At 53.8% G+C, this 230686-nt stretch carries 191 protein-coding genes, 2 tRNA genes and 1 pseudogene (2 of these 194 cut by a window edge); 88 read left to right on the forward strand and 106 right to left on the reverse strand.

The window, feature by feature from the left end:
- The 10 genes from AUQ43_RS10655 to AUQ43_RS10700 all read left to right on the forward strand — a co-directional run.
- Positions 1-659: the 3' portion of a D-alanine--D-alanine ligase gene (locus tag AUQ43_RS10655; RefSeq protein WP_062956274.1), read on the forward strand. Its footprint begins 256 nt before the window's first position; 659 of the gene's 915 nt are visible here — the last part of the coding sequence; its start codon lies beyond the left edge, outside the window; it ends in the stop codon at positions 657-659.
- Positions 647-1510, forward strand: a complete 864-nt coding sequence (locus AUQ43_RS10660) for a cell division protein FtsQ/DivIB (RefSeq protein ID WP_062956275.1) — start codon at positions 647-649, stop codon at positions 1508-1510. Before AUQ43_RS10655 ends, AUQ43_RS10660 begins: the two co-directional genes overlap by 13 nt.
- Before the next feature lie 274 nt (positions 1511-1784).
- Positions 1785-2996, forward strand: a complete 1212-nt coding sequence (gene ftsA, locus AUQ43_RS10665) for a cell division protein FtsA (RefSeq protein ID WP_232310655.1) — start codon at positions 1785-1787, stop codon at positions 2994-2996.
- A gap of 188 nt (positions 2997-3184) precedes the next feature.
- On the forward strand, positions 3185-4840 hold the full coding sequence (gene ftsZ, locus AUQ43_RS10670) for a cell division protein FtsZ (protein ID WP_062956277.1): 1656 nt from the start codon (positions 3185-3187) through the stop codon (positions 4838-4840).
- Positions 4841-5164: 324 nt separating this feature from the next.
- Positions 5165-6133 (forward strand): UDP-3-O-acyl-N-acetylglucosamine deacetylase, encoded by a 969-nt coding sequence (gene lpxC, locus AUQ43_RS10675; RefSeq protein ID WP_084272059.1) that lies wholly within the window; start codon positions 5165-5167, stop codon positions 6131-6133.
- 277 nt (positions 6134-6410) lie between these two features.
- The gene (locus tag AUQ43_RS10680) at positions 6411-7181 is read left to right on the forward strand and encodes an outer membrane protein assembly factor BamD (RefSeq protein WP_062957242.1); all 771 of its coding nucleotides are present in this window, start codon (positions 6411-6413) and stop codon (positions 7179-7181) included.
- Positions 7182-7455: 274 nt separating this feature from the next.
- A complete protein-coding gene (gene recN, locus AUQ43_RS10685) occupies positions 7456-9126 on the forward strand; it encodes a DNA repair protein RecN (protein WP_062956278.1) in 1671 nt (556 codons plus the stop codon).
- Between the two features lie 49 nt (positions 9127-9175).
- Positions 9176-11275: an NAD-dependent DNA ligase LigA gene (gene ligA / locus AUQ43_RS10690; protein ID WP_062956279.1), complete on the forward strand. Its 2100-nt coding sequence runs from the start codon at positions 9176-9178 to the stop codon at positions 11273-11275.
- Positions 11276-11302: 27 nt separating this feature from the next.
- Complete coding sequence (locus tag AUQ43_RS10695; RefSeq protein ID WP_044827982.1) at positions 11303-11695, forward strand: hypothetical protein; 393 nt, start codon at positions 11303-11305, stop codon at positions 11693-11695.
- Positions 11667-12254, forward strand: coding sequence for a thermonuclease family protein (locus AUQ43_RS10700; protein WP_062956280.1), 588 nt, complete (start codon positions 11667-11669; stop codon positions 12252-12254). Before AUQ43_RS10695 ends, AUQ43_RS10700 begins: the two co-directional genes overlap by 29 nt.
- 21 nt (positions 12255-12275) lie before the next feature.
- Here the strand turns inward: AUQ43_RS10700 and AUQ43_RS10705 are convergent, their stop codons facing one another.
- Positions 12276-13319 carry a DMT family transporter gene (locus AUQ43_RS10705; RefSeq protein ID WP_084272061.1) on the reverse strand — a complete coding sequence of 348 codons (1044 nt, stop codon included), beginning with the start codon at positions 13317-13319 and terminating at the stop codon, positions 12276-12278.
- Between the two features lie 142 nt (positions 13320-13461).
- On the opposite strand from AUQ43_RS10705, the gene AUQ43_RS10710 reads away from it, so the two are divergent.
- Positions 13462-14367, forward strand: coding sequence for a LysR family transcriptional regulator (locus AUQ43_RS10710; RefSeq protein WP_062956281.1), 906 nt, complete (start codon positions 13462-13464; stop codon positions 14365-14367).
- A gap of 80 nt (positions 14368-14447) precedes the next feature.
- Here the strand turns inward: AUQ43_RS10710 and mgrA are convergent, their stop codons facing one another.
- Both mgrA and AUQ43_RS20545 read right to left on the reverse strand, forming a co-directional pair.
- Complete coding sequence (gene mgrA / locus AUQ43_RS10715; RefSeq protein ID WP_062956282.1) at positions 14448-15500, reverse strand: L-glyceraldehyde 3-phosphate reductase; 1053 nt, start codon at positions 15498-15500, stop codon at positions 14448-14450.
- 109 nt (positions 15501-15609) lie between these two features.
- Entirely contained in the window at positions 15610-17634 is a 2025-nt protein-coding gene (locus tag AUQ43_RS20545) for an aminopeptidase P family protein (protein ID WP_062956283.1), read from the reverse strand.
- Between the two features lie 259 nt (positions 17635-17893).
- Here AUQ43_RS20545 and AUQ43_RS10725 point away from each other — a divergent pair, with 259 nt between their 5' ends.
- Both AUQ43_RS10725 and AUQ43_RS10730 read left to right on the forward strand, forming a co-directional pair.
- Positions 17894-18085 carry a hypothetical protein gene (locus tag AUQ43_RS10725; RefSeq protein ID WP_062956284.1) on the forward strand — a complete coding sequence of 64 codons (192 nt, stop codon included), beginning with the start codon at positions 17894-17896 and terminating at the stop codon, positions 18083-18085.
- 194 nt (positions 18086-18279) lie between these two features.
- Positions 18280-19017 carry an SDR family oxidoreductase gene (locus AUQ43_RS10730; protein WP_062956285.1) on the forward strand — a complete coding sequence of 246 codons (738 nt, stop codon included), beginning with the start codon at positions 18280-18282 and terminating at the stop codon, positions 19015-19017.
- Positions 19018-19036: 19 nt separating this feature from the next.
- Here AUQ43_RS10730 and AUQ43_RS10735 read toward each other — a convergent pair whose 3' ends face one another.
- The 6 genes from AUQ43_RS10735 to AUQ43_RS20285 all read right to left on the reverse strand — a co-directional run bounded on the left by AUQ43_RS10735 (position 19037) and on the right by AUQ43_RS20285 (position 28948).
- Entirely contained in the window at positions 19037-22642 is a 3606-nt protein-coding gene (locus AUQ43_RS10735; protein ID WP_181838536.1) for a PAS domain S-box protein, read from the reverse strand.
- Between the two features lie 19 nt (positions 22643-22661).
- Positions 22662-23747 (reverse strand): HD domain-containing phosphohydrolase, encoded by a 1086-nt coding sequence (locus AUQ43_RS10740; RefSeq protein ID WP_062956287.1) that lies wholly within the window; start codon positions 23745-23747, stop codon positions 22662-22664.
- Between the two features lie 336 nt (positions 23748-24083).
- Positions 24084-24965: a 50S ribosomal protein L11 methyltransferase gene (locus AUQ43_RS10745; RefSeq protein WP_062956288.1), complete on the reverse strand. Its 882-nt coding sequence runs from the start codon at positions 24963-24965 to the stop codon at positions 24084-24086.
- 75 nt (positions 24966-25040) lie between these two features.
- Entirely contained in the window at positions 25041-27395 is a 2355-nt protein-coding gene (locus AUQ43_RS10750) for an ATP-dependent helicase (RefSeq protein ID WP_062956289.1), read from the reverse strand.
- A 131-nt stretch (positions 27396-27526) separates the two neighbouring features.
- Complete coding sequence (gene wecB / locus AUQ43_RS10755; RefSeq protein WP_062956290.1) at positions 27527-28624, reverse strand: non-hydrolyzing UDP-N-acetylglucosamine 2-epimerase; 1098 nt, start codon at positions 28622-28624, stop codon at positions 27527-27529.
- A 132-nt stretch (positions 28625-28756) separates the two neighbouring features.
- On the reverse strand, positions 28757-28948 hold the full coding sequence (locus AUQ43_RS20285; protein WP_114129800.1) for a hypothetical protein: 192 nt from the start codon (positions 28946-28948) through the stop codon (positions 28757-28759).
- Between AUQ43_RS20285 and AUQ43_RS10760 the strand changes: the two genes are divergently transcribed.
- Positions 28947-29540, forward strand: a complete 594-nt coding sequence (locus AUQ43_RS10760) for a hypothetical protein (protein ID WP_062956291.1) — start codon at positions 28947-28949, stop codon at positions 29538-29540. The genes AUQ43_RS20285 and AUQ43_RS10760 overlap by 2 nt on opposite strands.
- A 71-nt stretch (positions 29541-29611) precedes the next feature.
- Here the strand turns inward: AUQ43_RS10760 and AUQ43_RS10765 are convergent, their stop codons facing one another.
- Positions 29612-31405: a chloride channel protein gene (locus tag AUQ43_RS10765; RefSeq protein WP_062956292.1), complete on the reverse strand. Its 1794-nt coding sequence runs from the start codon at positions 31403-31405 to the stop codon at positions 29612-29614.
- A 289-nt stretch (positions 31406-31694) separates the two neighbouring features.
- Between AUQ43_RS10765 and AUQ43_RS10770 the strand changes: the two genes are divergently transcribed.
- Positions 31695-32939, forward strand: a complete 1245-nt coding sequence (locus AUQ43_RS10770) for a multidrug effflux MFS transporter (protein ID WP_062956293.1) — start codon at positions 31695-31697, stop codon at positions 32937-32939.
- A 78-nt stretch (positions 32940-33017) separates the two neighbouring features.
- Here AUQ43_RS10770 and metH read toward each other — a convergent pair whose 3' ends face one another.
- The 4 genes from metH to AUQ43_RS10785 form a co-directional block, all read right to left on the reverse strand.
- On the reverse strand, positions 33018-35669 hold the full coding sequence (gene metH / locus AUQ43_RS10775) for a methionine synthase (RefSeq protein ID WP_084272063.1): 2652 nt from the start codon (positions 35667-35669) through the stop codon (positions 33018-33020).
- Between the two features lie 38 nt (positions 35670-35707).
- A complete protein-coding gene (locus AUQ43_RS20110) occupies positions 35708-36772 on the reverse strand; it encodes a homocysteine S-methyltransferase family protein (protein WP_084272129.1) in 1065 nt (354 codons plus the stop codon).
- Positions 36773-36825: 53 nt separating this feature from the next.
- Positions 36826-37719 carry a methylenetetrahydrofolate reductase gene (gene metF / locus AUQ43_RS10780; protein ID WP_062956294.1) on the reverse strand — a complete coding sequence of 298 codons (894 nt, stop codon included), beginning with the start codon at positions 37717-37719 and terminating at the stop codon, positions 36826-36828.
- 86 nt (positions 37720-37805) lie between these two features.
- Positions 37806-38783, reverse strand: coding sequence for a metalloregulator ArsR/SmtB family transcription factor (locus AUQ43_RS10785; protein ID WP_062956295.1), 978 nt, complete (start codon positions 38781-38783; stop codon positions 37806-37808).
- 389 nt (positions 38784-39172) lie between these two features.
- Between AUQ43_RS10785 and AUQ43_RS10790 the strand changes: the two genes are divergently transcribed.
- A complete protein-coding gene (locus AUQ43_RS10790; RefSeq protein ID WP_232310656.1) occupies positions 39173-39871 on the forward strand; it encodes a VacJ family lipoprotein in 699 nt (232 codons plus the stop codon).
- A 9-nt stretch (positions 39872-39880) separates the two neighbouring features.
- A complete protein-coding gene (locus AUQ43_RS10795; protein ID WP_062956296.1) occupies positions 39881-40519 on the forward strand; it encodes a phospholipid-binding protein MlaC in 639 nt (212 codons plus the stop codon).
- Between the two features lie 123 nt (positions 40520-40642).
- On the opposite strand, the gene ettA is transcribed toward AUQ43_RS10795, so the two are convergent.
- Positions 40643-42322 carry an energy-dependent translational throttle protein EttA gene (gene ettA, locus AUQ43_RS10800; protein ID WP_062956297.1) on the reverse strand — a complete coding sequence of 560 codons (1680 nt, stop codon included), beginning with the start codon at positions 42320-42322 and terminating at the stop codon, positions 40643-40645.
- 529 nt (positions 42323-42851) lie between these two features.
- On the opposite strand from ettA, the gene AUQ43_RS10805 reads away from it, so the two are divergent.
- The 8 genes from AUQ43_RS10805 (at position 42852) to modC (ending at position 50964) form a co-directional block, all read left to right on the forward strand.
- Entirely contained in the window at positions 42852-43109 is a 258-nt protein-coding gene (locus tag AUQ43_RS10805) for a DUF4212 domain-containing protein (protein ID WP_008889559.1), read from the forward strand.
- 24 nt (positions 43110-43133) lie between these two features.
- A complete protein-coding gene (locus AUQ43_RS10810; protein ID WP_062956298.1) occupies positions 43134-44900 on the forward strand; it encodes a sodium:solute symporter family protein in 1767 nt (588 codons plus the stop codon).
- Between the two features lie 122 nt (positions 44901-45022).
- Complete coding sequence (locus AUQ43_RS10815; RefSeq protein WP_062956299.1) at positions 45023-46891, forward strand: DUF294 nucleotidyltransferase-like domain-containing protein; 1869 nt, start codon at positions 45023-45025, stop codon at positions 46889-46891.
- A gap of 5 nt (positions 46892-46896) precedes the next feature.
- The gene (locus AUQ43_RS10820) at positions 46897-47586 is read left to right on the forward strand and encodes an exonuclease domain-containing protein (RefSeq protein WP_062956300.1); all 690 of its coding nucleotides are present in this window, start codon (positions 46897-46899) and stop codon (positions 47584-47586) included.
- Between the two features lie 61 nt (positions 47587-47647).
- Positions 47648-48166, forward strand: a complete 519-nt coding sequence (locus AUQ43_RS10825) for a hypothetical protein (protein ID WP_062956301.1) — start codon at positions 47648-47650, stop codon at positions 48164-48166.
- Between the two features lie 160 nt (positions 48167-48326).
- Entirely contained in the window at positions 48327-49148 is an 822-nt protein-coding gene (gene modA, locus AUQ43_RS10830; protein ID WP_062956302.1) for a molybdate ABC transporter substrate-binding protein, read from the forward strand.
- Positions 49145-49837 (forward strand): molybdate ABC transporter permease subunit, encoded by a 693-nt coding sequence (gene modB / locus AUQ43_RS10835; protein WP_084272064.1) that lies wholly within the window; start codon positions 49145-49147, stop codon positions 49835-49837. The genes modA and modB overlap by 4 nt, the downstream gene beginning before the upstream one ends.
- Positions 49834-50964, forward strand: coding sequence for a molybdenum ABC transporter ATP-binding protein (modC, locus tag AUQ43_RS10840; protein ID WP_062956303.1), 1131 nt, complete (start codon positions 49834-49836; stop codon positions 50962-50964). Before modB ends, modC begins: the two co-directional genes overlap by 4 nt.
- 82 nt (positions 50965-51046) lie before the next feature.
- Here the strand turns inward: modC and AUQ43_RS10845 are convergent, their stop codons facing one another.
- The gene (locus AUQ43_RS10845; RefSeq protein WP_062957246.1) at positions 51047-51898 is read right to left on the reverse strand and encodes a DUF1989 domain-containing protein; all 852 of its coding nucleotides are present in this window, start codon (positions 51896-51898) and stop codon (positions 51047-51049) included.
- A 110-nt stretch (positions 51899-52008) separates the two neighbouring features.
- On the opposite strand from AUQ43_RS10845, the gene AUQ43_RS10850 reads away from it, so the two are divergent.
- Positions 52009-52875: a LysR substrate-binding domain-containing protein gene (locus AUQ43_RS10850; RefSeq protein WP_062956304.1), complete on the forward strand. Its 867-nt coding sequence runs from the start codon at positions 52009-52011 to the stop codon at positions 52873-52875.
- Between the two features lie 13 nt (positions 52876-52888).
- Here the strand turns inward: AUQ43_RS10850 and AUQ43_RS10855 are convergent, their stop codons facing one another.
- The 5 genes from AUQ43_RS10855 to AUQ43_RS10875 all read right to left on the reverse strand — a co-directional run bounded on the left by AUQ43_RS10855 (position 52889) and on the right by AUQ43_RS10875 (position 59122).
- Positions 52889-53827, reverse strand: a complete 939-nt coding sequence (locus tag AUQ43_RS10855) for a 2-hydroxyacid dehydrogenase (RefSeq protein ID WP_062956305.1) — start codon at positions 53825-53827, stop codon at positions 52889-52891.
- A 170-nt stretch (positions 53828-53997) separates the two neighbouring features.
- Complete coding sequence (locus AUQ43_RS10860) at positions 53998-54549, reverse strand: sarcosine oxidase subunit gamma (RefSeq protein ID WP_062956306.1); 552 nt, start codon at positions 54547-54549, stop codon at positions 53998-54000.
- 15 nt (positions 54550-54564) lie between these two features.
- The gene (locus AUQ43_RS10865) at positions 54565-57558 is read right to left on the reverse strand and encodes a sarcosine oxidase subunit alpha (RefSeq protein ID WP_062956307.1); all 2994 of its coding nucleotides are present in this window, start codon (positions 57556-57558) and stop codon (positions 54565-54567) included.
- Entirely contained in the window at positions 57555-57857 is a 303-nt protein-coding gene (locus tag AUQ43_RS10870) for a sarcosine oxidase subunit delta (RefSeq protein WP_062956308.1), read from the reverse strand. The genes AUQ43_RS10865 and AUQ43_RS10870 overlap by 4 nt, the downstream gene beginning before the upstream one ends.
- Positions 57858-57868: 11 nt before the next feature.
- Positions 57869-59122: a sarcosine oxidase subunit beta family protein gene (locus AUQ43_RS10875; protein ID WP_062956309.1), complete on the reverse strand. Its 1254-nt coding sequence runs from the start codon at positions 59120-59122 to the stop codon at positions 57869-57871.
- A 97-nt stretch (positions 59123-59219) separates the two neighbouring features.
- Here AUQ43_RS10875 and AUQ43_RS10880 point away from each other — a divergent pair, with 97 nt between their 5' ends.
- Positions 59220-60245, forward strand: coding sequence for a GlxA family transcriptional regulator (locus AUQ43_RS10880; protein WP_084272065.1), 1026 nt, complete (start codon positions 59220-59222; stop codon positions 60243-60245).
- Positions 60246-60279: 34 nt separating this feature from the next.
- Here AUQ43_RS10880 and AUQ43_RS10885 read toward each other — a convergent pair whose 3' ends face one another.
- Together AUQ43_RS10885 and AUQ43_RS10890 are read right to left on the reverse strand one after the other, a co-directional pair.
- Positions 60280-61347 carry a hybrid-cluster NAD(P)-dependent oxidoreductase gene (locus tag AUQ43_RS10885; RefSeq protein ID WP_062956311.1) on the reverse strand — a complete coding sequence of 356 codons (1068 nt, stop codon included), beginning with the start codon at positions 61345-61347 and terminating at the stop codon, positions 60280-60282.
- 4 nt (positions 61348-61351) lie between these two features.
- On the reverse strand, positions 61352-62593 hold the full coding sequence (locus AUQ43_RS10890) for an aromatic ring-hydroxylating dioxygenase subunit alpha (protein ID WP_062956312.1): 1242 nt from the start codon (positions 62591-62593) through the stop codon (positions 61352-61354).
- A 149-nt stretch (positions 62594-62742) separates the two neighbouring features.
- Between AUQ43_RS10890 and AUQ43_RS10895 the strand changes: the two genes are divergently transcribed.
- A complete protein-coding gene (locus AUQ43_RS10895; RefSeq protein WP_062956313.1) occupies positions 62743-63621 on the forward strand; it encodes a LysR substrate-binding domain-containing protein in 879 nt (292 codons plus the stop codon).
- 49 nt (positions 63622-63670) lie between these two features.
- Here AUQ43_RS10895 and AUQ43_RS10900 read toward each other — a convergent pair whose 3' ends face one another.
- Entirely contained in the window at positions 63671-65707 is a 2037-nt protein-coding gene (locus AUQ43_RS10900) for an NADH:flavin oxidoreductase (RefSeq protein WP_062956314.1), read from the reverse strand.
- Between the two features lie 148 nt (positions 65708-65855).
- Between AUQ43_RS10900 and AUQ43_RS10905 the strand changes: the two genes are divergently transcribed.
- Both AUQ43_RS10905 and AUQ43_RS10910 read left to right on the forward strand, forming a co-directional pair.
- A complete protein-coding gene (locus tag AUQ43_RS10905; RefSeq protein WP_062956315.1) occupies positions 65856-66497 on the forward strand; it encodes a TetR/AcrR family transcriptional regulator in 642 nt (213 codons plus the stop codon).
- Positions 66498-66661: 164 nt separating this feature from the next.
- On the forward strand, positions 66662-67873 hold the full coding sequence (locus AUQ43_RS10910; protein ID WP_198157164.1) for a diaminopropionate ammonia-lyase: 1212 nt from the start codon (positions 66662-66664) through the stop codon (positions 67871-67873).
- On the opposite strand, the gene AUQ43_RS10915 is transcribed toward AUQ43_RS10910, so the two are convergent.
- On the reverse strand, positions 67870-68355 hold the full coding sequence (locus tag AUQ43_RS10915) for an Lrp/AsnC family transcriptional regulator (RefSeq protein ID WP_062956316.1): 486 nt from the start codon (positions 68353-68355) through the stop codon (positions 67870-67872). The genes AUQ43_RS10910 and AUQ43_RS10915 overlap by 4 nt on opposite strands.
- 238 nt (positions 68356-68593) lie before the next feature.
- On the opposite strand from AUQ43_RS10915, the gene AUQ43_RS10920 reads away from it, so the two are divergent.
- Genes AUQ43_RS10920 through AUQ43_RS10930 form a run of 3 tightly spaced genes read left to right on the forward strand, consistent with a single transcriptional unit; the run spans position 68594 to position 71763 of the window.
- The gene (locus AUQ43_RS10920; protein ID WP_062956317.1) at positions 68594-69379 is read left to right on the forward strand and encodes an aspartate/glutamate racemase family protein; all 786 of its coding nucleotides are present in this window, start codon (positions 68594-68596) and stop codon (positions 69377-69379) included.
- Between the two features lie 15 nt (positions 69380-69394).
- Positions 69395-70555 carry a M20 aminoacylase family protein gene (locus tag AUQ43_RS10925; protein WP_062956318.1) on the forward strand — a complete coding sequence of 387 codons (1161 nt, stop codon included), beginning with the start codon at positions 69395-69397 and terminating at the stop codon, positions 70553-70555.
- Between the two features lie 26 nt (positions 70556-70581).
- Positions 70582-71763 (forward strand): Xaa-Pro peptidase family protein, encoded by a 1182-nt coding sequence (locus AUQ43_RS10930; protein WP_062956319.1) that lies wholly within the window; start codon positions 70582-70584, stop codon positions 71761-71763.
- Positions 71764-71857: 94 nt separating this feature from the next.
- On the opposite strand, the gene AUQ43_RS10935 is transcribed toward AUQ43_RS10930, so the two are convergent.
- The 3 genes from AUQ43_RS10935 to AUQ43_RS10945 form a co-directional block, all read right to left on the reverse strand.
- A complete protein-coding gene (locus AUQ43_RS10935; protein WP_062956320.1) occupies positions 71858-73033 on the reverse strand; it encodes a CmpA/NrtA family ABC transporter substrate-binding protein in 1176 nt (391 codons plus the stop codon).
- Positions 73034-73036: 3 nt separating this feature from the next.
- On the reverse strand, positions 73037-73627 hold the full coding sequence (locus AUQ43_RS10940; RefSeq protein WP_062956321.1) for an ANTAR domain-containing response regulator: 591 nt from the start codon (positions 73625-73627) through the stop codon (positions 73037-73039).
- A gap of 141 nt (positions 73628-73768) precedes the next feature.
- Positions 73769-75076 carry a NarK family nitrate/nitrite MFS transporter gene (locus tag AUQ43_RS10945; RefSeq protein WP_232310658.1) on the reverse strand — a complete coding sequence of 436 codons (1308 nt, stop codon included), beginning with the start codon at positions 75074-75076 and terminating at the stop codon, positions 73769-73771.
- A 136-nt stretch (positions 75077-75212) separates the two neighbouring features.
- On the opposite strand from AUQ43_RS10945, the gene AUQ43_RS20290 reads away from it, so the two are divergent.
- The 5 genes from AUQ43_RS20290 (at position 75213) to AUQ43_RS10970 (ending at position 82332) form a co-directional block, all read left to right on the forward strand.
- Complete coding sequence (locus AUQ43_RS20290; RefSeq protein WP_147250437.1) at positions 75213-75548, forward strand: hypothetical protein; 336 nt, start codon at positions 75213-75215, stop codon at positions 75546-75548.
- 306 nt (positions 75549-75854) lie between these two features.
- Positions 75855-78326: a nitrite reductase large subunit NirB gene (gene nirB / locus AUQ43_RS10955; protein WP_062956324.1), complete on the forward strand. Its 2472-nt coding sequence runs from the start codon at positions 75855-75857 to the stop codon at positions 78324-78326.
- 5 nt (positions 78327-78331) lie between these two features.
- On the forward strand, positions 78332-78682 hold the full coding sequence (nirD, locus tag AUQ43_RS10960) for a nitrite reductase small subunit NirD (protein WP_008889535.1): 351 nt from the start codon (positions 78332-78334) through the stop codon (positions 78680-78682).
- Positions 78672-81380 carry a nitrate reductase gene (locus tag AUQ43_RS10965; RefSeq protein ID WP_062956325.1) on the forward strand — a complete coding sequence of 903 codons (2709 nt, stop codon included), beginning with the start codon at positions 78672-78674 and terminating at the stop codon, positions 81378-81380. Before nirD ends, AUQ43_RS10965 begins: the two co-directional genes overlap by 11 nt.
- Positions 81352-82332, forward strand: a complete 981-nt coding sequence (locus AUQ43_RS10970) for a bifunctional precorrin-2 dehydrogenase/sirohydrochlorin ferrochelatase (protein WP_062956326.1) — start codon at positions 81352-81354, stop codon at positions 82330-82332. Before AUQ43_RS10965 ends, AUQ43_RS10970 begins: the two co-directional genes overlap by 29 nt.
- A 75-nt stretch (positions 82333-82407) precedes the next feature.
- Here the strand turns inward: AUQ43_RS10970 and AUQ43_RS10975 are convergent, their stop codons facing one another.
- From AUQ43_RS10975 to AUQ43_RS11035, 13 genes are all read right to left on the reverse strand, one after another.
- Positions 82408-85842 (reverse strand): tectonin domain-containing protein, encoded by a 3435-nt coding sequence (locus tag AUQ43_RS10975; RefSeq protein ID WP_147250436.1) that lies wholly within the window; start codon positions 85840-85842, stop codon positions 82408-82410.
- 49 nt (positions 85843-85891) lie between these two features.
- A complete protein-coding gene (locus AUQ43_RS10980) occupies positions 85892-88498 on the reverse strand; it encodes a tectonin domain-containing protein (protein ID WP_062956328.1) in 2607 nt (868 codons plus the stop codon).
- 29 nt (positions 88499-88527) lie between these two features.
- A complete protein-coding gene (locus AUQ43_RS10985) occupies positions 88528-90288 on the reverse strand; it encodes a hypothetical protein (protein WP_181838535.1) in 1761 nt (586 codons plus the stop codon).
- Positions 90289-90674: 386 nt separating this feature from the next.
- Complete coding sequence (locus tag AUQ43_RS10990) at positions 90675-91730, reverse strand: AraC family transcriptional regulator (RefSeq protein ID WP_062956330.1); 1056 nt, start codon at positions 91728-91730, stop codon at positions 90675-90677.
- A 286-nt stretch (positions 91731-92016) separates the two neighbouring features.
- A complete protein-coding gene (locus AUQ43_RS10995) occupies positions 92017-92535 on the reverse strand; it encodes a DUF2478 domain-containing protein (protein ID WP_062956331.1) in 519 nt (172 codons plus the stop codon).
- 28 nt (positions 92536-92563) lie between these two features.
- Positions 92564-93205: a carbonic anhydrase gene (locus AUQ43_RS11000; protein ID WP_062956332.1), complete on the reverse strand. Its 642-nt coding sequence runs from the start codon at positions 93203-93205 to the stop codon at positions 92564-92566.
- A 46-nt stretch (positions 93206-93251) separates the two neighbouring features.
- On the reverse strand, positions 93252-94067 hold the full coding sequence (locus tag AUQ43_RS11005) for a peptidylprolyl isomerase (RefSeq protein ID WP_062956333.1): 816 nt from the start codon (positions 94065-94067) through the stop codon (positions 93252-93254).
- A gap of 57 nt (positions 94068-94124) precedes the next feature.
- Positions 94125-94820 (reverse strand): respiratory nitrate reductase subunit gamma, encoded by a 696-nt coding sequence (narI, locus tag AUQ43_RS11010; protein ID WP_062956334.1) that lies wholly within the window; start codon positions 94818-94820, stop codon positions 94125-94127.
- Between the two features lie 11 nt (positions 94821-94831).
- Positions 94832-95536 carry a nitrate reductase molybdenum cofactor assembly chaperone gene (gene narJ, locus AUQ43_RS11015; protein ID WP_062956335.1) on the reverse strand — a complete coding sequence of 235 codons (705 nt, stop codon included), beginning with the start codon at positions 95534-95536 and terminating at the stop codon, positions 94832-94834.
- The gene (narH, locus tag AUQ43_RS11020; RefSeq protein WP_062956336.1) at positions 95536-97059 is read right to left on the reverse strand and encodes a nitrate reductase subunit beta; all 1524 of its coding nucleotides are present in this window, start codon (positions 97057-97059) and stop codon (positions 95536-95538) included. The genes narJ and narH overlap by 1 nt, the downstream gene beginning before the upstream one ends.
- Positions 97056-100796 (reverse strand): nitrate reductase subunit alpha, encoded by a 3741-nt coding sequence (locus tag AUQ43_RS11025; protein ID WP_062956337.1) that lies wholly within the window; start codon positions 100794-100796, stop codon positions 97056-97058. The genes narH and AUQ43_RS11025 overlap by 4 nt, the downstream gene beginning before the upstream one ends.
- Positions 100797-100864: 68 nt before the next feature.
- Entirely contained in the window at positions 100865-102259 is a 1395-nt protein-coding gene (locus AUQ43_RS11030; RefSeq protein ID WP_062956338.1) for a NarK family nitrate/nitrite MFS transporter, read from the reverse strand.
- Between the two features lie 62 nt (positions 102260-102321).
- Positions 102322-103683 (reverse strand): nitrate/nitrite transporter, encoded by a 1362-nt coding sequence (locus tag AUQ43_RS11035; RefSeq protein WP_062956339.1) that lies wholly within the window; start codon positions 103681-103683, stop codon positions 102322-102324.
- A 257-nt stretch (positions 103684-103940) separates the two neighbouring features.
- Between AUQ43_RS11035 and AUQ43_RS11040 the strand changes: the two genes are divergently transcribed.
- From AUQ43_RS11040 to AUQ43_RS11085, 9 genes are all read left to right on the forward strand, one after another.
- Positions 103941-104639 carry a helix-turn-helix domain-containing protein gene (locus AUQ43_RS11040; RefSeq protein ID WP_062957248.1) on the forward strand — a complete coding sequence of 233 codons (699 nt, stop codon included), beginning with the start codon at positions 103941-103943 and terminating at the stop codon, positions 104637-104639.
- A 327-nt stretch (positions 104640-104966) separates the two neighbouring features.
- Positions 104967-105347, forward strand: a complete 381-nt coding sequence (locus AUQ43_RS11050; RefSeq protein WP_062956341.1) for a hypothetical protein — start codon at positions 104967-104969, stop codon at positions 105345-105347.
- A 4-nt stretch (positions 105348-105351) separates the two neighbouring features.
- Positions 105352-107619, forward strand: a complete 2268-nt coding sequence (locus AUQ43_RS11055; RefSeq protein WP_084272067.1) for a NosR/NirI family protein — start codon at positions 105352-105354, stop codon at positions 107617-107619.
- Positions 107616-109565, forward strand: a complete 1950-nt coding sequence (gene nosZ / locus AUQ43_RS11060) for a TAT-dependent nitrous-oxide reductase (protein ID WP_232310659.1) — start codon at positions 107616-107618, stop codon at positions 109563-109565. The genes AUQ43_RS11055 and nosZ overlap by 4 nt, the downstream gene beginning before the upstream one ends.
- Before the next feature lie 6 nt (positions 109566-109571).
- Positions 109572-110909, forward strand: coding sequence for a nitrous oxide reductase family maturation protein NosD (locus tag AUQ43_RS11065; protein WP_062956342.1), 1338 nt, complete (start codon positions 109572-109574; stop codon positions 110907-110909).
- The gene (locus tag AUQ43_RS11070) at positions 110881-111771 is read left to right on the forward strand and encodes an ABC transporter ATP-binding protein (protein ID WP_062956343.1); all 891 of its coding nucleotides are present in this window, start codon (positions 110881-110883) and stop codon (positions 111769-111771) included. Before AUQ43_RS11065 ends, AUQ43_RS11070 begins: the two co-directional genes overlap by 29 nt.
- Positions 111768-112589, forward strand: coding sequence for an ABC transporter permease (locus tag AUQ43_RS11075; RefSeq protein ID WP_062956344.1), 822 nt, complete (start codon positions 111768-111770; stop codon positions 112587-112589). The genes AUQ43_RS11070 and AUQ43_RS11075 overlap by 4 nt, the downstream gene beginning before the upstream one ends.
- The gene (locus AUQ43_RS11080) at positions 112586-113179 is read left to right on the forward strand and encodes a nitrous oxide reductase accessory protein NosL (RefSeq protein ID WP_062956345.1); all 594 of its coding nucleotides are present in this window, start codon (positions 112586-112588) and stop codon (positions 113177-113179) included. Before AUQ43_RS11075 ends, AUQ43_RS11080 begins: the two co-directional genes overlap by 4 nt.
- Positions 113180-113187: 8 nt before the next feature.
- The gene (locus AUQ43_RS11085; protein ID WP_062957251.1) at positions 113188-114114 is read left to right on the forward strand and encodes an FAD:protein FMN transferase; all 927 of its coding nucleotides are present in this window, start codon (positions 113188-113190) and stop codon (positions 114112-114114) included.
- Positions 114115-114168: 54 nt separating this feature from the next.
- Here AUQ43_RS11085 and AUQ43_RS11090 read toward each other — a convergent pair whose 3' ends face one another.
- From AUQ43_RS11090 to AUQ43_RS11100, 3 genes are all read right to left on the reverse strand, one after another.
- Positions 114169-114864, reverse strand: coding sequence for a Crp/Fnr family transcriptional regulator (locus AUQ43_RS11090; RefSeq protein ID WP_062956346.1), 696 nt, complete (start codon positions 114862-114864; stop codon positions 114169-114171).
- Positions 114842-115579: a Crp/Fnr family transcriptional regulator gene (locus tag AUQ43_RS11095; RefSeq protein ID WP_062956347.1), complete on the reverse strand. Its 738-nt coding sequence runs from the start codon at positions 115577-115579 to the stop codon at positions 114842-114844. The genes AUQ43_RS11090 and AUQ43_RS11095 overlap by 23 nt, the downstream gene beginning before the upstream one ends.
- 470 nt (positions 115580-116049) lie before the next feature.
- Positions 116050-116757, reverse strand: a complete 708-nt coding sequence (locus AUQ43_RS11100) for a DUF542 domain-containing protein (RefSeq protein ID WP_084272069.1) — start codon at positions 116755-116757, stop codon at positions 116050-116052.
- A gap of 272 nt (positions 116758-117029) precedes the next feature.
- Here AUQ43_RS11100 and AUQ43_RS11105 point away from each other — a divergent pair, with 272 nt between their 5' ends.
- From AUQ43_RS11105 to AUQ43_RS11115, 3 genes are read left to right on the forward strand one after another with little or no spacing between them, the layout of a single operon-like run.
- Complete coding sequence (locus tag AUQ43_RS11105; protein ID WP_181838534.1) at positions 117030-117740, forward strand: SCP2 domain-containing protein; 711 nt, start codon at positions 117030-117032, stop codon at positions 117738-117740.
- Positions 117741-117764: 24 nt separating this feature from the next.
- Complete coding sequence (locus tag AUQ43_RS11110; protein ID WP_062956349.1) at positions 117765-118742, forward strand: peptidase U32 family protein; 978 nt, start codon at positions 117765-117767, stop codon at positions 118740-118742.
- Positions 118739-119656 carry a U32 family peptidase gene (locus AUQ43_RS11115; RefSeq protein ID WP_062956350.1) on the forward strand — a complete coding sequence of 306 codons (918 nt, stop codon included), beginning with the start codon at positions 118739-118741 and terminating at the stop codon, positions 119654-119656. The genes AUQ43_RS11110 and AUQ43_RS11115 overlap by 4 nt, the downstream gene beginning before the upstream one ends.
- 285 nt (positions 119657-119941) lie before the next feature.
- Here AUQ43_RS11115 and AUQ43_RS11120 read toward each other — a convergent pair whose 3' ends face one another.
- A complete protein-coding gene (locus AUQ43_RS11120) occupies positions 119942-120676 on the reverse strand; it encodes a Crp/Fnr family transcriptional regulator (RefSeq protein WP_062956351.1) in 735 nt (244 codons plus the stop codon).
- A 172-nt stretch (positions 120677-120848) separates the two neighbouring features.
- Between AUQ43_RS11120 and AUQ43_RS11125 the strand changes: the two genes are divergently transcribed.
- The gene (locus AUQ43_RS11125; RefSeq protein ID WP_062956352.1) at positions 120849-121085 is read left to right on the forward strand and encodes a hypothetical protein; all 237 of its coding nucleotides are present in this window, start codon (positions 120849-120851) and stop codon (positions 121083-121085) included.
- Positions 121086-121173: 88 nt separating this feature from the next.
- Here AUQ43_RS11125 and AUQ43_RS11130 read toward each other — a convergent pair whose 3' ends face one another.
- The 3 genes from AUQ43_RS11130 to AUQ43_RS11140 form a co-directional block, all read right to left on the reverse strand.
- Complete coding sequence (locus tag AUQ43_RS11130) at positions 121174-122040, reverse strand: transglutaminase family protein (RefSeq protein ID WP_062956353.1); 867 nt, start codon at positions 122038-122040, stop codon at positions 121174-121176.
- A 54-nt stretch (positions 122041-122094) separates the two neighbouring features.
- Positions 122095-123009 carry a transglutaminase family protein gene (locus tag AUQ43_RS11135; protein WP_369813469.1) on the reverse strand — a complete coding sequence of 305 codons (915 nt, stop codon included), beginning with the start codon at positions 123007-123009 and terminating at the stop codon, positions 122095-122097.
- Between the two features lie 203 nt (positions 123010-123212).
- Positions 123213-123563 carry a hypothetical protein gene (locus AUQ43_RS11140; RefSeq protein WP_062956355.1) on the reverse strand — a complete coding sequence of 117 codons (351 nt, stop codon included), beginning with the start codon at positions 123561-123563 and terminating at the stop codon, positions 123213-123215.
- A 552-nt stretch (positions 123564-124115) separates the two neighbouring features.
- Here AUQ43_RS11140 and AUQ43_RS11145 point away from each other — a divergent pair.
- Entirely contained in the window at positions 124116-124442 is a 327-nt protein-coding gene (locus tag AUQ43_RS11145; protein ID WP_062956356.1) for a hypothetical protein, read from the forward strand.
- Between the two features lie 570 nt (positions 124443-125012).
- Here AUQ43_RS11145 and AUQ43_RS11150 read toward each other — a convergent pair.
- From AUQ43_RS11150 to AUQ43_RS11210, 14 genes are all read right to left on the reverse strand, one after another.
- Positions 125013-127379 carry a heavy metal translocating P-type ATPase gene (locus AUQ43_RS11150; protein WP_198157165.1) on the reverse strand — a complete coding sequence of 789 codons (2367 nt, stop codon included), beginning with the start codon at positions 127377-127379 and terminating at the stop codon, positions 125013-125015.
- Between the two features lie 42 nt (positions 127380-127421).
- Positions 127422-128759 carry an APC family permease gene (locus tag AUQ43_RS11155; RefSeq protein ID WP_062956358.1) on the reverse strand — a complete coding sequence of 446 codons (1338 nt, stop codon included), beginning with the start codon at positions 128757-128759 and terminating at the stop codon, positions 127422-127424.
- 7 nt (positions 128760-128766) lie between these two features.
- Positions 128767-129216 (reverse strand): cytochrome c, encoded by a 450-nt coding sequence (locus AUQ43_RS11160; protein ID WP_062957253.1) that lies wholly within the window; start codon positions 129214-129216, stop codon positions 128767-128769.
- Positions 129217-129326: 110 nt separating this feature from the next.
- The gene (locus AUQ43_RS20115) at positions 129327-129662 is read right to left on the reverse strand and encodes a YHS domain-containing protein (RefSeq protein WP_198157166.1); all 336 of its coding nucleotides are present in this window, start codon (positions 129660-129662) and stop codon (positions 129327-129329) included.
- Positions 129663-129806: 144 nt separating this feature from the next.
- A complete protein-coding gene (locus AUQ43_RS11165) occupies positions 129807-130124 on the reverse strand; it encodes a hypothetical protein (RefSeq protein WP_062956359.1) in 318 nt (105 codons plus the stop codon).
- 84 nt (positions 130125-130208) lie between these two features.
- On the reverse strand, positions 130209-131408 hold the full coding sequence (locus AUQ43_RS11170; RefSeq protein ID WP_062956360.1) for an ABC transporter ATP-binding protein: 1200 nt from the start codon (positions 131406-131408) through the stop codon (positions 130209-130211).
- 70 nt (positions 131409-131478) lie between these two features.
- Complete coding sequence (locus AUQ43_RS11175; protein WP_062956361.1) at positions 131479-132201, reverse strand: copper resistance protein B; 723 nt, start codon at positions 132199-132201, stop codon at positions 131479-131481.
- 2 nt (positions 132202-132203) lie between these two features.
- Positions 132204-133886, reverse strand: a complete 1683-nt coding sequence (locus tag AUQ43_RS20560; RefSeq protein ID WP_062956362.1) for a copper resistance system multicopper oxidase — start codon at positions 133884-133886, stop codon at positions 132204-132206.
- Between the two features lie 82 nt (positions 133887-133968).
- The gene (locus AUQ43_RS11185; RefSeq protein WP_114129799.1) at positions 133969-134532 is read right to left on the reverse strand and encodes a plastocyanin/azurin family copper-binding protein; all 564 of its coding nucleotides are present in this window, start codon (positions 134530-134532) and stop codon (positions 133969-133971) included.
- A 796-nt stretch (positions 134533-135328) separates the two neighbouring features.
- Entirely contained in the window at positions 135329-136411 is a 1083-nt protein-coding gene (locus AUQ43_RS11190) for a tartrate dehydrogenase (RefSeq protein WP_062956364.1), read from the reverse strand.
- A 30-nt stretch (positions 136412-136441) separates the two neighbouring features.
- Entirely contained in the window at positions 136442-137734 is a 1293-nt protein-coding gene (locus tag AUQ43_RS11195) for a glycerate kinase (RefSeq protein WP_084272132.1), read from the reverse strand.
- 17 nt (positions 137735-137751) lie between these two features.
- A complete protein-coding gene (locus AUQ43_RS11200; protein WP_062957255.1) occupies positions 137752-138828 on the reverse strand; it encodes a tartrate dehydrogenase in 1077 nt (358 codons plus the stop codon).
- A 48-nt stretch (positions 138829-138876) separates the two neighbouring features.
- Positions 138877-140949 (reverse strand): tripartite tricarboxylate transporter permease, encoded by a 2073-nt coding sequence (locus AUQ43_RS11205; RefSeq protein ID WP_062956365.1) that lies wholly within the window; start codon positions 140947-140949, stop codon positions 138877-138879.
- Between the two features lie 43 nt (positions 140950-140992).
- A complete protein-coding gene (locus AUQ43_RS11210) occupies positions 140993-141940 on the reverse strand; it encodes a tripartite tricarboxylate transporter substrate binding protein (RefSeq protein WP_114129798.1) in 948 nt (315 codons plus the stop codon).
- A gap of 238 nt (positions 141941-142178) precedes the next feature.
- Here AUQ43_RS11210 and AUQ43_RS11215 point away from each other — a divergent pair, with 238 nt between their 5' ends.
- A complete protein-coding gene (locus tag AUQ43_RS11215) occupies positions 142179-143087 on the forward strand; it encodes a LysR family transcriptional regulator (RefSeq protein ID WP_062956366.1) in 909 nt (302 codons plus the stop codon).
- Between the two features lie 91 nt (positions 143088-143178).
- Here the strand turns inward: AUQ43_RS11215 and AUQ43_RS11220 are convergent, their stop codons facing one another.
- The gene (locus tag AUQ43_RS11220) at positions 143179-143871 is read right to left on the reverse strand and encodes a hypothetical protein (protein ID WP_062956367.1); all 693 of its coding nucleotides are present in this window, start codon (positions 143869-143871) and stop codon (positions 143179-143181) included.
- 75 nt (positions 143872-143946) lie between these two features.
- On the opposite strand from AUQ43_RS11220, the gene AUQ43_RS11225 reads away from it, so the two are divergent.
- Genes AUQ43_RS11225 through AUQ43_RS20680 form a run of 3 tightly spaced genes read left to right on the forward strand, consistent with a single transcriptional unit; the run spans position 143947 to position 147298 of the window.
- Positions 143947-145134, forward strand: a complete 1188-nt coding sequence (locus AUQ43_RS11225) for a cyclic GMP-AMP synthase DncV-like nucleotidyltransferase (RefSeq protein WP_062956368.1) — start codon at positions 143947-143949, stop codon at positions 145132-145134.
- Entirely contained in the window at positions 145134-146798 is a 1665-nt protein-coding gene (locus AUQ43_RS11230) for a ThiF family adenylyltransferase (protein WP_062956369.1), read from the forward strand. Before AUQ43_RS11225 ends, AUQ43_RS11230 begins: the two co-directional genes overlap by 1 nt.
- Before the next feature lie 5 nt (positions 146799-146803).
- Positions 146804-147298: a Mov34/MPN/PAD-1 family protein gene (locus AUQ43_RS20680; protein WP_369813475.1), complete on the forward strand. Its 495-nt coding sequence runs from the start codon at positions 146804-146806 to the stop codon at positions 147296-147298.
- A 7-nt stretch (positions 147299-147305) separates the two neighbouring features.
- On the opposite strand, the gene AUQ43_RS11235 is transcribed toward AUQ43_RS20680, so the two are convergent.
- The 3 genes and pseudogenes from AUQ43_RS11235 to AUQ43_RS20565 form a co-directional block, all read right to left on the reverse strand.
- Positions 147306-147382: transfer RNA gene (locus tag AUQ43_RS11235), tRNA-Ile, on the reverse strand.
- Between the two features lie 153 nt (positions 147383-147535).
- A complete protein-coding gene (locus AUQ43_RS11240) occupies positions 147536-147907 on the reverse strand; it encodes an MbcA/ParS/Xre antitoxin family protein (RefSeq protein WP_062956370.1) in 372 nt (123 codons plus the stop codon).
- 75 nt (positions 147908-147982) lie between these two features.
- Positions 147983-148230 (reverse strand): annotated as a pseudogene (locus AUQ43_RS20565) (IS3 family transposase); the annotation flags it as partial.
- Between the two features lie 234 nt (positions 148231-148464).
- Here AUQ43_RS20565 and AUQ43_RS11250 point away from each other — a divergent pair.
- A complete protein-coding gene (locus AUQ43_RS11250; protein WP_198157168.1) occupies positions 148465-148914 on the forward strand; it encodes an antitoxin Xre-like helix-turn-helix domain-containing protein in 450 nt (149 codons plus the stop codon).
- Positions 148915-149401: 487 nt separating this feature from the next.
- On the opposite strand, the gene AUQ43_RS20440 is transcribed toward AUQ43_RS11250, so the two are convergent.
- The 10 genes from AUQ43_RS20440 to AUQ43_RS20300 form a co-directional block, all read right to left on the reverse strand.
- Entirely contained in the window at positions 149402-150340 is a 939-nt protein-coding gene (locus AUQ43_RS20440; RefSeq protein WP_181838532.1) for a hypothetical protein, read from the reverse strand.
- Positions 150341-150371: 31 nt separating this feature from the next.
- Positions 150372-151934, reverse strand: coding sequence for a TniQ family protein (locus AUQ43_RS11265; protein ID WP_084272074.1), 1563 nt, complete (start codon positions 151932-151934; stop codon positions 150372-150374).
- Positions 151921-152889, reverse strand: a complete 969-nt coding sequence (locus tag AUQ43_RS11270; RefSeq protein ID WP_062956375.1) for a TniB family NTP-binding protein — start codon at positions 152887-152889, stop codon at positions 151921-151923. The genes AUQ43_RS11265 and AUQ43_RS11270 overlap by 14 nt, the downstream gene beginning before the upstream one ends.
- The gene (locus AUQ43_RS11275; RefSeq protein WP_062956376.1) at positions 152882-154930 is read right to left on the reverse strand and encodes a Mu transposase C-terminal domain-containing protein; all 2049 of its coding nucleotides are present in this window, start codon (positions 154928-154930) and stop codon (positions 152882-152884) included. The genes AUQ43_RS11270 and AUQ43_RS11275 overlap by 8 nt, the downstream gene beginning before the upstream one ends.
- Positions 154927-155562, reverse strand: a complete 636-nt coding sequence (locus tag AUQ43_RS11280; protein ID WP_062956377.1) for a TnsA endonuclease N-terminal domain-containing protein — start codon at positions 155560-155562, stop codon at positions 154927-154929. The genes AUQ43_RS11275 and AUQ43_RS11280 overlap by 4 nt, the downstream gene beginning before the upstream one ends.
- An 848-nt stretch (positions 155563-156410) precedes the next feature.
- Positions 156411-156487 (reverse strand) — tRNA-Ile (locus tag AUQ43_RS11285).
- 107 nt (positions 156488-156594) lie between these two features.
- Entirely contained in the window at positions 156595-158661 is a 2067-nt protein-coding gene (gene rpoD / locus AUQ43_RS11290; protein ID WP_062956378.1) for an RNA polymerase sigma factor RpoD, read from the reverse strand.
- Positions 158662-158776: 115 nt separating this feature from the next.
- Entirely contained in the window at positions 158777-160666 is a 1890-nt protein-coding gene (dnaG, locus tag AUQ43_RS11295) for a DNA primase (RefSeq protein WP_062956379.1), read from the reverse strand.
- Positions 160667-160827: 161 nt separating this feature from the next.
- The gene (locus AUQ43_RS11300) at positions 160828-161283 is read right to left on the reverse strand and encodes a GatB/YqeY domain-containing protein (RefSeq protein ID WP_062956380.1); all 456 of its coding nucleotides are present in this window, start codon (positions 161281-161283) and stop codon (positions 160828-160830) included.
- An 82-nt stretch (positions 161284-161365) separates the two neighbouring features.
- Complete coding sequence (locus tag AUQ43_RS20300) at positions 161366-161665, reverse strand: hypothetical protein (RefSeq protein WP_114129797.1); 300 nt, start codon at positions 161663-161665, stop codon at positions 161366-161368.
- Between AUQ43_RS20300 and carA the strand changes: the two genes are divergently transcribed.
- The 3 genes from carA (at position 161652) to greA (ending at position 166733) form a co-directional block, all read left to right on the forward strand.
- A complete protein-coding gene (gene carA / locus AUQ43_RS11305; protein WP_062956381.1) occupies positions 161652-162818 on the forward strand; it encodes a glutamine-hydrolyzing carbamoyl-phosphate synthase small subunit in 1167 nt (388 codons plus the stop codon). The two genes, AUQ43_RS20300 and carA, sit on opposite strands and share 14 nt — an antisense overlap.
- Before the next feature lie 96 nt (positions 162819-162914).
- The gene (gene carB / locus AUQ43_RS11310; RefSeq protein WP_062957257.1) at positions 162915-166157 is read left to right on the forward strand and encodes a carbamoyl-phosphate synthase large subunit; all 3243 of its coding nucleotides are present in this window, start codon (positions 162915-162917) and stop codon (positions 166155-166157) included.
- Positions 166158-166259: 102 nt separating this feature from the next.
- Positions 166260-166733: a transcription elongation factor GreA gene (greA, locus tag AUQ43_RS11315; RefSeq protein WP_062956382.1), complete on the forward strand. Its 474-nt coding sequence runs from the start codon at positions 166260-166262 to the stop codon at positions 166731-166733.
- Between the two features lie 135 nt (positions 166734-166868).
- On the opposite strand, the gene AUQ43_RS11320 is transcribed toward greA, so the two are convergent.
- The 3 genes from AUQ43_RS11320 to AUQ43_RS11330 form a co-directional block, all read right to left on the reverse strand.
- A complete protein-coding gene (locus AUQ43_RS11320; protein ID WP_062956383.1) occupies positions 166869-168332 on the reverse strand; it encodes a methyl-accepting chemotaxis protein in 1464 nt (487 codons plus the stop codon).
- Between the two features lie 17 nt (positions 168333-168349).
- On the reverse strand, positions 168350-168727 hold the full coding sequence (locus AUQ43_RS11325) for a hypothetical protein (RefSeq protein WP_062956384.1): 378 nt from the start codon (positions 168725-168727) through the stop codon (positions 168350-168352).
- Between the two features lie 373 nt (positions 168728-169100).
- Positions 169101-169586 (reverse strand): Lrp/AsnC family transcriptional regulator, encoded by a 486-nt coding sequence (locus tag AUQ43_RS11330; RefSeq protein WP_062956385.1) that lies wholly within the window; start codon positions 169584-169586, stop codon positions 169101-169103.
- 346 nt (positions 169587-169932) lie between these two features.
- On the opposite strand from AUQ43_RS11330, the gene trxB reads away from it, so the two are divergent.
- The 5 genes from trxB (at position 169933) to AUQ43_RS11360 (ending at position 178044) form a co-directional block, all read left to right on the forward strand.
- Positions 169933-170883, forward strand: coding sequence for a thioredoxin-disulfide reductase (trxB, locus tag AUQ43_RS11335; protein ID WP_062956386.1), 951 nt, complete (start codon positions 169933-169935; stop codon positions 170881-170883).
- Between the two features lie 312 nt (positions 170884-171195).
- Positions 171196-172122, forward strand: coding sequence for a LysR family transcriptional regulator (locus tag AUQ43_RS11340; protein ID WP_062956387.1), 927 nt, complete (start codon positions 171196-171198; stop codon positions 172120-172122).
- Between the two features lie 1015 nt (positions 172123-173137).
- Complete coding sequence (locus tag AUQ43_RS11345; protein ID WP_062957258.1) at positions 173138-174526, forward strand: adenylate/guanylate cyclase domain-containing protein; 1389 nt, start codon at positions 173138-173140, stop codon at positions 174524-174526.
- Between the two features lie 824 nt (positions 174527-175350).
- Positions 175351-177414 (forward strand): elongation factor G, encoded by a 2064-nt coding sequence (locus AUQ43_RS11355; protein WP_114129796.1) that lies wholly within the window; start codon positions 175351-175353, stop codon positions 177412-177414.
- A gap of 159 nt (positions 177415-177573) precedes the next feature.
- Positions 177574-178044: a Dps family protein gene (locus tag AUQ43_RS11360; protein ID WP_062956389.1), complete on the forward strand. Its 471-nt coding sequence runs from the start codon at positions 177574-177576 to the stop codon at positions 178042-178044.
- A gap of 147 nt (positions 178045-178191) precedes the next feature.
- Here the strand turns inward: AUQ43_RS11360 and AUQ43_RS11365 are convergent, their stop codons facing one another.
- Positions 178192-179226 carry a TRAP transporter substrate-binding protein gene (locus AUQ43_RS11365; RefSeq protein WP_062956390.1) on the reverse strand — a complete coding sequence of 345 codons (1035 nt, stop codon included), beginning with the start codon at positions 179224-179226 and terminating at the stop codon, positions 178192-178194.
- Between the two features lie 147 nt (positions 179227-179373).
- On the reverse strand, positions 179374-180390 hold the full coding sequence (locus AUQ43_RS11370; RefSeq protein WP_062956391.1) for an aromatic ring-hydroxylating dioxygenase subunit alpha: 1017 nt from the start codon (positions 180388-180390) through the stop codon (positions 179374-179376).
- Between the two features lie 172 nt (positions 180391-180562).
- Here AUQ43_RS11370 and AUQ43_RS11375 point away from each other — a divergent pair, with 172 nt between their 5' ends.
- Positions 180563-181285 (forward strand): GntR family transcriptional regulator, encoded by a 723-nt coding sequence (locus tag AUQ43_RS11375; RefSeq protein ID WP_062956392.1) that lies wholly within the window; start codon positions 180563-180565, stop codon positions 181283-181285.
- 133 nt (positions 181286-181418) lie between these two features.
- Complete coding sequence (locus tag AUQ43_RS11380; RefSeq protein ID WP_062956393.1) at positions 181419-182384, forward strand: PDR/VanB family oxidoreductase; 966 nt, start codon at positions 181419-181421, stop codon at positions 182382-182384.
- Between the two features lie 52 nt (positions 182385-182436).
- On the opposite strand, the gene AUQ43_RS11385 is transcribed toward AUQ43_RS11380, so the two are convergent.
- Entirely contained in the window at positions 182437-183705 is a 1269-nt protein-coding gene (locus AUQ43_RS11385; RefSeq protein ID WP_062956394.1) for an amidase, read from the reverse strand.
- 243 nt (positions 183706-183948) lie between these two features.
- On the opposite strand from AUQ43_RS11385, the gene msrP reads away from it, so the two are divergent.
- The gene (gene msrP / locus AUQ43_RS11390) at positions 183949-184917 is read left to right on the forward strand and encodes a protein-methionine-sulfoxide reductase catalytic subunit MsrP (RefSeq protein ID WP_062956395.1); all 969 of its coding nucleotides are present in this window, start codon (positions 183949-183951) and stop codon (positions 184915-184917) included.
- A 69-nt stretch (positions 184918-184986) separates the two neighbouring features.
- On the opposite strand, the gene uvrB is transcribed toward msrP, so the two are convergent.
- Positions 184987-187122, reverse strand: a complete 2136-nt coding sequence (gene uvrB, locus AUQ43_RS11395; protein WP_062956396.1) for an excinuclease ABC subunit UvrB — start codon at positions 187120-187122, stop codon at positions 184987-184989.
- A 329-nt stretch (positions 187123-187451) separates the two neighbouring features.
- On the opposite strand from uvrB, the gene AUQ43_RS11400 reads away from it, so the two are divergent.
- Together AUQ43_RS11400 and AUQ43_RS11405 are read left to right on the forward strand one after the other, a co-directional pair.
- The gene (locus AUQ43_RS11400) at positions 187452-188654 is read left to right on the forward strand and encodes an aspartate transaminase (protein WP_062956397.1); all 1203 of its coding nucleotides are present in this window, start codon (positions 187452-187454) and stop codon (positions 188652-188654) included.
- Between the two features lie 158 nt (positions 188655-188812).
- Entirely contained in the window at positions 188813-189625 is an 813-nt protein-coding gene (locus AUQ43_RS11405) for an alpha/beta fold hydrolase (RefSeq protein WP_062956398.1), read from the forward strand.
- A 40-nt stretch (positions 189626-189665) separates the two neighbouring features.
- On the opposite strand, the gene AUQ43_RS11410 is transcribed toward AUQ43_RS11405, so the two are convergent.
- Genes AUQ43_RS11410 through AUQ43_RS11420 form a run of 3 tightly spaced genes read right to left on the reverse strand, consistent with a single transcriptional unit; the run spans position 189666 to position 192782 of the window.
- Positions 189666-190727, reverse strand: coding sequence for an ABC transporter substrate-binding protein (locus tag AUQ43_RS11410; RefSeq protein ID WP_062956399.1), 1062 nt, complete (start codon positions 190725-190727; stop codon positions 189666-189668).
- Positions 190724-192118: a sensor histidine kinase gene (locus AUQ43_RS11415; RefSeq protein ID WP_062956400.1), complete on the reverse strand. Its 1395-nt coding sequence runs from the start codon at positions 192116-192118 to the stop codon at positions 190724-190726. The genes AUQ43_RS11410 and AUQ43_RS11415 overlap by 4 nt, the downstream gene beginning before the upstream one ends.
- Positions 192111-192782: a response regulator transcription factor gene (locus AUQ43_RS11420; protein WP_062956401.1), complete on the reverse strand. Its 672-nt coding sequence runs from the start codon at positions 192780-192782 to the stop codon at positions 192111-192113. Before AUQ43_RS11420 ends, AUQ43_RS11415 begins: the two co-directional genes overlap by 8 nt.
- A 184-nt stretch (positions 192783-192966) precedes the next feature.
- On the opposite strand from AUQ43_RS11420, the gene AUQ43_RS11425 reads away from it, so the two are divergent.
- The 3 genes from AUQ43_RS11425 to AUQ43_RS11435 all read left to right on the forward strand — a co-directional run bounded on the left by AUQ43_RS11425 (position 192967) and on the right by AUQ43_RS11435 (position 195963).
- A complete protein-coding gene (locus tag AUQ43_RS11425; protein WP_062956402.1) occupies positions 192967-193932 on the forward strand; it encodes a tripartite tricarboxylate transporter substrate binding protein in 966 nt (321 codons plus the stop codon).
- 78 nt (positions 193933-194010) lie between these two features.
- Entirely contained in the window at positions 194011-194451 is a 441-nt protein-coding gene (locus tag AUQ43_RS11430; RefSeq protein WP_062956403.1) for a tripartite tricarboxylate transporter TctB family protein, read from the forward strand.
- A 9-nt stretch (positions 194452-194460) separates the two neighbouring features.
- Complete coding sequence (locus AUQ43_RS11435) at positions 194461-195963, forward strand: tripartite tricarboxylate transporter permease (protein WP_062956404.1); 1503 nt, start codon at positions 194461-194463, stop codon at positions 195961-195963.
- Positions 195964-196045: 82 nt separating this feature from the next.
- Here AUQ43_RS11435 and AUQ43_RS11440 read toward each other — a convergent pair whose 3' ends face one another.
- Both AUQ43_RS11440 and AUQ43_RS11445 read right to left on the reverse strand, forming a co-directional pair.
- The gene (locus AUQ43_RS11440; RefSeq protein WP_062956405.1) at positions 196046-196582 is read right to left on the reverse strand and encodes a carboxymuconolactone decarboxylase family protein; all 537 of its coding nucleotides are present in this window, start codon (positions 196580-196582) and stop codon (positions 196046-196048) included.
- A gap of 178 nt (positions 196583-196760) precedes the next feature.
- Entirely contained in the window at positions 196761-197288 is a 528-nt protein-coding gene (locus AUQ43_RS11445) for a peroxiredoxin (RefSeq protein WP_062956406.1), read from the reverse strand.
- Positions 197289-197450: 162 nt separating this feature from the next.
- Between AUQ43_RS11445 and AUQ43_RS11450 the strand changes: the two genes are divergently transcribed.
- The 4 genes from AUQ43_RS11450 to AUQ43_RS11465 are packed head-to-tail and all read left to right on the forward strand — an operon-like array spanning position 197451 to position 201016.
- Complete coding sequence (locus AUQ43_RS11450) at positions 197451-198374, forward strand: LysR substrate-binding domain-containing protein (RefSeq protein ID WP_062956407.1); 924 nt, start codon at positions 197451-197453, stop codon at positions 198372-198374.
- Positions 198375-198429: 55 nt separating this feature from the next.
- Positions 198430-199407 carry a rhomboid family intramembrane serine protease gene (locus AUQ43_RS11455; protein WP_062956408.1) on the forward strand — a complete coding sequence of 326 codons (978 nt, stop codon included), beginning with the start codon at positions 198430-198432 and terminating at the stop codon, positions 199405-199407.
- A gap of 52 nt (positions 199408-199459) precedes the next feature.
- Complete coding sequence (locus AUQ43_RS11460) at positions 199460-200500, forward strand: zinc-dependent alcohol dehydrogenase family protein (RefSeq protein ID WP_062956409.1); 1041 nt, start codon at positions 199460-199462, stop codon at positions 200498-200500.
- 3 nt (positions 200501-200503) lie between these two features.
- On the forward strand, positions 200504-201016 hold the full coding sequence (locus AUQ43_RS11465) for a DUF2478 domain-containing protein (protein ID WP_062956410.1): 513 nt from the start codon (positions 200504-200506) through the stop codon (positions 201014-201016).
- A 30-nt stretch (positions 201017-201046) separates the two neighbouring features.
- On the opposite strand, the gene AUQ43_RS11470 is transcribed toward AUQ43_RS11465, so the two are convergent.
- The 10 genes from AUQ43_RS11470 to rfaD all read right to left on the reverse strand — a co-directional run bounded on the left by AUQ43_RS11470 (position 201047) and on the right by rfaD (position 211266).
- Positions 201047-201784: a GMP synthase gene (locus tag AUQ43_RS11470; protein ID WP_062956411.1), complete on the reverse strand. Its 738-nt coding sequence runs from the start codon at positions 201782-201784 to the stop codon at positions 201047-201049.
- Positions 201785-201927: 143 nt separating this feature from the next.
- Positions 201928-203031 (reverse strand): redox-regulated ATPase YchF, encoded by a 1104-nt coding sequence (ychF, locus tag AUQ43_RS11475; protein WP_062956412.1) that lies wholly within the window; start codon positions 203029-203031, stop codon positions 201928-201930.
- 64 nt (positions 203032-203095) lie between these two features.
- Entirely contained in the window at positions 203096-203917 is an 822-nt protein-coding gene (pth, locus tag AUQ43_RS11480) for an aminoacyl-tRNA hydrolase (RefSeq protein WP_062956413.1), read from the reverse strand.
- Between the two features lie 15 nt (positions 203918-203932).
- A complete protein-coding gene (locus AUQ43_RS11485) occupies positions 203933-204568 on the reverse strand; it encodes a 50S ribosomal protein L25/general stress protein Ctc (RefSeq protein ID WP_062956414.1) in 636 nt (211 codons plus the stop codon).
- Positions 204569-204691: 123 nt separating this feature from the next.
- Positions 204692-205624: a ribose-phosphate pyrophosphokinase gene (locus AUQ43_RS11490; protein WP_062956415.1), complete on the reverse strand. Its 933-nt coding sequence runs from the start codon at positions 205622-205624 to the stop codon at positions 204692-204694.
- 325 nt (positions 205625-205949) lie between these two features.
- Positions 205950-206963, reverse strand: coding sequence for a hypothetical protein (locus AUQ43_RS11495; RefSeq protein ID WP_062956416.1), 1014 nt, complete (start codon positions 206961-206963; stop codon positions 205950-205952).
- A gap of 90 nt (positions 206964-207053) precedes the next feature.
- A complete protein-coding gene (gene pgeF / locus AUQ43_RS11500) occupies positions 207054-207884 on the reverse strand; it encodes a peptidoglycan editing factor PgeF (protein ID WP_084272076.1) in 831 nt (276 codons plus the stop codon).
- A 310-nt stretch (positions 207885-208194) separates the two neighbouring features.
- Positions 208195-209322, reverse strand: coding sequence for a class I SAM-dependent methyltransferase (locus tag AUQ43_RS11505; protein ID WP_062956417.1), 1128 nt, complete (start codon positions 209320-209322; stop codon positions 208195-208197).
- Positions 209323-209325: 3 nt separating this feature from the next.
- On the reverse strand, positions 209326-210159 hold the full coding sequence (lgt, locus tag AUQ43_RS11510) for a prolipoprotein diacylglyceryl transferase (RefSeq protein WP_114129794.1): 834 nt from the start codon (positions 210157-210159) through the stop codon (positions 209326-209328).
- Between the two features lie 120 nt (positions 210160-210279).
- On the reverse strand, positions 210280-211266 hold the full coding sequence (gene rfaD / locus AUQ43_RS11515; protein WP_062956418.1) for an ADP-glyceromanno-heptose 6-epimerase: 987 nt from the start codon (positions 211264-211266) through the stop codon (positions 210280-210282).
- Between the two features lie 210 nt (positions 211267-211476).
- Here rfaD and AUQ43_RS11520 point away from each other — a divergent pair, with 210 nt between their 5' ends.
- From AUQ43_RS11520 to AUQ43_RS11545, 6 genes are all read left to right on the forward strand, one after another.
- The gene (locus AUQ43_RS11520; RefSeq protein WP_062956419.1) at positions 211477-211815 is read left to right on the forward strand and encodes an accessory factor UbiK family protein; all 339 of its coding nucleotides are present in this window, start codon (positions 211477-211479) and stop codon (positions 211813-211815) included.
- 235 nt (positions 211816-212050) lie between these two features.
- Positions 212051-212557 carry a YbjN domain-containing protein gene (locus AUQ43_RS11525; RefSeq protein ID WP_232310661.1) on the forward strand — a complete coding sequence of 169 codons (507 nt, stop codon included), beginning with the start codon at positions 212051-212053 and terminating at the stop codon, positions 212555-212557.
- A gap of 342 nt (positions 212558-212899) precedes the next feature.
- Positions 212900-213715 carry a pyrroline-5-carboxylate reductase gene (gene proC / locus AUQ43_RS11530; RefSeq protein WP_062956420.1) on the forward strand — a complete coding sequence of 272 codons (816 nt, stop codon included), beginning with the start codon at positions 212900-212902 and terminating at the stop codon, positions 213713-213715.
- A 34-nt stretch (positions 213716-213749) separates the two neighbouring features.
- Complete coding sequence (locus tag AUQ43_RS11535) at positions 213750-214466, forward strand: TetR/AcrR family transcriptional regulator (protein WP_062956421.1); 717 nt, start codon at positions 213750-213752, stop codon at positions 214464-214466.
- Positions 214467-214663: 197 nt separating this feature from the next.
- Positions 214664-215116 (forward strand): phasin family protein, encoded by a 453-nt coding sequence (locus AUQ43_RS11540; protein WP_062956422.1) that lies wholly within the window; start codon positions 214664-214666, stop codon positions 215114-215116.
- A 189-nt stretch (positions 215117-215305) separates the two neighbouring features.
- A complete protein-coding gene (locus tag AUQ43_RS11545; RefSeq protein ID WP_062956423.1) occupies positions 215306-215653 on the forward strand; it encodes a tRNA-binding protein in 348 nt (115 codons plus the stop codon).
- Between the two features lie 88 nt (positions 215654-215741).
- Here AUQ43_RS11545 and AUQ43_RS11550 read toward each other — a convergent pair whose 3' ends face one another.
- The 3 genes from AUQ43_RS11550 to AUQ43_RS11560 all read right to left on the reverse strand — a co-directional run bounded on the left by AUQ43_RS11550 (position 215742) and on the right by AUQ43_RS11560 (position 219766).
- Positions 215742-217094, reverse strand: coding sequence for a PAS domain S-box protein (locus AUQ43_RS11550; RefSeq protein ID WP_062956424.1), 1353 nt, complete (start codon positions 217092-217094; stop codon positions 215742-215744).
- 195 nt (positions 217095-217289) lie between these two features.
- Positions 217290-218780: a PAS domain-containing methyl-accepting chemotaxis protein gene (locus AUQ43_RS11555; RefSeq protein ID WP_062956425.1), complete on the reverse strand. Its 1491-nt coding sequence runs from the start codon at positions 218778-218780 to the stop codon at positions 217290-217292.
- Between the two features lie 209 nt (positions 218781-218989).
- A complete protein-coding gene (locus AUQ43_RS11560; protein ID WP_062956426.1) occupies positions 218990-219766 on the reverse strand; it encodes a ferredoxin--NADP reductase in 777 nt (258 codons plus the stop codon).
- Between the two features lie 424 nt (positions 219767-220190).
- On the opposite strand from AUQ43_RS11560, the gene AUQ43_RS11565 reads away from it, so the two are divergent.
- Positions 220191-220886: a nitroreductase family protein gene (locus AUQ43_RS11565; RefSeq protein ID WP_062957263.1), complete on the forward strand. Its 696-nt coding sequence runs from the start codon at positions 220191-220193 to the stop codon at positions 220884-220886.
- A 72-nt stretch (positions 220887-220958) separates the two neighbouring features.
- Here AUQ43_RS11565 and AUQ43_RS11570 read toward each other — a convergent pair whose 3' ends face one another.
- The 3 genes from AUQ43_RS11570 to AUQ43_RS11580 form a co-directional block, all read right to left on the reverse strand.
- Positions 220959-222293 carry an ATP-binding protein gene (locus AUQ43_RS11570; protein ID WP_232310662.1) on the reverse strand — a complete coding sequence of 445 codons (1335 nt, stop codon included), beginning with the start codon at positions 222291-222293 and terminating at the stop codon, positions 220959-220961.
- A 45-nt stretch (positions 222294-222338) separates the two neighbouring features.
- Positions 222339-223067 carry a response regulator gene (locus AUQ43_RS11575; protein WP_062956427.1) on the reverse strand — a complete coding sequence of 243 codons (729 nt, stop codon included), beginning with the start codon at positions 223065-223067 and terminating at the stop codon, positions 222339-222341.
- Positions 223068-223183: 116 nt separating this feature from the next.
- Entirely contained in the window at positions 223184-223699 is a 516-nt protein-coding gene (locus tag AUQ43_RS11580) for a MarR family winged helix-turn-helix transcriptional regulator (protein WP_062956428.1), read from the reverse strand.
- A gap of 113 nt (positions 223700-223812) precedes the next feature.
- Between AUQ43_RS11580 and AUQ43_RS11585 the strand changes: the two genes are divergently transcribed.
- The 3 genes from AUQ43_RS11585 (at position 223813) to AUQ43_RS11595 (ending at position 226701) form a co-directional block, all read left to right on the forward strand.
- Complete coding sequence (locus AUQ43_RS11585) at positions 223813-224709, forward strand: branched-chain amino acid aminotransferase (protein ID WP_062956429.1); 897 nt, start codon at positions 223813-223815, stop codon at positions 224707-224709.
- 193 nt (positions 224710-224902) lie between these two features.
- Positions 224903-225859 carry a hypothetical protein gene (locus AUQ43_RS11590; RefSeq protein ID WP_114129793.1) on the forward strand — a complete coding sequence of 319 codons (957 nt, stop codon included), beginning with the start codon at positions 224903-224905 and terminating at the stop codon, positions 225857-225859.
- A gap of 281 nt (positions 225860-226140) precedes the next feature.
- Complete coding sequence (locus tag AUQ43_RS11595) at positions 226141-226701, forward strand: DJ-1/PfpI/YhbO family deglycase/protease (RefSeq protein WP_062956431.1); 561 nt, start codon at positions 226141-226143, stop codon at positions 226699-226701.
- A 100-nt stretch (positions 226702-226801) separates the two neighbouring features.
- Here AUQ43_RS11595 and AUQ43_RS11600 read toward each other — a convergent pair whose 3' ends face one another.
- Together AUQ43_RS11600 and betC are read right to left on the reverse strand one after the other, a co-directional pair.
- Complete coding sequence (locus tag AUQ43_RS11600) at positions 226802-228451, reverse strand: BCCT family transporter (RefSeq protein ID WP_062956432.1); 1650 nt, start codon at positions 228449-228451, stop codon at positions 226802-226804.
- 214 nt (positions 228452-228665) lie between these two features.
- Positions 228666-230180: a choline-sulfatase gene (gene betC, locus AUQ43_RS11605; RefSeq protein WP_062956433.1), complete on the reverse strand. Its 1515-nt coding sequence runs from the start codon at positions 230178-230180 to the stop codon at positions 228666-228668.
- Positions 230181-230427: 247 nt separating this feature from the next.
- On the opposite strand from betC, the gene AUQ43_RS11610 reads away from it, so the two are divergent.
- On the forward strand, positions 230428-230686 hold the beginning of the coding sequence (locus AUQ43_RS11610) for a LysR substrate-binding domain-containing protein (RefSeq protein ID WP_084272078.1). Its footprint extends 626 nt past the window's final position; 259 of the gene's 885 nt are visible here — the first part of the coding sequence; the start codon lies at positions 230428-230430; its stop codon lies beyond the right edge, outside the window.

Consider the following 230686-nt stretch of genomic DNA (forward strand, 5'->3'; position numbering starts at 1 on the left):
CGCATTCTGGTGTACGCGCCTCGGCCATTGCCATGGACAAGATGTCGGCAAAGGCGATGTTTGCCGAATATGAAATTCCCTGTGCGCGCCACGTCTGGGTCACACGCGAAGACATTGCATCTGGCAAGGCACTGCCACCACCTTACGTTCTGAAACCCAATAACGAAGGGTCCTCTGTCGGGGTTGAAATCATCCTGACAGCCGAGGAAGAGCAAAACATGCTTGCCCGGAGCTGGGATCACGGCGACGGCGTGATGCAGGAAGAATTCATTCCCGGTCGCGAAATGACCGTTGCCGTCAAGGATGGCAAGGCGATGGAAGTCATCGAAATCCTGACCGGCAACCATGCCTTCTACGATTTTGAATCCAAATACGCCCAGGGCGGATCGGAACATATCGTCCCTGCCGACATCGAAGGCGATCTGCGTGATCGTCTGCAACGTCACGCCGAAGAAGCCTATAAGGCGCTTGGCTGCCGGGGCGTGGCGCGTGCTGATTTCCGCTATGATCCGGAAAAGGACCATCTGGCGATCCTTGAAATCAACACACAGCCGGGCATGACGCCTACATCACTTGTTCCCGATGCCGCCCGCCACGAGGGGCTTAGCTTTGCCGATATCGTCGCATGGATGGTGGAGGACGCCTCATGCGAACGCTAGAAGAACAGGCCCGCGAACGGCGCGAGAAGCTCGATAAACGACATGGCGTTGCATCAAACGTCAAAAAGATTGCCCGGGTCATGTGGTGGAGTGGCTTTATTGGCGCGATCACGATCATTCCGGCTGCCCTTTGGTATACAGGCAAAGCGGACAAATGGCTCGAAATGGTGGAACAGGAAAGTGTTCACCTGTCAGCTGAATTCGGCATGACGGTCAAAAACATCGAAGTTTCAGGCCGCGAAAAGACCGACACCAATGCCCTTCTGGCCGCCATCGGCCAAAAACCCGGCACACCGATCATTACCTTTGATGTGGAAGCCGCACGCGAACGGGTCGAGGAACTATCATGGGTACGCAGCGCAAAAGTCGAACGCCAGTTGCCCGATACCCTTATCGTATCGATTGTTGAGCGCAAACCGCTGGCTCTTTGGCAAACCGAAGGCCGCGACCATGTCCTGATTGATGGCGATGGCGAACAGCTCCAGAATTACGAGCTGGGCGATTACCTTGATCTGCCGGTTCTGGTTGGTGATGACGCCCCCAAGGCCGCGGCAGAAATGCTGACCACCTTGCAGACCATCCCACATCTTTATGATCAGATCACCGGTGCACAACGGATTGGTCATCGCCGCTGGAACATTCAGCTTGCCAACGGCATGTTTATCCGCCTGCCCGAAGAGAACATGGAACTGGCTTGGCAGCGTCTTGAAATGCTTGATCGCGAACACGGTATTCTTGACCGGGATGTCTTGATCGTAGATCTGCGACTTCCAGACCGGACATTTGTTCGCCTGACACCGGGTGCGGCAGAACAACGGCGCAACCCGCCAAAGAAGGAGGGCGCAGTCTGAATTGACCGCGCTTTTGCATTCTTACCGATCTTCCGCCGAAAAAGCGGCTTGGGCAGTTCTTACAAGACTGCCTCTATTGTTTTTACGCAGTTCTTGCGCACATTCGCATAAAAGATGCGTTACGTGACGGTCTGCCTTAACCAAATTGCAACGGCTTTTGGTGGAAAACGGGCGTAATAAGGTAGGGTCACAAAAGTCTCACCACATAACCCATAAAAAAATTCAGAGCATTCAATTGGCACGCGGCAAAACCAGATCAGGATTGATTGCGGCTTTGGACATTGGAACGTCCAAGGTCTGTTGTTTTATTGCGCGACGCGAAAAGGACCAGCCGCCCAAGATCATCGGCATTGGACACAACATGTCCAAGGGCCTTCAAAGTGGATCCATTTCCAACCTTGATGCCGCGCAGGAAGTCGTGCTTGCCGCAGTTAACGCCGCTGAGAAGATGGCAGGTCAAACCATCGACTCGGTTATTGTGAACCTGTCCGGCGGCCGTCCAGAATCTGAAACGCACACGGTTGAGCTACCGCTTGGCTCCCGTCCGATTGGCAATCTTGAGATCCGCAAACTCAATGACCAGAAAGAAGCCCTTTTGCGTCAGGCCGGTGACGAGCTGATCCACACCGTTCCACTTGGCTTCCGTCTTGATGGCGCCAATACAATGAACGACCCACGCGGCATGTACGGGTCGACCCTTGGTCTCGATCTGCATTTCGTTCGAACCCAGACAGCACCTTTGCGCAATCTCGATACCCTGTTGGCACGCTGCCATCTTGCGATTGAAGAAACCGTTGTGACGCCGTTGGCATCTGGTCTTGCCGCTTTGACGCCGGATCAGCGCGATTTGGGTGCGACCGTGATTGATATGGGTGCTGGCACAACCAGTGTTGCCGTCTTTAACGCGGGCCAAGTTGTTTACACCACGTCGGTTCCGGTCGGTGGCGCACATGTGACGCGCGATATTGCCTATGGTCTCAATACGTCGCTTAGCCATGCGGAACGGATGAAAACCTTGCATGGTAGCGCTTTGACCTCTCCATCGGATGATCAGGAAATCCTTGCGGTTCCGACCATCGGCGATGAAGACGAAAACAATTTCAATCATGTGCCGCGCTCCATGCTGATCAACATCATCAAGCCCAGGCTTGAGGAAACCTTTGAGTTGATTCGCGATCAGCTTGAAGAACATGGCCTGTCACAGATTGGTGGACGCAGCATCGTTCTGACCGGTGGTGCGAGCCAGTTGAATGCCATCGCCGATCTTGCCAGCCAAATGTTTGAACGCCCGGCAACCGTTGCCCTGCCCCACGGGGTATCAGGCCTTGCAGAAGCGACCGCCGGCCCCGCCTTTTCGGCCTGTTCGGGCCTGTTATTGCGCGCTGTCGCCCAGCAAAATGACCCGCTTAGCGAAGCCATGGCGCAAATCCGTCAATCGGGCGGACGCTGGGGCCGTTTGGGCGCCTGGTTCAAAGAGAACTTCTAGTACGCAAATCAGCCGTACTTTTTTCTCCATTTTCCTGAAAACTTTTAGCCGTATTAAGAAGGCAATAACTCTTTGCCAGCTAAAACGAACTTGGAGGTCTTGTGTCCGAAGCATTTCTGGCACGCACAGGCAAAGGGAAGGCTTGTGTGGGACCCTCAGCTCTAAAGCGCGGAGAGGAAGAGCAAACAATGAGTACAATCAGTTTTTCCGTTCCTGAAACGGAAGAAAACCTAAAACCGAAGATTACCGTTATCGGTGTCGGCGGTGCCGGCGGCAACGCCGTTAACAACATGATCGCATCCGAACTCGAAGGATGTGACTTCGTTGTTGCCAACACCGATTCTCAGGCCCTGACCCAGGCAAAAGCTACGCGCAAGATGCAGCTTGGCCGCAAGATCACCCAGGGGCTGGGTGCAGGCGCCCGTCCTGATGCAGGCAGCGCCGCAGCAGAAGAATCCATTGAAGAAATTCAGGCGCAGCTTGAAGGCAGCCACATGGTATTCATCACCGCCGGGATGGGCGGTGGTACGGGTACCGGTGCTGCGCCGGTCATTGCACGTGCCGCAAAAGAGGCCGGCATCCTGACCGTTGGTGTCGTTACCAAGCCGTTCCATTTCGAAGGCACGCGCCGCATGCGCACAGCCGAACAGGGTATAGAGCAGCTTCAACAGTATGTTGACACCCTGATCATCATTCCAAACCAGAATCTGTTCCGGGTTGCGAATGAAAAAACCACGTTCGCAGATGCCTTCCAGATGGCGGATGATGTTCTGCGCAATGGTGTGCGTTCGATCACCGACCTTATGATGGTTCCGGGCCTTGTGAACCTTGACTTTGCCGATATCCGCACTGTGATGAGCGAGATGGGCAAAGCCATGATGGGTACCGGCGAGGCATCGGGTGAAAAACGTGCACTTGAGGCGGCCGAAGCCGCGATAGCCAATCCGCTTCTTGAAGATGCTTCGATGAAGGGTGCCCGTGCGGTCCTCATCAACATCACCGGCGGCATGGACATGGCGCTTTATGAAGTTGACGAAGCTGCCAACCGTATTCGCGAAGAAGTCGCATCCGAAGCCAACATCATCTTTGGTTCGACCTTTGATCCGACCATCGAAGGCGCTCTTCGCGTTTCTGTCGTGGCAACCGGCATCGACGCCGAAGAAGTCCGTCGTCCTCAGCCGACCACGGTTTCCGTCGCACAGCCTGTCGCACAAAAATCGGCAGAACAGCCAGCAGCCGCACCGTCCTTTGCACAGCATGGTGCCGGTAACGCAGCAGCTGCGGCCGCTGAAAGCACCGGCGCAGGTGATTACGCAGGCGGTGGATCAGTTGACCACATCCCGGCTGATCGCTTTGCCGCAACCGGCAGCGCACAGCAACCGGAAATCAGCCATCAGGCCGAAGCACAGGAAACCGGTTCGATTGAAATGGGCCAGACGGTTCTCAAGCCGAAACCTGTTCTGCGTGCTGACAAGCCGACCGAAAAAACCAACAGCAACGGCGACATGGCTTTCATCCCGCCACGCGCTGTAACGCCAAGCCAGGCTGAGCACACCTCACACAGCCCGGATGTGTTCGAAGCAGCCGATGCCCAGAACGCAACCTCGCCGCGTTCGGTACTCAGCAGCCTGTTTGGCAAGAACAAAACCGCCAAGGAACCGCAACACCATGCGGAACCGAAGGTCTCGCAGCCGCAAGCACCGGCACCACGCCAGACCGAGATGCCCCTTGGCGAAGACAGAGAACCTGTCATGAAGAAGGAACCCGCTTCCCGGGGTAAGACGCAAGGCGCGTCGGATGACCTTCTTGAGATCCCGGCCTTCCTTCGTCGTCAGGCCAACTGACGACGATCTCCGCGCGAAGATGGGGAAGGCTTGATGCCTTCCCCTTTTTTTTGAATGCACCAGAATAGATGACGCAGTATTGCGGTGATTGTGATCAAAGCCCCGAAGCCGGACGGTTACAGACTGCAAAAAGACATCAAGATAAACCAAATTTTACTATTTATTTTCAGTTATTTACGAAGTTTACAAAGCGTAACAAAGAGTGATTTGAGTGATTGCGTGTTCGTCAGTAATGTCTGAAACTAACAAAGCAGGGGCCGATGGCTTTAAACATGCTTTGACCGTGATTGATGACAAACTGAATGACCTGATTTGGGGGTTCCTGTGAACAAAATTGCCGATCTTGGTTCTGCCATCGCGCAGAAAGACCTTTCCGGCGACGGCTATGTGGCCCAGCGCACATTGAAGGCCTCCATCGGTTGTGCAGGTGTCGGTTTGCATTCCGGCCAGAAGATCCGCATTACCCTTCACCCTGCCCCTGCTGATCATGGCATCGTATTTCGCCGCACGGACCTGGATGACCAGCCGCTGTTTCCGGCACGTTACGATGGCGTGATCGATACCCGTCTTTGCACCTGCCTTGGCGATGCATCCAAGGGCATCAAGATCGGCACCATCGAACATCTGATGGCAGCCCTTGCCGGATCGCGCATTGATAATGTCCTGATCGACATTGATGCCGACGAAGTCCCGGTCATGGATGGCAGTTCTGCGCCGTTCAACTTCCTGATTGATTGCGTTGGCATTGAAGAGCTTGGTGCTCCGCGTCAGGTCATTGAAGTCCTCAAAACTGTAGAAGTCGAATATAACGGCTGCACCGCGCGGATCGAACCTGCCAGCGGATTCGAGATCGATTTCGAGATTGATTTCGCCAGCAAGGCCATCGCCAACCAGCGCATGTCAGTCAAATTCGATGACGGCGTGTTTGTTGCCGATATTGCCCGTGCCCGTACCTTTGGCTTCCTGCACGAAGTCGAAGCCATGCGTTCTGCTGGTCTTGCCCGTGGTGGTTCGCTTGATAACGCGGTTGTCCTGTCCGGTGACGAAGTCATGAACGAAGAAGGTCTGCGTTACGAAGACGAATTCGTCCGCCACAAGATCCTTGATGCGCTGGGCGACCTTTATACCGCAGGCAAGCAGCTTCAGGGCAAGGTTACGGCCTATAAATCCGGCCATCACGTCAACAACCTGCTTTTGCAGGCGTTGCTGGCTGATGAAGATGCCTATCGCGTTGTTCCGCTGACCAAGTCTGCCCTGCGCGGCGTATCCGAACCGATTCTTGCCACCGCCTGATGTCAGGCGCTGGTTGTCCCATGCTCCTGAAAATGGCGGCCCCAGTGGTCGCCATTTTTGTTTTCAGGGTTGGTTTTGCACCTGCAGATGATGGCGATGAATTTCGAGATCAAAGAAAAGTCTGCATTTGACGACACAACCACTTGCCCAAGCACGCCCTTCACATGATATAGTCCGGCGGATTTTCTGGTGAATGTGTCACAAATTTCGAGGATAGGTCACAGTGCTAAGTACCGTTCGCGCCAAACAGATCATTGCCACTTGCGGCCTGTCGCTGATGCTTGCGGCATGTTCAAGCAATGAGGCGCCGGAATATGTCGAACGCCCGGTTTCCGAACTGTATAACGGCGCGCAGGACCTGCTGGACGCCAAGGAATACCAGCAGGCCGCCGAAGCATTTGACGAGGTGGAACGCCAACACCCCTATTCGGTATGGGCAACCAAGGCGACGCTGATGTCGGCCTATGCCTATTATCAGGACAACGAGTATGACGATGCGATCAGTGCACTGGATCGCTTCATTTCGCTCCATCCGGCGAACCCGGATGTGCCATATGCCTATTACCTCAAGGCGCTGTCCTACTATGAACAGATTTCTGATGTTGGCCGCGATCAGCAGATGACCCAGCACGCCATGGATGCACTTGATGACGTCATCCGCCGTTTCCCGGACAGTAAATATGCCCGTGACGCCAAGCTGAAAAAGGACCTGACGGTCGATCACTTGGCCGGCAAGGAAATGGATGTTGGGCGCTACTATCAGGACCGCAACCAATATCTGGCCGCGATCAACCGTTTCAAATCGGTGATCGAAAACTATCAGAGCACAACCCACGTGCCCGAGGCCCTTGCGCGCCTGACGGAATGCTACCTCTCGCTGGGTCTGGAGGGCGAGGCCAAACGCACTGCCGCTGTCCTTGGTCACAACTTCCCGGGCAGCGAATATTACAGCGAGTCCTATAGCCTTCTGCTGGGCGAAGACGCCCCGGAGCGCGAAGAGGAAAGCTGGTGGGATTCAACAACAAACTCCATTTCCAGCCTGTTCTGAATTCAGGTAACCAAACCACAACAAACCCAAGGGATTGCTTGACAATCCGCCTTGTAACAATATAGAACAAAAAAAGAACAACCCGTGGTTAACACCTGAAATTACTGCACTTTGACCAAACATCATTGTCGCAGTCGAATTGAGACCGTTTCACCTTCGCAAGGCTTGCAAGGCGGGGCGGGATTGGGCACTCTGCAATTTCACAAACGAACTAATAGGTCCTGAACCTAGCTGTACCTGTCTGCTGCTCCGTTAACAACATCAGTACCCAGCAATGCTTCGACGCCTCAGCATTCGGAACGTCGTCCTTATCGATAAACTGGATCTCGATTTTCACGATGGACTAAGCGTCCTCACAGGTGAAACCGGTGCCGGTAAATCGATCCTGCTTGACTCGCTTGGACTTGCCTTGGGCGCGCGTGCAGACAGTGGCCTTGTCCGCCATGGGTGCGACAAATGCAGTGTTACGGCAACCTTCAACCTGCCACAGGGACATCCGGTTTTCAGACTTCTTTCCGATCAGGACATTGACCTTGAAGGCGAAGACCTTGTCGTTCGCCGCGTAGTGACGGCCGATGGTCGATCACGCGCCTATGTGAACGATCAGTCGGTCTCGGTTGGGCTGTTGCGCGATGTTGGCAATTACTGCGTTGAAATTCAGGGCCAGTTTGACCAGCACGGCCTTCTGGATCCGACCACCCACCGCGCGACCCTTGATGCGCATGGCAATCTTGGAACGCTTGCGATGAGCGTGCGCGACCACTGGCGCGCCTGGCGAGAAACACAAAAGGAACTCAATGCCGCGCGGGCCCGGATCGAAAAAGCCCGTGAAGAAGAAGAATGGCTGCGTCATGCCGTGGACGAGCTTGAAAAGCTCGCCCCCGAAGAAGGCGAAGAAGAACGTCTTGCCGAGGAACGCCAGTTCCTGATGCATGGCGAAAAGCTGGTTGCTGCCCTTAATGACGCCGGATCGGAACTTTCGCGTGGCAAGGGTGCTGAAAGTGCGCTTAGAAGTGCGCAGCGCTGCCTTGAACGTGAACTTGAAAAGGCCGATGGCCGGTTTGAACCGATCATCGAGGCCCTTGATCGTGCTGCCATCGAACTTGAAGAAGCCAACCGGTCAATTTCGGCAACGCTGGCCGACCTTAACCTTGATACCGGCCATCAGGAAAATGTAGAGGAACGCCTGTTCGCCCTGCGTGCTGCGGCGCGCAAATATGATGTTCCCGTCGATGGCCTTAACCCCCTGATGAAGGACTTCCGATCCCAGATTGATCAGCTCGAGTTCGGGGAAAAGGAACTGGACCGCCTGACGGCAGCCGTTACGGAACATCGCGACGCCTATATCAAGGCGGGTGAAAAGCTTCATGCGGCGCGCAAGGAAGCCGCCGCCAAACTTGATGGCGCCATCAATGCCGAACTGCCCCCGCTGCGTATGGAAAAGGCGCGCTTTGTTACTGACATTGCCAAGCTTGAAGAAGCCGACTGGGGGCAGGATGGTATTGACCGGGTGCAGTTTACGGTCGCGACCAACCCCGGCAGCCCACCGGGGGCGCTTAACAAGATCGCATCGGGCGGGGAGCTTTCGCGGTTCCTTCTGGCACTCAAGGTCGTTCTGGCACGCGTATCAGCCGTGCCCAGTCTCGTCTTTGACGAAGTCGACAGCGGAGTTGGCGGCGCAACGGCAGCCGCCATTGGTCAACGCCTGCACCTGCTGGCTCAGGAACGTCAGATCCTTGTCATTACGCACAGCCCGCAGGTCGCAGCCCGGGGTCGCACGCATTTCTATATTGCCAAGCGCGAGGCAGACGGCACCATGGTGACCCGCGTCGATGCCCTTGTCGACGGTGCCCGGCGCGAGGAAATTGCACGCATGCTGGCCGGTCATTCCGTGACGGCCGAGGCGCGTGCCGCCGCAGACAGCCTGCTTGAACAACCCAATTGACCCAGACGCCAACGCGTCGGCCCAACCTTGAATACGGAACAAAAAGAATATGAACGCCGAACACGCGTCAAACATGTCCGAACTTCCTGAATTGCCGTCTTCAAGCACGGAGGCGCGCAAACAGCATGCAGAGATTTCTGAACGTATCCGGTCCTATAACGAGGCCTATCACGTGAATGACGATCCGCTGGTGTCGGATGCAACATATGACGCGCTGTTTAACCGCCTGATCGAACTTGAATCCCACTATCCAACGCTCAAGAAAAACAGCCCGACACAGGAAGTCGGTGCTGCCCCGGCAGAGGGATTTGCCAAGGTCAAGCATGCCCGCCCGATGCTGTCGCTTGGCAATGCATTTTCGCGCGAAGACATTGTTGATTTTCTGGCGCGTATTCGCCGATTCCTGAACCTGACGGCGCACAGCGCTGTCGAAGTGGTGGGCGAACCCAAGATCGATGGCCTTTCCCTGTCGCTGCGTTACGAGAACCGGGAACTTGTCACCGCAGCCACCCGTGGTGATGGATCAGAAGGCGAAGATGTTACTGCCAATGTCGCCCACATTGACGACATCCCCAAGATCCTTCCCGGTGACGCGCCCGATGTGGTCGAAATCCGTGGCGAAGTTTATATGGCACGTTCTGCCTTTCAGAAACTGAACGCAACACAGGCAGAAACCGGCGGCAAAACCTTTGCCAACCCGCGCAACGCCGCGGCCGGATCCTTGCGCCAGCTTGATCCGTCGATCAGTGCCAAACGCCCGCTTCGTTTCTTTGCCTATAGCTTTGGCGAGCTTTCCGAAAGCCTGGCCCAGACCCAGTGGGATTTCCTCAACAAGGTCGAAGGATGGGGTTTTGTCACCAATCCGCTGACCCGGTTGCTGAATGATGCTGATGACATCATGGCGTTCTACGACGAACTGGCGACACAGCGTCCGGACCTTGATTACGACATTGATGGCATCGTCTATAAGGTCAACGACTTTGAACTTCAGCTGCGCCTTGGTTTTGTCAGCCGTTCGCCACGCTGGGCAATTGCCCATAAATTCCCGGCCGAAAAGGCACGCACCCGCCTGAACGCCATCGAAGTACAGGTTGGCCGCACCGGTGCGCTTACGCCCGTCGCCCGTCTGGAACCCGTCACGGTTGGCGGCGTGGTTGTTTCCAACGCCACCCTTCATAACCGTGACGAAATCGAACGTCTTGGTGTGCGCGTTGGCGACATGGTGGTTATTCAGCGTGCCGGTGACGTCATCCCGCAGGTGGTTGAAGTCATCCTTGATGAACGCCCGGAAAACACCACCGAGTATCAGTTCCCCGATACTTGCCCGAAATGCGGCAGCCACGCCATGCGCGAAGAAGGTGAAGCCGTCACACGCTGCACCGGCGGCTTGATCTGCCCGGCACAGGCCGTTGAACGCCTGAAACATTTCGTGTCGCGCAACGCCTTTGATATCGATGGCCTTGGTGCCAAAAATGTCGAGGCGTTCTTTGAACTGGGCTGGCTGAAATCGCCTGGCGATATTTTCCGCCTTGAAAGTGATCATGGCGATGCCATTCGCAAGCTTGAAGGTTGGGGCGAAAAATCTGCCACCAAGCTATTCGATGGCATCAATGAACGCCGGACCATTGGGCTCGACAAATTTATCTATGCACTTGGCATTCGCCAGATCGGCCAGGCCACGGCAAAACTTGTCGCCCGTCATTACGGATCCCTTGCCGAATGGCGCGCAGCAATGGTTGCCGCCAATGAAGCCGACAGTGAAGCGCTTCGTGAACTGATCAATATTGATCAGATCGGCCCGGGTGTGGCCAAGGATCTGATTGAGTTCATGGCCGAAGATCACAACCGCGAGGTTCTTGATGATCTGCAAAACCTTTTGACAATCACCGACGTCGAAGCCCCGACCGTCAGCGACAATCCGGTCAACGGCAAGACCGTGGTCTTTACCGGCAAGCTTGAGCTGTTTTCCCGTAATGAAGCCAAGGTCAAAGCCGAAATTCTTGGTGCAAAGGTTGCCGGATCTGTTTCGGCAAAAACCGATTATCTGGTTGCGGGGCCGGGTGCCGGTTCCAAATTAAAGAAAGCAGAAGAATTAGGTGTTACAGTGCTTGATGAACAAGGATGGCTTGATCTGATTGCAGTTGAATAAAAACGTTCTCACTGGGGAAGTGTGCTGATGGAAGACCTTGGAAATTTCTTTCGCCGTTATGTCGACGCCCATCTCAAGCTCGAAGAAAATGCGCTTGATGATTTCTTTCACTTCCCGTGCCTGATCAACGATCTGTCCGGTGTTCAGGCAATTGCGAACTCGTCAGACCTGCACAAATATCACCAGTCCTTTTTCGAAGAACTGAAAAACGCTGATCTGGCCATGGCAAAATCCATGGTCGTTGAACAACATTCCGCCCTTCCCGGTGGCGCGCGCGCGATTGTTTCGTTCCGTTTTGGCAATTCCGAAAACAACCTGATCTTTGATTGCGACTATGCATTTGCGCTGCTCAAGCAGGATGACCAATGGAAAGTCATCTTCGCGCAGCTTGATGAAATCAGATACAGCGACCTGTATTGAGGCACGCATGGTGCCCGCACTTCCCCTCTGCCTGATCAGACTGGCCCTTGCCCTGATGCTGGGATGTATTCCCGCTATGGCACAGGCCGATCCGGACTTTGACACGCTGTCAGGTCCGGCACGTGCGATTGATGCCGATACGCTCGAATTCGGTTTCAAGCGCATTGACCTTTGGGGCGCGGATGCCATGAACCGTTTTCAACAATGCCGGATAAACGGTCAAAGCACGGCTTGCGGGGCAGAGGCATGGCAGCTTACCACCAACCTTCTGGTCGCCACCCCGGTCACCTGCGAGGTGCGCGGCAAGAACCGATATCATCGCAACATGGCCGTGTGCCACAATGCCAATGGGGTTGATATCGGCCAAAGCCTGATTCTGCGTGGCTTGGCCGTTGCCCGCCCCGATCAGATGCCGGAATATGAAGCCTATGAGAATCAAGCCCGGCAAGCCCGCAGCGGTGTCTGGGCCGGGGAGTTTATCGACCCGCTTAAATGGCGGCGCGGTGAACGCCTGCCCGAACATGAAATTGAAGTTCGTCGTTGGCAGCGCGAAGAATAGGCGCCCGGAGAATTCCATCTGTTAGCGCTGCGACGCCCCACCAGAACCAAATGGTCTTGCCAGCAAACGCCCCAATCCCGCCAGCGTAAAACTGTTCTTGAGGGACGCCACACCCAGTGTAACGACGACAAACCCGATCAACTGCGGGACGGTCAGGACTTCACCAAGGAAGAGCCAGGCGGCAAAGAATGTCATCGCCGGACCGGACAGCGAAATCAGCGATGCCTGTGTCGCCCCAACCCTTCGGATGCCTTCATAAAGCAGGAAAAACGGGATTACTGTACAAAAAATGGATATGCCCGCCGTCCACAGGATGCCAACCGGGTTCAGGTTCAGTGGGTTTTGCATCATCAGCGCATAAACCATCATGCAGATACCAGCCGCGGTGTTGATCAGGGCGGCAAAATGCATGGAACCGATGACCGTAATCATGCGTTGCCCAAAATAAAGATAAACCGCATAGGTCAGGGCAGAGCCAAACGCCCACGCAGCCCCATACCACAATTGATCTGACACCCCGCCAAACCCATCGGGCGCAAGCACCAACACCAAGCCACCATATGTCACAACAAAGCAGACAACTTGTGGAAATGGCGGGAAACGCCTTTTGTGAACGGCTTCAAGGATCATGACCACAGCCGGGAACGTAAACAGCACGATCCGCGAAACGATAACATCAATCAGCGAGACGGCCGTGAAGTCGAACAGAGCGGCAAGAAAGAACAACCCGCCATACAGAGCACCCCATGCCACATCGACCGGCTTCATTTTACGTTCGCCCGGCCGGTTTTTACCAAACATGAACACGCCCAGCCAGAAAAACGGCATGGCAATCAGGAAGCGCAACAGCAACAAACCATCCACCGTCATACCTGTCGCATAGACAAACTTCGCCAACAACCCCTTCATCGCCAGGGCAACGGTTGCCAGCAAGACAATGGTCAGCGCTGACCCTGCAGGCGAGATGACAGACGACGTCGTTGTCTCTGACGTACTTTCCTTGGCACACTGACCTTCCGGTCCGGACGGATTAGACAACGGTGTTGGATGCGACGGTGGCGTCATTGAAATTCTCCGATCCTCTCTTGGTTGCCATAGTCCCCTGCAAGCTGTCATTATTCAATTCGAATTAATTGCTATCAGATATCAGCTTTGGCTATATCTTATTGAGACACCACTACTGTTTCCCCGCGCAGGACCGCCACACATGGATATCAAACAACTTAGAAGTTTTGTGCATATCGCCGAACTCGGAAGTCTGTCACGCGCAGCTGAACGCCTGAACCTGTCGCAGCCCGCGCTTAGTCGGCAGCTTAATCTGCTTGAAGAATCACTGGATACGAAACTTCTCGAACGCACCGGCCGTGGCGTCAAACTGACCGAAGCGGGGCAAATGCTTGCGGAACGGGCACGCGTTATCCTGACCGACCTTGCCCGGCTTGAGGCGGACTTATCGGCCCGAAGCAGCCAGGTTACCGGCCATGTTCATGTTGGCGTCCCCCCAAGTGCCGGGATCGTCATAACAGGGGCGCTGATTGAAAACCTGCGTGATCGCTATCCGGACCTGAATGTGACGGTTGCCGAAGACCTGACCGGTGATGTGCAGGAAGGATTGCTATCAGGACGGATTGATATCGGGATTCTGCACGATGGCATGATTTCACGCAGCCTGTATGCCGAACCGTTATGGCGCGAAGACCTGTTTTTGATTTCCCATCCATCACAGGTGGGCGAACAGGAAACTGAAATCGCATATGAAGATGTTCTGTCCCTGCCCCTGATCATGCCAACCAACAAACACGGATTGCGGGCCATGATGCAGGAAGCCGCTTTCCGTGCCGGTCGCCCTCTCACCCCGGTGGTCGAGGCCGACGCCCTTCGCGTGCTGATTGATCTTGTTACCCGCAATCTCGGACATACTGTCCTGCCGCGCAGTTCGCTTGTTCAGGAACTCTCAACCGGGCGGCTGACGGCTCGGCGCATTACAAATCCGCAACTGTCACGCAAGGTGATGTTGTCGTGGTTGCAGGAACGCCCGCTCAGCGCGGGCGGCAAGGCCGTGGTCGATACATTGCGTGATCTTGCCGGTACGGTCCCAATGGCCAATCAATAGATGCCCAGCCGGCTGCAAACAAAAACCCCGAACGGATTATGGTCCGCTCGGGGCTTTCGGTATCATATGTGGCGCCGGGATCAGACAGGTGCCTGACTGTCCGAAGACTTTTGCCAAAGGTTGATGCCCGCATCCCCTGCATACTTGTCGATCTCAGCCAGTTCTTTTGCACTGAATTCAAGGTTATCAAGGGCATCAAGGCTGTTATCAAGCTGCTGAACATGGCGTGCACCGATCAGGGCAGAAGTCACCTCTGGACGGCGCAGCACCCAGGCAATCGCCATTTGAGCCAGTGTCTGACCACGGCGTTTGGCGATTTCATTCAGGGCACGAACACGATCAAGGTTTTCATCCGACAACATTCCCGGCTGGAAAGATCCTTCGAGTGCTGCACGGGAGTCTTCCGGCACGCCGTTCAGATACTTGTTGGTCAGAAGCCCTTGGGCAAGCGGCGAAAAGGCAATACAGCCCATGCCAAGCTCAGAAAGGGTATCAAGCAAACCATCCTCGACCCAGCGATTAACCATCGAATAAGACGGCTGATGAATGACACATGGTGTTCCCATGTCTTTAAGGATCGCATGCGCTTCGCGGGTCATTTCCGGTGAATAGGACGAGATCCCAACATAAAGCGCCTTGCCGGACCGCACGATCTGATCAAGTGCGCCCATGGTTTCGGCAAGCGGGGTGTTGGGATCGACACGGTGGGAATAAAAGATATCGACATAATCCAGCCCCATCCGTTTCAGGCTTTGATCAAGGCTTGAAATCAGATATTTGCGCGATCCCCATTCCCCGAACGGTCCTGGCCACATGCGGTAACCTGCCTTGGTCGAAATGATCAGTTCATCACGATGGCTTTTGAGATCCTGGGACAGAACCTTGCCAAAGTTTTCTTCGGCCGAACCCGGCGGCGGGCCATAGTTATTGGCAAGATCAAAATGGAACACGCCACGATCAAAGGCGCGACGGATCATCGCCCGTTGGGTTTCATAAACGTCCACACCACCGAAATTCTGCCACAGACCAAGTGTGATTTTCGGCAGAAGCAATCCACTGCGCCCACAACGGTTCCAGTTTTCGTCGTTATAGCGATCAGGGTTAGCCATCCACTGGGCTTCGACTTCAGCCATACATTCCTCCTGCTTTCAGAAGCGGTTTACCGCTTTTCTTGAATCGATCCAATGCCGCTTTAATAGGGCATTCGACCCTGTTTGTCAGCGCCAAGTCCGTGGCGTGAAATCAATCTGATTTCTTTTTGATCGGTGCAGTTGCCTTTTGCAGCCATTCCCGATGGTCATCGTCAAGATCATCGGCATACATCGCATAGACCTGTGCGTGGTAATCGTTAAGCCACTGCAACTCGTCCCTGCTCATCAATTCGGGATCAATCAGCTTACGTTCAATCGGCGAGAACGTCAGCGTTTCGAAGCCAAGCATCTTGCGGTCCGCACCGATTGGCGCGTCAATTTCTGCTACCGCAATCAGGTTTTCGATCCGGATGCCGTATTCGCCTTCCTTATAGAAGCCCGGTTCGTTCGAAAGGATCATGCCCTGTTTTAGTGGCACCTTGTTCGGCGCCTTGGAAATACGTTGCGGACCTTCATGCACACCAAGATAACTGCCAACGCCGTGGCCTGTGCCATGGTCAAAGTCCAGCCCGGCCTCCCAAAGCGGCATGCGGGCCAAGGTATCAAGCTGCTGACCCGTTGTTCCCACCGGGAACACGGCACGGGCAAGGGCGATATGGCCCTTAAGCACGCGGGTAAAACGGTCACGGTGTTCCTGTGTCGGTTCGCCGATGACGGTCGTTCGGGTGATATCGGTGGTGCCATCAAGATACTGCGCACCGGAATCAATCAGGAAAATTTCGCCCGGCGTCAGGTTACGGTTGGTTTCCGGGGTATTCCGATAATGACATAGCGCCCCGTTCGGTCCACTGCCGGGAATGGTTTCAAAACTGGAATCACGGAATAGCGGATCTTCGGCACGCATCGACAGCAACATGTCTGCAGCAGCACGTTCGTCGATGTCACCACCGCTTGCGGCTTCATCAAGCCATTTGAAATACCGAATGATCTTTTCTCCGTCGCGCTTGTGCGCCTTGCGCGATCCTTCGAGCTCGACGTCGTTCTTGCATGCCTTGGGAATAGCAACCGGATCGCGCCCAACGCGCACGGTTGCGCCCGCCTCAGCCAGTTGCATCCGCAACCAGTCGGCAGCAGTCGCTTCATCCAGCCGCACCGATTGATTGCCCATCGACCGCAAAGCGTCTGCAAGTTCCCCCGGCGCACGCAGATTTGCTTCGCCCGACAACCATGCGACGGTTTCGGCAGCAATTTTGCGTTCATCCATGAAAAGATCGACCGATGCATCACCATTAATGATTGCATAGCCAAGCGCAAGCGGTGTCTGCGGCACATCGGCACCACGGATATTCAGAAGCCACGCAATGCTGTCAGGTGCGGACAAAATGGCACTGTCACATGATATACGCGACAGGATTTCAGCAATCTGGGTGCGTTTTTCAAAACTGGATTTCCCGGCATATTCCATCGGATGCGGTCGGACAGGCCCCAGCGGCAAGTGCGGTTGCGCATGCCAGATTGCATCTATTGGATTGGTATCAATGGCAACCAGTTCCGCGCCGACAGCTTCACATGCAGAACGCAGATGCGTGGCCTGTTGCACGGTATGCAGCCAAGGATCATAGGCCAGTTTTTGCCCGGATTTCAGATTGTCGTGCAACCATCCCACCACCGGCTCTTCTACTAGATGGCGGTATTCAAACAGGTCACGGTTAACTTGCTGGCGCACCTGAATGGTATAGCGTCCATCAACAAAAACCGCCGCCTTGTCGCTCAGAACAACAGCCGCCCCGGCTGAACCGGTAAAGCCGGTCAACCACGCCAGACGTTCGGCGCGCGCGGGAACGTTTTCGCCCTGATGTTCGTCCGCACGCGGCACGACGAACCCGTCAACACCCTTGGCCGCAAGGTATTTGCGCAATGCATCAAGCCGATGGGCTGAGTCAAAACCGTCCTTGGCCATTTTGAAAAGCCTTTTGCGTTCATCACGAAGTGCCAGCAACTCGGCGCGCAATTCGTCATCCGGGGATGGACAGATCAGATCGATCCAGTCTTCTCGCGTACTGCCTTCGGCGGCGGCCAGAACACCGTCAACCAGATCAATGACAGCGCTGACATCCTTGTCGACATTGGCGGCTTCAAGCAGTTTGGCAAGTTGAGCATCACCGGAAATGGCCATGAAGGTCCTCTTTAATCATGTGGGGCATCGGGTGGGTGGTACGTACGACTTATGTAAGGGTTAGTACCGATATCACGCAAGCACCAAAGCTATCAGCACTATGCTACGTCATTTTTCATCCCGGAAACACCTGTGCATGCATCCGGCGTATGAATGCCTTGCAACCTTCGCAATGCAAATTAGCCAAAGGTTAACGTATGACATTCCCGTGACAAAAAGATGGCCCGTCGGGACGTCAATTTGCTGGAGACCATGAACGGTGATCCGTTTTCCAATTACTGCCTTGAGCGTCATACAATCTCGTCGCCGCCAGACGGCCTATGACGGCCTTGAGCGCCTGACCCTAGGTCAAAAAGCAGCGCTCGGCCTTGATACTGGCCCTGCCCATCTGGCAGACGACATCGCTGATCGTATTCCATATGATCAGCACGACGCCCAAGACACGGAATAATGGATCAGTCCCGCCCGGGTTGGTCTGATATCAAATGACGAAGCGCAGGATCACGGTTCATGATCCTTGCGGCATTTTTGTCTTTTTCCCTCTGAAACGGCCCTGCTTCTCCACAGCAGGGCCGTTTCTTTTTGACCGGCTCCGACCCTGCACGCCATAGTGATCAGAACACCATGTCATGATGCGGAGTAGAAATGGCCAAGACAGTTCTGATCACCGGTGGGTCGCGTGGCATTGGACTTGCCACCGCCGTCTTGTTCGCAGCCAAGGGATGGAACATCGCTTTCAGTTTTGTCGGCAATCAGGAAAGCGCAGATGAAACCTGTGCCATGTGTGAACGGGTCGGGGTCACCGGCAATGTGATTGCCCGCAAATGCGACGTCCGAAACGAGGAAGACGTCATCGCCCTTTTTCAAGCCGCTCGCGACCGATTTGGTTCCATTGACGGCGTCGTTAATAACGCTGGCATCGTGGCCCCACAAAGTACGCTGGCAGACATGGATATTGAACGCATGAAGACCGTGTTTGATACCAATGTGCTCGGTGCTTATCTGGTCGCGCGCGAAGCTGCACGGGCCCTTCATTCCGGAACAGCCATCGTCAACGTTTCTTCGGTCGCGGCAAAACTTGGATCACCGGGTGAATATATCGACTATGCCGGATCAAAAGGCGCAATTGACACCCTTACCAAAGGTCTTGCCAAGGAACTCGGCCCAATGGGCATTCGGGTCAATGCCGTGCGGCCGGGCATTATTGAAACCGATATTCACGCCAGTGGTGGCCGGCCAGAACGAATTGCCGAACTAGGCCCGGCGTGCCCGCTCGGACGTGCCGGTGAGCCCGAGGAAGTCGCACAAAGTATCTTTTGGCTCATCTCGAACGATGCGTCCTATGTTACTGGCAGCATTGTCGATGTTTCAGGCGGGCGGTAACCCGACATTCTTTGCCCGATTACTCTACCGGTTTCAAACCTGCGCTGTCTTTCGCCTTTGCTGGCGTAGCGGCGGAGTTTGATGGCTTTTCGGTTTTACTGGCATCATCAAACACGGCCGCCAAGCCATCATGCAATTCAATGATATCAAGCGGCTTGGACATGATGCGCGCAACACCAAGCGCCTCAAATGAGGCCGTCACTTCGTCAGAGGCATATCCCGTCATAACGACGACAGGAATATCATTGCCCGCTTCGCGAAGTTTTTCGATCAATTTGTGACCGGTCATGCCGGGCATTGTTTGATCCGTCAGAAGCCCGTCAAAATCAGCATCCGGTGCGCTCAAGGCATCCAAGGCGGTGGCTGCATCGTTAAAGGTTTCCACGGAATAGCCGATCCGGCCCAACATCCGCGCGCAAAGCTTGAGGTTCTTTTCCTCGTCATCGACAACGGCAAGATGCCCGCCAGAACTGGCCAACAAACCTTGTGTATCGCGTTTCTCGTCTGTGGCTTCACGGTCATGTTCCGGTAACAGGATGGAAAACCGCGTCCCCTGCCCCAGACGGCTATAGACCGAGATTTCGCCTTTATGCCCGGAAATAATTCCATGCACAGTCGACAGACCAAGTCCGGTCCCCTTTCCGGGCTCCTTGGTCGTAAAGAACGGATCGAATATTTTTTTGGCTGTTTCCGGGTCCATCCCGGCACCGTTATCAAGAACACTGATCTGGATATAGTGTCCGGTTGATAACAACGGATGGACTTCCAGACTGTCTTCGGTGACTTCGAACCTGCTGGCCTTCACACAGATTTCACCATGATCACCAATGGCGTGATATGCGTTGGTAATCAGGTTCATCAGACATTGATCAAGTTGTGTGGCATTGCCCATGACGGTCATGGATTGCGCTGCCAGATCAACCCTGAGGGACACACTGGACGGCAGGGAACCGCGCGCAAACCTGACAGCGCCATTAATCATGGACCCGACATCAACTGGCGAACGTTCCGTTTCCGAGTTCCGGCTAAAGGCCAGAATTTGTCGAACAAGGTCACGGGCGCGATCCGCGCCCTGACGAATTTCCATAACATCTTCACGCAGTGGCGAATCTTCGGGCAGGTCGGTATAGAGCAACTCGGCATAACCGCTGATCGGCTGCAGGATATTGTTGAAATCGTGCGCGATGCCACCAGCCAGAACACCCATTGTTTCCATACGTTGGGAATGGCGGAGCTGCTGTTCAAGTTTTTCACGCTTGCGTTCAGATTGCAGGCGTTGAAGTTCGGCGGATGCGCGCGATGCGAAGACCTCGACAATGGACTTGGCCAATTGCGGGTCCCCAAGCGGCTTGTCTGACACTGTCACCAGAATACCGATCGGTTGACCTTCGCTGCCGTAAAGAGTCGCCCCGACATAACCAACAACATCAATGTCGGTAACCCGTGTCACATCGGGCATCACACTTTTGAAATTGTCCTGGCAGACAAAAACGCCATCTTTGATGACGCGTTCCCCGGCCGATCCAGCTATTGCGAAATCAAGACCGCCGCGCCCGGTTTCCGGTGAATAGTATGCAACGGATTTAATACGGTCACCAACGATTTCAGCAACGTGGCAATATGTCATACCAAGTGTTTCGCAAAGAACCTGGGTCAGGTTTTCAAAGAAGCCTTCACCAACCTGGAAACGAATACCGCGATAAATCGATTCCAGTGTTTCCTGATGGCGCTCACGCTCTGTTACATCGAGGGCGAAACTTGCGATACAATCAAGCTCGCCATTCGCATCAAAGATCGGGCTTTCATACCATTCACAGATAATGCGGCTGCCGTCACGCCTGATATTCTCGAACCTGTTATTAACGCTGTCTTTGGTTTCCATGATCCGTTTGATCAACGTATGCAAGCGTGCCCGGTCTTCCTCCGGCACAAGAAGTTCGAGCTTCTTGCCGACCATTTCATCGGCATTATAGCCAAACAGTTGGCAAGCCGTTTCATTGACCTCGATGATCGTTCTGTCAGGCTTCCAGTAAAAGACACCGATCTTCGCGTTATTGAAATGCGCGCGCAGACGACGCTGGTTGGCTTCAAGATCTGCCTTGGCGACCTCAAGATCGCGGCGATACCGGATACGTTCCGTTATATCGCGGCAACTAACCCTGATCCCCAGATTGCCGCCCTGGCTATCGGCAATTGGTTGCCAGGAGATATCGATACCGACTTTGCGGCCATCCTTGTGGACCCCGGTGAATTCACGGTCGCTTCCCGAAAGACCCTCTAGCCCCTCGTTGATATAGTGGCGCACGCGATCACGATCCTCTGCCGCGACCAATGACAACGGGTAATCCTCAAGCACAATGCATTCATCGACTGAATAGCCCAGAACACGTTCGACCCCCGGATTCACCCAGATCAGTTTCCCGTCAGGTGCGATCCAGCTTTCCCAACCATATGTGTAATTGGCAACCGCCTCAAACCGTCGGCGCGAGAAGCTGAGTTCGTCATTGGCTTCCATGACGTTTTTCATACCCGCTGCCGCAGCCAGCAAGGCACCAGCCATATGGGCAAAGACGATTTCTTCCGGTCGCCAGGCTCTGGTTTTCCCAACCGATTCAAAACATAGAATGCCCATTCGACCAGCAGCCGAAATCAGTGAAACATCCAGGATCGCCTTGACGTTCATTGGAATAAGATATGCGTCTTTTAGCTCCGAGGTTCGCGGATCTTTCACAGCATCTTCTGCATCCACCACTTGGCCGGTCTCAAGTGCCGCGAAATATCGCGGTAAAACCGAGCGCCGAAGTACCATACCTTCATGCGTGGCCGATGGATTGTTGGCATCAAACAACCCAACACATTCCACATCACCATCATCTCTCTGGAGCCAGAGACTTGCACGCTGACAATCCATCAGATTGGCAAAGCGTTTCAAGGTTGGTCGGAATGAGGCGTTCTCAATTCGATCAAGCGACGTGAAATGATTGGCAACTTCCGATGCGCTCTCGCGGATTTGCTCCAGAAACCTTTTGCCAGACATCAATTCGTTTTGCGAACGCAGTTGATCCATACTGGTTTGCAAGAGCGCCTGACGCATCCAGACCACACCAACCACAATGGACGCGGTCATCCAGATGTACCCAAACAGCGCAGAGCCCCAGACCGGCAACGTATGCGGAACAGAGCCGCTATCCGTAATCAACCCGCCATCCAGCTCGAAAATCCGCATCGCACCGACACCGACGATCGCCAGAAAGCAGAACACCCCGTATCGAATGGTTACCGCAAGCGAACAGAACAGGGCCACGATCACCGTTGCAACAATCATCATTGCCATGCCGCTGGCAGGTGAAAACTTTACGATGTAAAGCAACGACATGCTTGTCATCGCGGCGACAATCACAAAGGACTTGGTTCGCGTCGACAAACGTTTGCGCATCAAAAGGCAGATGATGACCGCAAGGAACACCAGAAGGTGAATTACCTCAACCACCACGGACCGCAGGCTGGCCTCACGCAGAACCGAGGAAACCAGCGCGGGCAAACCACCGATAGTCATCACAAACAGCATAAAGTCCGCGATGCGGTTTCTTGTGCGGCTCAGAATGGTATTTAATCTTTTTGGCATCGGCTGTGTTGTTCCGTAATCAGACCAACTGGTCGGGCATGCTCTTATAGATGCTCTCAAAGCGGCCATGATGCTCGGCAAAAAGTCCCAGAAGCATGGGATCAAACATCTCAGGTGATGTGCGCATGTCGCCTCTGGTGATGATTTCGACAGCATCCAGATGACCGTAAGGCGGTTTGTAGCGGCGCGAACTACGCAGGGCGTCATAAACGTCTGCCAGCGAGACAATCCTTGCGACCATCGGGATGTCCGCACCTGACAGGCCCGTGCAGTATCCAGACCCTTCCCAATGTTCGTGATGGTGCCGTGCAATGATGGCAGCCTGGCCCAAAACCGGGTTATCGGATGAATTCAGCATCGCAAAACCGATTTCGGTATGGCGTTGCATCACCTTGAATTCCTCTTCGGTCAGTTTCCCTTCCTTGAGAAGCACTTCATCGGGCACCCCGACCTTCCCGATGTCATGCAAAATACCGGCAACCCGAATGATGCGTTGGACGTTCTCGTCCAGCCCTGCCATCTCGGCCAGCAATTGGGAATAAAGCCCGACACGCACACAATGCTCGGCGGTTTCAATGTCACGGTATTGGGAAATCAGGCTGAGCCGGTCGATCATTTCCTGTTCGGCACCGCCCAGCTTGCGACTCATGTCATCAAGGTTTTTTGACTGACTGATATTCTCAAGTTCAAGTTTGCGAACCCGTTCACCTTCCTGATCGCGTTCCAGTAATCGCGCCTGCGCATCAAGGACAGCGCGTTCCAGATCCGCACGTTCAATCGGTTTATCAAGGAATTCCCGTACGCCAAGGCGCAAAGCGGTAACCGCATCAGACTTGTCACCGTCCCCGGTCAATAGAATGAACTCAAAATCGCGCTTGTATTCATTGATAGCCCGTTTGACGAATTCAAGTCCGCTGCAATTGGGCATGCGAAGATCTGAGACGACCAGTCGAAGAGACGCATCGCTACGCACTTGCGCAAGCGCCTCAAGGCCGTCCGATGCAACGACCACATCAAACCCCGCACGCTCGAGAATGCGCGAAAGCAATTTGCGGATTGGTGGCTCGTCATCGACAACGAGAATGCGGTGTTCGAGTTCGCTCAATCACTCAGCTCCCTTTCTGAGGCACATCCCTACAACCGAATAGAATAAACCTATCCGTAAGTATTGCTTATTGCAATATACGCAAAAGGTGAAGAAGCAGTTCTCAGATTTAACAACAGCAGTTTCCCTTGGTAGTTCACGGGAAAAGCACAAAACCAATGATTGAAAAACGCGGGAGATTTTCTGGTGGGGCCGAAATTTTTCCCACCAACATCCATTTTCGTCGCGAATCGAAGGTCTGAGGCGCTCGAAAGACAAGTTGGAGCCGAAATAAAAAACGGCTGCCCGTCGAATGCGACAGGCAGCCGTCAAAAGCTCGTTTTCAAAGAGGTCAGATTAGCCGACGACCAGCGTTGTCCAGTTTTCCACCTTAAAACGGTTGACCAGAGACAAGCCAACTTCACGGTAGGCAGACAATACGAACTGTTCCTGATGTGCCAAAAGCCCTGAAAGGATCACAACGCCATCTTCCGAGAGCGTATTGGTCAGGTCATGCGCCATGCCGCGCAACGGACGGGCAAGAATGTTTGCACAAACGATGTCGTAATAACCGGCATCGCGGATACGGGAATCCTGAAAACCGTTCGAATGAATGGCGGTGACAAGATCGGCAACCTTGTTGGTTTTGGCATTTTCACGCGCCACGCGAACGGATGCCGCATCAATATCAGCCATCATCACCGGGCAGCGCCAGGTTTTGGCACATGCCATGCCCAAAATGCCCGACCCGCAGCCCATATCAAGCGCATTCTGACGCGGTCCGCGTTTCGCCAACCAGTCAATGGCAGCAAGACAGCCTTTGGTGGTCTGATGTTCACCAGACCCGAACGCCAGACCGGCGTCGACCTGCAAAGCAGTTTTTGATACCGGGAGTTCCTCTTCCCAGTGCGAGCCATGAACAAAGAACCGCCCAACCGAGATCGGCTTGAAGCTGCGCAGGTTTTCACCAACCCAGTCTTTTGGCTCATAGGTACCAAATGTCACGGTTGGTGTCTTGATCCCGACAGCGGATGCCATGATCGAAACCGCCGTTTCGACAGCGCCCTTGTCAAACATCTCGCTAGCGAACCCCTCAACCCGCCAAGGTGCTGCCGGATCACCATCACGTTCGAAATGCGAAAGCGCATCGCAATAATCAAACAGCGCATCGGCAAAGACTTGCGCATAGGCGCTATCAACTTCGAACTGAAAGTTGTAGCAAAGAACGGGTTCAGTCATATCGCTTCTCGCTTGTGTGGGCGGCGAATGTGCCCTGCCCGGTTAAATCGGTCATCCGAAAATGTTGCCCGGGGCTTACCCCGGCAGGATAAAGCTGTCGACCACTTTCTTCATGCCGACACTTTCAAACTGGATCTCCAGCTTATTGCCATCGACAGCCCGCACGGTGCCTGAGCCGAACTTACGATGGCGCACCGTATCACCCACCTTGTATTTCGACGATTTCGAATTGGTGGAATAGCTGGCTTCACCATCCGGCTTCACATCAATCACGTTCTTGCGTACGCGATCCTGCCAACCACTGGATGCGAATTTGCGCTCCCCGGAACCGGATACCGGATTGCGCGACGGGGTATTGTCGCTGGCCCAACTTGGCATCTTCATCCAGTCATCAGCACCCCACGCACCGGGCGAATGATTGCCACCATGCCCGCCAAGGCTGGTGTCACTGCTGCGTTCGATATGCTCATCAGGCAATTCATCGACAAAGCGCGATGGCAGGGCCGATTGCCACTGGTTATAGATGCGCCGATTGGCTGCATAACAAATGGTCGCACGTTTACGCGCCCTGGTAATCCCGACATAAGCCAGACGACGTTCTTCCTCGAGGCCCTTGACCCCGCTTTCATCCATTGCGCGTTGATGGGGAAAGACGCCCTCTTCCCAACCGGGCAGGAAAACGTAATCGAACTCAAGTCCCTTGGCGGCGTGCAGGGTCATGATGGTGACTTTTTCCTCATGATCGTTCTGCGCGTTTTCCATCACCAGTGAAACATGTTCCAGGAAGCTGGTCAGGTTCTCGAACTCGCCAATTGCAGACACCAGTTCTTTCAGGTTTTCCAGACGGCCGGGCGCATCAATTTCCTTTGATGTCCGCCACATGTCGCTATAGCCGCTTTCATCCAGAACGGTTTCAACGACTTCGACATGGCTGCTGTTGCCAAGCATCTCGCGCCAGCGTTTGAAATCAGCCAAAAGCCCACCGATGCTTTGGCGCATCTTGGGCTTGAGTTCCTCGGTATCAATAAGATCACGCGCCGCATCCGGAAGCGAGATCGCCTGATCACGCGAATATTGATGCAGGGTTTGAAGCGTTGCCTTGCCCACCCCGCGCTTGGGCACATTGACGATGCGCTCAAACGCCAGACTGTCATTGGGCTGCGCAACAAGTCTGATATAGGCAAGCGCATCACGGATTTCCTGACGCTCGTAGAAGCGTGGGCCGCCAACAACCCGATAAGGGATACCAAGCGTGATCAGCCGTTCTTCAAACTCACGGGTCTGGAAACCGGCACGCACAAGAATGGCGATCTGCGATGCACCAACACCCTTGCTTTGCAGGGCTTCGATATCTTCACCGATCAGGCGCGCCTCTGCTTCACCGTCCCAAACACCTTTAACAAAGACCTTTTCGCCACTATCGATTTCCGTCCAAAGCTGCTTGCCCAAACGTCCGTCGTTAAACGTGATCAGTTTGGATGCCGCGGCCAGAATATGCGGCGTGGAGCGATAATTCTGCTCAAGACGAACGACTTTCGCGCCCGGGAAATCAGACTCAAAGCGCAAGATATTGCCAACTTCGGCCCCGCGCCAGCTATAGATCGCCTGATCATCATCACCAACACAGCAGATATTGCGATGAACCATCGCCATTGCGCGCAGCCACAGATACTGGGCCACGTTGGTGTCCTGATACTCGTCGACCAGAATATAGCGGAAGGTATTCTGATACTGCTTCAGAACTTCCGGATGCTGCTGGAACAGGGTCAGGCAATGCAGCAAAAGATCCCCAAAGTCGCATGCATTCAGGACCTTGAGGCGTTCCTGATAAATCTTATACAGGTGCTTGGCCCCGCCATTGGCGAACTCGACACTTTCATTGACCCGTTCGGGCGTCAGGCCCTTGTCCTTCCAGCGCTGAATGATGCCCATCAGTTGCTTGGCTGGCCATTTTTTCGGATCGATCTGTTCGGCATCCATGATCTGCTTGAGCAGCCGGACCTGATCATCGCTATCAAGGATGGTGAAGTTTGATTGCAGCCCGATCAGTTCCGCATGGCGGCGCAACAGGCGCGCCGAAAGCGAATGGAAGGTTCCCAACCACCAGCCTTCAACAGGACGCCCAAGCGCCTGAGCGACACGTTCCTGCATTTCCTTTGCCGCACGGTTGGTAAAGGTCACAGCTAAGATCTGCTGGGGATGCAGGCGTTCGCTCTGCGCCTTGGTTTCCAGAAGATGCGCCAGACGCGTGGTCAAAACGCGCGTTTTTCCGGTGCCTGCCCCCGCCAGAACCAGCAAAGGTCCATCAAGCGTTTCGACAGCATCGCGCTGCTCGGCATTCAGATTGTCGAGATATGCCGGGGTCGGTGTATCGGCCAGACGCATTTCAGGGCTGGCTGCGAATTCATCAATTTCGAAGGGATCATCCATCATGACCGCATATATATCACGCTGTGCGAACGGGGCCAGTGTCGTTCCATATTGCCCCGTCGATTTTTACATTCTGCACCACATCGCAGGCTTAAACCAAGCCTTTCGCGCCAACGTTTTCACCAACCAGCTTAGCAACCCAGAAAGGCTTCAAGTTCCTTCACGACACGAGGAGAAGTGTTGCCATCCCATAACGGAATTTTGGCAGGAACACGGGTGCGATTGCCAGAAGCGTGAAGCGCAGACGTGACGGCCTCGGTTAGCTGATCAACCGCGACAAGCCGATTGGTTCCCTGCGTGATGGTGATTGGACGTTCGGTCGATTTGCGCAACGTCAGGCATAGAACACCAAGAAGGCTGGTTTCTTCCTGTACCCCGCCAGAGTCTGTGACAACCACACCGGCATCACGCATCAAACTGGCAAACCCGACATAGCCCATCGGCGGCAACAACCGAACGCCTGCTGCGGTCAGCTCGTTATTCAAACCCAATGCATCAAGACGTTGTTCGGTGCGCGGATGAAGGACGAAACAGACCTCTTCGCTCCTCGCAAGTTCAACCAGCGCCTCGCATATCTGCCTCAAACCAGCGGTATCATCGACATTGCTTTGGCGGTGTATAGTGGCAAGGACATAGCGCCGCTTTTTCAGCCCGGTTTTGCCGACTGTATCCGCCTTTTCAATTTGCGCGTCCATCATCGACAGTGTATCGGCCATGATATTGCCCACCAGCTTGATGCGGTTTGGCGCGATCCCCTCGGCCCGTAAATTGTCATCCGCATCCATCGACGGGGTCAGCAACAGATCCGCCCTGTGATCAATGGCGATACGGTTTTGCTCCTCTGGCATGGCGGGATCAAAACATCTCAGCCCCGCTTCAAGATGCACGATGGGAGTTCGCATTTCAGCTGCAACCATCGCCGCTGCCAGCGATGAATTCACATCCCCTACCACCAAAACCATGTCAGGCCTGTGATCATGGCAAAGTGCCTCGTAGGCCTGCTTCATCTTTGCAATCGGATCACGGGTTTCGCTCGTTTTCCAACCCAGAACATGATCGGGCTTCGGAAGTTCAAGATCACGCCAGATGTCACTGGTCATAACTGCATCGGCGTGCTGACCGGTGTGAACAAATACCGGCCGGATTATCAGGTGCCCACGCAACGCATGCCATAGCGGTGCGATTTTCATGAAGTTGGGACGCGCGCCCCCAATCAGATGAAGGTGCATTAAAGGCCTCCGAACCCGGCATCATTCATGCTGTCTGTATCATAGGCATATTGCGCGTCACCTTGCACCTATCCGATCGTCCGTTAGGGGTGGCAGGTTATAACCTGTTGGATAATGGGTAAATTATGCCGCTCAAGACAGATAAAATCGCCACACCAAAGATTTTCTGCTGAATGCAAGGCTGATGAGATCAGCAGACATTTGGAAAAGTGCCAATGGTCTTGAAGTTGCATGAATTTTTCCGGTTCGCGTCACGCCTTGCAAAAGCTTCGCCTTTTGTTTGGCGTGGTGCTGTGTATATCCATGAAGAAGGATATTTTTCATGAACAGTCTTCTTGGATTGGGGTTTGGGCTTCCGATATCGTCGCCCAAAACTTCAGTATCTAAGGATGGTGGACCCGAAGGTATCGACAAATACAGCGCATTTAGCGCAACACCACAAAGCAGCAAATCTGCACAACCGACCTTTTATGGCACCAAGTTCAGCGATTTGTCTGACTCGGTGCAGGCGGTCATGCTGGAAATGCAAACAACCGGAAGCGGGTCGACATCCTTTGCCGACGCAATGGCGAATGTTGCGGACCAAAGCAAGGATGCCACTTCCGGTGAAAAGGCCTCCAATGGAGTCTTCTCGTCAAATTCTGATCCGGCCAATGACGATCCTGCAACTGCTGAGCAGGATGCCGAGGAAGAATTCAAATCCGCCCTTCGTGACAGTTTGAGTCCGCCAACAAAGGACGAGAAACGTGACGAAAAAGCCGAGATCGAGAAACGCAACGAACGGCTGGAAATTGATGATGCAGCTCAACAGGCTGCAGCTGACCTTCCGGAAAACGTTGCCGGCCTTGATAGTCGGGTTGCAGCCCAAGTCATGTCTGGTCAACCAGCACGACAGCAACCCGCATTGGCCGCCTGATTAGGCAGGCCTTGACACCTTGAACGGAGCAGCGCGGTATAGCGCTGCTCTTTTTCGTCGCGGATCGCCCACTAGAACAGTTTGGGCGGCGCATCACCGCGCTCTTCGCTTTGCAGTTCAAGCAAGGCATTGTTGTAGGCCATCATCGCGTCCTTTTCATGCACGAAGCCGATGATATGGCGTTCTTCGGCACTGTTAAGAACGGGCAAATGTTCCTCGCCTGTTTGCTCCATCAGTTTGATGGCTTTTTCGATACTGTCTGTACGATACAACACCGGCGGCTTTGAACGTGCGACCTCGCCGGCCGTGACTTCGTCGCCAAGATTGGGGTCAAATGCGGCGTGGCGCAAGTCCGTCAGCGTGATCGTGCCATGCAACTTGCCCTGATCGTCAATCACGAACAGTTCGGAATATGGCGCGTTGATCAGTTTTTCGCGCACGGTGGTCAGCCCTTCTGTCAGCGGGACTGTTTCATATTCGCGCTTCATGATCTCGGCGACCTTGATCGTGCGCAGCAAATTGACTTCCCGCCCCCAACGGGTCGACAAACCGCGGCATTTCAACTGCCACTGGAAAAATGACCCACCCTGGAACTGATCCATCACAACGGACGCCAGAACAGACGCCACCATCACGGCCACCGTGAGGGCGTAGTCCCCGGTCAACTCAAAAATGATCAGCGTCGTTGAGATCGGCGCGCCAAGCACAGCTGCCGCCACCGCCCCCATTCCCACAAGGGTGTAAGCCGAATACCCTGAAGACAGTTCGGGAAAAGCACTGGTCGCGATAATTCCGAAAGCGCCGCCCAACATAGCACCAAGGAAAAGGGCCGGACTGAACATGCCGCCTGCAAAGCCGAGCCCCATACACACAGACACCACAAAACCCTTGGCAAGCAGCAACCCAAACAGGAACGTCAGGTTATAGCTTTCATTGAGCGCGTCGTTCATCGCCCCGTAACCAACGCCAACAATTTGCGGAAAGATCAAAGCAACCAGACCGACAACCAGACCAGCCACCGCTGGCCGCAGCCAAAGTGGAGCATTGGTTCGATTTGCGGTCTTCTGCACGACCGGAATGGCACGCACGACCAGAACGGCGGCAATACCGGCAATAATCCCCAACAAAGCAAAGGCCGGAAATTCCCAGAATGATTGAATCTCATGACCGGGAATAAGAAAGGCGACCTCGTCTCCGAAATAGATGCGCGTAATGACTGTGCCGGTCACGGATGCCAGCACAATCGGTGCAAATGCCGTCAAGGCATAGTGGCCAAGTGCCACTTCGTGCGCAAACAATGCACCGGCCAGCGGCGCGTTAAACGATGCGGCCACCGCTGAAGCCACGCCACAGCCCAACAGCGTTCGTGACGCCGAACGCCGCAAATGAAGTATCCGTGCAAGCCACGCCCCGAACGACGCCCCCATATGGACGACCGGCCCTTCACGACCAAGCGACGCACCACTGCCCAGCGATAGCGCACTGGCAATTGCACTTTTGATCCCGCAACGGGTCGACATACGCGCATCATGGAATGATGCCGCGTCAATCACATCGGCAACTCCATGGGGGCGCTTGTCGGGCAGAAACTTATAGATGAAAACACCGACGATCAGACCACCGACTGTCGGTGCAAGAATAAGTTGCCAGACGGGGATTTCGCTTAGATGACGATGAAGGTCTTCTTCGGCAGTTCCGAAAAACAGCGACTGTATGAACAACAACCCATCACGAAACAGGATCGTCCCGCCCCCGGCCAATGCCCCGACCAGCAAAGCCAAAATCGACAGAACCAGCTGTTCGCTTTTGACGATGCGGCGCAGACGGTTCAGAAAAATGTTCGATTTCAGAAGCTTTTCAGCCATTTCAACTATACCAGGGTTGGCGATGCGGGATTTGGAGTGATCATAGGATCAGCTTTTCCTGCGAATAAAGGGTAAAGACAAGTACCACCACGGTTATTTTCGCATTGCTGACGCCCATTGATTGATCGGGGTGGATATGCAAAAACAAGTGACTTGGATTCAGCGCCCCACAATGCCGCGATCCCGTTTAAGAAAACCGTCATTGCCAAAAACGCACGAAATGCACCATTCTGCGCATATCGCGTAAGAGCAATGCCGCCACCAACCGTTCTCAACGGAACCAAAAATAATGAATGACCCTCGACCAACGGGTACGCAGGCAGCTCGCCCGTTGCCCGGACTTGTTGAATTCATCTGTCTGATGGCGATCACAATCGGCCTTGTTGCCCTGTCGATTGATAACCTTTTGCCGGCCTTTGGCCCGATTGCAGAAGATTTCGGCATTGAGGACGGCAATCGCATGCAGATGCTGATTTATGTCTTCATGATCGCATTTGGCCTGATGCAGATTGTTTATGGCCCACTTGCCGACAGCTTTGGCCGCCGCCCCACGCTTATTGCTGGCCTTGGCATCTATTGCGTCGGCACTGTGATGGCGATCTTTGCCAATAGCTATGAACATCTTCTTATTGCGCGTTTTGTTCAGGGGCTTGGTGCTGCTGCACCAAGGGTACTGACCATGGCAATCACACGCGACTGCTTTGCAGGACGTGAAATGGCGCGCGTCATGTCGTTTGTCATGATGGTCTTCATCATTTTGCCGGTGTTTGCACCGGCATCGGGCAGCCTTATCCTTGCGCTCGCGGATTGGCACATGATCTTTGTCAGCACGCTCGTCCTCGCGATTGCGATTGTGTGCTGGTATCTGCTGCGCATGCCCGAAACACTGCACCCGGAATATCGACACAGACTTTCTTTGCCGCGTATCGGTCGCGACATCAAAACCACTGTCACCAATCGTCAGACATTTGGTTATGCCTCGGCAATGGGCATGATGTTCGCCTGCCTGATGGCCTATATCGGATCTGCGCAACAAGTCTTTGAAACCGAAGTATACGGCCTTGGTGTCTGGTTCCCGCTGGTCTTTGGAATGATTGCCGCCTGCATGAGTTTCTCGTCATTCGTCAATGCGCGCCTAGTGCGCAAGATCGGGATGCACAAGATATCGCATATCGCCTTGTTCATCATGACCGCCAGCAGCCTGATCAATGTTCTGATTGCAATCTGGTTTGATGGGCAACCGCCATTGCTGTTGTTTGGCATCGGACTGACCACGATCCTGTTTTGCTTCTCGTTGACCATGCCAAACTTCAATTCATTGGCCATGGAACCGGTCGGTGCAATTGCTGGCACCGCGTCCTCGATGATCGGTGTTTACAGCACACTGATTGGCGTGATTGCCGGCGGCATCATCGGCCAGCAGTTCAATGGTACTGTGATCCCGCTTTTGGCTGGTTACTTTGTGTTGGGGCTGATTGCCATCGTGATCGTTGGCATTACCGAGCGCGGCAAGTTTTGTCACGCCACGCACTAGAGCCGTTCAGCACATGCCCATAAAAAAAGCCCCGCAGAGTGCAGTCTGCGGGGCTTTTCATTGCGACCGGACAGGCGGTTATCTCGCCTGACGCGGATCGTAATTCAAATTCGGGGCAAGCCAACGTTCCGCCTCGGCCAAGGTCATGCCTTTGCGATCGGCATAGCTTTCCACCTGATCGCGTTCGATCTTGCCAAGACCGAAATACTTGGCATCCGGGTTGGCAAAGTAAAAACCGCTCACCGAAGAGGTTGGCGTCATGGCATAGCTTTCAGTCAGTGACACACCAACATTCTTCTCTGCATCCAAAAGATCCCAGAGAATGCCTTTCTCGGTATGTTCCGGGCAGGCCGGATAGCCCGGTGCCGGACGGATACCGCGATACTTTTCGGCAATCAGATCATCATTGCCAAGCGCCTCATCCGGCGCATAGCCCCAAAGCTCTTTACGAACTTTTTCGTGCATATGCTCGGCAAAGGCCTCGGCGAAGCGGTCGCCAAGAGCCTTGACCAGGATGGCATTATAATCATCATGCTCGGCTTCAAGCTTGCCAGAGATTTCTTCGACTTCTGGCCCGGCGGTAACAACAAAGGCGCCGATATAGTCGGTCTTGCCGCTGTCTTTTGGCGCGATATAGTCGGCCAAAGCGCGGTTCGGACGCTTGTTGTTCTCGCGATACATCTGCTGGCGCAGGGTATGGAGCATCACCGGCTCATTCTTCTCTGGCGCCGGAGTCACTTCGATATCATCACCTACCGAGTTGGCCGGCCACAGACCGACAACTGCTTTGGGCTTGAACCATTTTTCGGCAACGATTTTTTTAAGCATTTCCTGCGCGTCCGCATAAAGGCTACGCGCCGTTTCGCCGACCTTTTCATCCTTCAGGATGTCAGGGAAACGCCCATGAAGTTCCCAAGTCTCGAAGAACGGTTTCCAGTCAAAGCGTGACACCAGTTCTTCAAGATCAAACTCTTCAAACAGGGTGATGCCGGGTTTGAGCGGAACCGGTGCTTCGAAGTTCTCCCAGTCGAGCTGAACCTTGTTGGCACGCGCATCAACAATTGAGAAACGCTTTTTCTGCAGTTGCTGTGCGGCATGCTTTTCAGCCATCGCAACATATTCGTTGCGAATTTCCTCGGCAAAACGTTCGCCGTTGGTTTTTGAAAGCAGATTGCTGGCCACACCCACTGCGCGCGACGCATCAATCACATAAACCACCGAAGACTTCAGATAGTTCGGCGCGATTTTAACCGCAGTATGCACTTTCGACGTTGTCGCGCCGCCAATCAGAAGCGGGATATCAAGCTCCTGGCGTTCCATTTCGGCTGCGACATAGGTCATCTCTTCAAGCGACGGCGTAATCAGTCCCGACAAACCGATCATGTCGACATTTTCCGCCTTGGCGGTTTCGATGATTTTCTGGGTCGGCACCATCACCCCAAGGTCAATGACCTCGAAGTTGTTACATTGCAGAACGACACCCACAATGTTCTTGCCAATGTCATGAACATCGCCCTTGACCGTCGCCAGCAAGATCTTGCCATTGGTTTCGTGCTTGCCGTCTTTTTCCTCTTCGATGAAGGGAATCAGATAGGCGACCGCCTTTTTCATCACACGGGCGGATTTTACCACCTGCGGCAGGAACATCTTACCGGCGCCAAACAGGTCACCAACAATGTTCATGCCATCCATCAACGGACCTTCAATCACATGAAGCGGCTTGTCGGCCTGCTGACGGGCTTCTTCGGTATCTTCCTCGACATATTCGGCAATACCGTTAATCAGCGCATGGGCCAGACGTTCATTGACCGGCTTTTTACGCCATTCCAGATCCGCCTTTTTCTCTGGTCCACCGGTACCTTTGTATTTCTCGGCAACTTCAAGCAAACGATCAGTCGCATCCGAACGACGGTTCAGAATGACGTCTTCAACACGTTCACGCAGTTCTTCGGGAATTTCTTCGTAAACAACCAGCTGACCGGCATTAACGATACCCATATCCAGTCCCGCCTGGATGGCATGATAGAGGAACACCGAATGCATGGCCTCGCGGACCGGGTTGTTGCCCCGGAACGAGAAGGAAACGTTGGAAACCCCGCCTGAGATCTTGGCGTATGGCAGGTTTTTTTTGATCAGCTTGCAGGCTTCGATGAAGTCGACAGCATAGTTGTCGTGTTCTTCGATGCCGGTTGCGACGGCGAAGATATTTGGATCGAAAATGATGTCCTCAGGCGGGAAACCGACCTTTTCGACCAGCACGTCATAGCTGCGTTTGCAAATCTCGAACTTGCGATCAACCGTGTCGGCCTGGCCTTTTTCGTCAAAGGCCATGACGACAACCGCTGCACCATAGCGGCGCAACATCTTGGCCTGTGCGATGAAGGGTTCTTCGCCTTCCTTCAGACTGATCGAGTTGACGATCCCCTTGCCCTGCAGGCATTTCAGACCAGCCTCAATCACGTTCCATTTGGAACTGTCGACCATGATCGGCACACGCGCGATGTCAGGCTCAGCCGCAACCAGGTTGATGAACTTGACCATCGCCGTTTCGGCATCAAGCATCGCATCATCCATGTTGATGTCGATGATCTGCGCGCCATTTTCGACCTGCTGACGGGCAATCTCAACCGCTGCATCGTAATCTTCCTCGACGATCAGCTTCTTGAATTTCAGCGATCCGGCGACGTTGGTCCGTTCGCCAATATTGATAAATCTGGAAATGTCGGTCATGGGTCTTTTCGATCTCTTTTCAGCAATCAATATCGGGATTATGCGGCATCAAACGGCTCAAGGCCGGAAAGGCGCATGCGCGGCTCAAATTTCGGAACAATGCGCGGTTTGGCATCGGCAACGGCGTCGGTAATCGCCTTGATGTGTGGTGGCGTTGTCCCGCAGCATCCACCCAACAGGTTCACCATACCGGTCTCCGCCCATTCCTTGACCAGCTCGGCCATTTCGGAATCCGACTGATCATATTCACCAAACTCGTTCGGCAGACCGGCGTTCGGATAGACCGAGACACGGCATTCGGCAATACGCGAGAGTTCCTGGACATAGGGGCGCAGCTGTTCGGCACCCAATGCGCAGTTAAGGCCAATTGAAAACGGCTTGGTATGACGCACAGAATTGTAAAACGCCTCGGTCGTCTGCCCCGAAAGAGTGCGACCCGATGCATCGGTAATCGTCCCCGAAATCATCACAGGAACATCTTCACCACGTTCTTCGACAACTTCATCAATGGCAAACAACGCCGCCTTGGCGTTTAGCGTATCAAAGATCGTCTCAACCAGCAGCGTGTCCGCCCCGCCATCAAGCAGGCCCTTGGCCGCTTCCTTGTAGGCCTCTTTGAGCTGGTCAAAGGTGATGGCACGGAACCCCGGATTATTCACATCCGGCGAAATCGACGCTGTCCGGTTGGTCGGGCCAATTGCACCATTCACAAACCGCACATCCCCGGGATGGGATGCTTCCCACTCATCACAGGCCGCACGCGCGATTTTGGCACTTTCATAGTTGATCTCATACGCCAGATCTTCCATGCCGTAATCAGCCTGGGCAATCGTCGTCGCGCTAAACGTGTTCGTCCCGTTCAGGTCCGCACCCGCCGCGATGTACTGCAAATGGATATCCTTGATGATGTCCGGCTGTGTCAGGGACAAAAGATCGTTATTGCCTTTTACATCCTGCTTCCAGTCAGCAAAGCGCTCTCCGCGGTAATCCTCCTCGGACAGCGAGTGTTTCTGGATCATCGTGCCCATCGCGCCATCAAGGATCAGTATCTTTTCCTCGGCCCGTTTGCGCAGCAGGGCAATGCGTTCCTTGCGGTCATTCATCATTTTTATCCAGTCAATTCTTCATGCGTCATGTTCGAAAGCAAAAGGGACAATCAGGCGGCTGCCTGTTCAGGCCCGCGAATGCCCAGCGCATGACAGATGGCATATGTAAGTTCGGCACGGTTAAGCGTATAAAAATGGAAGTCGGTAACGCCTTCGCTGATCAGACCTTCCACCTGCGAAATCGCTTCGTGGAAAGCAACCATGCGGCGCGTATCAGGATCCTCGTCCAATCCTTCGAAACGCCAATGCAAACGCTGCGGTACAGAAGCACCACACATGTCCGCAAATTTCAAGAGCGAGCCAAAGTTGGTTACTGGCAAAATCCCCGGAACGATCGGGGCATCAATGCCCGCAGCCACACATTTATCACGGAACCGAAGATATGTTTCGTTGTCAAAGAAGAACTGGGTAATCGCCCGGTTTGCACCTGCGTCGATTTTGCGTTTGAGATACTCGATCTCGAAATCCGCACTCGGTGCATCCGGATGCGTTTCAGGGTAAGCCGACACCGAAATATCAAAATCAGCGATTTCCTTAAGGCCCGCAACCAAATCCACTGCATAGGCGTAGCCACCCGGCGTCGGTTCGTATGTATCACCAGCATCCGGCAGATCACCGCGAAGGGCGACAATTGATCGAATACCCTCGTTCCAATAGCTGCGGGCGATCTGGTCAATTTCTTCCTTGGTATGACCGACACATGTCAGGTGGGCGGCGGCAGGAATACCGGTTTCGCCCTGAATTCGGGTCACACTGCCATGAGTACGACCACGCGTTGTTCCACCTGCACCATAGGTCACGGACACAAAAGACGGGTTGAGCGGCGCGAGCCGACGGATTGACCGCCACATGGTTTCTTCCATCTTCTCGGTTTTCGGCGGGAAGAATTCGAACGAAACCTTAAGGTTTTTGCGTACTGCCTTAATTTCCTGAACCGTCATCATATCAATATTTCAATCCTGTCTTCGATGTCCCTTGGGTTGGATCCTCGGGTCTTTTTTATCGTGGTAATTTCGTAAACCGGCGCGTGTTACTCTGCGGCCTTCTCTGATCTTTTTTCACCTGCATCCGCAACGTCCCCCGGGGCCGGATGCGCAGCCCATATCCGAACCGTCAGCGGCTTGCCCGGCAAGCTGATCACATTGTCGGGCTCAAGCTTGTTTGCACGGAACCAGGCATTAAGTGACGCATCATCAAATCCAAGACGGCGATGCGCGTGTTCCTCGCGAAGCTCTTCGTGTTCGTGCTGGGCAAAATCAACAATGACAAGCTTGCCCCCCGGTGCGAGCACCCGCGCAGCTTCAGCAAGGGCCGCTTCAGGTTTTTCAGCGAAATGAAGCACTTGGTGAAGCGTCACAAGGTCAAACATGCCGCCCGGATACGGCAACTGATACATATCTGCTTGCCGAACAAGACAGTTGGACAAATCCGCACGTTGCAATCTTGCACGGGCCACCGCCAGCATTTCGCGCGACATATCAACGCCAACGCCTTCTTCGGCTTCATGCCCCAAAAGTTCAAGTATGCGCCCTGTGCCGGTACCAACATCGAGAATCCGTCCACCCGTCAGATCTCCAACCGCCTCGAGCAGTGCCTTTTCGACCACGGCCTCATCAATATGCAGTGATCTGATCCGGTCCCAGTCCTTGGCGTTTGCGCGAAAATACTCTGTGGCGATTTTCTCACGCTCGGCCTTGACCTGTTCAAGACGGGCACGGTCCAAAGACAGTGTTTCGTCATCCTTGGGCAAAAGATCCAGCACAGGCTGAACAAGGTCAGCCCCGGGGCCGGAATGCGGCGTGCGATAAAACACCCACGTGCCCTCGCGGAAACGGACCAGCAAGCCCGCCTCACACAGTAGTTTAAGATGTCGGGATACGCGGGGTTGGCTTTGACCAATGATCTGGGTGATCTCACTGACAGTCAGTTCGCACTCGGCACAGATCGCCAACAGACGAAGCCGCGTTGCTTCGGCAGCCGCACGCAATCTTGCAAGAACCTGTTCCATGCCAATGACCTCCACGTCGACGACAAAGATATAAAGATATGTTTATATTTGTTCAAGGGATAATTTCGCACACAATTGTGTTGCATAAACATCACACCACAAAATTGCTTGATCCCGATCAACTTTTTGTATGCTGGTGTTTAAATTCCCCCTATGCTAACCAGATGGTTATCTGAGGCGTGCGCGTTACGTGATCGCCCTTTCCGACAGAAGGTTGATCGGTAACGTTTTTTGGTGTTTTCACTGAAAAGCGTTTTGGGTCAGGGGAAGTCTGTGTATCGAACATCGGTTGGCTAAAAATAATGAAGTTTCGAGCTTTGCTTTCACTTTGTGCCGCAGGATCGCTGTCTTTGCTGACCGCGTGCGCATCCACAGAACCTGCTCAGGACATGAGTGACTACGATCCGATTGAGCCGGTAAACCGCGTCGTTCATGGCGTAAACGGGGCTGTGGACTTTATGGTCCTTTATCCTGCTGCCATGTGGTACCGCGACATCGCCCCGGAACCGGTCAAAACGTCGGTCAGAAGCTTTGTGCGCAACATCAACGAACCGTTGAACTCGTTCAACGCGTTGCTGCAAGGTGACCCGGATCAGGCTGCTGCCTCATTCCAGCGTTTCATCATGAACTCGACCATTGGTCTTCTGGGCTTCAACGATGTTGCCACTGATTTCGGCATTCCGTATCGCCGCGAAGATTTCGGTCAGACCCTTGCGCATTATGGCATTGGCGGCGGCCCCTACATTGTGCTGCCGTTGCTTGGCCCGTCCAACCTGCGTGATACAACCGGCCTTGCCGTTGATTACTTTGCCAACCCGCTGACCTGGGGCGCTGAAAACAGCGACACGGCAGAAGCTTTGTATCTTGGCTCGATCGGTCTGAGCGCGCTGCATTATCGTTATGCGACGATCAACCAGCTCAACGAACTGCAGAAATCATCAATTGATTACTATGCAGCACTTCGCAGCCTCTATCGTCAGCAGCGCAACACGCTGATCCGTAACGGTGCCCCGGCACCGGCAACGGCTGTTGAAGACGAAAGCGCATCTTTTGACTTCGACGATGCTGTCGAAGCTGCAAGCGAATAAGAGCCCGTCATGGCAAACAGCAAGATCGCCATACCAGCCGCCGCGATGATCGCCATCGCAGCGGCTTGGCCTGGTCCGTCGATGGCAAACAGCTCGCATCCGGGTGTCATCGCAGAAGTCGCTGTGGAAACCAGTGCGGCCAACGTCATTCAGACGATGGCTGATCAAGCCATCAACGAACTCACCGACCAGACACTTGCTGATGATGTGCGTCGCAAGAAGTTCGTCTCCCTGATGGATCGCTACTTTGCGATGGACGTTGTGTCGCGATTCGTTCTCGGGCGCTACTGGCGGTCAATTTCCAAAGACGAGATCGAAGAGTTTTCTGTTCTTCTGCAGAACTATCTGGCCCTGAATTATGCCAACCAGTTCAAGGAATTTAACGGCGAGCAGTTTGTCGTCGGCAATGAGGTCCAGAAGAACAAGGATACCTTTGTAGAATCGCAATTTGTCCGTCCTGACGGCCCGCCAATTAACATTGTCTGGCGGATGCGGGTCTTTGATGACAGCTACAAGATCATTGATGTTTCCATCGAAGGTCTGAGCATGGGCATCACCCAGCGTGACGAATTCACGTCGGTCATCCAGCAGAACAATGACGATGTCAGCGCCCTGACAGAGGCACTTAAGGCAAAAACCGGCCTTTAAGAAACGCTGCAAAGAAGAATGCAGAAGCCACCCTCCTTGTGACGGTGGCTTTTTTATTTGTCTGTCACCAAAACAAAAAAAGGCCACCTGACGGTGGCCTTTTCCTTAACGCGACAAACCAGCTTAACGGGTCAGCGGCTTGTATTTGATGCGGTGCGGGCGGCTTGCCTCTTCACCATAGCGGCGTTTGTAATCCGCCTCATATTCCTGATAGTTACCTTCGAACCACTCGACATGCGAGTTGCCCTCATAAGCAAGAATATGGGTCGCGATACGGTCAAGGAAGAAGCGATCGTGCGAGATAACCACAGCACAACCGGCAAATTCCAGAAGACCTTCTTCAAGCGCACGCAGCGTATCGACATCAAGATCGTTGGTCGGTTCGTCAAGCAGCAAGACATTCGCGCCGGATTTCAGCATCTTGGCCAAATGAACGCGGTTACGTTCACCGCCGGACAACTGACCGACCTTTTTCTGCTGGTCCGCGCCCTTGAAGGCAAACTGCGAAACATACGCGCGTGAGCTCATCGGGCGTTTGCCCAAAAGAATCTCGTCAAGACCATCGGAAACTTCCTGCCAAACGGTCTTGTTCGGATCAAGCGAGTCACGCGACTGATCGACATAGCCCATCTTAACGGTTTCACCGATCTTCAGATCGCCTGCATCCGGGGTTTCGCTGCCGGTCAGCATCTTGAACAGTGTCGTTTTACCTGCACCGTTCGGACCAATGACACCAACGATACCACCTGGCGGCAGACGGAAATCAAGGTTCTCGAACAGAAGCTTGTCACCATACGCCTTGGTCAGGCTTTCGGCGGTAATGACTTCATTCCCGAGACGCTCGGCAATCGGAATTACGATCTTGGTTGAATCCGGGACAGCTTTTGCCGCCTCGGCAACAAGATCATCATAGGCACGAACACGGGCCTTGGATTTCGCCTGACGGCCTTTCGGGTTCTGACGGATCCAGTCCAATTCGGTCGCAAGCTGTTTCTGACGGCTGCCTTCCTGACGGGCTTCCTGTTCCAGACGCTTCTGCTTCTGTTCCAGCCACGAGGAATAGTTGCCTTCGAACGGGATGCCCTGACCACGGTCAAGCTCAAGAATCCAGCCAGTAACGTTATCAAGGAAGTAACGATCGTGGGTAACCAGAATGACGGTACCCTGATAATCTTCAAGGTGACGTTCAAGCCACGCAACCGATTCCGCATCAAGATGGTTGGTCGGTTCGTCAAGCAGCAGAATGTCGGGCTTTGCAAGCAGAAGACGGCAAAGGGCCACGCGGCGGCGCTCACCACCGGAAAGTTTGGAAACGTCTGAATCCTTGGGCGGGCAACGCAGGGCGTCCATCGCGATTTCAAGGGTGCGTTCCAGATCCCAGCCATTGGCCGCATCAATGCGTTCTTGCAGCTCTCCCTGCTCTGCAAGGAGTTCTGTCATCTCGTCATCGGTCATCGGCTCGGCGAATTTGCCGCTGATTTCATTAAAGCGTGCAAGATCATCAACGATCGAACCACAGCCTTCCATAACGTTACCAAGAACGTCTTTTTCCGGATTAAGCTGCGGTTCCTGTTCAAGATAACCGACATTGACGCCCTCGGCGGGCCAAGCTTCACCGGCATAATCCTTTTCGATGCCGGCCATAATTTTCAGCAGGGTTGATTTACCCGCGCCGTTGTTACCGAGAACACCGATTTTTACGCCCGGCAGAAAGGACAGCGTGATGCCCTTGAAAAGCTCGCGACCGCCCGGAAGGATCTTGGTCAGGTCCTTCATGACGTAAATATACTGGTAGGATGCCATTAAATTCCCCATCCAAAATTCGTTGGGTCTTCCCCTTGCGGGTCAGATCACTGTGGCATGTATGCATACGTGCCTAAAATACTGTGCCCGTTTGTAACCGACAGGCACTGTCTTAACAACTTCAAACAACAGAAGCCGCAAACGATCCTCCCCAACCGGCCAAGTCCGGAGACGATTCTACGTTAGAAAGCTGTCAAAAAGCATGTCAGAGGTCGGGTACCGCGCAAAAACGTCACTTTTTAGGCACGAACAACTCGGATTTTGCACGCCTGAATTGTTGCATTGCACACCTTAAAAACCGACCGGATTCCGTCATTATTTTTAGCCGACAACCCCCGGCAACAGGCCCTAACACCCTGTTCTATACGACTAATGATTAGCTTATGGCGACTCTCGAAAGCTGATATCGACCATTACGGGCAATGAGTGTGTCTCGGTGCATTCAAAGCCACGCATTTATGTAGCCGACAAAGACAACACAAAAAGATGTCGGCAGGGAAAGTTATCATTTCTAGGAAGGAGACGCGCGATGGATGAACAAAGCGCAGCCTACTGGAAGAGAAACGTGAAGCTGGTCTCGGTTCTTATCGCGATCTGGTTCATCGTTTCCTACGGTTTCGGCATCTTGTTTGTCGATGCCCTCAATTCTATCGAAATAGCGGGCTTCCAGCTTGGTTTCTGGTTTGCTCAACAGGGGTCCATTTACGTCTTTGTCGCACTGATTTTTGTCTATGTGGCCAAGATGAACAAACTGGATCGCGAATTCGGCGTTCGTGAAGACGACTGACGCAGGATCAGGGAGACAGACAAGATGGATCTTACTACCCTTACATATATTGCCGTCGGCTTGAGTTTCGCGCTGTATATCGGCATCGCGATTTGGGCCAAGGCAAGCACCACCGGCGAATTCTATGTCGCTGGCAAAGGTGTTAACCCGGTCGTCAACGGCATGGCGACCGCAGCAGACTGGATGTCGGCTGCTTCCTTTATCTCCATGGCTGGTCTCATTGCCTTTCTTGGCTATGGCGGCTCGGTTTACCTGATGGGCTGGACAGGTGGTTACTGCCTGCTGGCGATGCTTCTGGCACCTTACCTTCGTAAGTACGGTAAATTCACCGTGCCGGAATTCATCGGGGATCGCTACTACTCCAAAGCAGCCCGTATCGTTGCTGTTATCTGCCTGATCTTTATCTCGTTTACCTATGTGGCAGGTCAGATGCGCGGCGTTGGTATCGTGTTCTCGCGCTTCCTTGAAGTTGAAATCCTTACCGGCCTGATCGTCGGCATGGGTATCGTCTTCATCTATGCCGTTCTTGGCGGCATGAAGGGCATTACCTATACCCAGGTTGCACAATATTGCGTTCTTATTGTTGCTTACACCATTCCGGCAATCTTCATCGCATTCCAGCTGACCGGCAATCCGCTGCCGCAGTTGGCATTCGGTTCGACCGTGAATGGCACGGGCGAATTCATGCTTGATCGCCTGAACCAGGTTGTGACGGAACTCGGCTTCCTCGAATACACCACCACCAGCAAGTCAACGATTGATATCTTTGCAATCACCCTTGCCCTGATGGTTGGTACTGCTGGTCTTCCGCACGTTATCGTTCGCTTCTTCACCGTTCCGAAAGTACGTGATGCACGTTCTTCGGCCGGTTGGGCACTGGTCTTCATCGCGCTGCTGTACACCACCGCTCCGGCAGTTGGTGCAATGGCACGCCTGAACCTGACCGAAACCATCCAGACTGGTGAAGTTGGCGCAGAAGACGGGAACCTTGTATTCGAAGAGCGTCCGGACTGGATGAAGCGCTGGGAAGCAACCGGCCTTCTGAAATTCGAAGACAAGAACGGTGACGGCCGCATCCAGTACTACAACGATGCGAACGCAGAGTTTGCCGCCAAGGCAGCCGAGTTCGGCTGGCAGGGTAACGAACTGAGCGTTGACCGTGACATCATGGTTCTGGCCAACCCGGAAATCGCACAGCTTCCGAACTGGGTTATTGCCCTGGTCGCAGCTGGTGGTATTGCCGCGGCACTGTCAACGGCTGCGGGCCTGCTGCTTGTGATCTCTTCGGGCGTATCACATGATATTCTCAAAGGGACCTTCACACCAAACATGACAGAAGGACAGGAACTGATGGCCGGGCGTATTGCCGCAGCTGTCGCGATCCTGATTGCCGGTTATCTGGGCTACAATCCTCCGGGCTTTGTGGCACAGGTGGTGGCCTTCGCCTTCGGTCTTGCCGCATCCTCGCTGTTCCCGGTTATCATCATGGGGATCTTCTCCAAGAAGGTTAACCGCGAAGGCGCGATTGCCGGCATGTTGACCGGTCTGGTCTTCACCATGGGCTATATCCTTGCCTACAAAGGTGTGTTCTTTGACCCAATCATTGCAAACACGCCGGAAAACTGGCTGTTTGGCATCTCGCCGGAAGGCATTGGTGCAGTTGGTATGGTTCTGAACTTCATCGTTGCTTTCGCTGTGTCGAAAGTCACCGCTGAGCCGCCAGAGCATATCCAGGTCATGATTGAAGACATCCGTGTTCCGAAAGGAGCCGGTAGCGCGGTTGACCACTAATCGGTCAACCGGTTTGCCAAAAACTGTTGCAGGCCCCCGGATCACTGATCCGGGGGCTTTTCTTTTCGATCATTGTCAGGCAACAATGACCTCAGGGCGTGGCCTTGCGAAGGAAAGCAATCATGAGCATCGAACTCGAAGAAATTGCCGAATTTCTAAAACAGCATCACCCGTTCGATCTGTTACCAGACGAAGAAATCAACGCACTGCCCAAACGCCTGCAGGCCCGCTATTTCCGCGCAGGGACCAAGGTCCTTTCGCCGGAACAGGAATGCCTTCACCTCTACATCATTCGCACTGGCGGCACCGAAACCCGGGACCCTGACGGGCAATTGCTTGCCCGCCTGTCAGAGGGCGAATGCTTTGGCGTGCGCGCCATGTATCAAAATGGTCGCGCAGCCAATAACATTACAACCTTGGAGGACAGCCTGTGCTACCTGCTGCCGGAAAAGGATTTCCACGACTTGACGGGCAAGTATCCACAATTTAGCTATTTCTTCGCGAAAATGGGGGGCGAACGCCTGCGCAGCGGCATGCAGTTGCTTGAAAGCCGCGACGACGACCAACTCAAACTGATGAGTGTGAAGGTCAGTGACCTGATCGCACGTGATCTTGTCAGCATCGACAAATCTGCCTCCATCCTCGACGCAGGCCAATTGATGAGCAAGGAACGCGTATCCTGCCTGCTGATCACCGAGGACGATGGTGCTGTTGCCGGGATCATGACCGACCGCGATCTACGTAATCGTGTTATTGCAGTTGGGCGCAGCTATGACGAGCCGGTATCGGCCATCATGACTGAAAAACCGATCTCCATTGATCCGGACCAGTTTGCATTCGATGCCCTTTTGACCATGACGCGCAATAACATCCGCCATCTGCCCGTAATGAAGGATGGCAAGGCGGTTGGCATGATCACCACCAACAATCTTCTCGCCCGCCAGTCTCTGTCGGCCGTTTACATGGCCGGACGCATCGGCAAGCTGACCACACCGGAAGACATGGCAAAGGTCATTGCCCAGGTACCAGAGCTTCTCAGCCACCTGATCGAAGCAGGCGCGACGTCTTACAACGCCGGACATATCGTAACCACCCTGTCGGATGCAGCCACCGCGCGCCTGCTGCAACTGGCAGAGGAACAATTCGGCCCACCGCCGGTTCCCTATGTCTGGATGGCGGGCGGATCGCAGGGCCGGCAGGAACAGACCGCCCTTTCTGATCAGGATAACTGTCTGATTATCGATGACGCCTATGATGCCGATCAGCATGGGGAATATTTCAAGAAACTGGCCGAATACGTTTGTGATGGCCTGCACAAGGTCGGATATGTCTATTGCCCCGGCGAGATGATGGCAAAGATCGATGAATGGCGTCAGCCGGCTCGCACCTGGCAGAAGTATTTCAACAAATGGATCGAACAGCCTGAACCAAAGTCCCTGATGTATTGCTCCGTCTGGTTTGACCTGCGCCCGGTTCATGGCACCAAAAGCCTGTTTGATGAATTGCATCGCATGATCGTTTCAAAGGCCAAAGACAACCGTATCTTTCAGGCCTATATGGTGGGTAATGCCCTGACCCATCACGTACCGCTCGGGTTCTTTAAAAACTTCGTGATGATTCGCGGCGGCGAGCATGACAAGACACTGGACCTTAAGCATAACGGGGTCGTACCGATTGTTGATCTGGCCCGCATCCATGCTCTGGCCAACGGGGTGGAATCCGTGAACACCTACGAGCGCCTCAATGCGGTCAAAGCATTCCCGTCCATCAGCAATCAAGGCGCATCAGATCTTCTTGATGCCTTTGAATTCATCAGCATCACGCGCCTTAAACATCAGGTCCGCCAGATCCGGCGCGGCGAAACCCCCGATAATTTTCTACAACCCGAAAGTTTGTCAGCCTTTGAGCGCAGCCACCTGAAAGATGCCTTTTCGGTGATCAAGAACCTTCAGGGTGCCCTTGAGCACGCCTTTGGCAAAAGCGGGACATAAACCCTATGGGATTGCGCGAAAAGATCCTTGATAGCCGCCTGTATCGTGAGTTCATTCAACGCAAGGCAACCGGGCCTTTGCGAACCTATTACGATGTGCCGCCTGCCGATCCCGAAAGGTCGGTGATTGAAACAGAGTTCATCGCCCTTGATCTTGAAACGACCGGCTTTGATCCCAAAAAGGACGAAATCGTTAGCCTCGGCTGGGTGATCATTCGCCAGCTTTCTGTCGATTTTTCCAGTTGTGAACATATTCTTGTGCGACCGAGCAAGGAACTTAGCGAAAGCTCGGTCGTGGTGCACCGGATCTTTGACAGTGACGTCGCCGACGCCCCCGATATCGGAAGCGCCCTTGAACATCTGTTACCCCAAATGGCTGGCCGGGTGTTGATTTCCCACCATGCGCCGATTGAACTGGGTTTTCTTGGTCAGGCGTGCAAACGCTGCTTTGGGGCTCCGCTGCAAATTCCGACGGTCGATACACTGGTTTTGGCATTGCGCGACATACGGCGCAGCGGCGAACCGATGAAGGCCGGCGCCCTCAGACTTGATACCTTGCGCCGAAATCACAACCTGCCGCCCTTCCGGGCGCATAATGCGCTTTCTGATGCCATCGCGGCCTCTGGCCTGTTTCTGGCCCAGATCGCCAAGCGTGATCCGAAAGGCGAACTTGAGCTAGACCGGATACTGCGCTAATCGGTTATCAGGGTTCAACAACCCCCATCAACAATAACAGAAATTTGGGAGCCACCCCCGCATGTACGTCTTTATCTTCACGACCGTTGTCGTCGGGTTTGCATCGGCTGGTGTGGTGATGTTGCTGTTCCGGCTTTGGGGCCGCAAAGCCCCGAAATATGTCATTCCCTTTGTCGCCGCAATTGCAATGTTTGGCTATATGATCTGGGATGAATACACATGGTTTGATCGCTACGAAGCACGCCTTCCCCAGACCATCAGCGTCATTCAAACCTTCACCGACGAAAACATCTTCGCGCCGTGGACACTGGTTTCCGCGCCCACCAATCGCTTTACTGCGATTGATCACGACAAACTTGTTTCCAATCCCGAAAACCCGGATGAAAAAAGGGTCATGACGTTGCTACTGCGCAAGGGCGGTGAAACCCTTGCCCTGACCCATCTTGTCGATTGTGCACAGGGACGGCGCGGCTACATCACACCTGAAACTGCGCTTGATGAAAACGGCTTTCCGACAAATATGGATGAATGGTTCAATATGAATGCAGATGATCCGCTGCGTGCGGCTGTCTGCTCTTAATCCAGACTTTCACCTGAACTTGCGATCTTCGGCCCGCCATTCGGCGGGCCTTGCCGTTTAAATACGATTTATGTGAACCACTTCGCGCATCCCTTTGATTAAGGGTGATTTTCGCTATAGTGCTAAACAATGCTCGCATTCACAGGCGCTTACAAACACCATGCCCCACGCCCATTGCAGACTGTTTCGTTCATTTCTTCTCCTTCTAATCGCGACTGTCGCGATTGGCAGCATGTCGACAATGGCAAAGGCGCGCGACATTACCGTATTTGCAGCTGCCAGCCTTACCGATGCCATTGAAACTGCGGCCCGCACATATGAACGCGAAACAGGTGATAAAATCCGCCTGTCACTTGCCAGTTCATCGACACTCGCCCGGCAGATATCGGCAGGTGCGCCAGCCGATATCTTTATTTCTGCCAACGAAAGATGGATGGACTGGCTTGAAGGTCAGGGTCTGATCACCCCCAATAGCCGTTATGATCTGCTGGCAAATCGGCTGGTACTTATCGCACCGAAAAACAGCACCCTGGCCCCGATTGACATAAATGCAACCACCGACCTGATATCACTAGTCGGACCGGATGACCGCATTGCAGTTGGTGACCCGGACCACGTGCCGGCAGGGATTTACGCCAAACAGGCACTGACTTCCTTGGGGAAATGGGAAACCATCAATCCGAGGCTGGCCCGTGCCGACAATGTTCGTGCTGCTCTGGTACTTGTCGAACGCGGCGAGGCACCGCTCGGTATTGTCTATAAGACCGATGCCCGAATTTCAGACAAGGTCAAAATCATTGGTACATTCCCAGAAAACAGTCACCCGGCGATCACCTATCCGATTGCGTCGATCACCGGTCATGCCAAAGCCAAGGCAATAAAATTCCTGCTGTGGCTTTTGGGGGATGACGGGGGCCGGATTTTTACCGACTATGGCTTTGAACCCATTGCAACAACGCAGGCTACTGTGCCCGAACAATGATCAGTTTGACCCCCGCCGAAATTGAGGCACTTCTTCTAAGCTTGCGCATCTCTGGCGTCGCTGTTGCGTGCGCCCTTCCCTTTGCGATTATTGTCGCAACCGCGCTTGCCCTTGGTCGTTTTCCCGGGCGCTTTATACTGGATGCCATTGTGCACCTACCGCTGATCCTTCCGCCCGTTGTGATGGGCTATTTGTTGTTAATCGCGATGGGCACCCGTGCGCCCCTGGGGGCGTGGCTGTATGAAACCTTTGACCTGCGCTTTGTCTTTAGCTGGACAGGCGCGGCACTGGCATCTGCCATCGTCAGCTTCCCGTTTCAGGTTCGCGCCATCCGACTGAGCCTTGAGAACGTCAATCACGGTCTTTATCAGGCGGCCGAAACGTTGGGGGCAGGACCGATTGACAGGTTCTTCTCATTAACCCTGCCCTTAGCACTTCCGGGCATCATTGCTGGTGCGATTACGGCCTTTGCCGCAAGCCTTGGTGAATTCGGTGCCATCATAACGTTTGTATCCAACATTCCCGGCGAAACCCGCACCTTGCCGCTTGCGATCTATACCGCGATCCAGACACCGGGCGGCGAACTGGCGGCAGCAAGGCTCGCAGCCCTTTCAATCGGTCTTGCCTTTACCGGGTTGCTTCTTTCCGAACTGGCGCTCCGCCGTATCCGCAAGAGGGCCGCGTCATGAGCATCGGTGTCAATGTTGAACATGATTTCAGGAATTTCCGGCTCGCGGCCGAATTCAACATTCCGGAACCTGGCATCACAGCCCTGTTTGGCCCATCAGGCAGCGGCAAGACGACGCTTGTCAACATGATTGCCGGTCTGGTTCGCCCCGACCGCGGTCATATCCAGATCAACGATCACGTCCTGTTTGAACATTCGCGCGGCATCAACGTGCCAGTTCGCGAACGCCGGGTTGGCTGCGTGTTTCAGGATAACCGCCTGTTTCCGCACAAATCGGTGCGCGACAACCTGTTTTACGGCGCACGCCGCAACCCCCGCAAACTGCCGCAGGACGAACAGCAGGCCATCATTGCGTTGCTTGATATCGCGGACCTGATGGACCGCCGCCCCAATCTTTTGTCAGGCGGGGAAAAACAGCGCGTTGCACTTGGCCGTGCGCTTTTGTCCAATCCGGATGTATTGCTGCTTGATGAACCGCTTTCGGCCCTTGATCACGCCCGCAAGCAGGAAATACTGCCTTATCTCGAATGGCTGCGTGATCATCGCAAGATACCGATCCTTTATGTTACGCACGCCATTGACGAAGTCGCCCGTCTTGCCGACCACATGGTGGTGATCGATCAGGGCAAAACGCTTGCTACCGGATCGGTGTTCGAGATGTTGGGACGCACAGACCTGGCTCCACTTTCTGGGCGCTTTGATGCCGGAACCGTCCTGCCCGCCCGGATCGTAAGCCGCGATCCCAAGGCCGAAGTCAGCTTCCTTGAATGCGGCGAACAGCGCCTTGTTGTGCCCTATTTGGGGCGCCCGAAAACCGATCAGGTACGTCTGCATGTACGCGCACGCGATGTCATGATTGCCCGCACCCCGCCACGCGACATCAGTGCGAACAACATCATCCCGGTTACCATCACAAAAATCAGTGACGAACCCGGTGATACCATCGACGTCACCATGTGCTTTGGTCAGGATGCCGACGCCACCCTACTGGCCGAAACCAGCGGGCGTCCGAAGATCCATGCCCGGATCACGAAATGGTCGGGGTCTCGCCTGAAGCTGCAACCCCATCAAAAGGTGTTTGCCGTAATCAAGTCCGTCACGGTCAATGGGCAGTTGCGTGACCGCTAAGCGGGCTTGATCAATACCGATCAGGTATTCTGACAAGACACGAAACCCCGTCGATGCTCCCAAACAGGGGTTGCATCAGACCTTATGGATGATGATAGGCGTTGGGTGCAGGCCAATCCCACTTTTCCTGCAAGGCCGGGTCGGTTTCATAAATCTCGACCTTCAGCGGATAACATGCGGCCTCATCACTTGAATGCCCGGTGCTGCAATCCCCGCCCGGACAGGTGGACAGATTGCCAAGCAGGTCAATTTCGGCAAACATTTCAATATAGTCCCCCGGACGTACCGGGCTTGCTTTCATGAAATACTGATGGGTGTCCTTGGTGAAACCGGTGCACATGAAGACATTGAGCACATCATGCACATAATGATCGGCTTCTTGCATCGACATGCCTGTTTCAGCGCTTAGCGCGCGGCAAAGGTTGGAATGGCAGCAATGGTGATAATCCTGCCCTGAGAGCAAACGGTTGGTGAATGGATCACACCGGGTCCCGATAACGTCATGAACACTGCCACCATCATCATCAAAGCCATACCAGCCCAATGTGTCTTCACTGATCAGCGCCATTGAGCGCAGATACGGCATGTTTGACCATAACCGGTCACCGGTTGTCACATGGGTCCGGTGCAAAGCACGCGTCTTGCCACTAAAGAACCGTTCCTGAAGGTTATCGGCATTCCAAAGGTTCAGATCCCCGACCTGGGGCCCATCAACACTGACGATGCGAAAGAAATGCCCCTTGGGGACGCGAAACGTTCGCGCGTCACGCGGCGGAACGATGACTTCCTCGGACTTTTTCATTGATGCCTTAAACTCGGCCAACGTCGCGAAATCCGGTTCGGGCAGAGTACCATTGGGATACACCACCACAGGCTTCACGGCACGGCGTGCTTCGGCGTCAGTGGGGGCGGGATGTTGGGGCTTGAAAGTCATGGCTTGGCCTTCATCAGGGGAAACGAATTCGCAACAGGATGGCACAGTGCCATCATCTGACAAGCGTGTTTATTCTTGCCAATAGGCCAAGAAATACTTATTCATAATCTATGAAGGACATCCCGCCACTTTCGCATATTCCGGCTTTTGAGGCTGCGGCACGATTTGAAAGTTTCGTCCGCGCCGCCAAGGCCCTTGGCATTACGTCAACGGCGGTCAGTCAGCATGTTCGGGCCCTTGAAGACTGGCTTGGTACATCGCTTTTTATCCGCAAGGCACGTGGCGTACAACTGACCAGACAGGGCCAACAGTTTGCCAGTTCCTGTCACATTGCAATCCGCGAAATCAAAGATGCTGCCGCACGGGTTTCCCCGCAAAAGACCAAACGCAAAGTTAGCCTTGCCTGCCAACCCTCTGTCGTTTCGCTTTGGCTGACAAACCGGCTTCCCGATTTTATGGAACGATATCCGGAAGTTCAGGTTTCGATTGTCTATCCGTTTGGGGCTACCACGCCCGAGGAAGTCGGGGCAGATCTTTTGATCCGCCATGGCAAGACACCAGAACAGTCTGCGGAAAAACTTCTAAGCGCTGCGACCCGCCCGACCTGTGCGAAATCTTATCTCGAAAAGACCGGGCCGTTTGCCAGTCCCGATGCCCTTATGGGTGCACGATTGCTGCATGATGAAACCGAAGATGCGTGGCGGTCCTGGTTTCGCAAGCATGGTCTTGAGCTGTCAGGTGATAGCGCGCCCGTGTTTGGTGACTTCAACCTGCTGATCAGCTCCATACAAGCAGGTCACGGCATCGGTCTTTGCCCGACGTCCCTGATTGAAAACGATATCTCGACCGGCAATCTCGTAGTGCTGTCAGAAGACGCTGCCGATACCGATAAATATTACTGGCTGATCGGGGCACATACCCTGTCATCTGATGCAGAATTAATGCGGCAATGGCTGCGCGATCAGGTCCCTGCCTGACCCAAAACGCCAGTCATATAATTGACGTGATCAGTTCACCGCGTTCGTCCCAGGCATTCAGATTATCAACAACCAGTTGCGCCATAGCATCACGGGTTTCCACCGTTCCACTTGCCAGATGCGGATAGAGCACAACATTGTCGAGCTTGGAAAATGCCGGATCTATGTTTGGTTCGCCCTCAAAAACATCAAGCCCCGCACCGGCAATCAATCGACGCTGCAAAGCCCTGATCAAAGCGGGTTCATCAATCACCGATCCACGCGCGATATTGATAATGACCCCGTCTTTGCCAAGGGCATCAAGCACCAGTTGATCGACAATTCCATTGGTCGCAGCCCCACCGGGGCAGGCCAGCACCAGAATATCGGACCATTCCGCCAAGGCACTTAGTTGATCAAAGAACCGATAATCGACGTCCTTTTTGCTCCGCCCGAAATAGCCGACTTCCAAACCACTTGGCACCGCGCGTGACGCAATAGCCTGTCCAATACGGCCCAACCCGACAATGCCAAGTTTCTTGCCACGAACGGTTCTGGTCAGCGCCATCGGGCCGTTTGCCGCCCACATTCCACTGCGCACCCAGTTATCCCCGGCAATCAGCCGTCGCATGGTGGCATGCATCAACATGATTGCCGTATCGGCGACATCGTCAGTCAAGATATCAGGCGTCGTTGAAACGCGAATGCCGCGGTCACGAAGTGTCTTAAGATCAAAGACGTCATGCCCGACGCCAAAACTTGTGATCACCTCAAGATTTGGCAATTGGGCCAATAAATCCGCGGGCACACCAAAGCGTGCCGATGTCACAACCGCCCGGATCTGTGCGCCCATTTCATCAAGGAACGCCTGCTTGTCATCAAGAAGGTCATATCGATGGAAGTCATGACGTTCCGCCATCAGACGCGTATAAGCAGGGCGAATATCAAGAAGGGCAAGCACGGAACGGATCATGGATGGCATCTTTCAGTGGCGGAAGGTGCCCCAAAGACTAGCGATCTCAATCACCTGAGACAAGCTGATCCAAAGCTTCAATGCGTCAGGTGACCCAACTCAACTCAGTCAAGTTGTCCGAATCAGCTGGGGCGGAGTTGGCAATCACCCAAACCCCGCCCCGACCTGATTTATTCCGCTGCGAATTCCTTGCAGCCAGTACACAGCAAATCGATGATGTGCATTGCAAAGGACCGCCAGATATCCATGCGGAAACTTTGTTCCGCGTCACGCCACAGCACCACCGTGACACCGTCAATCACCGTGCGGCAACCGCCGCCGACCGGGATGCTGTCGATGTCACGCGGGCAACCGATGGTTAGCAGTTCTGCTGCACGGTCGCCTTCGATCCGAACCGTGATTTCACGGGCGGAAACCTCGGTCAGGCTGTGGGTGGCCGATGCATAGATGTCGGCACAGGCCGAAACCAGGGTATCGGTATCGTCCGGCTTGGCGATGATCATCCATTCATCCGGACCAAGGCAGATGGCCTCTGTCGTGCCGCTGGCCGCACGTTCACCAACCGTGGTTGGCAGATCTACACCAAGAGCCTTTGACACAGCCGGTATGCTGGCTGCACGCAGACGCAACGAGAAGCGGGCAACCGGTGCCATAAGGGTCAGCTTGACCGGCCCGGAAGCAACGATCGGACCTGGCGTAAATGCGTGTGTAAGTACCGTCATTTTTCTGTTCCCCGCCTAAAGTTTCAACCGTGCACCTTCGGGATCGTAGAATACGGTCCCGGTGACTGTCGCCTTGATCACACGATCTGGCATCGGAATGTAAATGGTTTCACCCATACGATTGAAACCGTCTTCAAGCAGCGCCATGGCAATCGGGCGACCTGCCGCATCGCTGTGATAGCTTGATGTCACATGGCCGACCATCTTCATCGGCTTGGGCTGGTTCGGATCAAGAACGATCTGCGCCCCTTCCTCAAGCTTGGTTTTGCCATCTTCAGTCAGAAGACCAATCAACTGCTTGCGACCCTCGGCAACCAGGTCCGGACGCGCCAGACCGCGCTTGCCAACGAAGTCTGGTTTCATTTTACCAATAGCCCAGCTCAGCCCGGCATCATGCGGGGTGACCGTACCATCGGTATCCTGACCGACAATGATATAGCCCTTCTCGGCACGCAGCACGTGCATGGTTTCGGTCCCATATGGGCAGATATCGTATTTCTTGCCCGCTTCGAACAGCATTTCCCAAAGCGCACGACCGGCATGGGCCGGAACGTTAACTTCAAAGCCGACTTCGCCGGTAAAGCTGATGCGGAACAAGCGTGCCGGGAAGCCACCCACGCGGCATTCGGCAACCGACATGTGCGGGAAGGCTTCATCGGACATATCCAACCCTTCGACAAACGGCTCAAGCACCTTGCGGGCATTCGGGCCGTTCAGCGCAATGGTCGCCCACTGCTCGGTCGTCGAGGTCAGCCAGACATCAAGGTCCGGCCATTCGGTCTGAAGGTAGTCTTCCATCATGTTCAGGACACGCGCCGCACCACCGGTCGTAGTGGTGACATGGAAGCGATCATCGGCCAGACGGCCAATAACACCATCATCACGAATAAACCCGTCATCCCCCAAAAGCAGGCCATAACGTGCCCGTCCCGGTGCAAGTTTGGTCCAGGGGTTGGTGTACATACGGTTCATGAATTCAACCGCATCCGGGCCAACGACCTCGATCTTGCCAAGGGTCGATGCATCAAAGATGCCGACACTTGCGCGCGTCGCACGGCATTCGCGATCAACAGCCGCATGCATGTCTTCGCCTTCTTTCGGGAAGTACCATGCGCGACGCCACAGGCTGACCGGCTCATAAGCGGCACCGTTTTCTTCGGCCCAGCTGTCAATCGGGGTTTTCCGCGTCACTTCAAAGTGACTGCCCTTGTGATAGCCACAGAACGCCCCAAAGGTGGTCGGGGTATAAGGCGGGCGGAAGGTCGTCAGGCCGACTTTCGGCTGCGGCACACCCAATGCATCAGATGCAATGTTGAGGCCGTTGATATTTGACATCTTGCCCTGATCGGTTGCCATGCCATTGGTGGTGTAACGTTTGACATGTTCAATCGAACGCATGCCTTCACGCACCGCCAAACGAAGATCCTTGGCCGTGACATCGTTCTGGTAATCAACAAAGGCACGTGCCTTGCCAGCATCCAGATCGGTCGGCAGTTCCTTGTGGCTGACACCGGTGCCCGGACGATCATGTGCCACGGCATAGGATGCGGCTTTGGCAGTCTTGCCAAGGCTCTTGACTGCTGCCGCGCCCATTTTCGCACCGTCATTCAGGACCGCTTCAATGCCCCACAGGCCACGGCCTGCACCGGCGATTTCGCACTCCTCTGCCTTGTGATCCGGAAGGAAAGTCTGGCGTTCCTCATCCCACTTCAGCGTTCCCTTGGTGTGTGAGAACAAATGAAGCGACGGCGTCCAGCCACCCGACATCAAAAGACAGTCACAACCGATTATTTCTGGTGCACCAACCGACGATCCGGTGACCGGATTGACCCGAACCGATTTGACACGCAGGCGTCCTTCGGTCCCGGTAACGGTATGACCGGCCATGATGCGAATACCGCGTTTGGTCGCCTCGGCAACCAGATCGGCATTCGGTTCGGCACGGGTATCAACGATGGCGGCAATCGCGGTGCCAGCATCAGCCAGATCAAAGGCCGCATACCATGCGCTGTCATGACTTGTGACGATGACAGCCTTGTCACCAACACGCACGCCATAACGGTTCAGGTAGGTCTGGGCCGAACCGGCCAGCATCACGCCCGGGCGATCATTTCCATCAAACACCAGCGGCTTTTCCAGCGCACCTTGCGCCAGAACAACCTGCTTGGCACGAACACGCCACATGCGTTCGCGCGGTGTTTCTCCATCCGGGCTGGCAAGATGGTCGGTGAGCTTTTCGCACAAGCCCACGAAGTTCTGATGGTAATAGCCAATTGCGGTCGTTCGGGTCATCAGCTTGACGCCAAGCTCTTTGAGCTCTGCGACTGTTTTGGCAACCCAGTCCCAGGCCGGAATGTCTTCGATCATGACCGAAGGTTCAGACAGAAGCGAACCACCGGCTTCCGGGTTTTCATCCACCAGCGTCACGCGAGATCCGGCACGAGCAGCAGTAAGAGCCGCGGCAAGACCGGCAGGACCGGCACCGATGATCAGGACATCGGTATGCAGGTAACGCGATGCATAATGATCCGGATCCGGTTCGGTCGGTGAAACGCCAAGACCGGCAGCCGCACGAATGAACGGCTCATATACCTTATCCCAGAAGGATTTCGGCCACATGAAGGTCTTATAGTAGAACCCGGCCGAAAACAGCATATAGGCCTTGTCGTTGATCGCACCAACATCAAACGACAGGCTGGGATAGCGGTTCTGGCTGTTGACCTGCAGGCCGTCCCAGATTTCCTGGACGGTTGCACGGGTGTTCGGCTCGAACCGGCCCGGACCACGGCGGGTACCGACCAGTGCGTTCGGTTCTTCCGAACCGGCGGTCACGGCACCACGCGGGCGGTGATACTTGAACGATCGACCCATCAGGTGAATACCATTGGCCAGCAGGGCCGACGCAACGGTATCGCCTTTGAAACCTTTGATTTTCTTGCCATCAAAGGTGAACTGGATCGGTTGGGTGTGATCGACGCGACCACGCCCGGAAACGCGGAAGCTGCTCATTTCGATTTCTCCAACAATTTGGACAGTTCAGGACGGGGATCATCGGTTTTATAGGTGATCAGGAACCGGTCACTGACAGTGTCACGTACAGCGTTGAAATATCGACCGCAGCCATAGAAATGGCGCCAGCGTTCATAATGCGGGCCTTTGACGTTGGTGCGGATGAACAGGAAATCGCGCCATTCCTCGTCACTGACCGACGATGGATCAGCCGGACGTGCAATATGGGCTTCACCGGCATAGGTAAATTCCGCCTCCGGCAGGGTCTGATTGCAATAGGGGCAATGGATCAGAAGCATGTCCGGTCTCCTTAGTGCGCAACTGCTGCAGCAGCGGCTTCGTCAATCAGACGACCGGTGCTGAAACGTTCAAGGGTGAAGGGCGCGTTGGCCGGATGGGGATCATCCTTGGCGACGGTCCATGCCAGTGTATGGGCGGCACCCGGGGTCGCCTTGAACCCGCCGGTACCCCAGCCACAGTTGACATAAAGACCCGGTACCGGCGTCTTGCCAAGAATGGCCGAACGGTCCGGGGTCACATCGACGATACCACCCCATTTACGCAGCATGCGCATACGGTTGAAGATCGGGAAGATCTCGCAGATCGCGGCAACCGTATGCTCGATCAGCGGCAAACCGCCACGCTGGGAATAACTGGTATACTGGTCGGTCCCCGATCCGATCACGAGCTCGCCCTTGTCAGACTGGCTGATATAGGCATGCACGCTGTTGGACATGACAACACAGGGGAAGATCGGCTTGATCGGCTCGGACACCAGCGCCTGCAGCGGATAGCTTTCAAGCGGCATGCGAACACCGGCCGTATCCATCACGACCGAGGTATGACCGGCAGCCGAAACAGCAACCTTTTTCGCGCCTATAAAGCCCTTGGCAGTCTCAACACCGGTGACACGGCCATCCGGGCCACGGCGAATGGCGGTTACCGGGCAGTTCTGAATGATATCGACACCACGTGCAGCGGCCCCACGGGCATATCCCCATGCCACGGCGTCATGGCGTGCTGTCCCTGCGCGCCGCTGAAGAGCCGCACCAACGACCGGATAACGCGCCGTCGGCGAAATATCGAGTGGCGGGCAGTATTCCTTGGCTTCTTCGGCAGACAGCCAGACGTTGTCCACACCGTTCAGACGGTTGGCATGTACGTGGCGCTGGAAGCTCTGAACATCATGCACGTTGTGCGCAAGCATCAGCACGCCGCGCTGCGAATACATGACGTTGTAGTTCAGTTCCTGGCTCAGCCCATCCCACAGATCAAGTGCGTGGTCATAAAGCTTCGCACTTTCATCATAGAGATAGTTCGAGCGAATGATCGTCGTGTTACGGCCGGTGTTCCCACCGCCAAGCCAACCTTTATCGATCACGGCCACATTAGTGATGCCGTGTTCCTTGGCCAGATAATAGGCCGCACCAAGACCATGACCACCTGCGCCGACGATGATGACATCGTATTCGGCCTTTGGCTCACTGTCGGGCCACTGGGGCTCCCAGTTCTTTTGCCCGCTCAGGGCGTTCTTTATAAGCGATAGCGCAGAAAAATGGGTCATGATTGTACGATCCCCCGATTTACCATTGCCGGAACTCTATCAATGTCCTTGGTTTGCGGACTGGATAATTGCGACAAATTCATTGTATATTTTTGCCATGAACTCTTTTTCGAACCCTCGTTCCGATCCTGGCAAACCCAATGCAAAAAAGCGTCTTCGCGTCGCCTTTCTGCTGGCAGACAATTTCACGCTGACAGCGTTTGCAAGCTTTGTCGATGTCTTGCGCCTGGCCGCCGATGAGGCGGACCGTTCGCGACCGATTCACTGCGACTGGACGGTGCTGTCTGATACCATGAACCCGGTGCGTTCCAGTTGCGGGGTCAAGGTGCAACCCGACACGCGCCTGCGCAATGCCGGTGACTACGACTATATCGTGGTTGTTGGCGGGCTTATTCAAGAAGAAGGCGGGTTTTCATCTGAGTGTATCGCCTATCTCAAGGCGGCTGCAGCCAAAGGCAAAAGTCTGATCGGCCTATGCACCGGGGTTTTCGCGTTGTATGAGGCGGGCCTTCTTGAAGGATACCGCTGCTGCGTCAGCTGGTTCCACCATGACGAATTTGTCGCACGGTTTGAGGCCGCCCAACCGGTTTCAGATCAGATCTTTGTGGTTGATCGTGACCGGCTGACCTGTTCGGGCGGGCATGGCGCGGCCCATCTGGCGGCCTGGGTGGTGGAAAAGCATATCGGACGCACGGCGGCGACCAAGAGCCTGAGCATCATGATCATCAACGAGGCGATGACGGGCGAAAACCCGCAACCGGGCTTTCAGACTGATCTGGTTGCCCGCGAACCGCTGGTAAAGAAGGCGCTTCTGCGGATGCGCCAGAATATCGAATCGCCCGAAACCGTCGCCAAAATGGCAGAGAAACTTGGCGTAACGCGCCGCAAGCTTGAACGCGCGTTCAGTGCCGATCTGGGCATTTCACCTTCGCGCGCGGCACTACGTATTCGGCTTGATGCTGCCAAAAAGCTGCTTGGCGAGTCGAACAGGACCACCACCCAGATCGCGCTTAGCACCGGTTTTTGCGACGCATCGCATTTCATTCATGCCTTCAAGGCCGAAATCGGCATGAACCCGTCGGAATATCGCAATACGGTTCCGGTCCCGGCCACCCTGCCCTGACAACAGGTCGAAGTCGATCAGCCGCCGGGCATCATCAGGCATCAATGGTGACCTGCCCGATCGGGTTCGAACAGCAGGCAAGGATATAGCCTTCCTCGATATCGTCGTCAGTGATCCCGCCATTATGAACCATATGGACCTGCCCTTCGGTCTTGCGCACCTTGCATGTCCCGCAAATCCCCATCGAACAGCCTGACGGGATCACGAGGCCTGCCGTGCGCGCCGCGGCAAGGACGGTATCGGTTTGGGTGCAATTTGCCGTGATGCCAGATGCGGTGAATGCGATGACAGCCTTGCTGTCCTCATCGGGTACGACATCATCGGGCACCTCTTCTGCTTCAAGTGTCGGCGCGTGGAAGCTTTCCTGATGGTAGCGATCCATATCATAGCCAAGCCCGACAAGAACCTCTCGCACGGCCTGCATGAAAGGTTCAGGTCCACAACAAAACACTTCACGTTCAAGATAATCCTGCGCCATCAGGCCCAGCATCAGCTGATTGAACGTCCCCAAATACCCGGTCCATGGCTTGTAGGGATCGGCTTCTTCGACCACCCATTTCAGGGCAATGCCATTGATCCGTGATGCGCTGTGTTCCAGGCGTTCGCGAAAGATGATCTCGGACGGGCGTTTTGCACAATTGACGAATACAATGTCGGGATCACGCCCGGCGTCATAAAGATAGGTCGTCATCGACATCATCGGCGTAATGCCCGACCCCGCCGAAATGAAAAGGTATTTATCCGCCGGATGGTTAATCAATGAAAAGCTGCCAGACGGCCCTTTGGCCCGAATGCGCATGCCCGGACGCAAATGATCAAGCATCCAGGGCGTACCGACCGACCCAACTTGCGCCTTGACCGTCACGGTCAAGGATGTCGGGCGCGATGGCGAGGATGAAATCGTGTAGGTACGATAAAGCGGCCCGCCCGGCACCGGGAGCTCCAACGTCAAAAACTGCCCGGGGTCATAGCTGAACAACGCGCCCGACACCGACTGAAAGCAAAACGTCATGACGTTGGGGGCTTCTGGCAGGAACGAAACACATTCCAGTTCCTCGGAGTCCGACCAGAAGGCAAGTTTCGGTTTCTCAATCACTGACATCGCCCTACTCCGCCGCAACCAATCTGGTCTGGGTCAGCCTGTCTGACAGGGTTTTCGCATACCAGTTGCCAAACTGGGCTACGCCTGCTTCCTGGCTCTCGGAATACGGTCCCACCTTGTAGGCCGGTGTCGCGATGCCACGCTGATTGTTTTCGACCACTTCCTTGTCCTCGGCATTGGTCGCAAGCCAGACTTCAGTCAGTCGTTTCCGGTCATAGTCACGTCCCTCAACCGCATCCTTGTGCACCAGCCACTTGGTAACGACTTCGGTTTCCATCGGGCTGATCGGCGTTACACGGAAAACAAGCGCATGATCCGACAGGAAATGGTTCCACGTCGATGGATAATGAAACTTCAAAAGCGACCCGCCGTTTTTGAACGGGATGCTGGAATTTGGCAGGCTGACAGCCGCCTTGGTATCAAGTGTGTAGCTTTCGGCTTCACCCAGAAGCGGTACACGCACCAGACGCCATTCACCGGCATCCGAGATCTGATAGGCCGACGGCGCTCCTACTGCCTCGCAACGGGCAACATGGTCATCAAGCACACTGGCCACAACACCATCAGACGTACTGCCGATCGCGCGCGCATCTTCCGGGAAGGTCCGACACAGCGACGGGTGGTTGCCGCCACAGTGATAGCATTCCCGATTATTCTCCCAAACCAGCTTCCAGTTGGCCTTCTCGATAATCGTGCTTTCAAACGCGACCTTGGAATTCTCCAGATCGTGCGGCGCAAGATATTGTTCTGCGGTCTTGGCAAACGGTTCGATATCCGGTGCGTTTTCAGCAAGGCAGATATAGACCAAGCCGTGGATCACCCGGCAATGAACGGGGCTTAACCCGAATTTTGAGTTGTCAAAGTCCGGACCCATATCACGCGCCCAAAGCAACTTGCCATCAAGGTCATAGGTCCACTGGTGATACGGGCAAACCAACCGTGGATTTCGGCCCTTTTTGGTTTTGCACAGAACCGAGCCACGATGGCGGCATGAGTTGTGAAATGCTCGCACCATCTGATCATTGCCGCGCACGATCACGACGGAATAAGCACCGACTTCATAAATGACGTAATCGCCCGCCTTGGGTATTTCGCATGCCGGGATCGCAAACAGCCATTCTTTGTAATGAATGTTTTCAAGGTCGAGCTCAAAGATCGATTGATCCGTATAGAACGGCTGTTCCAGAGAATATCCAGGAACACGACGCGCCAAAAGCTTTTGGACTGAATGCGAAATAACGGGCATGGCGGAAATCCGTTTCTTGATGGTTAAAAGCAACCAAAAGTGTGAACTTCATGCCACGATTTACAACGGCATTAATTTTCATCTTGGTTTAGCTCACCTAATCTGAAAAACTCACAGAAATTACCCTGCGCTGTTTTCAGGAGAGGCCGTTGGCCCGCCCATATGATCTGTCTTCGATAAATGCCCTGATCTGCTTTGAAGCAGCTGGTCGCAATATGAGCTTTAAGGATGCGGCAGCGGAACTGAATGTGACGCCTGCGGCTGTAAGCCATCAGATCAAGGCGCTTGAGGCCGATATTGGCAGTGCGCTTTTCATTCGCCGCAACCGCGGGGTGGAATTGACCGAGAAAGGCGCTTTCCTGCTCGTTGCCCTGCAAAGGGGCTTTGAAACCATTTCCGACGCGGTCATCCAGTTGCGCGATCAGCATGAAACCGTTGATGTCACGATCCGAACGACAACGGCTGTCAGTTCACTTTGGCTTACGCCAAAAATTGCCGCCTTCTGGAAAATTTATCCAAATATTACGGTCTCGCAAATTGTCTCGGACGTGCCCGGCATGACAGGCCATTGCGACCTTAGCATCCATTACAGCAACCCCGATGACGGGGCGGAGGGATATTACAAACTGTTTCAGGACCGTGTGGCCGCCATCGGCACGCCGGCCTTCAAGGCCGAACAAAACATTGAAACGATTGATGATCTGCTGCGCGCACCCCTGATCCATCTGCATAACGAGGAAACAGACTGGACAACATGGACCGACTGGTTCCGCGCATTGGGACGCCCGGCCCCAAAGGGCCGCAGCTTCAAGCTCAACAATTACACGATCGCATTGCAGGCCGCACAGGACGATGTCGGTGCAATGCTTGGATGGGACGAACTGGTTGGACCGCTGCTTGAAGATGGACGCCTGATCAAACTTGTGCCGGACGAAATCGCATCTCCCATGGGGTTTTACTTGCGCGTCCATCCCCGCGCATCCGAAAAGGCCCGCATATTTGTCGACTGGCTGATCAACACCGCCTGAGCTCATAGGAAACGGCAAGCGCAGCACATCGCCACACTTGCCGCACAGATCAGACGTCTTTCAACAAACGCAACGCATCATAGATTGCCGCATGGGTGTTGCGTGCCGATACGGCATCCCCGATCCGGAACAGCTGATAGGTCCCATCCGGGTTCCGTACAACCGATTGTGGCTGACCGGCCAGAAGCTGATCATGGCACATTTCACCATGGTTCGATGAGCCCGGCTTGAGATCAAAATAGATATCATCAAGCGGAATGGTGCCGTGGTTGACCACGATCTGATCGACGACCCGTTGCTTTGCGACCCCGCCATAGTCACTGCCGACATGCGCGATGAGTTGGTTGCCCTGCTTTTCCACCGCCTCAAGGCGATAGGTCACTGTAAAGGTGGTATCAAGCTTCTGCATGCTGCGCATATAGGGCACAAGGTTCATTGCCATGACTTCCGGCGCGAAGGACCGATCCGGCGTCATGATTTCGACCTTGGCCCCTGACTTGGCAATCAGTTCGGCTGCCTGCAGACCGGCATGATCCCCGGCATCGTCATAGACCAGAACATTGGTCCCCGGCTTGACGTCACCCGAGATGATATCCCAGGTCGACACGACCAGATCATTGCCTTTTGACAGGACCTCGGTATCGGGCATGCCGCCGGTGGCGATGATGACGACATCAGGGTTTTCGGCCGTAATCGTGTCGGCCTCGGCCCAGGTATTGAAATGGAAGGTTACGCCAAGTCGGGTGCATTCAGCCATACGCCATTCAATGATGCTGATCATTTCGCGGCGGCGTTCGTTTTGCGCGGTCAGACGGATCTGTCCGCCCGGATTAGGCGCAGCTTCATAGACAACAACTTCATGCCCGCGTTCGCCAGCAACACGCGCGGCCTCCATCCCGGCCGGGCCAGATCCGACAATTACAACCTTCTTGCGGGTTTCGGCCTCTTCAATGATTTGGGGCATCGAAAGTTCGCGCCCGGTTGCGGCGTTATGGATGCAATAGGCCGAGCCGCCCTGATAAATGCGGTCAAGGCAATAGTTCGCCCCGACGCACGGGCGGATTTCATCTTCGCGCCTTTCAATGATCTTGCGCACGATATGCGGATCGGTGATGTGTGCGCGCGTCATGCCAACCATATCGACCTTGCCCGATGCAATCGCATGGCGCGCAGTCGCGACATCGGGGATCTTGGCAGCATGGAATGTCGGGAAATCGGTGGCTGCACGAATTTCACCGGCAAAATCCAGATGCGGCGAGTTCGCCATGCCCTGAATCGGGATCACGTCGGTCAGACCGGCATCCGTATCAATATGCCCACGAATAACATTCAGGAAGTCGACCATGCCACTGTCTTTAAGACGCTTGGAAATCGACAGACCATCTTCCTTGGTCAATCCACCCTCAAGGTCTTCATCACCGGTATAACGCACACCGACAATGAAATCTGGCCCGACCCGTTTGCGAATTTCGGTCAGCACATCAAAGGTAAAGCGCAGGCGGTTATCGATGCTGCCACCATAAGGACCATCAAGTTCGTTGGTCAGCGGCGACCAGAACTGATCCATCAGATGGCCATAGGCCTGAAGCTCGATCCCGTCCATACCGCCTGCCTTCATGCGTTCGGCAGCATCGGCATAATCCTTGATGATGCGTTCGATATCCCAGTCTTCCATCTTTTTCGGGAAGGCCCGGTGGGCTGCTTCGCGCTTGTGCGAAGGGGATACTACCGGCAACCAGTTTGCCTTGTCCCAACGCGTGCGACGGCCAAGATGGGTCAGCTGGATCATGACAGCAGCACCCTGTTCATGCACCGCGTCGGTCAGATCCTTCATCCACGGAACGACTTCATCCTTCCAGACCAGAAGGTTGTTGAAAACCGGTGGGCTGTCCTTTGATACCGCAGCCGACCCCGCCGTCATGGTCATCGCAACACCGCCCTTGGCGCGCTCAACATGATAGGCGCGATAACGGTCCTTTGGCATGCCATCCTCGGGATAGGCCGGTTCGTGCGACGTCATGATAATGCGGTTGCGCAGCGTCAGATGTTTAAGCTGATAGGGCTGAAGAAGCGGGTCGTTGGACATGTGCGGGGCTCCGGTTTTGGACTCTCTGCCCATGACGATATTCAGAAATGTACAGTTATGTCAATTTTAAGTTCACTGATGTATATTTCAGATACATTCATGTACACTCTGCTTGTCGCGATCCAGGCATTTTGCTAAGGACAGGCCCATGGAAGAACAGATTGAAGATATCGCCGGGCAAAACAGTGGCTGGCGCGGATCAGCCGAAGTCTGGCTGAACGCCGCCTATGAGGCCCTGCTTGAAACCGGTGTGGATGGCGTGAAGATCCAGCCATTGGCAAAGCGCCTGAACCTGTCGCGCACCAGCTTTTATTGGTTCTTCAAGGACCGGAGGGAGTTGCTTGGTGCCCTGCTTGATCTGTGGCGCGAAAAAAACACCGGCAATCTGATCAAACAGACAGAGGCCTATGCCGAAAGCGTCTCGGAAGCGATGCTGAACATTATCGATTGCTGGCTGATGCCCGACCTGTTTGACGCGCGCCTTGAATTCGCCGTGCGCAGCTGGTCGGTGCAGTCCGACGATGTCATGGCCGAGATTGAAAAGGCCGATCAGCAACGCCTTGATGCGCTCGCCAAACTATTCATCCGCTTCGGGCAGGATGAACGGATGGCCGATGTCCGTGCACGCACCATCTATCTGGTGCAGATCGGCTACATTTCCATGCAATCAAACGAAGACCTTTCTGTCCGCATGGCGCGAATTCCGGGCTATGTCGAAACATTCTGTGGACAGGCACCCACGCCAAATGAACTCAACCGGTTCTATGCGCGACACAATTTCGAACCCTGATCCTGCACCACCCTTTTGATGGCTTGCCTCAGATTCACCCGAAATCTGATGGCGTGCATCGGATTTGATCGCAATTCAAAGGAAAATCCGCATGCCGAGCCAATAAAATGTCACGTATCGGGCCATCAGTGATGGTTGCGTGTCTTGAACATTTAAGGGCAGTGATGAGCATGATTAACGCCAAAGGGTCGATGACCCATTTTGCAAATCCGTTGGCAAACCGGGAAACCGCCTATTCCGACGCCCAAAAGGCTGTCATCAGCGTTGCAAGATCACGTGAAGCCATTGCGAACATCACCGCTTGGCCGTCTTATCAGCCAACCCCGCTTCACAGCCTTACCAACCTCGCGCGCGACTGCGGGCTTGGTAAGATCTGGTACAAGGACGAGGCAACCCGGTTCGGCCTGAAAAGCTTCAAGGCACTGGGCGGCGCCTATGCCGTTGCAAGGCAACTTCAGGCCATCATCGAAGATAAAACCGGCATCCGCCCCAGTGTCTCGGACATTATCGCGGGCAAACACAAGGACACAGTCTCAGAAATCGTTGTGACCTGTGCCACCGATGGCAATCACGGGCGCTCTGTTGCCTGGGGTGCGCAGATGTTTGGCTGCGGCTGTGTAATCTACATTCATCGCGATGTTTCCGAAGGCCGCAAACAAGCCATGGAGGCCTTTGGCGCCGAAGTCATCCGCATCACTGGCAACTACGACGAATCTGTCCGGCTCGCCGACAGCGAAGCCAAGGCCAAGGGACGTATCATCGTTTCGGACACCAGTTATGAAGGCTACATGGAGGTCCCCAAGGACGTTGCCCTTGGCTATACCGTCATGCTGGCTGAGGCGGTCGAGCAGCTTCACGGCGACATCCCGACCCATGTTTTTATTCAGGGCGGTGTTGGCGGATTGGCCTCGGCCGTAACGGGCTATTTCTGGGACCTCTGGGGCGAAAAGCGGCCACGCATCGTCGTGGTCGAACCTGAACAGGCCAACTGCCTGCAGCAAAGTGCCAAGGCCGGTCATCCGGTCGCGGTTGAGGGCGATCTTGAAACCCTGATGGCGGGCCTGGCCTGTGGCGAGGTATCCCTTCTCGGCTGGCAGATCCTGTCAAACGGGGCGGATGACTTCATGACGCTGAGCGAGGACATGGTCGCACCAGTAATGCAACTTCTTGCCCGGGGCTACGAAACTGACCCCAAGGCAGAGGCAGGAGAATCCGCTGTTGCCGGTCTGGGGGCAGCCATTCTGGCATCACAAAACCCGACCTTTGCCAAGGCATTGGACCTTGACCCAACCAGCAAGGTTTTCGTCATCGGGACAGAGGGGGCGACTGATCCGGAAATGTATGACCGCCTTGTTGGACAAACAGTGCAAGATTAATCAACGTCAACCGGCACCGACAGACCGACCTTCACATTGTCCATGACAATACTGGTCTGGAAACCTTTGACATTGTTGTTTTCAAAGAAGACCTCACGGGTGAATTCTTCATACTCGTCCATGTCGCGTGCCGTCACGACAAGCACGAAATCGGCACTGCCTGTTACGTAATAGCATTGCTGAACAGACGGGTGGTTCTTTGCCGTTTTCTTGAATTCATCAAGGAGATGAAGCTGTTCGCGCTCCATCGTCACCTGCACGATGGCGGTGACATAGCGATCAACCGCCTTGGCATTTACTACAGCGACTTCGGCGCTGATGATATTCTGTTCACGCATTTTCTTGATGCGCCGCTGAACGGCCGCCGGGGACAGGTACACCTGCTCGGCGATCTGATCGGAGGTTGCCCGGCTTGACTTCTGGATGATCTCAAGGATTTTCGCATCAAAGCCGTCGATCTTGCCAATGGGGGCGTTGCTCATTGAAAACACCTGAAAAATCGGGCCGGCCGATCCGGCACATTGTACTCAGTGTGCGGGCTTTGATTGCAATGTAAACCCCTTTTGCCGATCATATTCTGGCAAATAATGCGGCGTTTCGACGCCATGGATGCCCGAATGTCGGAATTCCCGCATCAGATTGCGCTACGCTTTTCGTTCTGCATCCATGTCAGGGGCGCTCATTACATCTTGGCATCCCTTTTTGGGGTTTTCATCCGCAATGACCAGTTTTGCGACGATCAATCCTTTGAAACCACTGGACCATCTGGCCCCGGCTGGACGGGTTGGCTTGATATCGTTGGCGACTGATTTCAATATCGAAACCGATCTCAAACAACTCTATCCATCAGATGTCAGCTTCTTTACCAGTCGGGTGCGAAATCACAATCCGCTGACAATTGAAAATCTTCGCCGCATGACGCCGGGCATCCGCGATGCTGCCGATAAAATCCTGCCTGGCACCGGTCTTGATGCGGTGATTTATGCCTGCACATCGGGTGCCATTGCCATTGGTGTTGATGAAGTCACCCGCCTTGTTCAAGAAGTGCATCCGGGTGTGCCGGTGACGAACCCCGCCACCGCCGCCATAACGGCGTTTAAAACACTATCGGCTAAAAAAATCTCGATCCTCACCCCTTATACCGAACCGGTAAACCGCGATGTTGCGGCCCTTTTTGAATCCTGTGGCGCAGAGGTCATCAACATGACCGGCTTCGGGTTTGAAGACGACACCGCCATGACCTTCATCACGCCCGAAGACATCAAAACCGCAGCCCTTCAAACCTGCGCCAAACAGGCTGATCTTTTGTTCATTTCCTGCACCGCCCTTCGGGCCTCTGGCCTGATCGCGGATCTCGAAGCCCAACTGAATATCCCGGTCATCAGTTCCAATCAGGCTCTTGCCTGGCACAGCCTGAAACTGATGAACTACCCCAAACCGATATCGGGTTTCGGCACCCTGATGCGCGATCACCTCGGCACTACCGCACCGCAAGCCCGCGCCTGAAACAAAGGATATTAAATGCCCCTTGATATGCCCCTGATCAAAGACATGACCGCATGGCGTCAGCACCTTCATCGCCATCCCGAATGCGGTTTTGACTTGCCCATGACATCAAACTTCATTGCCGAAAAGCTTGAAAGCTTCGGGATTGAGACCGTTCGGGGCATCGGGCAAAGCGGTATTGTCGGCATTCTGCGCAATGGCAGCTCAGACCGATCTGTCGGCTTGCGTGCCGATATGGATGCGCTTTACATTGCCGAAGAAAGCACGGCTCCCTATTGCTCGATCCATGATGGCAAGATGCATGCCTGCGGCCATGACGGCCATTCGGCGATGCTTTTGGGGGCCGCGGCGCATTTGGCAAGAACCCGTAACTTTGATGGCACCGTCCATTTCATTTTCCAGCCTGACGAAGAACATGGCGCCGGCGCGCAGGCAATGATTGATGACGGCCTGTTTGAACGCTTTGCCATAGATGAAGTTTATGGCCTGCACAACATGCCCGGTTTGTCAGAGGGCACCTTCACGGTTCGGCCCGGTTCCCTTATGGCGAGTGAAAGCAGCTTTGAAATCAGGATCAAGGGCATTGGCGGTCATGCCGCCATGCCCCATCGTGGTGTCGATCCGATCGTGGTGGGCTCGCAGATCATCATGGCTCTTCAGACCATTACGTCACGCAATCTCAGCGCGATCGAGGAAACCGCTGTTGTCTCTGCAACCGAATTCATCACGAATGGCACAGTCAATGTGATCCCGTCCGAAGTCACCATCAAGGGTGATTGCCGCTGCTTTACCGATGCCAGCCTGAACAAAATCAAAACCGCCATGGAACGCATCGTTGCTGGTACTTGTCAGGCCGCTGGTGCCAGCTATGAATTCAGTTTCAAAAACACCTTTCATTCCACCATCAACAATCCCGACCAAACCACCAAGGCGATCAAGGCGGCACAGGCTGTATTTGGGGCCGAAAATGTTGTTCCCGATTGTGTTCCCCTGACAATTTCCGAAGATTTTTCCAGCATGCTACGCGTCAAACCCGGTTGTTACGCCCTGATCGGCAACGGCACAGGGACGGTTGGTGGCTGTGCGCTTCATAATCCGAAGTACGATTTCAATGACCAGATCCTCTCCAAAGGCGCAGAGTACTGGGTGCAATTGGTCGAAGACATTCTGGGCTGATCGCCCATCGCAGGAGCCCCGCAAAGATGGAAACCGTTAAATTGATTCCCCCTTCCCGCGGGTTTGCGACCGCCGAATTTGAAAACCGCACCAATCGCCTTCAGGCACTCATGGCTGCGCAGGATATCGGCGCACTCTTTGTCACGACCGAACCGGAATTTCGTTACTTCAGCGGATTCAAGTCGCAATTCTGGGAAAGCCCAACCCGGCCATGGTTTCTGGTGATCCCGGCAAACGGCAAACCAATTGCCGTTGTGCCCGAAATCGGTGTCGTCGGGTTTGAACAAACATGGATTGAAGATGTCCGAAGCTGGCCCTCGCCCCGCCCGGAAGATGATGGCATCAGTCTTCTGACTGACACGCTTAAAATTGCGGCTGGCAGCCGTCAGAAAATCGGCGTCATGATGGGGCCTGAAACCCATTTACGTATGCCCGCGTCCAATTTCAGGCAGCTCTGTGAAAACCTGAACAATCATGAAATTGTTGATATCAGCCCCCTTGTGCGCAGTATTCGTGCAGTGAAATCGGCAGCCGAAATCGCCAAAATCCGTTTTGCCTGCGAAGTTACCGCCGCCGGGTTCGATTTCCTGCGTAATACCATTCAACCCGGCATAACCGAACGCGAAGCCTGCAAGGCCATGCAGATCGAAATGTTGCGTTTGGGTGCAGACAGTTGCCCGTATCTGATCGCGGCATCCGGCCCGGGCGGCTATGACAACATCATCATGGGGCCGACAGATCGGGCGTTAGGTGATGGTGACGTTTTGATTATCGATGCCGGTGCCAATTTCGACGGATATTTCAGTGACTTCGACCGAAACTTCGCCTTTGGCGAAGTCGATCCGCAAACCCTGACTGCCTATGACGCTGTCTTTGCAGCCACAGAGGCGGGGCTAAAAGCTGCCAAGCCCGGACATACCACCGGCGACGTATGGCGTGCCATGTCAGAAGAATTGACCAAGGCGGGTGCACTTGGCAATTCAGTCGGGCGCATGGGTCATGGCCTTGGCATGCAACTCACCGAATGGCCATCACTTCAGGAAGGCGGTGATGTACCACTCAAACCCGGGATGGTCATAACCCTCGAACCGGGCATGAGCTTCTTACCGGGTAAGATGATGGTTCATGAAGAAAACATCGTGATCACCGAACAAGGCTGTGAACTCTTGCATACACGAACATGGCCGAAGCTTCCTTCTGTTAGATGACAGAAGGTGGGATCGATTTCTCCTGCGCCAGTCGGTACGCCTTTGATGCCCAGGACAACACCTTGCCGCAAAAGTCTGAGACCGGTATGCGCCCTTAACACTCGACTTCAAAGACACTGTCATCAAGAAACTGATCGCGGCCGACAAGTGCTTGATCCGCTGAATTCGCGGCACCTTCAACACGCCAGTCATCTTTTGGCACCAGAACATCAAGCCCGTCGACCGCCGTGCGATACAGATCCGGGCGATAGACCTCCCGGATAACAGCCTTAAGGTCAGAATCCTCTGGGATTTGCCGCCATCGTTTCATTTGTTCACCAAGCCAGCGCCCCTGTGAAAGCCAGGGGAAGGTTGCGGTGTAACGATAAAATACATGGCGGTCAGGCAGATCAAGTGGCGGTTCACCAGGGCGCAAGACCGGTTTGCCGCTAAGCGATGCATTGAGCACTTCAAACGGGGCGCCGACATTGGCTTCCTCAGACAGGATGTGCGCAAGTTCAACCCGGTTTCCCGGCTGATCTGCCCATTCTGCTGCACAAACCAATGCACGCACCAGCGATGAAACAAGCTCCGGGTTGGAGTTTGCCCAGTCTTCGCGCAATCCCAAAACTTTTTCAGGGCTGCGGGACCAGATATCGTCCTTCAGGGCGACGATGACGCCATCGCCATGAAAGACAGCGCGCTGGTTCCATGGCTCCCCGACGCAATAGCCATCAACCCAGCCATTTCGCAAGCTGTCAAACATTCTGGGCGGTGCAATGACGCCGATATTCACATCCGCGTCCGGGTCAATTCCGGCAGCTGCCATCCAGTAGCGGAGCTCATAGTTATGGCTTGAAAACGGAAACACAGTGGCAAAGGACATGATCGGACGACCTTCAGCCTTGTCCTCATCAATGACCTTTTTAAGCGCCCTGGCGGACAAGCCACGCGGCCCGTGCATCGCATCAGGATCGGCTTCGAGCATACGTTGATACAGCTTTGTTGAAACCGTAATCGCATTGCCGCCACGGCCCAGGGCCATCGGCACGACAATGTTTTGAACCGGCAGCCCGCCAAGCCCAAGGCGCGCGGCAATCGGGATGCCCGCAAGCAGGTGTGCCGCATCCAGCATGCCAAAAGCCAGTTTATCGCGAATGGCGGCCCATGACATTTCCCGCACAAGTTCCAGTTCGATATTCTCGCGCGCGGCAAATCCCATCGCGCGCGCCACGACTGGAATGGCACAGTCGACAAGCGGTACAAATCCGAGACGAACCTTATTTGCCATCAATTAAAACTCCAACTGAAACGCCGTGATGACACTTTGCGCAATCTCATAGATCTTGCGGTTCTGCTTCATGGCATTCTTGCGCAAAAGGTTATAGGATTCTTCCTCGGACAAACCTTTTTCTTTCATCAGCAATCCCTTGGCCCGCTCAATCATTTTGCGCTCATTAAGCTTGGCCTGCGCCTCGTCGCGCTCACGGCGCAGCTGATCGAAAACGTTAAAACGTGAAATCGCCATCTCGACAATCGGGCGAATGCGGTCCTGACGTAAACCGTCAACGACATACGCACTGACACCGGCTGAAACAGCCTCCTGAATCATCGAGGCATCGCTCTGGTCGACAAACATGGCAATCGGGCGCGCGATCGCGCGTGACACTTGAAACATCTGTTCAAGAGTATCACGGTCCGGATTCTCAAGATCAATAATGATAATGTCCGGGGCAAGCGCCTGAATGCGTTCAACCAAATTGTGTGACGTCCCAATTCGCGAAACGCGCGCATAACCGCTTTCGACCAGACCACGTTCGACAATAGCCGCGCGGTCGGGATCTTCGTCGATCACCAGAATATTGTATTCTTCCAGCCTTACCAAATTACCCCTTAACTCCCATGCAGCCTCTTTTGGCCTGATCTCTCATAACTCTTTTTATCTTTCCGCCCGTTATCGGATACGGATTAATGGTTCGGGATGCGACACTGGCCGCATCCCGAATAGATTTTGTCAAACGCGCGGTTATTCAGCCGGAACCGGCTGCGTTGAGCCGGAAGTACCCATACGTTCCGCCTGAGCAGATTCAAACCGTGCTTTTTCTTCGGCCTGTGTTTCCACCGAGAACCGCACAGCCAGTGCTGCGAACGAGCAAATTAGCACTGCAACACCAAGATAAAGAAGACCCTCTTCATAGGTAAGCGCTTCGGACTTGAACAGGAAGCCAGCAGCAACCGCACCGGCGTTACCACCCGCACCGACAATGCCCGCAACCGAGCCAAGCGCCTTGCGGTTAACAAACGGAACAATCCCGAAGGTTGCCCCTTCTGACATCTGAACGAACAGCGAGAAGACGATCATCACGGCAACCGCAACAACCAGTGCTTCCATCTGCGAGAAGGCAATCAGGGCGATGCCTTCGATGAACAGTGCCATGAACAGAAACTTCACGCGACCCGAAAGACCGCCCTTGGCAGCAAACTTGTCAGAAAACACACCGCCCAGCGTACGGGCAAAGATGTTCATCAAGCCAAACAGACCAGCAATCATACCGGCAGTTGCCAAAGACAGGTCAAACTTGTCGAAGAAATAGATTGCAGCAATGTTGTTGATGGTCAGCTCTACACCAAAGCACGCCGCATAAACCAGGAACAAAGCCCAGACACGGTAATCCGATACGGCAGCCAACATTCCCTTGGTCGCACCAGCGGTGTCATCTTCAGGTTTCAGCGCACCGCTTTTGCGCAGATCGCTATAGTTGCCATCCGGGCAATCCGTGGTAAAGACCCAGTAAAGCACCGCAACCACCAGCATGATCACGCCCGGAAATACCATCGCCAGACGCCAGCCCATGGTTTCAGCAACACCGAAACCAAGAACCATGGCGAGGATCGCCGGCATGACCATCTGCGTCACGCCACCGCCAAGGTTACCCCAGCCAGCGGTCGTGGCATTTGCCGTCCCAACCACGTTTGGCGCGAACATCATCGACGTGTGATACTGCGTGATTACAAACGATGCCCCGATTGAGCCGATAGCCAAACGGGCAAGCAGGAAGGTTTCATAGCTGTCAGCAAGACCGATCAGCATGACCGGAAGCGAGCCCAGCACCAGAAGACCGGTATAGGTCTTGCGCGGCCCGATCTTGTCGCAAAGCGGTCCGATCAAAAGTCTGACCAGAACCGTGATGGCGACAGAGGCAATGATGGTACTGCCGATTTCGCTTTTGGTAAGTCCCAGGTCATCTCGCACCAGCGGCATCAGCGGTGCAATGCCGAACCAACCAAAGAAGCACAGGAAGAATGAAAGCCAGGTAAGGTGGAAAGTGCGCATCTGGACAGTCTTGAGACTGAATAGATTTATGCGTGTAGCCTTGTTCTTGATTTCCATGATCAGAAGCCCTTCGTTTAGGCCGCACAGCACTGAATGTCTGTTGTAAGCGACCAACGGTTTTTCCCCATGGGCCTAAATGCTTCATCTGGAAGATGTCTGCAGGCGGCCCGTCATTCGTATCGGAAAGGCTGCGCGGTCATCGCGCTGCAATTCCAAACGTCTGATCGTCCGCCGTTGGACGAAGAACTGTGAGCCACCCGTCATTGGGCCTGCTTTCGTCAAAGCTGCTCACACGAACCCCACATTGCAAACACCGCGCCAATTTTTCCGCGATGCGGGAAAAACGCACCAAACAGCTGATTTATGGGAATTTTATCTCACTGCATCTGCACAGAGAAATTTCGCAGAACTCAAAATGCCTGATAAATGCACAAAAAAAGATCACCTTCATTTTTCAGTGTTTATATTTTAATCACTTATGGCATTCCCATTGGTCACTGGCAAAACAGGAAGGTAAAAATATCAGATATTTTTCAAATGCTTATCAGATATTTTTCCAAAGTATAATTTTTGGCATGCCACTTGAATGTAGAGAGGCATGAGCGCGGGCAGTGTCGCCTGCGGCTCCGGCGAAATGCCGATCTCATATATTATAGAATCCAACGACGGGTTCACCGGATAATGACGTCCGTTGCGAAATGCCTCTTTTGGGAGCAGGCCGCATCGGGCGTTTTTTTTTGTGCCAACTTCGCATCCCGCGACGAGGAGCCAGAGACAAATGAACCACGTCACTGCAGCATTAAGAACCGCAAAATCCCGCCTGGTTGTCATCGGCAACGGTATGGCTGGCATGCGCACCGTCGAAGAAATCCTGTCACGCGCACCAGACAAATACGACATTACGGTTTTCGGTGCCGAACCGCGCGTGAACTATAACCGCATCATGCTCTCGCCGTTGCTTTCGGGTGAAAAGGACTTTGACGAAATCGTCATCAACACGCCCGAGTGGTACACGGAAAACAATATCTATCTTTATTCCGGCGACCCGGTGGTCAAGATTGACCGCGACCGCAAGGTGGTAATTTCCAAGAGCGGTACGGAAACCGAATATGACGAACTGCTGCTTGCCACCGGTTCCGATCCGATCATTATCCCGGTTCCGGGCCATAAGCTTGATGGTGTTGTGACATTCCGCGATGTCGATGATGTCGAGACCATGCTTGGTGCCGCGGCAAAAGGCGGCCCGGCGGTTGTGATTGGCGGCGGGCTTTTGGGCCTCGAAGCCGCCGTCGGCCTGCAAGCACAAGGCATGGAAGTCACGGTTCTTCATCTGGCAGGTCACGTGATGGAGCGTCAGCTCGATCCATCTGCGGGCTATCTTCTTGCGCAGGAACTCGAACAACGCGGTATCAAGGTCATCACCGAGGCCGATACAGCAGAAATCGTTGGCACAGACCACGTAACCGGCGTCCGCCTTAAGGACGGGCGCATGATCCCGGCTGATCTGGTGGTCATGGCTGTTGGCATCCGACCAAACGGTCGCCTTGCCACAGAAGCAGGCCTCAACGTTGAACGCGGCATCGTCGTTGACGATGTCATGACCACCAGTGATCCGGCAATCTTTGCGGTTGGCGAATGTGTACAGCATCGTGGCCAATGTTACGGCCTTGTCGCGCCGCTATTTGAAATGGCGAAGTCGCTGGCCGATCACATGGCCGAGATCGACACTGATGGCTACACAGGTTCCATCACATCGACCAAACTCAAGGTTACCGGCGTCGATGTGTTTTCTGCCGGTGACTTCAGCGGCGGCAACGAAACAGAGGAAATTGTTTTCCGCGATGCCGGACGTGGTGTCTACAAACGCATCGTTCTTGAAGACGGCAAAATCAAGGGCACGGTCCTGTATGGGGACACGTCCGATGGCGGTTGGTATTTCCAACTGATGAAGGACGGCGAAGACGTCACCGAACTGCGTGACACACTTGCCTTCGGCAAGGCATTCGCCGGAGGTAGCGCCGGAAACCCTCTTGATGCCGTTGCAGCCCTGCCAGACGATGCAGAGATTTGCGGCTGTAACGGCATTTGCAAGGGCTCCATTGTTGCCGCCATCAATGAAAAAGATCTGACCACCCTTGATGAGGTTAAGGGTCACACCAAGGCATCGGCATCCTGCGGATCATGTTCGGGCCTTGTTGAAAACCTTTTGGCAGCAACCCTTGGCGGGGATTATGAGGCGGCAACGGTCAAGCCAATCTGCACCTGCACCGATCATGACCATGACAGTGTCCGTCGCCTGATCGTTGCCAAAAACCTGAAATCAATGCCGGCTGTCATGCAGGAACTGGAATGGAAGTCATCCGATGGCTGCCATGTCTGTCGTCCGGCTTTGAACTATTACCTGCTGGCTGCATGGCCAAGTGAATATGTTGATCATGGTGCATCGCGTTTCATCAACGAACGTGTGCACGCCAACATTCAGAAAGACGGGACTTATTCGGTCATTCCGCGCATGTGGGGTGGCTTGACCAACCCGCGCGAACTGCGCGCCATCGCCGATGTCGCCGATAAATTCGAAATCCCGACCGTCAAGGTCACAGGTGGTCAGCGTATTGACCTTCTTGGGGTCAAGAAAGAAGACCTGCCAGCGGTCTGGGCCGACCTGAATTCGGCGGGGATGGTATCGGGTCATGCCTATGGCAAATCGCTTCGAACGGTCAAAAGCTGTGTTGGGCAGGAATGGTGTCGCTTTGGTACCCAGATGTCGATGGGCATGGCTGTCGAGCTGGAAAAAATGACCTGGGGATCATGGATGCCCCACAAGTTCAAAATGGCTGTTTCGGGGTGCCCACGCAACTGCGCTGAAGCCACGATCAAGGATTTTGGTGTTGTGGCAACCGATGGTGGCTGGGACCTTCATGTCGGTGGCAATGGCGGCATTCACGTCCGCGCAACCGACCTTCTGTGCAAGGTAACAACCGACGAAGAGGTCAAGGAATATTGCGGCGCCTTCATCCAGCTATACCGTGAAGAGGCCCGCTATCTTGAACGCACCGCCCCCTGGATCGAGCGAGTTGGCCTGAAACATGTTCAGGAACGTGTTGTCGATGATGAAGCCAATCGCAAAGCATTGTTTGATCGCTTCATGATCAGTCAGAAAACAGCGCAGATTGATCCGTGGGCAGAGCGCGCCTCCGAAGGCGTTGATGCGCATGAATTCAATCCCCTTTCCATGATTGCAGCGGAGTAAGACAGATGAGCGATAATCTGACATGGGTAGAAGTCGGCCCTGCCTCTGCCATCCCGCAGCAGGGGGCCCGCACCTTGCAAACCGAAACCGATCGCATCGCGATTTTCCGAACACTTGATGATCAGGTCTTTGCCCTGCTCGATCGCTGCCCGCACAAACAGGGACCGCTGGCACAGGGCATCGTCCACGGTCATTTCGTGACCTGCCCGCTTCATAACATGGTTTTTTCACTTGAAACGGGTGAAGCCCAGGGCCCCGATGACGGGTGTGCCGCCAAAGTCGAATGTCAGGTCGTGAACGGCGTTGTACGTGTTGGCCTGACAGAACTGCAAGCTGGATTGCGCCATGCAGGATGAGGTCAAAACAACCTGCCCCTATTGCGGTGTTGGCTGTGGCTTGATCATTTCACCAACCCGCGATGGATGGGCTGTCGGTGGCGATCCGGATCATCCGGCCAACTTTGGGCGGACATGTTCCAAGGGGGCTGCACTTATCGACACCATCATGGCCGAGGAAAAGCGAGACATCCGTCTGCTGGAACCCGAAGTCGATGGCAAGCAGGTCCCATGGAATGATGCCATTGGCGAAACGGCAAAGCGCCTGCGCGATACCATCGAAAAGCACGGCCCGAAATCAGTGGCGTTCTATGTCTCTGGTCAGCTCCTGACCGAGGACTACTATGTCGCCAACAAGCTGATCAAGGGCTTCATCGGGTCCCCCCATATCGATACCAATTCGCGGCTTTGCATGGCATCAACCGTGGTCGGCCACAAGCGTGCCTTTGGTGCCGATGTGGTACCGGGCTGCTATGAAGATCTTGAAATTGCGGATCTGGTTATTCTCACCGGGTCGAACCTGGCATGGTGTCACCCGGTGCTCAACCAGCGCCTACGCACCGCCAAGGAAAAACATGGCACAAAGATCGTTGTTATTGATCCGCGCAGGACTGCAACTTGTGATATCGCCGATCTGCATTTGCCAATCACACCGGGCAGCGACGTTGCCCTGTTTAACGGCTTGCTGGCGTGGCTGGACCAAACCGGCAATACCGACCTTAAATATGTTGCCCGTCATGTAAGTGGCTATGACGGTGCAGTGGCAGAGGCACGCGCCGACTGCCCTGATATTGAGACAACCGCAGAAAAATGCGGGCTCAACACCCACGAAAGTGCCGATGAAAACGGCTCAGGTCTGGGGAAACTGGAAACGTTGTTTAACTGGTTTGCTGCCTTTGAACGCACCGTAACGGTGTTTTCGCAGGGGGTTAATCAGTCTTCTAGCGGATCGGATAAAGTGAATTCGATCCTTAATTGCCATCTGGCAACCGGACGGGTCGGAAAACCGGGTTCCAGCCCGTTTTCGGTAACCGGCCAACCCAATGCCATGGGCGGCCGTGAAGTTGGCGGCCTTGCCAACCAGCTTGCTGCCCACATGAATCCCAATGACGCCATTGATGTCGACCGCGTCCGGCGTTTCTGGAAATCAGATGTCCTCGAACCGGGCGAGGGCCACAAGGCCATCGACATGTTCCGCGCGATTGAAAGCGGGGAAATCAAGGCCGTCTGGATCATGGCAACCAATCCGGCCGTTAGCCTGCCGGATGCGGACCGTGTGCGCCTTGCGCTGTCGCGATGCCCGCTTGTGATTGTATCGGACACAGTCAAGGACACCGACACTCTGCGTCATGCCGATATAAAACTGCCTGCCGCTGGCTGGGCCGAGAAATCCGGTACCGTTACAAATTCCGAACGCCGAATTTCGCGCCAACGTCCATTCCGCAAAGCCCAGGGCAGCGCCAAGCCCGACTGGTGGATCATGTCCGAAGTCGCCAAAGCCATGGGCTATACCAAGGCGTTCAAATACAAGGACCCAAGCGATATATTCGCCGAACATGCCGCTCTGTCAGAATTTGAAAATGATGGTTTGCGCGCCTTTGATATCGGCATATGGCACAAGGCCCGCAAATCGGCATATGACAACATGGCCCCCTTCCAATGGCCGGCATCGCGTAAACATCAGCCAGCGCACGGCCCAACCCGCCTTTACGGGGACGGCATCTTTACGACCTCAAGTGGGCGGGCAAAGATGCTTGGCCTCAGTCATCGTGGCCCACAATCGAAAACGAGCCGGGATTACCCGTTAATTGCCAATAGTGGTCGCTATCGCGATCAATGGCACACAATGACCCGGACGGGCACAGCAGCACGACTTAGCGCACATCGCCCGGAACCATTGCTTGAAATTCATCCTGATGATGCCGGGCTGTACAACCTGACTGATGGCGGGATCGCCTGGATCAAAAGTCAAAACGGTACAGCGCTGATGCGTGTTGCAGTCACCGATGCGCAAATGCCCGGACAAGTTTTCATTCCAATGCATTGGAGTGATTCATTTTCGGCCGCGGGTGGGATTGGTCGACTTCTCCCCCCCAATGTTGACCCCCACTCCGGCCAACCCGAAAGCAAACATATTCCCATTGCCGTCGAGCCCTTCGTCGCCAAATGGCAGGGACTTTTGTTTTCAAGCACACCTCTTGATTTATCCGGCCTGCCATACTGGGTCAGCGCAACCGGTATCGGCAGCATGGTCTACGAGATCGCCGGAAATACACCAATGATATTCAAATCCCTGCTGCCGATCGCCACCAACAAGGATGACGAACAAATCATTGAATATTCGGACGCGAAAAAGGGTGTTCATCGCGTCGCCCGTCTTGAGCGTGACCGCATTACAGGGGCGCTTTTTGTCGGCCCTGAACGGCCGGCACTTGGTCGCGACTGGGTTTCAAAACTGTTCGGGGCGGATGCCATTGCACCGATGGAACGCAATGCACTTCTGGCCGGGCGCATGCCCGATGCCGGTGCCATCAATGATCGTTTGATCTGTTCATGCTTCTCGGTCGGTTTGGCTGCGATCACCACTGCCATTTCAGAACAGAAAGCCGTCACTGCAGCCGATATTGGCCGCGTGCTACAGGCCGGAACAGGCTGTGGGTCCTGTTTGCCGGAGATAAAGGAGATTCTCGATGACGTATTACCGCGCGCCGCAGAATAAAGCTCTTGGCTCTCCGGCAATTGCCGATCAGCCGGACGAAAAGTTCGCCTATTTCCCGGCATTTGTGAAAGTGCAGGGCAAGAAGGTTGTTGTGCTTGGGGGTGGCGATGTCGCTGCGGGCAAGCTCCGCCTTCTGATGCGCAGCCACGCCGACATAACAGTCATCGCCCCCGAACTCTGCGATGACATCGCCCGAATGCATGCGAACGGAAAGATCAGGTGGGAAAGCAGCCCGTTTGTCGACACCATGATCAACGGAGCCGCCATGGTGTTTGATGCAACGGACAATCCACATTTGACCGCCCGGGTCGAGGCGGCGGCAAAGCGGCGCAACATTCTGCTAAATGTCGTCGACAAGACAGCGCATTGTGATTTCATCGTGCCTGCCATCCTTGACCGTGCCCCTGTGATGATCACGATCTCCACCGGGGCTTGCGCCCCGGCACTTGCGCGCATCTTGCGTCAACGGCTTGAAACGGTGTTCCCCGCAACCCTGTCAAACATTGCCAAAATCGCCCGCGATGCCCGCGAAACGGTCGCAACACATCTGTCCGACGGGCTATCGCGCCAGCGCTTCTGGACCCGGTTCTTTCAGAAGGCCTTGCGCGCCGATAGCGCCGAAAAAATTACCCAAGACGACCTCAGCCACGAGCTGCGCAGTTTTGTCCCGCAAGGTAGCAGTGCCACCGTCCCCTCAGGACAATCCTTGCGGCTGGATGTTGACGCAAACAATGCGTACGACATTCCCCATGGGATCGCGCGTCATGTCGAAACCGCCGATATCATTTTTCACAATGATGATATCGCCCCCGACATCCTTGCACTGGCACGCCGTGATGCAACGCTTGTAGACCTCACGGCAGCTACGTTTGACAGCGAAGAAACGCTTGGGAAACAGATACAATTCTTCACACAACAAGGGATGAACGTCTTGCAGCTGTGTCGAACTTGATTGATGCGTCTTGTGCCTTTGACTGAAAACAGTTCAGGTTGGAAGCCGATCTAGGCTTCCAACCCTTTTTGCTTATCAGTCATAGGCCGTCATTGAGCCATCCGGGCGGGCAACCCAGATTTCTCCAGCAGCACTTACTGACACAGTCTGCGCTTTGGTTTCATCAATGACCTTCCAGCTCTTCGCATTTTCATCCCACTGGTAAAGTGTGTTTCCGTTGGGACCGCCCAGATGCCAGACCGACCCGTCCCGGCCAACAGCAACATCACGTGCCTGCCCCGGAATCTGGTTCCATTGATTGTTTTCCAATCGATAGATTTCGCCTTGCCTGCCTACAGACCAGACTTTGCCATCGGCACCCGCCGCAATTTTCGCGACATTGCCCGGAACCCTGATCCAGCCACTATCCCCCATACGATAGACGCTGCCATTACCACCAATATGCCACTGGGTTCCGACATCATCGACGGCGATGTCTGATGCCCAACCCGAAATCGGCGTTTTCTTGCCCAGGGAATCAATATTCCACATTTTGCCGTCCGTGGTCAGAATGAAGGCATTGTTCTTAAGTCGTCCGGCTTCGACCCGCGCAACCCCGGAAGCAAGAACCTGCTTCCAGCCCAGTTGCCCCCGGGGCTGGATATACAGCGAACCACTGCCACCGATATGCCAGACATCACCACTCTTACCGATACTGACCTGACTTGCCCGGCCAGCAACATTGCGCCATTTCTTCGGACCAGACATTACAGCATAGGTAACCGTCGGCTCGTCGACCTCGATCTGTGTGATGGTAATTCCGTTATCCTGAACAACGGTTTTTGTCGAATCCACCAAATTGCCGGGATCGGCCATCGCTGGACGCGGCGTGGATTTGTGGCGATATAGGACAATCGCATTATCCGGACGCAATGCCCACAGCGCACCCGAAGGTCCGGCGTCAATCTGGCTGATCGTGCCACCGCGTCCTTCTTTCCAACTGCCATTGTACGACAGTCGGAAAACTTCATTTTCAAGACTAGTAATCCACACCGCACCATACGGGCTGACGCTGACATCCTTTGCTTTTCGGCCGAAGTCCTTCCATTGGCCATTCAGCAAATAATGCAGTTTGTCATTGGTATCGATGACCCACAGCATGCCCCCCTGCCCTGCAGATATCTTTTTGGCTTTCGGGCCATTGATACGTTGCCAGTTGAAATCATCGGGGTCGGCAACATAAAGGCTATTGCTGCCACCAATGTGCCATTTGCGTCCGTCCGGCCCAACGGATACCGCATGGCCAATTCCGGACACATTACGCCAGGAACGACCATCATACATCTTCATGGCCCCACCCTCTGCCAGCGCGAATGCCGCTTTTCGACCTGGCATTGCCGCTATATCGACGAAATTGTCACCGGCGGCAATTTCAGACCATTTGTGATCATTTGCCGGATCAGCCCAATAAGCCTTGCCGCCGCCAATGTGCCAGACGTCACCGGAAGGACCTGCTGAAATGGCCGTCGCACTACCATCAAAATTATGCCAGCGACCTTCGTCATACACGAAATAAAGCGGATCCGAGCTGAAGCGGGACTCCTCATAGTGCGCCATCGCCGCTGCTTCGATCTGTTTCAGGTCGCTTGCAGAAGGCCGCACTTCGTTACTTGTTGCCAAGGCCCAGTATGAATAGACCTTTGCCGCCTGATCCTTGTTTTGCAGCCAAACTTTCAGGCTGGGCTTGTAGGATTTCGCATGTTCAAGCGCCCGCATCAGAGCCGGACGCGCATCTGCTTTGGCGAGGTTCTTGTTAAGCTCGGCCTCAAAAATGGCAACCGCCAGTTCGATCACGATCTGCGGTCCGCTTATGGAAAGCATCTTTGTGACCAGTTTCTTTGATGCCTTAAAGGCCGTTTTTACCGCGGCACGCGCTGCGTCATCGGCCACGTCACCGATTTCCCGGCCTACTTTTGATGCAACCTTTCCGATATCATCGCTCGACCCCAGTATGTCATCGACGTTATCACCAAGTTCTTGCGAGACGAGCTTCATCTTGTCGTCGATATCGTAAATCTCATCAACGAGATCATCAGCAAGGTCAATTCTGGTCCTGTTTGGATAGGCTTTCCGAATAATCGCATCTGCGACCGTTTCATCCTTAAGCGGGATAAGAGCGGTAGAGAACATACCCAGCGTCGGAACAGCTGCCACTGTATTCACCATCGCCGCACGGTTCGTGATCTGCTTAAAGTTTGGTGGCACGGGTAGATGATCGCTGATCAGAAACTGCAGGTTCGAACGTCCCGCCTTTGAATCGGCGGTCTGCTTTTCTTTCAGCTTCAAGGTCTGTGCAGCATGCCACACGTCGTATGCTTTGACGGCCTCTGTCGCCAAATAGACACGATACCCGTTGGCGAACTGTTCGATTTCACGGATCAGGCGCCCCTCCGGGCTACTCGAAGAGACTGAACCGCTCATCACTGCATTGACCAGGTGATTAAGCACCGCATACCGCAGAGCAAGGCTTTCTTCGGGATAGTGTGCAATTTCCTGCCAAAGAGCTTCAATCGCACGGGTCCGGTCCACACCTTCGGCACGCCCCATATTGACTGCAATCCGCTCAAGCTCCGCACGTTCCGCGATCACTTTCAGAATGACACCCGTCGCGCCATCCATCTGCATGAAGCCCTTGCTAGGATAAGGTTCCATTTCCCATTCGATACTCGGTGCAAGGCAGCCACGCGGGGAATCAACTGATTCCTCAGAGCGGGTGTAACCTGCCGGGCAGCTGTAGCAGCTGCCGAAATTCTTCGGGTCCCAGAACGCGTTGTTGCCATATTGCTTGCAACCTGCTTCGCCTTTTTTCTCTGCCGAAGCGGTCTCAAACACGGGACGCCCGCATGCCTGAGCACTTTTTACCGAATTGATGGTGCGAACATACCCATCCGGGCAGGACCAGCAACTTCCACCGTCGATCAGGTCAAAGACGGCATTATCATCACCACATTCAGGTCCCTTGAATTCGGCGTTGCGCCAACTGAACTGCAAAAGCCCCGCAACCCGTTCACACGCCTTGTCGGAATTGATCGGATCGAACAAGGTGCGGTTATAGCCCGTTGGGCAACGCCAGCAGGTACCGCCATTATACATGTCAAAGAAGCTGCCCGGCGGGCACTGCGATACGCCTTCAAGCAGCTTTGCCGGGACAGCATCATTGAACACATCTTTGCTCGTAATCTTGTGACACGCAGAATTCGTCGTTACCGCATCACCAGACCGACTATAACCTGTTGGGCAGGACCAGCACGCTTCAAGATCATAGAACTGACCATCCGGACATGTCGTGGCAGGTTTGCCTTCATATTTTGCCGGTCGCCCCTGGCAGCTTTGTTGCAGTTGGCCACGTTCATCCAGACCACCGCAAAGCGCCTCGGCCCGGGCTGGCTCGTTGACGATCATCATCCCCGCCAGACCAATCAGCACACCGACAAAAGCAAACATCAGATGTCGAAGCGTTTGATCATCCAAGTTTATTTCCCGGACCCGGGATTGGGTTTCGTCTGTCATGTCCTTGCTCCTAGTCGCGTGCCCGCTTGATGGTCGGTGTGTTGTTCACACTCAGCCACAGACGTCCATCTTCCTCGACGTCAAAATTTTCAGCTGTGGAATTTTTGATGAGATCAAAGCTCTTGTTCGTCGCATTCCAGCGATACACGCCATTATCGGAGGTCAGGATAAAGACCTCGCCGTTGCGTGACACCCGGACTGCTTCGGCCTTTTGCCCTTGACTGGGCCGCTTTTCAAATGACGTGCCTGTCCATTGCCGGACATAAAGACTGCGATCAATAATCCAGACGTCGTTACCGGCACCCACCGAAACGTCGTACAAGGAATTGAAGTCGTCAAAGCGCGTAAAACTGTTGCTGCCCGGACCTTTGGAATACAGCCAGTAATCGCCGCCGGTATAGAATATCGCGTAAACTGTATCGTCTGGTGCAACTGCGACACCTGCGGGTGTCAGGCCGCTAACCTTGAATTCTTGCTGGCTTTTGTTGCGTTCACGGAAAAGCCCTACAGACGGGGACAAGGTCGAAGCCCAGATATCCCCGTTACTTGCGACATCGTAATCCTGAATATTGGCATTCTGGTCGCCAAATGCGGTGGACTCTGCCACGAACTTTCTGCGCCGTTCGTCATAAACAAACATGGAGCCTGATTGGCTTGGGCTGTTGGTATAGGAATAGCCATAGACAACGCCGTCATTGCCGGTAGCAATCTCGATATCAGCCCCGGAAGGTGCCGCATCTGTTTCGACGGTTTCAAAGCTAATATTTTTGGTAAAGGTGAAGCCTTCTACGATGTTCGACGTGACGGAGGCCGTATCACCCCTGCCCTCCATGTCTTCGGACGTTCGCGCCGCAATGCGCAGGTCGCCACTTTCATCGCGTTCAAAGAACTGACTTGCCAGAATCGTCCCATCCGAAGCGACTATCCACGGGTATCCTTGCGGCCCGGCCGCAACTCTTTTGGGTGTTTTGCGCGCAAGTCGGACGGTTTCAAAATCACCGATATCATCGTTATACCGGCGCAAAACATTGTCGGGTGTCACGATCCAAAGGGTACCGTCAATGCCAGTGGCAAGGCTTGTTGCCTTCTGACGAACGGTTTTGCATCCCGTATCACCGCAATATTGCAAAAAACCGTTTTCGAGAATGGTCCACGGACTTCCATCAGGCATCAGGGCAATCGAAACGCCTTGTCCATCTATTGGTGTAAAGCCCGTGCCATTGCGATCAGTGCGGTAAAGTCGCCCTTGGGCATTTACCGTCACAACATCGCCATTTGCGGCAATGGCGATGTCTGCTGCAGTTTGACCAACAACCTGTTGCCAATCATTCCCGGTGTGGCGAAACACACGGCCAAGCGCAGAAACGCCCCACGGATTTCCATCCGGATCAACCGCAATACGAACCACACTGCCGGGAAAACCGTTAAACCGCCCTTGGCTGTTCGACCAACGCAGGATATCGCCACCTCGAATGGCAAAAACACTGCCATCCCGGCCAATCGCCAAACGGTCGGCACTGTCACGCGTATCGGTAAAAGTCAGGTTGCCGTCATAGGTCCGGCTTGCCGGATCTTCGGCAAGATTGTCCGCGACAGGTCGTTCAGTTTTATCGCCACTCCCCTCACGAGTATCGTCATTTGATACCGTTTGCGTTTCTGACGGCGGCGGTGAAATTGGTTCTGCACGTGACGGGTCCGCACGCGCGACCGGTGCTTTGGGCGGACTTGCGGATGGATAGGCAGACGAAATTTCATCTGCCGTTATCTCGTCAGCCTTTATGTCATCCGGGCGCGCTTCCGGCGCGCTAAGGCCCTCTGCACCAGTTTCCTGATCTTGCGGATCAATACCGGATGACAAGGCAATCCGCACCTTGGCCAGAATGCTATTGTCTCGTAACACGACCCAAGGTGCCCCGGAACGTGTCACCGCAATGTCGGTTGCCGTATCCACCCCCTGAAGAACGAACCAACGCTGGTCGCGCATCCGCCACAGCATCACCCGACCATCCGGGTGGACCATTGCCACACGTTGATTTAAACCCGCAGCAATATCGCGTGCCAGACCGGGAAGCGTGTGCCATCCCGCATCATCGCGCATGCGAATTTCATTTGTCGGGGTAACCGCCCATAGCCTTCCATCCGGATCGACTGCCAGCCGCTTTGCAATACCGGTTATGGTTTCCCAGCTATGTCGTAGCTCCAACCACCGCTGAACAGAGCCATCTGTCTTGGCGATATAGATTTCGCCACGTGCGTTGCCTGCTACATCAACGACGTCACTGCCTTTGCGCTCCCACCACAGACCATTATAGCGATAGACATCCCCATCACCGTCAATGACCCAGGGACGGCGTTCAGCGGCCCCCGTGATCCGAACAAAGGAGCCCGACATGGTGCGCCAGCGTTCTTCCCGTGGATCCCAGCGAAGCGGGGTTCCGTCCACCGAGATGGCATAGGCCTCGCCAATTTCTGTTACCGAAATATCCTGCGCCTGACCCGGCAAGGTGAACCACACCCCGTCATCAAGCACCTGGGCTGCATGGCTTATCCCGGCCATGGCCTGCAATGCGCCTGCAAACAAGATCACCAAAACAATGCAGTATGAAAGTCTTGTCATAATCAAGCCTTTCTGTTGACGGATCCGGTTCAGGACTGTGCAAGAAGATGTTTACGAAGGGCCGTCAGGTTTTCTTCGACACTGGTGTCCTCAAACGATGAATTGAGATCCATGTCGCCGCTTCGGAATTCATCAAAGAACGCCTTGCCCTGCAGCTTGTCCAGAATGCTCTCGAACGTGGGACGCGGCGTGAACCAGTCACTGTGGCGGCGCTCCAGCCGGGACGTTTCCTTTTCGAGCGCCGACAACTGGCCAATGATCCGGTCGCGATCTTCTGCAGACTGGCGCACATAGTGCGGCCGTCGCGGTGTCAGCAGGATCAGGATCGATTTTTCGAAATTACGTTCCGTGCGTTCGGAAAACAGATAATTCAGGATCGGCATATCCTTGAGGATCGGCACCCCGTCAGAGACCTTTGATGTCTCGCGCTCACTCAATCCACCCAGAATCAGCGTTTCACCGAACTTCATCGTTACGGTCGAATTGACGTTTGTCTTTGTCGTATCAAGACGAAACTCAAAGACGACGGAGTTCGATGGATCGGTCAGGAAGGTCCGTTCGGCAACAACATGCAGTCTGATTTCGTCGTTTTGAAGAACCTCTGGCGTGACGGCGAGTTTCACACCGACTTCTTTCTGAACAGAAACACTGTCCCCGTTGCCGCCCGAAACGGCTGCTGCAAGAATTTCCGTGCCAGAGAAGAATTCAGACGTTTTACCACTCTGTGCAACCAAACTTGGTTTCGCCAGAACCTGATTGTCCGCATTCAGTGAATTGGCAATATTCAGTGAATAGTTTACCGCCGGAATGCTGATCTGCGAGGTGATGGTCTTGGTGCTTTCCTCAAGTCCGGTGCCCAGAAAATCCCGTGTTCTGGTACGCGTAATTCCGGCTGCCGGCGCGCCCGTCAGGGGGTCCCCAAACTGAAGCTGCAAACCATTTAAAAGGTTTACCCCGCGCGAATCACGCAGGTCTTCCTGTGTACCGATCAGGACAACATCAACCACAACCATCGATGCGTCCGTCGAATTTGCCCCGACCTCATCGCCATAGGCGTTTGCCGGACTGTCACCATACGCATCAAAGGGATCAGAGGACTCTGCGCCGTATGGATCGCCATACGGATCACTTTGATAGGTGGTGCCACCGCCTGCATACGGATCATAGCCGCCCTGCGCCAAAATGATCTTTGCGTCGCTTTCGTAAAACGACCGCCAGTTATCAACACGCCGATGTAAAAATGGCAGTTCACCGTGATCGGCAGCCACACCGGCATATCGCGCCATCAAGCGATCCACACCTGCACGATCATCCATCGCCGCAAGCGCCATCATCCGGGCTTTCAGGATTTCCGGTCGGTTCTCGGCATCGGGATGAATATTTGAAAGGCGCGAAAGCGCGGCATCGGCTGTTTGCGCATCATGGGAAAAGTAGGATGCCACCGCAAGATTATACAGAACATCCGGACTGTCAGAACGGTAAATCGCGACATATGAGAAATGCTCTTTGGCTTCCTGATAGCGCCGCTGACTTTTATAAAGAAGACCCAAGTGATAATGCGCAGCAAGATTGCCTGAATCAAACTTCAGAGCCTGACGGTATCCTTGTTCGGCAAGGGTGTATTTGGCCGTATCACCGTCGTCACCAAGTTGATGATAAACATAGCCGTTTAAAAACTGCAGATGCGGATTTGTGATATCAAGCTTCAGTGCAAGGTTGGCTGCACGTGATGCCAATTCCAGCTCGCCACGTCCAAGTGCGTTAAACGCCTCTGTGACCAGAAGCTGCACCTGATTTACACTTCCTGACTTGTTTTCTTGAGACGACGTTGTTAGCTCGCCTGACAGCAATTGCGAAGGTCCACCACTGTCAAGCGTCTGACAGGCGCCCACCGCAAGCAAGGCCGAAAAGGCCACGGCCCGACTTAGCCGTAACGGGAAATTTTGCATCCAATCCTACTCAATCTGTCCCCGACGCGTCTTTGCGCATCCCCTCCATGTCCGAATTGATTGCTTTTGCGGCACAATCTTCGCGGGCACGTACATGTTTTCGACAGATTACTCAGGCTTTAGGCACAGTTACAGGCAATGGATGTATGGGAAACGGACGAACTTGTATGACCAACGGACCTCCAGAACCTGCGCCGCGAAAACCAAATTGCGGCATTGTTTATGGCTTAGGCGTTCTTGACCAGAAGCAAGGTCGTTGATCTGGCGTTTTTGGCGTATTCCGCCGGGGAGACACCATATTTCTGGTTAAAGGCGGTTGAGAAGTTGGTTGAATGGTTATACCCGACTTCCCAGGCGACCTCCTTGATTGCCATGTCGGTATTTTCAAGAAGATCTCTGGCCGTTTCAAGACGAATGCCGCGCAGAACCTCAAAAACGGTATCAGAATACAGCTCCCGGAAGGCCTGATTAAGACGCTTTTCGGTTGTTGCAAGCTGCTCTGCAAGGTCCGCAAGACAGGGTGGTTCGCGCAGATTGCTCTGCAACAGCTGATAGGCACGCTGCGCATTATCGACATCAGAGTTCTTCAATACAATGCGCTGGTCTGCACTGTTTGTGCGCAAAGACTCCTCAATCAGTGCCAGATACAAAAGTCCGATGCCTTCCATCTTGATTTGCTGCAATGACGGGGCAGCATCAATATTCAGGTTCTTGAGCAACGTATCGCGCATTGCGCTGGTCACAACGAACGTGACGGGCTGGATATCGTTCGTATTGGGCTGGAAAAGCGGTTGCAAAGCTTCTGGCACACGATTGTCGAAGTAACGTTTGAAAACATCCGTGGGAAGACTTAACCCCAAAGATTGCACATTCTGTCCCGCTGGCAATTTGAAGGTGGTGCTAAGGCCATCATGCACAAACAGATGTCCTTGCATGGGGGAAAAAACGAATTCAGCACCATCTTCAGGGCGAATCATCGAATACTCGCCCTCAAGCGCAACCATCGCGATGATAAGCCGTCTTCCCGAGATACTTTCGGCCTTGATGACCATGTCATCATCGACAGGGAACTGTTGGAAATCGACGCTACCGCCGTTCGACAATAAAACACGCTGATGATGACGGTCTATAACCCGGTCCGTCAGGTCACGCTCTTCATCCACCAGAATTTTGTCTTGCTCGCCCGTCGAAAGCTCAAGCGTCATTTCATAACGTGTACCAACAACTGCCGCCCCGGACCCATTGCCCTTGGCAACATCTTCTGTTTCCCGATGCGACGTCATCAACCAATCTCGTTCTGGATAAGGCACTATTCTTAAGCAAATATACTTATGATTACTCCAAGAGCACTATGAAACAATAATTGCAGCACTTGCATATGCACTTTGAAAAACAAGAACTAAAGCCGCACTGAAAATCGCTCTTGGGAACGTTTGTCACCTATCCTTATCAGGGCTAAACACAATATGCACCAATGTCTGATGCTTGCGCGTCAGCCAGAGAATATTACCGCCTCCCAAGTTACCATGACATCCTGAAAAGTGCCTGTTCGCATATAACTCGCTGGTATCAGACCAATTCACCGCAGGAACAGTTATCTTCCACCCATTCGAATAGCTTATGCTCCTCGGGCCGCACTTCTGTTTCAAGCCCGCCGGCAAATTCCTTGAACGCAGCTAGGTTTAGCTGGTTAAGTCCCACCAGAACCGGGATGTCATTGACCAGTGCGTCGGCGATGACATCGCGAAAGCCATGCCCCTCGGCCTCGTGTTTGCCAAACTTGTTGATCACCAGCACATCCGCACCTTTGCGGATTTCACGTGTCACATGCCCGACAGCTTCTTCGAGGGCACTTGTGTCCAGTCGGCACCCACGAGAATGTGCGCCCAATGTTTGGGAAATGCGAATGATCGGACCATCTGGCAGAACCTGAACATCCATATCGCAAGGGCCATCGGTCTCGCGCTCTGAATTGATTTGCACAGTGCCGCAAACGCGCCATCCCATTTTGGCAATGCGCCGCGCCACACGCGAAAGAAGCAAGTCGGTATCTCCCCTGCCAGGCGCCATCGTATAAGCGATTTTCATCTCAATGTTCCTTTGTCTTCCGCTGATGTTACTGCTGCGCTCTGCCCTGGAACGCGGCTTTATCAGATGTCTGAATGTCAGACGGCCGGATCGTGCATTCCAGATCACGCAAAAGCCCGTCTTTAAGGCTATAGATCAGGCCGTGAATCTTGATGTCTGCCCCTGCCCGCCACGCACGTCTCATGATCGGCGTTTCAGCAACCCGTCCAACACCTTCGATGACATTGAGTTCAGCCAGCCTGTCGCGGCGGCCCTCGATATCGTTGTGCCGTGCAAGTTCACTGGCGTGGAAACGGGCCTGGCGTCGGATGGGTTCAAGCCAGTGGTCGGCCAAGCCATGGGGAAGGTCTTCGGTTGCGGCTTTCACCCCGCCACAGCCATAATGGCCACAGACAATGATCTCCCGGACTTTCAGGCTTTCGACGGCAAATTCAAGTGCAGAAAGCAGGTTCAAATCCGATGAATGCACCACATTGGCAACATTGCGGTGAACAAAGACTTCCCCGGGATCAAGCCCGGCAACAACATTGGCTGGTACACGGCTGTCCGAACACCCGATCCAGAAAAACTCTGGCGCCTGGTGGCTTGCCAGTCTGGAAAAATATCCGGGCTCTTCGTCTTGCCGTGATCGCGACCAGACCCTGTTTCGTTCCAAAAGGTTTTCAAGCATGCAAACCTCACACCTTTTGTGGGTTATATGCGCTATAACCGCGCGTCTAATTCGGTTTCGTATTTCTGGCCGTGCCAAGATCGGCGCCGGTAATAGAGGCTGAGGCAATAAGGCCATCGACAAACAGCTTGGCCTTGCGTGCCCACTGGGCTTTTTCCATCGCTTCGGAGATTTTTGGTTTCACGGCCTCGAACGGCAGTGGCTGCCCCTCTGCCAGTGCATCTAGCCGGAGGACGTGATAGCCATATCTGCTCAGCACAGGCTCGGGCGCGATTTCGCCCTCAGAAAGCTTACGAAGTGCGGCTTCAAATTCTGGCACCGTATCGCCGGGGCGCAGCTGACCAAGCGATCCGCCTTCTGACCGCGATCCACAGTCGCTTTGCGCGCGTGCAATCTTTTCAAACGTCTGGCCACCTTTGCGAAGGTCGCTCAGGATGTCGGTTGCCCGTCGCAGGGCAAGTTCTGTCTCTACGGCATCGTTCGGGTCACATTTGCAAAGAATGTGGGAAACTTCCCACAAAGGCATGGTGCGAAACCGTTCGGGATCCTTCTGCCATTCGGTGCGAATATCTTCCTCAGTCGGGCGCGCGATGTCTATTTCGCTTTCCAAAAGGGCGCGAATCTTGGCCTCGTCCTCTGTTTCGAACCGGTTTGGCGAGACTTCCTGTGGGGTGGCCTCAATACCGTTTTTGCGCGCCTGCTGAAGCAACAGGGTGCGAATAACAAGTGCATTTGCCGCGTTACGCAGGGCGTCTGCAAAATTGTCTTTTGACGCCGTATGGTTCTGCAATTCCGCAGCTACCGCTGTTTGCGGGATGGTTTCGCCATTAATGACGAGATCGGGAAACATTTGCGTATTCATAGCGCTTTGTCCTTTGTTTGCAGGAGGTCGTCGGCGCACGAATGCGCCGACTGTCCATTATCGATGTGACAAAGGTTTGGTGCGGCGTGACCGGACAATCTGATACCCCGGACGCAAGAAATACCGCACTGGCGCCGAGAGCATGTGCACAAGACGCGTGAACGGGAACACAAGGAAGATCGTCAGGCCCAGAACAAGATGCAGTTTGAATATCCAGGCCACATCGGCAATGTGGCTGGCCGCATCAGACTGGAAGGTGAAAATCCCCTGTGCCCAGGCCATGAACTTGGTCATTTCATACCCGTCGAGATGTTCAAGCGACACAAAGATCGTGCCGATCCCAAGGATAAGCTGTGCCAGCAACAGTGCCAGAATGCCAATGTCTGCAGAGCTTGACGTTTTGCGGATACGCGGATCGGTCATCCGGCGATGAAACAGCATCAGACCGCCAACAAGTGCCATGACACCGGCGATACCACCCGCAACAACGGCCAGAGTTTGCTTGGCACTGTGACTGATACCCATGGCATCAAAGATCCAGATCGGTGTCAGTAGTCCGACCAAATGACCAAAGAAGATCACCAGAACGCCAACATGGAACAAAACCGAGCCCAGCATCAGTTGCTTGCGACGCAGAAGCTGGCTTGAGGATGTTTTCCACGTGAACGGATCGCGTTCATATCGGGCGATAGAGCCGATAATCAGGACCGATAGCGCGATATAGGGATATATCCCGAAAAGGAAGTTATGCATGAGAGCCTCCTTTACTCTGCTGCTTCCGGCGGTACCGGTCCAGCGGGTTGATCAATACGCGACAGGATGTCACGCACCTGCGGGCAACCGGCATTCGGGTCCGGTCCAAAAGTGACCTCGCTTTCCTCCCAGACCTCGTCAAGCGCTTCGAGGTCATCGGGATCGTCTTCGGGCTGTTCAAGAAGTTCGGCAACCGCATTGGAATCTGCCGTAACGTTCGACAGCTGCTGCAAGGCGGCAAACACCGCCTGATAGGGGCTTTCGCGATTTTCCAGACGCGCGCGAATGGCCTCAAAGATATGTGCGGCATCAGCAAGTGTGTCTTGTGCCTCTGAACGCGGTTGGGTTGCCAGAAATTCCAGCAGAACAGGAAGATGGTCGGGTAGTTCCGTGGTGGCCGGTTCAAACCCGCCAGCCCGGTATGTTTCAAGCAAGCTGACCATGGCGCCACCACGGTCACGGCTTTCACCGTGGACATGCTCGAACAGGTTAAGTGACAGGCTGCGCGAACGATCAAACAGCATGACGAAACGTTCCTGAAGATCGTAAATGTCATCGTTTGACAGCGCCTCGACCAGCGGTCGCAAACCGCGACGTGCAGCCGCCGTAAGGCGGGTGTCCGAAGCCAGAACGCCGCCAATTTCGGGCATGGCTTCTTGCAGTTCTGTTGTCGGATAGCTCAGCAGAAGCGAGAGCGATTTGAGTGTGCGGTCCATCAGCGTACCTCCTCGGGCATTTTCAGCGGCTTCTTGCTGCCACCAAACAGGGAACCCTGACTGATGCCAGACGAACAGCCGTTGCAGTTGGTGAACCCTTCGCCGCCACGCAGGTCATAGGCTTCCTCAACCTGTTCGCGATGGGTGGTCGGAATGACGAACCGGTCTTCGTAATCGGCAAGCGCCATGATTTTGTACATGTCCTCGATGGTTGCACCATCAAGACCGACACGTTTGGCGACCGACTCATCAATAACACCTTCGACGGTTTTCGAACGCATATAGGCCCGCATTGCCAACATCCGCTCAAGCGCATATGCCACAGGCTCTTCGTCGCCAGCCGTCAGCATATTGGCTAGATATTTCAAAGGAATGCGAAGGTTGCGGACATCAGGCATCGCGCCGTCCATGCCGATTGCACCGGCTTCGGCAGCATTCTGGATCGGGGAAAGCGGCGGGATATACCAGACCATCGGAAGGGTGCGGTATTCCGGATGCAGCGGGAAGGCAACTTTCCACTCCATCGCCATTTTCCAGATCGGGCTGTCCTGGGCTGCCTTGATCCAGTCTTCCGGAATGCCGTCGGCACGTGCCGCCGCGATAACTTCCGGATCTTTGGGATCAAGGAACACACCAAGCTGGGCATCATAAAGATCGGTGGTTTCTTCGGCATTGGCCGCCGCTTCGATCTTGTCAGCATCATAAAGCATGACACCGATATAGCGGATTCGCCCGACACAGGTTTCCGAACAGACCGTCGGATTGCCTGATTCAATGCGCGGATAGCACAGCGTGCATTTTTCCGATTTGCCCGTTGACCAGTTGTAATAAACCTTTTTGTAAGGGCAGCCCGATACGCACATGCGCCATCCCCGGCATTTTTCCTGATCGATCAGAACAATGCCGTCTTCTTCACGCTTATAAATCGCCCCGGAAGGGCAACTTGCGGCACATGCCGGGTTAAGGCAGTGTTCACACAGACGCGGCAAATACATCATGAATGTATTTTCGTATTCGCCGTAAATGTCTTTCTGGATGCCCTCGAAGTTGTAGTCTTCCGAGCGTTTCGAAAACTCACCGCCAAGAATTTCTTCCCAGTTCGGGCCTTTTTCGATTTTTTCCATCCGTTCGCCAGAAATGCGCGAACGCGGACGGGCCGTTGGAAAGGCTTTCATTTCCGGTGCGGATTTCAGGTGATCGTAATCGAAATCAAATGGCTCGTAATAATCATCGATTTCCGGCAGATCCGGGTTGGCAAAGATGTTTGCCAAGATACGCCATTTCGATCCCTGTTTGGGCTGCAGCTTGCCCGACTTCGTGCGTTCCCAACCACCATTCCAGCGGTTCTGGTTTTCCCAGTCGGTCGGATAGCCGGTGCCGGGTTTGGTTTCGACGTTGTTGAACCAAGCGTATTCAACACCATCCCGGCTGGTCCAGACGTTTTTGCAGGTTACCGAACAGGTATGGCACCCAATGCATTTGTCGAGGTTCAGCACCATGCCGATTTGTGCGCGGACTCTCATTTCCCGACCTCCTTGTCGTTTGCTTCTTCGTCGAGCCAGTCGACCTTCTGCATTTTGCGGACAATGACGAACTCATCACGGTTGGCACCCACGGTTCCGTAGTAGTTGAAACCGTATGATTGCTGGGCGTAGCCCCCGATCATGTGTGTGGGTTTAAGTGTCGTGCGGGTGACAGAGTTATGAATACCGCCGCGATGACCGGTCTTTTCGGAACCGGGGGTATTCACGATTTTTTCCTGCGCGTGGTACATGAAGGTCGTACCATCCTTGATGCGCTGGGAAACGACCGCACGTGCCGTCAAAGCACCATTGGTGTTGTACAGTTCCACCCAGTCGTTATCGACGATCCCCGCACGCTGTGCGTCGTTTTCACTGATCCAGATCACCGGACCACCACGGTTGAGCGTCAGCATCAACAGGTTGTCACTGTATGTCGAGTGGATGCCCCATTTCTGGTGCGGTGTGATGAAGTTCAGCACCACATGCGGCACACCCTCGCGGGCCTCGTCGTTGATTTCCTCTGTCACGGTCTTGAGATCGACCGGCGGACGATAGGAAACAAACCCTTCGCCAAAGGCCCGCATCCACAAGTGATCCTGATAAAGCTGCTGACGTCCTGTCAGGGTACGCCACGGGATCAGCTCGTGAACGTTGGTATAACCCGCGTTGTAACAGACATGCTCGGACTCAAGGCCCGACCAGGTCGGCGAAGAGATGATCTTGCGTGGTTGGGCAGCAATGTCGCGGAAGCGGATTTTTTCATCTTCCTTGGGCAGGGCAAGATGCTTGTGATCACGTCCGGTAATCTTGCCAAGTGCATCCCATGCCTTGACGGCAACCTCACCGTTGGTTTCCGGTGCCAGCATCAGAACCACCTCGGTGGCATCGATATCGGTATCGATCTTTGCACAGCCCTTGGCAGACCCTTCCTGCCACACGCCGTTCAGGTCGCGAAGATGCTGAACCTCGTCCTCGGTTTTCCAATTGATGCCCTTGCCGCCATTGCCGAGCTTGTCAAGCAACGGACCAAGTGCCGTAAAGCGATCATGGATTGCGGTGTAATCACGTTCGACCGCGATATAGTTCGGCGCGGTTTTCCCCGGAATGAGGTCGCATTCACCTTTCTTCCAGTCCTTGACCTGATCCTGGGCCACTTCACCGGGTGTGTCGTGCAGGATCGGCAGGGCAACGATATCGGTTTCCTTACCCAGATAGCCCGGTACGATTTCCTGAAACTTCTTGGCGATCGCCTTGAAGATTTCCCAATCCGATTTGCTTTCATAGGCCGGGTTAACGGCTGCCTGAAGCGGATGGATAAACGGATGCATATCCGACGTATTCAGGTCGTTCTTTTCATACCAGCTTGCGGTTGGCAGAACGACGTCGGAATAGACCGCAGTGGTGCTCATGCGGAAATCAATACAGACCAAAAGATCAAGTTTTCCGCGCGGGCCTTCTTCATGCCATTTGGCTTCCTTGGGCAATTGTCGGCCTTCTTCGCCAAGATCCTTGCCCATAACACCGTGATCGGTGCCAAGAAGGTGTTTCAGGAAATATTCGTGGCCCTTGCCCGACGACCCCAACAGGTTGGACCGCCAGACAAACAGGTTGCGTGGCCAGTTCTTGGGATCATCCGGATCTTCACACGACATTTCCAGGTCGCCAGATTTCAGTTTTTCGGCGACATAGGCCGGTATTTCCTTGCCGGCTTCCTTTGCCGCCTTTGCGACATCCAGCGGATTGGTCTTCAGCTGTGGCGCTGATGGCAACCATCCCATCCGTTCAGCACGGATGTTGTAGTCGATCATTGAAACATCCCAGTCCCCGTCCGGTGCGGTCGGCGACAGGATTTCATCGGCCCTAAGGGTTTCGTAACGCCACTGATCGGTATGGGCATACCACGCACTGGTAGAATTCATGTGCCGCGGCGGGCGTCCCCAATCAAGGCCAAAGGCCAGCGGCAGCCACCCGGTCTGCGGACGGAGCTTTTCCTGCCCGACATAGTGTGCCCAACCGCCGCCTGATTGGCCAACACAGCCACACATGACCAGCATGTTGATCACACCACGATAGTTCATATCCATGTGGTACCAATGGTTCATCGCAGCCCCGATGATGACCATCGACTTGCCTTTGGTCTTCTCGGCGTTCTGGGCAAACTCACGGGCAACATGAATGATCTTGTCGGCCGGAACCCCGGTGATCTTTTCGGCCCATGCCGGGGTGCCCGGCATGCCATCGGCATAGTCACTGGTAACCCATTCGCCACCCAGCCCACGATCCAGACCATAGTTGGCACAAAACAGGTCAAAGACAGTTGCCACCATGATCTCGCCATCGGCGGTCTGGATGCGTTTAACCGGAATGTTGCGGGTCAGGACATCAGGGTGTTGCGCGTCAGTCGCAAAGTGTTCCGACGCATCACCGCCGAAATACGGGAAGTCGACCCCGGCAATCTCGTCATGATCTTCTTCAAGGACCAAAGACATCTTGAGATTGGTGTCGGCACCAGCAGCACGTTCTTCAAGGTTCCATTCGCCTGCTTCGCCCCAGCGATACCCGATGGATCCGTTCGGTGCGACCATGCTGCCCGACTTTTCGTCAAGTGCGATGGTTTTCCATTCCGGATTGTTTTCTTCACCAAGTTTGTCACTCAGGTCTGCGGCACGCAGGAACCGTCCCGGAATAAGGGAACCGTTCTTTTCATCAAGTTTCACCAGCATCGGGAAGTCCGAATACTTGCGGCAATACTCTTCGAAATAGTCTGTCTGACGGTCGAGATGGAATTCGCGCAGGATCACGTGACCAAAGGCCATTGCCAATGCAGCATCCGTACCCTGCTTGACGTTCAACCAGACATCGCCAAATTTCGCGGCTTCGGAATAATCCGGGCAAATAACGGCCGATTTGGTCCCGCGATAGCGGGCCTCGGTATAGAAATGCGCATCCGGGGTACGGGTTTGCGGGACGTTTGAACCCCACAAGATCAGATAACCAGCATTGTACCAGTCAGCCGATTCCGGGACGTCGGTCTGTTCGCCCCAGGTCATTGGCGATGCCGGTGGCAAATCGCAATACCAGTCATAGAACGACATGCACACGCCGCCCATCAGGCTAAGATAACGTGATCCTGCCGCATAACTGATCATCGACATTGCCGGAATTGGCGAGAAACCAAATACCCGGTCCGGACCATATGTTTTTGCGGTAAAGGCGTTTGAAGCTGCAACCAGTTCGGTGGCTTCGTCCCAGGTCGCACGGACAAAGCCGCCCTTACCCCGGCTTGCAACATAGCTTTCCCGAAGGACGGGATCATTTTGAATTGCCGTCCATGCCTCGATCGGGTTCATCGTCGAGCGCATCCGGCGCCACAGCTTCAAAAGCTTGCCACGGATCAGCGGATTTTTAACGCGGTTGGCAGAATACAGATACCAGCTATAGCTGGCGCCGCGGGCACAGCCGCGCGGTTCATGGTTTGGCAGTCCGGCACGGGTGCGCGGGTAATCGGTCTGCTGCGTTTCCCAGGTGACAATCCCGGATTTCACATAGATTTTCCAGCTGCATGAACCGGTACAGTTCACACCGTGCGTCGAACGAACGATTTTGTCATGGCGCCAGCGGTTGCGATAGGTGTCTTCCCAGTCGCGATTTTCGCGGGTTACCTGACCGTGGTTGTCTGAAAACCTTTCCAGTTCTTTGTTCTGAAAAAAGTTCAGTCTGTCTAACAGGTGACTCATGGCGTTTCTCCTGAAGGCTGTAGGCCCTGCCCGAACCGATCAGATCGGGCAGGGAGAATTGTGGGTGATCAGCACGGAACCGGTGCGCTTTTGCGGCTGTAGTAGAACCAGGTGATGGCAACACAGACCGCATAGAAGACTGCAAAGCACCAAAGCGCGCCGGCAGGACCGCCGGTCAGTGCGATGGAGGTGCCATAGGCTTTGGGAATGAAGAATGCCCCATAGGCCGCAATCGCACTGGTAAAGGCGATGATGGCTGAACTTTCGAGTTCGGATTGTTTGAGCTGGGCAGCTTGATCTGCATCGGGCATCAGGCGCGGGATTTCCTGACGCATGATTGACGGGATCATCTGGAAGGTCGATGCGTTGCCAACACCGGTCAGGAAGAACAGCGCCATAAAGCAGGCAAAGAAGCCCCAGAAATGGCCGCTCGTTCCGCCGAGCGGCAGGAATTGAAGCACACCGACAACCGCGGCAATCATGCCGATAAAGGTCCAGAACGTCACCCGGCCCCCACCAAGCCTGTCAGAAATCCATCCCGTGCCGGCACGGCTCAGCGCACCGACCAGCGGACCGAGAAACGCATATTGCAATGCATCGACTTCCGGGAACTGTGTCTTCATCAGCAGCGGGAACCCTGCGGAATAACCGATAAAGCTGCCAAATGTGCCGGTATAAAGGATGCACATGATCCAGTTGTGTTTGCGGCTAAAGATGATGGACTGCTTTTTGAAGCTGGCTTTGGCATCAGCGATGCTGTTCATGCCAAACCAGGCAGCAATGGTCGAAACCACGATGAACGGCACCCAGATGAAACCGGCATTTTGCAAGAATATCTCGCCACCACCTGAGACGCTCTGGGCGTCACCGCCAAAGGCGCCAAAGACACCGGCAGTGATCACCAGCGGCACGACAAATTGCATGACCGAAACCCCAAGATTGCCAAGTCCGGCATTCAGGGCCAGGGCATTGCCTTTGGCTCTTTTCGGGTAGAAATAAGCGATGTTTGCCATCGATGAGGCAAAGTTGCCGCCCCCGAACCCGCACAACAGTGCAAGAATAAGGAACCAGCTATAGGACGTATTGGGGTCCTGCACGGCAAAGCCGATCCCAAGGGCTGGCAGCAACAGGGATGCTGTGCTCAGCGTCGTCCAGACGCGGCCACCAAAGATTGGCACCATAAAGCTATAGAAAATACGAAGCGTTGCCCCCGACAGGCCCGGAAGTGCAGCCAGCCAGAACAGTTCGCCGGTGGTGTAGGTAAAGCCGATAACCGGCAGTTTGGCGACAACAACCGACCAAACCATCCAGACCGAAAACGCCAACAAAAGGCACGGAATGGAGATCCAGAGATTGCGGGTTGCAATTGCGCTGCCCTTGTTTGACCAGAACTCTGTGTCTTCTGGTCGCCATTCGGTCAGGACAGCGCCTTTTTGACCATTGTTTGCATGCGTGGTTTCCAAGGGAACCTCCCGATGAAACTGTATGGGAGGCAGAGCGCAACCTTGCGCTCTGCCGGCTTGTATTACTGAGCAGGTTTGGTAACGCCCGATGTCTTGCCAGCTTCAGGTGCTGGCTTTTCCAGTGGCTTCTCGGGCACATCCGAAAGGTATCTCTCGTCGGCCAGTGCCGGATGACGTGCACGTTCCATGCGACGGATCACGACATGCATCCAGATGGTGGAGACCGCGACCAGAATGAACAGCAGCATGAAAGGCGCGGTCCAGACATTGGTCAGGTCCAGAAGCATTCCGAATGCAATTGGCAGGAAGAATCCCCCAAGGCCGCCGATCATGCCGACCAGACCGCCGACAGAACCGACATGGTGGGGATAATAGACCGGGATATGTTTGTAGACGGCGGCCTTGCCGAGGCTCATGACGAACCCGAGAACAACCGTCAGCGCCACAAACATGCCAAGCGACACACCGAAGTTAAATTCGATCGGGCCGTTGATACCCGCGACCTGATAGGTTGTTTGCGGGTAGCTCATGATAAACAGGACGATCAGGGAGACGATGAAGGTCAGATACATGACCGCACGTGCGCCCCATTTATCCGACATCCAGCCCCCCAGTGCCCGAAAGACCGAGCCGGGCAGCGAATAGAGTCCGGCAAACACGCCCGCCGTCGTCAGTTCCAGCCCGTAGGCGCCGACATAGTAGCGTGGCAAGAAGCTTGCGAGTGCAACAAAGGCGCCGAAGACAAAGAAGTAGTAGGTGGCAAACCGCCAGACCTGCATGTTCTTGAGAGGCTCCAGCTGCGAACTGGCTGATACCGGACCTTCGCCCGATTCCTTGCGGTGTTGCTGGACAGGGTCGGTTTTCGCCAGCAGATAAAACAGGATCGCAGTTGCGACAAGAACGACGGCGTAAACACGCGCTGTGCCTTCCCAGCCAAGAGCAACCACAAGAAACGGTGCGGCAAAGTTCGTGACAGCCGCGCCAACGTTACCTGCGCCGAAAATGCCAAGTGCTGTGCCCTGGCGATCCTTTTCAAACCAGCGGGATGTATAGGCGACACCAACGATAAAGGATCCGCCGGCAAGCCCAAGACCAAGGGCAGCAACAAGAAAGATTTCGTAGGTGTGGACAGATGTCAGGAGCCAAACACAAACGGCTGTGATCAGCATCTGCAGCGGAAACATGATCCGGCCGCCAAATTGCTCTGTCCATACGCCGAGAAAGATACGGCTGACAGAACCGGTCAGAACCGGTGTCGCAACCAAAAGCCCGAATTGCGTATCACTCAGCCCGAGTTCCTGTTTGATCTTGACCCCGATAATGGAAAAAATTGTCCATACCGCGAAACATACCGTGAAGGCGAAAGTACTCAGGCCAAGTGCACGATACTGATCAGTTTGAGAAACCCCTTTTAACGTGTGCATGGTAAATCCCCTCAAGCATCTGTCGTTACGTTGGAGCGCGTTCGAAGTGCCTGATCATTGGTTGAGGGGGTGCGCGTCAGGCTTGATCTAAATCAGAAAACGTGGAACGCTTTGGTGAAATAAACGGGCTCGTAAAGTATTTCATGCGGCGAATTGCCGAACTTGTCACCAGAGAGAGAACTAAGACAAATACCCGCTTGATAAATATCAAGTGATGACAAGACATGAATCTGCGCGAGTTAAGAAGTGAGGAAGAAATGCCCGATTCGACCTTCCCGGAGGTGCGTAGTCTGGATCTCTTCGCTGATATGAGCGATGAGAACTATGCCAAGCTCATGCGTGGCGCTTATTTGCAGACATTTCCGCCACACGTCGATCTCATTGGCGAAGGAGAAGATGCCGATTTTCTCCATGTCCTGGTATCGGGCGCAGTTGATCTGTTTTCCAGCTGGAGCAACCGGGAGACAAGCGTCATGATCGTCAAGCCGGTCTCAACATTCATTCTTGCCGCCACCATTCGCGATGCGCGCTATCTGATGTCGGCCAGAACAATGGAAAAAAGCCGGATTGTCATGATCCCCAGTCAGGATGTCCGCGCGATCTTTGATCTTGATGCAGGCTTTGCCCGTGCGGTTGTTGTTGAGTTGGCCGCTTGTTACCGGTCCGTGATCAAAACCACCAAAAATCTCAAATTGCGCACAGCACTTGAACGGTTGGCAAACTATCTGCTCAGTCGCTCCCAGGATCACGATGGTGCACTGAATTTCGTGCTGGATCTTGAGAAACGGCAGCTGGCATCCGTTCTTGGAATGACACCCGAAAATCTGAGCCGTGCTTTCAAGGCTTTGCAAGCATATGGCGTGCAGGTTAATGGCGAAAATGTCGTCATTAACAATATGGACGACCTCCAGACCTTCGCCAAACCAACATCACTTATTGATGATAACCGGACCTAAAGGGCGAACTCATATGAATCTGGGCGCCCCCTGATTGTAATGAACTGTCACTTCGTTTCCTGATTGCCAAGCAGTCTGAAACCTGCTGACGTCTTGAATGACAAAGACTTTAACTGTTGCCACATACGCTTGCGTTTATGTGAAAGCTTAAATTTGTCTGGCCCGCTTCGCACGGCACTTGAACGACATATGTCAGATATCCCGTCGTCGTGCTTCAGCTGACTGATTAATCTTCTATCGTTCAGCTCATTCGGGTGACGACCAAGCCCCCCTTCCACTTGACCACTGTCAATAATCAGGAATCTGCGATGGAATATGAGAAGCATTATGGAAAAAATGCTTCGCACATTTCTGTTGTTTCTGATCGCACTTTCCCTGACCGGAACCGGTGTTGCTCAGGCTATTGCTCAAGTGACGAAGCAAACTGCAGCTGCTGACCTTGTTCAAATCACGATCTGCAGTACAGACCAGACTCCCGTAACAATATTGATCGACCGGAACGGCAACAAAGCACCCGCACCCGTCGAATGCGATTACCCAAATTGCATGAACTGCCTGAGCGGATCTGCATTCCAGCATTCAGACCCAATTGGCGTGCCCGAACATGACCGCAAAGTCGTTCTGACGATCTTCCCCATGTCATTTGACCACGCCAGTGCAACACCGACTGCACCGGCGACGGCACGCGCGCCTCCGTACAAGGTTTGAATTCATGAACATCCCATTTGCCCCACGTCATCTTCAGACCAAATACCAGGCACCCGGCGCATTGATGCTCCTGCAGTGTCTTCTGGTCATTGCTGTTGTTTGTCTTCTTTCTTCAGTGCTGTGGGTTTCACAGGCAAACGCGCAAAACAAACCTGTTCTGGCGCAGTTCATTGAAAAAGTTCCCGCAGCATCCCTGGTCGAGGGCGCTGATGGTTATGGTCCGGTTCAAAAAGACGTGCCGGTCGCACCGGTTCTCAAGAACGGTGAGCAGATCGGCTGGGCTTTTATTACCTCTGATTTTGTTGGCACCACCGGCTATTCCGGCAAACCGATCCATGTGATGGTCGCTGTTGACTCACAGGCCCGGATCATCGGTGTCAAACTGGTCAAGCATTCCGAACCGATTGTCCTGATTGGCATTCCAGAAGAGCGGATCGCGTCACTCACCGAGGGATATGTCGGCTTTGACCTGGTTGCCGCAACAAAAGATGCGGACCACGAGCTGAATATTATTTCCGGTGCAACGGTGACGATTATGGTCATCGATGACTCGATCCTGCGCTCGGGCATCAAGGTTGCGCGCATGCTCGAACTGGGTGGATTGAGTGCCCCCGAGCAATCCAATGCAGCACAATTCAAAATCAGATCGGATGCGACCGCCCCGGAAGACTGGTTCACACTGGTTGGCGACGGGACAATTCGTCGCATGTCGCTTGATGTCGGTCAGGTGAACGACGCCTTTGCCACGATGGATGATCCAAGGGCGCTTGAGCGCCCGATTGAAGCCCCGGCCGAAGAAACCTTCATCGACATGTATGTCTCGCTTGTCAGCATCCCGGCCATTGGCAAGGCCACACTTGGCGAGCGCGGCTACAACAATCTGAAAACCTGGCTCAAGGATGGCGAAGAAGCCATTCTTGTTACCGCCCGGGGACAATACTCCTTCAAGGGTTCGGGATATGTCCGCGGCGGCTTGTTTGACCGTATCCAGCTTATTCAGGGCGATATGTCGGTACGTTTCCGCGACCGCAACCATCGCCGTGTTGGTGACATCATGGCCGATGGCGCACCGCAATTCAAAGAGATGGATCTGTTCAAGATCCCGGCAAGCAGCAACTTTGATCCGACACAACCCTGGCGTCTGGAACTTCTGGTCCATCGTGATGTCGGCGCAATTGAACGTCTCTACACCACCTTTGACATCGGCTGGCAGCCGCCAGCCAACTACCTCACCAAATTAGTTTCGCCGACGCCAGAGGCTGACAACTCAACCGGGGCTGGTTTCGCAACCGACGAACAGGCTGCCAAAACCGCCCTTTGGCAGCGGATCTGGCGTGACAAGACGGTCGAAATCGTCGTACTCAGCATCATGCTGATTGTTCTGACGGCTGCATTCTTCTTCCAGGGCTTTCTGACACGTTCTGCAAAATTTACCTTCTGGTTCCGCATCTACTTCCTGACTGTCACGCTGGTGTTCCTTGGCTGGTATGCCAACGCGCAGCTTTCCGTTGTCAATCTCATGGCGCTGACCAACTCGCTTGTGACGGGCTTTACCTGGGAAGCATTCCTGCTTGATCCACTGACCTTTATCCTGTGGTTCTCGGTTGCTGCGGCGCTGATCTTCTGGGGGCGTGGTGCCTATTGCGGCTGGTTGTGCCCGTTTGGCGCGCTTCAGGAACTGACCAACCGGATTGCCAAATTCTTCCATGTCCCGCAATGGACGCTTCCGTGGGGGCTGCATGAACGGCTCTGGGCGGTGAAATACATCATCTTCCTTGGCCTGTTTGGCACCATGCTGGCCTCCATTGATCAGGCGGAGAAACTGGCCGAGGTCGAACCTTTCAAGACCGCCATCATCCTCAAATTTGATCGGGCATGGCCGTTTGTTCTTTACGCCCTTGTCCTTCTTGGCGCCGGGCTTTTCGTCGAACGGTTCTATTGCCGGTATCTGTGCCCATTGGGCGCAGCCCTCGCGATCCCGGCGCGTATGCGCATGTTTGACTGGCTCAAACGCTACAAGGAATGCGGCAGCCCCTGCCAGAGCTGCGCGCATGAATGCATGGTTCAAGCCATCCACCCCACAGGAGAAATCAACCCCAACGAGTGTCACAACTGCCTTCACTGTCAGGTGCTGTATCAAAGCGAAAAAATCTGTCCGGTCGTGATCAAGAAACTCAAGCGGCAGGAAAGCCTCTTGGCAAGCACGGAAGGCGCACAAAAAGCGCTGAACCGGACCCGGACGACAAAGCAAAATCTCAAGGAGAAGTCATGATGTCTGACAAAACATCCAAACCCGGAATCAGCCGACGTGATCTATTTGGCGTAGCCGCTGGCGGTGCTGCCTTTGCCGGTGCGGCAGGTGCTGCACGCTTGGCAGCAGTCGGTGGCGCAACCGGTGCTGCAACAGCCCTTTCGATTGGCAGCGCCCAAGCTTCAACCGGCGCAGAGGCAAGCCTCGCCCCCGGTCAGCTTGATGAGTATTACGGTTTCTGGTCGTCGGGCCAGACGGGCGAAATGCGCATTCTGGGTATCCCGTCCATGCGTGAACTGATGCGCGTCCCTGTTTTCAACCGTTGCTCGGCAACGGGTTGGGGGCAGACCAATGAAAGCCTGAATGTTCTTACCGAGAACATGTTGCCCAAAACCAAGGAATTTCTCGCTGCCAACGGCAAGAAGATTCATGATAACGGCGACTTGCATCACGTCCATATGTCCTTCACCGAAGGCAAGTATGACGGCCGTTTCCTGTTCATGAATGACAAGGCGAATACGCGTGTGGCGCGTGTGCGTTGCGATGTCATGAAGGCTGACAAGGTCCTGGAAATCCCGAACGCAAAGGCCATTCACGGCCTGCGTCCGCAAAAATGGCCGCGTACCAACTATGTCTTTGCCAATGGCGAGGACGAGACGCCGATGGTCAATGACGGCAAGGTGCTTGATGATCCGTCGCAATACGTAAACTTCTACACTGCAATCGACGCAGACGAGATGCAGGTCGCATGGCAGGTCATGGTATCGGGCAACCTTGATAACACCGACGCCGACTATGACGGCAAGTATGCCTTTTCAACCAGCTATAACTCGGAAATGGGGATGAACCTTGCGGAAATGACCGCGTCCGAGCTTGATCACGTTGTTGTCTTTAACATCAAGGAAATCGAAAAAGGCATCGCAGCAGGCGATTACATCGAGCTCAATGGTGTAAAAGTTATCGATGGCCGCAAAGGCAAGAACAAGAACTACACCCGATACATCCCGATCCCCAACAGCCCGCATGGCTGTAACATGGCACCGGACAAGAAGCACCTTTGCATCGCCGGCAAGCTTTCCCCGACTGTATCGGTGATTGATGTCACCAAGCTGGATGCCGTGTTCTATAACGGCGCAGAACCGCGTTCCGCCGTTGTTGCCGAACCGGAACTGGGACTTGGCCCGCTACATACCGCATTTGACGGCAAGGGTAACGCACTGACCACCCTGTTCCTCGACAGTCAGGTGGTCAAATGGAACATTGAAAAAGCCGTGCGTGCCTACGCTGGTGAAAATGTCGATCCGATCATCAAAAAGGTCGATGTCCATTACCAGCCGGGCCACAATTCCACCTCGATGGGGGAAACTCTGGAAGCTGACGGGAAATGGTTCATTTCAATGAACAAGTTCTCCAAGGACCGCTTCCTGAATGTCGGCCCGCTTAAGCCAGAAAACGAACAGTTGTTCTCGATGCAGGGCGATGATCTGGTTCTTATGCATGATGGTCCGACATTCGCCGAACCCCATGATTCGATCATTGTTCACCGTTCGGTGGTCACCCCGGCCAGTGTCTGGAATCGTCAGGATCCGATGTGGGCCAAAACCCGCGAACAGGCCGAGGCAGATGGCGTCGACATTGACGATTGGACCGAAACCGTTGTCCGCGATGGCAACAAGGTCCGTGTCTATATGAGTTCTTCAGCACCGACCTTCAGCCTTGAGTCCTTCAAGGTCAAGGAAGGCGATGAAGTAACCGTCATCATCACCAACATGGACGACATCGATGACCTGACACACGGCTTCACCATGGGGGACCATGGCGTTGCATTCGAGGTCGGCCCACAAGCAACCGCATCGGCAACCTTTGTCGCCTCCAAACCGGGTGTCTACTGGTACTATTGCCAGTGGTTCTGTCATGCCCTGCACATGGAAATGCGTGGCCGTATGTTCGTTGAACCGCGGAGTTAACCTGTGATGTTGCGCCCCGTCATGATGATCTTGGCCATGGCTGTCTTGCCGCTACAGGTTATTGCGGCAACGCAATCTGTGCCGTCAACTGACGGGGCACTGATCTCTGCCATCGCCGGGGCTGCCCCCGGCGATGTGCTGCTGCTTGATCCGGGCCCCCATCAGGGTCCCATAGAACTCGATAGGCCCATCACCATTGATGGTCAGGGCAAAGCAAAAATTTATGGAAACAAGACCGGAAGCGTCATTTCTGTAACCGGAACGGATATCGCCATCCGTGGGCTTGAGATCGCGGGTTCGGGTTCAGCACATGAAACAATTGATTCCGGCATCCAGCTCCATCGGACAGCCGCACGTATTCTGGTCGAGGATAACCGCATCCTCGGAAACCTCTATGGGGTTGATATTCACGGCGCCAAACAAGCCACGGTGCGCGACAATGTCATTATCGGACGCCGCGATCACAGACTGAATTCGCGTGGCAACGGCATATATGTCTGGAACGCGCCGGGAACACTGGTCGAAAACAACGAGATCCAGTTCGGGCGCGACGGCATTTTCGTGAACACCTCCAAACGCGGCGTCTTCCGTGGCAATCTGATGCGCGATCTGCGATTTGCGGTGCATTACATGTATGCCCATGATTCAGAAATCTCGGGCAATGTATCGATTGGCAATCACCTTGGTTTTGCCCTGATGTATTCGAACCGCATCACGGTGCGCGATAATCTGTCTCTTGCGGATCGCGACCAGGGCTTGATGCTGAACTATACCAACAAGTCTGATCTGGTCGGAAATCTGGTACGCGGCGCAGGCGGGAAATGCCTGTTTATCTATAACGCGCATAACAATCTGATCGGGGACAACCGGTTCGAGGGCTGCCAGACCGGCATACATTTCACCGCTGGTTCCGAAAGCAATGCCCTGACAGGCAATGCCTTTATCGCCAACAAAACCCAGGTCAAGTATGTCGGGACCCGTGACGTCGAATGGAGTTTCGATGGCCGGGGAAATTTCTGGTCCGATCATCCGGTATTCGATCTTGATGGCAACGGCATTGCTGACAGCCGGTTCCGGCCAAACGATCTTGTCGATCATATTTTATGGTCCCAACCCGCAGCCGGAATGCTTTTGGGATCACCCGCCGTTCAATTGATCCGCTGGAGCCAGGCACACTTCCCGGCAACTTTGCCGGGCGGGGTCGTCGACAGCTTCCCGCTGATGAAACCGATCGAAATTCCGGTTCCCGAAGAAATCGTCTCCATTGAAATGGCTGCTCGCGCCAATCCTGTCTGGCTGCGTGAAAGGACTGAAAATGTGTCTGACCCTCTCGCAAGTCACTAAACGCTATGATGATCATACCGTTCTTGATGCGGTTGGCTTTGATGTTGCCGCAGGTGAACGCGTTGCCTTGCTCGGCCATAATGGTGCCGGCAAGTCGACACTGATGAAGATCATTCTCGGCCTTGTCACTGCCGACGGGGGAACGGTTTCTGTCCATGGTCTTGCACCCGGAAGTTACCGGGCCCGCATGCAAACAGCCTATCTTGCCGAAAACGCGTCCTTTCATCCGTCGCTGACCGGACAAGAACAGCTTCGATATTATCTTCGACTTCGCGGCGAAGATCCCCGAAAGGCTGCATCGCTTCTTGAACGCGTCGGATTGGGGGCAGCAGCAAACCGCCGCATTGGAACCTATTCCAAGGGAATGCGCCAACGTGTCGGCATGGCTCAGGCGCTTATTGGTGAACCGAAACTCCTGATCCTTGATGAACCGACAAGCGGTCTCGACCCGGTATCACGGCGCGAGTTCTATGTCATTCTTGATGAACTGGCAGCACAAGGCACCGCAATTCTTTTGTCTTCTCATGCCCTTACCGAGGTTGAAGCCAGAACTGATAGGATCGTCATTCTGTCGTCAGGCGTAATGGTCGCAAACGATACCCTGGCAAACCTGCGTCAAAAAGCATCGCTGCCTATCCGCCTTCAGGTATCCGCCCAACGCGGCAAGGCGGACGAGGTCGCCCAAAAGCTTTCCGGGGAACGCAGCAACGGCGTGATGGTCGATCTGGTGTGCAATTCTCAGGAAAAGCTCGCACGTCTTGGCGATATCTCGGCACTGGGGCCATTGGTCGATGATGTCGATGTCATTCCGCCAAGTCTGGAAGATATCTATAGCCATTTCAGCAAACGGGGGAACGCATGAACAAGGTTCTGGCAACAGCCCACAGCGAATTCATCATTGCGCTTCGTAACCGCTGGGTGGCGATTTCTGTCGCGATGATGGTGTTGTTTTCACTTGTGTTATCTGCTGCGGGCAGTGCCCCGACCGGCGCAGTTGGTGTGGATAAACTGTCCGTCACCGTCGCAAGCCTGACATCCCTTGCGGTGTATCTTGTGCCGTTGGTTGCACTGTTGATGTCATTTGACGCAATCGCAGGCGAAATCGAACGCGGCACCTTGTCCCTTGTTCTGACCTATCCCGTCGCCCGCGGGGAACTGGTCCTTGGGAAATTCATCGCCCATCTGGCGATCCTGAGTATCGCCGTCTTGGCCGGCTACGGAATTGCCGCCGTCGCTGCGATTGCAACGGACCCTAATGCGCTTGTTGGCATCCCTGCACTGTTTCGCCTGTTCTGGTCGTCGCTTCTTCTTGGCGCGACATTCCTTGGCATCGGTTATGGCATATCGGCATTCGCACGCCGACCCGGCGCAGCAGCGGGATTGGTGATCGGGCTCTGGCTGGTTCTGATCGTTTTGTATGATCTTGGCCTCTTGGCGGCCATTGTCGCCGATGATGGCGGAACCTTCACAACGCATTATTTTCCGTGGTTGTTAATCGGCAATCCGGCAGATGCTTTTCGGATCTACAACCTTGCCGTTTCGGATGCGACCGCTGCTGCAGCCGGCCTGACGGGGGCTGCCAATAGCATCCCCGCTGTTCATGCCCTGATATCGATGCTGATCTGGCCGGTGATTGCCACGGTCCTCGCCTGGCAGATTTTCAGGAGGGTGACACCATGATTTCCCGACTTGTGCTATCTCCAGTCACAATCGGCCTGCTTATTCTTGCCGGATGTCAGCAGCAGACGAAAGATACCATGCCGCCACCGGTCGCCATGACCGAAGAAGCTGTCGGACATTTCTGCCAGATGAACATTCTTGAGCATGCAGGCCCGAAGGCACAAATTCATCTTGAAGGTTTGCCCTACCCCCTGTTTTTCAGCCAGGTTCGCGATGGCATTGCCTATGAACGCATGCCCGAACAAAACTATAAAATCCGTGCGATTTACGTCACCGACATGTCCAGGGCCCATGACTGGGAAAATGTCGGACAAGAAAACTGGATACCGGCAACCAGCGCGCATTATGTCGTTGCCTCTGCCAAGACCGGGGGTATGGGGGCACCGGAACTTGTTCCCTTCTCTGATCAGGACGACGCCAAGAATTTCGTCAGTCGCCATGGCGGCCAGATAATGCGCCTTGAAGACATTGATGACGTGCTGGTTCTAAACAGTGCGCCAATCACACCATCTGCCGAGACACACGAAACGGCGATCGTGCCAGATGACGACGATTATCGTGCGCGTCTTGAAAAACTTCGCAAAGAATGAGGTCCACCATGCCCGACTTTTCACGACGCCGATTTCTGACCATATTTGCCGCCGCTGGCGCACTCTCGGCTGCACCGTTTACGTTAAAGGCACAGCATCCGGTCCGCACTTGGAAGGGCGTTGCAATGGGGTCTGCTGCATCGATCAGCCTGTCGCACCCCAACGCTGATGACATCCTTTTGCGTGCAACCCGCGAACTTGAACGACTGGAAAATATCTTCAGTCTCTATCGGGAAAATTCCACGCTTGCACAATTGAACCGCGATGGTGTGATTAACACTCCGCCTTTCGAACTTTTGGAATGCCTGGGACTGTGCGGGACCATAAACAGGGCAAGTGGCGGGCTTTTTGATCCAACGGTTCAGCCACTTTGGCAACTCTATGCGCAAAGCTATTCACAAGGCCGGGCGCCCGAGAATGTGATGATCCGTAAAACACTTTCAAGAACAGGCTGGGACAAGGTTGTTATCAATCAGAGCCAGGTCAGCTTCAAAAGACCGAACATGGCAATGACCCTGAATGGAATTGCCCAGGGCTACGTTGCAGACCGTATCGCCAAGTTGCTTCGTGATGACGGATTGAACAACGTCCTGATCAATACCGGCGAGTTCGCGGCACTGGGCCGCGACCCTGAAGGTGAAGACTGGCCTGTTTCAATCAATACCGGATCAGAAATTCGAAAAGGAAAGGTAATGTTGCGCGACAACGCCGTGGCAACATCACTGCCGAACGGCACCTTCTTTGATCAGGCGGGCCTTGTTGGTCACATTCTTGATCCGCGCACCGGCCGTCCCGCACAAGCACGCCCAACAGCGGTTAGTGTGACGGCAACAAAGGCAGCTGTGGCAGATGGGCTCAGCACGGCAATTTGCCTTATGAATAAAGGCGAGGCAGACAAATTGCTCGCACAGTTCCCAAGCGCAAAACTGGTCTAGCTTTGCCTCCCATACTGGATGACATTTCTGGCAAACGTTTGGAACGCCACTGACCTAGTGGGCCAGTTCCAGAAGTGCCTCACGATCAAGTATCTGCAGTTTCGGCCCCGCCGATATGGCGCCAGATGCTTCAAGTTTGCGCAAGGACCGGGAAAACGTTTCTGGTGTAATACCGATCCGGCTGGCAATCTGGCGCTTATCGGGAAAATTCTTGCCACTTGAGCCGTCGATGGCCGCGCCATTTCGGTCTTCAAAATCGATCAGAAACGCAGCAATTCGTTGGATCGGACGCGTATGACGCAGTTTATAGATTTCCTCAAGGAAGAACCGTTCCCACCGCAACAGGCTTGCCAGCACATCTCCGACAACGTCAGGCGCGCTTTTGAGGATGCCAAGATAGGCCGTGCGCGGAATGGCCACGATTTCACAATTCTCGACAACCTGACATTCAACCGGATAGGACCGGCCCGCAAAGGAAACTGCCTCCGCAAAGGAACCGGCCTCGGTCAGGAAATGCATCACTGTTTCATCCCCCTGCGAGGAGGTTTTCACAAGCCGCAAATGACCGGACAAAAGAATGTAGAAATATTCGGCCACATCACCGGCCCGAAAAAGATGTTCCCCCCGGACATGGCTTTCGACCTTGCATGTTCCCAGCAGTGTCTGTAGCCGTTCTTCCCCAAGTGCCGCCAACAGCGGCACCTGAAAGATTACATCGTGATCTGCGCTAGACAGCGACCTTGAAACCATCAGACTGTTCCTCCTTGGCTTCACTGCTTGATAAACCACACCACTCGGCCAGCATCTCGGTATCTGCAATACGGATGATGTACCCGTTGGAGTGTTGGGAAACGCCATGTTCGGACAACTTTTTAAGCGCCCGGGAAAATGTCTCGCTTGTCATGCCAATCTTGCGTGCCAACGCAGACTTTTCCACGGTAAGCGGCGTTTCATGCCCATCCCCGACAGGAACCGCATCTGCAAGCAAATATATCCCCAAACGTTGGGCCGCTGACCGGCATTTCAGTTCCTCGGTCTGGCGCAACATTTGACATAGTCTTTCTGTTACGACCGACATCATGGTTAATGCCCGGACAAAGTGCGCCGAGAGAAAATCGGCAAAGGCGGCTCCGTCTATCCGGATGGCGGTCGTTGCGTCCAGCGTTTTGATTGAAACGGCGTAACAGGCTTCCGGTGCCAGCGCACACTCTCCTACAAGCTGTCCGTCACCCAGCAAATCAATAACACCGTCCTTGCCCTCCCCGTCCGTGTAGGACAACTCAACATGCCCATTCACAATCAGAAAAAGGGCCGATGCTGGGTCTCCGGCATGGATGATTACCGTATCTGGATCATACCGAACCCACGTACACAATGACGCCAGTTCCAGAATGTCGTCTTTCGGCCAGTTTTTGAAATAGCGCCCAGACTGGAGAACACCCGAGATTCGATCAATATCTCTCATTGTGAAGTTTCCATGGAAAAACGCGGTTGTAGCTAGGCTCAGGACCTATCGATTTAGTCTGAATGGTTCTCCGGATTTGCGCGGATACGCGAAGAAAAACCGCAGGAAGATATATATCTTTCAAGGATTTGCGACAAAGTAGCCCGTGCAAATCCGGTGAATCCGAAGGACAGACGTTATATTTGCAAACTCCTGCGTCAAACCCCTTCGCCGGGATACCAGCCCGCCCGGCGGGCCTTTCCTTGGATTTCACAAATATAACGTCTGCCATTCAGACCAAATCAATAGGTCCTGAGCCTAAGCATTGGAACAACTCTAACATTCAACCGGCCGGGGTGGATTGTTCCATGTCAAACAAGTCCGTCAGGCCCATAAAACAAAGTGCACCGTCCAGCAAAAAAGCCCTGCCAGTCAGCAGGGCTTTGTCACAGAAAACACGCGACGACATCGCCGTCACATTTTGCAGCAGACTATTCGAAACGCGGGAACAGGATCGAATTTTCAAGATACATATGTGCAACAAGATCTTCGATCAGCTTACCGATCGCGCTGTACAACCTGCGCCACGAACCGCATACCCCGTCAGGCAAGGTGCAATTGTTTGTCAATTTCTGCAGTTTGTGGATGGCTTGGCCGTGATCGTCATGCTCTTCGCGCATACAATGGATGGGCATGGCAAGTGCCGACGTAATCGAGGTATTCCTGCTCATTTCACGCATCGCCGGGAAAAGAACATTTTCCTCTTTGATCATGTGCATATCAAGTTGCTCTGCCATTTCCATCAATGCATCTGCCAGCCCTACCGGTGCGTCCGGATGGTCACCATGCACAATTTCAATTTCGCGAGACAGCGCAATCAGCTCGATCAACTCTTCGCGATGAACATCATGATAGCGCGTAAGGATGAAATCGATAAACCCATCAACATCCCCCACATCGGGCATGGTCAAAGGTCCCTTGGGAAGCCTGCAGAGTTCCCCGGCAATCACGCGGGGATCAAGTTCCTTGCGCTTTGCAGCTTCTTGAAGTGTCTGGTCAGGATGACAACAAAACCCGATGCGATGACGGCGAAAAACCAGCGTTGCGCCAGGGAAACATGAAATCAAGCCCCCCAGACTCTGATCAAGCAGTTCGGCGGGCTTAACGTCCAATGTTGCCGTGTTCAACGCATCTTGCATAAAGGTGTCCTCCCTAAGATCGGCATCCAGCAAACGAAAGGGAGTTTAAACCAGCGACAATTTGGCAGATTGACGATGGTCAAATGGATTTATGCCAAAAAATGTTGCGGTCGGTTCTGTTCGATTATCACGTCAAAGTAACATCCTGTCGGGTTGTTCCAACTAAGCGTAATTCCAATCTCACGGTGATTTGACAAACATCAAACGCCAACCCGCCCGGGCCAGTGATACTTCGCCATGCAAAACGCCGGAGTATGCCGTGGGAGTATGCCGTGACAGAAAGCCATCCATCCTTTACGCCATTTTTGCTGGCAAACCCGTTCATACGCAATGCGCCAGCCCTTTTGGTAGAGCGTATATGCCGCCACGCGATGGCGACGATGCATCATCGCTACAGACCGGTATTTGAACGGGTGGCAGAGCAAGAAGCATTCGCCTTGCTGATTTCTCCGACTGATCTGGATTTGCAATTCTATTTAAAAATAGATGCCGATCATCCAGAACTCCGCCCCGCAAGACATATCGAAGAAGAAACTGTCGCAGCACAGATATCAGGACCGTTACCCGCACTGCTGGAGCTTCTTCAGGGGACCTCAGATGGTGACGCACTGTTCTTTTCGCGCACATTGCGGATTGAGGGACGCACCGAACTTGTTGTCGCACTTCGCAATGCCCTGGATGGAGAATCAATTGATCTGCGATCCGCTGTGACTGAAAGCTTTGGCGTGATGGGCCCTGCAGCCAGGGCAGCACTTGGCCTTGCCGAAAAGATTTATCGACAACTTCAGCACGACATGAACCGGACGGCAGATGCATTGACGTCCCCCACCGCCAAACGTTTGCTCGGCGTGGAAAAACGCACATCCGCGCAAGCGGTCACACTGGCTGAGATCGAGAAAACAATACAAAGGCGGAACCGCCATACGCGCCCCAAACCATCCGGTGCGGCCAAGGATGATTTCGCGCTGCCCGTCAATCCCTGATCCACAACTGTTCACAGGTTCAATATGGAACTCGTTTGTCCTGCAGGAACACCTGCCAGCCTGCATGCCGCCGTCGCGGCGGGTGCTGATGTTGTATATTGCGGTTTTCGGGACGCAACGAATGCCCGAAACTTTCCGGGATTGAACTTTTCACGTGCAGAATTACGCGATGCCGTCAAACACGCGCACAAGCACGGAGTTCATGTCTATCTTGCCTGCAATACCTATCCGCAAGCCGGGGCGGAAGAAATCTGGCATAAGGCAGTTGATGATGCCGTGGCAATTGGTGTCGATGCCATCATCCTTGCTGATATCGGTTTGCTGCGATATGCGCGCGATCATCATCCTGACGCACGTTTGCATTTATCCGTGCAGGCATCTGCCTCGAACGAAGAGGCCATTCGATTTTATCATCAGGAATTCGGTGTACGACGCGTTGTGCTGCCCCGTGTTTTGTCGCTTGATGAGATACGCACCCTAAATCAGCGCATACAGGTTGAAACAGAAGTATTCGCATTCGGCGGGATGTGCGTCATGGCCGAAGGTCGTTGTTCACTGTCTTCATACGCGACGGGCGAAAGTCCGAATATGAACGGTGTCTGTTCACCGGCAGCACATGTTCACTATGAAGAACGCGGCGACACGACAGTTTCCCGACTGGGGAACTTCACCATCAACATCTACGACAGCGATGAAAAGGTCGGCTATCCGACGCTGTGCAAAGGCCGGTTTCGTGCCATGGACAAATCCGGCTATCTGTTTGAAGAACCCACCAGTCTTGATGTCACCGCCATGCTGCCGGAACTGGCAGATGCAGGCGTTTCTGCGCTCAAGATCGAAGGACGGCAACGCGGGAAGGCATATATATCGCAGGTCGTTGGCGCTTTTCGCACATCACTGGACAGGATCGCCGAGGGACAACTCAACGCGCGATCAAAACTCAGCACGCTGAGTGAAGGTCAAAGCGATACCACAGGTGCATACCGGAGAAGCTGGCAATGAAAAGATCGCGACTTGTTATGGGCCCGGTTCTTTTTCACTGGGACGAGGACCGCAAAAAGGATTTCTACAGCCGCATTGCAGATGAAACCGACGTCGATACGGTCCATGTTGGCGAAGTTGTCTGCGCAAAACGGATGCCCTTCTTTGACAAGCACCTCCCAGACGTTATCGAACGACTTCAGCGCAGCGGTAAGGAAGTTGTTCTTTCGACACTCGCACTGGTGATGAATGAGCGCGAAGTAAGTCAAATACGCGACATTGCGCAGATGCCCGACATTATGATTGAGGCCAACGATATTTCGGTTGTGCGCCTGCTCGCAGGTCAGCCGCACATGATTGGTCCCTACATCAACACCTATAATGAAGGGACGCTGTCCTACTTTGCCGAAAAAGGCGCTAAACGGATCGCCCTGCCATGGGAACTACCAATGTCCTCGATCACAGCATTATGTGGCGCGCAGACCGCAGCCGAGATTGAGGTACAGGTATTTGGCCGAATGCCCTTGGCCATTTCGGCCCGCTGCTATTCAGCACGGGCGCAGGGCCTGCACAAGGATGGGTGTCGGTACGTTTGCGGGGACCACCTTGATGGCATGGATGTCGAAACACTCGACGATACGCCGTTTCTGGCGGTCAACGGGTTGCAAACCCTGTCCAGCCACTATCTCGAAATTTCGGACAATATCGCACAGATGCAGAACGCCGGTGTGACAGCGTTCCGCCTGTCGCCACATAGTCTGGACATGACCAGGGTTTCGGATCTCTATCGTCAGGTTCTCGCGCGTAAAACCGATCCGGAAGAACTCAGGCACCGCCTGAAGGAAATGCGTTTCCCGATGGACTTTGCCAACGGCTTCTTGCACGAAGCCCCGGGGGCCGAGTTTCGTCAGAAGCACGCTCAGCAGGCAGAATAAGAACCACGCCAGAACCCACCATGAAAGAAAGGGCTGCAATCTGACGGATCGCAGCCCTTCAATACATTCACAATTCGGGGAGTTAGCACGGCATAACATTGTGAACACCAATCAGCATAACGCTTTGATCATGGACACCCTTGACAATGATCAACTGGAAGCTGCCTTGCGTGGCGCAAGATCAAAGTACGTAGCGCCATCTCCGAGGAAAATGCTGTTGCTGACGTTGAAAAATGGTTGGCTGGCAAAAATTTCTCTTAACCCGGCGCAGCGCACCCAGTTACTTCATTTTACAAGGATCGGACCAACTTGATCCAGATAACCCATTTCGAATTCAGCAAGTTCGATCAGCTTCTCCAGGTCATCGAAGCGAACAAGTCCCTTCTGGAAAGTCAGTAACTTCTGTTCGCGCAACTGGCGCAAGACGCGATTGATGTGAATGGCACTCAGCCCGAGCGTATCGGCAAGTTGATATTGCGACAATGGACACGGATAACCCTGCGCATTGCCGACACCAATCAATCTGAGCCGCGCACCAAGTTCCAAAAGAAAGTGCGCGGTTCGTTCGATCGCTGAACGCCTCCCGATATTGACGAGATGCTCCACAACCATCGCCTCGTCGCAGGAAACAGCCCACAGGATTGCCATCGCCAGTCTTGGCGAAGATGAGAATGCCGATAGCATGTCCTGTGCCTTGACTTCTGCGACCCGGACATCCGTGACCGCTTCAAAGCTGTGATCGGACGTACGCAACAGCAAACTCCGCAATCCCAGAAAGTCACCTGGAACCTGAAAATCAATGACCTGTCGTGCACCTTCGGGAAGCAACTTGTAGGACATCACCCAGCCGTCCTGCAGAATAAAAGCACGGTGTCCACTTTGACCTTCGTGGACGATGTCCTCACCGGCAGGAAACACAAGCGAACTTCCCGGCATTCTCGCAAGCGTATCAAGCTCTTGGTCCGTCAGATCGATATAGTTTTTCAGCTTCTTTGAAACGGCTTCGGTCGGGGAAAGCATCAAACTCGTTCTCCTCATCAAATATCGGAGCCCCTCAGTGTCGCACTGATATGAGAATACCCTCGCCAAACTAACCTGTGTATGCAGCGCCGGGACGAGGGGATGGTATGAACACACTGCTTCTGACGCGCAGTTTTTTTTTCAAACCAAAACCCAGAAGAGAGCAAAAACCATGAATTATGCAATGGATATCCAGGGATCCGCCGCGCTATCGATATGCGAGTCTACTCTAATATGCTTGGGGGATCTCGGAATTCTCGGTGCAGGAGATATTGCTGGCATTCTTGAAGACGCGAAAAATGCGCATATCGCAGTGCCGAAACAGGTTTCAACTCAAACAGATCATCAGGCGGTTCACAACCTGATCGACCGAATTATCAAGGGTGGAAACGCGCTGAAACTGGGCTAGCTAGGTTCACGCTCGACCGAGATGACCCGCAAAACCAACCTACCCGGCCGCCAGCGTTTGCCGTTGCACTGCAGACGCCCAAGGAGGCCTAGGTTTCCGTGATTCGCACCGCAACGCTCATTTCAAGCAGATCGTCTTTGTCACCGATGAATTGCCCCGAGACAGGAACCGCCTGTGACATTTCCCGAACCACGGCAACCGAAATAAGGTTACCAGAACCAATACTGCGATTTGTTGGATCAAAAGCAACCCAGCCTGCACCGGGAAGAAACACCTCGGCCCACGCATGTGTGGACCCTGAACCATCAGATCCGCTCAACAAGCCATCCGTGTTCACCAGATAGCCTGACACGACACGCGCACCAAGCCCCAAACACCGGGCGGCGGCAACGAACAGAACAGCAAAATCACGACACGACCCTTCCTGCTTGTCGAGCGTTTCAAGCGGCGTCTGTGTTCCCTCGCTTTCACGTATCTGATAGGTCGTTCTTTGTGCAATCCCGGCGCTGATATCCTTGAGCAACGAAAGCGTATCGGTCGGACGGCTGAAAATGAAACTGTTCACCCACTCAGATAACTGCCCATTTGGGTCAGGATAATGTTGAGCCGTCAGCGCGCCGAGATCGATCCATTCATCATCTGAGTATGAGAACGGAAAGTTGCACGCCGATGCCGAAATCGCAAAGACCGGCCATCGCGTCGTATTCATCTCGATCTTGGAGCGGCTTACAATTTCAAGATAGTCGGTCTTCTCCTTGAAATTTGCCGTTGCGATTGCATTGTCCGCAACATCATGTGTCCAGATTAACTCCGTCTGCGGGTTCATCGTGACGTCAAAGGAGACCAGACGGATGTCACGCACTTCTTGCGGGCGAAGCATCAATTTGTGCGGCCCAAGCAAAACGGGCCGACGATAGCGATAGATCGTCGAATGGATCAGCTCAAGAGACGGCATAAGGCTGCCTTACCACCGCATATGCGGTTTGTTCGGGTTCAGATTGGCGGAAAATCATATTTCTTCTGTCCACACCCGGAAATCGCGCAACGTGCTTTCGCCAAAGGTTTGCAATAGCGGCACATCCGCCGCATCCCGTCCTCTGGCAATCAGGACACGCCCGATCCGGGGGGAATTGTTTCTGGGATCGAAAACCCACCATCTGCCGGAAAGATAAACTTCCATCCATGCAGCAAAATCACCGCTTGGATGCGGAAGAGGTTCACCAATATCACTGAGATACCCGGTGCAATATCGCGCTGGTATGTTCATGCAGCGACACAATGCAATCGCAAGATGCGTGAAGTCGCGACAAACACCACGTTGTTCATATAGCGCTTCAGATGCGGTACGCGTCGCGCGCGCATCCAAATATCCAAATGCGATATGTCCATGAACGAAATCGCATATCGCCTGAACCCTGTCGGATCCGGGTGGCGTGTTTTCAAAAAGCCGCCAAGCTTCATTTGACAGAAGATCTGTTTCACAATATCGGCTGCCCAGCAGGTAAACCAGTACCTCAGAAGGCAAGTCTTCCACCGCATGCTGTTCTGCATCCCGGCATTGCTCATCCTCCGATCCGTCGTCAAAAATCATCCCGTCTGACTTCAGGACAAAAGTACCGACCGGCGCAATCAAACGGGTACAGACATTTCCGAACCCATCGACATAGGGCGTTTGCGCCACTTCCGGCACTGTCTGCAGGCGATCTTCGCCCTCCAGATCATCCACACGGGAATGATGCACATTCAGAAGGGCAATCATTGGTGTGATCTGCTGCAGCTCGTACTCAAAATGGCAACCGATGCTCAAGCGCATTTGCTTTGTCCTGACAGTCCATAGTGGGGCAACGAAGCAACCGTGCGACGGACGCTCATGACAATGACAGCTTCGCAAGAGCCTCAGCGGCAAGGGCGTGATCCCGGTCATGGTAGTGCGCCCGAAAAACGCCATCCACACTGAGTTCCCAGATGCTGTTCTTTTTTACCATCCTTACACGCTCAACCCGCCCGCTGCTTTCAATACGCTCTGCATAGGGGGCACGCGCCGCTCCAAGGCAGTCGCCTCTGGCGGCAACGGAGAGGTATTCCTCTGTTCTGAAACTGTGTTCATTTCCTTGATTTCGGCGGCTATCACAACTCTGGTTCAAGCGCATCGAAACAGGCTTGAGCAAGATCACGATTTGGAATTTCTGTGCCCGGCATTGTCGCCCAGCCAGCATCCATCAGGGCTTCTCGTTGCTGATAGCGTGAAGTATCGCGGATTGTTTCAAGTTTTGCTTCACGACTTGAATCCGCGTTTGCCTTGGCAACACAGATTGGCACCAATGCCGCAATCACATTGTCATGGGACATCGTCTTTGACATTTGACGCGCATCGCTGCCCGTCATCCAGCCTCCCCATGTAAAACCGACCACCATTGCAAGCGCCGCACCGGAAGCCGCACCAAGAACATAGGGTTTCAACCAATCGGGATAATTCATATCGTGTCCTCCAAAAAGGCAGATAAACAGTTCGAATGTCCGGGATTTTTCGCATGCAAACAGCGATCAACAAATCACCGCTCTTTTGCCTTTTGAGGCGTTCGCAATCTCGAAGGCGAACAGACCTCTCAATTTTAAAATGGTTGGAGAATTGCTGATTAATACAGCGCTCAAAAAGGCCCCCTGCTTGATACCTGCAGGAAGAGACCTTTTCTTGATCTGAATTCGAGGCGACATTTCGCCGCCTGCGATCCAACATCGCAGAAAATTCAATGAAGACTGTTCTTTTACACCGATTGGGCCCCGGACGAACTAATATAGGTTAGTTTTAAGAGAATCGTCCTCAGGCATCCGGACGCACAGCATGCCCGGATACCGGGTCATTTCCGGCAATACTTAGCGCCCCTTGAACACACAAATTACCTTAATGAACGGATCGACTAATCCACATTAAGTCCCCTGCACTCAGCCGCGTCCATAATGCCAGCAAATACGATTTAACCACGATGGCTAAATCAGGCTTCCCAACAAGGGTCTCAAGCAGACATTTTTATGGATTGGTCAAGCATGACAGAAAATACACGAACCGGCCTCGACACACGATACGACCGTTTCTTACAGACAAAAATCGGTGCAGGTTCGAACGGAACACCTGTTACAACCCTGTCGATGCTGGCCAGGCTTGGGCTTGATCCCTGGCAAGTGGCCCGCGAGCTCAGCACGATGTCAAAAGAAGCCGCTGGCGATAAACTTGACACCGTCATGCTCAATTTCACCGACGTATCGCACTCGACAGAAAATCGTCAGCAAATCGTGACAGATCTGATCACATCCCTGCATACAGCGAAATCATACGGACCATCCCGACCACGTCAGTGATAGACCTTTTCCTTCGCCGGCATGATCAATGTCTCAGCCTCTATGGGTCAATCAGTGAAAAACGTTCTGACAGATACGCAGTCATAACTGCTGTCCAACTTCGCTGTGCATGGCCAACATGTTATGGGGTACCGGAATGGAACATTGACAGTGCGTGCTTAATCGGTACCCGCCTGACGATTGCATGCCAATCAGGCGACTTTCACAAGCCCCGCCACTGACCTTGAAGCTCAACCCATTCGATACCCCGAGCTACGACAACCAGGGCAGTCACCATTTTGAAAAGCAGTAAGACAATTCAACGGGAGAGCAATCAGACCACGGGTAATAATCATATTATATGATTATTGTCAGGTGCCACAAAAGTTGACATTTGGCTTCTAGGGAAATCAATGACTTAGTATTTTCGATTGCCAGATAAGTTGTCATCGATTGTCACAAAAGATGACAAAAACCTGCAGCATTGACAGAAAAGCTGACAATTCTCTTAAATGCTGTAGCTAGTGCTGTTTCATAGCCAAACATCACAGGAATCAGCGGACAGCCGTGTAAACCTGCGACAGCTTCTCCCTATATGCCAGCGCGCCGAAGTCTTAATGCATTGGCAATGACAGACACCGAAGACAAGCTCATGGCTGCAGCGGCAAACATGGGCGAGATAAGAATGCCAAAGAACGGATAAAGTAGCCCTGCGGCAACCGGGACACCTGCTGCATTGTAAATCATCGCAAAGAAGAGGTTTTGTCGAATATTGCGCATGGTTGTTTCCGAGAGGTCGCGGGCGCGAACAATCCCGCTCAGGTCACCTTTGACAAGAGTGAAGCCTGCACTCTCGATTGCAACATCCGCCCCCGTACCCATCGCAATTCCGACGTCGGCCTGCGCAAGTGCGGGGGCATCGTTAACACCGTCACCCGCCATCGCGACTTGATGACCTTTATCTTTTAGCTCTTTGATCAAATTGGCCTTATCTTCCGGTGAGACATCGGCTCGGATATCGGTAATCGAGAGTTTACTGCCAACAGCTTTTGCTGTTCGCTGGTTGTCGCCCGTCGCCATGACAATTTTGAAGCCCTGCTTTTTCAATTCGGCCAGTGCATCCGATGTTGTTTGCTTTATCGGATCGGCAACGGAAATGAGCCCAGCAATCTTTCCATCAATAACGACATGCATTACCGTTTCCCCCATATCTCGCCGATCATTTGCTATTTTATCAACAGCAGAATGATCGATATTGAGAGTCTGAAGGAGTTTGCTATTACCTAGGGCAACCGACTTGCCACCCACCTTTCCGGTGACGCCCTGACCGGTTACAGCTTCAAATTCCTGTGCCTTATCAAGGGACAAACCGCGCTCCTGAGCGGCACTAACAATGGCGTCAGCCAATGGATGTTCGGATCCCTTTTCCAGCGCCGCAGCGACAGAAAGAACTTCCTCCTCCTGAAAATCCGGTTGGGCAATTACACCTGCAAGTTTTGGTTTACCCTCAGTCAAAGTCCCGGTTTTATCGACAATGAGCACATCGATCTTCGCAAATCGCTCCAAGGCCTCTGCATTTTTAATGAGCACACCAATTTGTGCACCACGACCGGTCGCTGTCATGATTGACATCGGCGTTGCCAAACCAAGAGCGCAGGGACACGCAATGATCAGAACAGCAACCGCTGCGACAAGCCCGTATGACAATGACGGATCGGGGCCCCAGATGGCCCAAGCGACAAAGGCGATCAAAGCAACCAGGATAACAGCAGGCACAAACTTGCCTGCAACCGTGTCTGCAACCTTTTGGATTGGCGCTTTGCTTCGCTGAGCATGGGAGACCATATCAACGATTTGGCTCAAGACAGTATCTTTGCCAACCCGTTTGGCTTGGATGATCAGGCTTCCATTCCCGTTGATTGTTGCTCCAGTGACATCATCATCTGGATTCTTCTCAATTGGAACGGGTTCACCCGAAATCATGGATTCATCAACTGACGACCGTCCTTCAACGACAACGCCATCGACAGGTATCTTGTCACCTGGACGAACCCTCAAACGCATTCCGACGGTTACATCTTCAAGAGGAACTTCTCGTTCAGAACCATCATCTTCAATAATGCGGGCTGTTTTCGCAGCAAGACCCAATAACGCTTTGATTGCCGAGCCGGTTCGTTCCCGAGCCCCCAATTCCATTAGTTGGCCAAGAAGCACAAGGACAACGATGACAGCCGCAGCTTCGAAATACACACCGACATGTCCCTGTGCGTCTCTGAATCCATCAGGAAAAATGCCCGGAGAAATCACTGCGACGACGCTAAATATATAAGCTGCGCTAACGCCCATCCCGATCAAGGTGAACATGTTGAGAGAACGGTTCACCACAGAACGCCATCCACGAACCATGAATGGGAAGCCGGACCACAGGACAACAGGCGTTCCGAGAACCAACTCAACCCAAAGAGTAACGCGTTCTCCAATCATTTCCCGGATGAAACCCAAACCAACAAAGGGCCCCATCGTTAGGACAATCAGCGGCACCGTAAGAGCTGCGCCTAACCAGAATCTCTTTTTGAAATCCTGAATCTCGGGGTTTGGCTCGTCATTTTCTGTTGGTATATCCATCGGTTCCAGTGCCATTCCGCAGATCGGACAGGAACCAGGTTCGGATCGTATGATCTCTGGATGCATCGGGCAGGTGTAGCGACCCGAAGTCGATGACGAAGCGCTGTTTGCAGCAGATGTCTCTTCCTCAGCGGACAATACGCTCTCAGGAGAGCTATCGAACTTGCCCTTACATTTCTGCGAACAGAAATAATATGTCTCACTGCCGTACCGCGAGCGTGGTGTATCGGCATCCACCGTGACCGACATACCGCAAACAGGATCCGTCGCCTGTCCTGATTGATCAGACATTTTGTGATTATGCTGGTGCTTCTTATGATGATGCTCAGACATGGTTTGCGTCCTGCTGTTATGCCGCAATGTCACTGCGGTTTATCAATGTCCTGAGTGATCGTGACTGTGCGCCTTGGCCGACTGGTTTATCCAGTTTGACAGGAACCAACGTTCAAAAATGAACACAGCAACGATCATCAAAGTTGCAATGAGAACAATGGATGGGTCGCTTTGCAATTTCAGGCCGGCGAAAACGATCAATACGATGATGTCAAAGACAATCGCTGTAATCATAACAAAGCCGCGTGCTCCTATTTCCTGCCGCAGATACTTAAAACATCCCCAGTGGATGAGCACATCCATGACCAGATAGAAAAACACGCCAAGTGAAGCGATCCGGCTTAAATCAAAAAAGATCGTCAATAGCGCTGCTACGACAACCGTATAGATAAGCGTGTGGTCTTTGATTGAACCCGACATTCCAAAATGACTATGCGGGATCATCTCCATGTCAGTCAGCATCGCGAGCATCCTTGACACCGCAAACACGCTTGCTAGCAAACCGGACGCCGTCGCAACGACTGCGAGCAGCACAGTCAGATAAAATCCGATGGGCCCCAATGCAGGCGCTGCGGCTTCGGCAAGGGCATAGTCTTTGGCTTGTATCAGTTCATTCAACCCAAGACTTGAGCCAACAGCGAGCGCCACGAGAATATATACGACAACGCAAATCAGGATTGAGAACGTAATCGCACGACCTACATTCTTATGAGGGTTCACGATTTCAGCACCACTGTTCGTGATCGTAGTGAACCCTTTGAAGGCCAGAATTGAAAGAGCAATTGATGCGACAAAACCGGCTAATGGAAAGCTCGAGCCGTCGGTTGATGAGGGCTCGAATGAATATCCGCCTGCCCACAGGGCTGCAATCGCGAACAACGCAATTCCACCGATCTTCAACGCGGCCATGACCATTGAAAACAGGCCAACCGATTTGTTGCCAGCTCTGTTGACAGCATACGCAAAAATGATCAGGCAAACACCCAAGACTGGTATAAGAACTTCAAGCTGCGTCAGGTCAAATGCCCGCAAGACATAGGTTCCGAATGTTCTTGCAACCAAACTCTCGTTGATAACCATCGAAAAAGCCATCAGCAACGCGGCGCCACCTGCTATTGCTCCTGGCCCGTATGCTTTTTGGAGGATCATTCCGATCCCGCCTGCAGACGGGAAAGCATTTGACATCTTGATGTAGGTATATGCGCTAAAAGCAGTGACAAGTGCACCAAACAGGAACGATAACGGGAACCACGTTCCCGCAAGTTCGGCAATTTGTCCGGTCAAAGCAAAAATTCCTGCTCCGATCATAACACCGGTGCCCATGGATATGGCGCCAAGGAGCGAGATACTGTTTTTCTTGTATTCTGATTGATGGTCCATCCCTGCCTCACATTTGGTGTTTTTGGTACGCGATGCCGTTTGCTTCCTGCAGCTCGCGTATATAACGAATGATCCGCGCTACCTGTTCCGAACTGACCTGAGGTTGGGCTGGCATATCGCCAAAGGGCCAGTGATGTTGTTTCGCCCCGTTTTCAACAGCAAGATAGAATGCGCGATCTGAATGATGGCCAGGATTGTAGATCCTGTGTATCAAGGGCGGTCCTTGTTCTGTCCCGCTTGCATTGCGTCCATGGCAGGCAACACAGTTCATATCGAAAAGTTGCTTTCCAACCATTGCTTCCTTGCTGAAACTGGGCAATGCGATCCCACGTTCTGCCAATTCAAACTTCTTGGCGTCATCTTTTCCGGGCAGAAACGAATTCATGGTCACGGCAATGACCCCTACTGCGAAGAAGCCGATGACCAGATACTTTGACCAATTGATTTCTTTTTTCATTTTCATCGGGCCATTATTTGTTGCGTATGCATCGAATTTTCGATGAAAGGTGATGAGGATGTGAAGTGAGCAACCTTAGCCAGACTGAGGCTGCCTATAACTTCACTGAACTATCCTTGCGATACATGAGTTTGTCGGCTAACTGCGCTGCTGCCGAGATAGGTATCTGGCGACATTTCAAATTTCGAACGGCAGGCATCTGAACAAAAGTAAAATACGTCGCCGCCATGAATAGTTGTTTTGGCGATACGTGGGTCTACAGTTTGATGACAAACCGGATCCGTAGCGGAATGAGGGTGCTCCCATCGGATCGCCTCAACATTACCATCCGCTTCGCTCTTATTGTGGGTGTGCCTTTTGTGGCCAAACATGTGGGCACCGCAACCAAAGCGCATCATCAAAACGATGAAGGCTCCCCAAAGCAACCAGCTGAGAATATTTTCCATATCTCTTTTCCATCCCATAAATACCTTTAGGTCCGACTGTTCTGACTGAAAACAGCATGCGGCCGAATACCGTCGCTCGATCGGTACGCATGCCACTGGCAAGCGTAGAAACCGGAACAGTTATTCCCTATTTGCTTGGGAGGATCAGAATATTGGGGGCTGGAAAATCCATGACTGAGTTACCGAACGAAGGGATGCTTCCTCTCTCCCGTTCTGAACAGAAGAAAATTCGGAAACCGGCAGGCTAAACTCAGTAAGGATCGCTGAAGTAGAGTGACAAGAAACTTGAGGGCAACACGAAGTCAGATCATGTTGGTGATCGATGCCCAAATCACTGATTTCTGCAGAATGCGCAGGAAAGGAGTCGTTGGCAGCGACCGCCATCTGAGGAGCAAACAAAATAGCGCTGATCCCGACAAACAGGATCAGTACGGCGCGTATAAGTGCTTGCTGTGCATCCATTGATCAAATTTCCTCTGGGCGGAACATAACACATATGCCCCTGAGTATCGAGTTACGTTGACCTACCTCAACGATGGTAAGTTTTCATCCGACTTCAGAAAGCAACGCTATATCTGCAAACCGACTATCCGTAATCTCGACTTCCTTGGAGATATAAGGTTTGATTTCGGCGTATCTGACGTGAGCATCGGCTTGGGCCTGATAGTAACGAAAGAGCTCTTTGAGCGGCGCGCCCATGTCTTTGTATGCTGTTAATACTGCGATTAGTGCGCCGAGTGTGAGGTCGCCCTTTATCACCAGATAACCACCTATTGTGTAAAAGAAGAACGGCGTCATCTGAGATATAAAGTTGTTTAAAGACTTCATGGCGAACTTGTTTTTGTGGATAGAAAGCCGAAGATCGTGAAGTCGTTTGTATGACCCGTAAATATCTTGGGCTGCAGGCTGTTTGTCGTTTGAGATATTCGCGACCTTCTCCCCAAGAACCCTGACTTCCTTTAGGCGCGTTCGGGACAAAGCATTAATTTTCTTTTGGAATCTGGGAATGACAAAAATCTGAAGCGGCAACAGTGCTGTTGCGGCGATGCCCAAGACCAAATCTTGTGCGAGCATGAAAGTCAGAATGGTCAGGAACGTGCCGCCTTGTAACAAAGGCAACACAATGGACTCCGCTGCATATCCCGCTACCGGCTCTACCTCCTGAACAATAACTGGAATCAATACCCCACCTCTACGGGACGGTTTTCGTAAGCTGAATTTTGAGATGTCTAGGCGTAGACGGCGTGATATGTGCTCTGCTAAAGCACCGGACTGCAGATTGACCTGATATTTAAGACCTCCGTGCACGCCAATCGCCAATAAAAAAAGCAGGCAAAGCGCAAACAACGCCATTGTTTGCGAGAACTCCATCCCTAAATAGGCAATTGGAAAATGTCCTGACTCAATGGCGTTATTGATGATCAGCTTGGGAAGCTCAAGGCTCATGTACAGGGCAGGCAAAGAGGCCGCTGCCAGTAGGCCCAGTTTCAGCTGCCGCTTCCATGAAGCTCTGAATATGTACTGCAGGAGCGCTGTTTCGCTCTTTGATGTCGATCTTTGGGAGCGCCACGACCGAATAGTTTTCCGGCGTTTTATTATCCTGTATCCCGCCGCACTGAGAATAATAGTAAGCGCGACCGGAACCCCAAACACAACCAAATGGAATACAAAGTGGACCCACCAGTGTGCGTCGCTTGATATATAGTGCGTTAGGCGGTGCCCCATATCGTGGACGATTTCCATCATTGGCGTCTGCTTCCTTCAGAAAGTTCTGATGAAACAGACAGGGAGGAAAATCCTCCCTGTCATGTGATGCTTAGAAAAGAAGGCGGAGACCGGTTACGAGATATGTTGCTTCGTAATCCTCGCCATCGTCTTTTGCGAAGTCGGCGGTTTTGCCAAGTTTGCGTTCATAGGCAACCCCAATATACGGTGCAACGGCACGGTCAATCAGATCATAGCTAAGCCGCAGTCCGATCTCTGCGCTTGAAAACCCTCGTCCTACCTCAATCTCGCGATCGTCAGAGAATGCAGCATTCAGCTCCAACGAAGGCGTGAGGATTAAACGATTGGTCAGCAAGCCTTCATACTCAACATCAAGCCGCGCACTGCCGTCTCCGGTTTCGCTGACAAATAGGTCAGCGTCGACTTCAAACCATTGAGGTGCAAGCCCCATGACACCAACGGTTCCATACCAACGATCTGTTGTGCTTGGCGTATCCAGCCGAATACCGGCCTTGGCATCGAAGAAGTCGCTGATTGGTGTTTGCAGGACCAATCTGTTCTCGAAGTTTTCGTAAAGGTCGTTTTTGAGGTCTCGCTCGCCTTCGCCTTGCCAGCGTAGTTTCAACTCATCGGTTCCAACAAATGCGTCTCCATCCCAAACAAAAAGATTCTCATCCTCGTCGCCTGCTCGGTATTCAAATTGTTCCATTTGAATACCGTAGAAGATGTGATTGTCAGCTTTTGCCATGAATGAGAACGACAGAATGGTGGCGATAACGCCTCCACCAATCGCGGCCAAAGTTAGGGTTTTCATTGTTATTGAACTCCATTCTCATGTGCGGCGACGGCTGGACCGCCCTCAACAATCACTTTTCGGAACATGCCAGAAGCCATGTGATAGCTAAGGTGACAGTGGAAAGCCCATTCACCAGGTTCATCAACTTCGGTTTCTGAATAAACAGTCATGCCCGGATTGATATTGATGGTGTGCTTTACTGGGTCCCATTTACCGTTACCGGTATCGAGGATTGACCACATACCGTGCAAATGCATCGGATGGGACATCATGGTCTCGTTGACGAATTTGAACCGTACCCGTTCGCCATATTTCAAGCGGATAGGTTCTGCATCTTCATATTTGACGCCATTGATTGACCACGTATAGCGTTCCATGTTGCCGGTAAGGCGCAGTTCAATTTCACGCGTTGCAGGTCGCTCAGGGTACAAAGGCTTCTGTGCCTTCAGGTCGGCATAAGAGAGGAACCTTCCGCCATTGGCTGCTTTCGGCGTCAAACCACTGCCTGCGGCATAGAACGGGTCATCTTTGGACATAGCCATCTGGGAGTGATCCATCCCGGTCATATTCGAATGGTCCATCCCAGCCATACCGTTTCCGTTACCGCTGCTCATCGAAGAATGGTCCATTCCGGCCATGTTACCGTGATCCATTCCCATATCAGCCATTGTCAGTAACGGCGCGTCCATGCGTCTGGCTGGCATTTCAGCTTTCAGCCCTTCTTGCGGTGACAGCGATCCGAATGCATAACCCGAGCGTCCCATTGATTCAGCCATGATTGCATACGGCTTTTCAGCAGTCGGCTGAACAATCACATCGAAGGTTTCTGCAACCGAAATCCGGAATTCATCAACCTTGACCGGCTGTACATTGTTGCCGTCAGCCTGCACAACTGTCATTTCAAGTCCCGGAATGCGGACGTCGAAGTAAGTCATCGCCGATGCATTGATGAAGCGCAGACGTACACGTTCGTCTGGCTCAAACAACCCCGTCCAGTTTTGTTCTGGTGATTTTCCATTGATGAGACCGACGAAGCCCTGAACGTCTTCAATATCTGTTGGCATCATGCGCATGCTGCCCCAGTCTCCACGTTCAGAGAGAGTTTCTCCCAAACCGTTTTCCGAAACGTCGGAGATGAAGTCTCCGAGCGTGCGTTGGTTCCGGTTGTAATAGTCCGGCATCATCTTTAGATTTCGCAGAATACGTGCCCCGGAATGAGGGTGCTTGTCTTTCAGAACAACAACATATTCACGATCAAACCTGAACGGCTCGCGTTTCTCGGGCTCGATAATAATCGAGCCGTAAGCGCCGTCTGGTTCCTGGAAGCCCGAGTGGCTATGGAACCAGTAGGTCCCGCTCTGCTTGACAGGAAAGCGATAGGTAAAAGTCTCACCCGGTTCGATGCCGGTGAAGCTGATCCCGGGCACACCATCCATCTGGTAGGGCAGAATTAAACCATGCCAATGAATAGATGTGCTCTCGTCAAGGTTGTTCGTCACGTTGATAACGGCATCTTCGCCTTCTTTGAGGCGCAAGGTCGGACCAGGCGACGAACCGTTATAGCCAATTGCTTTGGTTTTCATATCACCTGTGTCGATCGTAACGTAATCGACAGAAAGATTATAAGTTGCTGCATGTGCTGCTGTTGACACAGCAATAGCGCTTAACGTCCCCAACAGGGCACGCCCAAGAAGTTTTCTCATTCTTATGATCTCCGAATGGTTGAGGTGCGCCAGAGGCTACAAGGAGGGTTTTCCTCTGGCGCGAGACCCGGGGCAGAGGTTATTACTGCAGGCGAACTTTACCGACCATGCCACTCTCGTAGTGACCCGGTACGTTGCACGCAAACTCAAGTTCTGCGTCTTTCGGGAAGGTCCAGATCACCTCGGCAGAATCACCCGGCTCCAGAAGTACGCTGTTCGGATCGTTGTGCTTCATGGTTTCACCGTTCCCCATGTCCATTTCCATCATGTCCATGTTGATTTTGTCTACTTCAAGGGCCCCGTGTTCCATCATCATCATCATTTCTTTTTGATGGTCAGCATGCATGGTTGCGGTGCCGATGTTGAATTCGTGAACGAACTCACCCTTATTTTCGATCAGAAACCGAACGGTTTCGCCACCGCGAACAACAATCTTTTCCTGATCATAGAAATTGTCTTCCATCGTGACCCGAATTGTCCGGCGTACATCAGAGATATCGCCAGGTGCACCGATTTCGACACCATCACTATGACCGCCACTATGACCGGCACCTGCAAACGCAGGATTCTGGATACCGGCAAGGCTACCCATGGCAAGGGCGGATGCAAAAGCGAGGCGAAGGACAGAAGTAGTGTATTTGGGCATGAAAATGCTCCCGAGATAATTCAGTATGAAGGATCTCGTTACGCAAACTTTGCACAGAGCCAGTGGTCAGACTCATAGCGATAGGATTACGTCACGAGCGCAGTTTTTATAAGGAACTGAATATCTTAGGCGCGCGGAGGTTTGATGCTGACATCAAGCTCTGCAGGCAAGAGCGTTCTGTCTTTTGCCCAGTACTTCACTGACAGCAAAACAGGTGCAGTGTTCCACTGACCTGAAATTTCCTGCACGTAAGGGCCACAAACAGCTATGCCACAAACATCGGTGTGCGATGAATCCTGCATATGAGAACTGTTGTCTGGCATGACGGAGACAACACTGTGTTTGCCACTGTTACTATCAGAAGCGTTGGCGTGCACGGTCTCTGCGCCTGACAGCATGACTGTCAACGCTATAACAACCGAAAGTATGCACGAGATAATTCGCAAAAGGAGAACCCTATCACAATGTTGCAGCGCGATGATTAGCTTCGTGGATAGATGCCGTCAAGTGGCAATATTGTGGCAAATCGGGCGAGGTTATGACCAAAACACTTTTCTTCTGCCAATGCTGACGTCGCTGACTAGCGTCGTTATGCTTCCCCCAAAGAACAAAGAGCGTCATTGCCCGAATTATGACAATTCGGAAGACCAAGTCAGTTAGTTAAACTTCGCAGGAAAAAGCAGAGCGATAGAGTAGTGATTCAGCTAACCATCGCTGAAGCAAAAAAATTGCCTGATCTAATATCGAACATCATGATCAGGCGAGGTTTTGGTCGATTTTTTGCTTAGGGAGAAATTCAAACCTTCTTGCGCACCGCATCGGCAATTGCCTTGCCGCAAGTGACGGTATCTGCTGATCCGCCAAGGTCCTTAGTGCGCAGTGTCTCATCAAGCAACACATGCTCAATCGCGCGCATGATCGCGTCATGGGCATCCGTGTGGCCCAAATGATCCAGCATCATCGCGCCCGACCAGATCTGACCAATCGGGTTGGCAATGCCTTTACCGGCAATATCCGGGGCCGATCCATGAACCGGCTCAAACAGGGACGGGAATTTGCCTTCCGGGTTGATGTTACCTGATGGCGCAATGCCGATGGTACCCGTGCAGGCCGGGCCCAGATCAGACAGGATATCCCCAAACAGGTTTGATGCCACAACCACGTCAAACCGGTCCGGGTTCATTACGAACTGCGCAGTCAGAATGTCGATATGGTACTTGTCCCAGGTGACATCGGAATAGTTCTTCGCCATCTCGATCACCCGTTCATCCCAGTAAGGCATGGAAATCGAAATGCCGTTTGATTTGGTCGCCGAAGTCAGGTGTTTGCGCGGGCGTTTTTGCGCCAGTTCAAACGCATATTTCAGAATGCGGTCCACGCCGGTGCGTGACATCACGGTTTCCTGAATGACGATTTCGCGGTCCGTGCCCGGATACATTTTCCCGCCGACCGATGAATATTCGCCTTCGGTGTTTTCGCGCACGACATAGAAATCAATATCGCCCGGCTTGCGACCGGCAAGTGGGGAGGGCACACCGGGCATCAGTTTGGCCGGGCGAAGGCTGACATACTGGTCGAATTCACGGCGAAACTGGATCAGCGATCCCCACAGCGAAATATGATCGGGCACCGTATCAGGCCAGCCCACCGCGCCAAAGAAAATCGCATCGTGACCGCCGATCTTATCGCGCCAGTCATCCGGCATCATCTGGCCGTGATTGTGGTAGTAGTCACACGATCCGAACGCGAACGTATCGAATTGAAGCTTGATGCCAAAAACCTCGGCGGCGGCTTCAAGAACCCGAACGCCTTCAGGCATGACTTCGGTCCCGATACCGTCGCCGGCAATGACAGCAATTCTGTGGGTGGCGCCTGTCATGGTGTGTTCCTCCTAATCAGTTGTTTTTTGTCAGGTTATGAGAATTGCCCGGAAATCATTCACATTCGTCAGTGTTGGACCGGTAATGATGCTGTCGCCAAGGTTTTCAAAGAAACTGTGTCCATCATTGTTGGCGAGATACGCAGCAGCATCCATGTGGTTACCCGCAGCCCGCGAAAGTGTGTCCGGCGAGATGTAGGCACCTGCTATTTCTTCAATGCCGTCAATACCGTCAGTGTCGCCAGCAACTGCATGAATGCCGTGTGCGCCGTCCAGCGCGATGGCGAGACTAAGCAGGAACTCGACATTGCGGCCGCCACGACCGTTACCTTTGACCGTCACTGTTGTTTCACCGCCAGACAGTAAAATGCAGGGGCGTTTATCGACATTCACGCGTGTGGCAGCTTGTCGCGCCTTCTCTGCCATGGCGCGCCCCAGTTCTGATGACTCGCCTTCCAGTGAGTCGCCAATAATGATGGCTTCAATACCAGCAGATCGGGCCTTCTGAGCGGCAGCTTCCAGTGCGATTTTTGGGGCGGCGATGAGGTGGCTTTCGGTATTTGTAAGTCGCGGATCATCGGGTTTGATTGTTTCGGTTTCGCCTGCGCGCAGGAGATACAAAATATCTTCTGGAACCTGTATGGCGTATTTTTCGATGATTTGCAGTGCGTCATCGCAGCTCGTCGAGTCCCCGACGGTGGGGCCGGACGCGATATCAATGAAATGGTCGTTTGGAACATCAGAAATCAGCAGTGACACAACCTTTGCCGGGTGGCAAAGGGCTGCGAGTTTTCCACCTTTAACCATCGACAGATGTCGACGTACGCAGTTCATTTCGTCAATTGAGGCACCCGACTTCAGGAGTGCCTGATTGATTGCCTGCTTTTCGGCAAGACCCAGACCCGGAACAGGGTCGACCAATAAAGCGGATCCACCCCCGGAGACCAGACAGATCACAAGGTCGTCTTTGGAAAGCCCGGTCACACATGCCTTTAATCGTTTTGTTGCATTGAACCCGACTTCATCGGGAACCGGGTGGGATGCCTCGACGATTTTGATCTGGCTTGTCGGCACAGCGTGATCATATCGGGTAATCACGAGCCCTGAGAGTTCGCCTTGCCAGTGTTGTTCGAGCGCCTGCGCCATTTTGGCCGATGCTTTTCCGGCACCGATGACAACGGTTCGCCCTTTGGGTGGTTCGGGTATGAACGGTTGCAAGCAAAGATGAGGGTCGGCCGCATCAACAGCGGTTCTAAACAGTTCAGTCAGGAACTGCTTTACCCTTCCGGGATCCTGAAGCCGGATGTCTTTTTCTACCCCCATCTTTTTCACCTGCAGTCCTAGCTGTTGTCGCCCTGGATGGCGGCAATCACCGCATCCGTGACCTGACGGGTTGTTGCCTTGCCACCGAGATCAGGTGTGTGAAGTTCGGGTTTTGCGGTTACCCGCTCGACCGCGCGCATCAACCTTTCAGATGCTGGCTTCTCGCCAAGATGATCAAGCATCATCACCGCACTCCAGAAGGTGGCGACCGGGTTGGCGATGCCCTGACCTGTGATGTCAAACGCTGAGCCATGGATCGGTTCAAACATGGAGGGGAATTTGCCTTCCGGGTTCAGGTTGGCGGTTGGTGCGATGCCAAGCGATCCGGCAAGGGCAGCAGCCAGGTCTGAAAGGATATCGGCATGAAGATTGGTCGCAACGATGGTGTCGAGCGTTTCTGGCCGCAGCGTCATGCGCATGGTCATCGCATCGACCAGCATCTTGTCCCATTCGACATCCGGGTATTCTGCCGCCACTTCCCTGGCGATCTCGTCCCACATAACCATGCCGTTACGCTGAGCATTGGATTTGGTGACAACGGTCAGCTTTTTGCGCGGGCGTGAGCGGGCAAGATCGAACGCAAAACGCATGATGCGGGTGACCCCGGCCCGAGTGAAAATCGAAACCTCGGTCGCGACTTCTTCGGGAAGGCCAACGTGCGAGCGACCGCCTTGACCGGCATATTCGCCTTCGGAGTTTTCGCGCACGATGATCCAGTCAAGCTCGCTTTGTTTGACATTGCGTAGTGGACTTTCAATACCCGAAAGAATCCGGGTCGGGCGTACATTGGCGTATTGATCAAACGGCTGGCAGATTGCCAAACGCAATCCCCAGAGTGTGACATGGTCTGGCACATCAGGCGCCCCAACGGCACCGAAATAAATCGCGTCATGGTCACGAATGTGATCTCGTCCGTCTTCGGGCATCATCACGCCGTGCTTCTTGTAGTATTCCGAGCCCCAGTCAAAGTGGTCGAAGCTCATGGTAAAGCCGCCATCGCGCTTTGCCAGAACGTCAAGAACTTCAATCCCGGCCGCGACGACCTCTTTACCGATCCCGTCTCCGGGAATGGCAGCAATACGATAGTTTTTCATGTTCATTCTCTTTTAGTCAGTGTGTTGAAGTCACGTGGGCGTGCGGGGTTAGAACAGCAAGCCTGCAGGCATCCGGATCAAAAGAACGTCCGCCATCAGGAGGTAAAGACCACCAACAATCGCGATTGCAGCAAGCGTTTCGATCAGCAAGCGTTTGGGACCCATGATCTCGTAACAGGCGATGCGTGCCAGAACGAGGAAGGCCAGAATGGCCGCGGTTGCAAAGCCCAGAACAGGGATTGCGAAGACCCAAATCGCCATAACGACAACCAGTGCAATACGCCGTGGAACAGAGACATTGGTTGCCATATCGGCGTTGTTGGCTGTTGCGGGTTTGCGTGCGAAATTGAGCAGCAAAAGAGCGAGCGACAAGGCAATGATCGCGACCGAAATCGTACCCGGGAAAACCGATCCCATCGGGGTCATGTTCGACGTTTCGCTAAAGGCCCAGGCAGCACAGAGGATCAACAGGCCAGACAGAACCATACCGGCTAAATCGCGTGGTTTGGCGATTTGCTTTTTGATGCCGGCCAATGGATCAAATTTGGGAGCCTTGATTTCCTGAACGTCGGTAACTGTGGTCTCGCCATTGCTTTGAGCATATGTGCGTGCAGCATCGATGGCGCGTTTCTGTGCCTTTTCCTTACGCTTGGCGAAAATCAACGGATAGACCAGGGTGAAGACAGCAAGTGCAACGATCGCAAGGCTGATCGGACGACCAAAGAACATACCGGTGATATTGTTGGTCGCGTTTCCAATCAAATAGGACTGAACAAAGCCCTGCTCGGCGATTTTTCCAAGAACAAGCCCAAGGACAATCGGCGAGGGTGCAAAACCACAGCGGTTCAAGATCCAGCCGATTACACCCAAGCTCAGCATCATTTTCACATCATGCAGATTGCTGTGAATGGCAAAGCTGCCAATGACAGTCAGAAAGGCAATGGTGGGCACGAGAAGGGTTTTCGGAATGGACGCGATCGACTTGTATGCATAGCGGCCAATCAGCAGTCCTGCCGGCAACATCAGTGCTGTTGCGATCAGCAGTCCAAAGATGAAGGTGTAGACAATGTCGCCTTGTTGGGAAAACAGGGTCGGGCCGATTTTGATGCCTTGAACAAGCAAGGCACCCAGAATAATCGCGTCAGGGGGCGTGCCCGGGATGCCAAGTACAAGGGTTGGAATAAACCCGCCGCCCACGGTGGCGTTGTTGGCAGCTTCCGTCGCCATGAGCCCGTCGGGTGCGCCTTTGCCAAAGGTTTCAGGTTCTTTTGAAGAGCGGCGGGCTTCGGAATAGGACACCAGGCCAGCTATTGATCCGCCTGCGCCGGGAAGGATTCCGACAATTGTTCCGACAATCGCACTGCGAACGACGTTGAATTTGCTCTTCCAGGCCAAGGTGAAAGCTTCGGGAAGGCGAATGCCGCGATTGCCCTGTTCGACTTTCAAATGACGATCAGGCGTGGCCACCAGATCAATCAGAACCGGGATGCAGTAGAGACCAATCAAGGCCGAGACGATATCAAAACCGCCAAGAAGGGTATGGGTTCCCATGGTGAAACGAATATCACCGCCAACAACAGCAACCCCGACCATGGCAAGCATCAAGCCAATACAGCCGCCCAGCAATCCTTTGAGTGTGTTGCCGACAGACAGGGCTGAAATCAGTGTAAGTCCGAAAATCGCAAGCCAGAAATATTCTGGTGGACCGAATGCCAGTGCCACCTTTGCCAGCGGCGGCGACAGCAGCAGCAGGAACACACCCCCGACAAGCCCGCCTACGACTGATGCAAGCGTTGCCAGTGTTACTGCGAGACTGCCATCGCCGCGTTTGGCCATCGGGAAACCATCAAACGTGGTAGCAATCGCCGATGGTGTTCCCGGTGTGTTGACCAGGATGGCTGCAAACGCGCCGCCATAAATGGCCCCGGTATAGATTGCACCAAGTGCAATCAGCCCGGTTGCGGGATCCATGGTAAAAGTAAACGGGACCAGTACGGCGACCGCCATGGTTGCTGAGAGGCCCGGCAAGGCCCCAATGACCGTTCCAAGGACAACCCCGCCCAGTGCCATAAGCAGGTTTAAAGGCGTGAGCGCGCTCACGAAATAGCCCAGCAATTCCATCGTGGTGACCTTTCCAATCCCGTTTTCTTATCGTTGGCTTTTCTTAGCGGTTGGCGATGCCGAGTTTTTCCGCAATTTCACGGTATTCTTCAGATTTCGCTGCGACGAAATCGTTGATGAAGTCATAGGTGATGTCGGTAAGCACAAAGCCGGCATCTTCCATTTTTTTCTGGAATTCCGGGTTGTTGTTAACGTTTGTCACCATCTGTGAAATCTTTTCACGGATCGGTTCCGGGGTGGATTTTGGAACGGCAACACCACGGAAGGCACCACCGACGATATCAAGACCAAGTTCCTTGAAGGTCGGGACATTCGGGAAAGCCTTGACGCGGGATTCTGACGCAACGGCAAGCATGCGCATGCCATCACCGTTATTCACACCAGACGTGACATAGTTGAAGCCACCTGTTGTCTGACTGCCGAGAATCGCTGTGACAGCCGGACCTGTACCACTGAACGGAACGTAGGTTGTGGTGATGCCCGCCAGTTCATCGAACTGAACCTGACCAAGATGGTTTGCCGAATTTGAACCGGAACCACTTAGCGTGACGAGGCCCGGGTTGGCCTTGGCGTAATCAATCAGTTCCTGGAGATTCTGGAATTCGCTGTCCTTGGGAACGAACAGTGCGTTCGGGGTGTAGTGGAAGAAATTGATGTAGGTGAGATCTCTGGTCTCGTAACCGACATCCTTTTCCATCGGCTGCAGAATGGTGTGGGGCAAGTTGATGCCCATGATGGTGTAGCCATCACCTTCCATACCGTTGAGCTGTGACCATGCCTGTGCACCACCTGCACCTGCCATATATTGAATGACAAAGGACTGACCAGAAAGCTCTTCAAGATATGGTTGCTGGAAGCGTGCCGAAACATCGGACTCGCCGCCTGCGTTAAATGGAATAATGTAGTTGATGGTCTTTTCCGGATATTCCGCAAATGCGGTTCCGGAAACGAGGATTGCGGCCATTGCTGCCGCGATTGCAAGCTTACGCATCGGTATTCCTCCCGAATTGAGTGTCACCGGCCTATCGCCGATGCTGACACGCAGGAGCCGCACACGATGTTTAGCCCTGATGTCAGTGTTTCCCAGATGCCGGATCGGGATTTTTGGGCGCTGTAGGACGCCTGCACGTTGCTTTTGTTGTTGGCCCGATCGACTCTTGCAGTTTATATTTTTGAGAAATTTATTATAATTTCCGACTTTTCACTTCATTATGTCGTATGAGTTAAGAATGTCCGTTGATAGCGATCTTGGCTTTTTTGTTTTGCTTGTGCGCAAGGGGAGCCTTTCTGCAGCCGCGCAGGAGCTGAACTTGTCGCCGCCTGCTGTGAGCAAGCGTCTGGCAAAGCTGGAAGACCGTTTGGGGGTGCGTTTACTGAACCGGACGACGCGGCGGATCAGTCTGACCAGCGAAGGGGATGCCTATTTTCAGAGTGCTGAGCAGATCATGCGTCAGATCGATGATCTTGAACAACGTGTGTCGCATGCCAGTGAGACGCCGTCAGGCCTGCTGCGGGTCAATGCAACATTTGGCTTTGGTCGGGAATACGTTGCGCCGGTTGTTTCGGAGTTCTCCCACCTTTATCCGGAAGTCGAGGTGCAGCTGTTGCTGAGCGATATGCCGATGAACATGGTCGAGGAAGGAATTGATTTGGGGATCCGTTTTGGCGGACTGCCCAATTCCCGAATTCGGGCGCGCAAACTACAGGGTAACAGGCGTTTTTTGTGCGCGGCACCGTCGTATTTGAAGCGGCATGGAACGCCCAAAAGCCTCTCGGACCTTGCGCAACATAACTGCATCATCCTGCGCCAGGACAAGGATGTGCATGATCTGTGGAAATTGCAGCGCGGCCAGCATTCCGAGACGGTCAAAGTGCACGGTACGCTGAGCAGTAATGACGGGGAGATCGCGTTACGTTGGGTTCTTGACGGGCATGGCATCATGATGCGTTCGGAGTGGGATATCAGCCGTCATGTGAAACAGGACAGGCTAAGCCTTGTGCTGCCGCAATATGCTCATGTGGATGCCGATATCTATGCCGTATATCCGGAGCGTCACAACCTATCTGCAAAGGTGCGGATTTTCATCGATTTTCTGCACCGAAAGCTTAGAGAAAAGGCCGCAGGAAGAGTCGAATAACCCGGAATTATGACAATTCGGGACGACAGCCCTCTCAGCAATAGCATCTAAAAGGAAGAGCACCATAATCTTGCTGTTCAGCGCTGAAAGCTCATTCATAGGGAAGCCTTTTAAAAGTTACCTTTGAAGCAGTATTCATCGCTCTCTGCCACATTCTGGCGGTCCATACGAGCCCACTCAATTCGTCTTTCCCAAAGTCGTATTCTAATCTGGCCGCTCCATAGAACTCATTACTATCGGATACATTGTCAGTCATATTTTCTTGTTTAAAAATGTACAGGATCCCGGACTTCTGGAGGCCATTTTGAGCGAAAGGAATGATAGAAATTGTATTTGACTGCTTGATCGGCGTTACGCTGGCGGGGTTATACAAACTCATCTCTATCTTCCACCAACTCTGACGGATGTCAGCTTCAAGCTCCAATATACTCAAGTCGGCAAGCTCTGTTTCGCCGCAGTTGCGCATATCAAATTCATTTTCTTTTGATTGCGCAGCCTCAAGCAGTTGAAGCTGCCGGGGCCAGTTTGAATGCAACTCAACTCTCCATTTTCCGTTTAGATCTGGAAAGAAGTGCACTGACAGCCAAGGTATTTTCGCCCAAACCCACCTCCAAACAGGGTTGAGCAGGAGCAAGTAAAGCATCACCCATACCATCAAAGGTATCGAGGTCAGCCCAATCGGCACGCCAAGTAGCTCTCCGTATGAGATCACAACCATACACAAGCCAATTACTAGCCACGCGATTGCAAAGACGATGAACTTTTTAGGCAACATTCTGTACATGAGAGTCACCTTATAGGTTGTAGAGAATTTTAGAAAGCGCTAGTATGAACAAAACGTGATCAGGAGCCATATGTTGTGACTTTAGCGAATGCACACGCTCTATTTTGTGGGCCATCGAACACTTCAAGCTTTCTCTCTAGCCTTAATATCGACGATATCGATCGTGCGAAGTTACTTGCAGCGAGGAACAAAATTCGTAGCATTCTAAAAGCTTCTGCAGATACGTTGCTGAAGGACGACACGTTTTGGCAAGAGAGTTCGAAATTCAGGACATACAGACACTCTCGCCCAACAAGGGTAACGCTAAAGTTCATGACTCAGGGTAGCTTTTCCTACGGCACCTTGAATATTCCGGCGCAATCTCCGAAGCAAGAAATCGATCTAGACGACGGAATGTATGTTCCTGTCGACTTTCTAGAAAATGGTGAGCCGGCACTAGCTGCAAAAGGCTTGTTTAGCTTTGTGACAAAATCATTATCAGATGCCTGCAGTCAAAACGGCTGGACTGTTAAAGAAAAGCGGAGCTGCGTTCGCGTACAACTGTGGCAAGGCGCACATATTGATATTCCCATCTACTCCATCCCGACAGAGAAGTTTGCTACTCTGAGAGCAGCGATGGACAGTGCTAATTTTGCGGAGGCAAATATCTCCAGAGCGTATCTGTCGAATGATATGCGGATACCTTCGGACAAAATCATGTTGGCTCAGAGCGACGGCTCTTGGTTAAGGTCCGACCCGCAAGAGTTAGAAGAGTGGGTTAAAGCTCGGAAAGATAGGTTGGGCACCTGCTACACAAGACTTTGTCGCTTTTTCAAAGCATGGAGAGACTTTAATTGGCTGAGTTCTCCATTGTCGTCATTGTGCATTATGCGTGCAGTAGAAATCGCCCTTGAAGAGCTACCAGGCTTTCCCTCCCAGAACCGTGACGATGAACTTGTTATGTTAGTTGCAGAGAAGCTCCCCCTGATTTTGGGAAAGACAGTTCAAAATCCTGTTTTACGCGATTTGTCTCTTAACGATTGGGAAGAGAAAGATAGGGAGGCAATTATCTCTGCGTCAGAAGAACTGTATGCAGAGATGCATTCTGCTTTAATGCAGACCGGTGATGCAACAAAGGTCGTAAACAAGCTGCGCGTTCGTTTTGGAGACAGGATTCCGAATAGACCAGACGTTGTGAAAATCGGCTCGAAGATAGAAGCCGTCCAAAAAGAGAAGCCTGCAACAGTGGCTGCGCCCGCTATCGTCGCTTCAACATCTGGGTAATGAATAAAACTCAATCCATTCAGATCATAGAAGCAACGCTATTAGACAAAGGCTTCAAATACATCGGCCCAGGACCGAGTGATTACTCGGGGGTACTTGACGTCAATGGCAAGCAGATTGATGTAAAGCTCTCGATATCTGATGTTCGTTTTGCTGAGAAGCCTCGCGTTTCCCTGACTGACAGATCCCAAATTCCTCTTGAAACGCTCGCCCATATTGACAGCGGAGATGGGGGCATTTGTTACGTATCTGGCGCTGGCCTGCCTCTCGACATGTACCAACCAGGGGAAGCTATTTTACGGGTTTTAGAGGAGGTAACACGAACCCTGGGGCTTTCTTACAAAGGACGAGCCCAGCAAGAGTTCATAGATGAGTATCAGTTATATTGGCGAGCAAAATATGGTGCCAGTGTTTTTCTCCCCCGATCGTCAGCAACGGGTGTAGTTGAAACAAGTGCTTTTTTCGCCAAGAAGGACGGCAAGGCTGAGTTTATCGCAATCAGAAGCTCGAAAAACTTGAGTGGCTACACTCTCTCATTTTTTGCAGAAGCTCAGATATGGTCTCTTTCTGAAAACATCGGCCCATCAGTAAAGATTAAAGTACCTTTATATTACTCGGAGCTAAATGATTGGCTGAGCAGCCAGAAGTTAGCCGCCGAAATGAGCTGGTCGAAAGCCGAAAACTTGCTTCTAAACGAAGGCTTACTAATCTTAGCTGCCCCCAACGCAGTTGTCGGCCTGCAGCTAGAAGTTCCGGCCCATTTAAAAAGTGCGGTCGACCGTAAACGTATTCGTAAAAGAAAACTTGCGGACCTGTTACGTAAAAACCAAAAAAATTTGAAGCTTCTTCGCTACTCATGCTCATGGTGTTCGCTTGAGGATATTGCGTCCAGAAACTGTCTTGGAAGCCAAAACTTGAAAGAAACTTCTGTTGCTTTAGTTGGATGTGGGACCATTGGAGGTCACCTCGCCAAGATGCTTATCCAAAGCGGGGTCGGCAGTTCCGGAAAACTGTCTCTATTTGATAGAGATCGTTTGGCAGAAGGAAATATTGGCCGACACCTGCTCGGATTTGGTGATATCGGAAAAAACAAAGCGCTCGCTGTTAAAGCTGAGCTGGAGCGTTTTCATCCGGACGTTCAAGTCTTTGCGCACACTGGTGACGCGATGACAATGTGGGGGCAACTTAAACAACACGATATAATCATCGACGCCACAGGTGAATGGAATGTTCAAACAGCTATTAATGATAGCTTCCTGAATGAAGACCGGGGGAACGTTAAGGCTCTAATCCATTCCTGGGTATTCATGAATGGAGCAGCTGTGCAGAGTTTTCTCAACTTAGGCGACGATTATGCTTGTTTCCGCTGCTTAAAACCGGACTTTGCAGGTCAGTGGCGCTATCCAGCAGGAAACGAGGATGAACCACTAAACCTCATGCCCGCTTCGTGCGGTGACGGGGCTTACGTACCATTTTCTGTCGATGTTTCTACCATGGCAGCAAGTTTGGCCAATAAAGCTGTTCTTGACTGGGCAACAGGCAACCCCGGCCCACGCTTACGGACAGTTGTTATCGATTTTCAACGCGGAAGAACGCAAAAACCTGTCTCACCAACACCATCCAAGCTCTGCCCTGCCTGCTCGCATTCAAGAGGCTCGCCTTGACATATGTGTTAGTAGAAAAGTCGACATTACTAAGTTTAGAGAACAAGACTGAAGGCCAATCGGCCCAGAATGAACAAGGAGGTTTACTACTAGGTTACAGAAAGAAGTCAGGCCTTCAGATCACTGGCTTTACACTTCCTCAAAGGTCAGACTTAGCGTCTCCGATGATTTTCAAGCGCAATTCAGAAGGACACGCGCAACTTGCTTTGAAAGCATGGGGGGAATCAAGAGGAACTGTCGACTGGATAGGGGAGTGGCATACTCATCCCGCCGGGAACTCGGCACCTTCAACAACAGACATAGCAAACTGGGTGAGGCTTTCAGAACATACAAAAAAACCAATGGTGTTCTTAATTTTATCTAAGCTTGGCTGGTATGTAGGCCTGCAACACCACTCTCCAAAGCGGCTAGTCCCATTGCAATGTATTGAGTCAAATTCCAATGCGGCCTTATTCGGAAAATGTCCGAACGATCACCAAAAAGTCAAATGCACACAATGAAGAAGAATGGTGGGCCCGGCGAGACTCGAACTCGCAACCAGACCGTTATGAGCGGTCGGCTCTAACCAATTGAGCTACAGGCCCTACTCGAGCAAACGTTGGAGTGTAACGAATGGTCGATACGCCGCCGTAAACTAGATAATTTCAGCCCAAGGTCAAGCGCAAACTCAGATCGCGATCATGGACGTTAACGGCATGACCGGTGGATCAATTTGCCTCTGAAGCTTTGATTTCAAACTAGTGAGCATTTTCAGCTTCAAGATATTCTTTTACCTGGAGAATGCCCTCAACACCTCTTTGCATCATTACTTCTAGGGCACTCATCCCACTGAAGATTTGGTTGGGCTTTCTCACCCACTGATACCCTCTCCGTTTGTCGACAAAAAGCACCCTCAGCTGCGTATGAATGCCTAGCAACAAATGTGCCCGAAGCAACATATCTTCACTAGGACTTTGCTGCTCGTTCCCAAACGCTATCTCGTTGCAACCAAGCACAATCTGCGCTTCGGCATCCGTCAGTTCCCAGTTCTTAAGCAACCTTAAGGCCGCTCGGCACAATGCTTGAGCTTCCTTCTGAGTAAGTACGTTCTCCACCTGCCTTTTCGACATCCTCACCTCCAGTGGGGAGCACTGAACTCACCAATATCACTGAACACCCCCTGGAATTGTAGAAACCCGGTTTGATCAGATTTGTCGTCTTTCGAATTCGACGGGTGACTGCATCCCGTTGGTACTATGTTTGCTCTTCGGATTGTAGAACAGTTCTATGTAATAGAGGCTCCCTGCCGTGCTTCATCCCCTGATTTATGGACCCTGCGGCGAAAGCGTTTGCGTTTAACCGTGTTGAAGAAACTTTCGGCAACAGCATCGTCACAGCAGTTCCCAAGGCGGCTCATACTATGTTCAAGATTGTGCTGACGAAGGAAAACGGCCAGTCGGGCAACACTGTTCGGACCGCAACTCTTTCCCATATCCGGCGAACCAGAGCGGGCTACCTTTTGGCGGAAACTTTTACGGGATTGTATCCGAGGCTCTTTGTACACCCAAAGTGAATCTCCACCCCGCCTTGTTGGTCACCTAAAAGGAGATAGTTGGTCATTGGCGAGGGCAAGACATGACACGGTGTGGTATCCTGAAAGCCTCCAAGACAACTACAGGCAAGACAAATGCCGCCGAATGTTCCGCTAAATCTCGAAGAACCAGGTCAACGTTTGACCGAGGTTGCATTGAAAGCATTAACTCGGATCTTCGTTGAATGGAGGCTCTCTCAAACAGAAGCTGCGGCTATCGCTGACTTGTCAGCAAGCAGCTGGAAGCGTATTGAAGCCGGCGACTACAACAGGAAACTAAGCAAAGATCAGATGTTGAGGATCGGCAACATTGTTGGGATCTACAAGTGCCTGAAGCTATACTTCAATGAACCGATAGCATCGAAATGGATTAGCCTCGAGAATGACGGACCTCTTTTCCGGGGACAGAGACCGGTAGACAGCTTGATAGAGCAAGGACTTCCGCAGTTCTTTAGGGTACGCACCTATTTAGGTGCATTACTAGCAGGACAAGATCCTGATTTGACCATTGAACCTGAACAACTAGAAAACTGCTTTCATACCTAACCGGGCTGTTCCTCGGCTCTGATCGCGATCAGCCGGTCGCTCTGATACGTCACTGTGAAACACCCCTCTCATTCAGCAAACGCGTCAACCGGTTTCTGAAACGCGACAATTCATAGATCCACTGCTTCCGCACAACCTCGACGACCTTCAGCCTTTGATCCGGGCAGTTAACAAAGTAACTCTCAGCTGCGGCAATCAACCTTTCCGCAGTGACCGGGAGCTTTGACCGCAAAATCAATCCAGCAACGTCAAAGACATTTGCTTCGATCTGGTTGGTTGCACGCTCGTGTTCGCCACGGGCGACGGCAACGCATTTTTCCAACAAATCATCTTCAAAATCTCTAGCCGGCATTGGCACACCATTATTCAGAGAAGCTTCGAACTACACCACGGAAGGGCTGCATGCCAAATCAACCGATTAGAATTGCGAATGCAGGCAAAGCTAATTATCAATAGCTCGCTGTTTAGCGCTCGAACATCGTTACATTCACAGTCTTTCAAGTAGAGCGTTCAGTTTTCCCGCGCCTCGTGAATAAAGTGGCACCAAGCTGGCGACATCTGCTGTTTCTTCCAGTAAGCGTGGCAAGAAACTCTCAAACTGCTCTCGACGTAAACCTTGAGTTTTGATCTGATCAATCACGCCTTCGAGATCACTAGCGCACGCGGCGAAGAACACGACTTGCTCCATGACATCTCTCATTAACTCCCCGGAAAAAGTACCCTCGAAAAGATCAACCAGCGACGAAGCAAATTCGTCATTCAGTGCAACGCTTGGAAGAGTCTTACCAAGATTCTCTTTGTATGAGCCAACTTCAAGCGCTTTCCCCCCAAGATCGTAAAGCACGAAAACCTTGATACCGGGGGCCTTCACGGAAGGTCTGACGCTAAACCACCCACCTGACTGATTAAAATAGCATTGCCCAAAAACGAATGGTTCGCTCTTGGCGCACTCAAACAAAACCTTAGGTCCGGCCCTGAAAACCTCGTCTCGGAATGCTTTGATGTTTTCTGGCGGGTTGACAAGCGTAAGGCGAACTTCATCGGGAGCGGCGAAACCAACTATCGAGGCATACAACGAAGTACGACCAGACAGTCCAAGACTGTGATCTTGCATAAATCTACGTGAAAGTGCGCTTACAACAGTTTTTATATCTGCTGGTTTGTGACCGTTAAGAAAAGCGCCCTTACGCTTGTGTTCATTCCGCTTAGTGATCAGCTTCCTACATTCAACCTCAAGCCATGAACCATGAGATGACGCCAGTGCTTCGATGAACTCGAGCTCATCTACCGTCAACTCCGCAAGGATATCATGGAACCTCCATCCCCGCTCATAGGCGTTTAGCATTTCTTGCTCACTCAAGCGCCTTTCTCTGTTTCCCTGCCAGAGCAGTGCACGCAAGAACGGCAACTCGGGTTGAATTGCCATGGTTTGACTCCTCCGACTAAAGCGAACTAGCTCACACCGGGTCATACTCCACAGCGGCCTCATTGCCAAAAATCTTCTTGAGGGCAGTTGGGTCCACCCCAAACTTGAGAAAGCCTCGCTCAGTTTGAGAATACATGAGCAACTCGACCTCCCCGTTTCTGATCATATCCAGAAGCTTCACATACGAGAGGCCTTGCTTATTATACTTTCGAACGGCAGCAACCAACTGCACGGGATCAGAGCTTTGCTCCTCCAGACTTTCCTCAAGTTCATGGAGAAACCCGGCAAGCACGTCCTTATCAAATTGCCAACTGTGGTGTCCATCCAAGTCTGGGGAGTGATAGGGCGTTAGGAACCCTGCTTTGACAAGGGTCTTCAGAGTGTGCAGAGAGACCGACAGCATATACGCAGCGGACTTAATCCCAATCAGCCGTCGCTTCAAGTCGAGGTAGGCTTCAATACTCTCGTGCGTAACAAACCGCTGGACGCTCTGACCTCTTCGAACCGCGATTGTCTTGAGCATACCTTTTCTCATCAGTCTTGACAGCGTACTCTTTCCAACTCGCAAACAAACACGGGCATCTGATCCGCAAGCAAGCCATTTGTGACGCCCTGGCTTGGGAGCGACTTTACCAACGAGGCTTTGCAATTTGCCCTTCGCTAACAGACCAAGACATTCCTCAAAACCCCGGAAGATAGTCGGGAATTGCGACTGATTGCTCTCAGCACAATGATACAACCGCGCAAAACGCTCGGCAAAAAAAGACGAACCAGAATAGTTGTCGATCGGTACAATCAATTTTCCGAGATATCGCATGAAACCCTGAGGCCAATCGGCAAGAGCGTCAGCTGCAGTTGCAACTTGAGCTATAACTCTATCTTCACTCATCCGGCAGTATCCTCGGCCATCAACCCTGCCACCTATATGCAGAGACGATCCCAGCAATACGATTGTCTCAATCGCTTCACGAAGAGAAGCCTGCTTTAGTTCTTCCGGAAATCCATATTTATCCGCCCTAAAGTCAGTCCCTACAAACTTGTTGGAAAGAAGTCTTAGCAGTCCAACATGGGCTTCTGAAATTGTAGGCTTATTCCACTCTTGAAAATCCATACAGCTACAGAAATCCACTGTTGTACGAGAATACCCTGCCTCCTCGTCACATTCTGAACATGTACTGCGCAGTTTGCACCCATGCTTCGGACAATGGGTCACAAATCGTAAGTCCCAAGCTGCTGAGAGATAGCCACTCTCCCGAGCGCATTGTGAACAGATCTCTTTTGTTGGCCACTTGAGAAAGTAGCGCGAGATCATTTCACCATTCTCTATCAGAACCTTGGAATGATTGCCTTCGACTGTATTTAAGGGCGCTAACCTACTAATCTCTTCAAGAGGTTGCTGCAAAGCGTATGCAAGTGCCGGCAACCCCTTCTTCCAAGTTGAAGGCTTCATTGTCGCATAGGTCAAACCCGCAAGGCTCAAAATCCACCCTGAACTCTCGTAGCAATTGGTATCAGCAACTCTGATTAGGTAACCGATCAAGCTCTCGCCACGTATCGGCGGAGAAGGAATTGATACAGCCTCAGAACGGTCCATTTTCGAACTCCACCTGCTGCTGTTTCGGAAGCCTCCGCCCAGTTCTCGGTTTCCGTTTAACTTCTTGTGGCGGCCTAGCGGCAGAGGTATCCAACTCCCTAATGTCTACTTCCAATTCTTCCAGGGCACACTGCAAATGCAGCTCAGTAAGCGTTGTACTATCCGAGAGCATTGCGATCTCAACAGCCCGGTGAATGATCTTTGTGATACTACCAATCAGCCCTTTGCAAGATCTCGCCAGTCCCAACATGACATCGTTTTTTAGCAGGACTGATTCCGCCGGGTCCGGTAGAGGTAACTCCATGTTCATGAAGTGGAACAACATAAGGAGCTCTTTTGCTCCGCCCTTGGTCGAGGGATCAAACGGCAAAAGTTCGATACGCGCTCGACGACGGGTTGCCAATTGCGGGTTCAACAGAAATATCTCGTTGACCTCAGGAAGACCCGCGACAAGTACTGGCCTACGCAGGATTTCCAACTGCGTTTTTAGCCAGTCCGCACTGTCATATCTGCGTGCTTGGCTGCCTTTGTTTGTCAAATGCTGAAATTCATCAAAGATGAGCATCTCAACACTGGCGTGATCCGCAATCTTCGTAATCCGCTGCTCCATTGACTCAAGCGTCCCCTTGGTCGCACACGGATCCCCTAATGCATGGAGGATACGGGAGGCTAGGTTTTTGATGGTACAACTCTGCGGGATGACAATAGAAAGAACCCGATTGCGAACATCTCCGCTATTCGCAGTCGAACAGAAGTTTTCAATTACTGACGATTTCCCAGCCCCGGTTTCACCGACGAGCGTCGTGATCCCTGGCGCGCTAGCTTGGACACCAGAGATGTGAAAGTTTGCTATTCTGGCCGTAGCTTGCTGAAACTGGCTGTGGTGGACCCGGCGATTTTGGAACGCAGCCAACTGGCGTGCCTGCTGTTTGGTTAGCAACTTTACATCACTCATCGTCACCTCCTGCTTTACGGGGTGGCGACGTCGATCTCCAATGCGACCGTTCGATCTCTGCTATGATCTCATCAGATGAAAAATCAAAAACTGGAATGGGCGATTCACCGCATTCTTTCCCGTCAGTTGCTGTGTCCAAGTTGGTTACCACATCAGCGGCAATTTCTTCTCGAAGATACCGATGCGCTCTATTGCGCTGCGTTTTCCTCTTGCTACGCTTCACTTTCTGGGCGAGTTCGAAAGTCGTCGTGCGTGCGTTTAGAAGCGCTTCTTCCGAGTGCTTGCGTGCACCATTAGTCTCTTTGGAAACTACACTCCGCACCAACTTATGCCGCCAAACCGATAAACCGTCTGCATACGCTGCGTACAGGCATCTTGCCGGTAAGAAAACTCGGTTCTGCGTGTCCTCAACATAGACAGTGAGTAGGTTTTCTGGATCGTATTTCACGCGGACTTTTGGGTTGCCCCCCAAGTTCATTTTTCCAGTCATCAGCCGACGATAAAGCAGTTGAATCGCTTCTGACTGGAATTGCAGATTGAACAACCGCACACCTATCCGCGAAAGCGTACATGTTTCGACGCACGAAGTCAGAACGCTTAAATCTTCCAAATTGCTCAGGAGACGGACCGGATGCTTTTCTGTGCCTCTTGTCCATCTTCGAATGGGGCAGTCTCTGATCCCTTCGTGATAGGTGTTTGGGTACTCATCCACCACAAACTTCGTCACAAGCAACATCAGATCTTGAATAGTAAGCTTTGCGTTCTTTTCGGATTGGTAGTCACCGCGCTGTTGAGTGTTGGAAAAGGTTGTCCCATCAAGCGTATGGATCAGCTTTGAATTGAGCGTTTCAAAAAAACGCTCGACCTTCCCTTTGTAGCGTGGCTTTCGTTTCGGGTTGTATTCAATAGAAATTCCAAGCTGACTTAAGGCATCAAGCAAATTCTGTGAGTGGAACTCCAGACCATTATCTACAACCAAATCAGCGATCATTCCAAAACAAGGCCATTCATATTCAATGTCAGCTTCTATTTCATTGCCGCCTTGGGCTTTGAATTCATCAAGAACGGTCTGAATGAACTTGTCCTTTGGAGGTATGGCATTTCTCAAACATCTCATGACTGAACGATATGAGGGTGGTTCAGGGCTCATATCAAACCCGACCACCATGCGGCTGTAGCTGTCTATCGCTAACGTCAACCAAACGCGCCCCATGACATCTCCGTTTGGGTAGACAACTAATAGATCAATCAGATGGTGATCTATCTCGACCCGCTCCAGCGGATAGTTCGTACTCACCCCCGAACCAACAGGACCAAACTTCTGATCTGCCGCTTGTTGCCCATGGTGGGCCAGTAGCACCTCATATGGGTCCAGCTTGCTTAGGTACCGGTAAACTGTCCGACGGCTGGGAGCTTTTAACTTCATGCCAACTGCCGCAGTCTCATTCTCCTTTTTTATTCGACGACAGATAGCCCGATAAATCTCTGTTCCAGTACTGTATTCAGGCTTCAGATACCGTTCATGCACAATCTCCCAAACGATACTTTCAAGTCGATTGTCAAAACGCATATGCTGCGGGCCCTTGAAGCAATTTCTAGGCAACAAGGCACGAATATCTCTCCCGCCAGAGACCCAGGATTTGTACCAGCGTATTAGAGTGCGCTTGGAAGGAATGTCATCACGACCTTCTTTGTCACAACGCCTAATTACGCAACCAACCGCTTGATTGAGGTTTCTTGCGCCTGAAGCTCCATCCACCTGCTTGACAAATGTGAGTCTGGCTCGGGCTTCAGCTCGCTCCTGATCACTAAAAGAGTCAAAGGAGACCAACTGGTGCTGAGCACAATTGGTAGAGGCACACAAAATCTCCGCTTCACCATCAAACACAGCCTGCGCAATCTCTTTAGACGGTATAAGCATCGGCTCGCCGGTATCCAGACTACTGAGATGAACGTCTTGGTTTTCGGTCAAAGTCACGACCTTGTATTGCGCGCCATGAAAGGCTAGGCGAGAGCCTTCTGGAAGATGAATTCTCGTCATTTCCCTGCCCCCTCGTCCACGAGTTCGACAGTGGACATCATCCCGATCTTCTCATCCAGATTGAGCTTGAGTTGTCCAGTTGCGACCAGCGTCAAAGCGTCTTCAAGGGTCGCCTCATCGCCTATGATTTCCACCAAATCCCGAATCAGGCAATTTCCTGAGCTTCGTAAATAGCCCCTGAACCTATTTGCACAGAACTTTGGAGACGCGCTAAGGCGGTGAGGACTAAGGGACTTAACGTTTGAACGTCTTGGTTCACGCCGAATGTCATCTTCTGTCCAGATCTCGAACTGATAGCCTTTTTCGGCTAACACCGTTTCGATAACCGGGAACCGCTTCAAATTCTCGGGCTTCCCAAGATCGCGCTTGGGTTTGACCTCAATCACTTTCTGACCGAAGCCCCCAGTGATCAAGATGTCCGGAAAATATACTCTGTCTCGACCATCAAATTGATAAGTCAATTTGAATGGCTGCACAGCAATATCATCCACTTCAGGAATAAGATCGAGAATGATGAGGGCGTCTCTCTCAAGCTGAGATTCCCAGGGAAGCAGACGTTTGGCCTTACGACTGTAGTAAAGCCCGTGAACTCTCCCTTTGCTGCGGCTTACAACTTGGCGTACCGGTTTCATGATAAGTTTCTCCTTCGCATGAAGCAGGCAAGGCTCACCCGTGGCGTGCTGACACGCAGTGCTTGCCTTGGATTTGGCAACGTGCTAAAGGAAAAGGTGCAAACTATATCGCTTTAGCGACGTGAATGGCCGGTTCAGTTATCTGGATCGGTTTTTTGCGTTTATGGGCCTCCCTTTACGGATTTATTTCGACCACCATAATCCTGCTACAGGCATTTTTGTCAACGCGCCCACAAGGTAGAATATCTACCCTTGATTGCATCTGATTCTTTTTAAAAACTGTCAATTCTGTATTACCCATCCATATCCAGTCTAAAATTCCCAAATCAATTTTTACAGAATACATATAAATACATAATCATTTCTGTATCAAAATTAGGGATATGTCAGTTCACTGGAAGCGATCTAAATATGGTATGCCCTTCAACAAGCAACAGATATTTTTATGTATTTCCCAAAATAGATCCAAATTCTGTATCCATTTCAAAAATACATAATTCAACCTATGGTTTAACTTTGATTTAAAATGACGTGGTCTAAATAGCCAATTTTAGGCTAAGCCAGCTTGGAAAAGACCTGATGCTGATTGAATAGCGAAAAGACTCGGGGCTGCTTTGTGAGTTTACGCTCGTATTGAGACGCCGTAGGACCGACCACGTCAAACTCCGGACGCGGGTTTCTAGTCTATGCGAACAACGAACCAGCTAATCACCGTTTCGTTGATGCTCTAAACATAGATGAGAAGAAGCTAGCCGCCGTAGAGCGAAATCGTTGTCAACTTCTTGGCACGAATGACAGCTTTTATGGCACGAATGACAACTTTTGTGGCACGTGACAATTATTACCCGTGGTAGGCCCGGAGGGACTTGAACCCCCAACCAGACCGTTATGAGCGGTCGGCTCTAACCAATTGAGCTACGGGCCCCCAAGACAAAATGTCCGGGTAAAGAAAAGACCGCACCAGATCACCGGTGCGGTCCCGAAAACTAGCGATTTTCGGGCCAAGGTCAAGCCCGAACGTCGCGTAATTTCTTAATAATCGAGGAACGAACGCAGTTTGCGCGAGCGCGACGGATGCTTGAGCTTGCGCAGCGCTTTTGCTTCGATCTGACGGATACGTTCGCGGGTCACAGAGAACTGCTGACCAACCTCTTCGAGGGTGTGGTCGGTGTTCATGCCGATCCCGAAACGCATACGCAGAACACGTTCTTCACGCGGGGTGAGCGATGCCAGAACGCGCGTGGTGGTTTCACGCAGGTTGGCCTGGATCGCAGCATCAAGCGGCTGAACGGCGTTCTTGTCTTCGATGAAATCGCCAAGATGGCTGTCTTCCTCGTCCCCGATGGGGGTTTCGAGCGAGATCGGCTCCTTGGCGATTTTCAGAACCTTGCGGACCTTCTCAAGCGGCATCTGCAGTTTTTCAGCCAGCTCTTCCGGGGTCGGTTCACGGCCGATTTCATGCAGCATCTGGCGTGACGTACGCACCAGCTTGTTGATGGTCTCTATCATGTGAACCGGAATACGGATCGTGCGCGCCTGATCGGCGATCGAACGCGTAATGGCCTGACGGATCCACCAGGTCGCATAGGTCGAGAATTTGTACCCGCGGCGATATTCGAATTTGTCCACCGCCTTCATCAGGCCAATGTTGCCTTCCTGAATCAGGTCAAGGAACTGAAGACCACGGTTGGTATATTTCTTGGCGATCGAGATCACGAGACGCAGGTTGGCCTCGATCATTTCCTTTTTCGCCCGGCCGGCTTCGCGTTCGCCCTTGTTGACCACGCCATAAACGCGACGGAATTCGCCAATCGGCAGGCCGACCTCGGCGGAAACACCACCAACGCCTTCGCGCAGGTTGGCAATTTCATCGGAGTAGCGTTCGACAAAGGTTTTCCACCCCTTGCCCGGCAAGCCGCCAACGCGCTCCATCCAGTTCGGGTCAAGTTCATGGCCCTGATACTGTTTGATGAAGTCCGGACGTTTGATCTTGCAACGATCCGCAAAGCGCAGAAGCTTGCCTTCAAGACCCAGCAGACGGTTGTTCAAACCGGTCATGTGATCCAGAAGCTCTTCGATACGGAAGTTGTTCAGGTGAACATCTTCCATCAGATCGACCATCTCGTTCTTGAGCTTGTTATAGCGCTTCTCGGTTGCGGCCGGGACGGCTTCACCCTTGTTCAGCGCCACAAGACGCTGTTCCTGCGCCTTGTGCAATTTCTCATAGGTCTTGGCGATCAGTTCGAACTTCTCAAGAACCTGCTCGGTCAGTTCCTCTTCCATTTTGGAAAGCGAAACGTTGACCTGCTCGTTCTCGTCATCGTCGTCGTCTTCGCCGTCACCCTCACCTTCTTCGCCTTCGGATTTTTCGGACTCTTCTTCGTCGTCCTCTTCTTCCTCGGCCTCGTCGGTAATGCCTGCGGGGGTTTCGGTTTCTGCCTCGTCATCATCGTCATTGGCAGATTCAAAGCTTTCGACATCGGCTTCCGCATCGACGTCGGTATCTTCTTCGTCCTCACCCTCGGCTGCGGCGATTTCCGCCTCCGGACCACCGCCATAGGTGGTTTCAAGGTCAATAACGTCACGCAGCAAAAGCTCGCCAGCCTGAAGCTGGTCATGCCAATTCACGATCGCACGAATGGTCAGCGGGGATTCGCAGATCCCGCCAATCATCATGTCACGACCGGCTTCAATACGTTTGGCAATGGCGATTTCGCCTTCGCGCGAAAGCAGCTCAACACTGCCCATTTCGCGCAGATACATACGTACCGGGTCATCGGTCCGGCCAACATCTTCTTCCGAGATGTTGCCACGCGGATCGGCTTCGGCATCGTCGCTGTCGTCATTGTCGTCGGCTTCGTCAGCATCGATGACATTGATGCCCATCTCGTTGAGATTGCTCATCACGTCTTCGATCTGCTCCGAGGAGAAATGCTCGGATGGCAGGGCCGCGTTCAACTCATCGACCGAGATGTGGCCTTTCTCCTTGCCCTTGGCAATGAGCTTTTTAATGGCCGCCTTGTATGTATCGAGAAGAGGTCCGTCTGCGTTTTCAGAAGAGTTCTTTTTCTCTTCAGCGTTCGAAGTCTTAGACGACATCTATTCCCCGTTTCCCGCTGGGTACGTTCGTACCGTTGTTGTCCCAAGCGCCGTATCTCTTAGCGCAAATCACAAATAGCCCGATCGCTGATCCAGACCACACATTGATCCAAGATCAGTCGTCGAGCTTAAACACTTTCTCCCGGCGCCGGGCGAGATCGTCTCGTCGATGAGAAAACCTCTCCCATTCCTCCTCGCTGGTATCTGCTGCCAACTGTCGGACGGCGTATTTTGCCTCTTCGTCCTCCAGGGAGCTTACAGCCATGGAAAAAACCTGCTTCCAACCCGTCAGGGCCCGTTCAAGCGGCGTTTCGGGCTTGGCGAAAGCAGCGTGCGCAATTACATCCGCACCAACCACCCGCAAAACTGTCTCTGACAGCCCGTCGCGCTCCAAATGGGCCTTGATCGTTTCGCAATCAAGTCCAGGATCATCGTCAAGCAGCTTTAAGACGGCCCGACGAAGATTGTCAAGCGCGGAGTCTGCACAACTATAGATTCCAAGCTGTTCACCGATCTCGTCATGCAAGGCAGGATGATTGATCAGCGTCAGCAAAAGAATGGAGTCCTGCAGGTCGCGCTTCTTTTGCATGGGCGGTCGCGACATGCCCGGTACCGCTTTACCGGCCGGACCCCAGAAATGGTCATTTTTTCCGCGTTTGCCACCCCAGCCGCTTTTTTTATTTTGAAACCCACCGGAATAACCGGAGCGGTTTGCAGCCTTTCCGCCGCGATCACCCTTGAACAGTTTCCAGATGCGGTCGCGGAAAAACGAATTGTATTGTGACCGCACAGCTTCGTCGGCGATCACGGAGATGCGCTGATTGATCGTGGCTTCAAGGGCAGCACGCCGTTCAGGGGTATCAATCTTGTGCGTCCCTGCATCCATGCGCCAGACAAGCTCTGCCAACGGCACGGCATGATCAATAATTTTGCGAAAACTGTTAAAGCCGTCCGGGGCTGCCATCAAACTATCGGGGTCCTCACCCTCGGGCAGGATGGAAAACAGCAATGATTTGCCGGGGCGCAGGATCGGCAGGGCACGTTCGGCCGCACGCACAGCGGCCCGCTTTCCGGCGGCATCCCCATCCAGACACAGGATCGGCTCGTTGGTCATTTTCCAAAGTTCACCAATCTGTTCTTCGGTCACCGCGGTGCCAAGTGGGGCCACCGCCCCACGAAAGCCCGCACGATGCAGGGCAATCACATCCATATAGCCTTCGGTCACGATGATCGGCGCATCCTGTTGTGATGCTTCGCGCGCCTGCGGCAGGCCATACAGCAACCGCCCCTTGTGAAACAGCGGGGTGTCCGGGCTGTTAAGGTATTTCGGCTTGCCGTCGCCCATGACACGGCCACCAAACGCGACCACCCGTCCACGCCGATCCAGGATCGGGAACATCACCCGGCCACGGAACCGGTCATAGCTTTGACGACCGCTATCTTCGGGCTCAATCAGAAGCCCGGCCTCGACCATCAGCTTTTCATCGATATCTTCGCGGTTAAGCGCGGCCTTAAGGGCCCCGCGGTTATCCGGGGCATACCCCAGCCGGAAATCAGAAATGGTTTTGTCATCCAGCCCGCGCTGATGGAAGTAATCAAGCCCTTCCTTGCCTTCGGGCATGCGCAGCATGCGCTCAAAGAACGCACAGGCTGCTTCCATGACCTCGTAAAGGGTTTTGGCCTTTTTTTCGCGTTCCTGCGCTTCGCGCGATTGTTTAGGAACCTCCATACCGACCTGGTTGGCCAGTACTTCGACCGCCTCGACAAAGGTCAGGCCGCGGGTATTCATCACAAAGCTGATGACATCGCCATGCGCCCCGCAGCCAAAGCAGTGATAGAAACCCTTTTGCTCGTTGACGGTAAACGACGGGGATTTTTCAGAATGGAACGGGCACAGCCCGGAATATTCCCGGCCGCGTTTGATCAGCTTCACCGATGTACCGACGACGTCCGCCAGCCCCACCCGTGCCCGCAGGTCGTCAAGAAACGACTGGGGAAAGCTCATGTGTGCCCCGTTCCCGTAATGCCACAGCAACATGCTGCGACGAAGTTGATTGGTCCCTGCCCCGGTTGACCTGATTTGATGTGATTATTGCCCGGTCCCGGGACGACGAAAGCCGGACGATTTTACACGCCCGGCTTCCAAATTACAGTGTGCTGTTAGGATTAACCCAACAGTTTTTTGGCAACACCGCCAGCTTTGCCGAAATCCATCGTACCGCTGTACTTCTCGCGAAGGGCGGCCATGGTGCGGCCCATATCCTTAAGGCAGGTTGCACCGATTTCCGAAACCGTACCGCGCACGGCTTCTTCGATTTCGTCATCTGACAACTGGGCTGGCAGGAACTTTTCGATCACCGCAATTTCTTGCGCTTCCTGTTCTGCCAGTTCCGGGCGGTTGCCCTTGGTGTACATTTCGATGCTTTCACGGCGTTGCTTTACCATCGCCTGAAGCAGATTGATGATCTCGTCATCTGAAATGCCGTCCGTGTTGCCATCGCTCCGCGCGGCAATATCGCGTTCTTTCAGTGCAGCCAGAATAAGGCGCACGGTGGTTACGGAGCAGGCATCCTTTTCGAGGACAGCCTTTTTCAAAGCGTCATTAAGCTGCGATCGCAGCATGGCTCATCTCTGATTCTGTGGAAGAAAGGAGCGAACATACCGCAAATCGGCAATTGAAGCAAAGAAAACATTAACATCTAAGTTATTGATTTAATTGAATAAATAAAAGTTTAGATGCGTTCTTGACATGCCATGCCGACTCCCGTAGACATCCGCCAATTTGCCTGCCGGGATCACGCTTTGCCCCGCTTTCAGCATGCAACACTGCCGCTTTAACCATCGTCAGTTCATCTTGCTGGAAACCGCTTGGCACGTCTGCATGGCCGGTATGCAGGTTAATTGCAGCCGTTTTTATCGGCTTGCGTAGAAATATTATATATAAAAAGACTCCGTGTTTCACCGTGGAAAGATCGAAAGGACATTTGCCAATGTCAGCGCCCACGCACACCCCGCCACCTGGTGCTTCTGCCGTTCTGGTTCTCGCAGACGGTTCAGTTTTTTGGGGACGCGGCGTCGGGGCCCGAGGAGAGGTCGTTGGTGAAGTCTGCTTCAACACCTCGATCACGGGCTATCAGGAAATCATGACCGACCCGTCTTACGCCGGTCAGATGATCACCTTTACCTTCCCCCATATCGGCAATGTCGGCACCAACGACGAAGATATAGAAAACGCCAAACCGGTCGCCCTTGGCTGCATCCTGCGCCAGGACATTACCGATCCTTCGAGCTACCGCGCCCAGAAGCATTTCAACGAGTGGCTGGCAGAACATGGCCGGATCGGGATTGCAGGCGTTGATACCCGCCACCTGACCAAACGTATCCGGACCGAAGGCGCACCAAACGGTGTGATCTGCCACAGCCCGGACGGCACCTTTGATATCCCGGCACTCATCGCCAAGGCCAATGACTGGCCGGGCCTTGAAGGCATGGACCTTGCCAAGGACAACAGCTGTACCACCGGTTACGACTGGGACGAAGCGCTTTGGACCCGCGAAGGCGGATATGGCAAGGTCGGCAATGCCAAGCACCATGTCGTTGCCATCGATTACGGTGTTAAACGCAACATCCTGCGCAACTTGGCCAGCCTTGATTGCAAGGTCTCGGTTGTTCCGGCCACTACCCCGGCCGATGAAATTCTTGCGATGAACCCGGATGGCATCTTCCTGTCAAACGGCCCGGGCGATCCGGCAGCCACTGGCGAATATGCGGTCCCGACCATCAAAACCCTGATCGACAGCGGCAAGCCGGTCTTTGGCATCTGTCTTGGTCACCAGATGATGGCGCTGGCACTTGGTGCGAAAACCATGAAAATGGATGTCGGCCATCGTGGTGCGAACCACCCGGTCAAGGACACGACCACCGGCGTTGTTGAAATCACATCCCAGAACCATGGCTTTGTCGTCGACAAGGACAGCCTGCCTGACAACGTCGAAGCAACGCACTTCTCGCTGTTTGATGGTTCGCTTGCGGGATTGCGTCTTAAGGACAAGCCGGTCTTTGCGGTTCAGTACCACCCCGAAGCATCGCCGGGGCCACATGACAGCCACTACCTGTTCAAACGTTTCGTTGGTCTGATCGAGGACGCCAAAGCCTGACCCGATAATCAGGACACGCCCAAGACTACGCGATTAACGGACTTAAACGAGGCGGTGCTGCCATCGCGCCTGCCCTTGCGAAAAGCGGAAAACGACATGCCGAAACGTACAGATATCAAATCAATCCTCATCATCGGCGCCGGCCCGATTGTTATTGGTCAGGCTTGCGAGTTTGACTATTCCGGTGCTCAGGCCTGTAAGGCGCTCAAGGAAGAGGGTTACCGCGTCATTCTGGTCAACTCGAACCCGGCGACCATCATGACGGACCCGAACCTGGCCGATGCAACCTATATCGAGCCGATCAAACCCGCCATGGTTGCCAAGATCATCGAAAAGGAACGCCCGGACGCGATCCTGCCGACCATGGGCGGTCAGACGGCTCTGAACACGGCCCTTGCCCTGCATGATGATGGCACGCTTGAAAAATACGGCGTCGAGATGATCGGTGCGAAGAAGCACGTCATCGAAAAGGCCGAAGACCGTCAGCTGTTCCGCGAAGCCATGGACAAGATCGGCCTTGAAAGTGCCCGTTCTGCGATGGTCAGCACCTTCGAGGACGCGGTCAAGGCGCTTGAGGTCACAGGCCTTCCGGCGATCATCCGCCCAAGCTTCACCCTGGGTGGTGAAGGTGGCGGCATTGCCTATAACCGTGAAGAATTCGAACAGATCGTGCGCAACGGTCTGGCAATTTCCCCGACCCACACGGTCCTGATCGAAGAGTCCATTCTGGGCTGGAAAGAATATGAAATGGAAGTCGTCCGCGACAATGCGGATAACTGCATCATCATTTGCTCGATCGAAAACGTCGACCCGATGGGCATCCACACGGGTGACTCGATCACGGTGGCCCCGGCCCTGACCCTGACCGACAAAGAATACCAGATCATGCGCGACGCATCGCTTGCCGTCCTGCGCGAGATCGGTGTTGATACCGGTGGCTCGAACGTTCAGTTCGCGGTGAACCCCGATGACGGTCGTCTGATCGTCATTGAAATGAACCCGCGCGTGTCGCGCTCCTCGGCGCTGGCATCCAAGGCAACCGGTTTCCCGATTGCCAAGATCGCCGCAAAGCTGGCAGTTGGTTACACCCTTGATGAACTTGATAACGACATCACCGGCGTAACCCCGGCCTCGTTCGAGCCGACCATTGATTATGTCGTCACCAAAATCCCGCGCTTCACCTTTGAAAAATTCCCGGGTGCCAAGCCGCTTTTGGGTACTGCGATGAAGTCGGTTGGTGAAGCCATGTCAATCGGTGGCTGCTTTGCCGAAAGCCTGCAAAAAGGCCTGCGTTCGATGGAGACCGGGCTTACCGGCCTGAATGAAGTCAAAATCGAAGGTGCCCCGGACAAGGCCGCCATCCGTGCGAAGCTGACCCAGCCGATCCCGTTCCGTATTCTTTACGCCGCCCAGGCTTTCCGCCATGGCCTGACGCTTGAAGAAATCCAGACGGCAACGAAGTTTGATCCCTGGTATCTCAAACAACTTGAAATGCTGGTTGGAGAAGAAGAAAAAGTCCGTGCCAATGGCATCCCGGCCGACAAGCAGGAACTGTTGCGCCTCAAGAAGCTTGGCTTCTCGGATGCGCGCCTTGCCGAGTTGGCCGGCAAGGAAGAAGACGCTGTCCGTGCAGACCGTCAGGCGCTTGGCCTGCGCCCGGTTTACAAACGTATCGATACCTGTGCAGCCGAATTCCCGTCACGTACCTCCTACATGTATTCCATGTATGAAGGTGATGGCTTCTTCGAGCCGGAAAACGAAGCCGAAGTCACCGACCGCAAGAAAGTCATCATTCTTGGTGGTGGGCCGAACCGTATCGGTCAGGGCATCGAGTTTGACTACTGCTGTGTGCACGCGGCCTATGCGCTGCGCGAAGCAGGCGTTGAAGCCATCATGGTCAACTGTAACCCGGAAACGGTTTCAACGGACTATGACACCTCCGACCGCCTGTATTTCGAGCCGCTGACCGCCGAGGACGTGATCGAGCTTTGCCAGCTTGAACAGTCCAAGGGCGAGCTGCTTGGCGTGATTGTTCAGTATGGTGGTCAGACCCCGCTGAAACTTTCCGCCGCACTTGAAAATGCCGGTATCCCGATCCTCGGCACCAGCCCGGACAGCATTGACCTTGCCGAAGACCGCGACCGGTTCCAGGAACTGATCAACAAGCTTGGCATGAAGCAGCCGGCCAACGGCATTGCCCGTTCAGTCGACGAAGCTGTCCAGATCGCCGAGGGCATCGGTTATCCGATCGTCATCCGCCCAAGCTATGTTCTGGGTGGTCGTGCGATGGAAATCGTACACACCACCGACGACCTTCTGCGCTACATGCACGAAGCCGTACAGGTTTCGGGCAAAAGCCCGGTCCTGATCGACAGCTTCCTGCTTGATGCGATTGAAATTGATGCCGATGCGGTGTCAGACGGCGAGAACGTTTTTGTCGCAGGCATCATGCAGCACATCGAGGAAGCCGGCATTCATTCCGGTGACTCGGCGTGTTCGCTGCCGCCCTATTCGCTTGATGATGCGATGATCGAACGCCTCAAGGCGCAGACGGTTGAACTTGCCAAGGCGCTTGATGTCGTCGGCCTGATGAACGTTCAGTTCGCGATCAAGGATGACGAGATCTATCTGATCGAGGTCAACCCGCGTGCCTCGCGTACGGTTCCGTTCGTCGCCAAGGCCACCGGCAACCCGATTGCCAAAATCGGCGCCCGCATCATGGCTGGCGAAAAGCTTGGTGACTTTGACATTGATCACGGTCCGTTCAAGCATATTGCCGTCAAGGAAGCGGTCCTTCCCTTCAACCGCTTCCCGGGCGTCGACACACTGCTTGGCCCGGAAATGCGCTCGACCGGTGAGGTCATGGGTCTTGATACCGATTTCGGTCGCGCCTTTGCCAAGGCACAGATGGCAGCAGGTCATACCCTGCCGCTTGAAGGCAAGGTGTTCATCTCGGTCAAAAACTATGACAAGCCTGCCGCTGTTCAACTGGCGCGCGACGCCATTGCCCTTGGTTTTGGTGTGGTTGCAACCCACGGAACGGCGGAAGTTCTTGAAAAAGAAGGGCTGGACGTCACCCCGGTCAATAAGGTACAGGAAGGACGTCCCCACATTGTGGACATGATGAAGAACGGCGATATCAAACTGGTGTTCAACACCACAGAGAGCAAACAGGCCGTGGTCGACAGTTTCTCGATCCGCCGGACCGCTCTTACCGATGACATCCCGTACTACACCACAGTTGCCGGTGCCCGTGCTACTTTGCGTGCAATCGACAACCTGAAACGCGGCGCACTTGCAGTCCGACCCGTTCAGGAATATCTTGGGGACAAGTACTAAGGTTCTCGTTCGAACCTGACGGAAGAATTCAGACCGCCCGGCGGGATGCCGGGCGGTTGATTTTGTAGTATCGACCGCTAATAAGAATAGGCTGTGAGCGCGATGGAAAAAGTACCAATGACCCCCCAGGGGCATCAGCGTCTCGAAGAAGAACTGAAGCATCGCAAGTCCGTTGAACGCCTTGAAATCATCAAGGCCATCGCGGACGCCCGTGAGCATGGCGATCTTTCGGAAAACGCCGAATACCATGCCGCACGCGAACGCCAAAGTTTCTGCGAAGGTCGTATTGCCGAGCTCGAAGACGTTCTGAGCCGCTCCGAAGTGATCGACGTGCCATCTTTGGCTGGCAATGTCGTTAAATTCGGCGCCAAGGTAGAACTTGTCGACGAAGACACCGAAGAGGAAACCACCTATCAGGTGGTCGGCCCGATTGAAGCCGACATCAATGCAGGTCGTATTTCGACCACGTCTCCGATCGGTCGTGCGCTGATTGGCAAGTCGGTTGGTGATTCTGTCGAAGTCACCGTACCGGGCGGCACCAAAAGCTATGAAATTCTGAAGGTCGATTTTTCCTGACCGGGAAACAGCTGATCAAGATCAGGCCCGGGAAATTCCCGGGCTTTTTTCATTTCAGAATTTCATCGAGACACAGACAAAAAAAAAGCCGGGCAGATGCCCGGCTTTTTTGCTGGTTGGGACGCAGGCTGGAACTTATCCGGATTTCGCCAACTGATCGAGAACCGCCTCGACATTGCGGTTAAGATCGGTTGCTTCGGACCCAAGATGATCCGCACTTCCCAAAAGATCAGTTGCGGTTTCGCCAGTCTGATCAGAAATTTCGGAAAGCTGATGGATCAGGTCAGAAAGATCGCGTGTCGCATCAACAGTAACATTCAGGCTTTGGGCAATCTCACGGGTTGCGTTCTGTTGTTCATCCATGGTCGACGAAATGGTTGCCGCAACTTCCACCAGATCCCCGATGGTTTCCGAAACACCATTTACGGCAGCCACTGAATCACCTGTCGCTGACTGAATGTCTGCAATCTGTTGGGCGATTTCATCGGTCGCACGGGCGGTCTGGTTGGCAAGGTTCTTGACCTCGTTGGCCACAACAGCAAAGCCTTTGCCGGCCTCACCCGCACGGGCGGCCTCGATTGTCGCATTCAACGCCAGCAAGTTGGTTTGGGACGCGATATCGGTAATCAGGTTAACGACCTCGCCGATTTTATCAGCCGCGTTTGACAGCCATTCGATCCGCTCGCTCGCAGTTGAGGAACGCGAAACCGCATTGTCGGTAATCTCGCGCGCCCGGACGATCTGGCGCGAAATCTCGTCTGCCGATGCGTTGATCTCCTCAACAGCCGATGCCGCTGACTGGACGTTTTGCGACGTTTCCTCGGACGCGTGTACAGCACCAACAGAGGCATCACGCCCCCGACGCGCACGTTCGTTAAGATGTTGGGCGCGCTGCTGAAGCTGGACCGATTCTGCGTCAACCGCGCTCGCAGATTTACCAATCATTGCGGTAATCTGCTCTGCCAGTTCACGTTTGAAGTTATCGCGTTCAACATTGCGCTGTTTGCGCAGCTGCTCGTTCTGGGCAAGCAGTGTCTGCGCCGAACTTGCCGCTTCTTCGGCCTCGCTGCGTGCCGTTTCGGCATTGGCCAGCGTCTGGTACAGGCTTTTGCTTGACCAAATCAAAACGCCGGCTTCAACAATCACAACAACGGCGTGCAGCACGACACGGAAGAAATCCGCACCCTCGGGAAATACCCAGTACGGTACCGCAAAATTCAAAACCAGATGGTGCAGGGCAATCACCCCGGACACCACCACAATCGTTTTCCAGCACACCAGCGCGCCAAGCACAGCCAGGGCGGCAAAGAAATACATGTGGATGTCGATCTGCCATTCATGCCCGCGGAAGGCATATACCAGCACCGCGACCTGCAAAATCAACGCAGAGGCAACAATAAAGCGCGAAATCTGCGCCTGCGGGCCAGCTGCACGACAAACAACAAATGCAATGACTGCAAATATCGCGCTCGCGATCAGCGGCGAAACAGCGTCACCGCTTGCAAAATGCCCGGCAATCGCGCTCAGCGGTATATGCACAGCCATGATGACAAACAGGGCTTTAATCGCATTGGCGCGAATTTCTTGTAACTTTTCCATAGGTTTTCACCCAACTCTCAAAAGGCGTTCTTCGCTGCGCCAGCATCGAAACAGGCTGACGTAATCAACGGCGACATTGCAAACAAAGCACCGAAATCCTCGGCTTCCGGCACCGCGCCATCGTCACGAACGACGACAGCCATGCGCCCAAAGCCCCCGAATCTCGCAACACGACCACCAGCCTCGCCGACTTGTTCGAGAATTTCCTGCTCGGTCATCGTGAACGGAAAAACCATCCCGACACCCTGCATGGCATCAGATGGCCGATAAGAAAGGACAGCCAGAAGCGTCACCCCGACAATCGCAAAAAGGATCGTCGGCACGATCCCGCGCCAACCGTCCTCTTCAACGGCATAGTTCGTGCTGGTTTCCGGGGCTTTTTGAAATGCTTCCAATTACTATCCTAAGATATAAACAGTAAACCTTATGTATAAGTACTATACTTATTGCTATCTAGTGTTCCTGACAAGGATTTTCATCCGGACGTTTAGGAAGAAAGATGCAAGACATCTATAGATAGCCCCTTGCTAAATATCTGTTTTGCAGGACTTTCTTCCTACGATCAAATTCGCGTCCGGATCACTTTCACGCACGCGCATGGCTCCATTGCCGATATCGTATAGACCGGATGCAACACGTATAGGTTTATTGGAGATGATACCTTGCCCCTATCCTTACAAGGGTCATGCAACAAATAAACCGGCGCAAATTGGCGCCGGTTTTACTGTCAACATCATAGGCTTATGAGCAGGTATGAGAGGCCCTTGATCAGTCCTCGACATCAATATCAATCGGCACGCCCGGCATGTTTTTCGCCGTGCGAATCGAAAGGGCCGATTTGACGTGATTAACGTTCTCGGCAACGGTCAGTTCGGTGGTCAGGAATTTCTGATATTCATCCCAGCTGTGTGAGACAATCTTAAGCAGAAAGTCCATTTCACCAGCCACCATGTGGCATTCGCGGACTTCCGGCCACTCCGCAGCACGGGCCTCGAACGCGCGCAGGTCGTGCTCCGCCTGGCTTGCCAGCCCCACCATCGCAAACACAGTCACATTATAGCCAAGCGCCTGTGCATCTACTTCGGCGTGATAGCCCTGAATGAAGCCGGTTTCTTCAAGAGCACGCACACGACGCAGGCAGGGAGGTGCTGAAATACCTGCACGGCGTGCAAGTTCCACATTGGTCATGCGGCCATCTTCCTGCAGATCGCGCAAGATTCTGCGGTCGATCTTGTCGAGTTTGACCCGTTGCATTTATTCCTCGATTCTGTGCGCGAAAGTTACCCCGATTGAAACAATATTACAGCGAGGCAGGTTGCTGGCAATAATATAATCCACGTCATAATGCAATCTTGTGCTTGGATACCGTAGCTGAAAATGCTGCAGAATCCGGTTTCCGGGCACCCTGTTGCCGGGTTGACGCCATTCAAACAACGTCCCCTGTTGCCTTCCGGATTTTACTGGTTTCAGACGTGAAATTTTATCCCGCATCAGGCGCTCTGCCTCGGTCTGCAAACTTTTCCTCTGGCGGTTGCGTCTTTCGCGGTCTCCTCATATGTTCGACATCAGTTTTTACTCATCTCGGACATATACAGACACCATGGCCCAGGAACATCAGACCAAAGTCCTTATCATTGGCTCCGGCCCTGCCGGTTACACCGCCGCGATCTATGCAGCACGTGCCAACCTCGAACCCATGATGGTTATGGGCCTTCAGCCGGGCGGCCAGTTGACGATCACCACCGATGTCGAAAACTATCCGGGCTTTGCCGATGTCATCCAGGGCCCATGGCTGATGGATCAGATGAAGGCGCAGGCCGAACATGTCGGCACTAAAATGGTGCATGACCTGATCACCGAGGTCGATTTTTCCAAGCGTCCATTCGTCTGCAAGGGCGACTCCGGCGATACTTATATTGCCGAGACCGTCATTATCTCGACCGGTGCACAGGCCCGCTGGCTGGGCCTGCCCGGCGAAGAAAAATTCAATGGCCGCGGCGTTTCAGCCTGCGCGACCTGTGATGGCTTCTTCTATCGCAACAAACCGGTCACGGTTGTTGGCGGCGGCAACACCGCCGTTGAAGAAGCACTTTACCTGGCGGGCATCTGCTCCAAGGTGACCCTGATCCACCGCCGCGACGAGCTTCGGGCAGAAAAGATGCTGCAGGAACGCCTGCTGAAGCACGAAAAGATCGAAGTCGTCTGGGACAGCGTTGTCGACGACATTCTGGGCGGTGACGGCCCGATGGACGGGGTAGAGGCCGTACGTGTGCGCAATGTCAAAACCGATGCCGTACTTGATATCCCGGCAGACGGTTTCTTTGTTGCCATCGGTCATGACCCGGCAACTGCCGTGTTCAAGGGCCAGGTCCAAATGGATGATGAAAACTATATCCTCGTCAAACCGGGCACCACAGTGACCAACGTCGAAGGCGTTTACGCCGCAGGCGACGTCACCGACAAAGTTTACCGTCAGGCCGTGACAGCAGCGGGCATGGGCTGCATGGCGGCCCTTGAAGCTGAAAAATTCATCGCCGAGCACGAAGCCTGATCTTTTGGCACAAGGTGATGCAAACACCAAAAGGGGACGCTTCTGGCGTCCCCTTTTTTAATGGTTCCAACCTTCCGCGACCCCGCCGGTTCCCTGACATTGCGCCGCAAATCGTGACGCACCGTGATCAGACCATGAAAATGTCTTCTTGCAGAAAATGCTACAGGCCTCATATTGATTGAATAATCATGTACTTGGTCAAAGCCTGTGAGGCACTTAACAGTGTTGAAACCAAATTGACCATAAAAGAAGAGAACCATTATCAGGGGTCTGGCGCATCGACCGTGCGCTGGTGAATCTAGGAGCAGGTCTATGGACTGGGACAAGCTGCGTGTCTTTCACGCTGTTGCCGAAGCCGGGAGCTTCACCCACGCAGGGGAAAACCTTAATCTGAGCCAGTCTGCCGTCAGCCGGCAGATCAGCGCACTCGAAGAAAGCGTGAAGGTCCCGCTTTTCCATCGCCATGCGCGTGGCCTGATCCTGACCGAGCAGGGCGAGCTGCTTTATCGCACCGCCCATGATGTCTTTGCCAAGCTATCCATGGCCGAGGCCCGCATTCGCGAATCAAAGGAACGGCCCAGCGGCCCGCTCAAGGTCACGACAACTGTTGCCTTTGGGTCGACCTGGTTAACGCCGCGAATCAACGAATTCCTTGAACGCTATCCGGAAATCGAATTGTCGCTGGTGCTGAATGACGAGGAACTCGATCTTGCCATGCGTGAGGCCGATGTTGCCATCCGCATGCAGCCGCCACGTCAGGCCGATCTTGTTCAGCGCCAGTTGATGACCCTGCGCTATCATGTGTTTGCATCGCCGGAATATATCAAACAGTACGGCATGCCCAAAACCCCGGAAGAGCTCAAGGATCACCGCCTTATTATTTATGGTGCGGATGCCCGCCCGCCGGTTTCCAACGTCAACTGGATGATGGCGACAGCCCAGCAGTTCAAACCGGACATGCGCCCGATCCTGAAGCTGAACAATATCTATGGCATCTTCCGTGCAACCGAGTCCGGATTGGGGATTTCGGCCCTGCCCGACTATCTGCTGCCATCCAACAGCAATCTGGTGCGTATTCTGCCGGAACTCGAAGGGCCAAGCTTCGATGCCTATTTTGTTTACCCCGAAGAACTGCGTCATTCAAAACGCATCGCTGTATTCCGCGACTTCCTGATCGAGGAAATATCAAAGGTCAAGGCAAAGGCCGCCGCTGCTGCAAACGCTGCTGCCGAGAAATAGACAATCAGGACGACATCCATCCTGACGATAGAAACGACAACAGCCCGGCATCGCCGGGCTGTTGTCGTTTATCGCGATCATAGATACATCGGCCACCGGCACAGAAAAACATCCAAGATCAGGGTTAAATCTTTCACCCACCAGAAGGCGATTTTGGGTGCGCACCATATCCATCACAGCGCACACAAACGCCAATAACGCCATAATGTCTTAAAATTGCTGACATTTTGTTGTCATGCATCAGATGCATGGTTGATTTGTGGTTATTCAATTTTAAATCCATTCAGAGCTCGTCTATATTCTCATCATAAGTTGTGAGCATCCGCAAAAAGCGAGATCGCACCAACTTCCCTGATCTTTGGACGATCCGCCCGCTGGAGCGATATCCGGCACGAGAATCTCCCCCGGATTCCCTACGTCTCCCAGACGTAAGCCTCCCTGTTGATCTCGCCGGTAGCTCCCCCGCTACCGGCTTTTTTTTGCGCGACCGCACAATGATCTCAGCCCCTGAAAAGTGATCCAGAGGCAAACACGACAATCAATTCCAAATATTATTGTTATAATTCAATCGCTTAATCCTGTAATTTGCACATTCGAACATTTATGCAGAAAATGCATGGCTGAAAAAGCAATTTGGCAGTGGTCATTATCGTCAAAAACGCTATCTTTCCTCTCGAACCGCAGCGGCAAACACCGCACCGCGGTACAGAGTTTTCTCCCTGACCGATTATGTCGGTCTTAGCCGGACGCCCTGTCCGGCTTACCCAGGGCCCTGAGAAGGGTCCTACGTCTCCCAGACGTGAAGCCTCCCTGATAAACTTGCCGGGCACATTTGTTGCCCGGCTTTTTTTTTGCCCGGTTCACCGGCAACATCCAGCCATTCCTGTCGACCCGCACGTAGCTGTGATCACCTGTCATCGCATCACGACTTGGCAAGTTGCGCCTATCGTTTCACTATGGTGCATTCAATATGTCCACAAAGGACATCCATCGACATGATCGGGACATCGGCACCATGAAAAGCACGCTTAGTGCCTTCCTGTTTGGCAAGAATGCCAACAGTCACCTGCCTGAACGTGTGCACAACGCGATTGAAAAGCAGCAATATGAAAGCGAAAAGCTGATCGGCTGGGTGCAGCTGCTGCTGGTGACGATCTTTGCCACCCTTTATATCATCTCGCCCAATAAGCCGATGTCCGATGGTATCCAGCCTGTGCCATGGGCGCTGGGACTGTATTATCTTTTTACCCTCAAGCGGTTGGCGCTTGCCTATCGCAACAAGCTGTCGACTTGGTTCCTGACTGCTTCAGTGATCGCCGATATCGGGTTGCTGATGGTGCTGATCTGGAGCTTCCATATCCAGTACATGCAACCGGCAAGCTTCTATCTCAAGGCGCCGACCGTTCTGTATGTCTTTATCTTCATTGCCCTGCGCAGCTTGCGATTTGATCCGCGCTATATCCTGATTGCCGGCGGCACAGCGGCGGCTGGCTGGGTTATTCTGACTGGCTATGTCATCTGGTCGGAGGGCGGCAAAAGCATGATCACACGTGATTATGTGACCTATCTGACCTCAAACTCGATTCTGATCGGGGCGGAAGTCGACAAGATCATTGCCATTGTCCTGGTCACGGCCGTTCTGGCGATTGCCGTGATGCGCGCCAAAAGATCGTTTATTCGTGCCGTCACCGATGAAATCGCCGCCCGTGACCTGTCGCGGTTTGTCTCGCCCGAAATTGCCAATCGAATTACCCACGCCGAACAACAGATCCGGCCGGGCGACGGTGATGCGGTCAACGCGACAGTGATGTTTACCGACATCGAAGGCTTTTCATCGATTTCCGAAAAACTTTCGCCAAAAGAACTGGCGACAATGCTCAACGAGTATTTCACCGAAACGAGCGCATTAATTTCGCGCTTTGGCGGTGTCATCACGCAGTTCGAAGGCGACGCCATGCTGATCACCTTCAACGCCGTCACGCCAGACACCGATCACGCGCTCAACGCCGTGCGCACCGCCCTTGCCATTCAGGACCTCTCGGAACGCCGCATTTACAGCCATGGCAGTCCGCTTAAGACTCGCTGCGGGATTAATTCCGGTGAAATCGTCATTGGCGCCATCGGGTCGGAAAGTCGCCTGACATTCACGGTCCATGGTGACAACGTCAATATTGCCTCCCGGCTCGAATCGCTCAACAAGGAGTTCGGCACCTATATCCTTGCAACCGAGGACACCATGCGTGCCTGCGGCAATCACGACGACATCCCGAAATGGGAAGAACGCGGCGACGTCACCGTGCGTGGCCGTGAGAAATCGACAAAAATCTTTTCCCTTCCACCTCTGAAATCTGCGCCAAGAGTACTTCAACAAAAATCCGACAGCCCGATCACGTCACGCGATTGATCAAACCCGATTCTTCCCGGCTTGCAGACAAATTAAAAGCCCGGGGAGCTGGAAGCTCGCCCGGGCTTTGGGGACAGATGGTCTTGGGGAGACCGGTCGGATACGCTGCCTTACCCGCGGGGTGCACGACGCCTTGGGGGAGGACGGGCGCCGATCCGGGCCTCGATGCACGTGAGGGAGTGCACGGCATCGATGTTTTCGCATCCGACAGTTAGGAATATGCCTTTGAAATGCGGCTCAAAAATCGGTGTTTGGTGACCTTTTGGGGGCAAATTGGGGCAATTGCGGCAAGGTTTCTGTTCAATGCATCAAACGCCCCGGACCCGGACAAAAAAGTGGGGCGGGATAAAACCCGCCCCAATCTATTCGGGGTCATTATGGTCTTGGGGAGACCAGGTCAGCCGGGGTATTTCAGGTGGGGGAACAACCTGAAATCAATCTGGCCAGCAACGTGAGGGGGGACAGAGACTGCTGACCACGTCCTCGACTGACAGTTGTGAATATGCCCTGAAATCAAGGCGGGAAAACAGGTCACATTGGGCCATTTCGGGGCGAATTGTGTTCCAATAAAGGCAAGCCGGAACCAACCCCTTGATTTCATTGGCATGGATCATGATCTAATCAGGGGTGTCTCGGCCAGGAAGACATTTTTTTCTTTGTCGCGGTCGCGCGAACGCATCAAACATGACAGGCTGAAGCACACCATAGGATGCTGGCCCCGATAATGCTGCCAGAACAGGTCATGGTTGCGGATCATGATGGTTGGGGCCTTTTTGTGCTGACCGATGGCTGGGGGATCGGTCTTCCTCGTCAAGGAGATGCCAATGCCTGCAAGCACACCTGAAAGCGCTTCATCGACCAAGCCACATGCCCCGCGGGTTGCCGCCCTGATCGGCCCCAATTCCAGCGGCAAGACATCCCTGCTTGAAAGCCTGCTTCTTGCGACCGGCACCCTGCATCGCAAGGGGTCTGTGCGCGATCACAACACCGTTGGTGACGCCGGACGCGAAGCCCGCGCCCGCGGCATGAGCACCGAACTTACCTGCGCACACGCCACCTATCTTGGTGAAGAATGGCACTTCATTGATTGTCAGGGTTCTGTCGATTTCGCCCAGGATGCCCGTGAAGCTGCAATGATCTGTGATGTCGCCATCGTGGTCGTCGACCCGGATCCTGCCCGGGTGATGACAGTGGCCCCGATCCTTAAGTTTCTGGACCGAAACCGTATTCCGCACCTGATTTTCATCAACAAGACCGACCATGCCGGTGTGCGCCTGCGCAGCTGTCTTGATGCGCTACAAGCCATTTCGGAGCGGCCGCTTGTCATGCGCGAAATCCCCATTCGTGATGCTGATGCCAATGATGAACATATTACCGGCTTTGTCGATATTGTCTCGGAACGCGCCTATGCCTATCTCGAAGGACAGCCATCGCAACTCACGGCCCTTCCATCAGACATCAAGGATCGCGAAAACGAGGCCCGCGAGGGATTGCTCGAGGCATTGGCGGACTTTGATGACGCATTGCTTGAACAGGTTCTTGAAGACCAGACACCCGCCACGGCCACCATCTATGACAATCTTGAACGCGATTTGGCACAGGACCTGATCGTACCGGTGTTTTTCGGGTCTGCCGAACATGACCGCGGGATCATCCGACTGCTAAAAGCACTGCGTCATGAAGCGCCTTGCTCAGATGTCTGCGCCCACCGTCTTGGGGTCGAACCCGACCAAAACCAGACGATCCTGCAAGTTTTCAAAACCGTTCACCTTTCCCATGCCGGACGGTTTTGTTTTGCCCGCATTCTCTCGGGCAGCTTGTCAAACGGTGATACGTTGGGTGGCCACAAGCTATCTGGAATCTGCGCCGTCTTGGGCGACAAACATGAAAAGATTGATCAGGCTTTGACTGGCGCGATTGTCGGTCTGCCAAGGGTGGAACGTTTGCGCACCGGCATGCTGATCGGCCCGGAAGGTGAAATGGAAAACCTCTGGCCCGATCCCCTGCCCCCGCTTTATGAAACAGGGCTTAAGGTTGCAAACCCCGGCGACGATGTGAAACTGAACGAAGCCCTGCGTCATCTTTGCGAACAGGATCGCGCGCTTGGTTTTGGCCATCACCAGGCAACCGGACAACTTCTGTTATCGGGTCAGGGCGACATTCATCTGCAATGCGCGCTGGCACACCTTGCCGAGACCTACCATCTGGATATCTCAACAGCACCCGTCCAGACCGGCTATCAGGAAACCATACGTAAACCGGCCAGTGCACGTGGACGCTATAAAAAGCAGACCGGCGGTCACGGCCAGTTTGGAGATGTAGCAATCGACATTCGCCCGCTTGGCCGTGGCGAGGGTTTCGAATTCAGCGAAAAAATCGTTGGCGGTGCCATTCCCCGCCAATATATCCCGGCCGTTGAAAAGGGCGTTCGTGATGGTTTGCGATCGGGTCCGTTCGGCTTTCCTGTGGTGGATATCGCTGTTACGCTCACCGACGGCTCTTTTCATGCCGTGGACAGCTCCGATCAAGCCTTCCAGATGGCTGGACGGATCGCGATCAGCGAGGCGCTTAAATCTGCCGGCCCGACATTGCTGGAACCGATTGATACCTGCACGGTATCGATCCCGTCTGATTTCACTTCAAAAGCACAGCGGCTGGTCAGCTCCAGACGCGGGCAGATCTTGGGCTTTATCGCCAAGGAAGGCTGGCAGGGCTGGGATGAGATCGAGGTGCGCATACCCACCTCTGAAACCATCGATATGGTGACGGAACTGCGATCCCTGTCACAAGGAACCGGCTTCTTCACCCGACAGTTTTCCCACATGCAAGAACTTGGCGGCAAACAGGCCGACGCAGTTATCGCCCGGTCTCGGAAAACCGCAAAATAGGCGTGCGTGCCGGTTAGCCAAATAACCACATTTTTTTGTAATAGAATTGTCCTATCACAAAGAATTAAATGATTGATTGGCATAAAGTTTTCCTGTGTCCGATACTGCGTTCAGAACCAAGGAGCAAGTGGGGCTCCCCACCCCGGAAAGGAGATAACCATGCAGATTGATATTGGCATCAACGAGTCAAACCGCACTGCAATCGCCGACGGCCTTGGCCGTGTTCTGGCAGACAGCTATGCGCTTTATCTGAAAACCCATAACTTCCACTGGAACGTGACGGGTCCGATGTTTCAGACCCTGCACACCATGTTCGAGGAACAATATACCGAACTGGCCACCGCGATTGATGAAATCGCCGAACGTATCCGTTCACTGGGTGCCTATGCCCCGGCCAGCTTCTCGGCGTATGGTGAACTCACCGCGATCAAGGAAGAAAAAGGTGTGCCCGCCGCCAAGGACATGATTGCGCAACTGGTCGAAGGCCATGAAACCGTGATCAAGACCGCGCGTTCGCTCTATCCGATTTGCGATAGCTCGGACGATGACGCCACCGCAGACCTTCTGACCGCCCGTATTCAGGTCCATGAAAAAACCGCCTGGATGCTGCGCTCCCTGCTTGAAGGCTAAACACCGACTTTTCGTGTCGCCGACGCAAAACGGCCCGGAACATTCCGGGCCGTTTTCATATATGTGCGTCACAAGAACACCACACCCCTGTGACGCACGATGCCTGCGACCGGGAAAGGAGCAACCCGGTCACCGGGCTGAAACATCTCACTGGCTATGCTTGGCAATCGCAGCGCGTGCGGCGGCCACGATGGCGGCACCATCAACACCCTTGTCGTTCATTTCCGCGATCCAGCGATCAATTACTTCGTCGGCTTTTGCGGCAAACTTTGCGGTTTCTTCCGCCGAAAGCGTGACCAACTCACCGGATTTGGCAAAGATCTCCTCACCGCGCGGTTCAATCGCATCCCATTCCTCGCCAATTTCGCGCGCGATATTCTGACCGGAATTATCATCGATGACCTTTTTCAGATCATCTGGCAGGGCATCGTAACGATCCTTGTTCATGGCGAACATAAAGACCAGCGTTCCGAACCGAACACCCTGGTCACCTTCGATGGCATACTGGGTCATATCCGGGATCTTGAACGGAATGGCGACCTCGTGCGGGATCAGCGCACCGTCAACAACACCAAGCGACAAGGCCTGCGGCAAATCAGGAACCGGCATGCTGACCGGCTGTGCGCCCCAGCTTTCGAGCATCCATGCCCCGGTACGTGACGGCGCACGCAGCTTCATGCCTTCGACATCAGCAAGGCTTTCGATCTTTTTCTCGGTGGTGAAAATTGCCTGCCCGGTATGGACATGGATCAGCAACGGCTTGATGTCGTCAAAGTCCTGCGACAGGTGCTCTTCATAGATATCCTGGATGGCCATGTTGGTGATGGCCGCACTGCCGGTATGAACGAACGGCAGCTCGAACACTTCACTGCGCGGATAGACACCGGGCGTATAACCAAGTGCACTCCACCCCAGATCAACCGCACCATCGCGAATATGGCTGTAAAGCTCGGTCGGCTTGCCGCCAAGCGCCATCGCCGGATAAATCTCGATCTTGATGCGACCGTCAGATTGTTCCTCGATCCGCTGGGCCCAGGGCTCAAGGAATTTGGCCTGTGCCGTTGCCTTGGGTCCCAGCACATGTTCCAAAACGAAGGTAAATTCCGGTTCGGCTTGCGCAGAAAGCGCGCTTGCCAAACAGCCAGCAGCAACTGCTGCCGATACAAACAGGCGTTTTAACATTTTCAACCTCAGACGTTTTCCCTGAAAATGCGCTCAGCATCCCCGCCCGCTTGGCACGGTTTTGGTGCGGTGTTTCACAGCACTGAGCGTCTCTCTCTTTTCGTAGCGTTCTTCAACCGGTTCGGATCCGGCTTTGTTTTGCGTTGATTATTCCGCAGCAGCAGCAAGTGCCCGATCAATCAGACGCCGTGCACGCACACCGCCCGCATCAATATTGAAGTTCAAAAGCTTGCGTTCCGGATGGCGCAGCATGTTGGCCTGCTGACCTTCGACGACTTCAAGATCCTCATAGAACACCTTGGCCTGCGCATCTTTGATGTTCTGGGTCAGCCCGTTATCATCGATGTCAAAGTTGCGCACCATGCCCCAGTAATAGCGACACGTGGTTTCTGTTTCCGGGGTCATGCAGTTCACGACAATACCGGTCACACCTTTCGACCGGTCCCCTTGCTGCGCACCTGTCCCGGCCAGTGCAACACCAACATCAATCATCACATTGGATGGCAGGGTAAAGGTACAGATCTGCCAGCGGTCGCAGACTTCCTTGGATTTCAGGTTGTTGGCCCAGAACGGTGGCGGGACAATGTTTTCCATCCAGCGTTCGACCGTGACGCTTTCGTCATCGGATCGCGTCTGGGGCAGGCTCTCGGTGATCTCAAGCTGACCGATGCTGGATGGATGCACATAGGTCTCGTGGCTCAGATCCATCAGGTTATCGACCAGAAGCTCATACCCGCACTTCACATCATAGGTACCGCCATCAAAGACCCAGCCTGCTTCGGACGCATGCGGAATTTCGGGCACAAGCGCCTCGTCAGCCTTTTCCTTGTCGCCGATCCAGACCCAGACAAACCGGTCTTTCTCGACCACCGGATAGGCCTGGACACAGGCCTCGGGATGGATGCTTTGCTGGTTGGGCATGTGAACACAGGCACCATCACCATCAAATTCCAGTCCGTGATAGCCACACACAAGGCGGTCGCCTTCGACATAGCCCTGACTTAGCGGCAACAGACGATGCGGGCAGCTGTCTTCAAGCGCGACCAATGACCGGTCGGCACGGCGATACAAAACAATATTTTCATTACAGATCGTACGCGCGACGGGGGTGCGGCCAATTTCGCCGTCCCAGCCTGCGACGTACCAGAAGTTACGCAGGAACATCGTTCTCTCCCTTGGCGTCATTTAAAACGCTTACGTTCAAGTGGAATTCAATCCACCCAAGTTTTTGTTATGGTTCTAACCGTAATCAAATTGGATCCAATTTGGCAAGATGCTTTTTTCATAATCCGAACTGAACTATGATCCCCCGACAGTCACAAGAACGGAAACCGGCATGAGCAAACATGGCCAGCGCGTCCTGATTACGTTGCGAAAAATGATCGCCAACGGGGAACTTCCACCCGGCGAGCGGGTGGCAGAAATCCCGATTGCTGAACGACTTGGCGTATCACGCACACCGGTCCGGATTGCCTTTCGAACCCTCGAACAGGAAGGCCTGCTGCGCAAAGGGGTTCGTCGCGGATACACCGTGCGCGCCATCACCCCGACGGAAATTGCCGATGCCATCGAAGTGCGTGGCGTCCTCGAAGGACTTGCCGCACGCCTTGCCAGTGAACGCGGCATTTCCCTTCCGGCGCGAAGCCACCTGATCGAATGCCTGGCCACGGGTGACGCCCTGTTTTCCAAGGGATTCCTGACCGATGAGGACATGGAAACCTATCACGATTTCAACATGCGCTTTCATAACACCATCATCGAGTCGAGCCGCAATGTTGCCATCGAAGATGCCCTGTCGCGCAACGACCACCTGCCATTTGCATCCGTATCATCCATCGCCTTTAACCGCGATGACATGACCGGCGAATTCCGCCGATTCAATTTCAGCCACATGCAGCATCACATCATTTTCGATGCCATCGACAATGGCCAGGGCGCGCGCGCCGAAGCCCTGATGCGCGAACATGCCAATGCGGCACTGCGCTATACGCAAATCCTTGGCCCGACACAGGATATGCCTGACAACTTCACCGTCATCGAACGCGAAGATACCGCATAATCCACACCGACCTGCATTTTCCAATCCCATCAGGTTTGACAAAATTGGATCCAATTGATCTAATCTGGATCCAGTCAAACCCACAGACAAACACACTCAGAGCGAATCTGAGGACCCGGGAAGGAAAATCGCCATGCCTGAAGTTACCGTTCAACAGGTCCATGACCTGACCGACCGCATACGCGGTTTTGATCTTGTCGCCACCGACGGCACAAGCCTGCCGCCCGCCGAACCGGGTGCGCATATCAAACTCACCGTCACCGATAAATCCGGCCAGCCAGTCAAACGGTCCTACTCCATCATCAACCCGGGGCAGCCCGATCTTTACCGGATTGCCGTGCTACGTGAGCAAGGCGGCGAAGGCGGGTCCATGTATATGCATCAAAAGGTCAAAACCGGCGATGTCATCGAAATCGCCCTGCCGCAAAATGACTTCCCGCTTGTTGGAAGTGCGGCCAAAACCATCCTGATTGCAGGCGGCATTGGCATCACGCCAATCCTTGCCATGGCGACCGCGTTGCAGCAGGCCGGCAAGGATTTTGTCCTGCATTATGCCAGCCGCAACCACACAGACATGGCCCTGATGACAGAGGCGCTTGATGCCGCCAACGGGCGTTGCGCGCTTTACTTTGATGGCGGCGATGCAAAACGCAGCATGCCGCTTGCCACCATCCTTGGCACGGCTGAGGCCGGCAAGCACGTCTATGTCTGCGGTCCGGGCGGCCTGATTGATGCCGTGCTTGATACCTCGCGCCGCAATCGCTGGGCGTCAGAAAATGTTCATTATGAACGCTTTACCACCCCTGCCGCACAGCTTGACGACACCAGTTTCGAGGTTCATCTGGCGCAAAGCGGCCAGACCTTCGAAGTCCCGGTCGGCAAATCGGTGCTGGATGTCCTGATCGACGAAGGCATTGACCCGCTTTACGACTGCAAAAAGGGCAATTGCGGAATTTGCACATCGGTCGTCCTTGAACATGATGGCGATCTGTCGCATCGCGACGCCTATCTCAGCGACAGCCAGAAAGCCCAGAACGATCAGATGTGTATTTGCGTCTCCCGCATGCAAAGCAACGGTCGCCTAACGCTGGATCTCTAAACAAAAATGGCCCGGATCGTGTCCGGGCCGTTTTCCCGTCCGATTGGGACGATCAGTCAAATAGCGGATCAATCAGGCGTGCAGCGTTCAAAACGGCTTTGTCGCGTCCGTGCGTGGCAGCAATCATAAGTGCCGCGGGTGCCGTTTCACCGGCAACACCAACCGGGATCGAAATCGCACAGGCATCAAGCAGATTAAGCATGCCCGTATTACGCAGCATGAGCGGGTTCAGCGTTTCGATATCCGCCTCGACCTCGGAAATCTTGGGGGCCATTCTTGCCAGGGTCGGCGCAATCATGACATCCACGTCCGCAACCGCAGCCCCGAAACGGGCAATCACATCTGTGCGTTTGGCATAGGCTGCGATGACGTCGTCCTTGGTCAGGCTATCGGCAAATTTCAGTCTTGAAAGGACATAGGGGTCTCCGCAGGTCTCAAGGGCGGCAAAGTCCTTTGCATAGATGGCTTTTGCTTCGCTCGACACCAGATCACGGGTGACCAGCGCATTTTCGGCAACAAACCCCATGTCAATCTCGACCAGCTCATGGCCTGCATTGCGAAGCGTATCGCAAATCATCTCGAAGTCGGCCTTCACACGTTCAGAAATGTCATTGGTAAAGGCGTTAACCGGAACTCCGATCCGAAGTTTTTTATCCTCAGCCCGGGGAACGCTTTGGCCACTCATGACCTCAAACACCGAAATTGCGGTTTCAAGATCGCGCGCCAAAGGCCCGGGGGTGTCAAAGCCGTCGGCCAGCGGCAAAACACCTGCTCTGGGCACAGAAAGGCGGCTTGGTTTGTAACCGTAAAGGCCATTGATCGCGGATGGAATTCGGATCGAGCCCCCCGTATCCGTCCCCATCGCAATATCCACCAGACCAAGGCCTGCACTTACCCCGGCACCGGATGACGATCCACCGGGAATACCTTCCGGATCAAAGACATTGCCCGGCGTGCCGTAATGGGGGTTCAACCCGACGCCGGAATAGGCAAACTCGCTCATGCTGGTGCGGCCAAACGGCACGGCCCCTGCTTCCTTTATCAGGCGCACAACCACGCTGTCCTCGCGTGCGGGGGCTGCGGTCTTAAGGAGTTCTGATGCGGCCGTCGTCCGGATGCCAGCCTCATCGTAAAGATCCTTAATCGACACCAGCTTCCCGGCAAGCGGCAAATCTGGGTTGGCAGCAACAAGGTCTTCTGCCGTTTTGGCAGCGCGCAAAATACGATCTTCATCAAACTCGGTGAATATTTTGCCCTTCAGATCACCAAGCGCGTTGACCCGATCAATTGCGGCCTTGGCCTTGTCGATTATTGCACCCATTTTTGCACCCTAATTACATTTTCCTGATATCTTGCGGCGGAATATCGCGTTGATTCCGCTCAAAAGCTTTCCACTGTCATAGGCTTACCCTTCACTGCGATCAAGGATCGGATCGCCGTTTTATCCCGTACAGACAAATGAACATACGTGATTCCAAGTCCTTTCACCGCCCGCTCACCGAGGCGTGACTTGCCCGAAGCAGGTTTTCCAAGGACAGTATGCTAAGGATCAACGGAGGACACCATGCTGATACGCCGCAAAAAGGGGTGGGAAATCCCCGAGAAAGACGCCACGCCAGAGTCGATTTACAAAAACCGCCGCCAATTCCTTAAGGGAATCGCCGCTGGATCAATCGGCGCAACAGCATCAAGCCTCCCGCTGGGCTCTGCAATGGCACAGGGATCGGGTTCGACCGCGGATCTGTATCCGGTGGATCGCAACCCGGCATATACGGTCGAACGCGAAATGACCGAAAAGTCCAAGGCGCTGACGTATAACAACTTCTATGAATTCGGATCGCACAAATCGATCTCGCAGGCAGCCCAGGCCATGCGCATCCGCCCATGGACCGTCGTAATCGACGGGCTGGTTGAAAAGCCGATTGAAATCGACTTCGAAGACCTTGTGCGAAAGATGCCGCTTGAAGAGCGCGTCTATCGCTTCCGCTGTGTAGAAGCCTGGGCGATGACTGTGCCCTGGTCCGGTTTCCCGATGAAGGCACTGGTTGATTTCGCCAAGCCGCTGTCAGGCGCGAAATATGTCGAAATGGAAACCGCCAGCCAAAAGGACACCATGCCGGGCCTGCGTCAGTTCTGGTATCCGTGGCCCTATATCGAAGGCCTTACCATGGCCGAGGCCACCAATGAACTGACCATGATTGCCACGGGCATTTATGGCGAAGAAATACCCAAGCAGAACGGCGCACCGCTGCGTCTGGTGACGCCCTGGAAATACGGTTTTAAAAACATCAAATCCATCGTCCGCTTTACCTTCACCGACAAGCGCCCGAAAAGCTTCTGGGAAGAAATCAACAGCGACGAATATGGTTTCTGGGCCAATGTTAATCCGGAAGTTCCCCACCCGCGCTGGTCGCAGGCGCATGAGAGGCTGCTCAATAACGGCGAAAGCGTGCCGACCCGGATCTATAACGGCTACGGCGAATATGTCGCCGACATCTATAAGGGCATGGAAAACGAACGGCTGTTTATGTAACCCGCACTCCATCGTCAAAAAACAAAAGCCGGTGTCATCAAACACCGGCTTTTCGTTTGGCTAATTGCCTTATGGCCCCTTGCGACGCCGGCCTTTGTATTTCGGTTTGTTGGCCGATTTTGATCCCGGCCCGGCGGTTCCAATTGTCCGCGCCATTGGCCCGGCTTCTGCCAGACCAAGTTCCTGATCCTCAAGACGCTTGATCTCGTCACGCAGTCTTGCGGCTTCCTCGAACTCAAGGTTCCCGGCCGCGTCACGCATGCGTTTTTCAAGATCCTCGATATGGGCGCGCAGGTTATGACCAACCATCATGTCACCAGATACCCCGGTATCAACGGTGACGTAATCCTGTTCGGCGACACTTTCGAGAACATCATTGATCCGCGAGCGCACGGTTTCCGGCGTGATCCCATGTTCCTCGTTATAGGCCATCTGCTTTTCACGCCGGCGATTGGTTTCGCCAATCGCATATTCGAGGCTGTCGGTCATCTTGTCGGCATAAAGCAACACGCGCCCGTCAACGTTACGCGCCGCGCGGCCAATCGTCTGAACCAGTGACGTCTTGGAACGCAGGAAGCCTTCCTTATCGGCATCAAGGATCGCAACCAGCGCACATTCCGGGATATCAAGGCCTTCGCGCAGAAGGTTAATCCCGACCAAAACGTCAAACACACCAAGCCGCAGATCACGGATGATCTCGATGCGTTCCAGCGTATCAATATCGGAATGCAGATAGCGCACCCGAATACCGTGCTCATGCAGGTATTCGGTCAAATCCTCTGCCATACGCTTGGTCAGGGTGGTGACCAGAACACGCTGGCCTTTGGCAGCACATTCCTTGGCCTCACCCAGCAAGTCATCGACCTGGGTTTCCACCGGACGCACGATACAGACCGGGTCAATCAGGCCCGTGGGGCGAATAACCTGTTCGGTAAACACACCGCCCGTGCGCTCCATCTCCCAGTTCCCCGGGGTCGCGGAAACAAACACGCTTTGCGGGCGCATTGCTTCCCATTCCTCGAACTTCAGCGGTCGGTTATCAACGCAACTAGGCAGGCGGAAGCCGTGCTCGGCGAGCGTAAATTTGCGATTATAGTCCCCGCGATACATGCCGCCGATCTGCGGCACGGCAACGTGGCTTTCATCGACAAACAGCAATGCGTTTTCGGGCAAATATTCAAACAGGGTCGGTGGCGGCTCGCCCGGATTGCGGCCCGAAAGCCAGCGAGAATAGTTTTCAATCCCCTTGCAGTGCCCGACAGTTTCCATCATTTCCAGATCAAAGGTCGTGCGCTGCTCGATCCGCTCGGCCGCCAGCAACTTGCCCTCGGCCTGGAACTGCGCCAGACGGTCTTTAAGCTCCTGCTTGATGCCGGACATCGCCTGTACCAGCGTCGGGCGCGGGGTGACGTGGTGGGAATTTGCATAGACCGTGACCGAGTCCATGCTGGCAAACTTGTGCCCGGTCAGCGGGTCAAATTCTGCCAGTTCCTCGACCTCGTCACCAAACATCGACACGCGCCATGCCCGGTCCTCGGCGTGGGCCGGGAAGATTTCCAGAACGTCGCCACGCACCCGGAAAGTCCCGCGCGAAAAGGCAGCGTCATTACGGGTATACTGCAACTCGACCAGACGCTTCATGATGTCGTTACGATCAACCTCGTCCCCGACCGAAATGCGCTGGGTCATCTCAAGATAGGTCTCCACCGCCCCGATACCGTAAATGCACGATACCGATGCCACGATGATACAGTCGTTGCGCTCAAGGATCGCACGCGTGGCGGCATGGCGCATCCGGTCGATCTGCTCGTTGATCGAACTGTCTTTTTCGATATAGGTGTCGGACCGCGGGATATAGGCTTCCGGCTGGTAATAGTCGTAATAGGAAACAAAATACTCGACCGCATTATCCGGAAAGAAATGCTTCATCTCGGCATAAAGCTGGGCGGCCAGCGTTTTGTTCGGTGCCAGAACCAATGCCGGGCGCTGCGTTTTGGCAATGATGTTTGCCATCGTGAACGTCTTGCCCGATCCGGTGACGCCAAGCAGAACCTGATCGCGCTCTTCATCATTGATGCCCGCCATCAACTCGGCAATCGCCTGCGGCTGGTCGCCGGCGGGCTCATATTCCGTCACCAGTTTGAATTCCCGTGATCCTTCAACAGGCGGGCGACGTTTGGTCAAAAATTCCGGTAGCGCATTCATCGGGCAAATCCTGTTTTCATCTTGCCTCTAGTTATAGGCCACATAAACCCAACCGCAAGCCCCGCCCCTGACAGTTCCTGTCAGGGAATGTCAGGAGACGTCAGGAAGAAACACCGGGAACATCGGGTGACTTGATACGTTTGCTCATCAGTTCTTTCCGCTCGGACTTCGAACCGCACTTCTTAAAGGCGACGAAATTGGATAAAATCATCCCAAAGAACCCGCAAAAGGCCCTAAACAGCCTTGAATTGGAACAAGCGCAGGCGTAGGGTCCGAACCGAAAGAACACGATTCTTTTCAATTCTCATAAATTCCAGGGAAACAGACCAATGGCGTTCATTGCCGACCGTTTGAGCCGTATCAAACCCTCCCCCACCATTGCTGTCACCACCAAGGCTGCCGAGCTTAAGGCTGCTGGCGTTGATGTGATCGGGCTTGGCGCAGGTGAGCCGGATTTCGATACCCCCGACAACATCAAAGAAGCCGCAAAAGCTGCGCTCGATGCTGGCAAGACCAAATACACTCCGGTCGCTGGCACACCCGAGCTGCGCAAGGCGATTGTCGAAAAGTTCAAGCGTGAAAACGATCTGGAATACACCATCGACGAAATCACTGTCGGTTGCGGTGGCAAACAGACCCTGTTCAATGCGTTCTTCGCGACGCTTAACCCGGGCGACGAAGTCATCATTCCGGCACCGTACTGGGTTTCCTATCCGGACATGACCCTGATGGCCGAAGGCACCCCGGTCATTGTCGAGTGTCAGGAAGCAAACGACTTCAAGATCACGGCCGCTGAACTTGAAGCCGCGATCACGCCAAAAACCAAATGGGTTGTTCTGAACTCCCCGTCCAACCCGACCGGTTCGGCCTATTCGCGTGAAGAACTCCGCGCGATTGCCGACGTGCTTCTGAAACACGAAAACGTCTATGTCATGTCTGACGACATGTATGAGCACCTTGTCTATGACGGTTTCGAATTCACCACCATCGCCCAGGTCGAGCCGAAGCTCAAAGACCGTACGCTCACCTGTAACGGTGTGTCGAAATCCTATGCGATGACCGGCTGGCGTCTGGGTTATGCCGCAGGACCGAAAGACCTGATCAAGGCGATCAACAAGGTTCAGTCGCAAAGCAGCACCCATACCTCCTCGATCAGTCAGGCCGCATCAATCGAAGCACTTAGCGGTCCGCAGGACTTCCTGGCAGAGCGTGCCGAAGTCTTCAAAAAGCGTCGTGACCTTGTCGTTGCTGCGCTGAACGACTGCGAAGGTCTGTCGTGCAAGACGCCTGAAGGTGCGTTTTATGTCTATCCGTCCTGCGCGGGCGCGATTGGCAAAACCACCCCGGATGGCAAGAAAATCGAAACCGATACCGACTTCGTGACCTACCTTCTCGAAGCAGAAGGCGTTGCGGCAGTTCAGGGTTCGGCATTTGGTCTGGCACCGTATTTCCGCATTTCCTATGCGACCTCGGATTCTGCTTTGACCGAAGCTTGCGCACGTATCAAACGTGCCTGCGCTGCCCTGAAATAAGGTCTGCCTGCCCGATCTTCGGGCCTAAAAAACACCCAAACAGGGTCCGGCACTTGCCGGGCCCTGTTTTTTTGTCCATGATCACAATCAAATAATTACGCACCGAATTACCGATATATCGCCCCAACAAAGATTGCCCCACAAGAGCTATAAGTCACATGAATATCGAAAATTTCTATGCCACGGTGAACGGTATCAGTCTGTCTTGCCAGCAGATCGTTCCAGATGATGTGCGTGCCGATGCACCGACCATCCTGTTTCTGCACGAGGCCCTTGGCACCATTCGCATGTGGCGTGACTTCCCCGCCAAACTGGCAACCGCCACCCGTCACCCGGTAGTTGTCTATGAACGGCGCGGCCACGGGAAATCCGATCCGCATGCGGCAGGTGACATTCCGCGCGCGATTGACTTCCACAACACCGAAAGCGATGTCTATCTGCACGGCCTGATCACGGAGCTTGGCCTGACCAAACCGATCTTGTTTGGCCACAGTGACGGGGCAACCATCGCGCTTAAATATGCCGCGCGCTTCCCGAACAATGTGACGTCAGTAATTTCAGAAGCCGCCCACGTCTTTGTCGAGGACGTCACAGTCGCCGGCATTACCGAGGCGGCCAAAATTTATGCGACGACGAATTGGAAAACCAAACTCGAACGCCATCACTTTACCCAGACCGACGATGTCTTCCGTGCCTGGGTCGATACCTGGCGCCAACCGGCGTTTCTTGACTGGAACATGGTCGATGAACTGGCCCACATCACCTGCCCGCTTCTGGTCATTCAGGGCGATGATGACCAGTTTGGCAGCGATGAACAGGTCCATACCATCTGTGCAAATACCGGCGGCCGGGTGACCAAAATGCTGATCAAGGATTGCGGCCACATCCCGCATTTCGATCAGCCCGATCAAGTGATCGCAGCAACTCTTGACCACTTATCGATTGGCGAATATGTCGATCATCAGGGATGAGAACAGAGCCGTATCTTAAGGTGCAGGCGAGTATCTGGCCCTACTCATCCTCACGATTCCACAAGATCGAGGATCGCCAGTCTTCAAGGAAGCTCTTCTTCTTGAGCTGGTCCTGAAAACCAAGCAAACCGATGCCGAGCTTTACACGAAAGACCGGAATGTCTGCTATGTGCGGACTGAGCTCCGTCTGGACTTTCTGGTTGATCGGAATAAGGGCAGATTGGTTGGCCAGAACCTCCTGACCTTCATGCGACAACAAAAAATTGACGAAGGCCTGAGCCTCATACTTCGCTTGCGATGTCTTGGGCACAAAGGCCGTACGGCTCATGGCGATGGTGTAATCACGCAGGAAATAGATCCCGATTTCCGGCAAGTTTTTAGCCGCTTCAATCGCGTATGAGCTGATCACATTATAGCCAAGCACAAGCTCACCGGTCGCAACCCGGTTCAGGATCTCGGACGAGCAACAGTAAAGCCGCGCCCCCGCACGCCCGAATGTCTCAATCAAGCGCGATGACTGGTTGTTCTGAATCGCATCCTGTGTGGCAAAGAAATATCCGATACCCGATTTGCGAATGTCATAAGTGCCAATCTTTCCCCTGAACATTTCGGGATAGTCGCGCACCAGACTGGACAAATCGGTGTGCGACGTCGGTCTGGTAAGACCATGGAAAGCCTGCTTATTATACACAAGTGCTGCTGGTTCGAACGAAAACCCGTAGAGTTCGTTGCGCCACTTGGCCCACGCCGGTATCGCTTCGGCATTTTCCGGCTCAAACTGATAGGCCAGCCCCTCATTGACCAGTTTGACCTGCAAATCCATGGCCGGGCTTATGATGACATCTGCCTCCATATCCGGGTTATCAATATTGTACATGACAACCTGATAAAGTTCGCTCGTATTGAACTCGCGATAGACCACTTCAATGTCAGGGTATCTTTCTTCGAACGCCTTGATAATCGGCTCGAACGCCGACGTATCGGTTGCCGACCACACATGCAATTGCACGCGCGCAAATGCCTGACTGCCAGACAACAGCCCGACGACAAGAACAATAACGCCAAACCATCTCGCCGGAACGAAACCACCAAGCAGCTTCATGCCTGTTCCCCCTCGACGACGGGAAAGACCATTTCGACACGCAACCCGCCGTCGGGCGACTGTCCCAGTCTGAGTTCCGCGTGATGGCGATCGGCCACCGCACTGACAATCGACAGACCAAGACCGCTGCCGCTGCTCATGCTTGAAAACCTTTCCAATACGGTTGCATACATCTGCTCGTTAATGCCCGGCCCGTTATCATCGACAATTAACAGGCATTTCCCACCGGTTTTTCGTACCAGAATACCGATCTTGTGAGGTGCCTTGCCGTGCTTGATGGTGTTATCGACAAGATTGCGCAACGCCTCGCGTATGCCAATCTCGTCAAGCATTACAAAGGTTTCCTCGTCCCCATCCAGTTCGCTGTCGATGGAAAAGTCCGTGTCATATTTCAGATAATCTCGAATGATCTCGGCAAAGACGGTACGGACCACATCAATAAACACCTTGCGTTCCAGCGGCTTGTTATCGGCGCGGTGAATGATCATTGCATGCGATAACAGCTGATTGGTCAGGCGAATTGTTCTTTCTGTCTGTTCTTCGGCTTGGGCGATACGGACCTGTTGTTGTTTCACATCCGCCTGACGGCTGGCACTTTCAAGCAACCCCTGTAGCGCACCAAGCGATGTACGGGTCTGATGGGCAACATCGGCAATAAAGGCCTGCGCGTTATCAAGACTTTTCTTGTGACGCAGGATCAGACCATTGATCGAACGGGTCAGACTGGCAACCTCACGCGGGGGGGTTATCACGATGGGTGAAAAATCGGTTGGTTCGCGGTGCCGAAGCTGGCGTTCAATCCCGATCAGGGGTGACAATGCACGGTTGATCCCGAACCAGACAAAACCAAGTCCGATGACGGTAACCAACAACAAAAGTGCAATCGCATTGATCATCATTTCCCGTGCAAAGGCATCTCTTGCAATTCGGGTTTGGCCGATCTGAACAACAACCCAATCCCCATACCCGGCACCGGCAAGAAACCGTCCCTGAAGCAGGAAACGAACATCTTCGCCGCTGTAATGGGTATCAAAAAATACCGGCTGGTCGGTTGGATTGTAGTGCTCGGGCAATGGTAAATTCTCTGACCCGGTCAGGGTTTCGCCATTGGCGGTAAAAATACGATAGAAAACGCGATCACTTTCAGCCAGACCGATTAGTTCCAACGCCGAATAAGGAATCTCCACACTGGGGCCGGTTGGCGTCACCAGTGTGCGTTCCAGAATGGCAAACGCTGCCCCGCTCAAAAGCCTGTCATAGGAATGGTTTGCCGCATCCCTTGCGTAACTCCAGATCCCAATCGCAATGCTGACCAGGATGATCGCAAATCCCACCGCCATGCTGGTCAAAAGACGCTGGCGCAGGGAATGATGTCCGACCCGTTTATTCATCCGCAATATGGGCAATATACCCAAGCCCCCGAATGGTCTTGAGGATAATCGGCCCACCAGCCAGTTTCTTGCGTAGTCTGGTAACCATTTGCTCGACCGCATTCATGCTGGGCGCTTCATCAAACGAATACACCTTGTCCGCCAGATCTTCCTTGGTCAGGACCCGCTGCAAATTGCCAATGAAGATTTCAAGCAACTGTACTTCTCTGTTGCGCAATTCAATATCGCGACCGTCAATCGTTGCAACCTTTGATGCCCGGTCAAACACAAGGTTTCCGGCGCAAAATTGATTTGATGCGGTCCCGCTTCGGCGACGGATCAAGGCACGACACCGTGCCGCAAGTTCACGCAGATCAACCGGCTTGACGATATAATCATCTGCACCGCCATCAAGCCCGATCAAGCGGTCATCTATTTCTGATCTCGCCGTCAGGATCAGAATCGGGGTGGCATCCCCGCGCGCGCGCATGGATCGCAAAATATCAAACCCGCTGCGGCCCGGCAGGTTGACATCCATTAACACCAGATCGAACTGCTTGTGCCGCAACAAATCGTTTGCAAGCTCTCCGTCATACTCACAATCAATGGCATGCCCATCCGCGTGCAAACGATCCATGATCGTTTCCGCCAATGTTTCATTATCTTCAATCAAAAGAATACGCATGCCCGGATATTAGGCTTGCTCGGAGCTTCTTACAAATTGTTACACATCACGTCAGCTTCGTGTCAGGAAGGAGTCAGCCTCCCGTCAGCATACCGTCAAGGCAATGTCAGTCTCGTAACGTATAGCTGATATGCGGATCGAACATTGATACGCGAAAAGAATAATCCAATGGGAGGATACAACTATGAAAAAGCTGTTCGCAGCATCTGTCGTTATGGCCGGTTGCCTTTTTGGCACCGCAAATGCCGCAGACATTGAAAAACCCGAATGCATTGCCCCAGCGAAACCGGGTGGCGGTTTTGACCTGACCTGCCGTGTCGCCCAGGGCGGTGTCGGCGACAAGTTGGGCGAACCGATGCAGGTGACCTTCATGCCTGGCGGCATTGGCGCGGTTGCCATCACCCTTTTCAACACCACCCGTACAGATGACCCCAACGCCATCGTCGCATTCTCGTCAGGTTCGCTTCTGAACATCGCGACCGGCAAATACGGTGAATGGACCGAGAACGATGTTCGTTTTCTCGCCACTGTCGGTGCTGATTTCGGTGCCGTCATCGTCCGCGCAGACAGCGAGTACAAAACCCTTGATGACTTGATGAACAAGGTCAAGGAAGACGAAAGCAGCCTCGCAATCGGTGCTGGTGGTTCTGTGGGGTCACAAGACTGGATGAAAGCGGCCCTGCTGCTCAAGGCTGTCGATAGTGATCCGCGCAAAATGATCTATGTCGCCTATGATGGCGGCGGCGATGCCCTGACCGGCCTTCTGGGCGGCAGCATCGACGTTTACACCGGTGATATCGGCGAAATGACCGCCCATCTCGGCACAGGCCAGCTGCGTGTTCTTGCCGTCATGTCGCCAGAACGCCTGCCGGAACCATTCGCAGACATTCCGACCACCAAGGAACTTGGCTACGACGCGGAATGGACGATCATGCGTGGTTTCTATATGGGCAAAAACGTCTCTGACGAAGCCTATGACAAATGGGTAGCGGCCTTCAAGGAAGCCTATGGCACCGAAGAGTTCGCGAAAATCCAGAAAGACAAGGGCTTGCTGCCGCTTAACATTGCGGGCAAGGACCTTGACGAGAACGTCAAGGAACGCATCAAGAAGCTTCGCGAAATCGCAAGAGAAGCTGGCCTTATCCAGTAATCGCCAAACATGTCGGTCCTCCGCTTTCGGATGGGGGACCGACAGTTTTTCCAGCGTTCCCTAGGCCGGAGATCTCCGATGGCTGATCGCCTCTTTGCCCTGTTCGCCCTGATCGCGGGCGGCATTTACACCTATGTCGCCTTTTTCATTATCAAGGCCCCCTTCCAGTATGACCCGCTCGGACCTGAAACATGGCCGCAGGTACTGGCAGTCGTCTTCCTGCTATGCAGCCTCTACGTCCTCGTGCGCCCTGATCATATCCAGTTTGCGCTCGGACGCAGTGTATGGCTGCGCTTGCTGATGTTGGTTGTGATGCTTGGCGGCTACGCGGAACTCTATGAGCCGCTCGGCTTTGTGATTTCGACCGCCCTGTTTTGCTGCCTGTTGTCGGTCATGCTGGGTGCAAATCGCCTGCACTCCGTCGCGTTCGGATGTGCAACCGGCATCATCGGATATGGCATTTGTGACTATTTGCTGGGCCTGAACCTGCCAGAAGGTCTGCTGGCACCGTTTTTGTGAGTTATTCCCATGAATGAAGTTCTAAGTGGCCTGAGCGGCGGTTTTGGTGTCGCATTGATGCCTTTGAACCTGTTTCTCGTGCTGATTGGCTGTTTTGCCGGAACCCTGATTGGTGCACTTCCCGGTATTGGTCCGATCAACGGTGTCGCCATTCTGCTGCCGATTGCCTATAGCCTGGGCCTTCCACCTGAATCAGCCCTGATCCTGCTTGCTGGCATCTATTATGGTGCGGAATATGGCGGACGCATCTCGTCCATTCTTTTGAATGTTCCCGGTGATGCGGGGGCCGTCATGACAACACTTGATGGCAACCCGATGGCCAAGCGTGGCGAGGCCGGACGTGCTTTGTCGATTTCGGCGATTGCGTCTTTCGTTGGCGGCACCATTGCCGTGATTTTGATGTCGCTGTTTGGTCCGTTCCTTGCGAAATTTGCGCTGACCTTTACGCCAGCCGACTACGTTGCGTTGATGGTCTTTGCCTTTGCAAGCCTGTCCTCGCTGGTTGGCAAAAATCAGGTCAAAACCCTGATGGGCGCGGCAATCGGCTTGATGCTGGCAACGGTCGGTATTGATGCCAATACCGGTGTGGCGCGATACACGGGCGGTATTCCCGATATCCTTGCCGGGTTCGATTTCCTTGTTGTCGTGATCGGTTTCTTTGGCATGGCGGAACTCATCCACCTCGTCGAACAACAGATATCAGGCAAACTAAAGCTGCTTCCGATTGGCAAGAGCTTTGTCAGTTGGAAAGACCTGATGCAAATCCGCTGGACCATGTTGCGGTCCTCAATCATCGGCTTTGTCATCGGCGTCTTGCCCGGTGTCGGTGCGTCCGTTGCCTCGGCTGTGACCTATGGCACCGAAATGCGTATGGCCGGTGAAGACCGCAAGAAATTCGGCACCGGAGACCCGCGTGGTTTGGCTGCACCGGAGTCTGGCAACAATGCGGCCGCTGGCGGGGCAATGGTCCCGATGCTGACGCTTGGTATTCCGGGGTCTGGCACAACGGCCATCCTGCTTGGCGCATTGATGCTGTTTAACGTGACGCCTGGCCCGCTGATGTTTGAACAGCGCCCGGAAATCGCATGGGGCCTGATCGCATCGATGTATATCGGCAATCTGGCCCTTCTGGTGATCAACCTCCCTCTGGTGGGTCTGTTTGCCAGAATGCTGACCATCCCGCAGAAATATCTCAGCCCGCTGATTGCCGTCTTGGCGTTCATCGGCGTCTATTCTGTGGTCGGCAACCCGTTCGATCTGTTCCTGATCATCGCTTTCGGGATTTTCGGCTGGGTCCTGCGTAAACTGGAATTCTCGCTGGCCCCGATCATTCTGGGCTTTGTGCTGGGTCACCTGTTCGAAGATAACCTGCGCCGCGCGCTTTCGATCTCGCGCGGGGACTGGTCGATCCTGGTATCCACTTGGGAAAGTATTGGTCTGTATGTGATGGCAGTACTGATTGTCGCACTGCCTGTCATCATCGGCATCCGTAACAGACGCAAAGCCAAATAAACTGTCCTTGCCGGACACAAACTAAAAGAGGGCGTCGTAATGACACCCTCTTTTTTTTGTCTTGATGGCAAATGTTTGGCGGTTACTCGGCCAGTGCATCCTCGGCATCGATCACGACGGCAACGGCATGAACAACCGATGCGATGCGGATCGCGTTCTGGATGGTTTCCTTTTTGATGCCGGCGTTTTTCAGCACCTTGTCGTGGGAATCGATGCACATGCCGCAACCATTGATCGCCGAAACCGCAATCGAAAACAGTTCGAAGTCGGCTTTATCAATGCCCGGCTTGCCGATGATGTTCATGCGCAGGCGGGCCGGCATGGAGCTGTATTCTTCATCCGATACCAGATGGTTGAACCGGTAATAGATGTTGTTCATGCCCATGATGGCAGCCGCACCCTTGGCTGCTTCAATCGCCTCAGGCGTCAGTTTTTCTTTTGCTTCTGCGGCAACAGCCTTGGTCAGTTTGGCGTTGCGCGATGCAAAGGCACACGCCAGTGCAGTACCGTAAACCTGCTGATCGGTCATGCCCGGATTGTTGGCCATGCTCGAAAGGTTCAGCTTAAGGTCCTTGGCATAGGCCGGCATGGAGTCCTTGATTTCAACGATCGACGTCATGGGAAAAATCCTCTGAAACTGTCTGAAACGATAAGCGCGTAATGCAAAAACAAATTTGGGATCAGCCGTGTCAGTGTCGCACCCGATGGGGGCGGACGATGCAAAAGGCAGCAATATTCACAGGCTGAAAGGCGGGACCGGGCCAAAGCCCGATCCCGAAATCATGTCCGGACCGGACTTAGAGGGTTTCGTCACCCTGGTTCCAGTTGCACGGGCAGAGTTCGTCGGTCTGCAGTGCGTCGAGAATACGGAGCGCTTCCTGCGGGTTACGACCAACGTTCAGGTCGTTGACCTGTACGTGACGGATGATGTTGTCCGGGTCGATGATGAAGGTCGCACGAAGCGCAACACCGGCGTCTTTCGCCAGAACACCAAGGGCAGCCGACAGGTCTTTTTTCTCGTCAGCAAGCCATACGAACGGGCTGTCGCCCAGATCTTCGTGGTGGGTACGCCATGCAGCGTGAACGAAATCGGTGTCGGTCGAGCAACCCAGCAGAACCGCGTCACGGTCTTCGAAGTCACCATTCAGTTCGCCGTAACCGACGATCTCGGTCGGGCAAACAAAGGTGAAGTCTTTCGGCCAGAAGAACAGGATCTTCCATTTGCCTTCGAAGGACTTGTCAGTCACCGGTGCGAAGCTGTCCGGGGTCTTGCCCGAAACGCCGGTCAGATTGAATTCAGGAAGCGTATCACCAACGGTAAGCATTATGGTTTCTCCTAACCCAGTTTTAACAACAATGTGCGGCCCCCGACAGGCCGCGAAACTTTACTGTGCAGGTGCAAAAATGCACTGCTTGCTAGCGATTTGTAGAGAAATGCATTACCTAAGACAAATAGATAAAACTTCGACGTTTGATAGGAAAAATTTATGGCTGCCCAACCCAGCATCAAGCAGCTCAAATACCTTGTTGCCTTGTCCGAAACCGGACATTTTGGCCGCGCAGCAGAGGCTTGCTTCATTACGCAGCCAAGTTTGTCTGCTGCGATCAGCGAGCTTGAGAACCTTTTGGGTGCGCAACTGGTCGAACGCAACAAGCGTCAGGTCCTGATGACGCCGCTCGGCCAAGAGGTCGTTTCGCGGGCGCGAAGTATCCTTCAAGAAGTCGACGAACTGACCACCATGGCGCAGGCCGCCTCCGACCCGTTGTCGGGCCCGATCCATATTGGTGTTATTCCCACCATTGGCCCGTATCTTTTGCCAGACGTAATGTCGTCACTGAAAGCCGGTTTTCCGAAATTGCAGCCACTGCTGCGCGAAGACCAGACTGCCAAACTGATCGAACTTCTGATGGCTGGCAAACTCGACATTGCGCTGATTGCCCTGCCGATTGATGAAAACTGGCTTGAAGAGTTCGAACTGTTTGAAGACCGCTTTGTCTTTGCCTGCGCGCCGAACAATCCGCTGACACACAAAAAGCATCTCGAAATCGGCGACATCAAGGATGAAAAGCTTTTGCTGCTTGAAGACGGGCATTGCCTGCGCGATCAGGCACTTGAAGTCTGCCAGAAAGCAGGCTGGAGCAAGTCGGCCGATTTTCAGGCCAACAGCCTGTCGACCCTGGTGCAAATGGTGGGGGCTGGCATCGGTGCCACACTATTGCCCGAAATGTCGCTTGAAGTCGAAGCGCGTCGGCCGGATTTGCTGAAAATCATTCCGTTTAAAAATCCGGTTCCGATTCGGCGCATTGGTATGGTCTGGCGGCGCAGTTCCGCCCGTAAAAGTGAATATCGCCAACTGGCGGCTTATTTGCGTGATCGCCTTGCCCCGCGGGATGAAGCCGTGGTCGCCTGATCGGGGGCGCTGGACCGATCTCGTCAATCGGAGACACAGACAACGGGCATAGCCAATGCTGCCGATCAAGGACAACAACCCGACAACAATCACCCCGTGGGTCACCTATGCCATCATCGCGATCAATGTCGTGGTGTTTGTCGGCACCGTCACGCTTGATCCGCGTGCCACGGTTCTGATGACCTTGCAATATGGGGCGATCCCGGCTGTCTTGTTTGGTCATGCGGAACTGCCGCCAGGCTTTTCACCGTTTCCGGCTGGCTTCGGGTTCCTGTCGATCTTTTCGGCCATGTTCATGCATGGTGGCTGGATGCATCTGGGCGGCAATATGCTGTATCTCTGGATCTTCGGGAACAATGTCGAAGATTCGATGGGCCATTTCCGTTTTCTGATTTTTTATCTTGCCTGCGGTGTTGCCGCCGCCCTTGGGCATGGCCTGCTTGATACCCAATCGGAAATTCCAATGATCGGCGCGTCTGGCGCGTTGGCCGGGGTGCTTGGCGCCTATTTCCTGCTCTATCCCAAGGCCCGCGTGCTGGTCTGGTTCTTCTGGGTGTTTATCTTTTATGTGCCGGCCGTGGTCGTGCTGGGCTTCTGGTTTATCAGTCAGGTGATCAATTTCGGCAGCGGTGCAGACCTTGGCATTGCATGGGTCGCCCATATCGCGGGCTTCCTTGCCGGACTTGCCCTGATCCCGCTGTTCAAGCATCGCAATGTGCCACTATGGCATGACGGATCACCTGCACCGGCCTTTGGCATCTACCGTCCCGGCCGCAAAACGCGTGGGGCCACATCCAACATCCCGCCATGGGCCGCCGCATATGAGGCAGAACGCGCGGCCAAACGGGCAAACATGCGCCGCGAACAGCGCGGTCCGTGGGGCAAAGAGGGCGAGAACCGCGATACATCCCCATGGGGTCGCTATCAGCCAAATGCCTCGCCAGAGCCAAAACCGAAACCAAAATCCAAACCATCGGTCGGCGTTCCGAAGGTTGTCCGCTTGCATCCCGAGCGCGACGATAACGACACTTGAAAATTTAAACACTGCATCCGATAAAAACATAACAACAATCGGGAGGAACATCATGCGCGCAGCCTACTTCACCGAATATCAGGGCCCGATTGAGGTCCAGAAACTCCCCGACCCGACCCCGGGTAATGACGGTGTCGTCATTCAGGTTGGCGCAACCGGCCTGTGCCGCAGCGACTGGCATGGCTGGATGGGACACGATTCCGATGTCCAGCTGCCCCATGTTCCCGGCCATGAATTCGCGGGCACTGTGGTTGCGGTCGGCAAGGATATCAAGCGCTGGCGGGAAGGCGACCGCGTTACCGTGCCCTTCGTGTCGGGCTGCGGTCATTGCCCGGAATGCCACAGCGGCAATCATCAGGTGTGCGATCAGCAGTTCCAGCCGGGCTTCACCGGCTGGGGCAGCTTTGCCGAATATGTCGCAATTGATTATGCCGACACCAACCTTGTCCACCTGCCTGATGAAATGGATTTCGCAACCGCCGCCAGCCTTGGCTGCCGTTTCGCCACCAGTTTCCGCGGCGTGATTGATCAGGGCAAAGTCACCGCCGGTCAGATCGTGGCCGTGCATGGTGCAGGCGGTGTTGGTCTTTCCGCCATCATGATTGCCGCCGCTGCCGGTGCCTATGTGGTGGCCGTTGATATTGATGATGCCAAGCTCGACTTCGCAAAAGAGCTCGGCGCCAATGCAGTGCTGAATGCCCACAGTGTTGATGACATACCGACTGCGATCAAGGACATCACCCGTGGCGGCGCCCATGTATCAGTCGATGCGCTGGGCAGTGCCGTGACCTGCTTTAATTCCGTGGCGTGCCTGCGCAAACGTGGCAAGCATGTCCAGATCGGGCTTATGACCGATGATCACGCCCACGCCAAAGTCCCGATGGACCGTGTGGTGGCCCATGAGCTTGAAATTCTGGGCAGCCATGGCATGCAGGCTTTTCGCTATGACGCGATGCTCGACATGATCCAGTCGGGCAAACTGGCGCCGCAAAAGCTGATTGGCGATCACGTCACACTGGCCGAAGGGGCCACCGCACTTATGAATATGGACAGTTTCGTTGGCACAGGTGTCACTGTGATTGATCGGTTCTGATCCATGCTGGCCGGGATTGCCTTTCACCCCAAAGACCCGATTGACGACCTTCTTGCCGCAATTGCCGATACCTTTTTGGCGAATGGCAAATCGGTTGCCGGCTATGTGCAAAAACGCCGCAAGGATGCCGATTGCGGAACCCTGGTCCATGTCCGCAATCTGCGCAGCGGCGATGAAATGCCGATCACCAAAAATCGTGGCAAAATGGCCAAGGGCTGCAAGCTTGATGGCGATGCGCTGTCCAGCCTTGCCCAGCAGCTTTCGCGCGATGTCGAGGCCGGATCCGACATCCTGATCATTGCGCGCTTTGGCCGAAGCGAGGCCGAGGGGCGCGGGCTTCGTGATGTGATTTCACGCGCACTGGATCTGGAAATCCCGGTTCTGGTCGGGGTGCGCGATGAATATAACGACGCATGGAATGACTTCCATGGCGGTTTTGCAGACGCACTTGCCTTTGATGAAACGGCGATTGAGAACTGGCTTTCCAAAAGACCGGCAGATATGGCTGCCGTCTGACATCGCTTTGGCAGTGAGCTGCCTTTTGCCTTAGCTGCTGTGCCCGGCGTCGGCTGGCACAAGCCCCTTGACCAGCACCTTCTTGGCAAACTGTTCAAACCACGCGCCAAATGCGGCGTCATATTTGGCCCGTCCCGCCCGCTGGGTATCGGGACACTGGCCGTTCGGACGGTCGGTTTTGTCCCCGGCATTGGCCAGCCAGCGTTCATGGCTTTCATCATCGACTTCCGGATGGAACTGAATGCCCCAGATGCGTTCGTCAACATGATAGGCCTGATGGGGGAATGTCGGGCCGGTCGCGACGAGTTCCGCGCCCTCGGGAAGTCCGAACCCTTCGCTGTGCCAGTGATAGACCATCATTTCCTCAGGGAAAAGATGTTCACCGGCCGGGGTTGGCTGCACCGGGTAATAGCCGATTTCAGTCATACCTTCGGGATGGGGCTGGACCTCTGCACCAAGATTGCGCGCCATCATCTGCGCGCCCAGGCAAATGCCCAGATACATCGCATCACTGGACACCACGGTCGGCAACCAGTTCATGATGGCACTGACATTATCAAGATGATCGTCATTGGCACTCATCGGTCCGCCAAACACGACGACCAGATGATATTTGCAAAGATCGGTCGGCAATTCGTCGCCTTCACCCGGACGGCGAATATCAAACTCAAACCCGTAACGACGCATGACAGCTCCCACCCGTCCCGGCTGTCCGGTGGCAGAGTTGAAAACCAGTAAGATACGTTTTTTCGGGCTTAGGTCGTTCATGCGCTCCCCATTTGCTGTAAAGGCGAAGGTAGACCGCGTTGGGCTGTTTTGACAAGTCCCCAGGCCAGATCAGCCTGCGCAAAAACCAAAGGCCACCGCATAAGTTACGGTGGCCTTTGGAATAATTACGAAAAAGCGGAAGCTTAGACGTTGAATTTGAAGTGGAAAATATCGCCGTCCTTGACGATATAGGTCTTGCCTTCCTGACGCAGTTTACCCGCATCACGCGCGCCGGCTTCACCGTTGAATTCGATGAAATCGTCATAGGCGATGGTTTCGGCCTTAATGAAGCCGCGCTCGAAATCGGTGTGGATAACGCCAGCCGCATTCGGCGCAGTCGCACCGGTAAACACCGTCCATGCGCGTGCCTCTTTCGGACCCACCGTAAAGAAGGTCAAAAGGTTAAGCAGCTTGTAGCCTTCGCGGATAATACGTGCGAGGCCGGTTTCCGAAAGACCAAGACCCTCTAGGAACTCTTTCTTGTCTTCGGCACTTTCAAGCAGGGCAACCTCGGCTTCGATTGCTGCTGAAATCACAACCGAACGTGCACCCTGTGCTTCGGCCATTTCGGCAACCTTGGCCGAAAGTTCGTTGCCTTCGGCCGCGTTGTCTTCATCAACGTTGCAGACATAAAGGATCGGCTTGCTGGTCAGAAGCTGCAGCATACGAAACGCCTTGGCTTCTTCTTCGCCATCAATCTCGACAACACGCGCCGGCTTGCCTTCGCGCAGCACTTCAAGCGTACGCTCAATCAGATCCATGGTCAGCTTGGCGTCCTTGTCGTTCGAACGCGCCTTTTTCTGAAGGGCGGGAACGCGCTTTTCAAGGCTTTCCATATCGGCAAGCATCAGTTCGGTTTCGATGGTTTCCGCATCGCGCACCGGATCGACCGAGTTATCGACATGGGTAATGTCATCATCTTCAAAGCAGCGCAGAACATGCACGATGGCATCGGTTTCGCGAATGTTGGCCAGGAACTGGTTGCCAAGGCCCTCGCCCTTGGATGCCCCACGCACCAGACCGGCAATATCAACAAATTCCAGCTGGGTCGGAATGATATTGGCCGACTTTGCGATTGCCGCAATCTTGTCCAGGCGTTCGTCAGGAACGCTGACACGACCGGTATTGGGTTCAATCGTACAGAACGGGAAGTTTGCTGCCTCGGCTGCTGCCGTCTGGGTCAGGGCGTTAAAAAGGGTCGATTTACCGACATTTGGCAGACCGACAATACCGCATTTGAATCCCATCTTTCCGGGCTCCGTAACTTGAATTTCTGTTTATCATGATCGGTCTGCATGCTTGCAAACCAGACTATTTCTTTTTGCCAAATGCCTTGGCAAGCGCCTCTGCCATGGCCGAGGCTGCATTACTGACCGGGGTATCGGCACGTTCAAGACGCACCTTTGCCGCACCCGAAATATCGTCGATCCCCTCACCGGCCTGTGGCTGGTTTGTGGCATCTGAATTCTTGTCACCCTTGTCACCCTTGGCACCACTGGCACCTTTGGCACCCTTGGTGTTGTCGGCCGCTGGCTTGTCCTTTTTCGGTGCCTTTGGCTTGGGCGGCGACACGATGGCGGAAACCTTGCTCATAAAGCCGCCATCATCGCCCTTTGTCAGGCGCCCGAATTCGGCCGCCACCGCATCCAGAAGGGTCATCAGCCAGCCATCCTGTTCGGCCTTGGAAAAATCCCCAAGCACATGACCATGCACACGGGACTTATCCCCGGGATGGCCAATTCCCAAACGAATGCGGCGATATTCCTTGCCACAATGGGCATCAATGGACTTCAAACCGTTATGCCCGCCGTGGCCGCCGCCGCGTTTAACGCGCAGCTTGCCCGGTGGCAGGTCCAGCTCATCATGCAGGACGATAACGTTTTCGACCGGAATCTTGTAAAAGCGCAGGACTTCGCCAACACTTTGTCCCGACAGGTTCATGAAGGTTTCCGGTTTGAGAACCAGAACCTTTTGCCCGTTCAATTCACCTTCGGAAATCTGCCCCTGAAACTTTTTGCGCCAGGGACCAAAAGAATAGCGGCGGACGAGTTCGTCCGCCGCCATGAAGCCAATGTTGTGACGATTGGCGGCATATCCCGATCCCGGGTTTCCCAATCCAACCACCAAAAACATCGTAAGACCTCGATCTTATTCTTCGGTCGCTGCTTCTTCTTCGCCTTCACCTTCTTCGTCAGAAGCTTCGTTTTCTTCCGATTTCAGTGCAGACGGTGCAGCAACGGTCGCAACGGTGAAGTCACGGTCGGTGATGGTAAGCTCAACACCTTTCGGCAGTTTAATTGCCGAAATGTGGATCGAGTCACCAACTTCGACGCCCGACAGGTCAAAGACCAGCTCTTCCGGAATAGCGGAAGGAGCACAGAGAACTTCGACATCGTGACGAACGACGTTAAGAACGCCACCTTTTTTGAGGCCCGGGGATTTCTCTTCGTTTTCGAAGCGAACCGGAACCTCAACGTTGATGGTCTGGCCTTTGGAGAAGCGCAGAAGGTCAACGTGCATGATTTCGTCAGATACTTTGTCGAACTGAACGTCGCGCGGCAGGACTTCGTATTTCTCTTTGCCGACCTCAATGGTCAGAACGTGGGAATAGAAGCCCGGCTGATGCAGAAGTTTCCAAAGCGGACGCGGGTCAATCTGGAACAGAACAGGTTCCTGTTTCGCACCATAAATAACACCAGGGACCATACCGGCACGACGCACGGCACGGGCGGCCCCCTTTCCGGCCCGTTCACGGATTTCCGCAGTGATAACAGAATTTGCCATCGGAAAATCTCCTTGAACTAAAAGTAAGTTGCTTCTGCAGGTTGGTGAAAATCACCGCTGAAAGCCTACAAAAACAAGCGTGGTGGCCTCCAGGGGTGCCACCACGGCGAGGGCCTTATACCCTCAATCGAAAAGAACGGAAACAGATTTTTCTTCCGAGATACGACGGATGGCTTCTGCCATCAGCGGCGCAATCGGAAGCTGTCGAATTTTTCCGCAATCACGAACAGCATCGGATGCCTTGATCGAGTCACTGGTAACAACTTCGGTCATTGGCGAATTCGCGATACGCTCAACCGCCGGACCAGACAGCACACCATGCGAAACATAGGCCGCAACAGACGATGCACCGCGTTCTTTCAGCGCGCCGGCCGCATTGCAAAGCGTACCAGCAGAATCAACGATGTCGTCAACCAGGATGCAAGCCGCGTCCTTGACGTCACCAATGACGTTCATGACTTCGGAAACACCGGCCTGCGGACGACGTTTGTCGATGATCGCCAGTTCAGCATCCAGACGTTTTGCAACGGAACGCGCACGCGCCACACCACCAACGTCCGGGCTGACGATCACCAGCTTCTGGCCTTCGAACTTGTTGCGGATGTCGCTGGTCAGAACCGGCGATGCAAACAGGTTATCAAGCGGAATATCAAAGAATCCCTGAATCTGACCGGCATGGAGATCCATGGTCAGAACGCGGTCTGCACCGGCAACCGTGATCAGGTTGGCAACCAGCTTTGCCGAAATCGGAGTACGGGGACCCGATTTACGGTCCTGACGGGCATAGCCGAAATACGGCATCACAGCGGTGATACGGCGTGCCGAACCACGGCGCAGCGCATCAAGCATCACCAGCAGTTCCATCAGGTTGTCGTTTGCGGGATAAGAGGTGCTCTGAATGACAAAAACGTCCTCACCGCGGACGTTTTCCTGAATTTCGCACCAGATTTCCTCATCAGAGAAACGCTTCACATCTGCACGGGTAAGCGGCAGATTAAGATGGTCAGCAATTGCCTCTGCCAACGGGCGGTTACTGTTACCAGCGAGGATCTTCATAGCGGGGCCTCGGTTAATGGGTGCCGGGAAAGCGAATAATTAAATCCTGTGCGACTCCGCTCACAACAGAAAGCCGTCATCAGCCCTGTTTGCCCTTGCCGCCAAACAGCCCGGAATCTGGGAATTTCCCGCCGGTCCAACGACACATTCACGACACTCAAAGACCAAGTTTCAGCACTTCTGCATATCGGCAGATCGCGGCGGCTTTATAACCAGCCGTTAACAGTCTGTAAATGGGGCCAATGCCGAATAACGACAAGGCAGTCATGCATGCCTTGCCCATCAACCTGCCATCGGCCCTTTGCAGAACCGAAGCAATCCGGGCTTAGCGCAGCGATGCCGTTTTGTTATCGACGCGCAGTTGAAGCTTCTTGTTCGTTGCGATCTGCCCCAGAACCCCTTCAAGGGTTTCAACCGCGGCCTGTGCAGCAAGGGATGCAACTGTCCCCCACCTTTCATCAAGCTGGCCGCGCGGCACGACGTTATTCTGGTTCATCTGCCCCAGTTCTGTGCCGTCGACTTCCATGATGATCCACTCGATAGATACCCGATCAAGTGGTGTGGTGGTTTTCTCAGTCACCGGGCTGACATCAATTGTCGCTGACAGGATCACGCTGTTTTCGTCAATCTCGCGGTTATCAACCGTAATCCCGCGCGATTTCAACAAGGCACCGGCCGATCTGGCAAGGGCTGTATTGCCATCACCGGGGGCCCCTGCAAAATCAATCAGGGCAATTTTCATTACAGGTGCCGCCCGCAGGGATGATCGGTCGCCAGTAATCATAAAGGCGATGTCGTCTGCTGGTTGCGCGACCAGTCCCTCATAGGTTTTTGCCAACGGGTCGTCGGCCCGACCTTCAAGCTCGCGGACTTTTTCGACCAGCTCCTGCGGGATAGCGAGGTTGTTTTCTTCTGGCCCTGTGGGCTGGTCGACGAACCATTGATCCGCGCCAAGTTCACCGGCCGAATGCGTTGTATCAATCGCAAGCCCGTCCGGACGCATCAAAACCCACGTAATATCAAGGGCAGCACCACTTTCCGTCAGCTTCGCCTGCACATTGGGCCGAAGAATGTAATCCCCGCCGGTGTCTGTTTCGCTATAGGCCGGAATATCGCGCAGGCGCAGTGCACGTGCCATGGCGCGCGCAAGATGGGCAGATGCGCCTTCGGGCAAATCTTCGGTCGCCTCGACCCGAACAGTGCCGGTATCACGCAGCTCCAGCAAGCCCGGATCCCCGGCGCGACCGGCCCCCTCAAACGGGCGCGGCAAATCACCACAGGCGGCAAGCAACCCGGCCAGACCAAGGATCAATACAACCGAACGCAGGAAAGACTTCATTGGGGCAATTTTCGTCGTCACATCATCACACAACCAACCATGGTCGCAATGATCATAAAGAAGAACAGCATGATCAGATGCGGCATGATGTTACGCCTCTTTCAACATGATCGCCGACAACTGCCGCCCGTAATCGGGTTCCTTGCGCAGGGTCGTCCGGCGATAACTGTAAAAAAGTTCTTCCTCGGCCAGCGTGTCGCGCGCGACCAGCTCGACCGAAGCAATCCCGGTGGCAATCGTTCGACGACGAACATATTCCGGTAAATCAAACATGAAATGCCCATCACGAACCGACGGATCAAAAAGATCCTCGTCGCCTTCCGGTCCGGCAAGGATGGTGTCACGAAATGCGCCATCAACTTCATAAGACTTGCGCGCAATACACGGGCCAACAGCAGCGTGAATATTCTCGCGCTTGGCGCCAAGCTTTTCCATGGCATCAACCGTACTGGCCGAAATACCGGCATGCGATCCGCGCCAGCCGGAATGACACGCTCCGATTACACTGGCAAAGGGATCATGAAAAAGGACCGGCGTGCAATCCGCTGTCAGAATACCCAGCATGATGTTCGGACGATCCGTCACCATCGCATCGGCCTTGGGTGCCGCGTCGCGCGACAACGGCTTATCCAGAACGGCAACATCGGTGCCATGCACCTGATAAACCGTGGTCAAACGATCGGCACTGGTGTCAAACGCGGATGCCGCACGGGCGCGGTTTTCGGCAACGCGGTTCTTGTCATCATCTGACCCGAAACCAACATTCAACCCGCCGTGAACACCGTCACTGACCCCGCCCTTGCGGCTCAGGAACCCATGGCGCAATCCATCCTTGTCCGACAGGTTCCCGGCTTCAAACCAGGTCAGCCCGTTGGCGCTGCGTTCGATCCCGCTGGTAACCTGGCTGATCGGATGTGTCATGCTGGCCTGCTCCGTTCCCAAAACCGTTCCGGTCGCAATCAATTCAGGGCCTGTTGATAATCAGGATGTCGTCGTGGCGGGATCGTATTTTCCCACCTGCAAGAAGTGGATGGCGCAGCGTGGCAGGTCCCACGAAAGCCAGCCGCGACGCCGCAGGTGGGAAAATACGCCCCGTCCCTGAGGGATTGTCGCCTAAGGGCGCGAAACCGCGTCCCGCGTCCTTGAATATACCAAGCATGTCCTGCGTCCTCACTCCTAATTTCGCGCCCTTAGGCGGCAACCACGGCGATATCCTGATCATCAGCAGGCCCTAACCCGCCACGCCACTGACGCAAGGCGGCGGGGTGGTATCCCGACCATAGCCGATCAGAACTTTAAAAAGCGTTCCCATCTGATCGGCATCAATCAACCGCGACAAAGCCTGATCAATTGCGGTTTGTTGGGCGTCATCGGCATTGGTTTTCAAAAGCTCGGCCCGCTGTTCAATGCCAAGCATACGCAAAAATGTTCCTTGCGTCAGAACCGCACCAGTCCGCGCCCCGGCTTCATTCATCGCCCGCCCGATGGCGGCAAAATCAACATGCGCGGTCAGATCCGCATCGCCCGGATTGCTCAGAACCGGGTGATATTCATGGCCCTTGAGCGCCTGGAACGTATCGCCAAACGCACTGCCGGGATGGCCATAATCAATAAACAATGCCCCGCCGCCGGTTTCATTCAAGCGCCGTGCGATCTGATCGGCAATGGCAATGGCTGGTGCGCAGCTTTCAAAAACATCGCCTTTTTTCGCAGCACCGCGCAGAACCGCCGGGATCAGCGCATCGGTGATCGGGGTTTCTGCCCCACGGACAAAACCAAGTGCGCCGGTTTTGGCATCCACGCCAACCAGCCGTTCGGCCCAGCCTTTCTCGCCGCGCTCGAACTGACGGATCGGCAGCGCATCAAAGAACTCGTTGCCGATGACAATCGCCGGAACATTCGCACGGGTGGGAATGTCATCAAATGTTTCATGCCATGTGGCCGGAATGCCGTACGCCATGATTGATGTTTGCTGATGGGTACGCAGAACCGGACTGGTTTCAACAAACCGCACGGTCAATGCATCGCCAAATCCCGGCACATTGCGCACAGCCCGCAACGCATCAGACATCAATGTCCCGCGCCCCGGCCCCAGTTCAATCAGATCGATTTTCGGCGGACTGCCCATCTGTTGCCAGGTTACCGCAGCCCAAAGCCCGATCAGTTCGCCAAACATCTGGCTGATTTCCGGTGCCGTAATGAAATCACCCGCACGGCCAAACGGGTCCTGCTTGCGGTAATAGCCATGTTCGGGATGGGCCAATGCCTCGGTCATGAAATCGGCAATGGTGATCGGCCCGGATACATTGATCCGGCGCTTGATATGGGCCAAAAGCGGGCTGTCGGTCGCAGAACTCATAATTTACGCGTTTTCGGCTTCTTTGGGGTGAATGCGGGTTTCAATCGGCTTGGATTTCAGGCCGTAGACAATACAGCCAACCCCGGCCAGCACCATCGGAATGGACAATATCTGGCCCATGGTGATGCCCCCGGCAAGGTAGCCCAGCTGGGCATCGGGCTGACGGAAGAATTCGACAATGATCCGCGCAATGCCGTAACCGGCAACAAACGTCCCCCCAAGGATCCCCGGACGGTGGCGGATAAACGCGTTGCGCGACAGGATAAACAGCACAACAAACAGGATAAGCCCTTCAAGCAAGGCTTCATAAAGCTGGCTTGGATGGCGTGGTTCCGGCCCGCCATTGGGGAACACCATGCCCCATGCAACATCCGTCGTGCGGCCATAAAGCTCGCCATTGATGAAATTGGCAATCCGACCGAAGAAAAGACCAATCGGGGTCGCAACAGCGGCCGCATCCAGAACGGCAAGGATGGAAATCCCGCGCTTTCTGGCAAACAGAATGATCGCAAGGATCACGCCCATGAAACCGCCATGGAAGGCCATGCCGCCCTGCCAGACCTTCAGGATATTGGCCGGGTTATCAAGATAGTAATCCAGATTGTAAAACAGGATATAGCCCAACCGCCCGCCAAGGATCACGCCCAGCGTCGCCCAGAACAACAAGTCATCGACATCGCGCTTGCTCATGATGTTGGGCGTTTTGGTGCAGTAATACACCACATACTTCCACCCCAGCAGCAACCCGGCAATATAAGCCAGCGCATACCAGCGAATGGCAATCGGGCCGATGGAAATCGCAATCGGGTCTATCGCCGGAAAGGCAAGGCTCAGCATCTGAAAAACTCCGGATCAGCTATTGGGTGATGATGGACAGGCTCAGAACATGGACTGTGCTGGAGTTGCAAAGGATAAGGGCAGCATCATGGCAGCGCGCATACCCGTCACACGACTTTGTCAGCGGAACGGATCCTCGGTCGCAAGATAATCCTGCACATAGGATCGCACCCCTTCTTCAAGTGATGTCATTTCCGTGCCATAGCCCGCCTTGCGCAGCTTGGTCATATTGGCTTCGGTGAAATACTGGTATTTGTCGCGGATCGATTCCGGGGTCGGCACGAATTTGATATCGGGCTCCTTGCCCATCGCACTGAATACTGCCAGCGCCAGATCCTTGAAGCTGCGCGCCTTGCCGGTGCCGATATTGAACAGGTCACTGACCTGCGGATTGTCATAAAGCCACATGATGATATCAACGACATCACCGACCCAGACAAAGTCACGCAGCTGGCCACCATCTTCGTAATCGGGGTGGTGCGACTTAAACAGGGTCGCGGTCTCACCATTTGAAAGCTTGTCAAACAGCTGCGACACCACGGACCGCATACCGCCCTTGTGATATTCGTTCGGGCCATAGACGTTAAAGAACTTAAGCCCCGCCCACTGTTTGGGACGGAACCCGTTCTGATCGAGGATCCGGCGGAACCGGCGGTCTGTTGCATGCTTTGACCAGCCATAGGCATTCAGCGGTGCCAGCTTTGCCAGATCAGCTTCATCAAAGCTGTCATCAAAGCCCTGCTTGCCATCACCATAAGTCGCAGCCGAAGATGCATAGATCAGGCGCGAAGAATGACGTGCACACCATTCCCAAAGCCAGGTTGTCAGTTTCAGGTTATTGGCAACAATCTTGTCGGCGTCTGTTTCCGTGGTCGCGGAAATCGCGCCCATGTGGAAAATCGCTTCTACATCACCGGCATGCTGATCAAGGAATGCGGGCAACTCATCGGGATGGACAATGTCGCGCAGGTTCCGCTTGGCGATGTTTTTCCATTTGATGCCATCGCGCAGGCGATCAACGACAACGATGTCGGTCTCGCCTCGTTCTTCAAGGGCGGCAACAATATTGGAACCGATAAACCCGGCACCACCAGTGACGATAAGCATTGCATTCTCCTGACGAGGCCGCCCTGCCCGGATGGACCAGGACGACAGATCATGTTTGACGACACTTTATAAGACCGCCCCTGATCTGGAGCAAGAAAAGCAAACCAAAATAACGATATCGTCACGCCCGGTTCATAACGCGCCGCTTGCCCTGTGGCCATATAGGCCCATATTATGCCCAACATAAAATTTCAAAAGCCGGAGACCATCATGCAGATCAACAACCGCATTCTCGATGACCTGACCCGTGTCACCAATTCCGCATTGGGCACCATGACCGGTGTCAAAGGCGAAGTAGATGCCATGATCCGCCAGCAGTTCGAAAAGATTCTGCTCAACATGGATCTGGTCACCCGCGAAGAATATGATGTCGTTCATGATGTTGCGATCCGTGCAGCTGAACGCATTGATGCGCTCGAAGCCAAGATCGCCGATCTGGAAAAGCGCCTTGATGCTGCTGAACCGGCCAAGAAACCGGCTGCCAAGCGCAGCACCGCCAAGGCAGCGCCGAAATCTGCGGCAAAAACCACAGCGAAAAAAGACGCCTGACAGACGCCAGATCGGGTAATTCATCCCCACATATATAACTAAGGTCGCGGGTGCTTGTCGCACCCGGGCCGAACTTTGCCGTCACAAGCAGGCGCGCTTAACGGTCGATTGAAGCACCATCTAGAGCGCAATCAGAATATTCATTGCAGTCCTGCGCGCAGCGGCGGTTGAAACAAAGCGTTCACCGGCATATAGTGCGCGCCCTTTCGCATATGCTTGAACAGGCTGGGTATAGATGAACGACCAAATGGAAGATATCGGCGACATCGGCGACGAAAATCCGTTGCTGCTGGTCGAGGATATTGCCCGCACCAACCAGTGGCATCTCGAACGGCGCGGTTCGGACGAGATCGTGGTCGAAATCCCGGCTCACTGGTGCACCTATCTGGTCTATTTCACCTGGCGCGACGATGCCGAGGCGCTCCACATCGCATGTTGCTTTGACCTGTTCGTGCCAGAACCGCTGCGCCCGCGGATGTATGAACTGGTTGCCAAGTGCAACGAACAGCTCTGGATCGGGCATTTCGGCCTGTGGCTCGAAGAAAACATGCCGCTGTTTCGCCATACCCTGCTGTTTGGTGGTGACGTGCCCCCGATGGTCGAACAGTTCGAAGAACTGATCGAAATCGCCCTTTCGGAATGCGAACGCTTCTTCCCGGCGTTTAATTTCGTGCTGGGTCAGGGAAAATCCCCGGACGAGGCACTCATGCATGCCATGCTCGAACCGGCAGGTCAGGCTTAAAAGCCAAACAGTACCGCAGACATTGCAAGGACGGCCTTACCGCCGTACTTTGGCATATTCATGCGTTTTTTTAAGTTCGCGCCGGACCTTGTGAAAACAATACAAACGCCCCAAACCCGGCTTCGCAATCCCCCTGCACAACAGAAAATCCGGCAAAGGGACGCTATCCCAGCCAAAGCATCCGCCGGCCAGACAACAGGCACCCCTTCGGGGTTTAATACAGACGCCTCTTGCTCTTGGCACTGACTTGACCCACCTTGAGAAGATCGCTACGGCATTGCATCAAGCGTGTTGATCGCGCCACGATCAACAGAACCCGATGGTTAAAGCGGAGCAGAATTTATGAATACGCGTCTTTTGCTGGTTGGCTGTGGCAAGATGGGCAGTGCCATGCTCGAAGGTTGGCTGGCCCGCGGGCTGGTGGCATCCAATGTCTTTATCGTCGAGCAAGCCGAAGCCGCCGAAAAGCTCGAGTCCAAATACGGCATCAACGGCATTACCGATGTTGCCGACATGCGATCCGACTTTATCCCGCAGGTCGTGCTGTTTGCCGTCAAGCCACAGGTCCTGCCCGATGTCATTGACGCCTATAAACCGTTGGTCCGTGCCGAAACGGTCTTCTTGTCAGTCGCGGCGGGTAAAACCATCGACTTCTTCACAAGCCACCTTGGCGACACAGCGCGCATTGTGCGTTCCATGCCCAACACACCAGCCGCCGTTTCACGTGGCATGACCGTGATGTGCCCGACCGAAAATGTCAGCATCGCCCAGCGTGACATGTGCCAGACCCTGCTTGAGGCCGTCGGCATGGTATCCTGGGTCGAGGATGAAGGTCTGATGGATGCCGTCACCGGCCTGTCGGGCAGCGGACCTGCCTATATCTTCCATCTGGTCGAAGCCATGGCACAGGCAGGTGAAGCCGCCGGCCTTCCCGCCGATCAGGCCATGACCCTTGCACGCCAGACCGTGGTTGGTGCCGGCTTCCTGCTTGATGCCAGCGAAGAAAGTGCCGCCACCTTGCGCGAAAATGTCACAAGCCCGGGCGGCACCACCGCTGCGGCTCTTGATGTTTTGATGGATCCCAAAACCGGCCTGCCGGAACTAATGACCCGCGCAGTCGGTGCAGCCCGCGATCGATCCAAGGAACTGGCCGGCTGATCGCCAAACCAACTGTGAAACCAAGGAGGACGTCATGCCACCCAAAAAGGATATCCCCAATCTTCTGATTGATGCGACCCTGAAACTGGCCGCCGAACGCGACTGGCATGACGTCACCATGATCGACATTGCAAACGAAGCAGGCGTGTCTGTTGCCGATTGCTACGATCATTGCAGTGGCAAGGGCGACCTTCTGCGCCGCTTTGTCAAACGCGTCGACCGTGAAGTCCTTGCCGATCTGGATTCCGAGGACTTCAACGAACCCGGTCATGACCGCCTGATCGCGGTCATCATGGCCCGATTTGACATTTTGTCGGAATACCGCGCGGCCCTGCGCTCGATCATTGCATCGGGCGGCGACCTTGGCCCGGCTGACGGGCTGCGCGCGATCAAAACCCATTTCGGCGCCATGCGCTGGATGCTTGAGGCCGCGGGTTTCCAGACATCCGGCCTGCATGGCAGCATGCGCGTTGCCGGATTGACGGCGGTCTACGCCAGGACCTTCAAATACTGGCTTGATGACGACAGTACGGATTTCGGTCCGACCATGGCCTATCTTGACCGGGAACTGTCCAAGGCGGCCGGGTGGGACCGCCGGGTTGAAAAGGGTCTTGGAAAAGCATCATCGATCTGTGGTAAGATCAGCAAACGGTGCAAGAGTTTTTCGGTCAAAAAGTCACCGTCCCCGGGCGATAACAGCCCTGCAGATGCACCATCCGATCAGGCGACATCAACCGCGACCAACACCTAATTCCCTGATCTGAAACGCAAAAACAATATGCACACCCAAGGTTATGCTTTTGACACAATACAATAACCTATAAGTTTTTGTGCAGTGCAAAATAATCCTTGACGACAGGCGATCATTCCGGCATATTGCAGTTGAATTTGTGCGGCGCACAATAGCGCCTCATTGCATATCTGTCGCAAACTAATGGAGTGCAAACCATGACCGCCGCAAAAAAGGCAACCAATCCGTTCTTTGATCTCGACTTCACCAAATACACTGCGGACTTCAAAGTTCCGGGTGTAGACGTGAACGAAATGATGGCTTTCCAGCGTAAAAACGTGGAAGCCCTCACCAAAGCTAACAAGGTAGCCTTCGACGGTTTCCAGGCCGTCGCTCAGCGCCAGAGTGAGATCTTCAAAACGCTGCTGGATAAAGTTCAGACCCAGGGCAAAGATTTCACTGCTACTTCTGCTGACGACCCCATGGCTTCGGCTGCCAAACAGACCGAAGCTGCAAAAACGGCTTACGAAGAAGCCCTTGCAAATGCCAAGGAACTGTCAGGTCTGGTAACCAAGTCTCAGGAAGAAGCGCTTGCTCTTCTGCAGACTCGCTTTACCGAATCCCTTGACGAATTCAAGGCTGCTATCGAAAAGACCGCAGCTACGAAGTAACAGCTTTGGCTGTTAAATTCCCGTAATCTACTTGATGGCAGGGCCTTATGGTCCTGCCATTTTTCTTTTGTCCGACAATCTTTTCCCCCGGCTTTTTGCTCAAACTCCGGAATTCATCTGCCTGTGGTGGTTTGGGCTTACAAGAAACATTCGATCTTACTAAGCTGACTCCAAAATAAGGAGACAGCTATGAGTGACGAAATCAGTTTTGATGATTTTCTCAAAGTCGATATCCGTGTCGGTACCGTGATCGACGCGCAGGAGTTTCCCGAGGCCCGCCGCCCCGCCCTGAAATTGTGGGTCGATTTCGGCGCCGAGATCGGAACCAGGAAAACATCAGCCCAGATCACCAAACACTACACGCCCGCAGAACTGATCGGGCGTCAGGTGGCTGGTGTGGTCAATTTCCCCAAAAAACAGGTCGGCCCGTTCATGTCGGAATTTCTCTGCCTTGGTTTTCCCGATGGCGATGACGACAAGGGCATCGTTCTGATCCGCCCGGATCAGGATGTACCGAACGGGGCACGCCTGTTCTGACGACACTGGCTCAGATCACAAAAGAAAAGGACGGATATCGTCATTGCGATACCCGCCTTTTCCCGCTCGTGCCACGCTCCCGGCAAGGTTAGCGTGCCAAAATGCCCGATGCTTCCCGTATCTGTCCAAGGATTGCCGAAACGTCCTCGGCTGCCTTGACAAGGTCCCGAAACGCACCTTCTGACGACTCAAGGGCGGTCTGGACACTACATAACTCACCACTGATCTGATTGGTGATCTCGCCCTGCTCCGTGACGGCAAGCGATACCACGGCAACACGGCTTCGCATCAAATTGATGTCCGTTCGAACGGTCGAAGAAATGCGCGCGTTTTCACCGATCCGCTTTTCCAGAATGTTGATCTGTTCAATCATCGCAGGGTCTTCGCATGCACAGTCACGCAACGCGTCCACGGCCTCTTCAAGTGCGGCAATCGCACAATCACTTTCTATGGCGTGATCAAATGCCTGATCGGCAACAGACCGCAGCTCCGTCAAACGCTGGGTCGTTTCATCAACACTGCCGACAAGCCGAGCGCCAACCATCCTACTGACTTCAAGATGCGCATACGCCTTGCGCCAGGCTTGCAAAATATCGTCATGGCTCTGATCAATTTTGCCGACGCTTTGATCGGCTTCGCCGCAACCGGCTTCAATTGCTGTTTTAAATCCAGTCAGCGAGGTGACCTGATCGGTAATATCATTGGCAACCTTGACGATCTTGCAAACGTTCCCGTCCGGTCCGCAAACCGGGCTATAGCTTGCTTCAAACCAAACTTCGCGACCGTCCTTGCCAAAACGCCTGAGATGGCAGGCCCTGTTACTTCCCTTTGCCAACGATCGCCAGAAAGCACGGTACTCGGTACTTGCCGCGTATTCGGGGTCGACAAACATGCTGTGATGTTTGCCGACGACCTCCGACAGGCTATATCCCATGGCAACAAGGAAGTTGTAGTTGGCCGTCAGAATGTTGCCCTCCGTGTCGAATTCAATAACGGCCTGGCTATGTTCAATCGCATCGACCTTGCCTTGCAGATCGGCAAGGCTTTCATGACGTTCGGTAACATCTGTACCAAGCCGGATAATGCGGACCACATTGCCATTACAATCTTTTACCGGCCCAACGTTCTCTTCGACCCACTTGCATTGGCCGCTCTTGGTGACCCAGGGCAGGACCACACGCTTGGTTTTCCCGCCCTTCAAATCGACCCAGCACAGGCCATATTCGGGCGCATCCACCACATCCTCAGACAAGAACATCGAATGGTGCTGTCCAAGCACCTCATCTTCATTATATCCGGTCAATGACAGGAAATTGGCGTTTGCACGTACGAGCCTGCCCTGCAGATCGAACTCGGCAACAGAGAAGCATGCATCGATCATACCCGGTACATCCGGGAAGACATCGTTGGGTTCAACTGGGATGGACGTCAGCGAATTCATGGACATCTCCGGATACTCTGAACAGCGAATGTTTGATGCGCCAAGTATCGCCAGATCGCGACAGGTTCGACATCCCCATTTGGGGAGGCACATATACCTATGTATATTTTCTCTGTATCGGCAAAAAAGAAGGCAAGGTCAGTTTCCCGACCTTGCCTTCCCCTCGCCATAGCGAGCTCCCACTCCCCGGAACTCCTAGCGCGCAAGCACCAGTGCAGCCTGTCGAGTTCGCCCGACACTGCCCGACACGATTGAGGACGCGTCGCGGATAAAATTCACGCTGCTTGCAAACTGCTCGACAGAGTTCGCCATGCTCTGCATGTTACTTGAAACCTGCTGGGTTACGGCAGTCTGCTCCTCGACGGCCGAGGAAATCGTGGTGACATTGTTCAGCACATCTTCAACTTCTGTCCGGATTGCCCCAAGCACGCCTGCAACTTCGCCGGCAATGTTCTGCACACCTTCGATTTCGCCGGTGATCTGTTCGGTAGCCTTGGCAACCTGATTGGCCAGATTTTTGACTTCGTTGGCGACAACCGCAAATCCCTTGCCTGCTTCACCAGCACGGGCCGACTCAATCGTCGCGTTCAGTGCCAGCAAATTAATCTGCCCGGCAATGTTCTGAATGACATCAATGATGCTGCTCATCGCGGTGACGACTTCGCTCATTTTTTCGGTTGATGCGCCTGCGGCGATGGATTTTTCAAACACCTGATCGGTTGAAGCGCGCGCCTCTGTCATGCCGCGCGAAATCTCGGCAATCGAAGCGGCAAGCTCTTCGGCAGCCGCAGCGACGGCTTGCACATTCGAAGACGTTTCTTCACAGCTCGAATGGGCGACCGTGGAACGCTGTTCCAGCTCAGTCAGACTGTTGTCAATTTCGCCAAAATTGCTGTCGATCATCTGTTTCAGATCGGTCAACAGTTTGACCTGCTCTGTAATGTCGCTGGCATATTTGACAACCTTGTATGGAATGCCATTGGCATCAAAGATGGGGTTGTAGGATGCCTCGATCCAGATTTCGCGTCCCCCTTTGGCGAACCGTTTGAACTGCTGTGACACGAAGTTCCCCTTGGCAAGCTCGCGCCAGAACTCTGCATAGTCCTGACTGCTTGCATAGGATGGTTCGACAAACATCCGATGATGTTTCCCAACAATCTCCGGAATCTGATAGCCCATAGCAGCCAGGAAGTTGTCATTTGCGTCAAGAATATACCCATTGAGGTCAAACTCGATGACCGCCTGACTGCGGTTGATCGCGGTTACCTTGCCCTCGAAATCGGCCATGGCTTCCTGACGTTTTGTAATGTCTGAGGCAAATTTGACAATCTTTGTGACATTACCTTTTTCGTCGCATACCGGGTTATAGGTTGCCTCGATCCAGACACGCTGTCCGGTTTTGGTAATGCGTGGGAATGCGGCACTTTTGAACATGCCCTTGCGCAAATCAGCCCAAAAAGCGTCATACTCAGTACTCTTGCGAATTTCCTCAGGCACGAAAAGCGCGTGATGCTTGCCAACGATCTCTGAGAGTTCATAACCCATCACAGCAAGGAAGTTCTTGTTTGCACGCAACACTTTCCCATGCAGATCGAATTCGATCACGGCAAGAGCCTGTTCAAGTGCGCTCAGGGTCATGGCAGCACTTTTGGAATCGGAACGTTTGAAGAAGTTGAAAAAGCCCATCGTGTTTTCCTTTCACACGGCATCAGGACATTTCAAAGTGTTCAATCCCTGACGCGACATGGGCGCAACTTATACGGTCACTTCAAATGCAAATATCCCCATATGAGGAGCCTTGAAATCCCCAAGAGCCATTCTTGAGGGCATAGAAAAAGGCAGCACCCATTGGGTACTGCCTTTGCAATATTCAAACATCCATTGGGGCGGATGTCTTATTTCTCGACAAACGCCTTTTCGATCACGAAGTGACCCGGCTCGTTCATGTTGCCTTCCTTACCACCCCAATCAAGCAGCATCTGGCGGGTGTCGGCGATCATCTGCGGGTTGCCGCACAGCATGAAACGATCATTTTCAAGCGTCGGCTTTTCAAGACCAAGGTCTTCATACAGCTTGCCCGATTCCATCAGTTCAGTGATACGTCCCTGATGCTTGAACTCTTCACGGGTTACCGTCGGGTAATAGAGCAGCTTGTTCTGCACTTCCTCGCCAAAGAACTCGTTGTTTGGCAGTTCGCTGTGAATGAATTCCTGATAGGCCAGTTCACGCACTTCGCGACAACCATGCACAAGGATCACCTTGTCATAACGCTCATAAGTCTCGTAATCGCGGATCACGCTCATGAACGGCGCAAGGCCCGTCCCGGTCGACAGCAGCCACAAATTTTTGCCCGGCAGAAGGTTGTCATGGATCAGGGTTCCGGTCGGCTTGCGCCCAACGAGGATCTTGTCGCCAACCTTGATATGTTGCAGACGCGATGTCAGCGGTCCGTTCGGCACCTTGATCGAGAAGAATTCAAGTTCTTCATCGTAGTTTGCACTGACCATCGAATAGGCGCGCAAAAGCGGCTTGCCTTCAACTTCGAGGCCGATCATCGCAAACTGACCATTGATGAATCGGAAGCCCGGATCACGGGTGGTTTTGAACGTGAAGAGAGTGTCGGTCCAATGGTGGACATAGGTGACGGTTTCTTCGTTTAAATTGCTGGCCATAACGCTACATCAATCCGTTTCGTCTGTCTGTGTGTGGAACCGTGGCGGGAAACACGGAGTATATATCCCGGCACGCATTCCATGCCAAGTTGCCGCGATTTAACATCAATCAGACGTATATCGCAAGGAAACAATCAAAATTTATTGTCATTTTGTGTGAATTACATAATTTTATGTATATTTAGTGTAAAATAGAGCACTCCCACAAACCGGGGCAATCACGCCTTTCTGGCTCGTGACTGTTGATTTGATACGCCCGCACATCCATCCGCACAATGATGCATCGCAATACGCTGATCCTGATTCTGCCCTGCTGGTCGTCTTTGTGATGCTTGTTTGCCCGCTGGACTTTGGGCTTGCTGCTCAGATTCGTGCCCCATACACTTCGCAAACAATTAAAAACCCGAACATATCAGGAAGCGCCATGTCGTCCCCGAAAACGCTGACCACCGACTTCGTTCCCATCCCGCTGCCCGACTATCAGGAATATGACCTCAATGAAATGCGCGCCCGCGCGCAAGAATTTTACGACAACATCAAAACGCGCCACACCGTGCGCGATTTTTCGGATCGTCCTGTCCCGCGTGACATCATCGAAACCTGCATTCGTGCTGCCGGCACTGCGCCGAATGGGGCCAACCACCAGCCCTGGCATTTTTCCGTGATTGGCGACCCGTCGATGAAACGCAAAATCCGACTGGCGGCGGAAGAAGAAGAACGCGCCTTTTACGAAGGCCGTGCGGGCGAAGAATGGCTTGATGCGCTCAAACCACTGGGAACGGATGACAGCAAACCGTTTCTGGAAACCGCGCCATGGTTGATATGTATTTTTGGCGAACGCAAAAGCACCTCTGCTGATGGCAAACTGCGCAAAAACTATTACGTGCCAGAATCCGTCTCAATCGCGACAGGCTTTCTGATTGCGGCCCTCCATCGGGCTGGTCTTGCCACCCTCACCCACACTCCAAACCCGATGAGCTTCCTGACCGATATCTGCGACCGTCCGGATCACAACAAGCCTTACATCCTGCTTGTCACTGGTTACCCGGCGACCGATGCCACCATCCCGGCCCACGCAACCGAGAAAAAGGAACTATCGGAAATTGCCACGTTTTTCTGATTGGTCTTTACCGCTCAAACAAGAAAATCCCCGCATCAAGCGGGGCTTTTTGTACCTTGGCACTCTAGGTTCTTAGTGCCCGATTGGCAGCACAAGGCGCACCCGCAGGCCGCCACCCGGCGCATCTTCAAGCAAAACCTCACCGCCGTGACCACGGGCCGAATCACGGGCGATGGTCATGCCAAGGCCGACCCCGCCGGTCGCCTGATTGCGCGACTCCTCAAGGCGGTAAAACGGCTTGAAAACCTCTTCACGTTTGTCGACCGGGATGCCTGGCCCATCATCATCAAAGATGATCTCGTAATCCTGCCCGCGGCGCCCGGCGCGCACCGACAGATTGTTGGCATAGCGTCCGGCATTGGACATGATATTCGCCACACACCGTTTCACCGATTGCGGGCGCAGCTCCAATTCAAGGCTATCTTCAATGTGCAGGTCAATCTGCTGTCCGTCGCGAAGCGCTTCGCCAACCTGATCGGTCAGAAGCTTGCCAATATCAGTCAGAACCGCCTTCTCGCCTTCTTCACCGCGCGCAAATGCCAGATAGGCATCGACCATGCGTTCCATATCGACGACGTCCTGTTTCAGGGCATCAACACCGGGCGAGCTTTGCTGCATGGCGAGTTCAAGCTTCATGCGGGTCAGTGGCGTACGCAAATCATGCGACACCCCGGCGAGCAGGGCCGTACGCTGAGACAAATGACGTCCGATACGATCGCGCATCGCCATGAAAGATGTCGCGGCCAGACGGACTTCTGCTGCCCCTTCGGGCTTAAAGTCCTCAACATCAACGCCGCGACCGAATTGATCGGCGGCCTTGGCCAGTCGGCGGATTGGGCGGACCTGGTTACGCATAAAGATCACCGCCACCCCATACAAGATCAATGCCGATCCCGCGATCCACATAAAGAAGATATAGGTGGTGGAATTGTACAGACGCTTGCGCGGGGCAATGATCGAAAGGACCCCCTGTTTCATCTGCACCCGAATTTCAAGCTTGCGGTCATCAAGCTCAAGATCAAAAAAGAACGGGCGCTGCAGGCGTTCATCAAGAGCAACGTACAGCTCTTCGGACACAAGCCCAAGTGGCGGCTCGGTGATCTGGCGCTCGAGAATCGCATCGGGTTCGAACACGATATCAAGTTGCATCCGCGTCCGCGCCGAGTTCTGAATCCACTCGTAATGTTCTTTCTCGGGATACTGCCCCAAGAAATCGATAACATATGCGACATCGCCACCAAGCCCACGGCTGAGTTGGCGGGCCACCGTATCCCAATGCCGTTCAAAGAAGATCAGGACGGTAACGATCTGCAATAGCAGCATCGGCGTCATCAGGATCAGAAGCGACCGGCCCAAAAGCCCCGTCGGCATCAGTGATTTGATCCGCCCGTTCTGTTCGCTACCCACGCTGATTATCCTTGTCCGTTTTCATGGTCGATTACCCGACGCTTTTCAGTCTGTATACAGGACATAGCCCTGACCACGTACTGTCTGCAAGTATCTTGGTTGCTTGGGGTCTTCTTCAAGTTTGCGGCGCAGGCGCGTGACTTGCACATCGATACTGCGTGACGCGGTCGGATCAATGGCGTTGCCACTGACCATGCCGTGAAGCTGTTCGCGCGATGTCGTTTGGCCCCGCCGCTTAACCAGTGCTGCCAGCAATGCCTGCTCGGCGGTGGTCAGATAAACATGCTCCTCACCACGCTGCAGGATCATCCGGCTCAGATCAAAACGAAATGCCCCGAAAGAAGCTTTTCTTTCTGCTTCTTCAGCCAATACCGCATCTTCAGTGTCTGGCAACTCTCCATAGCGACGCAGGATCGCCTCGATCCGAAGCACCAGTTCACGTGGCTCAAACGGCTTGGCAAGATAATCATCGACCCCGGCTTCGAGACCGGCAATCCGGTCTTCGGTTTCCGAGAGTGCGGTAAGTAGCAAGATCGGAACCTTTGAGCCTGCCTCGCGCAGGCTGCGCGCCAAATCGACGCCCTTTTCGCCTGGCATCAGGACATCAAGCACGATCAGATCAAACTGCAGCCCCGACAGGCTGGCGCGCGCCTCGCTGGCATCGCGTGCAGCAGACACGTTAAAGCCGTTCTCGCCCAAATAACGGGTAAGAAGATCACGCAAACGGTCATCATCATCGACCACAAGAACATGTGGCAGATCAGCACCGGTCATTGGGGGTTCCTAAACACCGAAATCAATCTGGACCTTTAAACAGTAACTTGGCCGCAAAATCTTTCAAAAGCGTAAGGATGACCACGTCAAAATTATGGCTGATCCGCAAGCGTGGCTCAGCCTGCGCGGCGGCGTACACCACCGGGGCCGTCATCCTCGAACCGTTTACGGTCCTTTTCTTCCATCATGCCCAGCATGACCTTGCGGAAACCTTCGACCGATTCCGCCCCGGCCTCGCGATAGGCGGCCGCAATCAGGGCGCGCTGCTGTTCGGTCAGTTCGCGTTCAAGTGCCTCACCCTTTTCAGTCAGGGTCAGCAAACGCTGACGGCGGTCCTGCAAACCGGTCTTCTGCTCGATAAAGCCCTCACGCACCAGCTGGCCCAGCACACGCGACAACGACTGCTTGGTGATCTTGAGAATCGACAACAGGTCGCTGACCGTAATTCCGGGATTTCGGCTCACGAAATAGATGACCCGATGGTGGGCGCGACCGAAATTATATTGCGCAAGCATCTGGTCCGCGACTTCGGTGAAATCACGATACGCATAGAACAGCAATTCAATGCCTTGTCTAAGCTCTTCTTCCCGCAGAAAAAGCGGATTGACCTTGCGTGTAGAGATATCTGCCATGCTTATCCGTTATGTCAGTTATATTGACACATTAATCTATGAATGTTACCCCGACCAGACAAATAAGGACATAAAGTTACGTCCGGGAACGTTCTTGAAATGGAATTTGGCAAATGACGACTCCGACCTTTGATAACCGCGATGGTTATATCTGGTATAATGGTGAACTTAAACCGTGGCGTGAAAGCACTTTGCATGTGCTCAGCCATGCTGTCCATTACGGGAGTGCGGTATTTGAAGGGGAACGTTCCTATAACGGCAAGGTTTTCAAGCTGGCCGAACATGGCGAACGTCTGATCAAATCCGGCGAAATCCTGGACATGAAGATCCCCTATAGCGCCGCAGAACTTGATGATGCCGTCGTCGAGACACTGGCTGCCAACAACATTACCGAGGGCTATGTCCGTCGCATTGCCTGGCGCGGTAGTGAAATGATGGGTGTTTCCGCCCAGACCACGCGCATCAATGTGGCGATTGCCTGCTGGGAATGGCCAAGCTATTTCGCGCCGGAAGAACGCCTTAAGGGCATTCGTCTGGATCTGTCGAAATGGGCCCGCCCGGCACCGAACACAGCACCGACCAATGCCAAGGCATCGGGCCTTTACATGATCTGCACGCTTTCCAAGCACGAAGCAGAACGCAAGGGTTATGCCGACGCGCTGATGCTTGATTACCGTGGTCAGGTGGCTGAGGCGACCGGGGCAAACGTCTTCTTCATCAAGGATGGCCAGATCCATACCCCGAAACCCGATTGCTTCCTGGATGGCATTACCCGCCGTACCGTGATCGCGCTGGCCAAAGAGCGCGGGTATGAGGTTATTGAACGCGTCATCATGCCTGAAGAGATGGCAGACTTCGAAGAATGCTTCCTGACTGGAACGGCTGCTGAAGTCACGCCGGTGGCTGAAATCGGCCCATACAGCTTCACCCCGGGTCAGGTCTGCAAGACCATGATGGAAGACTATATGGCACTGGTCCGCGGCGAGAATACGGCTGTCGCGGCTGAGTAAATTTTTTTGAATAATCGGATCGATTATTCACATTTTTTAAAAAACACCCCGGATGTTTCACGCCGGGGTGTTTTTCTTTGCATTCTCTCACACGGCGAAATTTTTCATCCAGTGGTGGATGACATTCCGATCTTGTGGTCTCATATGCTGTCGGCTGCTATCATACGTAATGCCACCGTTACCGGACAACCGCATGACACCTAACACGGGTGCTTCGAGTACCATCGTCAGAACCAGCATCTTTGTTGCTGCGACGCTTGCGTTGTCTGCGTTGTCTGTGCTGGCAGCGGTTACCAGCGGCCCCGCCTATGCCGAGGAGGCGGCCGAACTCCGTTTTCCCGTGCGCGAAAGCGAGTACGACGCTGTCTTGTCCTGCCAAAATGACACCAATCCAGCCTGCCGGTCCTGCCTTGCCGGCAGGCCGAGCAGTGCGTCGCTTGTGATGTATTCCATCTTGCACCAATCCCTGACGGCAGGCGGGCTTGATGCGAAGATAAACGTGGTGCCATCACCGAATTCCGAACGCAGCCGCATGATGATCCGCAACGGCAATGCCGATGTCAAATCGGACTGGGAGTTTAATATTGATGCGGATCCCAATGCCCTGAAATCCGCCCCGATCCTGCGCCGGGGCGACTTTGAAAAAGGCATCTATGTCCGCCAAGGCAGCGTAACACGCGGCTATAACGAGCCGATTTCCAATGTCCATCACATGAGCGCGGTATCCATCCGCACCTGGCGGCTGGATTGGGAGGTGCTTGAGAACCTTGCACCGGCGAGCCTGACCAGTGCAGCAACCAAACAGCAAATGTATGCGTTGATTGATGCTGGTCGGGCAGATTTCACCCTGCTTGAATTTTCCAGCGCGCCGGGCATGGTTCGGGTTCTGGAGGGTATCAAGCTTTATCCGATGCCCGGGATAAAGGTGATCCTGCCAGCTAGCCAGCATTTCATGATCTCGCGCCATTTACCGAACGCAAACAAGGTCGTCAGAGCAATCAATGCCGGGATCAGCGCGCTTCACACCAATGGCTTCATTCACCAATGCCTTGTGAATAGCGGCATCATCAATGAACAGGTCCGCGACTGGCGCATCCTGAACCCAACAGAAGACCAGCGCGCACACCAGAAAACCGTCCCGTCAAACTGAGCTGCCCCGCCTGGCAGAAAACAAGCCGCATGCCTTAAGTATGAGGATTAGAAGTCGTCTGTTTTTCAGACGGATACGCGGGATTTCCGCCCTTTGCCCCGCAGTCAAACAGACCACTAGCAAGGCGGAATATAAATCCTCATACAATTAAAAACGCATCAGAGGCAATTCGGTGTTTCACAGCGATTTTGCGCCCGTGCCACAAAATGATCACATTGAAATCCGGAACGAGAGCAGCTCGCAGCCGTTGGCAAGGTGTCACCAATGAAAGGAGCGACATCATGCCTGCGATTGATACCGCAAAGATCCTGATTCTTGCCACCGATGGCTATGAACGGTCTGAACTGCGTGTTCCGCTTGAAAAATTGTCAACCCACGGGGCCGACGTCAAAATCGCATCGCCCAAATCTGATCCGATCAAAAGCTGGGATAAAAGCGATTGGGGCGACACGGTCGATGTCGATGTCGAAGTCAAAAATGTCGATATCAAAGACTATGACGCGCTGGTCATCCCCGGTGGGCAGATCAACCCGGACCTGCTGCGCAATGACGAAGCGTCTGTCAGTCTGGTGCGCGAGTTTGTCGCATCGGGCAAACCGGTTGCGGCCATTTGCCACGGCCCGTGGCTTCTGATCGAGGTCGGCGCGCTGCGTGATCGTCATGCAACGTCATTTGCGTCGATCAAGACCGATATGCTCAATGCCGGTGCGCTGTGGCGCGACGAGGCTGTGGTCTGCGAAGACGGCATTGTGACGTCGCGTTCACCGCAGGATCTTGATGCCTTTGTCAGCAAAATCGTCGAGGAAGTCAGCGAAGGCACGCATCACCAGCGTGCGGCATAAGACCAACCAGGATGGTCTAAACACCCTCAAAGCAACGGACGGATGGCACAGGCCATCCGTCCGTTTTGTGTTTGATCGTTACCGTACCAATTTGGCGTCGCTATTCAGCGTGCTTTGGTGCGGTGAATGTCGGACCCGGATGAACATCCGGAAGTTCGGTCTCGTCGACATAGGCATCGGGCAGGTTATGGTCAGCCTCGTGCTCGGTCTCGTACCACTGCTTGTAGCGGTAAAGGACGAGTGAATCGCGACCAAGGCCACGCAACAACCCATACATCATAACCAGAATAACCGCCGCAAACGGGAAGCCCGCCACAACGGCCGCAGCTTGCAGGGCTGATAGCCCGCCTGCCACCAGAAGGACCGCCGCAATCACGCCTTCGGTCGTGGCCCAGAACAGGCGCTGAATACGCGGCGGGTTGGCATCGCCACCGGCCGTCAGCATGTCGATGACAAACGATCCACTGTCAGAAGAGGTGACAAACCAGATCACGATCATCACGATGACAACCGTGGTGACAAACTTGGTCAGCGGCATGAATTCAAGCAGCTTGAAGATCGCACTGCCGTAACTGGCCTTGGTGGCCTCGATCAAACCGGGATCGCCGATCATTTCCATATGGATCGCAGCCCCGCCAAAGGCGGTAAACCAGAAGAACAGGATGAAGACCGGAATAAACAGAACGCCAAGCGTGAACTCGCGCACCGTGCGGCCCCGCGAAATGCGGGCAATGAAAATGCCGACAAACGGCGACCACGAAACCCACCAGGCCCAATAGAAAATCGTCCAGCCGGTCTGCCAGTTGGTATCGGTGTAGGCTTCGCTCCAGAAACTGATGACGACCAGATTGCTGATATAGTTGCCGACATTTTCAACAAAGCTGTCGAACACAAACAGGGTCGGGCCAAATATCAGAACAAAGCCCAGCAACAGGAAGCTCAGCTGGATATTAAGGTTACTGATCCGCTTGATGCCGCCATCAAGGCCCGCCATGACCGAAATGGTCGCAAACACGGTAATGATGGCAATCAAAATGATCTGGACCGGCATCGTGTCGGGAATACCAAACAGCGAATTCAGACCCGAGCTGATCTGCATGACGCCAAGACCAAGGGTCGTGACAATGCCAAACATCGTGCCAAACACGGCGAGAATATCGACCACATGGCCCCAGGTGCCATAAATCCGTTCGCCAATGATCGGATAAAGGGCGGAGCGGATCGAAAGCGGCAGACCCTTGCGATAGTGGAAATAGGCCAGCGACAGGCCAACGATGCAATAAAGCGCCCAGCCATGGATGCCCCAATGCAGGAACGAAATCGTCATTGCCTGTTCGGCCGCGGCAATGCTTTCGGGTTCGGCCATGGGCGGTGCGAAATAGTGATAAAGTGGCTCTGCCACCCCCCAATAGAGCAAACCGATACCAATGCCGGCACTAAACAGCATGGCCGTCCAGGAAAACAGGCCATATTCCGGCTTGTCGGTCTGACGGCCCAGACGCACCCGGCCATAAGGCCCGATTGCAAGATAGAGACTGACCACAACAGCCAGGTTGGCCACAATGATCAAAAACCAGCCGAAATAGTTCCCGATTACCGATTGCGCGGCGGAGAACAGCGCACCTGCGGTTTCGGTAAAGGCCGCGCCGAATATGATGAATCCCAAGATCAGGACGGCCGATACCGAGAAGACCGGCTTGCTGACCCGCGGGAAGGGCCCGAGCGGCCCCACCTTCATTTTGTCGTCCATGATTACCTCACTGTTTCGGGTATCCAACTTTTCGTTGTTTATGCCCCTGTCCAGTTCAGGGGGGCTCCCGGAACTGATCAAACATGCGGTCCGTACCCGAGCCGGACTGCGAGGCGGCTTTGATTAGGCACTTCAGGTCTTTCTTCAGCTGTTTTGGCAGACGAGTTAAGGCAGCGCCGACCAGCCGTCCCACATGGCTGGCCGACGCTGCTTCTTACTCCCCTCGCGGGAAGCGCTGTTTGTCTTCGAGTTCATTGAGATCCATGTGATTACGCATGTAGCGTTCGGAGGCCTTTTGCAGCGGCTGATAATCCCACGGGAAGTAAGAGCCGTTGCGCAGCGCCTCATAGACAATCCAGCGGCGCGCCTGACTTTCGCGAACCGCAGAGTCAAACGCATCAAGGTTCCACCGCGCATCACGCTGCACGCGAAATGCTTCCATCTGTTCAGCACAGGCCGGATCCGCTGCAAGGTTGGTCAGTTCCTTGGGATCGGCTTCAAGATCGAAAAGCTGTTCAGGATCAAGCGTGCAATAGGTGTATTTCCATTTGCCTTCACGGATACAGACCAGCGGGGCATAGGAGCCTTCGGCGGCATATTCCATCAGCACCGGTTCGGTGCGCGCCTTGCCATCAAGCATCGAGCACAGTGACATCCCGTCAGTCCATGGCTGTACCTCTTCCATGGAAATGCCCGCGAGATCAGCGACTGTCGGCGTGACATCAAGGCTTGAGACCGGATCGGTATAAAGACCCGGCGTGATGTTCGGCCCGGCCATCATCAAGGGCACACGGGCAGAGCCTTCAAAGAAGCTCATTTTAAACCACAGACCCCGCTCGCCCAGCATATCGCCGTGGTCGGAGACAAAGATGATGATGGTGTTGTCGAGCTGACGGGTGTTTTCAAGCACCTCCATGATCTGACCGACCTTGTCATCGATATAGGAGATGTTGGCGAAATAGGCCTGACGGGAGCGTCTGACATCTTCCTTTTGGATGTCAAAGGCGGTGTAGTCGCTGGCATGCATCAGGCGCTGGGAATGCGGGTCCTGATCATCAAAGTCAAACGGCGCAACATCGGGTTCAAGTTCCGGGCAATCTTCATACAGATCCCAGAATTTCTTGCGTGCAACATACGGGTCATGCGGATGGGTGAAGCTGACCGTCAGGCACCACGGGCGTTCGTCATGGCCGCGCGACAGGTCATAAATCTTGTGCGTCGCGTTGTAGGCGACCTCGTCATCATATTCCATCTGGTTGGAAATCTCGGCAACACCGGCACCGGTGACGGATCCGAGGTTGTGATACCACCAGTCAATCCGTTCACCCGGTTTGCGATAATCCGGCGTCCAGCCGAAATCGGCCGGGTAGATATCGGTGGTCAGGCGTTCTTCAAACCCGTGAAGCTGATCTGGACCGACGAAATGCATCTTGCCCGACAGACAGGTGTAATACCCCGCGCGACGCAAGTGATGGGCATAGGTCGGAATGTCCGAGGAAAATTCGGCGGCGTTGTCATAGACCCGGGTGCGATGGGGCAACTGACCGGCCATAAAGGATGCACGTCCCGGGGCACAAAGCGGGGAGCCGGTATAGCAATTGCGGAAACGTGCCGAGCGACGTGCTAGCTTGCGCAAATGCGGCGTATGAAGGAAATCTGCAGGGCCATCGGGGAACAGCGTTCCGTTCAACTGGTCGGCCATCAGGATCAAAATATTCGGGGACGTCATGTATTATGCACTCCTTCACAGGGTGCAATCCGCCGATCACCAAGATGGCAGCATTGACGAGAAAAGCACCCCTGGGTCGTTTGGTTCGAGCCCGCGCCAGCCGTAAACCCTGCCCCTTTTCGGGTGCGTTTTATCGGGTCTTATTGTTATTCCGCTTGACGCATGCTTCGTTAACGACATTAAATTCATAAATTGACACTCAAAGAAACCCGGTGTTTTTTAATCACTTCCATAAAGAATTTTTATAATGCAAAGACCACTCGACATTGGCTGGCTGAGAATTTTTGAAGCCGTTGGGCGGCTGGGCAGCCTCACACGGGCCGCCAATGAACTGGGATTGAGCCAGCCTGCGGTGACCTATCAGATCAAGCGGGTCGAAGATCAGCTGGGCGTATCGCTGCTGCATCGGTCACAGGGCGGCAGCCGATTGACCGATGCGGGTGAAGTCCTGTTTGAGGCGGTCAAAAGCAGTGTCGAAAATATTGACAAAGCCGTGCGCGATACCC

This window comes from Thalassospira sp. MCCC 1A01148, assembly GCF_001613795.1.
In the GTDB taxonomy this organism is placed as follows: domain Bacteria; phylum Pseudomonadota; class Alphaproteobacteria; order Rhodospirillales; family Thalassospiraceae; genus Thalassospira.

Excerpts from the sequence above, each read along its gene's own strand:
- AUQ43_RS10660 (WP_062956275.1), top strand. The coding sequence starts at position 647 with ATGCGAACGCTAGAAGAACAGGCCCGCGAACGGCGCGAGAAGCTCGAT.
- ftsZ (WP_062956277.1), top strand. The coding sequence starts at position 3,185 with ATGAGTACAATCAGTTTTTCCGTTCCTGAAACGGAAGAAAACCTAAAA.
- AUQ43_RS10680 (WP_062957242.1), top strand. The coding sequence starts at position 6,411 with ATGCTTGCGGCATGTTCAAGCAATGAGGCGCCGGAATATGTCGAACGC.
- recN (WP_062956278.1), top strand. The coding sequence starts at position 7,456 with ATGCTTCGACGCCTCAGCATTCGGAACGTCGTCCTTATCGATAAACTG.
- ligA (WP_062956279.1), top strand. The coding sequence starts at position 9,176 with ATGAACGCCGAACACGCGTCAAACATGTCCGAACTTCCTGAATTGCCG.
- AUQ43_RS10695 (WP_044827982.1), top strand. The coding sequence starts at position 11,303 with ATGGAAGACCTTGGAAATTTCTTTCGCCGTTATGTCGACGCCCATCTC.
- AUQ43_RS10700 (WP_062956280.1), top strand. The coding sequence starts at position 11,667 with ATGAAATCAGATACAGCGACCTGTATTGAGGCACGCATGGTGCCCGCA.
- AUQ43_RS10705 (WP_084272061.1), bottom strand. The coding sequence starts at position 13,319 with ATGACGCCACCGTCGCATCCAACACCGTTGTCTAATCCGTCCGGACCG.
- AUQ43_RS10710 (WP_062956281.1), top strand. The coding sequence starts at position 13,462 with ATGGATATCAAACAACTTAGAAGTTTTGTGCATATCGCCGAACTCGGA.
- mgrA (WP_062956282.1), bottom strand. The coding sequence starts at position 15,500 with ATGGCTGAAGTCGAAGCCCAGTGGATGGCTAACCCTGATCGCTATAAC.
- AUQ43_RS20545 (WP_062956283.1), bottom strand. The coding sequence starts at position 17,634 with ATGGCCATTTCCGGTGATGCTCAACTTGCCAAACTGCTTGAAGCCGCC.
- AUQ43_RS10730 (WP_062956285.1), top strand. The coding sequence starts at position 18,280 with ATGGCCAAGACAGTTCTGATCACCGGTGGGTCGCGTGGCATTGGACTT.
- AUQ43_RS10735 (WP_181838536.1), bottom strand. The coding sequence starts at position 22,642 with ATGCCAAAAAGATTAAATACCATTCTGAGCCGCACAAGAAACCGCATC.
- AUQ43_RS10745 (WP_062956288.1), bottom strand. The coding sequence starts at position 24,965 with ATGACTGAACCCGTTCTTTGCTACAACTTTCAGTTCGAAGTTGATAGC.
- AUQ43_RS10750 (WP_062956289.1), bottom strand. The coding sequence starts at position 27,395 with ATGGATGATCCCTTCGAAATTGATGAATTCGCAGCCAGCCCTGAAATG.
- wecB (WP_062956290.1), bottom strand. The coding sequence starts at position 28,624 with ATGCACCTTCATCTGATTGGGGGCGCGCGTCCCAACTTCATGAAAATC.
- AUQ43_RS10760 (WP_062956291.1), top strand. The coding sequence starts at position 28,947 with ATGAACAGTCTTCTTGGATTGGGGTTTGGGCTTCCGATATCGTCGCCC.
- AUQ43_RS20285 (WP_114129800.1), bottom strand. The coding sequence starts at position 28,948 with ATGAAAAATATCCTTCTTCATGGATATACACAGCACCACGCCAAACAA.
- AUQ43_RS10765 (WP_062956292.1), bottom strand. The coding sequence starts at position 31,405 with ATGGCTGAAAAGCTTCTGAAATCGAACATTTTTCTGAACCGTCTGCGC.
- AUQ43_RS10770 (WP_062956293.1), top strand. The coding sequence starts at position 31,695 with ATGAATGACCCTCGACCAACGGGTACGCAGGCAGCTCGCCCGTTGCCC.
- metH (WP_084272063.1), bottom strand. The coding sequence starts at position 35,669 with ATGACCGACATTTCCAGATTTATCAATATTGGCGAACGGACCAACGTC.
- AUQ43_RS20110 (WP_084272129.1), bottom strand. The coding sequence starts at position 36,772 with ATGAATGACCGCAAGGAACGCATTGCCCTGCTGCGCAAACGGGCCGAG.
- metF (WP_062956294.1), bottom strand. The coding sequence starts at position 37,719 with ATGATGACGGTTCAGGAAATTAAGGCAGTACGCAAAAACCTTAAGGTT.
- AUQ43_RS10785 (WP_062956295.1), bottom strand. The coding sequence starts at position 38,783 with ATGGAACAGGTTCTTGCAAGATTGCGTGCGGCTGCCGAAGCAACGCGG.
- AUQ43_RS10790 (WP_232310656.1), top strand. The coding sequence starts at position 39,173 with ATGAGTGACTACGATCCGATTGAGCCGGTAAACCGCGTCGTTCATGGC.
- AUQ43_RS10795 (WP_062956296.1), top strand. The coding sequence starts at position 39,881 with ATGGCAAACAGCAAGATCGCCATACCAGCCGCCGCGATGATCGCCATC.
- ettA (WP_062956297.1), bottom strand. The coding sequence starts at position 42,322 with ATGGCATCCTACCAGTATATTTACGTCATGAAGGACCTGACCAAGATC.
- AUQ43_RS10805 (WP_008889559.1), top strand. The coding sequence starts at position 42,852 with ATGGATGAACAAAGCGCAGCCTACTGGAAGAGAAACGTGAAGCTGGTC.
- AUQ43_RS10810 (WP_062956298.1), top strand. The coding sequence starts at position 43,134 with ATGGATCTTACTACCCTTACATATATTGCCGTCGGCTTGAGTTTCGCG.
- AUQ43_RS10815 (WP_062956299.1), top strand. The coding sequence starts at position 45,023 with ATGAGCATCGAACTCGAAGAAATTGCCGAATTTCTAAAACAGCATCAC.
- AUQ43_RS10820 (WP_062956300.1), top strand. The coding sequence starts at position 46,897 with ATGGGATTGCGCGAAAAGATCCTTGATAGCCGCCTGTATCGTGAGTTC.
- AUQ43_RS10825 (WP_062956301.1), top strand. The coding sequence starts at position 47,648 with ATGTACGTCTTTATCTTCACGACCGTTGTCGTCGGGTTTGCATCGGCT.
- modA (WP_062956302.1), top strand. The coding sequence starts at position 48,327 with ATGCCCCACGCCCATTGCAGACTGTTTCGTTCATTTCTTCTCCTTCTA.
- modB (WP_084272064.1), top strand. The coding sequence starts at position 49,145 with ATGATCAGTTTGACCCCCGCCGAAATTGAGGCACTTCTTCTAAGCTTG.
- modC (WP_062956303.1), top strand. The coding sequence starts at position 49,834 with ATGAGCATCGGTGTCAATGTTGAACATGATTTCAGGAATTTCCGGCTC.
- AUQ43_RS10845 (WP_062957246.1), bottom strand. The coding sequence starts at position 51,898 with ATGACTTTCAAGCCCCAACATCCCGCCCCCACTGACGCCGAAGCACGC.
- AUQ43_RS10850 (WP_062956304.1), top strand. The coding sequence starts at position 52,009 with ATGAAGGACATCCCGCCACTTTCGCATATTCCGGCTTTTGAGGCTGCG.
- AUQ43_RS10855 (WP_062956305.1), bottom strand. The coding sequence starts at position 53,827 with ATGATCCGTTCCGTGCTTGCCCTTCTTGATATTCGCCCTGCTTATACG.
- AUQ43_RS10860 (WP_062956306.1), bottom strand. The coding sequence starts at position 54,549 with ATGACGGTACTTACACACGCATTTACGCCAGGTCCGATCGTTGCTTCC.
- AUQ43_RS10865 (WP_062956307.1), bottom strand. The coding sequence starts at position 57,558 with ATGAGCAGCTTCCGCGTTTCCGGGCGTGGTCGCGTCGATCACACCCAA.
- AUQ43_RS10870 (WP_062956308.1), bottom strand. The coding sequence starts at position 57,857 with ATGCTTCTGATCCATTGCCCCTATTGCAATCAGACCCTGCCGGAGGCG.
- AUQ43_RS10875 (WP_062956309.1), bottom strand. The coding sequence starts at position 59,122 with ATGACCCATTTTTCTGCGCTATCGCTTATAAAGAACGCCCTGAGCGGG.
- AUQ43_RS10880 (WP_084272065.1), top strand. The coding sequence starts at position 59,220 with ATGAACTCTTTTTCGAACCCTCGTTCCGATCCTGGCAAACCCAATGCA.
- AUQ43_RS10885 (WP_062956311.1), bottom strand. The coding sequence starts at position 61,347 with ATGTCAGTGATTGAGAAACCGAAACTTGCCTTCTGGTCGGACTCCGAG.
- AUQ43_RS10890 (WP_062956312.1), bottom strand. The coding sequence starts at position 62,593 with ATGCCCGTTATTTCGCATTCAGTCCAAAAGCTTTTGGCGCGTCGTGTT.
- AUQ43_RS10900 (WP_062956314.1), bottom strand. The coding sequence starts at position 65,707 with ATGTCCAACGACCCGCTTCTTCAGCCCTATCAGCTTAAACATCTGACG.
- AUQ43_RS10905 (WP_062956315.1), top strand. The coding sequence starts at position 65,856 with ATGGAAGAACAGATTGAAGATATCGCCGGGCAAAACAGTGGCTGGCGC.
- AUQ43_RS10910 (WP_198157164.1), top strand. The coding sequence starts at position 66,662 with ATGAGCATGATTAACGCCAAAGGGTCGATGACCCATTTTGCAAATCCG.
- AUQ43_RS10915 (WP_062956316.1), bottom strand. The coding sequence starts at position 68,355 with ATGAGCAACGCCCCCATTGGCAAGATCGACGGCTTTGATGCGAAAATC.
- AUQ43_RS10920 (WP_062956317.1), top strand. The coding sequence starts at position 68,594 with ATGACCAGTTTTGCGACGATCAATCCTTTGAAACCACTGGACCATCTG.
- AUQ43_RS10925 (WP_062956318.1), top strand. The coding sequence starts at position 69,395 with ATGCCCCTTGATATGCCCCTGATCAAAGACATGACCGCATGGCGTCAG.
- AUQ43_RS10930 (WP_062956319.1), top strand. The coding sequence starts at position 70,582 with ATGGAAACCGTTAAATTGATTCCCCCTTCCCGCGGGTTTGCGACCGCC.
- AUQ43_RS10935 (WP_062956320.1), bottom strand. The coding sequence starts at position 73,033 with ATGGCAAATAAGGTTCGTCTCGGATTTGTACCGCTTGTCGACTGTGCC.
- AUQ43_RS10945 (WP_232310658.1), bottom strand. The coding sequence starts at position 75,076 with ATGCGCACTTTCCACCTTACCTGGCTTTCATTCTTCCTGTGCTTCTTT.
- AUQ43_RS20290 (WP_147250437.1), top strand. The coding sequence starts at position 75,213 with ATGCTTCATCTGGAAGATGTCTGCAGGCGGCCCGTCATTCGTATCGGA.
- nirB (WP_062956324.1), top strand. The coding sequence starts at position 75,855 with ATGAACCACGTCACTGCAGCATTAAGAACCGCAAAATCCCGCCTGGTT.
- nirD (WP_008889535.1), top strand. The coding sequence starts at position 78,332 with ATGAGCGATAATCTGACATGGGTAGAAGTCGGCCCTGCCTCTGCCATC.
- AUQ43_RS10965 (WP_062956325.1), top strand. The coding sequence starts at position 78,672 with ATGCAGGATGAGGTCAAAACAACCTGCCCCTATTGCGGTGTTGGCTGT.
- AUQ43_RS10970 (WP_062956326.1), top strand. The coding sequence starts at position 81,352 with ATGACGTATTACCGCGCGCCGCAGAATAAAGCTCTTGGCTCTCCGGCA.
- AUQ43_RS10980 (WP_062956328.1), bottom strand. The coding sequence starts at position 88,498 with ATGACAAGACTTTCATACTGCATTGTTTTGGTGATCTTGTTTGCAGGC.
- AUQ43_RS10990 (WP_062956330.1), bottom strand. The coding sequence starts at position 91,730 with ATGACGTCGCATCGGGAAACAGAAGATGTTGCCAAGGGCAATGGGTCC.
- AUQ43_RS10995 (WP_062956331.1), bottom strand. The coding sequence starts at position 92,535 with ATGAAAATCGCTTATACGATGGCGCCTGGCAGGGGAGATACCGACTTG.
- AUQ43_RS11000 (WP_062956332.1), bottom strand. The coding sequence starts at position 93,205 with ATGCTTGAAAACCTTTTGGAACGAAACAGGGTCTGGTCGCGATCACGG.
- AUQ43_RS11005 (WP_062956333.1), bottom strand. The coding sequence starts at position 94,067 with ATGAATACGCAAATGTTTCCCGATCTCGTCATTAATGGCGAAACCATC.
- narI (WP_062956334.1), bottom strand. The coding sequence starts at position 94,820 with ATGCATAACTTCCTTTTCGGGATATATCCCTATATCGCGCTATCGGTC.
- narJ (WP_062956335.1), bottom strand. The coding sequence starts at position 95,536 with ATGGACCGCACACTCAAATCGCTCTCGCTTCTGCTGAGCTATCCGACA.
- narH (WP_062956336.1), bottom strand. The coding sequence starts at position 97,059 with ATGAGAGTCCGCGCACAAATCGGCATGGTGCTGAACCTCGACAAATGC.
- AUQ43_RS11025 (WP_062956337.1), bottom strand. The coding sequence starts at position 100,796 with ATGAGTCACCTGTTAGACAGACTGAACTTTTTTCAGAACAAAGAACTG.
- AUQ43_RS11035 (WP_062956339.1), bottom strand. The coding sequence starts at position 103,683 with ATGCACACGTTAAAAGGGGTTTCTCAAACTGATCAGTATCGTGCACTT.
- AUQ43_RS11040 (WP_062957248.1), top strand. The coding sequence starts at position 103,941 with ATGCCCGATTCGACCTTCCCGGAGGTGCGTAGTCTGGATCTCTTCGCT.
- AUQ43_RS11050 (WP_062956341.1), top strand. The coding sequence starts at position 104,967 with ATGGAAAAAATGCTTCGCACATTTCTGTTGTTTCTGATCGCACTTTCC.
- AUQ43_RS11055 (WP_084272067.1), top strand. The coding sequence starts at position 105,352 with ATGAACATCCCATTTGCCCCACGTCATCTTCAGACCAAATACCAGGCA.
- nosZ (WP_232310659.1), top strand. The coding sequence starts at position 107,616 with ATGATGTCTGACAAAACATCCAAACCCGGAATCAGCCGACGTGATCTA.
- AUQ43_RS11065 (WP_062956342.1), top strand. The coding sequence starts at position 109,572 with ATGTTGCGCCCCGTCATGATGATCTTGGCCATGGCTGTCTTGCCGCTA.
- AUQ43_RS11070 (WP_062956343.1), top strand. The coding sequence starts at position 110,881 with ATGTGTCTGACCCTCTCGCAAGTCACTAAACGCTATGATGATCATACC.
- AUQ43_RS11075 (WP_062956344.1), top strand. The coding sequence starts at position 111,768 with ATGAACAAGGTTCTGGCAACAGCCCACAGCGAATTCATCATTGCGCTT.
- AUQ43_RS11080 (WP_062956345.1), top strand. The coding sequence starts at position 112,586 with ATGATTTCCCGACTTGTGCTATCTCCAGTCACAATCGGCCTGCTTATT.
- AUQ43_RS11085 (WP_062957251.1), top strand. The coding sequence starts at position 113,188 with ATGCCCGACTTTTCACGACGCCGATTTCTGACCATATTTGCCGCCGCT.
- AUQ43_RS11090 (WP_062956346.1), bottom strand. The coding sequence starts at position 114,864 with ATGGTTTCAAGGTCGCTGTCTAGCGCAGATCACGATGTAATCTTTCAG.
- AUQ43_RS11095 (WP_062956347.1), bottom strand. The coding sequence starts at position 115,579 with ATGAGAGATATTGATCGAATCTCGGGTGTTCTCCAGTCTGGGCGCTAT.
- AUQ43_RS11100 (WP_084272069.1), bottom strand. The coding sequence starts at position 116,757 with ATGCAAGATGCGTTGAACACGGCAACATTGGACGTTAAGCCCGCCGAA.
- AUQ43_RS11110 (WP_062956349.1), top strand. The coding sequence starts at position 117,765 with ATGGAACTCGTTTGTCCTGCAGGAACACCTGCCAGCCTGCATGCCGCC.
- AUQ43_RS11115 (WP_062956350.1), top strand. The coding sequence starts at position 118,739 with ATGAAAAGATCGCGACTTGTTATGGGCCCGGTTCTTTTTCACTGGGAC.
- AUQ43_RS11120 (WP_062956351.1), bottom strand. The coding sequence starts at position 120,676 with ATGCTTTCCCCGACCGAAGCCGTTTCAAAGAAGCTGAAAAACTATATC.
- AUQ43_RS11125 (WP_062956352.1), top strand. The coding sequence starts at position 120,849 with ATGAATTATGCAATGGATATCCAGGGATCCGCCGCGCTATCGATATGC.
- AUQ43_RS11130 (WP_062956353.1), bottom strand. The coding sequence starts at position 122,040 with ATGCCGTCTCTTGAGCTGATCCATTCGACGATCTATCGCTATCGTCGG.
- AUQ43_RS11135 (WP_369813469.1), bottom strand. The coding sequence starts at position 123,009 with ATGACCGGGATCACGCCCTTGCCGCTGAGGCTCTTGCGAAGCTGTCAT.
- AUQ43_RS11140 (WP_062956355.1), bottom strand. The coding sequence starts at position 123,563 with ATGAATTATCCCGATTGGTTGAAACCCTATGTTCTTGGTGCGGCTTCC.
- AUQ43_RS11145 (WP_062956356.1), top strand. The coding sequence starts at position 124,116 with ATGGATTGGTCAAGCATGACAGAAAATACACGAACCGGCCTCGACACA.
- AUQ43_RS11150 (WP_198157165.1), bottom strand. The coding sequence starts at position 127,379 with ATGTCTGAGCATCATCATAAGAAGCACCAGCATAATCACAAAATGTCT.
- AUQ43_RS11155 (WP_062956358.1), bottom strand. The coding sequence starts at position 128,759 with ATGGACCATCAATCAGAATACAAGAAAAACAGTATCTCGCTCCTTGGC.
- AUQ43_RS11160 (WP_062957253.1), bottom strand. The coding sequence starts at position 129,216 with ATGAAAAAAGAAATCAATTGGTCAAAGTATCTGGTCATCGGCTTCTTC.
- AUQ43_RS20115 (WP_198157166.1), bottom strand. The coding sequence starts at position 129,662 with ATGGAAAATATTCTCAGCTGGTTGCTTTGGGGAGCCTTCATCGTTTTG.
- AUQ43_RS11165 (WP_062956359.1), bottom strand. The coding sequence starts at position 130,124 with ATGGATGCACAGCAAGCACTTATACGCGCCGTACTGATCCTGTTTGTC.
- AUQ43_RS11170 (WP_062956360.1), bottom strand. The coding sequence starts at position 131,408 with ATGATGGAAATCGTCCACGATATGGGGCACCGCCTAACGCACTATATA.
- AUQ43_RS11175 (WP_062956361.1), bottom strand. The coding sequence starts at position 132,201 with ATGAAAACCCTAACTTTGGCCGCGATTGGTGGAGGCGTTATCGCCACC.
- AUQ43_RS20560 (WP_062956362.1), bottom strand. The coding sequence starts at position 133,886 with ATGAGAAAACTTCTTGGGCGTGCCCTGTTGGGGACGTTAAGCGCTATT.
- AUQ43_RS11185 (WP_114129799.1), bottom strand. The coding sequence starts at position 134,532 with ATGCCCAAATACACTACTTCTGTCCTTCGCCTCGCTTTTGCATCCGCC.
- AUQ43_RS11190 (WP_062956364.1), bottom strand. The coding sequence starts at position 136,411 with ATGACAGGCGCCACCCACAGAATTGCTGTCATTGCCGGCGACGGTATC.
- AUQ43_RS11195 (WP_084272132.1), bottom strand. The coding sequence starts at position 137,734 with ATGGGGGTAGAAAAAGACATCCGGCTTCAGGATCCCGGAAGGGTAAAG.
- AUQ43_RS11200 (WP_062957255.1), bottom strand. The coding sequence starts at position 138,828 with ATGAAAAACTATCGTATTGCTGCCATTCCCGGAGACGGGATCGGTAAA.
- AUQ43_RS11205 (WP_062956365.1), bottom strand. The coding sequence starts at position 140,949 with ATGGAATTGCTGGGCTATTTCGTGAGCGCGCTCACGCCTTTAAACCTG.
- AUQ43_RS11210 (WP_114129798.1), bottom strand. The coding sequence starts at position 141,940 with ATGCGTAAGCTTGCAATCGCGGCAGCAATGGCCGCAATCCTCGTTTCC.
- AUQ43_RS11215 (WP_062956366.1), top strand. The coding sequence starts at position 142,179 with ATGTCCGTTGATAGCGATCTTGGCTTTTTTGTTTTGCTTGTGCGCAAG.
- AUQ43_RS11220 (WP_062956367.1), bottom strand. The coding sequence starts at position 143,871 with ATGTACAGAATGTTGCCTAAAAAGTTCATCGTCTTTGCAATCGCGTGG.
- AUQ43_RS11230 (WP_062956369.1), top strand. The coding sequence starts at position 145,134 with ATGAATAAAACTCAATCCATTCAGATCATAGAAGCAACGCTATTAGAC.
- AUQ43_RS11240 (WP_062956370.1), bottom strand. The coding sequence starts at position 147,907 with ATGTCGAAAAGGCAGGTGGAGAACGTACTTACTCAGAAGGAAGCTCAA.
- AUQ43_RS11250 (WP_198157168.1), top strand. The coding sequence starts at position 148,465 with ATGCCGCCGAATGTTCCGCTAAATCTCGAAGAACCAGGTCAACGTTTG.
- AUQ43_RS20440 (WP_181838532.1), bottom strand. The coding sequence starts at position 150,340 with ATGGCAATTCAACCCGAGTTGCCGTTCTTGCGTGCACTGCTCTGGCAG.
- AUQ43_RS11265 (WP_084272074.1), bottom strand. The coding sequence starts at position 151,934 with ATGGACCGTTCTGAGGCTGTATCAATTCCTTCTCCGCCGATACGTGGC.
- AUQ43_RS11270 (WP_062956375.1), bottom strand. The coding sequence starts at position 152,889 with ATGAGTGATGTAAAGTTGCTAACCAAACAGCAGGCACGCCAGTTGGCT.
- AUQ43_RS11275 (WP_062956376.1), bottom strand. The coding sequence starts at position 154,930 with ATGACGAGAATTCATCTTCCAGAAGGCTCTCGCCTAGCCTTTCATGGC.
- AUQ43_RS11280 (WP_062956377.1), bottom strand. The coding sequence starts at position 155,562 with ATGAAACCGGTACGCCAAGTTGTAAGCCGCAGCAAAGGGAGAGTTCAC.
- rpoD (WP_062956378.1), bottom strand. The coding sequence starts at position 158,661 with ATGTCGTCTAAGACTTCGAACGCTGAAGAGAAAAAGAACTCTTCTGAA.
- dnaG (WP_062956379.1), bottom strand. The coding sequence starts at position 160,666 with ATGAGCTTTCCCCAGTCGTTTCTTGACGACCTGCGGGCACGGGTGGGG.
- AUQ43_RS11300 (WP_062956380.1), bottom strand. The coding sequence starts at position 161,283 with ATGCTGCGATCGCAGCTTAATGACGCTTTGAAAAAGGCTGTCCTCGAA.
- carA (WP_062956381.1), top strand. The coding sequence starts at position 161,652 with ATGTCAGCGCCCACGCACACCCCGCCACCTGGTGCTTCTGCCGTTCTG.
- carB (WP_062957257.1), top strand. The coding sequence starts at position 162,915 with ATGCCGAAACGTACAGATATCAAATCAATCCTCATCATCGGCGCCGGC.
- greA (WP_062956382.1), top strand. The coding sequence starts at position 166,260 with ATGGAAAAAGTACCAATGACCCCCCAGGGGCATCAGCGTCTCGAAGAA.
- AUQ43_RS11320 (WP_062956383.1), bottom strand. The coding sequence starts at position 168,332 with ATGGAAAAGTTACAAGAAATTCGCGCCAATGCGATTAAAGCCCTGTTT.
- AUQ43_RS11330 (WP_062956385.1), bottom strand. The coding sequence starts at position 169,586 with ATGCAACGGGTCAAACTCGACAAGATCGACCGCAGAATCTTGCGCGAT.
- trxB (WP_062956386.1), top strand. The coding sequence starts at position 169,933 with ATGGCCCAGGAACATCAGACCAAAGTCCTTATCATTGGCTCCGGCCCT.
- AUQ43_RS11340 (WP_062956387.1), top strand. The coding sequence starts at position 171,196 with ATGGACTGGGACAAGCTGCGTGTCTTTCACGCTGTTGCCGAAGCCGGG.
- AUQ43_RS11345 (WP_062957258.1), top strand. The coding sequence starts at position 173,138 with ATGAAAAGCACGCTTAGTGCCTTCCTGTTTGGCAAGAATGCCAACAGT.
- AUQ43_RS11355 (WP_114129796.1), top strand. The coding sequence starts at position 175,351 with ATGCCTGCAAGCACACCTGAAAGCGCTTCATCGACCAAGCCACATGCC.
- AUQ43_RS11360 (WP_062956389.1), top strand. The coding sequence starts at position 177,574 with ATGCAGATTGATATTGGCATCAACGAGTCAAACCGCACTGCAATCGCC.
- AUQ43_RS11365 (WP_062956390.1), bottom strand. The coding sequence starts at position 179,226 with ATGTTAAAACGCCTGTTTGTATCGGCAGCAGTTGCTGCTGGCTGTTTG.
- AUQ43_RS11370 (WP_062956391.1), bottom strand. The coding sequence starts at position 180,390 with ATGTTCCTGCGTAACTTCTGGTACGTCGCAGGCTGGGACGGCGAAATT.
- AUQ43_RS11375 (WP_062956392.1), top strand. The coding sequence starts at position 180,563 with ATGAGCAAACATGGCCAGCGCGTCCTGATTACGTTGCGAAAAATGATC.
- AUQ43_RS11380 (WP_062956393.1), top strand. The coding sequence starts at position 181,419 with ATGCCTGAAGTTACCGTTCAACAGGTCCATGACCTGACCGACCGCATA.
- AUQ43_RS11385 (WP_062956394.1), bottom strand. The coding sequence starts at position 183,705 with ATGGGTGCAATAATCGACAAGGCCAAGGCCGCAATTGATCGGGTCAAC.
- msrP (WP_062956395.1), top strand. The coding sequence starts at position 183,949 with ATGCTGATACGCCGCAAAAAGGGGTGGGAAATCCCCGAGAAAGACGCC.
- uvrB (WP_062956396.1), bottom strand. The coding sequence starts at position 187,122 with ATGAATGCGCTACCGGAATTTTTGACCAAACGTCGCCCGCCTGTTGAA.
- AUQ43_RS11400 (WP_062956397.1), top strand. The coding sequence starts at position 187,452 with ATGGCGTTCATTGCCGACCGTTTGAGCCGTATCAAACCCTCCCCCACC.
- AUQ43_RS11405 (WP_062956398.1), top strand. The coding sequence starts at position 188,813 with ATGAATATCGAAAATTTCTATGCCACGGTGAACGGTATCAGTCTGTCT.
- AUQ43_RS11410 (WP_062956399.1), bottom strand. The coding sequence starts at position 190,727 with ATGAAGCTGCTTGGTGGTTTCGTTCCGGCGAGATGGTTTGGCGTTATT.
- AUQ43_RS11415 (WP_062956400.1), bottom strand. The coding sequence starts at position 192,118 with ATGAATAAACGGGTCGGACATCATTCCCTGCGCCAGCGTCTTTTGACC.
- AUQ43_RS11420 (WP_062956401.1), bottom strand. The coding sequence starts at position 192,782 with ATGCGTATTCTTTTGATTGAAGATAATGAAACATTGGCGGAAACGATC.
- AUQ43_RS11425 (WP_062956402.1), top strand. The coding sequence starts at position 192,967 with ATGAAAAAGCTGTTCGCAGCATCTGTCGTTATGGCCGGTTGCCTTTTT.
- AUQ43_RS11430 (WP_062956403.1), top strand. The coding sequence starts at position 194,011 with ATGGCTGATCGCCTCTTTGCCCTGTTCGCCCTGATCGCGGGCGGCATT.
- AUQ43_RS11435 (WP_062956404.1), top strand. The coding sequence starts at position 194,461 with ATGAATGAAGTTCTAAGTGGCCTGAGCGGCGGTTTTGGTGTCGCATTG.
- AUQ43_RS11440 (WP_062956405.1), bottom strand. The coding sequence starts at position 196,582 with ATGACGTCGATCGTTGAAATCAAGGACTCCATGCCGGCCTATGCCAAG.
- AUQ43_RS11445 (WP_062956406.1), bottom strand. The coding sequence starts at position 197,288 with ATGCTTACCGTTGGTGATACGCTTCCTGAATTCAATCTGACCGGCGTT.
- AUQ43_RS11450 (WP_062956407.1), top strand. The coding sequence starts at position 197,451 with ATGGCTGCCCAACCCAGCATCAAGCAGCTCAAATACCTTGTTGCCTTG.
- AUQ43_RS11455 (WP_062956408.1), top strand. The coding sequence starts at position 198,430 with ATGCTGCCGATCAAGGACAACAACCCGACAACAATCACCCCGTGGGTC.
- AUQ43_RS11460 (WP_062956409.1), top strand. The coding sequence starts at position 199,460 with ATGCGCGCAGCCTACTTCACCGAATATCAGGGCCCGATTGAGGTCCAG.
- AUQ43_RS11465 (WP_062956410.1), top strand. The coding sequence starts at position 200,504 with ATGCTGGCCGGGATTGCCTTTCACCCCAAAGACCCGATTGACGACCTT.
- AUQ43_RS11470 (WP_062956411.1), bottom strand. The coding sequence starts at position 201,784 with ATGAACGACCTAAGCCCGAAAAAACGTATCTTACTGGTTTTCAACTCT.
- ychF (WP_062956412.1), bottom strand. The coding sequence starts at position 203,031 with ATGGGATTCAAATGCGGTATTGTCGGTCTGCCAAATGTCGGTAAATCG.
- pth (WP_062956413.1), bottom strand. The coding sequence starts at position 203,917 with ATGTTTTTGGTGGTTGGATTGGGAAACCCGGGATCGGGATATGCCGCC.
- AUQ43_RS11485 (WP_062956414.1), bottom strand. The coding sequence starts at position 204,568 with ATGGCAAATTCTGTTATCACTGCGGAAATCCGTGAACGGGCCGGAAAG.
- AUQ43_RS11490 (WP_062956415.1), bottom strand. The coding sequence starts at position 205,624 with ATGAAGATCCTCGCTGGTAACAGTAACCGCCCGTTGGCAGAGGCAATT.
- AUQ43_RS11495 (WP_062956416.1), bottom strand. The coding sequence starts at position 206,963 with ATGAAGTCTTTCCTGCGTTCGGTTGTATTGATCCTTGGTCTGGCCGGG.
- pgeF (WP_084272076.1), bottom strand. The coding sequence starts at position 207,884 with ATGACACATCCGATCAGCCAGGTTACCAGCGGGATCGAACGCAGCGCC.
- AUQ43_RS11505 (WP_062956417.1), bottom strand. The coding sequence starts at position 209,322 with ATGAGTTCTGCGACCGACAGCCCGCTTTTGGCCCATATCAAGCGCCGG.
- lgt (WP_114129794.1), bottom strand. The coding sequence starts at position 210,159 with ATGCTGAGCCTTGCCTTTCCGGCGATAGACCCGATTGCGATTTCCATC.
- rfaD (WP_062956418.1), bottom strand. The coding sequence starts at position 211,266 with ATGCTTATCGTCACTGGTGGTGCCGGGTTTATCGGTTCCAATATTGTT.
- AUQ43_RS11520 (WP_062956419.1), top strand. The coding sequence starts at position 211,477 with ATGCAGATCAACAACCGCATTCTCGATGACCTGACCCGTGTCACCAAT.
- AUQ43_RS11525 (WP_232310661.1), top strand. The coding sequence starts at position 212,051 with ATGAACGACCAAATGGAAGATATCGGCGACATCGGCGACGAAAATCCG.
- proC (WP_062956420.1), top strand. The coding sequence starts at position 212,900 with ATGAATACGCGTCTTTTGCTGGTTGGCTGTGGCAAGATGGGCAGTGCC.
- AUQ43_RS11535 (WP_062956421.1), top strand. The coding sequence starts at position 213,750 with ATGCCACCCAAAAAGGATATCCCCAATCTTCTGATTGATGCGACCCTG.
- AUQ43_RS11540 (WP_062956422.1), top strand. The coding sequence starts at position 214,664 with ATGACCGCCGCAAAAAAGGCAACCAATCCGTTCTTTGATCTCGACTTC.
- AUQ43_RS11545 (WP_062956423.1), top strand. The coding sequence starts at position 215,306 with ATGAGTGACGAAATCAGTTTTGATGATTTTCTCAAAGTCGATATCCGT.
- AUQ43_RS11550 (WP_062956424.1), bottom strand. The coding sequence starts at position 217,094 with ATGAATTCGCTGACGTCCATCCCAGTTGAACCCAACGATGTCTTCCCG.
- AUQ43_RS11555 (WP_062956425.1), bottom strand. The coding sequence starts at position 218,780 with ATGGGCTTTTTCAACTTCTTCAAACGTTCCGATTCCAAAAGTGCTGCC.
- AUQ43_RS11560 (WP_062956426.1), bottom strand. The coding sequence starts at position 219,766 with ATGGCCAGCAATTTAAACGAAGAAACCGTCACCTATGTCCACCATTGG.
- AUQ43_RS11565 (WP_062957263.1), top strand. The coding sequence starts at position 220,191 with ATGTCGTCCCCGAAAACGCTGACCACCGACTTCGTTCCCATCCCGCTG.
- AUQ43_RS11575 (WP_062956427.1), bottom strand. The coding sequence starts at position 223,067 with ATGACCGGTGCTGATCTGCCACATGTTCTTGTGGTCGATGATGATGAC.
- AUQ43_RS11580 (WP_062956428.1), bottom strand. The coding sequence starts at position 223,699 with ATGGCAGATATCTCTACACGCAAGGTCAATCCGCTTTTTCTGCGGGAA.
- AUQ43_RS11585 (WP_062956429.1), top strand. The coding sequence starts at position 223,813 with ATGACGACTCCGACCTTTGATAACCGCGATGGTTATATCTGGTATAAT.
- AUQ43_RS11590 (WP_114129793.1), top strand. The coding sequence starts at position 224,903 with ATGACACCTAACACGGGTGCTTCGAGTACCATCGTCAGAACCAGCATC.
- AUQ43_RS11595 (WP_062956431.1), top strand. The coding sequence starts at position 226,141 with ATGCCTGCGATTGATACCGCAAAGATCCTGATTCTTGCCACCGATGGC.
- AUQ43_RS11600 (WP_062956432.1), bottom strand. The coding sequence starts at position 228,451 with ATGGACGACAAAATGAAGGTGGGGCCGCTCGGGCCCTTCCCGCGGGTC.
- betC (WP_062956433.1), bottom strand. The coding sequence starts at position 230,180 with ATGACGTCCCCGAATATTTTGATCCTGATGGCCGACCAGTTGAACGGA.